Annotated in this window: 204 protein-coding genes, 8 tRNA genes, 3 rRNA genes, 3 pseudogenes and 1 riboswitch (2 of these 219 running past the window's edge); of the genes and pseudogenes, 83 read left to right on the forward strand and 135 right to left on the reverse strand. The window is 43.4% G+C overall.

What is annotated here, in order from left to right:
* The 19 genes from murA to secA form a co-directional block, all read right to left on the reverse strand.
* Positions 1-472, reverse strand: the 5' portion of a protein-coding gene (gene murA, locus AC4MCC_RS11720) for a UDP-N-acetylglucosamine 1-carboxyvinyltransferase (RefSeq protein WP_004783411.1). 785 nt of this gene lie to the left of the window's left edge; 472 of the gene's 1,257 nt are visible here — the first part of the coding sequence; the start codon lies at positions 470-472; the stop codon falls past the left edge of the window.
* 7 nt (positions 473-479) lie between these two features.
* Complete coding sequence (gene ibaG / locus AC4MCC_RS11725; protein ID WP_004783413.1) at positions 480-731, reverse strand: BolA family iron metabolism protein IbaG; 252 nt, start codon at positions 729-731, stop codon at positions 480-482.
* Between the two features lie 135 nt (positions 732-866).
* Positions 867-1,199, reverse strand: a complete 333-nt coding sequence (gene hpf / locus AC4MCC_RS11730; protein WP_004783414.1) for a ribosome hibernation-promoting factor, HPF/YfiA family — start codon at positions 1,197-1,199, stop codon at positions 867-869.
* 184 nt (positions 1,200-1,383) lie between these two features.
* Positions 1,384-2,829: an RNA polymerase factor sigma-54 gene (locus AC4MCC_RS11735; RefSeq protein WP_125279334.1), complete on the reverse strand. Its 1,446-nt coding sequence runs from the start codon at positions 2,827-2,829 to the stop codon at positions 1,384-1,386.
* A 267-nt stretch (positions 2,830-3,096) separates the two neighbouring features.
* Positions 3,097-3,211: ribosomal RNA gene (gene rrf, locus AC4MCC_RS11740) — 5S ribosomal RNA — on the reverse strand.
* Between the two features lie 202 nt (positions 3,212-3,413).
* Positions 3,414-6,305: ribosomal RNA gene (locus tag AC4MCC_RS11745) — 23S ribosomal RNA — on the reverse strand.
* A gap of 373 nt (positions 6,306-6,678) precedes the next feature.
* Positions 6,679-6,754: transfer RNA gene (locus tag AC4MCC_RS11750), tRNA-Ala, on the reverse strand.
* Between the two features lie 45 nt (positions 6,755-6,799).
* A tRNA-Ile gene (locus tag AC4MCC_RS11755) sits at positions 6,800-6,876 on the reverse strand.
* A 61-nt stretch (positions 6,877-6,937) separates the two neighbouring features.
* Positions 6,938-8,475, reverse strand: a 16S ribosomal RNA gene (locus tag AC4MCC_RS11760).
* The 16S, 23S and 5S rRNA genes sit together here with 2 tRNA genes alongside, the layout of an rRNA operon.
* Before the next feature lie 898 nt (positions 8,476-9,373).
* Positions 9,374-9,450, reverse strand: a tRNA-Pro gene (locus AC4MCC_RS11765).
* 19 nt (positions 9,451-9,469) lie between these two features.
* A tRNA-His gene (locus tag AC4MCC_RS11770) sits at positions 9,470-9,545 on the reverse strand.
* A gap of 78 nt (positions 9,546-9,623) precedes the next feature.
* Positions 9,624-9,700, reverse strand: a tRNA-Pro gene (locus tag AC4MCC_RS11775).
* Between the two features lie 18 nt (positions 9,701-9,718).
* Positions 9,719-9,794, reverse strand: a tRNA-His gene (locus AC4MCC_RS11780).
* Between the two features lie 36 nt (positions 9,795-9,830).
* Positions 9,831-9,907 (reverse strand) — tRNA-Arg (locus AC4MCC_RS11785).
* Between the two features lie 35 nt (positions 9,908-9,942).
* Positions 9,943-10,019, reverse strand: a tRNA-Pro gene (locus AC4MCC_RS11790).
* A gap of 154 nt (positions 10,020-10,173) precedes the next feature.
* Positions 10,174-11,241, reverse strand: coding sequence for a quinolinate synthase NadA (gene nadA / locus AC4MCC_RS11795; protein WP_491876157.1), 1,068 nt, complete (start codon positions 11,239-11,241; stop codon positions 10,174-10,176).
* Between the two features lie 151 nt (positions 11,242-11,392).
* Entirely contained in the window at positions 11,393-12,613 is a 1,221-nt protein-coding gene (argJ, locus tag AC4MCC_RS11800) for a bifunctional glutamate N-acetyltransferase/amino-acid acetyltransferase ArgJ (protein WP_419374845.1), read from the reverse strand.
* Positions 12,614-12,767: 154 nt separating this feature from the next.
* On the reverse strand, positions 12,768-13,121 hold the full coding sequence (locus tag AC4MCC_RS11805) for a hypothetical protein (RefSeq protein ID WP_180048150.1): 354 nt from the start codon (positions 13,119-13,121) through the stop codon (positions 12,768-12,770).
* Between the two features lie 152 nt (positions 13,122-13,273).
* Positions 13,274-16,000, reverse strand: a complete 2,727-nt coding sequence (gene secA, locus AC4MCC_RS11810; protein ID WP_180031926.1) for a preprotein translocase subunit SecA — start codon at positions 15,998-16,000, stop codon at positions 13,274-13,276.
* A gap of 330 nt (positions 16,001-16,330) precedes the next feature.
* Here secA and AC4MCC_RS11815 point away from each other — a divergent pair, with 330 nt between their 5' ends.
* Positions 16,331-16,972 (forward strand): peroxiredoxin, encoded by a 642-nt coding sequence (locus tag AC4MCC_RS11815; protein ID WP_491885335.1) that lies wholly within the window; start codon positions 16,331-16,333, stop codon positions 16,970-16,972.
* Positions 16,973-17,483: 511 nt separating this feature from the next.
* Entirely contained in the window at positions 17,484-18,074 is a 591-nt protein-coding gene (locus AC4MCC_RS11820; RefSeq protein ID WP_491885336.1) for a dual specificity protein phosphatase family protein, read from the forward strand.
* A gap of 5 nt (positions 18,075-18,079) precedes the next feature.
* On the opposite strand, the gene AC4MCC_RS11825 is transcribed toward AC4MCC_RS11820, so the two are convergent.
* From AC4MCC_RS11825 to trpA, 4 genes are read right to left on the reverse strand one after another with little or no spacing between them, the layout of a single operon-like run.
* The gene (locus AC4MCC_RS11825; RefSeq protein ID WP_491885337.1) at positions 18,080-19,108 is read right to left on the reverse strand and encodes an SPOR domain-containing protein; all 1,029 of its coding nucleotides are present in this window, start codon (positions 19,106-19,108) and stop codon (positions 18,080-18,082) included.
* Complete coding sequence (gene folC, locus AC4MCC_RS11830; RefSeq protein WP_180004366.1) at positions 19,099-20,382, reverse strand: bifunctional tetrahydrofolate synthase/dihydrofolate synthase; 1,284 nt, start codon at positions 20,380-20,382, stop codon at positions 19,099-19,101. The genes AC4MCC_RS11825 and folC overlap by 10 nt, the downstream gene beginning before the upstream one ends.
* On the reverse strand, positions 20,379-21,275 hold the full coding sequence (gene accD, locus AC4MCC_RS11835; protein ID WP_034169942.1) for an acetyl-CoA carboxylase, carboxyltransferase subunit beta: 897 nt from the start codon (positions 21,273-21,275) through the stop codon (positions 20,379-20,381). The genes folC and accD overlap by 4 nt, the downstream gene beginning before the upstream one ends.
* Before the next feature lies 1 nt (position 21,276).
* A complete protein-coding gene (gene trpA, locus AC4MCC_RS11840) occupies positions 21,277-22,077 on the reverse strand; it encodes a tryptophan synthase subunit alpha (protein WP_312156835.1) in 801 nt (266 codons plus the stop codon).
* A gap of 365 nt (positions 22,078-22,442) precedes the next feature.
* On the opposite strand from trpA, the gene AC4MCC_RS11845 reads away from it, so the two are divergent.
* Positions 22,443-23,774, forward strand: a complete 1,332-nt coding sequence (locus tag AC4MCC_RS11845) for a Na+/H+ antiporter NhaC family protein (RefSeq protein ID WP_491885338.1) — start codon at positions 22,443-22,445, stop codon at positions 23,772-23,774.
* Between the two features lie 40 nt (positions 23,775-23,814).
* On the opposite strand, the gene AC4MCC_RS11850 is transcribed toward AC4MCC_RS11845, so the two are convergent.
* The gene (locus AC4MCC_RS11850; RefSeq protein ID WP_491885339.1) at positions 23,815-24,852 is read right to left on the reverse strand and encodes a helix-turn-helix domain-containing protein; all 1,038 of its coding nucleotides are present in this window, start codon (positions 24,850-24,852) and stop codon (positions 23,815-23,817) included.
* A 140-nt stretch (positions 24,853-24,992) separates the two neighbouring features.
* Between AC4MCC_RS11850 and AC4MCC_RS11855 the strand changes: the two genes are divergently transcribed.
* On the forward strand, positions 24,993-25,871 hold the full coding sequence (locus tag AC4MCC_RS11855; protein WP_180168061.1) for a metal-dependent hydrolase: 879 nt from the start codon (positions 24,993-24,995) through the stop codon (positions 25,869-25,871).
* Between the two features lie 64 nt (positions 25,872-25,935).
* Here the strand turns inward: AC4MCC_RS11855 and AC4MCC_RS11860 are convergent, their stop codons facing one another.
* The 3 genes from AC4MCC_RS11860 to AC4MCC_RS11870 form a co-directional block, all read right to left on the reverse strand.
* Complete coding sequence (locus tag AC4MCC_RS11860; protein WP_419365851.1) at positions 25,936-26,928, reverse strand: DUF2804 domain-containing protein; 993 nt, start codon at positions 26,926-26,928, stop codon at positions 25,936-25,938.
* 360 nt (positions 26,929-27,288) lie between these two features.
* Positions 27,289-28,533, reverse strand: a complete 1,245-nt coding sequence (gene trpB, locus AC4MCC_RS11865) for a tryptophan synthase subunit beta (protein ID WP_491885340.1) — start codon at positions 28,531-28,533, stop codon at positions 27,289-27,291.
* On the reverse strand, positions 28,514-29,158 hold the full coding sequence (locus AC4MCC_RS11870; RefSeq protein WP_491885341.1) for a phosphoribosylanthranilate isomerase: 645 nt from the start codon (positions 29,156-29,158) through the stop codon (positions 28,514-28,516). The genes trpB and AC4MCC_RS11870 overlap by 20 nt, the downstream gene beginning before the upstream one ends.
* A 143-nt stretch (positions 29,159-29,301) precedes the next feature.
* Positions 29,302-29,513, forward strand: a riboswitch (cobalamin riboswitch).
* A 38-nt stretch (positions 29,514-29,551) separates the two neighbouring features.
* Here AC4MCC_RS11870 and AC4MCC_RS11875 point away from each other — a divergent pair.
* From AC4MCC_RS11875 to AC4MCC_RS11905, 7 genes are all read left to right on the forward strand, one after another.
* Positions 29,552-31,375, forward strand: coding sequence for a TonB-dependent receptor plug domain-containing protein (locus AC4MCC_RS11875; protein WP_419365852.1), 1,824 nt, complete (start codon positions 29,552-29,554; stop codon positions 31,373-31,375).
* 95 nt (positions 31,376-31,470) lie between these two features.
* Positions 31,471-32,055, forward strand: coding sequence for a cob(I)yrinic acid a,c-diamide adenosyltransferase (locus tag AC4MCC_RS11880; protein ID WP_180002334.1), 585 nt, complete (start codon positions 31,471-31,473; stop codon positions 32,053-32,055).
* Between the two features lie 145 nt (positions 32,056-32,200).
* The gene (locus tag AC4MCC_RS11885) at positions 32,201-32,914 is read left to right on the forward strand and encodes a glycerophosphodiester phosphodiesterase (protein ID WP_491885342.1); all 714 of its coding nucleotides are present in this window, start codon (positions 32,201-32,203) and stop codon (positions 32,912-32,914) included.
* Positions 32,915-33,338: 424 nt separating this feature from the next.
* The gene (locus AC4MCC_RS11890; RefSeq protein WP_104495369.1) at positions 33,339-34,505 is read left to right on the forward strand and encodes an acyl-CoA desaturase; all 1,167 of its coding nucleotides are present in this window, start codon (positions 33,339-33,341) and stop codon (positions 34,503-34,505) included.
* Positions 34,506-34,643: 138 nt separating this feature from the next.
* Positions 34,644-36,089, forward strand: coding sequence for a protein adenylyltransferase SelO (locus tag AC4MCC_RS11895; protein ID WP_491885343.1), 1,446 nt, complete (start codon positions 34,644-34,646; stop codon positions 36,087-36,089).
* 76 nt (positions 36,090-36,165) lie between these two features.
* On the forward strand, positions 36,166-36,540 hold the full coding sequence (locus AC4MCC_RS11900) for an MmcQ/YjbR family DNA-binding protein (protein ID WP_491885344.1): 375 nt from the start codon (positions 36,166-36,168) through the stop codon (positions 36,538-36,540).
* A gap of 15 nt (positions 36,541-36,555) precedes the next feature.
* Complete coding sequence (locus AC4MCC_RS11905) at positions 36,556-37,023, forward strand: GNAT family N-acetyltransferase (protein ID WP_491885345.1); 468 nt, start codon at positions 36,556-36,558, stop codon at positions 37,021-37,023.
* Positions 37,024-37,203: 180 nt separating this feature from the next.
* On the opposite strand, the gene AC4MCC_RS11910 is transcribed toward AC4MCC_RS11905, so the two are convergent.
* The 4 genes from AC4MCC_RS11910 to baeS form a co-directional block, all read right to left on the reverse strand.
* A complete protein-coding gene (locus tag AC4MCC_RS11910) occupies positions 37,204-38,559 on the reverse strand; it encodes an amino acid permease (protein WP_491885346.1) in 1,356 nt (451 codons plus the stop codon).
* Positions 38,560-38,778: 219 nt separating this feature from the next.
* On the reverse strand, positions 38,779-39,285 hold the full coding sequence (locus tag AC4MCC_RS11915; RefSeq protein ID WP_491876168.1) for a GNAT family N-acetyltransferase: 507 nt from the start codon (positions 39,283-39,285) through the stop codon (positions 38,779-38,781).
* A 92-nt stretch (positions 39,286-39,377) separates the two neighbouring features.
* Positions 39,378-40,064, reverse strand: a complete 687-nt coding sequence (locus AC4MCC_RS11920; protein WP_034704234.1) for a response regulator — start codon at positions 40,062-40,064, stop codon at positions 39,378-39,380.
* A 14-nt stretch (positions 40,065-40,078) separates the two neighbouring features.
* Positions 40,079-41,743 (reverse strand): sensor histidine kinase efflux regulator BaeS, encoded by a 1,665-nt coding sequence (baeS, locus tag AC4MCC_RS11925; RefSeq protein ID WP_419363549.1) that lies wholly within the window; start codon positions 41,741-41,743, stop codon positions 40,079-40,081.
* 136 nt (positions 41,744-41,879) lie between these two features.
* On the opposite strand from baeS, the gene AC4MCC_RS11930 reads away from it, so the two are divergent.
* The 3 genes from AC4MCC_RS11930 (at position 41,880) to AC4MCC_RS11940 (ending at position 46,572) form a co-directional block, all read left to right on the forward strand.
* Entirely contained in the window at positions 41,880-42,509 is a 630-nt protein-coding gene (locus AC4MCC_RS11930; protein ID WP_419374831.1) for a hypothetical protein, read from the forward strand.
* A gap of 309 nt (positions 42,510-42,818) precedes the next feature.
* Positions 42,819-44,621: an acyl-CoA dehydrogenase C-terminal domain-containing protein gene (locus tag AC4MCC_RS11935; RefSeq protein ID WP_419363553.1), complete on the forward strand. Its 1,803-nt coding sequence runs from the start codon at positions 42,819-42,821 to the stop codon at positions 44,619-44,621.
* Positions 44,622-44,790: 169 nt separating this feature from the next.
* Positions 44,791-46,572 carry an acyl-CoA dehydrogenase C-terminal domain-containing protein gene (locus AC4MCC_RS11940; protein WP_005232064.1) on the forward strand — a complete coding sequence of 594 codons (1,782 nt, stop codon included), beginning with the start codon at positions 44,791-44,793 and terminating at the stop codon, positions 46,570-46,572.
* Positions 46,573-46,624: 52 nt separating this feature from the next.
* On the opposite strand, the gene AC4MCC_RS11945 is transcribed toward AC4MCC_RS11940, so the two are convergent.
* Positions 46,625-46,831 (reverse strand): hypothetical protein, encoded by a 207-nt coding sequence (locus AC4MCC_RS11945; RefSeq protein ID WP_125279369.1) that lies wholly within the window; start codon positions 46,829-46,831, stop codon positions 46,625-46,627.
* 173 nt (positions 46,832-47,004) lie between these two features.
* Between AC4MCC_RS11945 and AC4MCC_RS11950 the strand changes: the two genes are divergently transcribed.
* A complete protein-coding gene (locus AC4MCC_RS11950) occupies positions 47,005-47,502 on the forward strand; it encodes a phosphate-starvation-inducible protein PsiE (RefSeq protein ID WP_491885347.1) in 498 nt (165 codons plus the stop codon).
* Between the two features lie 91 nt (positions 47,503-47,593).
* Here the strand turns inward: AC4MCC_RS11950 and AC4MCC_RS11955 are convergent, their stop codons facing one another.
* Complete coding sequence (locus tag AC4MCC_RS11955; protein ID WP_491885348.1) at positions 47,594-48,034, reverse strand: RcnB family protein; 441 nt, start codon at positions 48,032-48,034, stop codon at positions 47,594-47,596.
* A 178-nt stretch (positions 48,035-48,212) separates the two neighbouring features.
* Between AC4MCC_RS11955 and AC4MCC_RS11960 the strand changes: the two genes are divergently transcribed.
* Complete coding sequence (locus AC4MCC_RS11960) at positions 48,213-48,671, forward strand: hypothetical protein (protein WP_484457957.1); 459 nt, start codon at positions 48,213-48,215, stop codon at positions 48,669-48,671.
* An 82-nt stretch (positions 48,672-48,753) separates the two neighbouring features.
* On the opposite strand, the gene AC4MCC_RS11965 is transcribed toward AC4MCC_RS11960, so the two are convergent.
* Together AC4MCC_RS11965 and znuD are read right to left on the reverse strand one after the other, a co-directional pair.
* Complete coding sequence (locus AC4MCC_RS11965; protein ID WP_491880590.1) at positions 48,754-50,217, reverse strand: phospholipase D family protein; 1,464 nt, start codon at positions 50,215-50,217, stop codon at positions 48,754-48,756.
* A gap of 105 nt (positions 50,218-50,322) precedes the next feature.
* Positions 50,323-52,449 (reverse strand): zinc piracy TonB-dependent receptor ZnuD, encoded by a 2,127-nt coding sequence (gene znuD / locus AC4MCC_RS11970; protein ID WP_491885349.1) that lies wholly within the window; start codon positions 52,447-52,449, stop codon positions 50,323-50,325.
* A gap of 141 nt (positions 52,450-52,590) precedes the next feature.
* On the opposite strand from znuD, the gene AC4MCC_RS11975 reads away from it, so the two are divergent.
* The 4 genes from AC4MCC_RS11975 to AC4MCC_RS11990 all read left to right on the forward strand — a co-directional run bounded on the left by AC4MCC_RS11975 (position 52,591) and on the right by AC4MCC_RS11990 (position 56,523).
* Positions 52,591-53,355 (forward strand): DUF4184 family protein, encoded by a 765-nt coding sequence (locus AC4MCC_RS11975; RefSeq protein WP_491880588.1) that lies wholly within the window; start codon positions 52,591-52,593, stop codon positions 53,353-53,355.
* 161 nt (positions 53,356-53,516) lie between these two features.
* Positions 53,517-55,301, forward strand: coding sequence for an aspartate--tRNA ligase (aspS, locus tag AC4MCC_RS11980; protein ID WP_491885350.1), 1,785 nt, complete (start codon positions 53,517-53,519; stop codon positions 55,299-55,301).
* Positions 55,302-55,416: 115 nt separating this feature from the next.
* Positions 55,417-55,638, forward strand: a complete 222-nt coding sequence (locus AC4MCC_RS11985) for a hypothetical protein (RefSeq protein WP_005232078.1) — start codon at positions 55,417-55,419, stop codon at positions 55,636-55,638.
* An 18-nt stretch (positions 55,639-55,656) separates the two neighbouring features.
* A complete protein-coding gene (locus tag AC4MCC_RS11990) occupies positions 55,657-56,523 on the forward strand; it encodes a lysophospholipid acyltransferase family protein (RefSeq protein WP_491885351.1) in 867 nt (288 codons plus the stop codon).
* Here AC4MCC_RS11990 and AC4MCC_RS11995 read toward each other — a convergent pair.
* The 18 genes and pseudogenes from AC4MCC_RS11995 to mazG form a co-directional block, all read right to left on the reverse strand.
* Positions 56,520-57,638 (reverse strand): CDP-glycerol glycerophosphotransferase family protein, encoded by a 1,119-nt coding sequence (locus AC4MCC_RS11995; protein ID WP_491885352.1) that lies wholly within the window; start codon positions 57,636-57,638, stop codon positions 56,520-56,522. The two genes, AC4MCC_RS11990 and AC4MCC_RS11995, sit on opposite strands and share 4 nt — an antisense overlap.
* A gap of 6 nt (positions 57,639-57,644) precedes the next feature.
* Positions 57,645-58,049 carry an FAD synthase family protein gene (locus AC4MCC_RS12000; protein WP_491885353.1) on the reverse strand — a complete coding sequence of 135 codons (405 nt, stop codon included), beginning with the start codon at positions 58,047-58,049 and terminating at the stop codon, positions 57,645-57,647.
* Positions 58,049-58,819, reverse strand: coding sequence for a glycosyltransferase family 25 protein (locus AC4MCC_RS12005; RefSeq protein ID WP_491885354.1), 771 nt, complete (start codon positions 58,817-58,819; stop codon positions 58,049-58,051). Before AC4MCC_RS12005 ends, AC4MCC_RS12000 begins: the two co-directional genes overlap by 1 nt.
* 13 nt (positions 58,820-58,832) lie before the next feature.
* A complete protein-coding gene (locus AC4MCC_RS12010) occupies positions 58,833-59,597 on the reverse strand; it encodes a glycosyltransferase family 25 protein (protein WP_491885355.1) in 765 nt (254 codons plus the stop codon).
* A 9-nt stretch (positions 59,598-59,606) separates the two neighbouring features.
* On the reverse strand, positions 59,607-60,581 hold the full coding sequence (locus tag AC4MCC_RS12015) for a Stealth CR1 domain-containing protein (protein WP_491885356.1): 975 nt from the start codon (positions 60,579-60,581) through the stop codon (positions 59,607-59,609).
* A 41-nt stretch (positions 60,582-60,622) separates the two neighbouring features.
* Positions 60,623-61,393: a glycosyltransferase family protein gene (locus AC4MCC_RS12020; RefSeq protein ID WP_491885357.1), complete on the reverse strand. Its 771-nt coding sequence runs from the start codon at positions 61,391-61,393 to the stop codon at positions 60,623-60,625.
* A 396-nt stretch (positions 61,394-61,789) separates the two neighbouring features.
* Positions 61,790-62,716 (reverse strand): branched-chain amino acid transaminase, encoded by a 927-nt coding sequence (locus tag AC4MCC_RS12025; protein ID WP_411580591.1) that lies wholly within the window; start codon positions 62,714-62,716, stop codon positions 61,790-61,792.
* A 24-nt stretch (positions 62,717-62,740) separates the two neighbouring features.
* Complete coding sequence (gene glnE / locus AC4MCC_RS12030) at positions 62,741-65,491, reverse strand: bifunctional [glutamate--ammonia ligase]-adenylyl-L-tyrosine phosphorylase/[glutamate--ammonia-ligase] adenylyltransferase (protein WP_491885358.1); 2,751 nt, start codon at positions 65,489-65,491, stop codon at positions 62,741-62,743.
* A gap of 86 nt (positions 65,492-65,577) precedes the next feature.
* A complete protein-coding gene (locus AC4MCC_RS12035) occupies positions 65,578-66,846 on the reverse strand; it encodes a sensor histidine kinase (protein ID WP_491885359.1) in 1,269 nt (422 codons plus the stop codon).
* 654 nt (positions 66,847-67,500) lie between these two features.
* Positions 67,501-68,034 (reverse strand): ribosome biogenesis factor YjgA, encoded by a 534-nt coding sequence (yjgA, locus tag AC4MCC_RS12040; protein ID WP_005232100.1) that lies wholly within the window; start codon positions 68,032-68,034, stop codon positions 67,501-67,503.
* 2 nt (positions 68,035-68,036) lie between these two features.
* Positions 68,037-68,306, reverse strand: coding sequence for an HPr family phosphocarrier protein (locus AC4MCC_RS12045; RefSeq protein ID WP_180025134.1), 270 nt, complete (start codon positions 68,304-68,306; stop codon positions 68,037-68,039).
* Positions 68,303-69,154 carry an RNase adapter RapZ gene (gene rapZ / locus AC4MCC_RS12050; protein WP_004782131.1) on the reverse strand — a complete coding sequence of 284 codons (852 nt, stop codon included), beginning with the start codon at positions 69,152-69,154 and terminating at the stop codon, positions 68,303-68,305. Before rapZ ends, AC4MCC_RS12045 begins: the two co-directional genes overlap by 4 nt.
* An 18-nt stretch (positions 69,155-69,172) precedes the next feature.
* Entirely contained in the window at positions 69,173-70,021 is an 849-nt protein-coding gene (gene panC / locus AC4MCC_RS12055; RefSeq protein ID WP_491885360.1) for a pantoate--beta-alanine ligase, read from the reverse strand.
* 1 nt (position 70,022) lies between these two features.
* Positions 70,023-70,832 (reverse strand): 3-methyl-2-oxobutanoate hydroxymethyltransferase, encoded by an 810-nt coding sequence (gene panB / locus AC4MCC_RS12060; protein WP_419363586.1) that lies wholly within the window; start codon positions 70,830-70,832, stop codon positions 70,023-70,025.
* Between the two features lie 52 nt (positions 70,833-70,884).
* On the reverse strand, positions 70,885-71,370 hold the full coding sequence (folK, locus tag AC4MCC_RS12065; protein WP_180105270.1) for a 2-amino-4-hydroxy-6-hydroxymethyldihydropteridine diphosphokinase: 486 nt from the start codon (positions 71,368-71,370) through the stop codon (positions 70,885-70,887).
* Positions 71,367-72,842 carry a polynucleotide adenylyltransferase PcnB gene (gene pcnB / locus AC4MCC_RS12070; RefSeq protein ID WP_491885361.1) on the reverse strand — a complete coding sequence of 492 codons (1,476 nt, stop codon included), beginning with the start codon at positions 72,840-72,842 and terminating at the stop codon, positions 71,367-71,369. Before pcnB ends, folK begins: the two co-directional genes overlap by 4 nt.
* Before the next feature lie 136 nt (positions 72,843-72,978).
* On the reverse strand, positions 72,979-73,404 hold the full coding sequence (locus AC4MCC_RS12075) for a ComEA family DNA-binding protein (RefSeq protein WP_491885362.1): 426 nt from the start codon (positions 73,402-73,404) through the stop codon (positions 72,979-72,981).
* Positions 73,364-74,176 (reverse strand): annotated as a pseudogene (gene mazG, locus AC4MCC_RS12080) (nucleoside triphosphate pyrophosphohydrolase). Before mazG ends, AC4MCC_RS12075 begins: the two are co-directional and overlap by 41 nt.
* A gap of 89 nt (positions 74,177-74,265) precedes the next feature.
* Between mazG and AC4MCC_RS12085 the strand changes: the two are divergent.
* Complete coding sequence (locus tag AC4MCC_RS12085) at positions 74,266-75,036, forward strand: SDR family oxidoreductase (protein WP_491885363.1); 771 nt, start codon at positions 74,266-74,268, stop codon at positions 75,034-75,036.
* Between the two features lie 25 nt (positions 75,037-75,061).
* Here the strand turns inward: AC4MCC_RS12085 and AC4MCC_RS12090 are convergent, their stop codons facing one another.
* Positions 75,062-75,676 carry a 4'-phosphopantetheinyl transferase family protein gene (locus tag AC4MCC_RS12090; protein ID WP_491876863.1) on the reverse strand — a complete coding sequence of 205 codons (615 nt, stop codon included), beginning with the start codon at positions 75,674-75,676 and terminating at the stop codon, positions 75,062-75,064.
* A 381-nt stretch (positions 75,677-76,057) separates the two neighbouring features.
* Between AC4MCC_RS12090 and AC4MCC_RS12095 the strand changes: the two genes are divergently transcribed.
* Positions 76,058-76,513 carry a hypothetical protein gene (locus tag AC4MCC_RS12095; protein WP_227504395.1) on the forward strand — a complete coding sequence of 152 codons (456 nt, stop codon included), beginning with the start codon at positions 76,058-76,060 and terminating at the stop codon, positions 76,511-76,513.
* A 56-nt stretch (positions 76,514-76,569) separates the two neighbouring features.
* Here the strand turns inward: AC4MCC_RS12095 and der are convergent, their stop codons facing one another.
* The 14 genes from der to AC4MCC_RS12165 form a co-directional block, all read right to left on the reverse strand.
* Positions 76,570-77,982: a ribosome biogenesis GTPase Der gene (gene der, locus AC4MCC_RS12100; protein ID WP_004782108.1), complete on the reverse strand. Its 1,413-nt coding sequence runs from the start codon at positions 77,980-77,982 to the stop codon at positions 76,570-76,572.
* Positions 77,983-78,158: 176 nt separating this feature from the next.
* The gene (gene bamB / locus AC4MCC_RS12105) at positions 78,159-79,307 is read right to left on the reverse strand and encodes an outer membrane protein assembly factor BamB (RefSeq protein WP_491885364.1); all 1,149 of its coding nucleotides are present in this window, start codon (positions 79,305-79,307) and stop codon (positions 78,159-78,161) included.
* The gene (locus AC4MCC_RS12110) at positions 79,304-80,002 is read right to left on the reverse strand and encodes a YfgM family protein (RefSeq protein ID WP_491885365.1); all 699 of its coding nucleotides are present in this window, start codon (positions 80,000-80,002) and stop codon (positions 79,304-79,306) included. Before AC4MCC_RS12110 ends, bamB begins: the two co-directional genes overlap by 4 nt.
* A 30-nt stretch (positions 80,003-80,032) precedes the next feature.
* Positions 80,033-81,328 carry a histidine--tRNA ligase gene (gene hisS / locus AC4MCC_RS12115; RefSeq protein ID WP_125279599.1) on the reverse strand — a complete coding sequence of 432 codons (1,296 nt, stop codon included), beginning with the start codon at positions 81,326-81,328 and terminating at the stop codon, positions 80,033-80,035.
* 3 nt (positions 81,329-81,331) lie between these two features.
* Positions 81,332-82,453, reverse strand: a complete 1,122-nt coding sequence (gene ispG, locus AC4MCC_RS12120) for a flavodoxin-dependent (E)-4-hydroxy-3-methylbut-2-enyl-diphosphate synthase (protein WP_491876185.1) — start codon at positions 82,451-82,453, stop codon at positions 81,332-81,334.
* Between the two features lie 23 nt (positions 82,454-82,476).
* The gene (locus AC4MCC_RS12125; RefSeq protein ID WP_419374815.1) at positions 82,477-83,262 is read right to left on the reverse strand and encodes a RodZ domain-containing protein; all 786 of its coding nucleotides are present in this window, start codon (positions 83,260-83,262) and stop codon (positions 82,477-82,479) included.
* Positions 83,253-84,053 (reverse strand): type IV pilus biogenesis/stability protein PilW, encoded by an 801-nt coding sequence (pilW, locus tag AC4MCC_RS12130; protein ID WP_004782101.1) that lies wholly within the window; start codon positions 84,051-84,053, stop codon positions 83,253-83,255. The genes AC4MCC_RS12125 and pilW overlap by 10 nt, the downstream gene beginning before the upstream one ends.
* Positions 84,054-84,067: 14 nt before the next feature.
* Positions 84,068-85,303: a dual-specificity RNA methyltransferase RlmN gene (gene rlmN, locus AC4MCC_RS12135; protein ID WP_005232136.1), complete on the reverse strand. Its 1,236-nt coding sequence runs from the start codon at positions 85,301-85,303 to the stop codon at positions 84,068-84,070.
* 121 nt (positions 85,304-85,424) lie between these two features.
* Positions 85,425-85,856 (reverse strand): nucleoside-diphosphate kinase, encoded by a 432-nt coding sequence (ndk, locus tag AC4MCC_RS12140; RefSeq protein WP_004782097.1) that lies wholly within the window; start codon positions 85,854-85,856, stop codon positions 85,425-85,427.
* A gap of 109 nt (positions 85,857-85,965) precedes the next feature.
* The gene (gene iscX / locus AC4MCC_RS12145) at positions 85,966-86,166 is read right to left on the reverse strand and encodes a Fe-S cluster assembly protein IscX (RefSeq protein ID WP_005232138.1); all 201 of its coding nucleotides are present in this window, start codon (positions 86,164-86,166) and stop codon (positions 85,966-85,968) included.
* Positions 86,167-86,254: 88 nt separating this feature from the next.
* The gene (locus tag AC4MCC_RS12150; protein WP_004782094.1) at positions 86,255-86,806 is read right to left on the reverse strand and encodes a phosphatase PAP2 family protein; all 552 of its coding nucleotides are present in this window, start codon (positions 86,804-86,806) and stop codon (positions 86,255-86,257) included.
* Between the two features lie 1,176 nt (positions 86,807-87,982).
* Positions 87,983-88,999, reverse strand: a complete 1,017-nt coding sequence (gene ilvC / locus AC4MCC_RS12155; protein WP_005232140.1) for a ketol-acid reductoisomerase — start codon at positions 88,997-88,999, stop codon at positions 87,983-87,985.
* Positions 89,000-89,106: 107 nt separating this feature from the next.
* Complete coding sequence (ilvN, locus tag AC4MCC_RS12160) at positions 89,107-89,598, reverse strand: acetolactate synthase small subunit (protein WP_004782091.1); 492 nt, start codon at positions 89,596-89,598, stop codon at positions 89,107-89,109.
* Positions 89,595-91,322: an acetolactate synthase 3 large subunit gene (locus AC4MCC_RS12165; protein ID WP_004782089.1), complete on the reverse strand. Its 1,728-nt coding sequence runs from the start codon at positions 91,320-91,322 to the stop codon at positions 89,595-89,597. Before AC4MCC_RS12165 ends, ilvN begins: the two co-directional genes overlap by 4 nt.
* A 681-nt stretch (positions 91,323-92,003) precedes the next feature.
* Between AC4MCC_RS12165 and AC4MCC_RS12170 the strand changes: the two genes are divergently transcribed.
* The 4 genes from AC4MCC_RS12170 to holA all read left to right on the forward strand — a co-directional run bounded on the left by AC4MCC_RS12170 (position 92,004) and on the right by holA (position 96,922).
* On the forward strand, positions 92,004-92,354 hold the full coding sequence (locus AC4MCC_RS12170) for a DUF4124 domain-containing protein (protein ID WP_491885366.1): 351 nt from the start codon (positions 92,004-92,006) through the stop codon (positions 92,352-92,354).
* 121 nt (positions 92,355-92,475) lie between these two features.
* The gene (gene leuS, locus AC4MCC_RS12175; protein ID WP_491885367.1) at positions 92,476-95,097 is read left to right on the forward strand and encodes a leucine--tRNA ligase; all 2,622 of its coding nucleotides are present in this window, start codon (positions 92,476-92,478) and stop codon (positions 95,095-95,097) included.
* A gap of 283 nt (positions 95,098-95,380) precedes the next feature.
* A complete protein-coding gene (locus tag AC4MCC_RS12180) occupies positions 95,381-95,914 on the forward strand; it encodes an LPS-assembly lipoprotein LptE (RefSeq protein ID WP_491885368.1) in 534 nt (177 codons plus the stop codon).
* A gap of 9 nt (positions 95,915-95,923) precedes the next feature.
* Complete coding sequence (gene holA / locus AC4MCC_RS12185; RefSeq protein WP_491885369.1) at positions 95,924-96,922, forward strand: DNA polymerase III subunit delta; 999 nt, start codon at positions 95,924-95,926, stop codon at positions 96,920-96,922.
* Here holA and AC4MCC_RS12190 read toward each other — a convergent pair.
* Entirely contained in the window at positions 96,919-97,368 is a 450-nt protein-coding gene (locus AC4MCC_RS12190; protein WP_166136355.1) for a bacteriohemerythrin, read from the reverse strand. The genes holA and AC4MCC_RS12190 overlap by 4 nt on opposite strands.
* A 599-nt stretch (positions 97,369-97,967) precedes the next feature.
* On the opposite strand from AC4MCC_RS12190, the gene AC4MCC_RS12195 reads away from it, so the two are divergent.
* The 3 genes from AC4MCC_RS12195 to AC4MCC_RS12205 are packed head-to-tail and all read left to right on the forward strand — an operon-like array spanning position 97,968 to position 102,743.
* A complete protein-coding gene (locus AC4MCC_RS12195; protein ID WP_419363620.1) occupies positions 97,968-99,341 on the forward strand; it encodes a MacA family efflux pump subunit in 1,374 nt (457 codons plus the stop codon).
* A 2-nt stretch (positions 99,342-99,343) separates the two neighbouring features.
* Positions 99,344-101,320, forward strand: a complete 1,977-nt coding sequence (locus AC4MCC_RS12200) for a MacB family efflux pump subunit (RefSeq protein WP_491885370.1) — start codon at positions 99,344-99,346, stop codon at positions 101,318-101,320.
* Positions 101,321-101,330: 10 nt separating this feature from the next.
* Entirely contained in the window at positions 101,331-102,743 is a 1,413-nt protein-coding gene (locus AC4MCC_RS12205; protein ID WP_491885371.1) for an efflux transporter outer membrane subunit, read from the forward strand.
* Positions 102,744-102,798: 55 nt separating this feature from the next.
* Here the strand turns inward: AC4MCC_RS12205 and AC4MCC_RS12210 are convergent, their stop codons facing one another.
* Together AC4MCC_RS12210 and AC4MCC_RS12215 are read right to left on the reverse strand one after the other, a co-directional pair.
* Positions 102,799-104,613, reverse strand: coding sequence for a tetratricopeptide repeat protein (locus AC4MCC_RS12210; protein WP_419363625.1), 1,815 nt, complete (start codon positions 104,611-104,613; stop codon positions 102,799-102,801).
* Positions 104,614-104,716: 103 nt separating this feature from the next.
* Positions 104,717-105,487 (reverse strand): tRNA threonylcarbamoyladenosine dehydratase, encoded by a 771-nt coding sequence (locus AC4MCC_RS12215; protein ID WP_419363627.1) that lies wholly within the window; start codon positions 105,485-105,487, stop codon positions 104,717-104,719.
* Positions 105,488-105,685: 198 nt separating this feature from the next.
* Between AC4MCC_RS12215 and AC4MCC_RS12220 the strand changes: the two genes are divergently transcribed.
* Positions 105,686-105,934, forward strand: coding sequence for a hypothetical protein (locus AC4MCC_RS12220; RefSeq protein WP_491885372.1), 249 nt, complete (start codon positions 105,686-105,688; stop codon positions 105,932-105,934).
* Positions 105,935-105,970: 36 nt separating this feature from the next.
* Here AC4MCC_RS12220 and orn read toward each other — a convergent pair whose 3' ends face one another.
* Positions 105,971-106,525: an oligoribonuclease gene (orn, locus tag AC4MCC_RS12225; protein WP_004782074.1), complete on the reverse strand. Its 555-nt coding sequence runs from the start codon at positions 106,523-106,525 to the stop codon at positions 105,971-105,973.
* 124 nt (positions 106,526-106,649) lie between these two features.
* Here orn and rsgA point away from each other — a divergent pair, with 124 nt between their 5' ends.
* From rsgA to secB, 4 genes are all read left to right on the forward strand, one after another.
* Complete coding sequence (gene rsgA / locus AC4MCC_RS12230) at positions 106,650-107,708, forward strand: ribosome small subunit-dependent GTPase A (RefSeq protein ID WP_034703218.1); 1,059 nt, start codon at positions 106,650-106,652, stop codon at positions 107,706-107,708.
* Between the two features lie 93 nt (positions 107,709-107,801).
* Positions 107,802-108,209 carry a rhodanese-like domain-containing protein gene (locus AC4MCC_RS12235; RefSeq protein WP_005232169.1) on the forward strand — a complete coding sequence of 136 codons (408 nt, stop codon included), beginning with the start codon at positions 107,802-107,804 and terminating at the stop codon, positions 108,207-108,209.
* 21 nt (positions 108,210-108,230) lie between these two features.
* Positions 108,231-108,485, forward strand: a complete 255-nt coding sequence (gene grxC, locus AC4MCC_RS12240) for a glutaredoxin 3 (protein ID WP_004782071.1) — start codon at positions 108,231-108,233, stop codon at positions 108,483-108,485.
* Positions 108,486-108,520: 35 nt separating this feature from the next.
* Positions 108,521-108,979, forward strand: a complete 459-nt coding sequence (secB, locus tag AC4MCC_RS12245; protein WP_004782070.1) for a protein-export chaperone SecB — start codon at positions 108,521-108,523, stop codon at positions 108,977-108,979.
* A 51-nt stretch (positions 108,980-109,030) separates the two neighbouring features.
* On the opposite strand, the gene AC4MCC_RS12250 is transcribed toward secB, so the two are convergent.
* From AC4MCC_RS12250 to AC4MCC_RS12285, 8 genes are all read right to left on the reverse strand, one after another.
* Positions 109,031-109,429 carry a cytochrome b562 gene (locus AC4MCC_RS12250; RefSeq protein WP_491885373.1) on the reverse strand — a complete coding sequence of 133 codons (399 nt, stop codon included), beginning with the start codon at positions 109,427-109,429 and terminating at the stop codon, positions 109,031-109,033.
* A gap of 187 nt (positions 109,430-109,616) precedes the next feature.
* Positions 109,617-110,423 carry an enoyl-ACP reductase FabI gene (locus tag AC4MCC_RS12255; protein ID WP_004782067.1) on the reverse strand — a complete coding sequence of 269 codons (807 nt, stop codon included), beginning with the start codon at positions 110,421-110,423 and terminating at the stop codon, positions 109,617-109,619.
* Positions 110,424-110,552: 129 nt separating this feature from the next.
* On the reverse strand, positions 110,553-111,374 hold the full coding sequence (locus tag AC4MCC_RS12260) for a TatD family hydrolase (protein ID WP_491885858.1): 822 nt from the start codon (positions 111,372-111,374) through the stop codon (positions 110,553-110,555).
* Positions 111,371-112,333 (reverse strand): RsiV family protein, encoded by a 963-nt coding sequence (locus AC4MCC_RS12265; RefSeq protein ID WP_491885374.1) that lies wholly within the window; start codon positions 112,331-112,333, stop codon positions 111,371-111,373. The genes AC4MCC_RS12260 and AC4MCC_RS12265 overlap by 4 nt, the downstream gene beginning before the upstream one ends.
* Positions 112,334-112,382: 49 nt before the next feature.
* Positions 112,383-113,210: a hypothetical protein gene (locus tag AC4MCC_RS12270; RefSeq protein WP_491885375.1), complete on the reverse strand. Its 828-nt coding sequence runs from the start codon at positions 113,208-113,210 to the stop codon at positions 112,383-112,385.
* A gap of 95 nt (positions 113,211-113,305) precedes the next feature.
* Positions 113,306-114,898, reverse strand: a complete 1,593-nt coding sequence (locus AC4MCC_RS12275; protein ID WP_491885376.1) for a peptide chain release factor 3 — start codon at positions 114,896-114,898, stop codon at positions 113,306-113,308.
* A gap of 287 nt (positions 114,899-115,185) precedes the next feature.
* Complete coding sequence (locus AC4MCC_RS12280) at positions 115,186-117,243, reverse strand: bifunctional diguanylate cyclase/phosphodiesterase (RefSeq protein WP_491885377.1); 2,058 nt, start codon at positions 117,241-117,243, stop codon at positions 115,186-115,188.
* 426 nt (positions 117,244-117,669) lie between these two features.
* Positions 117,670-119,859: a carboxy terminal-processing peptidase gene (locus AC4MCC_RS12285; RefSeq protein ID WP_208461875.1), complete on the reverse strand. Its 2,190-nt coding sequence runs from the start codon at positions 119,857-119,859 to the stop codon at positions 117,670-117,672.
* A 199-nt stretch (positions 119,860-120,058) separates the two neighbouring features.
* On the opposite strand from AC4MCC_RS12285, the gene nagZ reads away from it, so the two are divergent.
* Positions 120,059-121,081 (forward strand): beta-N-acetylhexosaminidase, encoded by a 1,023-nt coding sequence (gene nagZ, locus AC4MCC_RS12290; protein ID WP_419374800.1) that lies wholly within the window; start codon positions 120,059-120,061, stop codon positions 121,079-121,081.
* Positions 121,082-121,204: 123 nt separating this feature from the next.
* Positions 121,205-122,068: a class I SAM-dependent methyltransferase gene (locus tag AC4MCC_RS12295; RefSeq protein WP_419363645.1), complete on the forward strand. Its 864-nt coding sequence runs from the start codon at positions 121,205-121,207 to the stop codon at positions 122,066-122,068.
* Positions 122,069-122,097: 29 nt separating this feature from the next.
* On the opposite strand, the gene AC4MCC_RS12300 is transcribed toward AC4MCC_RS12295, so the two are convergent.
* Positions 122,098-123,435, reverse strand: a complete 1,338-nt coding sequence (locus AC4MCC_RS12300) for an alpha/beta fold hydrolase (protein WP_180017227.1) — start codon at positions 123,433-123,435, stop codon at positions 122,098-122,100.
* A 324-nt stretch (positions 123,436-123,759) separates the two neighbouring features.
* Here AC4MCC_RS12300 and AC4MCC_RS12305 point away from each other — a divergent pair, with 324 nt between their 5' ends.
* The 3 genes from AC4MCC_RS12305 (at position 123,760) to pta (ending at position 128,847) form a co-directional block, all read left to right on the forward strand.
* Complete coding sequence (locus AC4MCC_RS12305; protein WP_491885378.1) at positions 123,760-125,025, forward strand: glutamate-5-semialdehyde dehydrogenase; 1,266 nt, start codon at positions 123,760-123,762, stop codon at positions 125,023-125,025.
* 405 nt (positions 125,026-125,430) lie between these two features.
* Positions 125,431-126,654: an acetate/propionate family kinase gene (locus tag AC4MCC_RS12310; RefSeq protein WP_491885379.1), complete on the forward strand. Its 1,224-nt coding sequence runs from the start codon at positions 125,431-125,433 to the stop codon at positions 126,652-126,654.
* Positions 126,655-126,708: 54 nt separating this feature from the next.
* A complete protein-coding gene (gene pta / locus AC4MCC_RS12315; protein WP_491885380.1) occupies positions 126,709-128,847 on the forward strand; it encodes a phosphate acetyltransferase in 2,139 nt (712 codons plus the stop codon).
* A 309-nt stretch (positions 128,848-129,156) separates the two neighbouring features.
* Here the strand turns inward: pta and AC4MCC_RS12320 are convergent, their stop codons facing one another.
* Positions 129,157-129,396, reverse strand: coding sequence for a DUF2171 domain-containing protein (locus AC4MCC_RS12320; RefSeq protein ID WP_419374797.1), 240 nt, complete (start codon positions 129,394-129,396; stop codon positions 129,157-129,159).
* A 793-nt stretch (positions 129,397-130,189) separates the two neighbouring features.
* Here AC4MCC_RS12320 and AC4MCC_RS12325 point away from each other — a divergent pair.
* Positions 130,190-131,716: a fumarate hydratase gene (locus AC4MCC_RS12325; protein WP_005232211.1), complete on the forward strand. Its 1,527-nt coding sequence runs from the start codon at positions 130,190-130,192 to the stop codon at positions 131,714-131,716.
* 58 nt (positions 131,717-131,774) lie between these two features.
* On the opposite strand, the gene AC4MCC_RS12330 is transcribed toward AC4MCC_RS12325, so the two are convergent.
* The 4 genes from AC4MCC_RS12330 to tig all read right to left on the reverse strand — a co-directional run bounded on the left by AC4MCC_RS12330 (position 131,775) and on the right by tig (position 136,126).
* Positions 131,775-132,491, reverse strand: a complete 717-nt coding sequence (locus AC4MCC_RS12330; protein ID WP_491885381.1) for a DUF2846 domain-containing protein — start codon at positions 132,489-132,491, stop codon at positions 131,775-131,777.
* Positions 132,492-132,658: 167 nt separating this feature from the next.
* A complete protein-coding gene (clpX, locus tag AC4MCC_RS12335; protein ID WP_004781987.1) occupies positions 132,659-133,969 on the reverse strand; it encodes an ATP-dependent protease ATP-binding subunit ClpX in 1,311 nt (436 codons plus the stop codon).
* 29 nt (positions 133,970-133,998) lie between these two features.
* Positions 133,999-134,604 (reverse strand): ATP-dependent Clp endopeptidase proteolytic subunit ClpP, encoded by a 606-nt coding sequence (gene clpP / locus AC4MCC_RS12340; RefSeq protein ID WP_004781985.1) that lies wholly within the window; start codon positions 134,602-134,604, stop codon positions 133,999-134,001.
* 190 nt (positions 134,605-134,794) lie between these two features.
* Positions 134,795-136,126, reverse strand: a complete 1,332-nt coding sequence (gene tig / locus AC4MCC_RS12345) for a trigger factor (protein ID WP_005232218.1) — start codon at positions 136,124-136,126, stop codon at positions 134,795-134,797.
* Between the two features lie 502 nt (positions 136,127-136,628).
* Between tig and AC4MCC_RS12350 the strand changes: the two genes are divergently transcribed.
* From AC4MCC_RS12350 to rdgB, 10 genes and pseudogenes are all read left to right on the forward strand, one after another.
* On the forward strand, positions 136,629-138,923 hold the full coding sequence (locus AC4MCC_RS12350) for a TonB-dependent receptor (protein WP_491876197.1): 2,295 nt from the start codon (positions 136,629-136,631) through the stop codon (positions 138,921-138,923).
* A 412-nt stretch (positions 138,924-139,335) separates the two neighbouring features.
* Positions 139,336-141,591: a catecholate siderophore receptor Fiu gene (locus AC4MCC_RS12355; protein ID WP_491876198.1), complete on the forward strand. Its 2,256-nt coding sequence runs from the start codon at positions 139,336-139,338 to the stop codon at positions 141,589-141,591.
* Positions 141,592-141,670: 79 nt separating this feature from the next.
* The gene (locus tag AC4MCC_RS12360; protein WP_346795142.1) at positions 141,671-142,354 is read left to right on the forward strand and encodes a Fe2+-dependent dioxygenase; all 684 of its coding nucleotides are present in this window, start codon (positions 141,671-141,673) and stop codon (positions 142,352-142,354) included.
* Complete coding sequence (locus tag AC4MCC_RS12365; RefSeq protein ID WP_491885382.1) at positions 142,354-143,460, forward strand: alpha-hydroxy acid oxidase; 1,107 nt, start codon at positions 142,354-142,356, stop codon at positions 143,458-143,460. The genes AC4MCC_RS12360 and AC4MCC_RS12365 overlap by 1 nt, the downstream gene beginning before the upstream one ends.
* A gap of 316 nt (positions 143,461-143,776) precedes the next feature.
* Positions 143,777-146,096, forward strand: a pseudogene (locus AC4MCC_RS12370) (TonB-dependent receptor).
* A 467-nt stretch (positions 146,097-146,563) separates the two neighbouring features.
* Positions 146,564-148,261, forward strand: coding sequence for a 2-isopropylmalate synthase (gene leuA / locus AC4MCC_RS12375; protein WP_491885383.1), 1,698 nt, complete (start codon positions 146,564-146,566; stop codon positions 148,259-148,261).
* 112 nt (positions 148,262-148,373) lie between these two features.
* Positions 148,374-149,534 carry a homoserine O-succinyltransferase MetX gene (metX, locus tag AC4MCC_RS12380; protein ID WP_419363664.1) on the forward strand — a complete coding sequence of 387 codons (1,161 nt, stop codon included), beginning with the start codon at positions 148,374-148,376 and terminating at the stop codon, positions 149,532-149,534.
* On the forward strand, positions 149,534-150,127 hold the full coding sequence (gene metW, locus AC4MCC_RS12385) for a methionine biosynthesis protein MetW (protein ID WP_004781976.1): 594 nt from the start codon (positions 149,534-149,536) through the stop codon (positions 150,125-150,127). Before metX ends, metW begins: the two co-directional genes overlap by 1 nt.
* Positions 150,124-150,714, forward strand: a complete 591-nt coding sequence (locus tag AC4MCC_RS12390; RefSeq protein WP_004781974.1) for a tetratricopeptide repeat protein — start codon at positions 150,124-150,126, stop codon at positions 150,712-150,714. The genes metW and AC4MCC_RS12390 overlap by 4 nt, the downstream gene beginning before the upstream one ends.
* A 104-nt stretch (positions 150,715-150,818) precedes the next feature.
* A complete protein-coding gene (gene rdgB, locus AC4MCC_RS12395; RefSeq protein ID WP_491885384.1) occupies positions 150,819-151,445 on the forward strand; it encodes an RdgB/HAM1 family non-canonical purine NTP pyrophosphatase in 627 nt (208 codons plus the stop codon).
* Positions 151,446-151,608: 163 nt separating this feature from the next.
* Here the strand turns inward: rdgB and AC4MCC_RS12400 are convergent, their stop codons facing one another.
* Positions 151,609-152,490: an AEC family transporter gene (locus AC4MCC_RS12400; protein WP_491885385.1), complete on the reverse strand. Its 882-nt coding sequence runs from the start codon at positions 152,488-152,490 to the stop codon at positions 151,609-151,611.
* A 113-nt stretch (positions 152,491-152,603) separates the two neighbouring features.
* Positions 152,604-153,386, reverse strand: coding sequence for an NRDE family protein (locus tag AC4MCC_RS12405; protein ID WP_491885386.1), 783 nt, complete (start codon positions 153,384-153,386; stop codon positions 152,604-152,606).
* A gap of 93 nt (positions 153,387-153,479) precedes the next feature.
* On the opposite strand from AC4MCC_RS12405, the gene lgt reads away from it, so the two are divergent.
* From lgt to AC4MCC_RS12420, 3 genes are all read left to right on the forward strand, one after another.
* Complete coding sequence (gene lgt, locus AC4MCC_RS12410) at positions 153,480-154,292, forward strand: prolipoprotein diacylglyceryl transferase (protein WP_180033533.1); 813 nt, start codon at positions 153,480-153,482, stop codon at positions 154,290-154,292.
* 89 nt (positions 154,293-154,381) lie between these two features.
* Complete coding sequence (locus tag AC4MCC_RS12415) at positions 154,382-154,774, forward strand: hypothetical protein (RefSeq protein ID WP_159123610.1); 393 nt, start codon at positions 154,382-154,384, stop codon at positions 154,772-154,774.
* Entirely contained in the window at positions 154,767-155,153 is a 387-nt protein-coding gene (locus AC4MCC_RS12420) for a hypothetical protein (protein ID WP_491885387.1), read from the forward strand. The genes AC4MCC_RS12415 and AC4MCC_RS12420 overlap by 8 nt, the downstream gene beginning before the upstream one ends.
* Before the next feature lie 49 nt (positions 155,154-155,202).
* Here the strand turns inward: AC4MCC_RS12420 and AC4MCC_RS12425 are convergent, their stop codons facing one another.
* Complete coding sequence (locus tag AC4MCC_RS12425; RefSeq protein ID WP_419363677.1) at positions 155,203-155,748, reverse strand: CHAP domain-containing protein; 546 nt, start codon at positions 155,746-155,748, stop codon at positions 155,203-155,205.
* 391 nt (positions 155,749-156,139) lie between these two features.
* On the opposite strand from AC4MCC_RS12425, the gene AC4MCC_RS12430 reads away from it, so the two are divergent.
* The 6 genes from AC4MCC_RS12430 (at position 156,140) to msrA (ending at position 160,517) form a co-directional block, all read left to right on the forward strand.
* Complete coding sequence (locus AC4MCC_RS12430; RefSeq protein WP_180002393.1) at positions 156,140-156,631, forward strand: lipocalin family protein; 492 nt, start codon at positions 156,140-156,142, stop codon at positions 156,629-156,631.
* Between the two features lie 171 nt (positions 156,632-156,802).
* Positions 156,803-157,645 (forward strand): thymidylate synthase, encoded by an 843-nt coding sequence (thyA, locus tag AC4MCC_RS12435; protein WP_491885388.1) that lies wholly within the window; start codon positions 156,803-156,805, stop codon positions 157,643-157,645.
* Between the two features lie 98 nt (positions 157,646-157,743).
* Complete coding sequence (gene dfrA40, locus AC4MCC_RS12440) at positions 157,744-158,256, forward strand: trimethoprim-resistant dihydrofolate reductase DfrA40 (RefSeq protein WP_419363679.1); 513 nt, start codon at positions 157,744-157,746, stop codon at positions 158,254-158,256.
* A gap of 26 nt (positions 158,257-158,282) precedes the next feature.
* Positions 158,283-159,329, forward strand: coding sequence for an Lnb N-terminal periplasmic domain-containing protein (locus AC4MCC_RS12445; RefSeq protein ID WP_419375004.1), 1,047 nt, complete (start codon positions 158,283-158,285; stop codon positions 159,327-159,329).
* 103 nt (positions 159,330-159,432) lie between these two features.
* A complete protein-coding gene (locus AC4MCC_RS12450) occupies positions 159,433-159,894 on the forward strand; it encodes an META domain-containing protein (RefSeq protein ID WP_180053012.1) in 462 nt (153 codons plus the stop codon).
* Positions 159,895-159,992: 98 nt separating this feature from the next.
* Positions 159,993-160,517, forward strand: coding sequence for a peptide-methionine (S)-S-oxide reductase MsrA (gene msrA / locus AC4MCC_RS12455; RefSeq protein WP_004781907.1), 525 nt, complete (start codon positions 159,993-159,995; stop codon positions 160,515-160,517).
* An 89-nt stretch (positions 160,518-160,606) separates the two neighbouring features.
* On the opposite strand, the gene AC4MCC_RS12460 is transcribed toward msrA, so the two are convergent.
* From AC4MCC_RS12460 to AC4MCC_RS12480, 5 genes are all read right to left on the reverse strand, one after another.
* The gene (locus tag AC4MCC_RS12460; RefSeq protein ID WP_034702344.1) at positions 160,607-161,011 is read right to left on the reverse strand and encodes an ExbD/TolR family protein; all 405 of its coding nucleotides are present in this window, start codon (positions 161,009-161,011) and stop codon (positions 160,607-160,609) included.
* Positions 161,011-161,634 (reverse strand): MotA/TolQ/ExbB proton channel family protein, encoded by a 624-nt coding sequence (locus AC4MCC_RS12465; protein WP_419363687.1) that lies wholly within the window; start codon positions 161,632-161,634, stop codon positions 161,011-161,013. The genes AC4MCC_RS12460 and AC4MCC_RS12465 overlap by 1 nt, the downstream gene beginning before the upstream one ends.
* Positions 161,635-161,659: 25 nt before the next feature.
* Entirely contained in the window at positions 161,660-162,427 is a 768-nt protein-coding gene (locus AC4MCC_RS12470; RefSeq protein WP_491885389.1) for an energy transducer TonB, read from the reverse strand.
* 193 nt (positions 162,428-162,620) lie between these two features.
* Positions 162,621-163,487: a formyltetrahydrofolate deformylase gene (gene purU, locus AC4MCC_RS12475; RefSeq protein WP_005232297.1), complete on the reverse strand. Its 867-nt coding sequence runs from the start codon at positions 163,485-163,487 to the stop codon at positions 162,621-162,623.
* A 61-nt stretch (positions 163,488-163,548) separates the two neighbouring features.
* Positions 163,549-164,268, reverse strand: coding sequence for a TetR/AcrR family transcriptional regulator (locus AC4MCC_RS12480; protein ID WP_034580311.1), 720 nt, complete (start codon positions 164,266-164,268; stop codon positions 163,549-163,551).
* Positions 164,269-164,383: 115 nt separating this feature from the next.
* Here AC4MCC_RS12480 and AC4MCC_RS12485 point away from each other — a divergent pair, with 115 nt between their 5' ends.
* The 4 genes from AC4MCC_RS12485 to AC4MCC_RS12500 all read left to right on the forward strand — a co-directional run bounded on the left by AC4MCC_RS12485 (position 164,384) and on the right by AC4MCC_RS12500 (position 168,287).
* Complete coding sequence (locus AC4MCC_RS12485; RefSeq protein WP_180012677.1) at positions 164,384-165,832, forward strand: coniferyl aldehyde dehydrogenase; 1,449 nt, start codon at positions 164,384-164,386, stop codon at positions 165,830-165,832.
* Between the two features lie 165 nt (positions 165,833-165,997).
* The gene (rpmB, locus tag AC4MCC_RS12490; RefSeq protein WP_000048256.1) at positions 165,998-166,234 is read left to right on the forward strand and encodes a 50S ribosomal protein L28; all 237 of its coding nucleotides are present in this window, start codon (positions 165,998-166,000) and stop codon (positions 166,232-166,234) included.
* 16 nt (positions 166,235-166,250) lie between these two features.
* Positions 166,251-166,406, forward strand: coding sequence for a 50S ribosomal protein L33 (gene rpmG / locus AC4MCC_RS12495; protein WP_001205031.1), 156 nt, complete (start codon positions 166,251-166,253; stop codon positions 166,404-166,406).
* A 153-nt stretch (positions 166,407-166,559) separates the two neighbouring features.
* Positions 166,560-168,287 (forward strand): cation:proton antiporter, encoded by a 1,728-nt coding sequence (locus tag AC4MCC_RS12500; RefSeq protein WP_491876208.1) that lies wholly within the window; start codon positions 166,560-166,562, stop codon positions 168,285-168,287.
* Between the two features lie 201 nt (positions 168,288-168,488).
* On the opposite strand, the gene AC4MCC_RS12505 is transcribed toward AC4MCC_RS12500, so the two are convergent.
* The 13 genes from AC4MCC_RS12505 to AC4MCC_RS12565 form a co-directional block, all read right to left on the reverse strand.
* Positions 168,489-168,767, reverse strand: a complete 279-nt coding sequence (locus AC4MCC_RS12505) for a hypothetical protein (protein WP_004781893.1) — start codon at positions 168,765-168,767, stop codon at positions 168,489-168,491.
* Positions 168,768-168,871: 104 nt separating this feature from the next.
* Positions 168,872-169,375: a DUF6586 family protein gene (locus tag AC4MCC_RS12510; RefSeq protein WP_034702359.1), complete on the reverse strand. Its 504-nt coding sequence runs from the start codon at positions 169,373-169,375 to the stop codon at positions 168,872-168,874.
* Positions 169,376-169,584: 209 nt separating this feature from the next.
* Entirely contained in the window at positions 169,585-169,836 is a 252-nt protein-coding gene (locus tag AC4MCC_RS12515) for an RNA recognition motif domain-containing protein (RefSeq protein WP_005232301.1), read from the reverse strand.
* A gap of 83 nt (positions 169,837-169,919) precedes the next feature.
* Positions 169,920-171,908: an ATP-dependent helicase gene (locus tag AC4MCC_RS12520; RefSeq protein ID WP_491880557.1), complete on the reverse strand. Its 1,989-nt coding sequence runs from the start codon at positions 171,906-171,908 to the stop codon at positions 169,920-169,922.
* A gap of 290 nt (positions 171,909-172,198) precedes the next feature.
* The gene (locus AC4MCC_RS12525; RefSeq protein ID WP_491885390.1) at positions 172,199-173,341 is read right to left on the reverse strand and encodes a glycerate kinase; all 1,143 of its coding nucleotides are present in this window, start codon (positions 173,339-173,341) and stop codon (positions 172,199-172,201) included.
* A gap of 124 nt (positions 173,342-173,465) precedes the next feature.
* Positions 173,466-174,038, reverse strand: coding sequence for an HdeD family acid-resistance protein (locus tag AC4MCC_RS12530; RefSeq protein WP_419363698.1), 573 nt, complete (start codon positions 174,036-174,038; stop codon positions 173,466-173,468).
* A gap of 125 nt (positions 174,039-174,163) precedes the next feature.
* Complete coding sequence (locus AC4MCC_RS12535; RefSeq protein ID WP_419375009.1) at positions 174,164-174,922, reverse strand: hypothetical protein; 759 nt, start codon at positions 174,920-174,922, stop codon at positions 174,164-174,166.
* A 32-nt stretch (positions 174,923-174,954) separates the two neighbouring features.
* Positions 174,955-175,152 carry a hypothetical protein gene (locus AC4MCC_RS12540; RefSeq protein WP_034169867.1) on the reverse strand — a complete coding sequence of 66 codons (198 nt, stop codon included), beginning with the start codon at positions 175,150-175,152 and terminating at the stop codon, positions 174,955-174,957.
* A gap of 124 nt (positions 175,153-175,276) precedes the next feature.
* Entirely contained in the window at positions 175,277-177,919 is a 2,643-nt protein-coding gene (gene topA, locus AC4MCC_RS12545) for a type I DNA topoisomerase (RefSeq protein WP_491876209.1), read from the reverse strand.
* 31 nt (positions 177,920-177,950) lie between these two features.
* On the reverse strand, positions 177,951-178,400 hold the full coding sequence (locus AC4MCC_RS12550; RefSeq protein WP_005232313.1) for an ammonium transporter: 450 nt from the start codon (positions 178,398-178,400) through the stop codon (positions 177,951-177,953).
* 112 nt (positions 178,401-178,512) lie between these two features.
* A complete protein-coding gene (locus tag AC4MCC_RS12555) occupies positions 178,513-179,514 on the reverse strand; it encodes a PIN domain-containing protein (protein WP_491885391.1) in 1,002 nt (333 codons plus the stop codon).
* Positions 179,515-179,533: 19 nt separating this feature from the next.
* Complete coding sequence (locus AC4MCC_RS12560; protein WP_419363706.1) at positions 179,534-180,535, reverse strand: hypothetical protein; 1,002 nt, start codon at positions 180,533-180,535, stop codon at positions 179,534-179,536.
* A gap of 222 nt (positions 180,536-180,757) precedes the next feature.
* Complete coding sequence (locus tag AC4MCC_RS12565; protein ID WP_004781873.1) at positions 180,758-181,003, reverse strand: SlyX family protein; 246 nt, start codon at positions 181,001-181,003, stop codon at positions 180,758-180,760.
* A gap of 39 nt (positions 181,004-181,042) precedes the next feature.
* Between AC4MCC_RS12565 and AC4MCC_RS12570 the strand changes: the two genes are divergently transcribed.
* Entirely contained in the window at positions 181,043-182,950 is a 1,908-nt protein-coding gene (locus AC4MCC_RS12570) for an ATP-binding cassette domain-containing protein (RefSeq protein ID WP_419363708.1), read from the forward strand.
* Between the two features lie 123 nt (positions 182,951-183,073).
* The gene (locus tag AC4MCC_RS12575) at positions 183,074-184,009 is read left to right on the forward strand and encodes an LpxL/LpxP family acyltransferase (protein WP_491876211.1); all 936 of its coding nucleotides are present in this window, start codon (positions 183,074-183,076) and stop codon (positions 184,007-184,009) included.
* Between the two features lie 40 nt (positions 184,010-184,049).
* Here AC4MCC_RS12575 and AC4MCC_RS12580 read toward each other — a convergent pair whose 3' ends face one another.
* Positions 184,050-184,457: a GNAT family N-acetyltransferase gene (locus tag AC4MCC_RS12580; RefSeq protein ID WP_419363712.1), complete on the reverse strand. Its 408-nt coding sequence runs from the start codon at positions 184,455-184,457 to the stop codon at positions 184,050-184,052.
* Between the two features lie 336 nt (positions 184,458-184,793).
* A complete protein-coding gene (locus AC4MCC_RS12585) occupies positions 184,794-185,924 on the reverse strand; it encodes an endonuclease/exonuclease/phosphatase family protein (protein WP_419363714.1) in 1,131 nt (376 codons plus the stop codon).
* Positions 185,925-186,112: 188 nt separating this feature from the next.
* Between AC4MCC_RS12585 and asd the strand changes: the two genes are divergently transcribed.
* The 5 genes from asd (at position 186,113) to truA (ending at position 192,199) form a co-directional block, all read left to right on the forward strand.
* Positions 186,113-187,231 carry an aspartate-semialdehyde dehydrogenase gene (asd, locus tag AC4MCC_RS12590; RefSeq protein ID WP_166136231.1) on the forward strand — a complete coding sequence of 373 codons (1,119 nt, stop codon included), beginning with the start codon at positions 186,113-186,115 and terminating at the stop codon, positions 187,229-187,231.
* A 138-nt stretch (positions 187,232-187,369) separates the two neighbouring features.
* Complete coding sequence (locus AC4MCC_RS12595; RefSeq protein ID WP_419363718.1) at positions 187,370-188,974, forward strand: FimV/HubP-related protein; 1,605 nt, start codon at positions 187,370-187,372, stop codon at positions 188,972-188,974.
* 65 nt (positions 188,975-189,039) lie between these two features.
* Positions 189,040-190,368, forward strand: coding sequence for a T4P machinery localization factor FimV (gene fimV, locus AC4MCC_RS12600; RefSeq protein WP_419363720.1), 1,329 nt, complete (start codon positions 189,040-189,042; stop codon positions 190,366-190,368).
* A gap of 46 nt (positions 190,369-190,414) precedes the next feature.
* Positions 190,415-191,383 carry an asparaginase domain-containing protein gene (locus AC4MCC_RS12605; RefSeq protein WP_419363722.1) on the forward strand — a complete coding sequence of 323 codons (969 nt, stop codon included), beginning with the start codon at positions 190,415-190,417 and terminating at the stop codon, positions 191,381-191,383.
* 18 nt (positions 191,384-191,401) lie between these two features.
* Entirely contained in the window at positions 191,402-192,199 is a 798-nt protein-coding gene (truA, locus tag AC4MCC_RS12610) for a tRNA pseudouridine(38-40) synthase TruA (protein WP_034702377.1), read from the forward strand.
* Between the two features lie 127 nt (positions 192,200-192,326).
* Here truA and AC4MCC_RS12615 read toward each other — a convergent pair whose 3' ends face one another.
* Positions 192,327-193,334 carry an AraC family transcriptional regulator gene (locus tag AC4MCC_RS12615; protein ID WP_004781856.1) on the reverse strand — a complete coding sequence of 336 codons (1,008 nt, stop codon included), beginning with the start codon at positions 193,332-193,334 and terminating at the stop codon, positions 192,327-192,329.
* A gap of 231 nt (positions 193,335-193,565) precedes the next feature.
* On the opposite strand from AC4MCC_RS12615, the gene infA reads away from it, so the two are divergent.
* The 3 genes from infA (at position 193,566) to AC4MCC_RS12630 (ending at position 194,926) form a co-directional block, all read left to right on the forward strand.
* A complete protein-coding gene (gene infA, locus AC4MCC_RS12620) occupies positions 193,566-193,787 on the forward strand; it encodes a translation initiation factor IF-1 (protein WP_001284370.1) in 222 nt (73 codons plus the stop codon).
* Between the two features lie 140 nt (positions 193,788-193,927).
* On the forward strand, positions 193,928-194,323 hold the full coding sequence (locus AC4MCC_RS12625) for a hypothetical protein (protein WP_491885392.1): 396 nt from the start codon (positions 193,928-193,930) through the stop codon (positions 194,321-194,323).
* A 189-nt stretch (positions 194,324-194,512) separates the two neighbouring features.
* Positions 194,513-194,926 (forward strand): hypothetical protein, encoded by a 414-nt coding sequence (locus AC4MCC_RS12630; RefSeq protein ID WP_312307389.1) that lies wholly within the window; start codon positions 194,513-194,515, stop codon positions 194,924-194,926.
* Positions 194,927-194,991: 65 nt separating this feature from the next.
* Here the strand turns inward: AC4MCC_RS12630 and leuB are convergent, their stop codons facing one another.
* The 4 genes from leuB to leuC all read right to left on the reverse strand — a co-directional run bounded on the left by leuB (position 194,992) and on the right by leuC (position 198,870).
* Complete coding sequence (leuB, locus tag AC4MCC_RS12635; RefSeq protein ID WP_419375020.1) at positions 194,992-196,071, reverse strand: 3-isopropylmalate dehydrogenase; 1,080 nt, start codon at positions 196,069-196,071, stop codon at positions 194,992-194,994.
* A 41-nt stretch (positions 196,072-196,112) separates the two neighbouring features.
* On the reverse strand, positions 196,113-196,676 hold the full coding sequence (locus AC4MCC_RS12640; protein ID WP_491885393.1) for a hypothetical protein: 564 nt from the start codon (positions 196,674-196,676) through the stop codon (positions 196,113-196,115).
* An 88-nt stretch (positions 196,677-196,764) separates the two neighbouring features.
* Positions 196,765-197,415 (reverse strand): 3-isopropylmalate dehydratase small subunit, encoded by a 651-nt coding sequence (gene leuD / locus AC4MCC_RS12645; RefSeq protein WP_005232352.1) that lies wholly within the window; start codon positions 197,413-197,415, stop codon positions 196,765-196,767.
* 21 nt (positions 197,416-197,436) lie between these two features.
* Positions 197,437-198,870, reverse strand: a complete 1,434-nt coding sequence (gene leuC / locus AC4MCC_RS12650) for a 3-isopropylmalate dehydratase large subunit (RefSeq protein WP_419375021.1) — start codon at positions 198,868-198,870, stop codon at positions 197,437-197,439.
* A 262-nt stretch (positions 198,871-199,132) separates the two neighbouring features.
* Here leuC and AC4MCC_RS12655 point away from each other — a divergent pair, with 262 nt between their 5' ends.
* The 3 genes from AC4MCC_RS12655 (at position 199,133) to ovoA (ending at position 202,765) form a co-directional block, all read left to right on the forward strand.
* Positions 199,133-199,369, forward strand: a complete 237-nt coding sequence (locus AC4MCC_RS12655) for a DUF2061 domain-containing protein (RefSeq protein ID WP_159123642.1) — start codon at positions 199,133-199,135, stop codon at positions 199,367-199,369.
* Positions 199,370-199,554: 185 nt separating this feature from the next.
* Positions 199,555-200,424, forward strand: coding sequence for a LysR family transcriptional regulator (locus tag AC4MCC_RS12660; RefSeq protein WP_004781845.1), 870 nt, complete (start codon positions 199,555-199,557; stop codon positions 200,422-200,424).
* A gap of 154 nt (positions 200,425-200,578) precedes the next feature.
* The gene (gene ovoA, locus AC4MCC_RS12665) at positions 200,579-202,765 is read left to right on the forward strand and encodes a 5-histidylcysteine sulfoxide synthase (RefSeq protein WP_491885394.1); all 2,187 of its coding nucleotides are present in this window, start codon (positions 200,579-200,581) and stop codon (positions 202,763-202,765) included.
* 45 nt (positions 202,766-202,810) lie between these two features.
* Here the strand turns inward: ovoA and AC4MCC_RS12670 are convergent, their stop codons facing one another.
* Both AC4MCC_RS12670 and AC4MCC_RS12675 read right to left on the reverse strand, forming a co-directional pair.
* Complete coding sequence (locus AC4MCC_RS12670; protein WP_005232362.1) at positions 202,811-203,062, reverse strand: DUF2789 domain-containing protein; 252 nt, start codon at positions 203,060-203,062, stop codon at positions 202,811-202,813.
* Positions 203,063-203,218: 156 nt separating this feature from the next.
* Positions 203,219-203,869, reverse strand: coding sequence for an HAD family hydrolase (locus tag AC4MCC_RS12675; RefSeq protein WP_419375024.1), 651 nt, complete (start codon positions 203,867-203,869; stop codon positions 203,219-203,221).
* A gap of 182 nt (positions 203,870-204,051) precedes the next feature.
* On the opposite strand from AC4MCC_RS12675, the gene AC4MCC_RS12680 reads away from it, so the two are divergent.
* The 3 genes from AC4MCC_RS12680 (at position 204,052) to AC4MCC_RS12690 (ending at position 207,467) form a co-directional block, all read left to right on the forward strand.
* On the forward strand, positions 204,052-204,534 hold the full coding sequence (locus AC4MCC_RS12680) for an RNA pyrophosphohydrolase (RefSeq protein ID WP_004781838.1): 483 nt from the start codon (positions 204,052-204,054) through the stop codon (positions 204,532-204,534).
* Positions 204,535-204,626: 92 nt separating this feature from the next.
* On the forward strand, positions 204,627-206,924 hold the full coding sequence (ptsP, locus tag AC4MCC_RS12685; RefSeq protein WP_491885395.1) for a phosphoenolpyruvate--protein phosphotransferase: 2,298 nt from the start codon (positions 204,627-204,629) through the stop codon (positions 206,922-206,924).
* A 42-nt stretch (positions 206,925-206,966) separates the two neighbouring features.
* Positions 206,967-207,467, forward strand: coding sequence for a hypothetical protein (locus AC4MCC_RS12690; RefSeq protein ID WP_491885396.1), 501 nt, complete (start codon positions 206,967-206,969; stop codon positions 207,465-207,467).
* Here the strand turns inward: AC4MCC_RS12690 and AC4MCC_RS12695 are convergent.
* Positions 207,464-207,640 carry a DUF7230 family protein gene (locus tag AC4MCC_RS12695; protein WP_004781833.1) on the reverse strand — a complete coding sequence of 59 codons (177 nt, stop codon included), beginning with the start codon at positions 207,638-207,640 and terminating at the stop codon, positions 207,464-207,466. The two genes, AC4MCC_RS12690 and AC4MCC_RS12695, sit on opposite strands and share 4 nt — an antisense overlap.
* A gap of 625 nt (positions 207,641-208,265) precedes the next feature.
* Here AC4MCC_RS12695 and AC4MCC_RS12700 point away from each other — a divergent pair.
* Complete coding sequence (locus AC4MCC_RS12700) at positions 208,266-209,786, forward strand: catalase (RefSeq protein WP_312209195.1); 1,521 nt, start codon at positions 208,266-208,268, stop codon at positions 209,784-209,786.
* Between the two features lie 97 nt (positions 209,787-209,883).
* Here AC4MCC_RS12700 and AC4MCC_RS12705 read toward each other — a convergent pair.
* The 3 genes and pseudogenes from AC4MCC_RS12705 to AC4MCC_RS12715 form a co-directional block, all read right to left on the reverse strand.
* Positions 209,884-210,219, reverse strand: a pseudogene (locus AC4MCC_RS12705) (catalase-peroxidase 2); the annotation flags it as partial.
* A gap of 96 nt (positions 210,220-210,315) precedes the next feature.
* Entirely contained in the window at positions 210,316-211,371 is a 1,056-nt protein-coding gene (locus tag AC4MCC_RS12710) for an MBL fold metallo-hydrolase (protein WP_159123646.1), read from the reverse strand.
* Between the two features lie 411 nt (positions 211,372-211,782).
* Complete coding sequence (locus tag AC4MCC_RS12715) at positions 211,783-212,721, reverse strand: cation diffusion facilitator family transporter (RefSeq protein ID WP_034169853.1); 939 nt, start codon at positions 212,719-212,721, stop codon at positions 211,783-211,785.
* Positions 212,722-212,852: 131 nt separating this feature from the next.
* On the opposite strand from AC4MCC_RS12715, the gene AC4MCC_RS12720 reads away from it, so the two are divergent.
* Entirely contained in the window at positions 212,853-213,290 is a 438-nt protein-coding gene (locus tag AC4MCC_RS12720; RefSeq protein ID WP_491885397.1) for a GNAT family N-acetyltransferase, read from the forward strand.
* A 52-nt stretch (positions 213,291-213,342) separates the two neighbouring features.
* On the opposite strand, the gene AC4MCC_RS12725 is transcribed toward AC4MCC_RS12720, so the two are convergent.
* The 7 genes from AC4MCC_RS12725 to hcaE form a co-directional block, all read right to left on the reverse strand.
* Entirely contained in the window at positions 213,343-214,251 is a 909-nt protein-coding gene (locus AC4MCC_RS12725) for a DMT family transporter (RefSeq protein WP_419363746.1), read from the reverse strand.
* 312 nt (positions 214,252-214,563) lie between these two features.
* The gene (hcaD, locus tag AC4MCC_RS12730) at positions 214,564-215,793 is read right to left on the reverse strand and encodes a 3-phenylpropionate/cinnamic acid dioxygenase ferredoxin--NAD(+) reductase subunit (protein WP_491876218.1); all 1,230 of its coding nucleotides are present in this window, start codon (positions 215,791-215,793) and stop codon (positions 214,564-214,566) included.
* A 4-nt stretch (positions 215,794-215,797) separates the two neighbouring features.
* Positions 215,798-216,763, reverse strand: a complete 966-nt coding sequence (locus tag AC4MCC_RS12735; RefSeq protein WP_419363750.1) for a 3-carboxyethylcatechol 2,3-dioxygenase — start codon at positions 216,761-216,763, stop codon at positions 215,798-215,800.
* A 66-nt stretch (positions 216,764-216,829) separates the two neighbouring features.
* On the reverse strand, positions 216,830-217,645 hold the full coding sequence (hcaB, locus tag AC4MCC_RS12740) for a 3-phenylpropionate-dihydrodiol/cinnamic acid-dihydrodiol dehydrogenase (RefSeq protein ID WP_004781818.1): 816 nt from the start codon (positions 217,643-217,645) through the stop codon (positions 216,830-216,832).
* A 2-nt stretch (positions 217,646-217,647) separates the two neighbouring features.
* On the reverse strand, positions 217,648-217,974 hold the full coding sequence (hcaC, locus tag AC4MCC_RS12745; protein WP_004781817.1) for a 3-phenylpropionate/cinnamic acid dioxygenase ferredoxin subunit: 327 nt from the start codon (positions 217,972-217,974) through the stop codon (positions 217,648-217,650).
* Positions 217,974-218,492, reverse strand: a complete 519-nt coding sequence (gene hcaF, locus AC4MCC_RS12750) for a 3-phenylpropionate/cinnamic acid dioxygenase subunit beta (RefSeq protein ID WP_004781816.1) — start codon at positions 218,490-218,492, stop codon at positions 217,974-217,976. The genes hcaC and hcaF overlap by 1 nt, the downstream gene beginning before the upstream one ends.
* Complete coding sequence (hcaE, locus tag AC4MCC_RS12755) at positions 218,489-219,856, reverse strand: 3-phenylpropionate/cinnamic acid dioxygenase subunit alpha (protein ID WP_004781815.1); 1,368 nt, start codon at positions 219,854-219,856, stop codon at positions 218,489-218,491. Before hcaE ends, hcaF begins: the two co-directional genes overlap by 4 nt.
* A 280-nt stretch (positions 219,857-220,136) precedes the next feature.
* On the opposite strand from hcaE, the gene hcaR reads away from it, so the two are divergent.
* Positions 220,137-221,045 (forward strand): DNA-binding transcriptional regulator HcaR, encoded by a 909-nt coding sequence (gene hcaR / locus AC4MCC_RS12760; RefSeq protein ID WP_419363753.1) that lies wholly within the window; start codon positions 220,137-220,139, stop codon positions 221,043-221,045.
* A 377-nt stretch (positions 221,046-221,422) separates the two neighbouring features.
* On the opposite strand, the gene AC4MCC_RS12765 is transcribed toward hcaR, so the two are convergent.
* The 8 genes from AC4MCC_RS12765 to AC4MCC_RS12800 all read right to left on the reverse strand — a co-directional run bounded on the left by AC4MCC_RS12765 (position 221,423) and on the right by AC4MCC_RS12800 (position 230,095).
* The gene (locus AC4MCC_RS12765) at positions 221,423-222,283 is read right to left on the reverse strand and encodes an alpha/beta fold hydrolase (protein ID WP_004781813.1); all 861 of its coding nucleotides are present in this window, start codon (positions 222,281-222,283) and stop codon (positions 221,423-221,425) included.
* Between the two features lie 283 nt (positions 222,284-222,566).
* Positions 222,567-223,853: an OprD family outer membrane porin gene (locus tag AC4MCC_RS12770; protein ID WP_491885398.1), complete on the reverse strand. Its 1,287-nt coding sequence runs from the start codon at positions 223,851-223,853 to the stop codon at positions 222,567-222,569.
* Between the two features lie 415 nt (positions 223,854-224,268).
* Positions 224,269-225,288: a 4-hydroxy-2-oxovalerate aldolase gene (gene dmpG / locus AC4MCC_RS12775; protein WP_125279391.1), complete on the reverse strand. Its 1,020-nt coding sequence runs from the start codon at positions 225,286-225,288 to the stop codon at positions 224,269-224,271.
* Positions 225,289-225,299: 11 nt separating this feature from the next.
* On the reverse strand, positions 225,300-226,196 hold the full coding sequence (locus AC4MCC_RS12780) for an acetaldehyde dehydrogenase (acetylating) (RefSeq protein ID WP_491885399.1): 897 nt from the start codon (positions 226,194-226,196) through the stop codon (positions 225,300-225,302).
* Between the two features lie 22 nt (positions 226,197-226,218).
* Positions 226,219-227,016: a 2-keto-4-pentenoate hydratase gene (locus AC4MCC_RS12785; protein ID WP_491885400.1), complete on the reverse strand. Its 798-nt coding sequence runs from the start codon at positions 227,014-227,016 to the stop codon at positions 226,219-226,221.
* 408 nt (positions 227,017-227,424) lie between these two features.
* Positions 227,425-228,093: an HAD-IA family hydrolase gene (locus AC4MCC_RS12790; RefSeq protein WP_491885401.1), complete on the reverse strand. Its 669-nt coding sequence runs from the start codon at positions 228,091-228,093 to the stop codon at positions 227,425-227,427.
* A 363-nt stretch (positions 228,094-228,456) separates the two neighbouring features.
* The gene (locus AC4MCC_RS12795) at positions 228,457-229,425 is read right to left on the reverse strand and encodes an RluA family pseudouridine synthase (protein ID WP_419363762.1); all 969 of its coding nucleotides are present in this window, start codon (positions 229,423-229,425) and stop codon (positions 228,457-228,459) included.
* A gap of 520 nt (positions 229,426-229,945) precedes the next feature.
* Complete coding sequence (locus AC4MCC_RS12800; RefSeq protein WP_180018640.1) at positions 229,946-230,095, reverse strand: hypothetical protein; 150 nt, start codon at positions 230,093-230,095, stop codon at positions 229,946-229,948.
* Between the two features lie 99 nt (positions 230,096-230,194).
* Between AC4MCC_RS12800 and AC4MCC_RS12805 the strand changes: the two genes are divergently transcribed.
* Positions 230,195-230,686, forward strand: partial view of an Rne/Rng family ribonuclease gene (locus AC4MCC_RS12805; RefSeq protein WP_491880542.1) — the 5' portion only. Its footprint extends 2,943 nt past the window's final position; 492 of the gene's 3,435 nt are visible here — the first part of the coding sequence; its start codon is at positions 230,195-230,197; its stop codon lies beyond the right edge, outside the window.

The following is a 230,686-nucleotide window of genomic DNA, read 5'->3' on the forward strand; positions in this document are numbered from 1 at the left end:
CAACTTCACCGCCTTTCAGACGACCATCGACTTTAGCATGGACATAGCCGGCCTCAACCTCAATCTCGGCACCTAAAGCTTCTAGTGCTTTCAAATGCTGATCGACTGGACGAGAACCAATCGCACATCCACCTGGCAGGGATACTTTTGCACTACCGTAGCGCGCCAATAGAGGACCAAGCACCAAAATAGAAGCACGCATGGTTTTTACGAGTTCATAAGGTGCAAACTGGTTATCCAAAGTAGAGGTATCTGCAATAACTGTATCGCCTTCATAACTAATCGTGATCCCAAGACCTGCGATCAGCTTTACCAAGGTATTTACATCTTTTAGATTTGGAACATTTCTAAGTGTGATTGGCGTATCAGCAAGAATCATTGCTGCTAATAATGGAAGCGCTGCATTTTTTGCACCAGAAATACGCACTTCACCGTCGAGCTTAATACCGCCCTGAATTAAGAATTTATCCATTAATTGATTAAGCTCCAAATAAGCTTGCTTTACGCCATTCTTCTTTGGTCAATGCACGAATGGTCACAGCATGCACTGCACCACTGGCAATATGGGAATTGAGAGGAGCATAAACAGCTTGTTGACGTGCAACCGGACGTTTACCTTCAAACTGATCATCCACAATACGGAGATCGAATTTTCCGCCCTGACCACTCACAGCAACATCCGCCTCAGGAAAAGCGGCTTTTAAAATTTCAGCGAGCTGTTCATTATTCATCACAAGACCTCTTATAGGACTAAGGGTGTAAAACGAGTCATTTTACTATAAATGTAAAAAATAATTCATTAGTCACATACATTATATATATAAAAAAAGAGGCTTTTAAAAACCTCTTTTCCCCCATTTGGTCGCTTAAATGGCTAAACTCTGATGATTCAGCTGCATTTCGCGATATCGGTCAATCTGTTTTTTTAATTTTTCCGTCAAAATTTTAATCGAGGTATACATGTCATCAGCATTGGCATGAGCAAAAAACTCAATACCCGGTAAACGGACAATCGCTTCTGCGATATGGTTACTACTGCCTCTTTTTGAGCGCTTATCAATCTGATGATCTTTGGAAAGCTTAACCTGCATGCTGTTCACCTGATCCAGATGTTTGGTCATCTGTGAAAATTTCGTTTTTATAGTTTCTTCAATCGCTGGCGTAATTGATAAATGATGTCCACGAATTGTTATTTGCATAGTTCTATCCCTCACCTTCGTTAGGATCAGAAGAGTCACAGTTAAAAATGAAAAGAATACAATAACTTGCTCAAGCAAAATCGTGATTTAAAGTATTTATTCAGATCATTTTTACCATTCCTCAAAAGAAAAAAGATTCATTACGATGTCATAATGAATCTCTAGAATAATCAAATTTCAAAAACTAGATCAAGACTTTTCGCTCAGAAGAGGAAGGAATATGTAACGATTCACGATATTTCGCGACCGTGCGTCGTGCCACATCAATCCCCTCTTCTTTCAAAAGATTGGCAATTGCATTGTCAGATAAAGGCTTACGTGCATTTTCTTCTGCAATCATTTTCTTAATTTTGGCACGGATCGCAGTAGATGAAGCCTCTCCTCCAGAAGTCGTTCCCACATGACTCGAGAAGAAGTATTTCAGTTCGAATAAACCACGTGGGGTCAGCATATATTTGTTAGTCGTTACACGGGATACAGTTGATTCATGTAGTTCCACTTCTTCAGCAATATCACGTAAAACCAGAGGCTTCATACCTTCAGGGCCAATTTCTAAAAAACTTTTCTGATGTTCAACAATACAGGTGGCTACTTTCAATAAAGTTTTATGACGTTCATCGATACTTTTAATAAAGTTTTTCGCTTCCAGCATCTGATTACGAAGATATTGATTATCTTCGCTCTGATCAGCACGACGAATCATATTGGTATAAAAAGAATTTAGTCTCAACTTAGGCATCACATCAGGGTTTAACGTCACCTGCCAGCAGTCATTCTTTTTCATTACCACGACATCCGGGATCTGATAATCAGATTCTTTACTTTCAAACTCCAGCCCAGGATATGGCTTAAGAGTTTTCAGCAAATCAACCGCACAGCGTAATTGTTCCTGATTTAAACCAGTTTGCTTAATGAGTTTGGGTAATTCATTGGTAATCAGCAGCTCATAATGTTGCAGCAATTTAACCGCATCATTACGACAAGGGGTATTAACTGGTAGGCTATCTAGCTGAATCAATAAACACTCAGCTAGATTTCTGGAACCTACTCCAATCGGATCAAGACGCTGAATATGCTTGAGAACAACGAGTACTTCATCCTCTTCGATTTCTTCCTCATAATCCATGGAAGATAAAAGATGCTGTACTGATGCAGTAATTTCAGAAATTTCTGCATCTAGAAAACCCTTTTCGTCTAGAGAATCAATAATGCAGTATGCAATCAGCTGATCAATGCGAGAAAAGTGCAGTAGATTAATCTGCTCGAGCATATATTCTTGTAAGCTTTGCTGGCTTTGACGGTTATCTTCACGCTCTTCGAATTCTGCTGCACCCAGACTTGTCGGTTGATGAGTATAGACATCATCCCAGTCGGTATCTACAGGTAGATCGTCCGGAAGATGGTCTGCATTGAGTTCATTGGTTAAATCCTTTTGACTCGCATCAACAGTCGAAAGACTTTCAACACTGATTTGCTCTTCAACTTTTTCTAACAAAGGATTACTATCAAGTTGTAGCTGGATTTCTTGCTCTAGTTCTAGACTGGATAATTGTAATAAGCGGATTGCTTGTTGTAACTGTGGAGTTAATGACAGCGAGTTGGCAATTCGCAATCCCACTGATAATTTCATATGACCCCCTAATAAAAATCTCGTTTTATAAGCAATTTTCATGCCGTTTTAACTTTTATAACATAGTTTGATAAAAAAACACACAAAACTATAGTGATTTCATGAACTCTACCGTCACTTTTATATAATTTTTTAAGCATTATTAATCACTTATTTTTATTAAACAGTAATTAACCAATTTGTAAATTAATATAATTTGATTTAATTTTTTAAATCTCACGCATAAAAAAGCCCTCTGCGTGAGCAGAGGGCTTTTTAGGAATAATGAGCTGGCGATGACTTACTCTCACATGGGATACCCCACACTACCATCAGCGCTAAGAGGTTTCACTTCTGAGTTCGGGAAGGGATCAGGTGGTTCACTCTTGCTATGGTCGCCAGCACAACTGGTATGATTACTCGCTATGGTCTTATCTACGTTGCTTACGCTTCGTTTGCCTAGCTTTCTTCAAATAGAATGCATTAACAGATGTATCTGAGTCGCAGTAGTTTGTTCGATTAGCTTAACTAAATCAAGGTTTCGTCTGATCGTTAGATCAATATGAAATCAATTGATGCTTTATATACAACTGCTTGGGTGTTGTATAGTCAAGCCTCACGAGCAATTAGTATTGGTCAGCTTCATGCATCACTGCACTTCCACATCCAACCTATCAACGTCGTAGTCTTCAACGGCTCTTTAGGAGACATAAAGTCTCGGGGAAATCTTATCTTGAGGTAGGCTTCCCGCTTAGATGCTTTCAGCGGTTATCCCTTCCGAACATAGCTACCCGGCGATGCGACTGGCGTCACAACCGGTACACCAGAGGTTCGTCCACTCTGGTCCTCTCGTACTAGGAGCAGATCCTCTCAAATTTCCAGCGCCCACGGTAGATAGGGACCGAACTGTCTCACGACGTTCTAAACCCAGCTCGCGTACCTCTTTAAATGGCGAACAGCCATACCCTTGGGACCTGCTTCAGCCCCAGGATGAGATGAGCCGACATCGAGGTGCCAAACACCGCCGTCGATATGAACTCTTGGGCGGTATCAGCCTGTTATCCCCAGAGTACCTTTTATCCGTTGAGCGATGGCCCTTCCATACAGAACCACCGGATCACTAAGACCTACTTTCGTACCTGCTCGACTTGTGGGTCTCGCAGTTAAGCGCGCTTTTGCCTTTATACTCTACGCGTGATTTCCGACCACGCTGAGCGCACCTTCGTACTCCTCCGTTACTCTTTAGGAGGAGACCGCCCCAGTCAAACTACCCACCAGACATGGTCCTCGCTCCAGATTATGGAGCAGAGTTAGAACCTCAATATTACCAGGGTGGTATTTCAAGGACGGCTCCATGGCAACTAGCGTCACCACTTCAAAGCCTCCCACCTATCCTACACAAGTAAGATCAAAGTTCAATGTCAAGCTGCAGTAAAGGTTCACGGGGTCTTTCCGTCTAGCCGCGGGTACACCGCATCTTCACGGCGAATTCGATTTCACTGAGCCTCTGCTGGAGACAGCGCCGCCATCATTATGCCATTCGTGCAGGTCGGAACTTACCCGACAAGGAATTTCGCTACCTTAGGACCGTTATAGTTACGGCCGCCGTTTACTGGGGCTTCGATCAATAGCTTCGCTTGCGCTAACCACATCAATTAACCTTCCAGCACCGGGCAGGCATCACACCCTATACGTCCACTTTCGTGTTTGCAGAGTGCTATGTTTTTAATAAACAGTTGCAGCGGCCTGGTTTCTGAGGCTGCCAACAGCTCAAGGAGCAAGTCCTATCACCGCCGGCAGCGTACCTTCTCCCGAAGTTACGGTACCATTTTGCCTAGTTCCTTCAGCAGAGTTCTCTCAAGCGCTTTGGTCTACTCGACCTGACCACCTGTGTCGGTTTCGGGTACGATTCCAGTGTAACTGAAGCTTAGAGACTTTTCCTGGAAGTATGGTATCAGCCACTTCACCAGTAAACTGGCTTGCTATCAACTCTCAGCATAGAGCACCCCGGATTTGCCTAAGATGCATGCCTACTGTCTTCCACCTGGACAACCAACGCCAGGCTGACTTAACCTTCTCCGTCCTCTCATCGCATTACACTGAAGTATTGGAATATTAACCAATTTCCCATCGACTACGCCTCTCGGCCTCGCCTTAGGGGTCGACTCACCCAGCCCCGATTAACGTTGGACTGGAACCCTTGGTCTTTCAGCGAACGGGTTTTTCACCCGTTTTGTCGTTACTCACGTCAGCATTCGCACTTCTGATACCTCCAGCATGCTTCTCAACACACCTTCATCGGCTTACAGAACGCTCCCCTACCACTTGCAATAAATTGCAAATCCGCAGCTTCGGTACATAGTTTTAGCCCCGTTACATCTTCCGCGCAGGCCGACTCGACTAGTGAGCTATTACGCTTTCTTTAAAGGGTGGCTGCTTCTAAGCCAACCTCCTAGCTGTCTATGCCTTCCCACATCGTTTCCCACTTAACTATGATTTAGGGACCTTAGCTGGCGGTCTGGATTGTTTTCCTCTTGACTACGGACGTTAGCACCCGCAGTCTGTCTCCCGGATAGTACTCATTGGTATTCGGAGTTTGCATCGGTTTGGTAAGTCGGGATGACCCCCTAGCCGAAACAGTGCTCTACCCCCAATGGTATTCGTCCGAGGCGCTACCTAAATAGCTTTCGGGGAGAACCAGCTATCACCGAGTTTGATTAGCCTTTCACCCCTATCCACAAGTCATCCCCTGGCTTTTCAACGACAGTGGGTTCGGTCCTCCAGTTAGTGTTACCCAACCTTCAACCTGCTCATGGATAGATCACCCGGTTTCGGGTCTATACCCAGCAACTAAACGCCCTATTAAGACTCGATTTCTCTACGGCTCCCCTATTCGGTTAACCTCGCTACTGAATATAAGTCGCTGACCCATTATACAAAAGGTACGCAGTCACCACACAAAGTGGCTCCCACTGCTTGTATGCATGCGGTTTCAGGATCTATTTCACTCCCCTCACAGGGGTTCTTTTCGCCTTTCCCTCACGGTACTGGTTCACTATCGGTCAGTCAGGAGTATTTAGCCTTAGAGGATGGTCCCCCTATATTCAGACAAGGTTTCACGTGCCTCGCCCTACTCGACATCATCATATCAGCCCTTTCGTGTACAGGACTATCACCCACTATGGTTGCACTTCCCAGAGCATTCCACTAAAACTGATATGACTTAATGGGCTGTTCCCCTTTCGCTCGCCGCTACTGAGGGAATCTCAATTGATTTCTTTTCCTACGGATACTGAGATGTTTCACTTCTCCGCGTTCGCCTCATAAACCTATGTATTCAGTTTATGATACCGACCTTATAGCCGGTGGGTTTCCCCATTCAGACATCTCCGGATCACAGGATATTTGCCGCCTCCCCGGAGCTTTTCGCAGGCTATCACGTCTTTCTTCGCCTCTGACTGCCAAGGCATCCACCACATGCACTTAATTACTTGACTATACAACCCCAAACAGTCGTTACACCTACAAGTCAGTGTAGCAACATAGTTGTTTGCGATCTCGTGAACTTAATCACTGTACAGCTTCAATTAGATTCATATACCAAAACGCTTGATTCAGTTAATTTCGCTAGTTCTCATTCAATCACTTCAACTTCACAACCGAAGTCGTGTCGTTTCCGCTCTTGTATGAGTATGAACAAATTATTTCAACTCAAATATATTCTGTTAATGATTTAATGCATCCTCGTCGGACTGCATTACTGTGATAAATCACAGAGGTTAATAACAATGCCGCGCATTATACGCCGCTTTCTTACTAAGCTCTATAAGCTATCAAACCGTTTGCTTATTACGTATTCGAACGAATACGTGGTGGAGACTAGGAGAGTCGAACTCCTGACCTCCTGCGTGCAAAGCAGGCGCTCTACCAACTAAGCTAAGTCCCCAGCTTATCAATAAGTCAATGTTCTGATTTTCTGTTTTCTGGCAGATGGTGGGTCTGACAAGACTTGAACTTGTGACCCCACGCTTATCAAGCGTGTGCTCTAACCAACTGAGCTACAGACCCTCAGATACATCGTCATGAAGAACAACTTGTTGTGGATTCTTACCAATCGTCAATCTTTCGTTAAGGAGGTGATCCAGCCGCAGGTTCCCCTACGGCTACCTTGTTACGACTTCACCCCAGTCATCGGCCACACCGTGGTAAGCGTCCTCCCTAAGGTTAGACTACCTACTTCTGGTGCAACAAACTCCCATGGTGTGACGGGCGGTGTGTACAAGGCCCGGGAACGTATTCACCGCGGCATTCTGATCCGCGATTACTAGCGATTCCGACTTCACGCAGTCGAGTTGCAGACTGCGATCCGGACTACGATCGGCTTTTTGAGATTAGCATCTGCTCGCGCAGTAGCAACCCTTTGTACCGACCATTGTAGCACGTGTGTAGCCCTGGCCGTAAGGGCCATGATGACTTGACGTCGTCCCCGCCTTCCTCCAGTTTGTCACTGGCAGTATCCTTAAAGTTCCCACCCGAAGTGCTGGCAAATAAGGAAAAGGGTTGCGCTCGTTGCGGGACTTAACCCAACATCTCACGACACGAGCTGACGACAGCCATGCAGCACCTGTATCAGAGTTCCCGAAGGCACCAATCCATCTCTGGAAAGTTCTCTGTATGTCAAGGCCAGGTAAGGTTCTTCGCGTTGCATCGAATTAAACCACATGCTCCACCGCTTGTGCGGGCCCCCGTCAATTCATTTGAGTTTTAGTCTTGCGACCGTACTCCCCAGGCGGTCTACTTATCGCGTTAGCTGCGCCACTAAAGCCTCAAGGGCCCCAACGGCTAGTAGACATCGTTTACGGCATGGACTACCAGGGTATCTAATCCTGTTTGCTCCCCATGCTTTCGCACCTCAGTGTCAGTATTAGGCCAGATGGCTGCCTTCGCCATCGGTATTCCTCCAGATCTCTACGCATTTCACCGCTACACCTGGAATTCTACCATCCTCTCCCATACTCTAGCTAACCAGTATCGAATGCAATTCCCAAGTTAAGCTCGGGGATTTCACATTTGACTTAATTAGCCACCTACGCGCGCTTTACGCCCAGTAAATCCGATTAACGCTTGCACCCTCTGTATTACCGCGGCTGCTGGCACAGAGTTAGCCGGTGCTTATTCTGCGAGTAACGTCCACTTATCCCAGGTATTAACCAGGTAAGCCTCCTCCTCGCTTAAAGTGCTTTACAACCAAAAGGCCTTCTTCACACACGCGGCATGGCTGGATCAGGGTTGCCCCCATTGTCCAATATTCCCCACTGCTGCCTCCCGTAGGAGTCTGGGCCGTGTCTCAGTCCCAGTGTGGCGGATCATCCTCTCAGACCCGCTACAGATCGTCGCCTTGGTAGGCCTTTACCCCACCAACTAGCTAATCCGACTTAGGCTCATCTATTAGCGCAAGGTCCGAAGATCCCCTGCTTTCTCCCGTAGGACGTATGCGGTATTAGCGTCCCTTTCGGAACGTTGTCCCCCACTAATAGGCAGATTCCTAAGCATTACTCACCCGTCCGCCGCTAGGAATCAGGTGCAAGCACCCTATCCCCGCTCGACTTGCATGTGTTAAGCCTGCCGCCAGCGTTCAATCTGAGCCATGATCAAACTCTTCAGTTAAAATCATTTCGAGTTTTATAAGTAAAACTCTTAAACTTGGCTCATCAATTTTCTGACAAATATTTCTCAAATAAACTTCGAGTAATTTCTACCATTCAATCAATGAAAATAATTTCGATCGATCAACCAGTAAAAATCCACACAAGTTGTTCTTCATAATCTCTTAATGATCTTCTCACTACTTCGTCAGTAGCAAGCTAGGTCGGCTATATTACTCTCTATCTCTAGAAAGTCAACCAGTAATGAAAATTATTTTTAAACTTCCTTTCTAAAACCTAACTCAACCATTTTATGCTAAGTTACTGTTTTATCAGAAGTTTTAATCTTCATCACCGCCGATGGATGTGCATTATAGACCAATCCCAAGCAAGCGCAACCCCTATTTTTAAGAAAATACTTCAGTTGATTATTATTTCTACAAAATGGCCCCATATGCATATTCTTTAATCTAAAAACCCTATTTTTAGATATCTTTTTACTATTTCCATTTTTTAATTTAAAAAACAGGGGCTATTTCGTTTCAGCTTAATAAAGTGCAATTTAGTTTTTTATTCCTATAACTACTCTTGCTTAAAATATTCTTCCAACTCACTCGAATAAATATTTTTCTTATTTTCACAATCCCTATGGACCCCCCAATAAATGCGACTCACCCATAAAAAGATCTAGGTACATTTAGCTCGACTTATTAAAAACATAATTCTGGAATGAAGAATGAAGAATGAAGAATGAAGAATGAAGAATGAAGAATGAAGAATGAAGAATGAAGAATGAACTTAACCAATAACCAGTTTCTAATCTATTTTTTATTTTGATTGATAAATTTAGTTCGTACTTAAATTTTAGACATAAAAAAACCGCCTAATGCGGTATCCATATAATTAATCATTTTTATAGATGGTCGGAGCAGTAGGATTCGAACCTACGACCCCCTGGTCCCAAACCAGGTGCACTACCAGGCTGTGCTATGCTCCGATGTTCAACTCAAAAAAGTTGGGGTGAATGATGGGATTCGAACCCACGACAACCGGAATCACAATCCGGGGCTCTACCAACTGAGCTACATCCACCATCACGGTGTCTTCATTATTTAGACATAAAAAAACCGCTTGACGCGGTATTATTAATCCTAACCACCATGAAGAAGATGGTCGGAGCAGTAGGATTCGAACCTACGACCCCCTGGTCCCAAACCAGGTGCACTACCAGGCTGTGCTATGCTCCGATGTTCAACTCAAAGAGTTGGGGTGAATGATGGGATTCGAACCCACGACAACCGGAATCACAATCCGGGGCTCTACCAACTGAGCTACATCCACCATTGCCTTGGTTCTTAAATATCAAGCCACCAAAAATGGCGCGCCTGACAGGATTCGAACCTGTGACCATCCGCTTAGAAGGCGGATGCTCTATCCAACTGAGCTACAAGCGCTTTACTGATGATTTTCACCATCCGCCTTGAAGAATTGGTCGGAGCAGTAGGATTCGAACCTACGACCCCCTGGTCCCAAACCAGGTGCACTACCAGGCTGTGCTATGCTCCGATTCATCTCAGCTTTCGTATCAAGCTTATCGCTTGGTACGGTGTGCATTCTAGGCGTGACGCCATAAGACGTCAACACCTATATTTAAAAAAAATCAAAAAAACACTTCAAGCGTTTATTTATCAAGCATTTCAGACATTTTTTATACAAAATCTTAGCGTTTCAAACTAGCACTAAAATCCAGCATACGATCTAAAGGTAATTTAGCTCGCTGAGCTAAGGCAGGCTCAACATGAATCTCCTGATCACGATGTTGCAGAACATGCAAAATTCCCTCAAGTTCATTCATGGCCATCCAAGGACAGTGTGCACATGAACGACAGGTTGCTCCTTCTCCAGCGGTTGGAGCTTCAATCAGAATCTTATCTGGTACAGCCTGCTGCATTTTATAGAAAATACCGCGATCCGTTGCCACGATCAAACGCTGATGTGGCAAGGTTTGAGCTGCTTTGATTAACTGAGAAGTACTTCCAACTACATCAGCAATTTCTACCACAGACATCGGTGATTCTGGATGAACCAGCACTGCCGCATCAGGATATAAGGCTTTCATATTGGCAATTCCGCGCGAACGGAATTCTTCATGAACAATACAAGCACCATCCCAAAGCAGCATGTCAGCACCAGTTTTATTCTGAATATAACGCCCCAGATGCTGATCCGGTGCCCAGATAATTTTCTCGCCCAAACTATCGAGGTGTTCAATAATCTCAACTGCACAACTTGAAGTCACGACCCAGTCAGCGCGGGCTTTAACCGCAGCCGAAGTATTGGCATAAACGACTACAGTATGATCAGGATGCGCATCACAGAATTTGGTAAATTCCTCTACCGGACAGCCCAAATCCAGTGAACAGGTTGCTTCAAGAGTTGGCATAAGGACGGTTTTTTCTGGTGAAAGTATTTTTGAGGTTTCACCCATGAACTTAACCCCGGCCACCACCAAGGTCGACGCAGGATGGTCACGCCCAAAACGTGCCATTTCCAATGAATCGGAGACACAGCCACCAGTCAGTTCCGCTAGTTCTTGTACTTCAGGATCACAATAATAATGCGCAACTAGCACTGCATTCTGCTTTTCCAGTTCAGCTTGAATCTGTGCGAATTTTTCCTGTTTGGCCTGTGCACTGATCTGATGCTCTTTGGGTTCTCCTAAACGATCTAAATGCGCCTGTACAATCGATTTGGCTTCATTGGCTATTAATTTGGTCGCATCATTCATAACAACTCTTACTCTACCCTCATGGCTCATTATTCAACGAACCTTTCACCCTACATCCCGGCCATCTCCAGCAAAATGCTTTTTGACCAGTCATTAAAAATCATAAGATATAAAAAAAGCCCCACAACGGAGGCTTAAGAAACAATCTGAATTATGAACGATAATCAGCATTGATCTTCACATAATCATAGGACAGGTCACAGGTATAGACTGTATCTTTTGCTTCACCCCGTCCAAGATCAACACGAATCGTCATTTCAGCTTGTGCCATCACACGTGCACCTGCCTCTTCGGTATAATCTGCTGCTGCACCACCATCCTTGCAGATTTGTACATCATCTAACCAAACCTGAATTTTTGCAACGTCTAAATTCGCCACACCTGCATAACCGATTGCAGCCAGAATACGCCCCCAGTTTGGATCAGAAGCAAAGATCGCAGTTTTCACCAATGGAGAATGCGCAATGCTATAGGCCACGTCACAGCATTCCTGAGTATTGGCGCCGCCTTCTACGGCCACAGTAATAAATTTAGTTGCACCTTCACCATCACGCACAATAAGTTGTGCAAGACGCTTCATGGTACGCATCAATACTTCAAGCACAGCTGCATAACGAGGATCTTCAACTGATGAAATTTCTGCTCCACCGGCCTGACCTGTAGCAATAAAAATGCAAGAGTCATTGGTTGAGGTATCCCCATCAATGGTAATACGGTTGAATGACTGATTCACTGTCTCGGATAAAAGCTGTTGAACCAGTTCACGGCTGATTGGCACATCAGTCGCCACATAGCCCAGCATAGTGGCCATATTTGGACGAATCATGCCGGCGCCTTTGGAAATCCCGGTCATGGTATAGGTGATACCATCCAGCTCAAACTGTTCAGATGCACCTTTTGGTGTAGTGTCTGTGGTCATGATGCCGGTTGCCGCATCGATCCAGGCATCATCACGCAATGACTCTAATGCAGGCTGCAAACCATTCAGAAGACGTTCCATTGGTAATTGTTCGCCAATCACCCCTGTTGAAAATGGCAATACTTCTTCAGCTTTCACGCCTGCAAGTTCAGCCAGTTTGGCACAAGTGGCTTCAGCATTTGCCATACCTGTAGCACCTGTACCCGCATTGGCATTTCCGGTATTAATCACTAAATAACGTGGATTACCTACCGCCAGATGTGCTTTAGAAACATGTACAGGGGCAGCACAAAAAGCATTCTGGGTAAATACACCTGCAACATTGGAGCCTTCAGCCAGTTCAAATATCACCAGGTCACGTCGGTTCTGATAGCGTACATACGCTTCTGCCGAACCAATTCTCACCCCTTTTACCACATGCATCTGTGGCATAGATACGTCACCAACTGCCATTTTTAAATGTCCAATATTGAAGTTTCAGAAAAATACAGCTTAGTTGATCTTCATTAAAAAATCGAGCCAAAGCCAGATGAACACTCACTTTTCTTATGGTTTTTCACAATAAAAAACCAGTCATAGTGACTGGTTTTATTAAACTGGATCAAACTTAGTTTTTAGCCAGCTGGGTTGATTCACTCAATAAAGCCTGTTTCGCCTGTTGCTGACTTGCCGCAGAAAGCGCAGGGTTAGAAGCAACAATACGGTCTGCATTGGCTGCATTAGCTGCTGCAATCGCTGCAGTCTGCAAAACGATTGGACGGTTTGAATTATTAAAGGTATAGCGAATGCCGGTACGCGGACTTGCAATGGTCACCTGACCATCTGTACCCGTCTGAACCTGAGCCGTAGTTGGACCAATGGCCTGCTGAACTTTAGCAGGTGTCGTTGTTGCTGTTTCTGCAAAACTTAAAGCCGGGATTGCCAAAGCAGCAACCATCATCGTTTTTAATACTTTTGTCATTGTTTCTTCCACTTTGCGGTGTTCAATCTGCCATTAAATACCATTTAATCCAGTGCAGTGCAAACAGTATTCACCAGTTGAAAAGTCCATATACATAAAAGATCAGGGCCATTTGGCCCTGATCTTTTTATAGTTTAGAAACTTAGCAGAAATTAGATCTTGCCATGACACTGTTTGTATTTCAGACCTGAACCACATGGACAAGGTGCATTACGGCTTGCCGGTGCTTCAAAGACTGGTGCAACCGGATTGGCCTGCGCATTTTGTTCAGTGGTGATTTCATCTTCTTCAGCCAGTAAGCCATCAAATTCCTGATGAGATAACTGCAAACGCATCGCTTCAGCCTGTGCCTGCTGCTGTGCTTCCATTTCAGCCAGCTCTTCAGGAGTTGGTACATGGATACGTGACAAATCAGTAATGACGTCAGACTTAATCACGCCCAGCATGTTTACAAACAGGTTGTAGGCTTCTTTTTTGTATTCCTGCTCTGGATTTTTCTGTGCATAACCACGTAAATGAATCCCTTGACGCAGGTAATCCATCGCAGCCAGATGCTCTTTCCAGTGACGGTCCAGAGAGTTCAGCATGAAATGACGTTCAAGTGATGCTGCAGATTCAGCACCCATTTGTTCACGACGTGAACGGTAACGATTTACCACTTCTTCAGTAATTCGCTCAACCAGTGCTTCTTCATCTAAACGACGATCCTGCTCTAACCATTGTGCAACTGGCAGATCAATCGACAAGTCTTCACGTAGTGCAAGTTCCAGACCTTCAATATCCCACTGATCATGAATTGATTCAGGCGGAATATAGTTGGCGATCATACCCTGCATCACTTCACGGATCATCTCTTCGATATAATCCTGCAATGAACTTTCAGCCAGAATCTCATCACGCTGACTATAGATGATCTTACGCTGTTCGTTATTCACGTCATCGTATTTCAACAGGTTCTTACGAATGTCGAAGTTACGTGCTTCTACTTTGCGTTGTGCATTTTCGATTGAGCGTGACACCATTTTGTGTTCAATCGCTTCATCTTCTTTTAAGCCCATTGCACGCATCATGGCAACCACACGGTCACCCGCAAAGATACGCATCAAGTCATCTTCAAGAGACAGGTAGAAACGCGATACACCCGGGTCACCCTGACGGCCCGCACGACCACGCAACTGGTTATCGATACGGCGAGATTCATGACGCTCAGAACCGATAATATGCAAACCACCAGAAGCAAGAACTGCTTCATGATTCGCTTCCCATTCTGCTTTCAGGCGTGCTTCATCTTCAGGGGTTGGGTTTTCAATTTTGGCCAGTAGCGCTTTCCAGTTACCACCCAGCAAAATATCGGTACCACGACCGGCCATGTTGGTCGCAATCGTTACGGCACGCGGTGCACCTGCTTGGGCAATAATATCTGCTTCACGCTCATGCTGTTTGGCATTCAGGACTTCATGTTCAATACCAGCTTCTTTAAGCTTGTCAGAAAGAATTTCCGACGCTTCAATAGTGGCCGTACCAATTAGGATTGGCGCAACACCAGCTTCATGAACACGCTGGATTTCCTGAATAATCGCGTTGTATTTGCCTTCACGATTCAGGTAGATCAAATCGTTCTGGTCATTACGGATCATTGGACGGTGGGTTGGAATGATTACCACATCCAGACCGTAAATTTCTTTCATTTCCGCAGCTTCAGTATCTGCAGTACCGGTCATACCGGATAATTTTTTATACAGACGGAAATAGTTCTGGAATGTAGTAGTTGCAAGGGTCTGGTTTTCCGGCTGGATTTCCAGACCTTCTTTTGCTTCAACTGCCTGGTGCAGACCTTCAGACCAGCGACGACCTGGCATGGTACGACCGGTGTTCTCATCGACGATGATCACTTCACCTTCATGGATGATGTAATGCACGTTACGTTGATACAGATAGTGCGCACGAATCGCAGCAGTCACATGATGCAGCAAATTCAAATTAGAAGCTGAATACAGGCTTTCACCTTCAGCCAGCAAGCCCATTGCAATCAATTCACTTTCAATGGTTTCAAAACCGGTTTCAGTAATTTCAACAGAACGCTGTTTTTCATCAATCCAGAAATGACCGCCATCCGGTACTTTTTCTTCTTTCTGTGCTTTTAACTTCGGTGGAATGCTGTTGATCGCTGCATAAAGCTGGGAGGAGTCTTCACTTTGACCAGAGATAATCAGTGGTGTACGCGCTTCATCGATCAGGATCGAATCGACCTCATCGATAATAGCATAGGTCAGACCACGCTGTTTTTTCTCAGCCAGCGAGAACACCATGTTGTCACGAAGATAATCGAAACCGAATTCGTTATTGGTACCGTAAGTGATATCTGCTTTATAGGCTTCAGATTTTTCTATCGGATTCTGCATGGAATAGATAATCCCAATGCTTAAACCCAAGAATTCGAACAATGGACGGTTTAACTCAGCATCACGTTGTGCCAAATAGTCATTCACCGTGATGACATGGACACCCTGTCCGCTCAAAGCATTGAGATAACAGGCCAGCGTCCCCATCAGGGTTTTACCTTCACCGGTACGCATCTCGGCAATCTTGCCTTCATGCAGGGTAATACCACCAATCAACTGTACGTCGTAGTGACGCATTCCCATGACACGTTTTGCAGCTTCACGACAGACTGCGAATGCTTCAGGAAGTAACTTATCTAGGCTTTCACCCTTATTATATCGTTGTTTGAATTCTTCAGTTTTTGCAGATAAGTCTGCATCGCTTAGGGCTGATATCGTCGGCTCGAGCGCATTAATCTTGTCTACGATTTTACGCATGCGTTTGAGTTCGCGCTCATTTTTGGTACCGAAGATTCCTCCGATCAGACTTGCCAACATGAATAGACTCTCTAAATCTTGCTTGTCAAATAAATATGTTCTTAGTCGTTATTATGGTGCTAGAAATTTGAACTACAAGGGTTTTGCCAGAAAACCAATGAAAAAACTCATCCTTCGTCCTAGCCCTGAGACCTAAGGCAAAGTAATGTAGCAAATTTTACCCATGCAATATAGTTAATTAGACGACTGATTTGTCTGATTCTGAATCAACAGCCTATTTCTTTATTCGGTTTATTCATAAGAAATTCTAAAAACACTATTTTTAATCATAAAAAAATTGGTTCATATTTATTCTCATCGACACATTACAAGATCAATTGAGGCAAGAAAATGAGTTTACGTTTAGGCGATACCGCACCGAATTTTGAACAGCAATCTAGCGAAGGCTTAATTAACTTTTATGACTTTCTAGGTGATAGCTGGGGCATTTTATTTTCACATCCAGCAGATTACACCCCCGTGTGCACGACTGAACTGGGCTTTACCGCAAAGCTGAAAGATGAGTTTACAAAGCGTGGCGTGAAAGCGATTGCGCTTTCTGTTGATGATGTTGAATCGCACCATGGCTGGATCAAAGACATTAATGAAACTCAAGGTACCACCGTTAACTTCCCGATCATCGCGGATCAGGATCGTAAAGTCTCTACGCTGTATGATTTCATTCACCCAAATGCCAGCGAAACTTTAACTGTACGCTCTCTGGTAATCATTGATCCAAACAAAAAAGTGCGTCTGATCATTACCTACCCTGCATCAACAGGGCGTAACTTCCATGAAGTATTACGTGTAGTTGATTCTCTTCAGTTAACCGACAACCATAAAGTCGCAACCCCGGCTAACTGGCAACATGGCGATGATGTAGTGATTGTGCCTTCATTAAAAGATGAGGAAGAAATCAAACAACGCTTCCCTAAAGGTTATAAAGCAGTAACTCCTTATTTACGTCTTACGCCACAGCCTGAGCGAGGATAAGCGAAGCACTGCTTCGCCCGAGCGCAAGAGCCATAGCTATGCTATGGCTGGTAAGGAATTAAAAGGACTCCTTTTTAATTTTGAGCAAGGCAAGCATAGCGCGCAGTTTCCATAGTACTGCCCTTGCGCAAGACGAGAAGCTATACTTTGACTGATAACACCGAAAGCGCTGCTTTAGTTTTTCGCAAGACAAACAAAGCGCGTAGTATTGGATAAGCGAAACACTGCTCCGCCCTGAGGAATATATTCCGCAAGAAGACCCATGGCTATGCCGTGAGTACAAGAGGATAAGCTAACTGCTGTTCTATCCTTTTTGAATATTAAAAAACTGCAATCAACTCTCCACCATGAAAATGATAGCCATCAACCCTCATTTTCATGTTTTGTTTGATACCCACCGACGAGCCGGGTTTTCGAACTTTTCCCATCAAGCCTGTCTTCGGACAGGCTTTTTTTTGAAAAAGCCGATATGCTGTTGAAGAGAATGATTAAAAAGGTGAGTTAGGTTGCAATGAAAAATAATTATGTACTTCTTCTGGTTTCTACGCTTGTTTTATCTGGCTGTACTCCAGCGCTGCCTGAACAGGAACGCCCAATGCATTGGGGACAGGAACTGCATGAAGAACATAATTTTTATCAGATTAGCAATGAACTTTACCGAAGTGAACAGCCAAGCGATGAACTGACGCCCTTATTAAAACAATATGCCATTAATGTGGTGATCAACCTGCGTTCACGCGATAAAGATACGGATATTTTGTCAAATGAAGACCTCAAGCTTAAACATGTTCCCATTCATACCTGGGCTATGAATCGCGAGGATTTACTGAATGTGATGCAGTTAATCCAGCAGGCACGACAAAATAATGAAAAAATACTTTTACACTGTTATCACGGTTCAGACCGTACCGGTGCCAGTGTGGCCATGTACCGGATTATTTTTCAGAACTGGCACATTGAAGATGCAGTACAGGAAATGAAGCATGGTGGTTATGGCTTTCATTCCATTTGGCGCAATATTGAAAAATTATTTACCCCTGAAAATGTAAAATGGATTCGCGAGCAACTCACGAATCCATCTACAGAAACTTCGGTTAAGTAAGAAAATTAACGCTTATCTAGCGGCACCCAATCATTCACCCAAGCTGATTTCATATTCAGGCTGGCATCAGACGCGATTTTCTTACGCAGTGCATCTGCTGTTTCACGGTCTTTGGATGGACCCACCATGATACGCACACCTTTAGATGTCTGGCTCTTGGTGACCTTGTAGCCTTTGGCCCGCAGTTTGGCCGCAATGGCATCAGCATTGGCTTCATTGGCAGCCAATGCCACCTGCACCATCCACTGTTTATCACTTTCACCTTCAAGAAGTTTACGGGCTTTTTCAGCTTCAGCCTTTTTCTTGGCCTCTTCTGCTTTATGTTTCTCTTCAGCTTTGCGCTTTTCTTCTGCCTTACGTTTTTCTTCAGCAGCTTTATGCTCAGCTTCTTTTTTCTTTTCAGCCGCTTTATGCTCTTCCTCGGCCTTACGTTTTGCTTCAGCTGCCTTATGCGCTTCTTCAGCTTTACGTTTCTCTTCTAGCTTACGTTTTTCTTCTGCAGCCTTCTGCTCTGCCTGTTTCTTGGCAGTATCAGCTGAAGTTTGGGCTTTTTGCTGCTCAAGCTTCTGCTGTTCTAACTTTTTTTGTGCAGCAGTCTTGTCTTCAGCCAGACGTTTTTGCTTCGTCTGTTCATCTTCTGCCAGCTCAGGCGGAATATTGTCTGAACTTTGCTGTCCCATACGATGGGCATTCAAAGCGGCATATTCTTCAGCCGCACGACGTGCCGCATCTGCCTCAGCCTGCTGTTGCATGGCTAAAAATTCAGCTGCACGGGCTTCCTGTTCAGCCACTGCTTTTTCGCGGTCACGACGCTGCTGTTCCAGCAGACGTTTTTCTGTTTCCACATCAACTGTTAAAGAACCTAATGAATTATTGACTGTATCTTTTGATTCTACTTCTGCAGCCAATGCCGGGTTTTGCTGACGATCCTGATGAATTTCATTTTGGCCTTTCAGGAGTAATGCTGCCAATAAAACACCACCACCTAGTAAAACAACGCCACCCATCCAGCGTTGTTTGTTATTCATTGACATTCTTCCAAATACTCCCATACCGCTTCTAAGGTATGAAATGATCCACATACCAAAATCAGCTGATTATTCTCTGTTTCATCCAGCGCTGATTTAAAAGCTAATTTTACATTGTCAAATTGTTCTATCAATTCACCTTGCAATGCATCAGTCAAAAGTGTGACCTCTGCCGCACGTGGCACAGATAATGGTGCAATTTTCCACAAATGAACAGTGTCTTTCAACAACTTGACGACAGAATTTATATCTTTATCTGCCAGCATGGAAAATACACAAATGACTTCTTTGTATTTCTTGTTGTAATTTAAATAATTGCGTAATTGTTTTAACAGGAACTCTACCCCATGCGGGTTATGTCCGGCATCAAAAATTACGGTCTTATTCTGAATTTCTCGGACTTCAAAACGACCCGGCAATTTAGCTGCCTGAACTCCTTCCGCAATCGCTGTCTGGTTGACTTCCAGACCACTCAGCAAGATCGCTGCAACCGCTGTCGAAATATTATCCAGCGCCAGTGAACCTGTCGGCAATTTTAAAGTCGTACCCGACGATGCAAAAGCCCAGGTTTTGCCATCTTCAAAGGCTTCATAGAAATAATCACGGTTGATAGCATACAACGGCGCATTGCATTCAGCAGCTTTATCCAGAATGGCTTGCGGAATATCTTGCTGACCGCCAAAAATCACGGGAATATTCGGACGGATAATACCAGCTTTTTCAAAAGCAATTTTTTCAATGGTATCACCGAGCCAGTCGGTATGATCCAGTCCGATATTGGTGATGACCGCAACATCCGGATTAACCACGTTGACCACATCCAGACGACCGCCCAATCCGACTTCCAGCACCCACACATCACACAGTTCATGTTTAAAAATCACAAATGCAGCAAGTGTGGTCGCTTCAAAGAATGACAGGCTTAAATCGCATTCGCGACGTGCCCGATCGACTTCAACAAACGCATCAATCAGTAACTGATCTTCGACTTCAACCCCGCGTAATTTCACCCGTTCATTGAAGCGATATACATGAGGAGACTGATACAGTCCGACTTTAAATCCCTGAGCATTAAGAATGGCAGCCAGAGTCGTGGTCGTTGAACCTTTACCATTGGTTCCGGCAACCGTCAGGACTTTAGCCTCCGGATTGATCACCCCCAGCTTTTCAGCCACAGGAATGACACGTTCCAGACCTAAATCAATCCCCGTAACGTGAACATGGCTCCAATAATCGAGCCATGTATCAAGTGAATCAGTTGCTAATGGTGCTGTGTTCAAGGCAGGTTCATCAATTTCGTGATAATACGATAAACTGTATCACGTAATGCATGACGGTGAACAATCTGATCGATTACACCATGATCAAGCAAATATTCAGCGCGCTGGAACGGTTCGTCCAGTTTTTCACGTACAGTTTGTTCGATGACACGTTTACCCGCGAAGCCGATCATCGCTTTTGGTTCAGCCAGATGCACATCACCCAGCATGGCTAAAGATGCAGTTACACCGCCGTAGACTGGGTGGGTCAATACCACCACATAAGGCAGACCTGCTTCTTTCAAACGCTGAATCGCTGCTGAAGTACGTGCCATTTGCATCAAAGACAGCATGCCTTCCTGCATACGCGCGCCACCAGAAGCTGCAAAACAGATCAAAGGCTGATGTGTTTCAATCGCACGCTCTGCTGCCTGCACAAAACGGTCACCCACTACGGTACCCATAGAGCCGCCCATGAAGTCGAATTCAAATGCGGTTGCAATCATTGGCACGCCTTTCAGCAGACCTTGCATCACAATCAGTGCTTCAGTTTCACCTGTTTTCTTTTGCGCTTCCGACATACGCTCTGGATAAGCTTTGCTGTCGACAAATTTCAGTGGATCTTTAGCAGTAAATTCCTGACCCATTTCAGTCTGTACCTGATCAAAGAACCAGTTCAGACGGTCACGTGCTTTCATTTTCAGATGTTCATCGCATTGTGGACAAACATAAGCATTAAATGACATTGCAGTACGTGTCACCAAAGCATGACATTCAGGGCACTCAATTGTTGGCTCTGTGAATGTCGCTTTTAGGGTGGTTTGCTCATCAGGTACATGAATGCCCGGAACAATACGCTCCGTCCATGGGGTCGATGGGCTCAGAATTTTGCCTGATTTCACTTGTTGACTCATACTATAACTCATCGAGCGCTGCTCGAAGCTCCTTGACTTTATTCACCGTTGCTTCAACGGCTTGTTCTGGCGCGAGGGTTGCAAACTGTTTCACAAACGCACTTCCCACAATAACTGCATCGGCAGCAACACCCATCGCTTTCGCAGATGCAGCATCACTGATACCAAAACCAACGCCTACAGGAACATCTGTCTCTGCCTTAATTTTCTGAATACGTGCAGCTGCTTCAGATACATCTAATGTTGCAGCACCCGTCACACCTTTCAACGACACATAGTAAATAAAGCCACTGGCCTGTTTTACTACATGCTGAATACGCTCATCAGTTGAGGTCGGAGCCAACAGGAAAATCTGATCCATTTCATATTTTTCCAGCACTTGACCCAGATCTTGAGCTTCTTCAGGAGGAAGATCGACCAGAAGCACGCCGTCGACACCGCATTCATAGGCATAAGCCACAAACTTTTCATAGCCAATGACTTCAACCGGATTGAGATAACCCATGAGTACCACTGGTGTTTCGCGGTCTTTCAAGCGAAATTCTTTCACCATGTGCAGTGCATCTAGGGTATTAGTGCCACCGGCCAGCGCGCGTTCAGCAGCCAGAGCAATCACCGGACCATCTGCCATTGGATCTGAGAAAGGAAGACCCAGTTCAATCACGTCGACGCCAGCGTCCACCATCTGGTGCAGCAAAGGTACGGTTACCTCTGGATGCGGGTCACCAGCCATAACATAAGAAACTAAAGCTTTACGCTGTTGAGATTTAAGTTGTCCAAATCGTGTGGCTAAACGTGACATAGGGCTGAGCTTTCCTTAAGGTGTTTCAAACTTGAGACATTGACTATGTAGAAATACAAGACATCGCATTGTAACGCTATTTTTTGTACATTGAACAGTGTGCAACATCGACCTCTGGCATTTCATTTCCTGTGCGAGGATTTCAGAACAACCCGAAGGGATCTATTTACGATTATTTTGATTTTTTTCTCAATGATCAAAGATGCCTAATTTTGGCATTCCCTAAAATGTTGAATATTTAGATAAACTTATTTTTATCATGGAAAAATTAATAAAAATGCAGATGTTAGCGCATTCATTTAAAGTTTTCTGAAATTGCAAAACCTGTTTTATACTAGCCCCATTCTCTTATTTTTTTATCTCCTATGCAGACTGACTCTGAAGGTACAGTGCAGGCACGCGCCATTGCACTGCTGCCGCTTATTGTATTTTTAACCATCTTTTTAGGTAGCGGGATCTATCATTCTTTGATCGGAACTGAATTTGCGTTTTATCAGATTAAAGCACCTGTTGCCGCCCTGCCCGCGATTATCTTGGCTGCATTAGTGTATCGTGGCAAACTCAATCAGGGTATTGAAGAATTTCTTAAAGGTGCCAGCCATCCCAACCTGATCCTGATGTTCATGGTGTTTATGCTGGCCGGTGCTTTTGCCAGTGTTAGCAGTGCCATTGGCAGTGTTGATGCCACCGTACAAATGGGCCTGTCTGTCATTCCTCCAAGCTTTGTGTTACCAATGCTTTTTGTGATCTCGGCATTTATTGCGACGGCGATGGGTACCTCTATGGGAACCATTGCCGCCTGTGCACCGATTGCCTTTGGCTTTGCACAAGTGACCGAGATTCCGGTAGTTTATGCAATTGGCGCCGTGGTCGGTGGAGCGATGTTCGGTGATAACCTGTCCATGATTTCCGACACCACCATTGCCGCAACCAGCAGCCAGAAAGTTCAGTTACGTGACAAATTCAGCGTCAATGTCTGGATTGCTGTGCCGGCTTCCATCGTCACGATTTTGATCTATATCTTCAATGCTGGCAGTTCCAGTCCAGTAGAATACAAGGACTTTAACTGGATCCTGGTCCTGCCTTATATTGCGGTCTTTTTACTGGCTTTTAGCCGCCTGCATGTTCTGGCGGTTTTAACCATCGGTGTCGTGTTATCGGGTTTATTTGGGCTATTTGCAACGCCAGACTTCAATATCCTCAAGCTGAACACTTCCATTTATGACGGCTTTGTCGGCATGTTTGAAGTGGCGTTGTTATCCATGTTCTTGGGTGGCCTGTCTGCGATCATGCAACGTGAAGGTGGCCTACGCTGGCTGATCGAACGCATCTACGTGCTGACTCGCTTATTTAAAGTGGGCCGTCAACGTGCCGGTGAAATCGGGATCAGTTTCTTGGTCGTATTTTCCAACCTGTTTGTGGCAAATAATACTGTCGCGATTATTCTGGCCGGGGACATGGCCCGTGAAGTGGCGAAAGAATACGGGGTTGATCCAAAACGTGCCGCCGCCCTGATGGATATTTTCTCCTGTGTGGTACAGGGCCTGATTCCTTATGGCGCACAATTATTACTGGCCTGTTCAATTGCCAAACTTTCTCCTGTCGAGCTAATCGGAGGCGTGTATTATTGCTGGATTCTGGCAATATTTGCAGTGATCGCAATTACTTTCCGGTACCCTAAATTAAAAACAGCTTAAATTAAGTCATAAGATAAAGCGGCCAATGACGGTCGTTTTTTTATGCCTGATCCTGTTTTAATTGTTTTCTATATTGCAATAAAGTCCGGCCTGTTGCCGCCTTATAGGCTCGGGCCAAAGCCGACTGGTCAGAATAATCCAGTTGCTGAGCGATCTCGGTCAGGCTTAGGGGCTGATGCAATAAGCTTTCACAGCGCTTGATCCTTTCCTGTTCCAACAGTTTTTTAAAAGAAATACCCTGTTCATTTAATTGACGTTGCAAAGTGCGGGTCGATACAAACAGTTGCTCGGCCAGCTGTTCAACTTTAATGGCCTGCTGTCTGCTTCTTAGATGCTCCGCAACCACTTTTTGGGCTTGGCTCAAAATACTTTCCACAGGCGGTTTGGCTGCAATCGCTTCTTCAGCCTGACGAATCAATAACTGTAATAGCATTGGATCGGCCTGTTCCGATTTCAGGTTCAGTCCCTGTATATCCAGTTCGAAGCCATAATCCTGCTGTGAAAACTGCACTTCCGCAGCATAGAATTTCTGATAATGAATTCGGGCAATTTCAGGAGCATGGGCAAAACGCACCCGACGCAAGAGCAAAGGATGATCCTGCAAAATAAAACGCCCCAATTGCACCATGGCCGCGATGGTCAGCTCATTCAGCAGGTTATAACGCTCATCCTGATAGACCCAATATAACTCAATACTCTGTGCATGCTGTCTCAGTTGCAATGGGACAAACTCACTCCCATCAATGACCAGTCGTTGAAAACGCATGATATAGCCGATGATCTCAGGAATACTGCTGCTTTTGGATACCATATAGCCCAGTACACCAAAATGTTCTGGCCGAATACATTGCACAATTTCAAAAATTAACTGTGGACATGCTAGCTGTTTTTGGGTTCTTAACAGGATGCTATTGAGAAAATCCAGCGGAACTTGCGCATCAAAAGGCTGATCAATCAGTCCACTGAGCTGAGGTCGTAGATCTGTAAGAAACTTTGCGGTTAAAGGTTCTATATTTAAGCTACGTAAATAGGTGGCCCATAGCTGGATATAGCCATTAGAGATTTTGATGTCCTGCATGAGCGCGTCCCTGTCTCCGCTGCGAATGTATATTTTATTTTTCTCTGGCGTAAAATGTATAAAAATTGGCCATATCTGTCAAAACAATTTGTGCAATTCTGAACATACTGTCAGCATCTTCAGAAAAAGAATGAAAGCAGATGAACGCACCTTTAAAATCTTCCGTACAGCCTGTGGTACGCAGTAATCTTGATTTTAAGCTGAGTGAAATTCCGCGTTACTGGTTTGGTGGCGATCCATTCCTGACCCGTATGTTTGATGCGCTCAGCCTGACTTTTCCGGATGGTGAACGTTATTTCATTCAGAGTGTGCGTCTGTTCCGCGACCAGATCAAAGATCCAGATTTACAGAAACGGGTAGCGGATTTTATCCGTCAAGAAGCCCAGCATGGCATTGCCCATGACAAGATGAATAACCTGATGCGGGAACAAGGCATGCCGGTCGATCAGTTTATTCAGCGCTTAAACAAGATGTTTAAATTTGAACTGGAAAGACGTTCACCTCAATATAACATTGCCATGACCGCTGCGGCTGAGCATATGACGGCCCTCATGGCAGAAACTTTCTATTCTTATAAAGACACCTTGAGAGAAGCGCATCCTTATGTACGCGCCCTATTCGCCTGGCATGCGATTGAGGAAATGGAACATCGTGATGTGGCCTTTGATGTCATGCAACAGGTCGGGGATGTACCAGAAAATCTGCGTAAATTTACCCTGGCGTGGACCAGTGCATTGATGATCGGCTTTACCATTTATCGTGCCAATGTGATGTTAAAGCATGACGGATTTACACCTCGCCAACGTCTACAGATGAATATCCGTGGCCTGCCATGGTTCTTTGGCAAAAAAGGCACGCTGACCCGTATGAGTAAACAGTATCGTGACTGGTTTAAAAAAGACTTTCATCCAAGCCAGCATCCGGTGATTGCGCAATATGATATCTGGATAAAGACGCTGGCTGAAACCGGTGATCCCATTCAGGCTGGAGAAGCACTCTGGCAAGCTGCAGAAGATTGAATATAGAAATCAAAAAGCCTTCAGAATCGAAGGCTTTTTTAGATTTAGAAGTTGGAAAAATGAATTACCATTTAGCATAGTGCTGTTCTAAAAGTCCATATTCATTGACCAGTACAATATCTTGGCCATCTTGCCGGATAGTACCAGATACTTTCGCTTGCCACTGACTAAACTGACTGCCGACCAGACGCAGATTCAGATTTTCATAACGGCGCCAGCCTGTGTGTACATTCAGGTTCAAACAGCCATCTAATGACTGGATGTTCCAGCGTTCGTCAGATTCCTGCTGAAACAATACATCCGCCACAGGATAAATTTTGCCATTTACCCACAAACAGTTTTCATTGCCAAAGCTTTCATTGACGCCGGAAGCGAGATTGATCCCGATACGGTTACGATTGGTATCCCAGAAATTACAAGATAGCCAGAACCAGGCAGTTTCAGGACGCAAAAAGCCGCAGGTATCATCCAGAGAGGCGAAGGTGCGCTCATTAAACTGGATGGTTTCACCCTGCTTATTTACGAAATAACCTTCACAACCCAAAGTGGTCAATTTCTGGGTATAGGTCCAGCCATTGATTCCGGTCGGACTGCACATACTCAGCGGATCTGTACCTGCACAGAAAATTCGGGCACTAAGCTTGATTTCACCATATTTGGTCACATGGATATAACGCACCCCATTGGCATGCTGGATATCAATCTGAAAGGGAGATTTATGAAAATAACTATGATTAAACAATGGCTGTTCATCTAGCACCGTATTGCGCGAGAAGAAATTGATCGCATTCCATTCCTGTACTTCATTGGTGCTATGATTATAGATATAGAAAAAACTGTGCCCGGCCCAAGCAATATCCGCAATCGCAAGGCCAATCGTATAATGCTCGTGTTGAATACTACAGAATTTAAATTTTTTATATTTTAGTTGCTTACGCCATCCCTTGAGTACATCACCATAGGGATTTTTGTACTGGTACGCATTGTAATCAATACTTTTTGGAATTTCCTTGAAACGTCCGTAACGTGGTTGTCCATTTTCCTGAATTAAATCCATTAAGACATTCCATCTCAATCAAAAACTATTTTTGCTTGAAGCTATTATGCCGATTATTGAGATTTGATAAAGAATTTTTTAAAACCGTTCGTCAGTTCTTCCGGCCAATTCTGCTTAAAACAACCCTTTTAATTTTATAGATGAAGAACTGATTTTTTGCTGTTTTATCCAGAACTTGAATAGTTTTTATCCCATTTTTAGCCAGATTGCTTCTTCCTCTTAATCTTTAAAAATTTTCCTATCTATAAAAATAAAAAAATCGTGCTGAATAATCCAACACGATTTTTCTTATTCCACCCTACCCCCCTTTTAGAAAGGAGGGCTTTCTCCCCTCTTTGAAAAGAGGGGCTGAGGGAGATTTTACATCTCAACCATTTCCACGCCATCAATACGGGCAACAGTCATCAAGTCTTTATCACCACGACCAGAAACGGTGGCAATAATGATTTGATCCTTGTCCATAGTCGGAGCGAGTTTCGTTACGTAGGCCATCGCATGTGAACTTTCAAGCGCAGGAATGATCCCTTCGATCTTGGTCAGGTCACGGAAACCTTGTAATGCTTCCTGGTCATTGATTGGCACGTAGTTCACGCGTTCCATATCTTTCAGGAAGCTGTGTTCCGGACCTACGCCTGGATAATCCAGACCGGCAGAAATTGAATGCGTTTCAATGATCTGGCCTTCTTTATCAGACATCAGATACGTACGGTTACCATGCAGTACACCGACGTGACCCGCATTCAGTGGTGCAGAGTGCTTGCCCGTTTCGATCCCTAAACCTGCCGCTTCAACACCATACATTTTCACATCCTGATCGTTCAGGAAAGGATAGAACAAGCCCATTGCATTCGAACCACCACCGACACAAGCAACCAATGCATCTGGAAGACGACCTGCCTGTTCCTGAATCTGACGGCGTGCTTCACGGCCAATAATAGACTGGAAGTCACGAACCAATTGTGGATATGGGTGTGGACCAGCCACCGTACCAATCACATAATAAGTTGAGTCAACGTTAGTAACCCAGTCACGCATCGCTTCATTCATGGCATCTTTCAGTGTTTTAGAGCCACTTTGTACCGGCACGACAGTGGCACCGAGCAGACGCATGCGATACACGTTCATCGCCTGACGCTTCACGTCATCGGCACCCATATACACGACGCATTCCAGACCCAAACGTGCTGCGATGGTTGCTGTCGCAACCCCGTGCTGACCTGCCCCGGTTTCCGCAATAATACGTTTTTTACCCGACAATTTCGCCAGCAAAGCCTGACCAATCGTATTATTTACCTTATGCGAGCCGGTATGGTTCAGGTCTTCACGCTTCAAGTAAATTTGTGCGCCACCCAACTCTTTTGACCATCGTTCAGCATGATATAAAGGACTAGGACGACCTACATAGTAGGCTAGATCACGGTCGAATTCTGCCAGAAACTGTTCATCATCTTTCATGCGGAAATAAAGCTTTTCCAGATCTTGTAAAGCCGCCATCAGAGTTTCTGACACAAAACGCCCGCCATGGATACCGAAATGTCCACGCTCATCCGGGAATTGGGTATAGTCAATCACGGGCTTGTTGTGATTAGTACTTTGCTGATCCACGATGGACTCCTTGCATAAAGCGTTCTATGAGTTGTTGGTCTTTTATACCTTTTGCGGATTCGACACCACCACTAACATCAACAGCATAAGCCTGTGTGGTGTGAATTGCCTGCTCGATATTGTCCGGGTTTAAGCCCCCAGCCAGGATCAAGGGAATATCTAATTGAGGAAAGGTGCTCCAGTCAAAGCTGTGTCCGGTGCCACCTTTTAAATCAGGATGCCAAGCGTCTAACAGTACTGCGCTGGCCCCTGCTGTCTGATAACGTTGAATTTCAGCAACTACGTCCAGATCAGGTTTGACCTGAATCGCTTTATACCAGCGACGCCCAACCTGCTTTGCGATAACCTGACATTGTTCCGGGCTTTCATCACCATGAAACTGCAGAATATCCAGCGGAACAGTTTTTAAAATATCCTGGATTTTATCTGCCGTACTATTAACAAATAAGCCAACCACTTGAATATAAGCTGGCACTGCTTTGGCCAATACTTCAGCTTGTGCCTGAGTCACGCTACGTGGACTCGGTGGATAGAACACAAATCCAATGGCATCACAGCCGGCATTCGCAACAGCTTGGACATCTTCAACTCGGGTGATTCCACAGATTTTGGCACGGGTTCGCATATAGTGTTGGCTCTGATTTACCAAGATATCAAGTAATCTATAAGATTGGGGTGAATCATTGTAATGCAAATCATCGATCTTGCGTAAAGTTCATACGGATTATTCTTGATCTTGATTGTTTAAGTCATAAGCAAACCTTATACTTGCTACAATTTGCAACGAGTCAAGGCCTTAAGGCTTTAGGGAAGTTGGTGCAAATCCAACACTGCCCCCGCAACGGTAAAAAATGAAAAGCTTGTCTTTATAAATCTTCAGGATTTACATCACTGCATCAATATGTGGGAAGGTGGATAAGTAAGTATGAGTTTCAATACTGCATTTAAGTCCGGATACCTGCTTGTTGTGTTCTTTAACTCAATCATTCACGGGGAGTGAATGTATGGAGCACATCTCATGTCTATTCCATTTCAACCTACTGCCTTGGTAGGTGCGATCGCACTTGCGTTGGGTTTTACTTCATCTGTTCATGCCGCCGAGCAAAAAGTTGCAAAAGCCTCTTTAGATACCATTGTAGTCACGGCAACTCGCTCTGCAGAAAACATTGAAAATGTACCTGCGCGAATTTCAGTGATTGAACCTGCGACTCTTGAGCAATCCTCTATTGCTTCATTGCCAAACTTATTGAAAAAAGAGGCTGCTTTAAACGTCGCTCAACTAGGCGGTTATGGACAACAATCCTCTATTTTTATGCGAGGCACAAGCTCGTCACATACACTCGTTCTGCGTGATGGCATGCGATTGAATACTGCTTTAAGCAGTTCAGCTTCTCTCCCTTTTATTGATACTACCGATATCAAGCAAATTGAAATTCTGAAGGGTCCAGCATCAGTTTTATATGGTACAGATGCCATTGGCGGCGTCATTCATATGATTTCTAAAACACCTGAACAATCAGGTGCATTTATAACAGGTGAAATTGGCGAGAATAAAACTTACAAATCACTCGTGGGTGCCGATTTAGCTGAAGATGGTTTTTATGCCCAAATCCGTGGTCAACGCCTGGAAACTGACGGAAAATCTGTTCTAGATGATGAAGATGAAAATTACTCCTTTGACCAAAAAGGTTTCAGCACAAAATTTGGCGTCCACAAAGACCAATATGGCTTATCTCTCGATTACAGCCAAAATAAAGGCACAAGTGATTACAATGCAGGTAGCCTCACTTCACAAGATTTTGAAAATGAAATGGTTAACCTGAGAGGACGAATTAACCTAGGCTCACAATTAGAACTCAATGCTCGCTTATCCCAGTTTGACGATCAATTAGATCAAAATGCTACGAATTATCTAGGTCAGGTCGATTATTCATATAGCACTACTCAAGAAGCAGAATTGTATGCCAAACTCAATCTAAATGATCAGCATCATATTTTACTAGGGACAACGCATAGCAATCTTGATGGTGATGTTCTTTCTTATGGAGTTGCCTACAAAGGTGATGTTTCCTCTCAAGGATATTACACACAGCATCAATATCAATCAGATAAACTCAATACTCAACTCGGCATCCGTGTTGAAGATAACGAGAAATATGGCTCTCATACTGTAGGGCAAGCTGCTGCACGTTATGCAATATCACCTCAACTCAGCGTCTATACGAATATTGGTTCAGCTTTTCGTTCACCAAACTTAAATGAGCTGTACAGTGGTGAATCTGCAAATCCAAATTTAAAAGCCGAAGAAAGTCTGTCTTATGAAATTGGCTTCGACCAGGCCCTCACTCAAAACTCATCTATTTCACTTTCCGTGTATCAAAACGAAGTGGATAACATGATCCAAAAAGTTGATGGCAAGTTAAATAACATCAGCGAAGCAACGCTTCGTGGTGGCGAGCTTGCATGGAACTGGAAACAAGACGATTGGTTCATCGATACTGCTTTTGCGTATGTACAAGCTAAAGATAGCAAAACGAATATTGAGTTAGCTAAACGACCACGTCAAACCCTCACTCTGACCACAGGTTTGGAAAATGAAATTTATGGGATGAGTGCTTCTCTTATTGCCCGTTCCAAGTCAAAAAGCTGGAGTGATTCAGACCATAATCCGGGCTATGCGACCGTCGATTTAAATGCTTACTGGAATATCAACCCACATGTCAAAGTATTTACCAACATAGAAAATGTCGGTGATGTTCGTCATAAGATCGAATACAACTGGAATAATTATTATGTTGATGAAGGCCGACTCGCTTCTGCCGGTGTGACCTTTAAATATTAAACTCGCCCAAATCCAAGCAAATACTTTTGAGAATCATGTCATGCCTATGGCATGATTCTTTTTATTGACAGCATTTAATCATTTAAGGAACTTATATGGGCCACCGTTTAAGTAAGATCTATACCCGCACTGGCGACTCAGGCACCACAGGATTGGGTGATGGCTCACGCGTTGCCAAAGACGACTTGCGTATTACCGCGCTCGGTGATGTGGATGAGCTAAATGCCATCATTGGGGTTTTACGCGCACAAATCGCGGCAAGCAGCATTCAGGATAAAGCGACCTGGGATAAATCTTTAAGCCTGATCCAGCACTGGCTGTTTGATCTGGGTGGTGAAGTGTGTATCCCTGGCTTTAACCTGGTTCAACCAGTCTCGATTGATTTTCTGGAAAATGACATCGATCGTATGAATGAAGCTTTGCCGATGCTGAAAGATTTTATTTTGCCTGCGGGTACTTTAGTTTGCAGTTTTGCTCATCAAGCCCGTGCCGTGTGCCGTCGTGCAGAGCGCAGCGTGATGTCAGTTCACTCACGCGACCAGAATATTCAGGCGACTTCCCTGCAGCTATTAAATCGCCTATCTGACTGGCTGTTTGTGGCTTCACGCACCTTGCAACGTGTTGAAGGTGGTTCTGAGGTGTTATGGCAAAAAAATATCAACGAGACTATTGATCAATAAATCCGCTAAAATGTATTAAATTGCACGGAAAATTCTGCGCCAACAGTATTTGCAACAAAGTGTTTCAGGCGCAGAATATTGCAATACTCCTGTCACAACTCTTCATCATTATGTTTTCATCTTCACTTCTTCAGGTTATCGCAGCATGCGCATAATCGGACATCGCGGTGCGCGTGGGGAAGCACCTGAAAATACACTAGGCGGTTTTCAATATATTCAGGATATCGGGATTCGTGCGGTTGAATTTGACGTACGCCAGCTTAAAGACAATGCCCTCATCATCATGCATGATGATAACTTTGTACGGACTACCGGTTTGCAAAAACCCCTCTACGAATGTAGCCGTCAGGATCTCAGTCAATATAACCACGCAGTGAAATGGTCAGAATGGAACAAGGTCGAAGCGACCCCCATGCTGGATCAGACCTTAACTGTGATTCACAACTTTGACCATATTGAAGTTGAAGTCAAAAGTGTAGCGAGCCAGGCCGATGCCGAAAAAATCACGCTTGAGCTTGAACAGCAGTTACAGGGTTATGAGCGGTCAGTTGTAATCACCAGTTTTGATCCAAAAATCCATCAGGCCTTGCAACAGCAAAATTCCAGTTTAAAACGCGGCCTTCTGATTGAAACAGATGTGAAATATCAGGCAATTGATCAAGCCTTGGAACTTGGTTGCTGCCAGATTGGCTGGATGAATGAACTGGCCAACAAAGATATTATTCAGGCCACACAAGCTGCCGAACTCACCATCAGCGTCTGGACCGTAAATGATGTTAATCGTGCCAAAGAATTACGCGACTGGGGTATTCAGGGTCTCATTACCGATTATCCGAAGCTAATGATGCAACATCTTTAAATGACCCAAAATGCAAGATTCTATATATAGATTATTTTTCTTTAAGCCTTGAAAAATTATTTAAAGAAGCATGCATGTCTGTAATCTTGTTTAACTTTGGGTTACGGGTTTGCTTACAAATTTATTTCTCTGCAATCTAGTAGAAAAAATGAACATTCATTTGACTCATTTTAAGAAAATAAATTTGATTAAAAGCTTCAAAAATCTCAGTGATTTACTCGGAAATCAGAGCCTGTCTAGCCCGTGAAAATGGTAGTTTTCATCCTACTTATTCTGTTACCGATAAGTACAATACAACCGTACAATAATGCTAGTGATGCTCTAGGGGGCGTGCTAATATGAATGACTTAACCGCTGTTAAAATAAACAATAGCGGCCTCTGCTTTTTGTTATACCTTCCCAGGTTCCAGGAGTGCTGTTGGAGATGAATGCTCCCCTACCTCAAGCCCCAATTAACTGGGTCGCTGTGTTTGCTCTGGTAGTTTTACCCATTGTAGCTGTTATCGCGATTCCGTTATATGCGTATCACCATGATTTTAGCCTTGCCGCTTGGATCAGTATGTTTGTTTTGCTCGGCGTTAGTAGCCTGGGGATTACAGCGGGCTATCATCGTCTTTGGGCACATCGTGCTTATGAAGCGACTTTACCTTTAAAAATCATTTTAATGATCATGGGTACCTTTGCGGTGCAGAACAGTATTCTGTACTGGGGTTCAGGTCACCGTACCCATCACCGTCATGTCGATGACGTGGAAAAAGACCCATATTCAATTAATAACGGCTTCTGGTATGCGCACTTGGGCTGGATGCTGCGTGACTACCCTGCTGCAGAGCCAAACTATAAGAATGCACCAGACCTGCAAAACGACAAAGTCGTTATGTTCCAGCACAAATACTATGTGCCTCTAGTCATTGCAGTACATGCTGCGATTCTATTGCCAATTGGCTGGGCTGTAGGCGATGTCTGGGGTGTATTATTATTGGGTGGTCTGGTTCGTTTGATCCTGAGCCATCACGTGACCTTCTTCATCAACTCACTCTGCCATATGTGGGGTTCACGTCCTTATACGGATGAAAACACTGCACGTGACAACTTCTGGTTAGCGATTGCAACTTGGGGTGAGGGTTATCATAACTATCATCACATCTTCCAGTACGATTATCGTAATGGCGTAAAATGGTGGCAATATGACCCAACTAAATGGTTAATCTGGACTTGCTCTAAACTGGGTCTGGCTAAAAATCTGCGCCGTATTCCAAGCTTTAATATCAAAAAAGCTGAACTGGCAATGAAGTTTAAATATGCTGAGCAGGATCTGGCGGTATATGGTCATAATGTCAATGAAGACATTATCAATGTAAAAAGTAAGATTGCTCAGGAATATGAAGCCTTTACTCAAACATTGAATGACTGGGCCAAACTGAAAGAACAGGAAATTCAGGTGAAAAAGGCTGCTGTGGCAGAAAAGATTCACCAGATGGATGACAAACTTAAAGTTGAATTCCAGCTGGTTGAACAGCGTCTTTCCCATCATCGTGAAACACTGAATCTGTTAGTACGTAATTTGAAAAAAGCGCCTGTCTCTCAATAAGATTTAGATTCTCAAAAAAGCTCCTGAAATCAGGGGCTTTTTTTATTTCTACTCGTCTTACTTATACTTTCCTTTTACAACAGTTTTAAACAAAGATCTTTGTTATATTGCTTCTATTGCCTAAGTATTTTAACTGCCATGTATTTTAATTCCCGATATCAAACTCTCCCTTCTCGCCTTTATCATCATCAGCCCCCACTGCCTTTAAAAGGTGCTAAAGCGGGACATTTTAATGCTGCACTTGCTGAGCAACTGCAATGGTCTGAAGAAGATAAAGCACAATGGGTCGAAATCTGTAGTGGTCAAAAAACCTTTACTGAGTTTGAACCTTTGGCCATGGTTTATGCTGGCCATCAGTTTGGTCAATGGGCGGGTCAATTGGGTGATGGACGTGGTCTACTGATCGCCCAGATTCTGGATAAAGATAACCAGACCATTGACCTGCATTTAAAAGGTGCTGGTGCAACGCCTTATTCACGTATGGGAGATGGTCGTGCGGTGTTACGCTCGGTGATTCGGGAATATCTGGCCGGACATGGCTTAAATGCACTAGGTGTAGAATCCAGTAATGCGGTTGGCTTTACCTCTTCCGCTCAAGGCGTACAGCGTGAAAAACTGGAACCGGGCGCGATGCTATTACGGACGTCTGACTGTCATATCCGGTTTGGACATTTTGAATGGATCAATCAGTATCAGCCAGACCTATTGCCTGTATTCACACAAAAATGTATGGAATGGCATTATCCGCAATGTCTGCAAGCAGAACAGCCTATTCTGGCATTTGCTACTCAAGTGATTCAGCGCACGGCAGTGATGATTGCCAAATGGCAACTAGTTGGATTTGCTCATGGTGTCATGAACACTGACAACCTGAATATTACCGGTTCAACACTAGACTTTGGCCCGTATGGGTTTATGGAGCGGTTCCGTCCCAACTGGATTAATAACCACTCGGATTATCAGGGTCGCTATACTTATCAGCAGCAACCAAGTATCGGCCACTGGAACTTGTGGATGTGGCTGAATAACCTGATTCCATTATGTCCTGAAAACTATGATGAAGAACAATGGAAACAGGATCTGGCTCAATGTCTGGAACATTATGAACCGACCTTCCTGGAACATTATAAGTATGGCCTAAACCAGAAAATGGGCTTACCGAGTTTTCACAAAGACAGCTTTGACTGCGCTATGGCTTTTCTCAGAATCTTGCAAAGCGAGCAACTCGACTATACGCAAAGCTTTATTCGTCTGCAAAATCATGAATATGAAGCAATCAAGGATGATTGTTTGGATCGCCGTCAGTTTGAAGCATTCCTGACTCAATATGAAGCGATCCGCGAACATCAGGATATTGAAGAATTAGATGTTGCCATGCAACTCGTCAATCCACACTATATCCTGCGCAATCATATGGCACAAAAAGCAATTGAACTGGCTGAGCGGGATGACTTTTCCGAAGTCGACCGCCTGTTTAAATTATTGAGTCAGCCTTATTTAAAACAGCCAAATATGGAAAACCCTGAAGATCTAGGGCCATTGCCGAGTGACGTGCCTGAAGTCATGGTGAGTTGTTCATCTTAATTTATTCACAAGGCAATGAAAAACTGTGGATAATTTAAGCATTATCCACAGTTTTATTTTGATTTATTCATAACTTATGACCTTACATCAAATCTCAGCACAGATAGCGATAAGTTTACCTGAAGTCACTGTGACTCAGCCTTTCGGTGAAGGTTGTGATGTATTCAAAGTGCTAGATAAAGTCTTTATGCTTCAGTTCTATCTTCAAGGCAAAGCTGTCATTAATTTAAAAATAGCGCCTGATTATGGTGCTATGCTGCAAGATATTTACTCTTACATCCATACAGGCTGGCATATGAATAAACAGCACTGGATTTCAGTGTATGAAAATAATGAACTGGATGAATCTCTGGTTGAGGACCTAGTACAGAATTCTTATGAATTAGTAATATCGAAATTAAAGAAAGCAGAAAAAGTACGAATTGAATTATTACGAACATTAGAAAAATAAGTGCAGATACCACCGATGACTAAGATCAAGCCAATAACATTAAGGACAAAGCGTTTAATTCTCCGCTCCTACCACTGTGGTGATGAAATCAATTTATTTCAAAACTATTTCAGCGATCTAGCAGCTTCAAAATATTTGCAAAGACATCCACATCAGAACCAAACTCAAACTCGACAAACTATAGAAAACTGGGCAAGGCAAAAGTGGGAAAACTCAGATCCTGAGTTTATGTGGATTATTGCAGATCATTTAACTCAGCAACCCATAGGTATTTTGATCTTTATACAAAGGCATGACATTGGGGAAATTCACTTCGGGCTTGGAACTCCTTATCAGGGACAAGGTTTTATGTGTGAAGCGATGACTTCGGTAATCCAATTTTTAAAACAGACTAAAAAACTCAATAAAATTGAAACCTTTTGTGCTACTGAACATTTAGCGTCAAGACAAGTATTAGAAAAAACAGGTTTTCATAAACAGTAACTGCTTCGTGCTTGGACCATCTTTCCTTTATTGGGAAATGACCTTAAAGACTGTATTCAGTATATTCTGCCACTAAGATCAAAATAAACCTTAACTCATCTAAAAGCTTTAGATATTGCGACAATATGAAAAAAGCCCAATCATTTCTGGTCGGGCTTCTTCTGATTGGAGATTTTAGGCTTAAGCATTCCTTTTATTCAGAAACTTAAACACGCCAAACAACACCGCAATCCACACCGGCAACATTAACACTGACAACATAAAGCCTTGTGTCCACATGATGTATAAAATCATCAGCATAAAAGCTAAAACAAAATAGTTGCTAAACGGCGCAAAGATTGCTGGAAATTTGGTTTGAATCCCCTTTCGTTTGATGGCTTGTCTAAATTTCAAATGAATCAAACTGATCATCATCCAGTTCAATACCGCAGCTGCTACCACAATATAAATCAGGTAACTCAACGCTTTTTCAGGCACAAAGTAATTCAGAATCACACAGCCAAAGATCAAAAATGCTGAGAACAATACCGCAGCTACAGGCACACCATGTTTATTTACGCTCTTAAATAATTGTGGTGCATTCCCTTGTTGAGCCAGCCCCATCAACATACGGCTATTGGCATACATGCCACTATTACAGACTGAAAGTGAAGCAGTTAAAATAATGAAATTCAGTAAATGTGCAGCCCATTCAATCCCCATCTGGCTGAAAATCATTACAAATGGACTATGATCTAAATCGCCTAAATTCAGCTGATTCCATGGTACAAGTGAAAGTAATACGGCAAGCGAGCAGATATAAAATAAAAATACCCGAATCACAGTTTGATTCACGGCACGTGGAATGTTCTTGTCAGGATTTTCGGTTTCTGCCGCTGCCATACTAATCAGCTCAATACCACCAAAAGCAAACATCATAAAGGCGAGCATATAAAACAGCCCATCAAAGCCATTCGGAAAAAATCCACCATGAATCCATAAATTGCTGATCGAAGCGGTTGAAGTTGCATCGGCAGTGAGGAGTAAATATATGCCAAAGATAATCATTGCAATGATAGCAAAGACTTTAATCATCGATAGCCAGAATTCGGACTCACCATAAATTTTGACATTGGCCAGATTGGCAAGTGTTACCGCCAAAAAGAAAATGAGTACAGATACCCAGGCTGGAATATGTGGCCACCAGTAATTGATATATTTGCCTATGGCGGTCAGCTCTGTCATTGCGACTAGAATATATAAAATCCAGTAATTCCAGCCGGTTAAAAAGCCTGGAAATTTACCCCAGTATTCAAATGCAAAATAACTGAATGAACCAGTCACAGGCTCATGCACAATCATTTCGCCCAACTGGCGCATAATTAGAAATGCAATCAAACCACCAATCAAATAGCCCAGAATAATAGAAGGTCCTGCGGACTGAATAATCTGTGCAGACCCCAAGAATAATCCGGTTCCAATGGCCCCGCCCATAGCAATCAGCTGGATATGACGGTTCTTTAAACGGCGCTGTAGTTGCGGTGTTTCACTCTCCAAGACACGCTCTCATGATGAATAAAAAACCGAATTGTAGCGGGTATCCAACTGATCAACTAATACATAAATTTAAGTTATTAATTATTAAACTTTTATTTTTTGTATCTACTAAGATAAAAAGAAATATAAATAATTGATTTCATAATAGATGCTAGTTAAAAGCTATTTTTATTTTAAAACTCTATAACTTCTAAATAAAAATAGCTCTTTTTTGCTGAATTATTGCGTCGCATTAAACGCCTCATGGTAGACCACTTCTCCATGTGGAATAGATCCATTAAATGCAATGACTTGAAAGTATTCTGGTGGAACATCCTTTAGGTAAAGTTCTGGAAAAGCCTTAAATCCGAAACGACCATAATATTGAGGATCACCGAGCACTACACATCCTTGAGCACCTAACTGTTGCAGACGATCTAAAGCTGCCTGCATAAGTAAAGTGCCGATTCCCTGTCCTTGTTTTGCAGGTAATACCGAAATTGGGCCAAGACCGTACCAGCCAGTTTCACCTGAAGAGATACTAACAGGTGAAATAGCCACATGACCAACCAACTGGTTATTTTCAAGTGCAACTAGAGAAATCGTTAACTGCCCATGCGTGCGCAAAGCATTGACAATAAATTGTTCAGTATGACTTGAATGGGCAGCATTTTGAAAAGCTGCTTGAGTCAAAGCAGCAATGGCTGGAATATCTTCTAGCTGTTCATCCCGGATAATAATTTTCATTATTTTGGCTCTCTTATATTGATCATTTTCAGAAATAAAAAAAAGCGAACAAACCAATAAGTCTATCCGCTTTTCTTTAACTAATTCGAATATCAGTCTTCAGGATATTCAAAACGATAACCTACCCCATAAACGGCCTGAATCCATTCATGACGGTTTCCGGTTTCTGCCGCATCTGAAATTTTACGACGCAGGTTTTTGATATGACTATCAATCACACGGTCTGCCACATCAAAACTGTCCGGATTGATATGATCAAGTAGCTGCGCACGTGAATACACCTGGCCGACATGCTCCAGGAACAACTCTAGCAAACGGAATTCAGTCGGTGTCAGGTTCAAGGCTTTTTGCTGATACCAGATACGCTGTTGTGATTTATCCATACGGAACAGATCATTACTTTCCGGCTCAGCTTTACGGTCTAAACGGCGTAATACGGCTTGCACACGGGCAACCAGTTCTTTTGGACTAAATGGCTTGCAGATATAGTCATCCGCGCCCATATTCAGGCCAAGTACACGGTCAATTTCTTCAGTACGCGCAGTCACCATAATGATCGGCAAGTCTGACTGTTCACGTACTTTACGGCAAATGGTCAGACCATCCATACGTGGCACCATCAGGTCCAGGATCATCAGGCTTGGTTTACGCTGGGTAAAACTGTTATATGCTTCTTGCCCATCATGAAACACGCTGACTTCAAAACCAGCAGCCTCTAGATAATCTCGCACCAACAGGGCAAGTTCGACTTCGTCTTCAACCAGCATGATATGTTTCATGAATATATTTTCCTTTATAGTTTCATTTGTTTAGGAAAGCTTAGTTTGCATCGTAAACCACCTAATGGTGAATGTGCAAAGCTTAAGCTACCACCCATAGCCTGAGTAATTTTACAAGATAAGGCCAGACCCAAGCCTGTCCCACCGGTGGCACGAGTACGCGAATCATCGACACGATAGAAACGTTCACCAATGCGAGCCAGCTGCTCATCAGTCAGACCGAATGGACTGTCATCGACATATAAGGTCCATTCTTTCTCATTCTGTTCGGTATGAATATGTACCTGGCCACCGGCTTCTGTATAACGAATACTGTTGCTGAGCAGGTTGGCTACGATCTGCTTGAAACGGTCCAGATCCAGATCAACTTCAGCACCGTCACCTTCAACAGTCACTTTCAGGTCAGCCTGTTCAAATTTAGGCTGAAAGTTCATTAATTCCTGCTGCACCACATCCCATGGATTTACAGTTGCATAATAGAACTGTAATTGCTGGGCATCAGCCTGCGCTAGAGCTGCCAAGTCCTGAGTCAATTTTTTCAGGCTGGTTACCTGTGCCAACATCGACGCAAAATGCTCTGGTGTCGGTTTACGGATTCCATCCTGCATCGCTTCAATCTGTGCCTGCAAGACTGCCAGCGGAGTTTTCAGTTCATGTGAGGTATCTGCTACCCACTGACGGCGTGAAGTTTCATGCTGATCCAAAATCACGGCCAGTTGATTCAGCTCATTAGACAGATCACCCAGCTCATCATTACGTTTCACTTTCACCTGATGCTGATAATTACCACGAGTCAATTCACGCGTACCGTTCAACAAACGCTGAATCGGTTTTTTAAAATAAGTTGCCAGTAATAATGCAGCAATCAGACTGGCTAGAATACTTAAACCATAAACTAAAAATAGGTAACGTTTCTGATTACTAAAGAAATTAATACTTAAAGCATCATCTTGGTCTAAAACCGGTTTCAAGCCCAGATAACCGACCACCTGGTTTTCAACCATAATTGGACGATAGGAAATCTGCTCATCAGATGCTTCGCCTACTACAAAACGACGTTTGGCATCATAGAGTGACAGGCGTGAACTCAGACCCAGACGGTCTGGCATCTGGATAAACTGCTTCTTGCCAGTGGGCTGCTGAACCGGCTGTTGACCGCCATTATTGTCTTTACGGTCAGTTCTAAACAGGTTCTGATTGGAGCTAAGTGGAAATCTTAAACCTTCAAAGGGCTGGAATTGTGAAGGCAGGTTAGATGCCAGAATACGCAATTCTTCTTCATTGACTGAGCGCGGTGTCAGATTTGGCTCGACCATACTTGAAGGCGCTACAGTGGCTAAAGTTTGCTCCTGAAAGTAACGCTGCTGCAAGGCAATATCATACTGACGGCGCAACCACCAGCGCGATAAACGGTCATAATCATCCGGTGCGGCTTCACCTTCGATTTGCAGAATCTGCGCCTGAATGGCATTACCCCAGTCTTCATATACCGTATAGACATCAGCCAGATTCTCGATCACATGATCCAGCTTCTGCATTTCTACATCCGCCACATAGCGGGTAAAGTTGCGCTGCATATTCAGATGCAATACGCCCAGACTCACCGTAGTAATTACCAGGGTGGTCAATAAAACAGTCAAAAACAGACGTAATGCAATCGGAATACGACGAATCTTCAAAGTAAAAATCTCAGTTTTTCTTCTCTATATTCATTATTGTAGCGAACACAGACTTAAAAAACTCTCCATTGTTTCTTCATCTTTATTATTTAATCTTTACTCATCAAAAAAATCAGCTCTTGAATGGGGTAAAAACATGAAAGCAATGACAAAAATCGCCTTAATCAGTGCCAGCGTTTTATCGATGGGTGCATTGACTGCCTGTCAATCTACTAGCAACGTGAATGAGCAGAAAGATCATTCTCGCATGATGAAACATCATGAAGGTCAAAAACAGCATCGTCTCACTCCAGAGCAACGCGAACAATTCAAAGCCGCTCGTGCAGAACGCATGCAATTGCATAAACAGATTCAACAGGCCTGTGACGGTAAAGCTGTAGGTAGTGCAGTCCAAATCAAGGCGGGTGATAAGACTATTGATGGTCAATGCAAGATTTCTTTCAAACCTGACCATAAAGGCATGAAAGGTCAACGTGGTGAATTCCGTGGTATGCGCGGTGAACATCGTCCAATGCGTGGTGAATTCCGAGGTGGTATGAACCGTGGAGAAGCATTAACGGATAGTCAACGTGCAGAAATGGTTAAACAGTATGATCAGCGTTTATCAGAACGTCAGGCTCTACAAACTGCGTTTGCCAACGCTTGTAAAGGTCAAACCCACGGCAAGGCCGTTCAAGTGAAAGCGGGTACTCAAACCATTGATGGTCAATGTATCGTGCACTTCCAGCCGAATGCACCCATTAAGATGACTAAAGCTGCATCTTGATCTTCTTCTACGTTTCTTATTCCTTCAAATTCAGGCACCTTCGGGTGCCTTTTTTTATGGCTGACTCCTCAGTCCTCTTTTGACCATTCATGTTCTGCTAATTTCTACAAAAGTCTTTGCAGTCAATATGTTTACTGTTCTGTGCAGATTAATCTTTGACTTTATAGTCACCAAGAAAGCCGCCTGAAAGCTTGTATGGCTGGGCAAGATGTTGCACGATTAGATTCATAGCAATACGTGTCACTGAAGGCACGTTTCAATTAATTTAGGATGATAACGCTGGTCTAAACCAGTATTGAGGAAACCGATATGCCACAATACAAAGCGCCCTTACGTGACATGCAATTCGTTCTACACGAATTATTAAATGCTGAAGAACATTACGCAAAACTTCCTGCGTTTCAAGAAAACGTAAGCCGTGAGTTGGTTGATCAGTACCTAGAAGCTGCAGCTGACTTCTGTGAAAATGAATTATCTCCTCTAAACCAAGTTGGCGACCGTGAAGGTTGTACCTGGAATGACGGCGTTGTAACAACACCGACTGGCTTTAAAGAAGCGTACCAAAAATACATCGAGCTAGGCTTCCCTTCTCTTTCTGCTGAAGAGCAATACGGCGGTCAAGGCTTACCAAATTCTTTAGGTATCACTATTTCTGAAATGGTGGGTACTGCGAACTGGGCATGGGGTATGTACCCTGGTCTATCTCATGGTGCAGTTCGTACTTTAGAACACCACGGTTCTCAAGAACAAAAAGACGCTTACCTGCCTAAACTGGTTTCAGGTGAATGGACAGGTACCATGTGTCTGACTGAATCTCATGCAGGTTCTGACCTCGGCATCATCCGTACTAAAGCTGAACCACAAACTGATGGTAGCTATGCAATCTCTGGCGAGAAAATCTTTATCTCTGCTGGTGAACACGACATGGCAGAGAACATCATCCACATCGTACTTGCTCGTCTGCCTGGCGCGCCTAAAGGTACTAAAGGTATTTCTCTGTTCATCGTACCAAAATTCAACCTGAATGCTGACGGTTCAATCGGCGAGCGTAACGGTGTACGTTGTGGTTCAATCGAACACAAAATGGGGATCCATGGTAACGCAACTTGTGTCATCAACTTCGATAACGCAAAAGGCTTCCTGATCGGTCCTGAAAACCGTGGTCTGAACTGCATGTTCACGTTCATGAACACTGCACGTATCGGTACTGCCGTACAAGGTCTGTCTGCATCTGAAGCAGCGTTCCAAGGCGCTTTAACTTATGCTAAAGACCGTCTGGCAATGCGCTCTCTTTCTGGTCCTAAGGCACCTGAAAAAGAAGCAGATCCAATTATCGTTCACCCAGCTGTACGTAACATGCTTTTAACTCAAAAAGCATTTGCTGAAGGTGGTCGTGCACTGGTTTACCTGTTGGCTCAATATGCTGATGTGGTTGAACAAGGTACTTCTGAAGAAGAGCGCAAGTTCGCTGACAATATCCTGTCGCTATTAACTCCAATCGCAAAAGCATTCCTGACTGAAACTGGTTCAGAAGCTGCGAAACATGGTGTTCAAGTCTTCGGTGGTCACGGCTTTATCTCTGAGCATGGCATGGAACAAATCGTACGTGATACACGTATTGCCTGCCTGTACGAAGGTACGACTGAGATTCAAGCACTGGATCTGTTAGGCCGTAAAGTACTGGGTACTCAAGGTGCGATGTTGAAAGACTTCACCAAGATCATCCATAAATTTGCGGAAGCGAACAAAGACAATTCTGCAATGAAAGAATTTGTTGAACCGCTTGCGGCATTGAACAAAGAATGGGGAGACCTGACCATGCAGATTGGTATGCGTGCGATGCAAAACCCTGAAGAAGTGGGCGCAGCTGCAGTAGATTACCTGTACTTCTCTGGTTATGTAACACTGGCTTACCTGTGGGCTCGTATGGCACTGGTTGCTCAAGAAACTCTTGCTGCAGGTACCACTGATGCAGACTTCTACAATGCCAAATTGACGACTGCACGCTTCTACTTCAAGAAAATCCTGCCACGTGTTCGTTCTCACGTTGACGTGATTGCAACTGGTGTAGAACCGCTTATGTCTTTAGATGCTGAACATTTCGCATTCTAAGCTGATGCAGTTTTAAATGCATAATAAGAAAAAGGACGGTCATCTTCAGGCAGTCCTTTTTCTTTATAAAGAGTTACAGAATTAACCTTTAGTCGTCTAACATTCAGATTTTTAATGCTTTAGACTGGGCCAAAACAATCCAATTAAACAATAAAACAGGTGACATACTATGCCAATTTATAACGCGCCACTTGCTGACATGAAATTCATCCTGAATGATGTTTTCAATGCAGAACAGTTCTGGCAGGCGAATGAAAATCTTGCCCACTTGGATACTGCCACAGCAGAAGCCATTCTTGAAGAAATGGCGAAGTTTGCGCAAAACGTCATGCTTCCTCTAAACCGTACCGGTGATGAAGAAGGCGCAAAATATGAAAATGGCAATGTCACCACACCTGCTGGCTTTAAAGAAGCATTCAAACAATATGCTGAAGGTGGCTGGATCGGTCTGGGTGCCGATGCAGAATGGGGCGGCCAGGAAATGCCGAAAATGCTTACCGTACTTTCTGATGAAATGCTGTTTGCAACCAACCCATCTTTCATGCTCTACCCGCTTCTTTCTGTGGGTGCAGGTATGGCTTTAAACAGCTATGCATCTCAAGAGCAAAAAGAAACCTATCTTCCTAAAATCTATTCTGGCGAATGGTCAGGCACCATGTGCTTAACTGAACCACATGCCGGTACTGATCTGGGTATTATCAAAACCAAAGCTGAACGTAATGAAGATGGTACGTATAGCATTACCGGTACCAAAATCTTTATCACCGGTGGTGACCACGATCTTGCTGAAAACATCATTCACCTGGTGCTGGCAAAAACGCCTGATGCGCCTGCCGGCTCTCGCGGTATTTCCCTGTTCATCGTACCGAAGTTCCTGGTCAATGAAGATGGTTCAATTGGCGAACGTAACCCGGTTGGCCCAGGTTCAATCGAACACAAAATGGGAATCAAGGCATCTGCAACATGCGTTATGAACTTTGACGGTGCCAAAGGTTACCTGGTGGGTAAAGAAAACGAAGGTCTGGCAGCCATGTTCGTGATGATGAACTACGAACGTCTGTCTATGGGCATCCAGGGCCTAGGCGCTTCAGAATTTGCTTATCAAAATGCTGCACAATACGCGACAGACCGTTTACAGGGTCGTAGTGCACTTGGTGCTCAATCACCGGCTAAACCGGCAGACAGCATTTTGGTACATGGTGATGTACGTCGTATGTTGCTGAATGTTCGTGCAAACAACGAAGCATCTCGTGCATTTGCAGTCTATGTAGGTCAACAACTGGACATCACCAAGTTCTCGACTGATCCTGAAGCCGTGAAAAAAGCCAATGACCGTGTGGCACTGTTGACACCAATTGCAAAAGCTTACCTGACGGATACTGCATTCCAAGCAACCCTAGATGCACAAATGGTCTTTGGTGGACATGGTTATATCCGTGAATGGGGTATGGAACAGTGTATCCGCGACCTGCGTATTTCACAGATTTACGAAGGAACCAACGGTGTTCAGTCACAAGATTTAATCGGCCGTAAAACCATTAAATGTGGCGGTGCGTACATCGGTGAATACATCGAAGAAATCCGCGACTTTGCGAACCAGTTAGATGCAGACCTGAACTTCATTAAAGATGCAACTTTAGATGCAGCTACTGAAGTCGAATCATTGACTCAGTTCGTGCTTGAAGCTGCTGGCGAAAATGCAGAATTCCCAAATGCTGCAGCGGTTGATTATCTACACGCAGTAGGCCTATTGAGCTTCTCTTATATGTTTGCACGTATTGCTAATGCTGCAAAAGACAAAGATGGTGAGTTCTACCAAAACAAACTTGCGCTTGCGCGTTATTTCACGCAACGCATCTTGCCTGAACTAGCACTGCGTATCACTAAAGTGAAAGCTGGTTGCGAAGTAGTGATGAATTTCTCTGAAGATTACTTCACAACTCAAGCTTAATCTTGACGTGAATCCATATAAAAAGCCCTGCATCTGCAGGGCTTTTTATACATTATACTTTTTCAATCAAAATTGTATCTGGTTGCGTCGTTATTTTAGGATTGAAATGCTTATTTACTATTTTAATTCCCCCTTGCGACTCTAGAGATTCACACAGTTCAAGCACTTTTTGCATCTCTTCAGCCTTGATCCCCGTGCCCAGGATTAATTTTTTTCCTGCTTCTAATTGACTAATTTTTGTTTGAATTTTGTCCAACATTTTTTTCTCCTATTTATTCAATGTAGTTCTCATACAATATAACAAGTTAGTGCAAAAAAAGTGCAAAAGTTCGAATAATTTCACTTTTATTTTATTTTTCTCTTTTTGTGCATGATCTTTGCTAGTTCTTTCCTGTTCATATGTTATTTCACATGAAAAATCTGGAGGAGAACATGAGTAAATCTGAGTCTAAAGTAAAAAGAATAGAAACTCTCCTCGACCGTTTTGGCAACCTTGCCGTTGAAAGTTTCCATTATCTTGCGCTGTTTATTATTGGCTGTATGGTGATCTGGTCCGCAGGTCATACCGTATTTGACATTTTAACCGTCAAACAGTTTGCCTCTATCGATGATATTCTTTTACTGTTTATCTATCTGGAACTTGGTGCCATGGTCGGCATTTATTTCAAGACCAATCATATGCCGGTTCGGTTCCTGATTTATATTGCGATTACTGCCCTGACCCGTTTACTGATTTCTGATATTCAACATACGCACAAAGCCAGCATGGATCAGGTCATTATTACCGGCTCGATTCTGATTTTGGCTTTTGCCATTCTGGTGGTCCGTTATGCGTCCTGGACCTATCCATCCGTCATTCGTGACAAGCATAGCGAAAAGCCATTACCAGAAGGTAAAACCCCACGCCCGGAAGATGATGAGTTGGCATAGTCATAGAAAAGTCCCCCTTTGTAAAAGGTGAGAAGCACTGCTTCGCAAGAGGGTAATTAATCACCTCTCCTAACAAGAGAGGGAATTTCTTTTAACGGTTATTCATCAACACATAACGTCCATTTTCATAAATCCAGTAACTTCCGCGTGGTGGTGCCGGCAATCCCAAACGCTGCCAGTCAGTAATCACTGTATATCTCGAACTTTCAATGTAGGCCACATTTGGATCACCATTAACCCAACTATAGCTATTGGAATTCTGGTAAATCGTAGTCGGTGCCTGATACTGGATATTGAACCCGCTTTGGCTCTGTGCAGGAGGATAATATCCGCCATGGGACGGACGTTGCGGATAATAGGGCCGCTGCGAATGAGGCGGCTGCGGTGCATAATGAGGACGCGATGGAGGACGATGTTGAGGTTTAGAACGATCAATACCAGTATAGCCTACCCAGGCATTATCCGCCCAAGCGGGCGCTGCAATACCGAACAGAAATGAAGCCAGCAATGCACCTGAAGCTAATGTTTTCATAAGTGCGTCCTCCAAAAATTTCTGTCCATATTTTAACCAAAATCCATGCAGAAAATATGGATAAATCCCCTGCCGCTGCAAAGTTTTGTAATTGATTCCATGACTTTAATCAGCTTGCGTGATGAGCGCTGAAGTGCGTATGCTAATATCACCTTTTTAATGCTTTGAGTTGCATACTGTGTCTGATTTAAATTTCGATCGTTTATATGAATATTTTTGCAAGGTACCCAGTGTTCAAAAAGGACTGATTGATAGCTATGGCTCGGATGGGAAACAGGCCTGGTGGTTTAAATTTCAGATCAATGTTGATCATCCTTTAGCATGGCAAACTGTGCAGGAATTGGGTCATGTCCTGAACTATATTTCTAAAAATGAGCGCCTGCCGACTCAGTTTCTGCCAGTTTCTCCACCGCCTTATATGAATGGTGTCGCTAAAGATTTCCTGTCTTGGGTGATCCAGTGCAATCATGCCGACTTTCCACCAGATGTGGTATGTGACTGGCTAGAAGCACGTTTACCAAATCCGGTGGATGATGAAGCACAATGGAAAATCAAGACTGATATTTCTGAACTGGATGAGTTGACAGATAAAGAACTGGATCAACTGGTTCCGCCGAATCCGGAACCGAAAAGCTAATACTAGAAATCTCCCTAAATCCCTCTTTGATAAAGAGGGACTTTCCTCCCTTTTTTAAAGGGAGGTTAGGAGGGATTTAAAATCAAAACGTCGACCAGCCACTCCATTCCATAAAACGATAGAGCCAGTATTTCCAGAATGACTCTTCAGCATATTGAGCATAGTCCACGCTCATGGAACGGCCATTCAAATTAGACCAGGCCGTATTGAAATACTGCTGCGCATCGCTAAAGACTTCTGCCTGAGGCTGACCCACCACACGCAGATTGGTTTCCAGATTATAATTTTTCAGATTACGTGCCGTGAAATTGGCGGAACCTAAAATCATTTCAGCTTGCTGGGCACCGGATTTCATCAGAATTTTGTTGTGACATTGCTCGCCTTGAGTATTACACCAGCGTACCGGAATACCAGCTTTATGCAGTTCTGAAGCCACCTGCCGGTTAGGAATGCCATTTTTTTCACGACCAAATGCATCTTTATTTGGATCAAGTAAAACCCGAAGTTTCACTCCGCGCTCATGCGCTGCAATCAACCCTTTCACAATCTTACGTTCTGACAGATAGAACATGGCCAGATCAATCTGCTCATCTGCTTTCGCCGTTTCAAGCAGCTTTAGAACTCCCTCATAAATGGCTTTTTCAGTTAGCACCTGAACTTGAGGCTGTTTTTTTTCTGCTTCAAACTCACCTGCAATCACAGCCGGCATATTGGCTTGAGACATGATCCCGACCGCCTGTTCTGTCGCAAGAATATCAATCGCTGTTCTGCCCCAAACCAGTAGACCGATATTGGAATGCCGTGAACTGCCATCATGGGGGTTCATTGAAGTGACCAGTGCTTTCCAGCCCTGATCTGTATCGACGACCAGTGTTTTACGATGATTGGCTTTGAAATTAAACAAATCGAAATAACTGCGTAAGGTCACTTTTTCTGGACCAAACGGATTCGGCAACCAGCCTTTTTCCGGATTATTGCCAATCCCCTGACAGCACAGATACCAGAAACCTGACCAGCTTGGATTAGAAGCACGCAGCGGTGTCAGATTGGTTTCGATTACATCCACCCCTGCCTGACGCAGTTCACGATAATGCTGTGCTGTAATTCCACCGTAGACAGAATTAATCGGATCGGTAATAAATTTGATTTCCACTTCAGGCTGCATTAATCGCTTGTTAAGTAAGGCCTCTGTGAGCTGTTTGCTGAGTGCCTGATGTTCCTGTTTAGAGGCACCGGTTTGCTGATTAAACAGGAACATATCCAGCACGATCAGGGATTTTGCTTCCTCAACCATCTTCAGCATTTCATTAAAAATCTGATGATCCAGTTGTTGCTTGCCCTGTGCATCCAGATAAGTCTGATCGACCAGAAATTTCACCTGTGCGTGGCGCAGCTTACCCGTGTAATTCAGCCCTTCAGGTAACGGTTTATAAGTATGATAAATTGCTGAAGCCAGATAACTGGCCATCAGCACACCAATGATCAAGGCCGCATAACGGCGGTTTGACCAGTTCAGTTTATTGTGAATTCGTTGAAAGATACGCATAAGAAAAAACCTAACCCAATATGCTCAGGCTAGGTTTAATCTGATGATTTTTCAAGTCTATTTCAGTGACAGTACTTGGATTCAGTCAGTTATTTCATCTGAATCCTAGAAATCATATTGTACGCCGACTGTGAAATTACGTCCGACTTGCGGAATATTCGACAGGAATGAGCTATGCGAATAGACCTGATCATCGAGCAGATTATTGGCTTTAAAATAAACCCGATAGGCATTTTTATCAGCAATGCTATTGGCATAGCTTAGACCGACATTGACCATGTTATAGCCTTGGGTTTCATCTTCATAACTGGCCGTTTTGTCCTGATTAAAGACATGATAATACTCTGCCATTCCTGACCAGCCATCGGCAAAGTCTGCTTCAACCTTGGTTCCTAAGCGGCCTGCTGGAATACGGGGTGCATTTTCACCCTCAATTTTGCCGCGTACGTAATCACCGAATACACCAAACTTGTATGTGTCATTTAATGCATAAGTAGCTTCCGCTTCAGCCCCATAGAAACGAGCTTTATCTTGAGTATATTCTACCCCACGCAAATTTCCATTTCTGGCCGTAGTCGCACCGTAGATATAGTCATCAAACCAGTTATGGTAAATATGCGCATGATAATCCAGCTTATCACCTTCATATTCGAAACCCAGCTCTAGGTTATTCGAGCTTTCTTTTTCCAGATCAGGATTACCGACTTCATAGGTATTGGTGGCAAAATGCAGGCCATTGGCATACAACTCTTGCGCCAATGGTAAACGTTGCTGATGTGAACCTACAATGGATAACTTATAGTTCGGGGCAAATTCCCAATTCGCCGCTGCTGAAGCAGAGACGCCTGTGCCTGAATAATTTTTCTGTTTAGATTCAACTTGTACTTTTTGATGATCGACACGTGCACCCAGTTCGACATGCACATCACCGAGTTGTTTATGCTCTAGGGCAAACAGACTGTATTTTTCAGTTTTAGTATCTGGCATGACCACGCTTGAACCATGAACATGATGTTCTTCATTATCCTCGTCACCATCTTCATGATGATCATGTTCAGTAGCAGCCAGATTGATTTTCTGCTGGCTATATTGGGTGCCAATTACTCCTTCCCAACCAGCAACCGGAACATGGACTAGTTCTAAACGACCATCGTAGCCTTTGCTTTTGAAATTACTAATGACTTCATTTTCTTCCAGCTCATCATGCTCATAATCAGTAAAACTGGCATGGGCACGTAACTTGTCAAAACCGGCAAAAGGCTGTTCCAGTTCAGTACGTACCTCATAACGTTCAGATTTTAGGTCTACCCATGGTCCGCCATGTTCTTCTTCATGCTCTACGGCAGCCCCCGGCTCTGGACAGCCATGGAAATGATCACCATGCAATACACAGCCATGATATTCATGACTATGCCCCGGCAAGCCATATTCATCCTGACGGTTACTATAAGATAGCCCCACAAAACCACGATCATGAATCCATGACCCACCAATATTTACAGTCTGGCCTTCAGCAAAAGTATTGCCTACACGACGTTCTTTGTGAAAATGTGAATGATCGCTATGAGGTTCTTCTACTACATAATCAGGCGCAATATAGTCATTGGCTTTGTGTTTAGTACCTTCGACACGTAGCGCAAAATTTTCACCGACTGCAGCAGTCACGCCTGCACTTGCCAGTTTTTCATCACTGCCCGAGTTGTAACGTAGTCCAACAGTCCCTTCCAGACCATCTTCCGGCATTTGGGTAGGGATTTTCTGGTCAGTGACATTGACCAGACCACCGACGGTTCCCGCGCTATAAAGCAAAGTTGATGGGCCGCGAATCACTTCGACCTGTTTGGCCAGAATCGGATCAACCGTCACCGCATGGTCAGGAGATAGAGTAGATACATCAGCCGTTTCGGAAGCATGCTGCAAAACTTTGACACGTGGACCATCTTGTCCTCGAATTACCGGTCGGCTCGCTCCGGTCCCATACTGATTTGAATACACCCCAAGTTCATCTGCCAGCGCATCACCAATAGTCGTTGCACGTTCAGACAAAGCTTTCTGGTCCACCATCAGATCAGCAACTGCAAAATCGGCCGCAGTCTGTACCAGTGGATGAGCTTGTACCTGAATGGTATCCATGGTTTGTACAGGAATAGAAGAAGATGACTGTTCTGCAAATACTGTAGGCGCAACTACAGCAAAAATTGAGAGTGTTATTAGATTCTTAGAAAAGGACATGACCCAAGCTCAAATTCAGCAATTTCGAATATTGTTATAATATAACATTTCATTGCTTTTGCAATCCTTTACGGTAATCAATGAGATATTTTATTAGAATGTCGTTTGAATATTTTTCATTGTAGTAAAACACTATTTTTTATGCCCTTTACTTTATCCCATGCTGTACTCGCACCGCCTATTTCATATTTGACCGGCAACCGGCTTCCTGTTGCTGCGCTAGCAATTGGCAGTATGGTTCCAGACCTATACCGGCTTTTCACCCATAAAAATTCTAATATCACCCATTTATGGTCTTCGCTGATTCACCCCGATTTATGGATTGGTCTTATTTTTTGTGCGGTCTGGTACCTGATTTACCGGCCAGTGATTTATCGTTTCATTGGCATACAGCATGATTTAAACATTCATAATCTATTTTCAGCGTTCAGATTTATTTGCGCTATGTGTATTGCAGTGGTGATTGGGACAGCCACCCATATTATTTGGGATGGTCTCACCCATGCGGATTTTCGAACCTTTGCCTTTTATGACATTCTCAGCCAGCAGTATCAAATTTTAGGACGAACTTATCCCCTACACCGGATTTTACAGATCGGCACTTCTGCTCTTGCGCTACCTTTTATTCTGTGGATGAGTCTGCATTACTATAAAACTCATCGGCAATATCTAAGCGTCAGTCACAAGATCCTCATCTTTTGCTGGGGTCTATTCGGTCTATCTACGCTCACAGGTTTATTTTCGACATGGGACTATATACGCTATATTCCGGATGATGCTTGGCGTTCTAATCTGTATTATTTTACCGGCCGCTCTATCAATGAATTTAGCCAAGGCTTTTTAATCACTTTTAGTCTGGGCTGTCTGCTATTTTTATTTCTGGATCGTGATCGGCGTATGGGCTAGGAAAATCTCCTACTTCCTGCTTATTCACTTTAAAATGATACTGTTTTTGCCTCAAGTTCTTGTGACAACATGCCCAAAGAGGCATAATCCTACCTTTGCTAAAGGCGGTACGCTGTTTACGTATACGCTTCCTTAACCCATATAGTTGGATTTTTAACGCTATGATGCGAACTCATTACTGCGGTTCTTTAACCGAAGCTCAAATTGACCAGACCGTAACATTATGCGGTTGGGTACACCGTCGCCGTGACCACGGTGGTGTCATTTTCCTTGACATGCGTGACCGTGACGGTCTTGTTCAAGTGGTTATCGACCCAGATACACCTGAAGCGTTTGCAACAGCAGACAAAGCACGTTCTGAATACGTATTAAAAATTACAGGCCGTGTACGTCGCCGTTATGCGGGTACTGAAAATGCCAACATGGTGAGTGGTCAAATCGAAGTATTGGGTAAAGAAATCGAAGTTCTTGCTCAATCCGAAACTCCTCCATTCCCATTAAATGACGAAAACACAAGCATTTCTGAAGAAATCCGTTTGAAATATCGTTTCTTGGACATCCGTCGTCCTGAAATGATCGATCGTTTACGTTTCCGTTCTAAAGTGACCAACCTGATCCGTAACTATTTAGACGATCACGGTTTCCTGGACGTTGAAACTCCGATCTTGACTCGTGCGACCCCTGAAGGTGCGCGTGACTACTTAGTTCCAAGCCGTGTATCTAATGGTAGCTTCTATGCTCTTCCACAATCACCACAGCTGTTCAAACAGTTGTTAATGGTAGGTGGTGTAGATCGTTACTATCAGATCGCTAAATGTTTCCGTGACGAAGACTTACGTGCAGATCGTCAGCCTGAATTCACTCAAATCGACATCGAAACATCGTTCATGAGCGATGACGATATTATGGATTTGATGGAAGGCATGACTGTTAAGATGTTCGACGAACTTCTTGGCATCAAATTCGACAAATTCCAACGCATGCCTTATTCAGAAGCAATGCGTGACTATGCTTCTGACAAACCAGACTTACGTATTCCTTTGAAACTTGTCGATGTTGCAGACTTGATGCAAGACGTCGAGTTCAAAGTATTCGCAGGTCCTGCGAAAGATCCTAAAGGGCGTATTGTTGCGCTTCGTGTACCAGGTGCGGGCTCACTGCCACGTAGTGCAATCGATGAATATACTAAATTCGTTGGTATCTATGGTGCGAAAGGTCTGGCTTACATCAAAGTCAACGAACTTGAAAAAGGTATCGAAGGTCTTCAATCACCTATCGTTAAATTCATCGAGCCTATCGTGCTGGATCTATTGAATCGTGTTGGTGCTGAAAATGGCGATATCGTCTTCTTCGGTGCAGACAAAGCTAAAGTTGTGAATGATGCAATGGGCGCACTTCGTGTGAAAATTGGTCATGACATGAACCTTGCAACTTGCGAATGGGCTCCACTTTGGGTGGTTGACTTCCCAATGTTCGAAGAAACTGATGATGGTAAATGGACTTCTGTTCACCATCCATTCACGCTTCCGAAATCAAGCGTTGAAGATGTGAAGAATAATCCAGGCGAAGCATTGTCTGTGGCTTACGATATGGTATTGAACGGTACTGAAATCGGTGGTGGTTCACTGCGTATTTATACTTTGGAAATGCAAAAAGCGATCTTTGAAGCGCTGGGTATTTCTGAAGAAGAAGCAGAAGAGAAATTCAGCTTCCTGTTAAATGCATTGAAATTCGGTGCGCCTCCTCACGGTGGTTTGGCATTCGGTCTTGACCGTCTAGTCATGTTGATGACTGGTGCATCTTCAATCCGTGACGTGATTGCATTCCCGAAAACCAAAACTGCTGAATGTCCATTGACTCAAGCACCTGCACCAGTTGAATCAACTCAACTACGTGATTTGGGTATTCGCTTACGTGAAAAACCAAAAGCTGAATCTCAAGAATAATTTCTTGATGATTTAAGTAAAAAAGCCCTGTTCTAGCAGGGCTTTTTTATTGCATTGAGAAGCCTGCACGACAGTGGCATAATAGCTTCAGTTTCTATTTTTAGGTGATTTGGCAATGGCGATGCGTCCTGCTGTTCGTAACCGTGGCATCATGCTGATCGTGTTTTCAGTCGTACAATGGCTGTTCATGCGCTATATCCTTGCAAACAACCTGTTTAATCTGGACACCAATGACCGTATTGTGTACTTCTGCCTGAGCAGTATTTTAGGTGCACTTGTCATTTTTGTAGGTTTGATTTATATGGTGCTTAAAGGCAATCCTGATCAAGAATCTTAATCAGGCAAGCTGCACATTATGTACGCATTACTCAAAAACCTCTCCAAACTCCCGTTAAGATTCATTCAAAATTTGGCGAAAAGTGTTGGATCACTTCTCTATATTACAAATTCCTCGATTCGTCGTACTACAGAAATTAATTTAGGAATTGCCTATCCTGAACTGTCAGCATCGGAACGTACACGACTGGCAAAACGAAGTGTTCAAAGCCAATGTATGACCTATGCCGAATCAGTCAAAATTTGGGGTTCTGAACCTGAATTTGCATTAAAACAGATTCGGAATATTCATCATCCGGAAATTTTTACTGATGCACTGAAAAACCCGAATGGAACTTTAGCAGTCGTTCCTCATTTTGGCACTTGGGAGCTACTTAATGCCTGGGTGAATCAACACACTAGCCCAGTCATCATGTATAAGCCAAGTAAAAATCCTGATGTCGATCGGTTTATGCTCGAAGCACGGCAACGTTTAAATGCTACCCTTGTTCCGACTGATGAAACGGGAGTACGGGCTTTATTCAAACATTTAAAACAGGGTGGATTCGCTGCCATTCTTCCTGACCATGTGCCTAAAGAAAGTGGTGGTATTTACTCACCTTTTTATGGACAGAATGCTCTCTCTTCTACCCTGCTCTCTAAATTGGCTGCAAAAACCCAATGCTCTGTAATTGGCTTGAGTTGTCTACGTCATGATGATCTAAACGGCTTTGATATTCATGTAACTAAATTATCAACAGATATTCTCTCTAAAGACTTACAGCTTTCTGTAGATACCTTAAACAAGGAAATGGAGCGAATGATTAACATTGCTCCAGAGCAGTATTTGTGGGGTTATAAAAGGTTTAGACGTTTACTCAATCAAAAAAACGCTTACCGGCTTTAAACATTTTGATATAAATAATCATATAACTTCTTATTATTTATGTCTTTTGATCTTAGACTATATTTTTTAATAATATTTGCTCTCTTACTCATATATTCATCATTCCCCTCCAATAGTTCTTGCATAGCGGTAAACAATTCAGATTGACTATAGATTTTTGGCCCACAATCAATATTTTCTACATTAGCATAAATTTCTCGGCTTTCTGATTTGTACTCTATTTCGTCATATACATAGAACAAAATTGGCTTATTAAATACTAAGTAATCAAAGAAAATAGAGGAATAATCTGTAATCAAATAATCTGCATCTGCAAGACATCGATTAGGATCATCCTTATTATTAACAACTGAAATATTAGTATAATTTTGAATATCAATTTCAATATTAGTATTGGGGTGAAATTTAATATTGAAGTAACAATCCCTTTCTCTACAAAATTGATCAATTAAGTCTAAATCTAATGCATCTAAAGATAATAAATCTCTTCCATTATCTCGCCATGTAGGCACATATAAAAAATTCGTTTTTTTTGTTTGCTTAATCATATTCTGTAAAAATATAGATCTAGGGTATGCAAACTTTAATATTTGTTTTTCTGAAATTTTAAAGGCTGACGCAAAAGAATATTCATAAACATAATTCGAAGGACACAAGACATAATCATGTTTTCGATAAATTTCTGGATGCTTTAATCGACTAATAAAAGAGCCATTAAATTTTTTGACCAGAGGACCTTTTTGAATATCAAATTCAATTTTTTTTAAAGGAATTCCATGCCATAAGTTAATACATATTGTATTACGACTATATTGATAACCTATATCAGACACATAACATGTATAAATATATTTTTTTGCAGTCAACGCATGAAATTTTGCCTTAAAACTTCCTTTTAAATAGCATTCATACCCCAAGTCCTTAACAAGCTGATATTCATGCTTGTTAGTTGCTATCCATATTTTCCTAATATCAGCTGGGTTATATTGGTCTTCAAACAGATATCGTGCATTACCGCCAAAGTCATTATGACTGGCAAACAACCATTTTGAAGAATCTCGTTTTATCCAACCTGAGAAAAAATAGATTAACTGTTTAAATAATTTATCGATCATGTCAATCTACTCTTTAATGATCTCGATAATTTCAGTTGTAGAAATTGAAGGTGTTCTTTTTAAGTAAACCACTTCACAAATATCATTTAACTCATCAAAACGTCCCGCCCAATCATCACCCATGACCAAGATATCCGCACGATGCTCAAGTATGTATTGTCGCTTTTGTTCTAAAGACTCTTCAAAAAAAACCTCATGAACAAACTTAAGAGATTGGATAATATCTGCTCTTGAATTTTGACAATAGATTGGAGCTCTATTTTTCTTACTTAAATTTAATCTATCTGTAGATACTCCAACGATTAATTGATTACCTAAAGCTGCAGCTCTACGTAAAATATTTAAATGGCCAATATGAAATAAATCAAAAGTTCCAAAGGTGATTACACGTTTATTAGTTTGGTGAGACACTATTTAAAACCTACTTTTTTTGCAAATATTATTGATTTCAGATGCGTGAAAACTCGTACGATTTCGAGTCTGATTTTAGCTATTCCTTTCTTCTTCATTTTTTTCATACGAGCACGACGCTCTGTAAAAAGCTCACTTGAAAGGACAGTATTTTTTTCGGGGTAGAGCATCATTTCTTGTATACAAATAGCTGGTGACATTTGATAAACATCACATTGCTTAGTTTGAATAAAGTCTCTAAACATCATCTCATCCAAAGGAACTAAAGGATTTTTCTTGATGTAACTTAGATATTCCTTTGCCCCTTTTAAGGACAAAATATATCCAGCCGTTCCTAAGTTTTTACTAGTTAACCTTTTAATTTCATGGTCAGTATTTTCGATATTATATGTATCTTTCGCTAATAAAACTTTTTCGGAGAATGCTTCAGTTTTAATAATATGCCAGTCTTCTTGAATCCATGCAGATGTACTAAAAATTGAGAATGCATCTTGGCCCAAAAAAACATCATCTTCAAATACTGCAATATATGGAATCTTCTCGTCGACCATCTTTTGCCAAACAGAGACATGGCTCATAAAACATGCCAACTCGCCACCTGTTAAATTTTCATCCCCAACATTCAACTGCATTTTTTCCGCTAAAGGTTTGGCTAAATCTGGTGTCAAAGCATCAAAAAAATCAAAATTTATATTTTGCTTTCCAAATTCCTTATGAATGTGTTCGCGACGTGCAGTAGCTGTTTTTAAACTAATAACAATATTTTTCATAACCCAGAATTATTTATTTTGATTTTATTAAATGTTTTAAAGCGAAACAGCGGTCACGCCACATACGTTTTTGCTTTTTAAAACCATACGAAAACGCACGATTTTCTTTCTCTTTACGAGAAATCCCCTGCGTGGCAACTGTCCCCAAAATATCACTATCTACCCCCGCTGGCTTCGCTAACGGTGGCCAAACTCCTAATCCTTTACCATTTTTACTTAACCAAGTTTGAAAGAAAATATCTACTGGCATATTTATAGTTTTTCCAGCGTTAACGAAAGCCTGTGCTCCCTGACGAGACCAAATCAATCCCAAGCCACGAATTGGAAAATAATAAGCATGCCATATACTCATATTCTCAATTTGAGTAATATTTTTTGCCAGCTTTTTCTTTTTAGCTGCAATATTCACTAAATACCAATCTAAGTTTTTATGCTGGTCTAGATACTCAATCAGGTGATCAAGTTTTATTTTAAAATCTGGTTCAATCTTCATATCGTCTTCAAGTACGATAAGATAATCCGCATCAGTAGCAAGAAACTTTTCTGCACAGCCATAATGACTTAGATAACATCCTAGCTCCGAACTCATTAGACTACGACCTAATATCTGGTTCGCTTCATCATCATTATAATGTGTGAATTCAGAGAGAACTTTACCTCGCCCATCGTATGCAGCAAAACGTTCGAATTCCCAACCGACACTATTAAGTTGTAGAGTTGCATCAGCCAGCCGTTTATCACTTCCGTCTAAATTAATTAAATAAGTTATAACTTTCATGACTAGCTCTTAGTAATGATGAATAAATAAAGGTAAATAATCTTTAAATTTAGTTATTAAAGCAGAGGTTATCTTTAACGATTGTTCAGGATTTAATTGATCTAAACTTTGTACACAGCCAAATTTAATAGTTGTGTCATTCAAGTCAGATAGAAATGAAGATAATGAGGCTTCATTTTTAAGATAAGCAATATTTATATCATCACATAATAACGCTTTACTAGCTTGAATTTTTAAATGATTATTTAATCCAACCGGTAAAAACTGTAAAGCGCTTCTAAAACGGTATTTAATCTGTTGATGTAATATTTTAGGATACTTTGTGAAATACTCTTTCAAAAATTCACGATCCATTATGTGGGGACGGTGATGAATTTCATAATATTGATTTAATCCACAAAGGTCAGCACTAAGCATTTGGGCAATTGTATATTTAGGCTGTAAAGACTTACCAAAATATTTATTGAGGCCTTTGCGCAGATTAAATTTTGCTTTAATTAATGAACTGCGTTCCCAATGCCCATAAATTTTAATTTGGTCATTCGCTAAAAAATCCTCAAATTCAGAAGGTGAATTGAAGAAGAAATCATCATTTAAATAAATAAAATAGCGAGATAAGCTTGGAATATTCCAAAGCATAGTTTCAATACTTAAAGAGTTAAATGTAGGCAAGTATTGCTCATACCCAGTAAATATTGTTCGATGATCAATTATTTTTATCTGATCCGGATTACATAATCCCTGTTCGACGAAATCATAAATATTTGCCGGTTGTTGTTCATCAGTAATAATATAAATTGTTCCACAATAAGGAACATACTTAAGAATTGAAGCAATTGAAAAGTAGATTTCATTATTACTGGCAAATCGAGTTTCCTCTACAGCACCTTTGGCAATATTAGCAGGCTGAAACTGTTGTCTTTTAAATCGATGTTTTTCATCCTTACCATCAACCCAAGTAATAACAAAATCTATTTTTTCCATAATTTTTCTAATCAATAATCAGATTATGTAAGTCTTAGGACTTACTGCCAAGCATCCTTGATCCACTGGGATGGCAACACATAGCGATACCATTTACCACCACCACCATTAATGGCATCAGGTGGATTAATTTCCCCATGGAAAATAATAATCTTTACGCCCTCAGGCTTTACTGGCGGCTTGAAATAAGCCATCGGAATTTTTTGCAGACAATGATATTTATAACTCTTGCACCAGCTATCCGGCCAATAGCTAAGTTTCTTCTCTTGGTCTACATACCAAGACAGATAAGCCTGCTCATTACGGAATTTTTGGCGGATTTCATCAAAGTGTTCGCGGAAATATGGCAAAAGGTCTGGAAAAGCTCCGAGCTTAAAGCGATAAACTGAACTATTACCCGTAATACGCCATGGTCGTTTCCAGTCATGGATAATCAGAAACTCACCCGGATGTGTAAAGAATTCATCAATATTATCGACAATGACAACATCCAGATCTAAAAATAAAGCTTTGCCTTTCAAACCATAGAGATCAGGTTCAAAGGTAGAGAGCTTATTCCAGCCACGTTCTGGTGCACCTTCTGGCAAAGCCAACGGTGGAATAGGAAAGCATTGCACATTTGGATCAATCCCTTCAGTTCGGTCAGTTAAACACACCATTTGAAAATCAACGGTTGTGTGTCGCTTCACCATATTGTAAAGGCGATTGACATATTCAGACCCATATTTTGTGCCCCATTTCATACAGATCACAATATTTTGCTCAGGTGATTGTTCACCCTGAGTCTTAAGGTCATTTTGCTTTGCGTTCATGCACCCATCATCCACCTATGCAATATCAGTATCATACCATTACTGGTACTGACTGAGCCTATTGCTTTTCATTTCTGCACAGTTTACCGCAAATCTCATAAAGAAATATAATCTTCATTTTTTCATCACAAGAATTGAATGTTTTTGCAACAACTTAGATCGAAATAAAGTTCATATTTGAATGATACATATAGAGCAACACTAATTTTAGTTGTTCATTACGCTTATTCGTTTATTTTTATAGTGAATATATAACTTTCCAAAATATGAGAGTCGTCATTTTTTTCTGCAATTTATTGACTTCTTTACCTAACAACCTAATCGTTTTCATATTTTAAGGAAGGTTCACTAAAAATAAAAAGGACTCAAATGAGTCCTTTTTATTTGCTAATTCACTTATTTTACATAAGTTAACCAGTGTGCATATTTAGGGTCTTTACCCTGAACTGCATCAAAATAAGCTTTCTGGATTTGAGTTGTGATTGGACCACGTACGCCTTCACCAATTTGACGGTCATCATATTCACGGATTGGTGTGACTTCAGCAGCAGTACCAGTGAAGAAAGCTTCATCTGCAATATAGAATTCGTCACGGGTAATACGGCGTTCTACCACTTCATAACCAAGGTCTTTAGCAATGGTAATAATCGATTGACGTGTAATACCGTCTAATGCGCCACCAGCGATGTCTGGAGTATGAATTACGCCATCACGTACCAGGAATACGTTTTCGCCTGAACCTTGGCATACATAGCCTTGCGGATCAAGCAGCATTGCTTCGTCATAACCAGAATGTGCCACTTCTTGGTGAGCAAGAATCGATAATGTGTAGTTACCAGATGCTTTGGCTTTACACATAGTCACGTTTGGATGATGGTGTGTGAATGATGAAGTTTTTACACGAATACCTTTCGCCATCGCATCATCACCAAGGTAAGCACCCCAGCTCCACGCTGCAACTACAGCATGAATAGTATTGTCAGTAGCAGCAATACCTAATTTTTCAGAGCCAATAAAAATAATTGGACGTAAATAGCAAGATGCCAATTTATTTTCACGAACCACATCAATTTGAGCTTGTTCTAAAGCTGCTTGATCAAATGGAACTTTCATTTGATAAATTTTTGCAGAATTGAGCAAACGTTTGGTGTGTTCTTTCAGACGGAAAATAGCCGTTCCATTCGGGGTTTCATAAGCACGGACACCTTCAAACACACCCATGCTGTAATGCAAAGTATGTGTTAATACGTGAGTTTTCGCCTCACGCCAGTCTACTAGTTGTCCATCTTGCCAAATGAAACCATCACGATCAGCCAAATTCATGCCACAAACTCCAATTTTTCACAATTATTCACTATCCAGTGCAAATACTGCACTTGGATCAATCAGTCTTTGCCATAACTTGCAAACGGTCTTTCGGGTATCGTGCCAGTCGCTTGCAGACACTCGCATGGATTGATTTGCAAGGGCTAAGCGGTGGCTCTCGGCGCGTTCACGGAGATAAGCTTGAATCAGAGCAGTCGCATCGTCGCTGGATAAGCAACCTGATTTTGCGGCATCCTCAAGGATTCTTACATTGTCGGAGTAATGGGCGAGATCTTTATTCGTCCCACTCCAAGCTAACACCGCATACTGTGCCATAAATTCGATATCAACGATACCACCTGCATCTTGTTTTAAATGAAAAATCCCATCTTTTTTTTGCTCTTTGGAAGAACCCAGATGATCTTTCATTTTCTGACGCATTTTCAGAACTTCACTACGTACATGACAGATATCGCGTTTCTGGGTAAGAATTTTACAGCGTAGTGCTTCAAATGTCTCTCTCAGGCTATCTTCTCCAGCAATGGAACGTGCGCGTACTAAGGCTTGATGTTCCCACAGCCATGCATTTTTCAATTGATATTGCTCAAATGCTTTCAGGCTAGTGACCAGCAGCCCGGCCTCTCCTGAAGGACGCAGACGGGTATCGACTTCATAGACACGTCCATCCAGTGTTTGTGTAGTCATCAGTGACATAAACTTCTGTGCTACGCGCATAGCGAACTCAAAACCGCTAATTGGCTTGAGACCGTCCGTATCAGCCTGCTCACCCATATAATGAATAAAGACCAGATCCAGATCCGAACCATAGCCCAATTCAATGCCACCGACTTTACCATAGCCAATAACGGCAAAAGCTGTATGTTCTATCGAGCAGCGCTGCCCTTCTGCATCCAGCGGAAAACCATGTCTTTTGGCTACAATCTGATAAGCCAGATGCAGCGCAGCATTCACTGAGACTTCTGCAATATCTGTTAAGGCATCCGAGACTTTCATTAAAGGACTTTCTGCCAGCACATCACTGGCAGCCACCGCAAGCACATTGGATTTTTTAAACAGGCGCAGCACCCGCATCTGGTCTTCAACCTGATCAATTTCGATTCTGAGCAATTGCTGACGCAGGCTATCTTCCAGATCCTGACGCTTAGGCAATTCAAAATCCATCGACAGGAACTCATCTAGCAATACCGGATAATGGGTAAGCTCCTCACAGATCCAGGGGCTGACAGTCGCCATTTTTACCAAACGCTGTAAAGCACCTTTGCTTTCAATCAACATCACCAGATACACTGTACGACGCATGACTGATTCAACCAATGGCATCAGGCGGACCAGTGCAACTTGTGGTTTATCTGATTCTAGAATCGCCTCTATCAGATAAGGCCAAAACGTTTTTAAACGTTGAATAGCTTTAGCTGGCAATTTTTTTAAGGCATGTCCATGCCAGAATTCATGTACCAGATTTTTTGCATGATCATCTAAAACTTCATTCAGCTGTTGTTCCAGCTGAGAAAAACTTTTGCCTTGGGGCTCTGGTCCATTTTCCTTGATCAAGTGCTCAAACTGATAAATCACTTTAGCGCGTTTTTGATCCAGCACCTCCATAAAGGCGGACCAGTCTGCAAAGCCTAAAGTATCTACAATACGTTGACGTAAATCTGGCTCTGTCGGCAAACATTGGGTTTGTTGATCATGCAGCGCTTGAATAGCATGTTCTACCCGGCGGAGGAATAAATAGGCATCTTCAAGGTCAGTCACTGCCTGCTCATCCAGCAGTTCAGCCTCATCCAGATGATTCAAGCTGACCAGACATTGCCGATCCTGCAATTCCAGCTTGGCTCCCCCATAAATCAGCTGAAAAACCTGCACAATGAATTCAACTTCACGAATCCCGCCTGCGCCAAGCTTGATATCGTCTTCAATATTGCGGCGCTGTACTTCACGCTCAATCATTGCTTTCATTTCACGCATCGCTTCGAAAGCGCTGTAATCGACATATTTACGGAAAACGAAAGGACGGGTCATGTCCAGCAGTTCATCACCTTCTGGACTCGGATTAACGATGCGGGCTTTAATCCAGGCATAACGTTCCCATTCACGGCCATGCTGGCTAAGATATTTTTCTAGTGCGGCATGACTGATAGCCAGAGCAGAACCATCACCCCAAGGGCGCAAGCGCATATCAACACGGAAAACAAAACCTTCAGCAGTGATATGGTCTAGCAGATAGATTAACTTTTGCCCCCATAGAATGCAGAACTGCTGAACATCAATGCATTTGCGCCCATCCGTTTCACCCTGTTCATCAAAGGCAAAAATCAGGTCAATATCACTGGAAAGGTTGAGTTCCTGAGCGCCCAGCTTGCCCATTGCAATAATAATGAGATCCTGAACTTTACCATTATAGCCAATTGGCTGGCCATATTTGGCGACTAGAGGAATACGGGCAAACTCTTTGGCAGCACAGATACAGGCATCAGCGAAATCAGACAGCTCGCGGGTCAGTGTGATGACATCGGTGAGTTGATTGGCATCCTGCCAGATCCAGCGGAACATCAGGCGAGCACGCAGAATACGTAAACTACGCATCCACATGGTTTCATCGCTGATATTTAATAGATTGGAATAGATTAAGTCTTGAATCTGTTCAGTGCCGAGTGATCCCTGAAACTGATCAATTGCATAATCCTGATTCAATAGATCTTGATGATTGGCCAATACCTGTTCTGCATACTGACTGGCTCTTAAGGTTTTCTGCAATTGTACCGCGTCCATCACTCGGTGATTCCCTCAAAACTTTTATTTAGTTATAGCAGGAGTTCACGCCGAGTGGGAACGGTTTTAATAGAAATTTATGATTTTCAGGACTTTTCAGTATGCAGGTCTTCAAGCACCAATGCCTGATGATCATTGGTCACTTTTGGTAAATGCACAGTAAAGGTGGTTCCAGCGCCTTCTTTAGAATCTACGGCAATCTGTCCATGATTCAGGTCCACAAAACGCTTACACAGTACCAGACCCAGACCTGCGCCTTTCTCATTGTCTGTGCCTTTTAAGCTCACTGTGAGATTGGGTCTAAACAGATTTTCCATCTGTTCTTCAGTCATACCGAGACCAGTATCCTGAACAGTAATCTTGACTTGCTCACCTTCCATTTCAGCAGCCAGAATCACCTGTCCACCCTGATCCACTGGAGTAAATTTCAGCGCATTCGATACCAGGTTCTGCAAGACCGAAGTAATCATATTAATATCAGCATGCACCTTGATATCTTCAGGAACCTGGTCAATCAGCTCAATATTCTTTTTCAGCGCCAGACTTTTCAGTACATCACAGACAATTTTAGTAGACTGTTTTAATTCATAATTAATTGGATGATAAACGAAACGCCCACCCTCGGCCATCGCCCAGGTCAACAGACTTTCTAACAGGTTATACGTCGATTGAGCCGTATCATATAAGTAATCAGAAATACTCTGGATACTGGATTCATCCAGAGTGTCACGTTCCTGTGCCAGCACTTCCGAGAAGCCTAACAGGCCATGGAAAGGTGCACGCAGGTCATGAGCAATAATCTGGAAGAATTTGGTTTTACTGAAGTTTTGTGCACACTGCTGTTCGTATAACTCTTTCAGCTGTGTATGTTCCTCATTCAGTTTGACTCGCTTGACTAAAGTTTCAGCAAATTGCTGGACGATAATAATAGCTTCCTGATCAAATACTTCAGTCTGATCATCAAAGAAAACCACCTGCCCCAAAGACTGGCCTTGGGCTGATTTTAAATTGAACGCCACCAGCCGCTGATGAGCTACACCAAGGCTGTTCACATGATCTGATAATTCTGCATATGCAGGATGATTTTGATCGATCACATCTGTTTCTTGCAGATATTTAGGTATGTCCACATTCTGTGATACGTGCAAACCACGAAAACCGAGCGGACAGCTGTACCAGATATAGGGTTCCGTATGGAATCCAATGATACAGGTCTTGGCGCCGAGCACTTTACGCGCGACCTTACAGAAGGTGTCTAATAAATTGTCAGAGGTATAGACACCTAAAATGAGAGATATACGGCACGAGCTTAACTGCTCCGTATTCTGACCGATCTCTAGCAGTTTTAGTTCCATGTCTGCCTCTCTGGATGTTATGGAATATAGGATAAAAATTAAAACCGACTAAATTGATACAATCAATAACAAAGATTCTATATTTACTCAACGTTAAAATCTCATTTATCGACCAAAGGATTTGTTAACTTATTTCTCTAAAGATACATTGATAGCTTTAATACCTTGATATTTAAATATTAAGAATTACTTGAAAAAATATTCCTCTTATAAAAAATTACATATAATTATTTGAAATTCCTGAATTCATTTCAAATTGTTTCAATATCATCTGAGTTCTGAAATCTAAGGAAGATAAAAACAGCTCATTTTTCTTCTGATCTTTAGGTAAATAAAAGCTTTTGAATTTTCAAATATATAGAAAATACTTATTGTCACTTTTTGAAAAAATAGATCGCTAATAATATTAACTTTGACCTAAATTTATTTCTATCTTTTAAATATTCTTAATAATCATAAAATATTGAGTGATTTAAATAGTTTATTTATGCACTAAAACCAATTTCTTACGTAATCAAAAATATTAAAAGTTTACATTTTTTTACAGTTAACAATGACTTATAGGAACATTCTTGAATTTTCATGGAAAATAAAAATTAATTATAGTGAATAAAAAAGCGACAAAATGTCGCTTTTCTTTAATTCAGATTACAATCAGTTATCTGAAATCAGGGCAACTTGCTGCACATAGTTAAACAGCTTTTGCTTTGAGGCTGCCACTTCTTCTTCCGGTGCCTGATTTTTTAGATCACGATGTACACGTAAATAATGCTGACGTAAGGTATGACGCTCTGTCGCATTATAGGTCTTGGTAAATTCGTTAATTGCAGGATCGCCATCTTTCACAATACGGTCAACCCAACGCTGCAATTGTGCTGTCTTTTTTAAGCCCTGTTTCGGAGTCAGATAAGACAGAATCACGGTTTCATTTTCATTACGAAGTAATTTACCAATACGTGAAAATTGACGACGACGTGCTTCATGTGAACTGATTTGCTGGACATCCAGCAAAGCTTCAATCAGACGTTCTTCAACGGGTAAATTTTTAATTTGTTTCGCACTCAGTTCTGCCAACTGTGCGCCTAAAGCTGCCATACGCTGAACTGCTTTTTTCTGTTCGGTTTTACTTGCGCGTCCCTCTAAAGATTCAAAGTCTTCTTCAGTTAAACTGCTCGGTCGACGTGCCACGATTAATCTGCCTCATAAAATTTTGCCGCAAACAGTGCCTGAATTTCAGATAAGGCCTTTTCCTCATCTGCACCTTCAATCACCAAGCGTAAAGTTGTTCCTTTGCCCGCACCAAGCATCAGCAAGGACATAATATTTTTGGCATCAACCAATTTGTCCGATTTGCCAATCTGGATATTGGAACGAAATTTGGTGGTAACTTCAATGAGTTTACCTGATGCACGCGCATGTAAACCTAGTTTATTAATTACGTCAACAGTCGTATCAATCATGACCAGTGCTTCATTTCTCGGTGGAGGACTTGAATAGACCATTTTGCCTCAAGCGCTTTTTTTAGTCTATCCACAATATAAACAGAACGATGCTGGCCACCAGTACAACCAATCGAGATGGTCATATAATGACGATGACCTTCAGCAAAGGTCGGCAACCATTTGTCTAAAAAGTGATAAATATCCTGGAACATGTCTTCGACCTGATCACTTTTTTCCAGGAATTCCTGTACCGGCTGATCGAGGCCTGAATATTTGCGCAGTTCGAGTTCCCAATGCGGATTCGGCAAATGACGGACGTCAAAAACATAGTCAGCATCTAAAGGAATGCCATGCTTATAGCCAAAAGATTGCAAAATCACAATCAGGTTATCGGTCTGCCCCAGCTTGTACAGCAAGGTATGTTTCAGATCATGTACGCTTTTATCAGTGGTATCGATATGCACTGTAGAACGTAGCTGGATCGGCATCAGCAGGACTTTTTCTTCCTGAATACACTGATGCAGGCTCTTGAAACGGGCAGCCAAAGGATGCGGACGGCGTGACGCACTAAAACGGGCAATCAGCTCCTGATCCTGCGTGGTCAGATAGATGACATCCACCGTACCATGCTGTTGCAGCTGTTCAAACACATGGTCGAATTCCTGCAAATCTGCACGGGTACTACGAACATCCACCCCAAGCGCTAACTGTTCCAGATTATTTTCACAATCCAGCTTCGCCACAATTTCAGGAAGTAAGGCCAAAGGCAGATTATCAATACAGTAATAACCCAAGTCTTCAAGTACCTGCAATGCAGAAGATTTACCTGAGCCAGATTGTCCTGTCACAATTAAAATGCGCTTCATGCCTTACGATCCTTTTACTTATCCAGCTGCATATTTGATCTGCAGATTATCAATCAGACGAGTTTTCCCTAATTTCGCCGCGATCAGAATCACGACATCCTGATTAAACTCATCAATTTTCTGCAATTCCGGTGTACGGGCTTCTACATAGTCCACTACCAGACCTGCATCTGTCAAAGTTTGACGGATACCTGCCAGTACTCCCTCCAAAGTTTTACCTGCATGTAGCTGCTGCTCAGCAGTTTTCAGACTCTGGAAAATAACCGGTGCTGTTGCACGTTCCTGCTCGCTTAGATAGCCATTTCGCGAACTAAGGGCCAGACCATCTTCAGCACGAGCAATCGGCACACCAATCACTTCCAGCGGAATATTCAGGTCTTGAACAAACTGACGAATCACAGCCAGTTGCTGATAATCTTTCTGACCAAAGAATGCATAGTTGGGCTGAACAATATTAAATAATTTGGTCACCACGACCGCTACACCATCAAAATGACCTGGACGCTGTAAGCCACATAGATCATTGGTGATACCAGATACACTGATATTGGTCAGACGTGGCTTGTTACCATACATCTGCTCTACAGTTGGGGCAAAGACAATGTCACAACCCACATCTGCCAGTAACTGCTGATCCTGTTCTAAAGTACGTGGATAATTATCAAAATCTTCATTTGGTCCGAACTGGATTGGATTAACGAAAATACTCACAACAACGACATCACACAGTTTACGCGCCTCACGCACCAGATTCAGGTGACCCTGATGCAGGTTGCCCATGGTCGGGACAAAACCAATAATTTTACGCGCAGAACGTGCAGGATTGAGCGAAGCAGATAATCCTTGGATGGTTGTTTCTGTTTTCATGTTACAACTCGACTTGGAATGTTTGTTCAGGTGCTGGGAATGAACCATCTAAAACAGCCGCATGATAGGCTTTAAATGCATCCAGAATTGCAGTCGCACCAGACTGTTCTTTCATAAAGTTACGTACAAATTTTGCAGTGTGGCCAAAGGTCAGACCGAGCATATCCTGAACGACCAGTACCTGACCATCAGTAGCTGCCCCTGCTCCAATGCCAATCACCGGAATATGCGGGAATAGTTTAGTAATCTCCTGACCCAATTGTGCAGGCACACATTCCAGCAACAGCACTGCTGCACCGGCTTCAACCACTGCCTTACAGTCAGCAATCAGTTGATCGGCCGCTTCACGGGTACGGGCCTGTAGCTTATAGCCACCAAAGACATGCACCGACTGCGGAGTGAGACCCAAGTGAACACAGACTGGAATCCCGTTACGGGTTAGAACCTGAACGGTTTCCGCCAACCAGGCACCACCTTCCATCTTGACCATTTGTGCACCGGCCTGCATCACCGTTTTTGAGCTTTGTAATGCATCATTCAGAGTGGCATAACTCATAAATGGCAGATCAGTCATAATCAGTGCATGCTGATTGCCACGGCGTACCGCTGCGGTATGGTAAGCCATATCTTCTACAGTCACAGGTAAAGTTGAATCACGTCCCTGAATCGACATACCCAAAGAGTCGCCTATCAGAATACTGTCAACTTCAGCAATTTCCATGGCTTTGGCCATACTGGCGTCATAGCAAGTCAGGCAAGAAAATTTGCGTCCTTCCGCTTTATATCGTCTTAAATCACTGAGACTGATCATGAAGATGTTCCTCTATTATTGAAGTTCTCTCGAACATGCCAATAATTAAAAATTAAATATTTGCCCAATTCGTGTGGTCAAAAACCGTTAAGGTTGATTGCTTGACAATGTCCAGGTCTTTTAATGTGTTTCCATTCAGCTGCAAGTTGGCATCAATATCCAGTAATGGCACCAATACAAAATCACGTTCCAACACGCCCACATGCGGCACGGTTAAACGTTCATTTTGAATTTGTTCATCACCGTAGATCAGCAGATCCAGATCCAAGGTACGTTCACCCCAATGACGTAGACGCACACGCCCAGCCTCTTGTTCGAAGGCTTGCAGACGATCCAGCAGATCCAGCGGTGCCAGATCCGTAATTAACTGTACGACAGCATTAAAATAATTCGGCTGATCTTGTGGCCCCATAGGTGGGCTTTGATACAGATGAGAGGTTTTGACCTGCCCCAAACTTGCCAGCTTTTGCACGGCTTCAGCCAGAATCTGGCGTGAATCACCCAGGTTACTTCCTAAACCGATATAGGTCACTGTCATTGTGTAGGCCCAAAAATAACCTGGCTTAAATCACGCTGCACCCGTTTACGCTTGGTAATTGGATGGTCTGCACCAATGTCACCGCTGGCACTGGCCGCCACATGAGAAACCGGTTTGCTACGCTCATTCTCAAATTTGGCTTTACGTGCACGACGGCTACGTGGTTCCGGCTCATTCACCAGAGGTTCAATCTCGGTTGCTACATCTTGTGCAGCCAGACGCTGTTCCAGATGTTCTTCCTGAGAAGCCTTACGACGGCTCTTGGCACGCTGACGGTTATATTGGGCAATGGCACGCTCTTTTTCATCGCTGCCCATTTGCTGATAGGCTTCCCACCAGCTTCCCATACCCTGTGCAGTTTCATCGCCTGATTTTTCACGCAGCAACAAAAAGTCAAAGCCGGCACGGAAACGTGCATGACCTGATAATGCTTCAATCTGTTGCGGTTTTGGATTGAGCAAGCGGGATTGCATTTCCCAGACTTCACGAATGAAAGTTTCCGCAAAGCGTGGAATCACAGTACGGGTAGCCTGACGTTTCAGTACATCCAGTCCTGCCTGCGCACGTGCTTCCGCAGGTACCACACCTTTGGACAGATAGAAATTACAGCGCTCCAGGAACGGTTGCCACAACAATACCGCATAGAAGAAAGCCGGGTTGATGGTCTTGCCAATTGAAATACGCTGATCGGTATTTTTTGCTGCCAGTTCAATAAATGCAGTAATGTCTGGCTTGATATCGGCAAACAGCTGACGCCAGATGCCAAAATCGATCAGCATTGGCATCACACGATTCAGATGTCCCATAGTGAATAGCTTTTGCGATTCATCATAGAGACGGTGTGGAGACACATCACGTAGAAGCTGGGTCATTTCCGGAGTGAAAATATCCAGAATGGCTTCATCAATACTGAAATTGAGTTTGGCTGCAAAACGTAAAGTTCGCAGCATCCGGACTGGATCTTCTTCAAATCTTAAAGTCGGATCACCCAGTAAACGCAGGGTTTTATGTTTAATATCATCTACTGCATTACAAAAATCCAGCACGATACCTTTGCGTGGCTGGTAATACATGGCATTGATTGAAAAATCTCGACGAGCAAAATCCTGCTCAATGGTGCCCCAGTTATTATCGCGCAGGATCATCCCCGCCGCAGAAGTCACCGCTTTTTTAGGAGGCGCACGGAAAGTTGCCACTTCAACCAGTTCACGGCCCGAATAGACATGCGCCAGCTCGAAACGTCGTCCGATAATCCGGCAACGCCGTCCGAACACTTCTTTAACCTGAGCTGGTGTAGCATTGGTCACTGCATCGAAATCTTTGGGATTTAAACCCAGCATCAGATCCCGGACACCACCACCTACGATATAAGCTTCATAGCCTGCCTTGGTTAAGGCATCAATCACATCGAGAATATAAGAAGGTAATTGAGCGGTTGATAAACCACATTTTGACGCGCGCAAAGTTTGCAAAAGACGCTGTCTCCTACGTCTGAACGTAAAATTCTAAGATGACGCTAATCATATCGCTTACACCGCTAAAGGGCAATTTGATTATGTCATTCTCATGGTTCAGATGGATGGCTTATTTACAATAAATTCAGCAGGGTTACAAAGCCAGTTTATCCTTGTTTTTGGCAAATAAGGCCGGCCCAATTCCTTTGACCTGTTGAATATCTTCAATTGTTTTAAATTTACCGTTTTTCCGCCGGTATTCAATGATCGCTTCTGCTTTCTTCTGTCCGATGCCATTTAACTGCTGTAACTGCTCAATACCGGCCCGATTCAGATTAATTTTATCAGCAGCTGAAGAGGCGGATAATGCAGGTTTAGCCAGATAATGATTGTTTTCAGAAGGTGGTGTAGCAGCAACTTTCTTCTTCAGGCGTGCATCATGTTGCTGCTGACGTACTTTCCATTCTGCATAATCAGTTGCAGTTGCGTGTACTGTGCCAATTGAAGTATAGGCCAGCCAAATGCCTAGCAGGACAGTATTAATCCATACTGGACCTATGCGATGTTGTACTTTGTTCATGAGCGGCTCTTTGTTTTAATTCTAATTTGGCCTGTTCCCAGAGCTGATCCAATTCAGCCAATGACAGGCTTTCCAGATTGAGTTGCTGTTGTTCTGCCCGATCTTCCATCAGGGCAAAGCGGGTCCGGAATTTATGGATCGTGCCCAATAATGCCATCTCGCTTGAGACACCAAGTTTACGACCAACATTCACCAGTGAAAATAAGCAGTCTCCAAATTCTTCGAGTATTTCATCGGAATTTTGTCCAGCAACGGCTTCCTTGAGTTCAGCCAGTTCTTCTTCCAGCTTGCCATAGGCACCTGCGACATCTGGAAAATCAAAGCCGATTTTGGCGACATTTTTCTGGATCTCATCCGCCTGTTGCAGTGCGGGTGCATGCTTAACCTCATCCAAACGTGAACGTGGCTTACCCTGTTTTTCTTTCTGCTTGATTTCTTTCCAGAGCACCTAGACATCTTCAGGGCTCAGCTGTGCAAACTGTTCAGCCTGAAATACATGCGGATGGCGTCGGATCAGTTTATCGGTAATGGCCTGCACCACATCCTGAAAATCAAAAGCGCCCTGCTCGCTATACATTTGCGACTGAAACACGACCTGTAACAGCAGATCACCCAGCTCATCCCGCACTTCATTGGTTTGGCCAGAGCGCACCGCTGCTTCAACTTCGTAGGCTTCCTCAATCGCATATTTAGTCAGAGATTCAGGAGTCTGCTGCTGATCCCATGGACATTTTTCACGTAACTCACGCATGACTTGGAGTAATTGTTCCACCGTAAAACCTCTTCTTTACCAAATAGCCGCATTATTTTGCCTGTTTCTTGCTATGCTCAAGAAAAAAAGACAATAAGGAGATCAAGCACATGCACAGTATATTGATTAGTGGTGCAGCACAAGGAATTGGTGCCGCGATAGCCAGGCTATTTTACCAGCAAGGGTATAAAGTCGGAATTTATGATATTAATCTTGAACAGGCAGAACAATTGGCCCAGCAACTCGGTGAGCATGCCAAAGCCGGTTTTCTGGATGTGACCGATTATGCTGCTTGGGAAACCGCTCTATCTGAATTCGCACCCTGGGCCGGTGAAATCAATATTCTGGTAAATAATGCCGGGATTTTATATTCCGGTCCTTTTGAAGAAACGAATATTACAGACCACTATCGCACCCTTGACGTGAATATCAAAGGCGTTCTGAATGGCTGTCATGCTGCTTTGCCCTATTTAAAGCAGGCTTCCTTTGCTCGGGTCATTAACCTGTCTTCAGCCTCAGCGATTTATGGCCAAGCGGATCTGGCTTCCTATGCAACCAGCAAATTTGCGGTTCGTGGTTTGACTGAAGGCTTAGATATTGAATGGCAAAAATATGGGATTCGGGTATTCGATGTGATGCCCCTTTTTGTTAGCACTGCAATGGTGAAAGATATGCAGGCTAAAAGTATCAAAAAAATGGGTGTGCATTTGAAAGCTGAGGATGTTGCACAAGATATTTTCAAATTGGCACAATTAAAGGACTCCATCTGGCAAGTGACGCATCATCCGGTCGGATTCAAGAGTAAGTTTTTATTCCATTTATCTCGAATGAGCCCACAGTTCGTTAACCGGCTGAGTAATTTAATGATTGCCAAACAATAAGAAATATTTTGGGCTTACTCTACTTTCAAACAGCTTGATGAATCTGAATCATTGGAAATCTTAGACCTTTACAGGAATGCTCGCTTTGCCAGGCCACAGTGAGCATGCAGCCCGCTAAAATATAATTTTGATAGGCATAAATTCCAATTTCTGGATGTTCACAACGCCCCCCATCCTGATGTGGATGGATTTGGGTATTCAGTTCATTCAGGTTCATCCGGATTCCGAGTCCTGACGCTTTTAGGACCGCCTCTTTGGTGGTCCAGACTTTAAACCAGTATTCAGGATCATAATCCAATGCCTGCCACTGTTTCAGCTCTTCAGGATGAAAAGCGTGTTGGGCTAAGGCTTCAAAACGTACATTTCGATTCAGCTCTTCAATGTCGATTCCCAAATTCTGAATATGTTTGCTTGTTGCTAATCCATAAAAGTTTTGGCTATGCGTATGATTAAAACCAAAGTCTGGATGGGCTGGAAGATAGGGTTTGCCGTATTCGGTTGTAGTAAAGTCCTGCTGGTCAATAACACAACCTAAATGTGCAGCTAGCAACTGATTACGATAGCTATAAATTAATTGTTTACGCTGCTGAATATAGGTTTTTCGATCTAAGTCTTGTAAATGCCTAAGTCGTGGTGCCAGCGCGACCCAATCAATATGAATAATAGACTTCAAAATAGTCGCCCTTATAAAAAATGTTACTTTTAGGGCCTTCAGTATAAATCAACCTGATTGCCTTTCTAACAAACTATAGGTAATATCTTAAAATATATTTTAATAAAACTTAAATAAAACAATAAAATATACTGTAAATCAAAATAAATAATTGAGCTTTCAAGCTATTTTTAATCGAATAAAAAATAGTTACAATCCAACTACAATTTTATACATAGAAAAACAGAGGGTCATATGTTTAAGCGAATCATACTCAGTACGACAATTGCTGCACTATCATTTTCAACGCAAGCTGGCTCCTGGCTAGAAGCTGCTACTGCAGTGATGGGAGCTAGAAACGGCGCAATCATGGATCAAGCTGAAGCAAATATGGAGCGTAGCCGCGCACAGGCGAATGCTGCTGTTGCACGTGCAGATCGTGCTTATGCTTCTAATTATAATAATGCTTCAAATCAAAATAACGGTGTCTACTCAACAACATACTTAAAAGGTTTAGATTGTACAGATTTGGCAGTAGAAGCACGCAGTTTTGAACGCACCTTAGAAGCAAGTCAAAATGCACTCAACCAAGCGAATGCTCAAGCCAATAATCCTGTTTCTAAATTGGCAGGTATTGCAAGTGGTGCACTATCTGCTTTTGCAGGTCAATCACAAACAGTTGCGCGCGCAACTGAAATCACCAATGCTTTTACTGGTAATAATAATCAAAATAATATTGCTGCTTCTCAAGCCGATGCTGACGTAGCTTTAGCTAATCTTGAAAATATTCGTATTTATCAAAAAGCAAAAAAATGCTCAATCTAAAATATGAATAAATAAAAAAGCCTGCTTTCGCAGGCTTTTTTATTTAAATATGACAATTAACCACGTTTAAATTTTTTCTCAGCTTTCTTGAATTTCTGTACATAACGACGGCGACGCGCAGCAGTACGTTCGTCCAGTTGTGACTTGCGACCTTCAAACGGGTTCTCTGAAGTTTTAAATTCAATTTTTACCGGTGTACCTTCAAGTTTGTACACTTTACGGAATACGTTTTCCAGGTAACGGCGATAATCTGCAGGTGTCTTATCTACCTTATTACCATGAACCACGATAGTCGGTGGATTCTGTCCGCCCATATGCGCATAACGCATCTTGATACGACGACCTTGTACAGTAGGCGGTTGGTGTGCTTCAGTGGCATCATTCAGGATCTGGGTCAACTTCGCTGGTGATACTTTCAGATGTGAAGAATCATAAGCACGGTGAATCGATGGATACATCTCACCGACACCTGTACCGTGTAGCGCAGAAATCAAATGGATTTTCGCCCAAGGAATAAAGTCAAAACGACGCTCCACATCGAGCTTACATTGTTTACGATCATATTCGGACATGTTGTCCCATTTATTGATCGCAATCACCATGGCACGGCCAGCTTCCAATGCATAACCGATCAGGTGCAAATCCTGCTCTACAATGCCTTCACGGGCATCCACCACGATCACCACTACGTGCGCATCTTTCATCGCCTGCAAGGTTTTCACGATTGAGAATTTCTCAATCATTTCATCAACCTTACCTTTACGGCGTACCCCAGCGGTATCAATCAGGGTGTATTGACGACCATCACGCTCAAAAGGAATATAGATTGAGTCACGCGTCGTTCCTGGCTGGTCAAACGCTACAACACGCTCTTCACCCAATAGACGGTTTACTAGTGTCGATTTACCTACGTTTGGACGACCAATAATTGCAAGACGTAGACCAGTATTCTTGTCATGTTCTTCCGGACTTTCATCTTCAGGCACATCTTCAAGTACTTCTTCCAGCATTTGCTGTACACCACGGCCGTGGCTGGCAGCCACTTGCATCGGCTCACCCATACCGAGTTTATAAAACTCGACTAGAGCAGCTTCAGCATGTACGCCATCAACTTTGTTAGCTACAAGGAAAACTTTCTTGCCCAAAGTCCGCAGTTCACGAGCGATCTGTTCATCAGATGCCAGAAGTCCTGCACGTGCATCGACCACAAAAATAATCATGTCGGCTTCATGGATCGCAGTTTTAGACTGCTCAGCCATGTAGGAGTCAATGCCGCCTTCATTTTCACCGATACCACCAGTATCCACGACAATGAAAGATTTGTTTTGATAGATCGCATCACCATATTTACGGTCGCGTGTCAGACCTGCAAAGTCTGCTACCAATGCGTCACGGCTCTTGGTTATCTGGTTAAACAGAGTTGATTTTCCGACGTTCGGACGACCAATGAGCGCAATTACGGGTTTCATAGATTAACCTTTATTCAATATCAGGCTGTCTAAAAATGGCCTGAACATCAGAAAGTTTTGGAAGAAAAAGGGAATAGGATTAAAGCCTAAAATAAATAAAAACACGGGGCATTGAACATTCAATCACCCCGCGTAAAAAATACGGTTGGCTTATTTTAGCATAAGCCAAACAAAAATTAACGATTCTGCCAGATGCTTAATGCACCCTTGCGAGTCGAAACATAGAGCTGGTTGTCAATTACGCGTAAATGACGCACTTCACCAGAGGTTTTGGCACGGCCAATAATCTGCCCTGTCGATGGATCCAGCAGGTGCAATACCCCGTCCAGATCACCTACGACAAGCTCAGTTCCGAGCATTACCGGATTGCTCAGCTGACGATTCAACAACTGATCATTTTCCCATAAAGGCTGGCCAGTGGTAATTTCATAAGCACTGATTTTACCATCGGTTTGGGCAACGAAGACGCCATTGCCAACCACTTCCGGACGCTGGATACTGCTGGCATCTTCACTCCAGATCACCTGTTGTGAAGCCAGATCAAATACAGTCACCTGACCTTGATAGCTGGTGGTCACAATAAACTGACCCGCTACTACTGGATCACCATCAATATCGATCAAACGCTGAATGTCCGAACGGCCATCCGAGATCGCAACACGGCGCTGCAATTTAGGCACACCACTTAAGGCATCAATTGCATAGATATAAGCATTTGAAGTCGCAATCAATACATTACGTGCATCTAAAGGCACCGGAGCCGCCATGCCACGCAGACTAAACTGGACATTCGGTAAATCGTAAGTCCAGACCTGAGCGCCTGAAGCCACTTCGTGGGCATATACAGTACCGTCATTAGTGACAGTAATTACACGACCTGCATGAATCAGTGAAGGTGTCAAGATGGCACCAGTCAATTGTGCAGTCCAGCGTTGTTCACCCGTCTGCTGGTCTAATGCAATCAATTGGCCTTTGTTGCTGCCAACCACCACAATCCCATCTGCGGCTTCAACGCCAGAGCTTAACGTATCTTTGCTAACTTTTTTCTGCCACAGGCGCTGCTTGCCATTAAAAGCAGTGACTTCACCCTTAGGATCGATCGCAAATACGACTCCGTTATCCGCATCCAGACGTAAACGTAGTGGATCAGCCTTCTCTGTTGAAGAAACACTGGTCGAAAATACAGGAACAAGTGTTTTAGTCTGACTGATTTTTGGAAGTGGATTCGGTTTTACTTCTGGTACTTTATTGGTCTTACCCGCACAGCCAGCGAGTGCAAGAGTTAAAACAGTTAAAGCACAGGTGATTTTATATGTTCTGTTCATTCAGCTTCTTCCACTTGTGTTTCTATAATTGGGCGTTCGATTTCCGGGTCATCGACCAACACGCCTACGCTTTCGAGCTTAATTTGTAAAATTTGACGTTCTTCTTTACGTTCAATCAAAGCATCCCATGCACTTTGATATACTTTTTTGGCATTTTCAATATCATTTTTGGCAACATAGATATCGCCACGTGCTTCATCAGCGGTTGCTTTAAATGCAGGTTCAGTCACTGCATCCAAAGTTTTCAGAGCTGCATCATATTTTTTCTGTGCTAATTGTGTATAAGCCAGACGCAATTTAACGACCTGAACCAGGCCTTTATCATCAACTTTAGAGTTTTCAACTTTTTGTAATGCTTTCTCAGCGGCAGCGTAATCCTGCTTGTCATAAGCCAGTTTCGCCATGACCAACTGGGTTTGAATCGCTTGAGCTGAATCTGGCGCTTCTTTGACAATCTTATCTGCAGTTTCAGACAGCTTAGCAAAAGCATCACCATCTGCAGCCTGTGCTTCATCCATCAGTTGCTGAACCTTGGCAGTCTGCATTTGCGATTCCGCCAGGTTTTTCTTCTGCCAATATTCCCATCCGAAAAAGGCAATCAGCGCAACCAGAATCCCGATAATGATCGAAGAACCATACTTCTTCGTGAAGGATTTTAAACTTTCAAGTTGTTCATCATCAGTCATTGCGCTCATGCGATTACCTTTTTCCTAATGTTTTATCGATTATTTTGAAGAAATTTTAGTACTGAAAAATGCGACAAAGTCAGCAAATGGCACAGTAGATTGCTCTGCAGTCGCCAGCTCTTTCACTGTAAAGCTTTGTGCTTCAAGTTCACGCTCACCGATAATGGCTGCATATAAAGCACCGGCCTGATCGGCTTTTTTCATTTGTGATTTCATTGAACCTTGAGAGCCGACTTTCAGGCGAATGTTACTGCCTGCAGCTTCCAATTGATCACGAATCTGTTCAGCCAATACCAGTGCTTTACCTTGAGAAGCAGGATCAGCAACCAGGAATACTTCGCAATCACGTACTGGCGTATTGTCTTCAACTTGTTCCAGTAGAAGCAATAATCGCTCCATCCCCATCGCGAAACCAACTGCAGGCACAGATTGATCCGCTTTGCCTTTCAATTGACCGACCAAGCCATCATAACGACCACCGGCACACACAGTACCTTGTGAACCTAAATGAGTCGTTGTCCATTCAAATACGGTTTTGTTGTAGTAGTCCAGACCACGTACCAGTTTCTGATTGATGACAAAGCTGATACCGGCATCTGACAAGTACTGTTGTAATTGGTTAAAGTGCGCCAGTGTTTCTTCACCCATAAAATCGTGAAGTTTTGGTGCATTTTCTAGGATGCTTTGAGTTTTGGCATCTTTCGAATCCAGAATACGCAGTGGATTAGTCGTCAGACGGCGTTGAGAATCTTCATCCAGATCCGCTTTATGTGCTTGTAAGAATTCAACCAATGCCGCGCGGTATGCTGCACGCTCGTCAGACTCGCCCAGTGTATTCAGTTCAAGTTGAACTTTGTCAGCCACGCCCATACGTTTCCATAGACGCGCTGTCATCAGGATCAGTTCTGCATCCTGATCAGGCGTTGCCACACCAAAGGTTTCTACACCAAACTGGTGGAACTGACGATAACGGCCTTTTTGCGGTTTTTCATAACGAAACATCGGTCCGATATACCAGACTTTGGGGGTCGCACCGCGAAGCAGGTTATGTTCCAGCATCGCACGTACACAGCCCGCTGTTCCTTCAGGACGTAAAGTCAGAGACTCAGGCGGATTACCTTTGTCCAGAAAGGTGTACATTTCTTTTTCAACGATATCTGTGGCATCACCGATCGAACGTTTAAACAGATTGGTCTGTTCAACCATCGGCAAACGGATTTGTTGATAGCCATAGGCATCCATCAGACCTGACAGATGCTGTTCAAGACGTCTCCAAGCTGGGGTTTGCGTTGGGAGAATGTCATTAAAACCTTTGATTGCGACGATTGAACTCATGATCTACTCAGAAAAACTTGTGCGAATAATTTCTTTTGATTTGGCTTCTTCAAGCTCGGAAACACGTTGACGAACCATTGATTCGATTTCATCAACCAGTTGATTGGTATCGATTAAATGACTCTTTTCGCCATTACGATACACTAGTGAGCGCGGACTTGCACCTACTACACCAATATCGGCTTCTTTGGCTTCGCCTGGACCATTCACTTTACAGCCAATCACAGACACATCCATCGGAACACGGACATCTTCCAGACGTTCTTCAAGGGTCTGCATTACTTTAATCACGTTAAATTCCTGACGTGAGCAGCTTGGGCAGGCAATGAAATTAATTCCGTTAGAACGAAGGCCCAGCGATTTCAGGATATCAAAACCAATCTTGATTTCTTCTTCAGGCTCAGCTGCCAGAGAAATACGCATTGTATCGCCAATGCCTTCCATCAGTAGACCGCCAAGAGCAATCGCTGATTTTACTGAACCGGTACGATACACACCCGCTTCAGTCACACCCAAGTGCAGTGGATTATCAATCTGTTTAGACAGCAGACGATAAGCATCCATAGTCAAAAACACGTTTGATGCTTTGACCGATACTTTGAATTCATGGAAATTCAGGCGATCCAGAATGTCGATATGACGCATCGCAGATTCCAGCAATGCTTCACCAGTTGGTTCGCCATATTTTTTCTGGATATCTTTTTCCAGTGAACCGGCATTCACACCAATCCGCATGGAAATGTCGTTGTGACGTGCTGCTGCCACGACTTCACGAATCTTGGCTTCTGAACCGATATTCCCCGGGTTAATACGCAGACAGTCTGCACCCAGATCAGCAACAGCCAGCGCAATTTTATAGTCGAAGTGAATATCTGCAACCAGTGGTACGTCAACTCGCTTACGGATTTCACCAAATGCAGCCGCTGCTTCCATACTCGGGACAGAAACACGCATGATGTCTGCGCCTGCATCCACACAACGCTGAATTTGTGCAACAGTTGCTGCGACATCACAGGTTTCAGTATTGGTCATTGACTGAACAGTGATCGGTGCATCACCACCGACATAGACAGAACCGACACGGATTTTACGTGTTGGACGGCGCTGAATTGGATTTACGATCATGATTTCGCCCTATCTGCTCACCATTAACGTGATAAACGGAAATCTGCTTTTCCGTTAACCGTATAAGGTGACAATGCAATACTTTCATTATTTAAACTGAGTGATACTGCGGTCGCATCATCCAGTCGGATCTGGAATGGCGCTTCACCGTTCAGCTCTAAAGTAGACGCCTGACGGCCAGTGGCCAGCACGTTACCGCCTGCATCTACAATATGCACAGAGGTCGGACGGCTAAAATCAAGCTTAAGCTGATCACCGGACATGGCAGCACCGGCATCCAGATTTAAAATTTCGACATCAGAAGAGGTGTCCGCAACTTCGGCACTATTCTCGCTGCTCTCTGACCAGTTCTGGATCATTGCGACCAGTGCACCCAAAATCAGTACTATAACCAGTGCAATCAGGCCACGCTTTAACCATTTGCGGTTACGATCACGCTTTGATCCTGGCAATTTACCCATGATCTTGATTGGAGAATCTTTCAGGGCATGCGTTGCGACCATACCGGTATCACTGGCATAAATTTCATCAAAACGCTGAATCAGGCTAGAAGCATCGACACCGAGATATTTGGCATAGGTGCGGTAATAGCCCTTGATAAAGGTTGCTTCAGGCAAGGATTTATAATCATCCTTTTCCAAGGCATTCAGGGTCTTTACCGGAATATTGAGTTCTTTGGCAACGTCTTCAAGCTCACGTTGCTGATTAATACGAATCTTGCGTAAGTACTCACCTGGACGCTGAACATTTCCTAACGCGTTTGGAGCTACGCTCGAATTATTCGAATCTGAATTAGGATTTACTTCCATACGGCCTCAGTACTGTACTGTAATTGCAAATAACGTTGGTATTCCGGGCTTTCAGGGAACAATGCACGTAATTGATTCACCAATACCTGCATGCCTAACTGATCGCCACTGGCACGCGCAGTGCGAATGCCAATCCAGAGCGCACGGGCACTCTGGTTTTTCTGCCCCACACCACGCACAAACTGTTCATACATTTGAGTCGCGGCCGGGAACTGCTGGTTCAGATAAAAAATTTCTGCCAACTCTAACATTGATATATACGAAGCGCGATTAGCCTGTAGTGCCTGTTTGAATGATTTTTCAGCATTCGCCAGATCACCCTGTTTCAGGTAAATTCGCCCCATATTTTCAAGGGCACGAAATCGCTGGTCATAACCTAAAGTTGCGCCGGCAATTTCGAACTGCTCGATCGCATCTTTATAGCGCTCAAGCTGATATAAATAGGTGCCATAGTTATTTCGTGCCTGGGCATTTTTGGGATCTGCCGAAATTGCACGCTTGAAATAACCTTCGGCTTTTTCAAGATTAGGTTTGCTGCCTTCCTGCTGAAGCAGCACGCCCATCATCATATTGGCTTGCGAATCACGCGGATTGGTTTCCAGTGCCTGATCCAGCGCACGTTTGGCTGAATCCAGATCACCGTTTTTAAGATATTCAACCGCCAACTGAGTACGAACCTTGGTGGCTTTTTCCGGATCCTTCTGACCCAGATCTGGTGTTTGACACGCAGTTAAAACCAAAGACCCACATACTACTGAAACCAAAGCAAGTTTAGATGTCAGATTACTCAATTGGCGACCTCTTGTTATCCTTGTGAGCGCATAATCTCATTGGACTGCGCAATTTTCTTTTTCCACTGTTCCGCACGACGGGTACGGTCAGCAACTTGTCCTACCAGTTGTCCACACGCAGCGTCGATATCATCACCACGTGTCTGACGAATCGTACACACAAAACCGGCATCAGACAAAGTTTTTTGGAAAGAAATAATCCGGTTACGGCTTGAACGGCCATATGGCGCATGCGGGAACGGGTTAAATGGAATCAGGTTAATCTTGCTTGGCAGATCTTTGAGCAGCTTGATCATCTGCTGGGCATGTTCAGGTTTGTCATTTACGCCATCCAGCATCACGTATTCGATGGTCACGTGCTTACGCGCACTTTCATTACCATCTTTAGTAATGTAACGCTGGCAGGCTGCAATAAGCTGCTCTAATGGATATTTTTTGTTGATTGGTACCAGCTCATTACGCAGCTCGTCATTGGTTGCGTGTAATGAAATCGCCAAAGCCACATCAATATCTTGGGCCAACTGGTCAATTTTCGGCACGACACCAGACGTTGAAAGCGTTACGCGGCGTTTAGACATGCCATAAGCAAAATCATCCAGCATAATGCGCATAGAATTTAATACAGCGTCATAGTTCAGGAGTGGCTCACCCATGCCCATCATCACCACGTTGGTCACTGAACGCTCACGCTCAGCCACAGGCACTTCTTCCATATAGGAATAGTTGGCCATCCACAACTGACCAATGATTTCAGCTTGAGTCAAGTCACGCTGGAAACCTTGCTTACCGGTTGAACAGAATGAACAGTCCAGAGCACAGCCCACTTGTGAAGAAATACACAGGGTCTTACGTGAGCCGGTTTTGTCTTCTGCCGGAATCAGGACCGTTTCAACCAAAGAGCCATCACCATCACCGACACGGAACACCCATTTACGGGTACCGTCTTTGGAATAGTTTTTATGCACCACTTCTGGTGCTTTAATTTCACAAATCTTTTCCAGTTTTTCACGCAGCTTGCCTGAGATATTGGTCATCTCGGCAAAATCAGTCACGAAATACTGATGAATCCATTTCATCACCTGACCGGCACGGAACTTCTTCTCGCCCATATCTTCGAAGAATTTTTCCATTTGCGGACGTGACATGCCTAGTAAGTTCACTTTTTCCACAGAATTTTGCTGTGCAGGAGTGGACGGAGATTGTTGCTGTGCATCAGAAACTGCTGATGTAGCGACCACTTCAGTACTCATGTGTATACCTAAACCATGTCTAAAGATGAAAGGAGAAGCTCAATATCTGAGCAAAGAATTATTCAGAGAATAAAAAAACCAGATAAGTATAATAACACTTATCTGGTTTGAATACTGCGTATTAACGAGTACGTGGAGCAATCTCAGTTTGCGCGAAGAAGTAGTTAATTTCGCGGTCAGCAGATGCTACAGAGTCAGAACCGTGAGCAGCGTTTTCATCGATGCTTACAGCGAAGTCTGCACGGATTGTACCGGGAGCAGCTTCTTTAGGGTTAGTCGCGCCAAGGATGTCACGGTGAGCAAGAACAGCGTTTTCGCCTTCAAGAACTGAAACAACAACTGGACCAGAAGTCATGAATGCAACTAGGTCACCGAAGAAACCACGTTCTTTGTGCTCAGCGTAGAAGCCTTCAGCTTCAGCTTGAGTCAGGTGTTTCATTTTAGTCGCAACGATTTTAAGACCTGCTTTTTCGAAACGAGCAAAGATGTCACCGATGTGGTTTTTAGCAACTGCGTCTGGTTTTACGATAGATAATGTACGTTCAATAGCCATGATTGGCTCCTTAAGTCAATTGTTGACATGAAAATTTGCCGCATTATACCGAATAATGGACTTTTTTCTGCCTTTAAACTGTAAAAAAATTGCTTTTTTCAATTGGCAATTAACGTGCTTCGTCAATCCATGCCATTTGAATGGCTTCCAGAAGCCCTTCGGTTGATTTGGTTGGATCGTCTTCAAAATCAGGAAGTGCACATACCCAGGCATGCAGGTCGGTAAAGCGAACCCATTGCGGATCCACGTCTGGATGCGCTTCATACAATTCAATCGCGATATCGAGGGTATCTGTCCAACGTAAACCCATGTCTATTCCTAAGCCTATTTACTGTGATGTAGTACTTTAGCAAATCTGCAAAATTCTGCGAGTCTTTGCCGGATCATCTCGTGATTTTTTACAACATGATATTAAAAAAAGGTGCCGTAAATACAATCATGGTGGCCACCAGTGCGCCCAATATGGCTCCTACCGCCACATCACTTGGATAATGCAAGCCTAAAACCATTCGGGAGATCGCGACTAGAATGGCAAATGGCAGCATCAAAAATAGTAAAAAAGGCACAATATAACCCAGCACAATGGTTACCATCACTGCATGCAAGGTATGTCCCGAAGGAAAACTAAAATGATCCAGCGGATGCTCACAGAGCCGAATCACCTGATGCACCTGATAAGGACGTGGACGTACTGTTTTGGTTTTTAGAAGTTTATAAATCAGGGTTCCGACCATACTGCCAAACACCAGATAAACAATCTGCAAGGTATACATCAGGCCCTGAATCAGCCAGACGGCAATGAGCATCAAATACCAGAATACGCCATTGCCCAACCGGCTAATGATTTTGAAAAAAGCTGCAATGCGTTCTGAATGTGAAAAATGATTAAGATAAATACAGCCTTTTAAATCAATTTCTAAAAATTTTAGTTTTGCATTCTGAAATTTCATTGTAGAGCTCTTATTGTTTTATGCCCTGTATTTCAGGTTTTGCACGACTGAAAAATAGAGCTTGTTCAAATTGACACATGAGATAATCGCTATTCACCTTTTTAGTTTGTTAATGTCTACATCCTTCTGTAATCGTTATAAATCGCTTAATTCAGACATCTAACAGATGAATTCTTGCCACTATCCCAACCTACTCAGCCAACCTATCCAATCATGTTGTACCTGTAAATCAGTACGTCCATGATCATTAGCGATCACTGCTCTACCGCTGGCCATCGCCTCCTGCACTATATTTTCAACCTTTCAATCCGACCTATCCCTGAACTGTTAATAGATGATTTATGTGTACTGATATTTATTGAAATAAGCCTGAACAAAACCTGAGAAGGATCGAATGTGCTTCGAGTATAGTGCAGTTATAGCGCCCAAGACTTTGGTGAAAATGTATCTGGAAGCCGCTTCTTGCCTTGCTCTTACTCAAAATTTGGTTATTTCAAAGCATTTAAAAGTTAATGAGATATAACTATCCATACTTTTGATTAAGTATGGGGTTCAGGTGTGACTGTTTTATGAATTGATTTATGGGAGCTTAGCATTTCTTACATTATCAAACTTGCTGATGCTTTATGTCTGTTCCATCTACCTTTTCAATTTCTTTACTATACTTATGCTCAACTAATAACCGATTAAATACCTGATCCATGCCAATGAATTCAACTTGTAAAATAGTTGCCATTTTTGAATATGATTTATTTTTTGAGATAACCTTTTATCTTCAAATCCCCAGTCAACCAACAAAGCTGCTCTAAGCAATAAAATTAAAATTAAAATTAAAATTAAAATTAAAATTAAAATTAAAATTAAAATTAAAATTAAAATTAAAACAGCTAACCACAAACTTAATGAAAGCCAACTACCCCACAATACATCACGATAAATAATTGTTTGGATTTGCTGCCATGAAGTTTTGGTATTTTTTAATTCGAATGCATATTGCTCAAACTCTTGATCACCTACTCCTACTTCAGTCCAAGCATAGATATGATTTTCTATATTAAAAATTCAGTTCGATCTTTCATCTTATCTTTTTATATTTATTTAAATTATTATTCGACTATATAAAAAAACCCACTCTAGTGAGTGGGTTTTCGCATTTAAATCAAATGATTCAAGAAATTAGTTTTTCTCTTTATCAACGATTTTGTTTGCTTGAATCCATGGCATCATCGCACGCAGTTTAGCACCAGTTTGTTCAATACCGTGTGCAGCGTTTTGACGACGACGAGCAGTCATAGATGGGTAGTTCAACGCACCTTCCTGGATGAACATCTTCGCGTATTCACCAGATTGGATACGTTTAAGCGCATTACGCATTGCTTCACGAGACTGTTCGTTGATTACTTCAACGCCAGTTACGTATTCGCCGTATTCAGCATTGTTAGATACTGAGTAGTTCATGTCAGCAATACCGCCTTCGAACATCAAGTCAACGATCAGTTTAAGTTCGTGTAAACATTCGAAGTAAGCCATTTCAGGTGCATAACCAGCTTCAACCAGAGTTTCAAAGCCCATTTTAACCAGTTCAACAGCACCACCACAAAGAACCGCTTGCTCACCGAACAGGTCAGTTTCAGTTTCTTCACGGAAAGAAGTTTCGATGATACCAGTACGACCACCACCTACACCTGAAGCGTAAGAAAGTGCAACATTACGAGCATTACCAGAAGCATCTTGGTGGATCGCGATTAAGTCAGGAACACCTGAACCACGTTGGTATTCAGAACGTACAGTGTGACCAGGAGCTTTAGGCGCAACCATGATTACGTCTAGGTCTTTACGTGGAACAACTTGGTTATAAAGAACAGAGAAACCGTGAGCAAATGCAAGAGTCGCGCCTTCTTTGATGTTTGGCTCGATCACGTCGCGGTAAAGTTGAGCTTGGAACTCATCTGGAGTCAAGATCATGACTACGTCAGCTTGAGCTACAGCAGCAGGAACTTCAGCAACTTTAAGACCAGCGTTTTCAGCTTTTTTCCAAGAAGTAGAATTCGCGCGTAGACCCACAGTTACGTCAACGCCAGAATCTTTAAGGTTAAGCGCGTGTGCGTGACCTTGTGAACCATAACCAATGATTGCTACTTTCTTAGATTGGATAATAGATAAGTCGCAGTCTTTATCGTAAAAAATTTGCATTGCTGTCTCCGCTTAAATGCTTGTGTGTCCGTTTCATCAGGCAATGATCCTTGATCACATTGCCTGAAGCCCCCTTCTTATTAGAATGAGGAAATAATTTAAAAAATTTAGATGGTTAGTACTTTTTCGCCGCGTGCGATACCTGATACGCCTGAACGCACCACTTCCAGAATCGTGTTTTCTGCTAATGCATCAATAAAACCGTCGATTTTTTCAGTCGTACCCGCGATTTGAATCGTGTAGGTTGTTGGCGTTACGTCAACCACCTGACCACGGAAAATATCGGTCGTACGTTTGATTTCATCACGGGTTGCACCTAAAGCTTTCACTTTGATCAGCATCAACTCACGTTCAATGTGCGCACCTTCAGACAGATCCACTACTTTAACCACTTCTACCAGCTTGTTCAGCTGTTTGGTGATCTGTTCGATCTTGTGATCATCACCATACGTGGTCAAAGTCAGACGTGAAAGTGTTGGGTCTTCAGTTGGCGCAACGTTCAATGTTTCAATGTTGTAGCCGCGTTGTGAGAATAAACCCACCAAGCGAGAAAGCGCGCCTGCTTCGTTTTCTACGAGTACAGAGATAATATGTCTCATTTCGTGCGCTCCCCTTTTGCTAACCACATATCCTGCATCGATTGACCCGCAACCAGCATTGGATATACGTGTTCTGTACGGTCAACCATTACGTTAATAAATACGCACTTATCATTGATCGCCATTGCTTCTTCAAGCTTAGACTCAAGCTCGTCTGCATGGTCAATCTGAATACCTACATGACCATAAGCTTCCATCAATTTTGCAAAGTCAGGTAAAGACTCTACATAAGAGCTAGAGTGACGGCCTTCGTAGTTCATGTCCTGCCACTGTTTCACCATACCTAGGGCACGGTTGTTCAGGCACAGGATTTTAACGTTCAAGCCGTATTGCTTACAGGTAGAAAGTTCCTGGATACACATCTGAATAGACGCTTCACCAGTAATACAAACCACTTGCTGATCCGGGAATGCAAGCTTAGCCGCCATTGCATATGGCAGACCTACACCCATAGTCCCTAGACCACCAGAGTTGATCCATTGACGAGGGCGTTTGTAGCGATAGTGCAACGCGCCGAACATCTGGTGCTGACCAACATCAGAGGTGATGATCGCTTCACCATTGGTGACTTTGTCTAAAGCACGAACCACTTGCTGCGGCTTCATAGAACCATCAGTCGGTACATCGAACTTCAAGCCATGAACCTGACGCCATTCATCAATCTGTTTCCACCATGCCGCAATCGCTTCAGGATTTGGCTTGGACACATTCATTTGCTTCAATTGATTCAGCATCTCGTTCAGTACAGGTTCTACTGCACCCACGATTGGAATGTGCGCCATGATAGTCTTAGAAATGGTCGCCGGATCGATGTCAATGTGAATAACTTTGGCATTCGGACAGAATTTCGCAGGATTATTGGTTACACGGTCATCGAAACGCGCGCCTACACACAGAATCACGTCTGCATTGTGCATGGTCATGTTTGCTTCGTAAGTTCCGTGCATACCCAACATGCCGATGAACTGTGGATCATCGCCCGGGAATGCGCCAAGACCCATCAAGGTATTGGTAACTGGGTAACCCAATAGATGTGCAAGCTCAGTTAATTGTGCTGAAGCATTGCCCTGAACCACGCCGCCGCCTGAGTAAATCACTGGGCGTTTCGCATGAATCAGTTCATCAATCGCTTTACGGATTTGACCTGAGTGACCACGGTATGGTGGTTGATACGAACGCATCTTCACTTTTTCAGGATATTCGTAAGCAAATTTCTCTGCTGGATTGGTTGCATCTTTAGGAATATCAACAACCACCGGACCTGGACGGCCAGATGACGCGATATAGAATGCTTTTTTGATAATTGAAGGAATTTCGCTGGCATGGCGAACCTGGAAGCTGTGCTTCACGATTGGGCGAGAAATACCGACCATATCAGTTTCTTGGAACGCATCCTCACCGATCAAATGGCTTGCGACCTGACCAGACAGGATCACCATTGGAATGGAATCCATATAAGCCGTTGCAATTGGAGTAACGGTATTGGTCGCGCCAGGGCCAGAAGTGACCAGCACAACACCAGTTTTACCTGTTACGCGTGAGTAAGCATCCGCCATATGACCGGCAGCTTGTTCGTGACGTACGAGGTAATGATTAATTTTGTCTTGTTGAAATAGCGCATCATAAATATGCAGTACTGCGCCGCCTGGATATCCAAAAACATGTTCAACGCCTTCATCCGCTAATGCGCGAACGAGCATTTCACCACCAGATAGAAGTTCCAACGTGATTCACCCTATATTATTCACTGCACAAATGGGAGGCATTTGCAGTGTTCATTCATTAACTGTCTGCACTGTTATAGCACACAAATTTCATAGTTTTCAAAGCAATAGGAATAAAAATCCGATCTACCTGCTGTTCGAGCAATACAAGATCTAAAACATGTTGGGGTAAACATATTTTGTTCGCTTTGTTCAATTTTTCGGCTAGAAAAATTGCCCATTGCATGACATGACACTTATTCGAAGGGTGATCGATCTAAGGCATATAAAACTATTGCTGCATTCTTGTGTTTTCAGCCTTTAAAGTCAAGTTTAAAAAACAGGCTATTATTGTTTATACGTCTAAAATTTGCTGCTTTTACAGACAATTTCGACTTTAACTCTGGGTTTTAGCTTTAAAATTTTAATTTAAATTAATAAATTTCATATACTTAAAACTTTAATTTTATAAATTTTTAATATGTCTTATATAAAAAAATTGAATGAATTTTTAAGAAATTCAATGCAACTGTTTATAAATAAATTTCTTTTTATATAAAATTACTCTTTTTAGGTCTCAGCTCAAAACATTAAGACCGCTACTGATCACAAAATTAATTGAATTAAAAATCATCTTATGGCAAAAAATTCTCTACAATAATAACCCTATTTAACCGCTTGAAATTTTCAGGACTTTTACTGATGAAAAGATCTTTCCTGACCGCATTAAGTTTTACCACTACGCTTGTTTTAGGTGTAGCGAGCAGCTCTGCTTTAGCGATTGAATATTATAAATGGGTCGATGCCAAAGGCGTGACTCACTACACCAAAACCCCGCCTCCTAAAAATGCCAAGCACAAAAGCAAAGTAGAAATCTATGGCTGGACCAATTCCGCACCTACCCCAGCAAGAACAACCAAAAATGAGAACCAGACCGAAACGGATAACTCAAACTCATCTGCACCTGTGCCTGCCGTTTCTGAAAATGAGCAGCAACAGCGTGAAGCCAATGAAGCTTTACAACGTGGTCAGTCTGAGCGTGTCGCCTTCTAATCATACTTGCCTGCCAATTTAGATTTTTCCTGCAGAATCCCATCCGCAAAATTCACTTTTAGGTGCTTTTTGCGCTATGCTGTGCCTTATATTTTTTTAACCGTTCTCTTGTATTACGTATATGACTACTCACATTGACTCAGAATATCAAGCCAGTGCGATTGAGCCTCAAGTCCAACAGGACTGGGAATCTCGCAAAGCCTTTAAAGTTGCCGACACTGTAGAAGGTCCACGTCGTTATATCCTCTCGATGTTCCCTTACCCAAGTGGCAAACTGCATATGGGTCATGTGCGTAACTATACGATTGGTGACGTGATCAGCCGCTTTCACCGTCTAAAAGGCGAAACTGTATTACAACCAATGGGTTGGGATGCTTTCGGTCTTCCTGCGGAAAACGCTGCCATTGCACACCAGGTCGCTCCTGCAAAATGGACTTTCGAAAATATTGATTACATGCGTAATCAGTTGAAGAAACTTGGCCTGTCTGTAGATTGGGATCGTGAATTCGCAACCTGCACACCAGAATACTATCGCTGGGAACAATGGCTATTCGTTCAGCTTTATAAAAAAGGTCTGATCTACCGTAAACTTTCCACTGTGAACTGGGACCCTGTAGACCAAACTGTACTTGCCAATGAACAAGTTGAAAATGGTCGCGGCTGGCGTTCAGGTGCATTGGTTGAAAAACGTGATATTCCAATGTACTACTTCCGCATCACTGATTATGCGCAAGAATTACTGGACGATCTTGAAACATTAAAAAACGGCTGGCCACAACAAGTCCTGACTATGCAACGTAACTGGATTGGTCGCTCACAAGGTATGGAAATCACCTTCCCTTCAGCGAATCCGGAAGTCTATGCAGACGGTTTAACTGTATTTACCACGCGTGCCGACACATTGATGGGTGTAACCTATGTTGCTGTGGCAGCAGAACATCCAATGGCACTGAAAGCTGCTGAAAACAATCCTGAATTGGCTGCATTTATCGAAGAATGCCGTATGGGTTCTGTGGCAGAAGCGGATCTTGCCACTGCTGAGAAGAAAGGCATGGCAACAGGTCTTTCTGTTAAGCATCCTGTCACTGGTGAAGAAGTTCCAGTTTGGATCGCAAACTATGTCTTAATGTCTTACGGTTCAGGTGCGGTGATGGCAGTGCCATCACACGATGAACGTGACTTCGAATTTGCCAATAAATACGGCTTAACGATTAAGCAAGTGATTGATGCCAAAGGCGCAGACGATAGCGACTTCTCTGCAACTGAATGGCAAGAATGGTACGGCTCTAAAGAAGGCAAATTGATCAATTCAGGCGAATTTGACGGTTTAGACTTCCAAGGCGCATTTGATGCCTTCCTTGCAAAATTAGAACCACAAGGTCTTGCGAACGTTAAAGTTCAATTCCGTCTACGTGACTGGGGTGTATCTCGTCAGCGTTATTGGGGTTGTCCAATTCCAATGATCAACTGTGATACTTGCGGTCAAGTGCCAGTGCCTGAAGATCAACTTCCTGTTGTACTTCCAACTGACGTAGTGCCAGACGGTTCAGGTAACCCACTGAACAAAATGCCTGAGTTCTATGAAACCAAATGTCCATGCTGTGGTGGCGACGCACGTCGTGAAACCGATACATTGGATACCTTCGTAGAATCATCTTGGTACTATGCACGTTATGCATCACCTGACTTCACTGGCGGTATGGTAAAACCTGAAGCGGGTCAAACTTGGCTTCCTGTCAACCAATACATCGGTGGTGTTGAACACGCAATTCTGCACTTGCTCTATGCACGCTTCTTCCACAAATTGATGCGTGATGAAGGTGTGGTACAAGGCAACGAACCGTTCACGAACTTGTTAACACAAGGTATGGTGCTTGCGGATACCTATTACCGCGAATCTGAGTCTGGTAAGAAAACATGGTTTAACCCTGCTGATATCGAACTTGAGCGTGACGAAAAAGGCCGTATCACGTCTGCAAAATACAAAGGTGATGGTCAAGACGTCATTGTTGGCGGTCAGGAAAAAATGTCGAAATCGAAAAATAACGGTATCGACCCGCAAGCGATTATTGACCAATACGGCGCAGATACTGCACGTGTGTTCATGATGTTTGCAGCGCCACCTGATCAATCACTTGAATGGTCTGATGCCGGTGTTGAAGGTGCAAACCGCTTCTTGAAACGTGTATGGCGTTTGGTAACAGGTTTCCTTGAAAAAGGTAATACTGCGACTGAATTCGATAAAGCTGCTCTTTCTACAGCTGCGCAAGATTTACGTCGTAAGACTCACGAAACCATCCAGAAAGTGGGTGATGATATTGAACGTCGTCACGCATTCAACACTGCGATTGCAGCAATGATGGAACTGTTAAATGCGAACAACAAGTTTGAAGCGAAAGATGACAATGACGTTGCTGTAGCACGTGAATCGATCACTACGCTTCTTACTTTATTGGCACCATTTGCACCACATTTAAGTCAGACTTTATTGGCTCAGTTTGGAATCGAGTTAACTCAAGCGCAGTTCCCACAAGTGGATGAATCTGCATTGACTCGTAACACCCAAACCATTGTGGTTCAGGTGAACGGTAAACTTCGTGGCAAATTAGAAGTGTCTGTCGATGCTTCTAAAGAAGATATTCTTGCACAAGCCAAAGCCTTGCCTGAAGTACAACAATTCTTGACGGGCCCAACCAAGAAAGAAATTGTGGTGCCGAATAAGTTAGTGAACTTGGTGGTTTAATTTAATCCCCCTAAATCCCCCTTTACAAAAGGGGGACTTCCCACTTCAAATAAAAAAATGAAGTCTCCTCCCTTTTTTAAAGGGAGGTCGGGAGGGATTAAATTAACCTCTCCCTAACCCTCTCCTTGTAGGAGAGGGAAATTTCTTCTCCCTTTGGGAGAAGGTTAGGATGAGAGAAAGGATTTCACAATTCCAAACAAAGCCCGTTGCCAGCCAACGGGCTTTGACTTTACAATCCGGTTCAGGATTTCAAATATTTCCCTGAGGGAAAAAGAGGATACTCATGCATTTAGGCAAACGTTTAGCAGCAATTGTTTTAACTTGTGGTCTAAGTGCAGGCCTCGTTGGCTGTGGCTTTCATTTAAAAGGAACCAATCCGAGTTCCGCACCTGTAGCTTACTCAGTCATGAGTCTGGCCCTGCCTGACAATACTGAAGATCTACAGGAAAAACTGGCTGTTTACCTGGGTGCTGCTGGAGTACAGCTGAGTAATGCACCTGATGCTTATGTCTTACGTGTCCTAGATTACACCCCTCGCCGTTTAGAATTGAATGGCAAACTGGTGGAAACCTTATTGCGCCTGAATATCACTTTCCGAATTGAAGATGCACAAGGCAATCCGGTGACTGAACCTCGTACAGTAATCGCAACCCGTACCTATCAATATGATATTGAAACCGTAAATACGGATGACCAGGAACAGAAATTCTTAAATCAGGTCCTGATTGATGATGTGGCCCAGCAGATTGCCCGTCAAATTTCTTCGAATCGTTTGCCACTGGCAAAACCAAAAACTTCGACTCAACCAGCCCAATAAGACGACCCAATGAAACTTGACTACCTCCAGGCATTAAAACGTGTCAATGAAGCTCGCGGTGCCTGGGTGTTGCATGGTCAGGAGCCTTTGCTGGAACAGAATCTGGTAGATGCCTTTCGTAACAGCTGGCAAAGCCGTGAAGTTGAACGCCAGCGTTATGATATTAGCTCTGCCGCCGACTGGAAAAATGTCTTCAATGCTTTAAACAGCCTGTCATTATTTTCTAGCCAATTGGCAATTGAAGTGCATGGCAATATCAAACCGGATGCCAGTGGTCTCAAACTATTAAAAAGCTATCTGCAACAGGACAGTGATAACCTGCTATTGGTGGTCATGCCGAAGCAAGATGCCAGCAGCCTGAAATCCAGCTTTTTCCAGACCATTGATGCCAATGGCGTAAATGTGTCACTGGTAGCGAATTACCCAAAGGATCGTCAACAGATCCTCGGGATTGAAGCGGAAAAACTGGGAATTAAGCTGGCCAATGACGCCTGGCAATGGCTGGAGCAGCATCATGAGCACAATTTGCTGGCTGCTAAAAACAGCCTGATGCGCGTAGCAGATACCTTTGCTGAAGTAGATATTATCCAGATTGACCATCTGTATGCCTGCTTGCAGGATCAGTCCCGTTACAGCACCTATGATCTGAGTGATGCCTTGCTGAATGGGAATTTGGCACAATCAATTAAGATCTTTCAGTATCTGATTGCCTCAGGTGAACCGATGAGCCTGATTTTGTGGAGTATCAGTAAAGAAATGCGTCTATTGATGCAATTATTTGAACAGCCACAAAATGCCTTACAAATCGGTATCTGGAAAACCAAAGTGAGCTTATATCAGCAAGCCTTGCGTCGTTTAAGTCCACAACGCTTTTTAAGCTGGCCTCAGCTTTTGATCCGGATCGATGCTGCAATCAAAGGGATGTCCAGAGAGAACCCTGAACATCTGATCTTGCAGGCCATTGCTGAAATGTGCGGTCAAAGCTTGTTTGCATCCTCGAGTGCCTAACTAAAGAAACGCGCAAACCAGCCTTTGCCTTTTTTCTTCTCCTGCGTTCGCAGGTAGCTCAGCATATTGTCCCGTACTGCTTCGACATAATCCTGATCATCGTGCTGAATATGGTTGATGAGCCATTTGGACAGAAGACGATACAAATCCTTTTCAATGGACTGACCTTGTTCAAACTTCAGGCGATAATCATTCAATTTTTTGACGAATAATTCATGTATGCCACGATGTGAAGGCAAATATTGATAACTCACCTGTTCCAGCAGGTTTTCCTCAAAGCTGAAATGTGACTGGGTATAGTCGATTAAATCGTCTAAAACCTCCCGGATTTTATCGCGATCTCCGGTACTTTTGACCTGCTCTAAAGCATTTATATAGTCCAGAATCTGGCGATGTTGATGATCAATCACCTCAATTCCAATATTGTAACTTTCATTCCATTCCATCTATGAACCTCATCAATTTTCTTAGTAAAGTCGTATTATTTTCCGCTCATTAAATGAGCATATTCTCTTAATAAATAAACCCATATTTTTTTTATGGAATTAAATATTATAAACTTTATTTGCCTAAATCTATATGTAAAACATAGATTTTTTAAATTTTAGTAGAACACATCGTTCGAAAAATTAGATTAAAAATGAAAGAGGTTGGCTTTAGCGCAGAATTATTTTTACAACAAATATCATTAAAAACTTCCATGATATTGAGCAGCATTATGGCGTATTTTTACCAGCAGTTTAGTGGCCAGGTTTTTGCATGCAGTATGTCTGAGAAGTACTTTATACTCCCATGAAGTTTTAATTAATTCATCATATGATCAATATTTTTCAGATAGCTAAATCGTATAAAATTTCACCTAAAAAAGATAACTCTAATAGGAGTAGTTCAATGAATCCCTTATATAAAATCAGGTTTTATCTTATATGCTTTTTTAAACCAGGCAGTGGAAAGTAGTTCTCATTTTAAATAAAAAAAATTCACGTTTTATCCTAATTTCGCTTTTATAATCAACTGTTATCCTACGACCCGAATCTGAATCCATATGCCAAAAATAAAACCTACGAAACTCATTATGGCGATTGTAATTGCCATCCTGGTGGCAGTCACTGCCTGGTATTTTCTGAAACCAAAAGAGCAGCAGCCACAATACATTACAGCCGAAGTGACCCAAGGGGATATTGAAAATTCGGTACTGGCAACTGGTGTACTTGAAGCCACCAAAATGGTCAGTGTCGGTGCCCAGGTTTCGGGTCAGGTTAAAAAAATGTATGTGCAACTCGGCGATCAGGTCAAACAAGGCCAGTTAATTGCCCGAATTGACTCTGTTCGTCAGGAAAATGATTTAAAGACTGCTGAAGCCAGCATTAAAAACCAGATGGCACAGCTTGCCGTGAAACAGGCCAACCTCGCCAAGGTGGAAGCCGAGTATAAGCGTCAGCAAGCCATGTATGCCCAAGATGCAACCTCGCGTTCAGAACTGGAATCTGCATTAGCTAGCTACAAAACCGCTCAGGCAGATATTACTGCGATTAATGCACAGATCGAACAGTCACGTTTAACTCTAGCCACTGCGAAAGAAGATCTCGGTTATACCCAAATTGTGGCGCCAATGGACGGAACCATCGTAGCGATCGTGACTGAAGAAGGTCAGACTGTAAACGCCAATCAAAGTGCACCAACGATTGTGAAACTGGCGCAGCTGGATACCATGACCATTAAGGCTGAAATTTCTGAAGCCGATGTCATGAAAGTTCAGGAAGGTCAAACAGTGTACTTCACTACTTTGGGGAATACTGACAAGAAAATTTACGCAAAACTTCGTCAGGTTGAACCTGCACCAAATTCAATTAATACCGAAACCAATACTTCAAGCTCGACTTCAGGTTCTGCAGTGTATTACAACGCCCTGTTTGATGTACCGAATGAAGATGGCAAGCTGCGTATTGATATGACGGCGCAAGTCTATATCGTGCTAGATGAAGCACGAAATGTACTGACTGTGCCGGCGGCTGCCATTCAAGGTTCAAACCGTCCACAACGTCCAAATCGTGGTGAAGGCTCTCGTGGTGCCGGTGACCCATCTGCACGTGGCGAAGGTCAGGATCAAGCCCGTGGCGATAGTAAACGTCCGGCAGGTGACCGCCCTCCTCGCTTAGAACTTTCTGATGCTGAACGTGCCCTGATTGAACAAGGCAAAGCTCAGCGTGCCATGGTTCGTGTATTGCAGGCAGACGGTACAGCAAAACCAACCCCCGTCCTGATTGGTCTGAATAACCGTGTTACTGCACAAGTGATCAAAGGCTTGAAACGTGGTGATCAGGTTGTGATTGCAGATGGCTCTGATACTTCTAATGACGGTGCTAAACGTGGCGGCAGTGGCCGTGGTCCTGGTGGCGCCGGCCCAATGAGAATGTAAGCATGAATCAACAACAGCAACCTCTACTCGAGGTCAAGAATCTGGTTCGTGAATTCCCTGCGGGTGAAAGCACGGTCCAGATTTTAAAAGGGGTCAATCTGGAGATTTATCCGGGGGAACTGGTCGCCATTGTCGGTCAGTCCGGTTCCGGTAAATCCACCTTGATGAATATTCTGGGCTGTCTGGATAAGCCGACCAAGGGCAGCTATAAAGTTAAAGGCCGTGAAACCCGTGAACTTGAAGCCGATGAACTGGCGCAGTTACGTCGTGAATATTTTGGCTTTATTTTCCAGCGTTATCATCTGCTCGGTGATTTAAGTGCGGCAGGTAACGTTGAAGTTCCTGCAATTTATGCTGGCGCAGATTCAGATGCCCGTCATGAACGTGCTGTCAAGTTACTGACTGATTTGGGCTTGGGTGAAAAAACCCAGAACCGTCCGAGTCAATTGTCTGGTGGTCAGCAGCAGCGTGTTTCGATTGCCCGTGCCTTGATGAACGGCGGTGACGTGATTCTTGCCGATGAACCGACCGGTGCACTCGACAAGAATAGCGGTATTGAAGTGATGCGGATTCTGCGTGAGCTGAATGCCAAAGGTCATACTATTATTCTGGTCACACACGATCATAACGTGGCAAAAAATGCGACGCGCATTATCGAGATTTCAGACGGGAATATCATTTCAGATAAACCGAATGTGCCTGAAGTTGATGATGGTTTTGAGAAAGAAAATCTGGTCCGAAATGAACAGAAGAAAATCTCGAGCTGGCGTTCCGCGGTAGACCGTCTCGGTGAAGCTTTCCGTATGGCTTTATTGGCCATGAATGCGCACCGGATGCGGACCTTCCTGACCATGCTTGGGATCATTATCGGGATCGCGTCGGTTGTCTCGGTTGTTGCGCTCGGTAACGGTTCACAAAAGCAGATTCTGGAAAATATCAGCAGTCTCGGGACCAATACCATTACCGTGTTCCAGGGCCGGGGCTTCGGGGATAACTCACGTTCCTCCCAATCCAAGACCCTGATTCCCGCTGATGCCGATGCACTGGCAGAACAGCCTTATGTGGATGGGGTCAGTCCATCGGTCAACAGTAGTGTCACCGGACGCTTCAAAGAGATCGAAGCATCGACTACTGTCAACGGCGTCAGTGAAGACTTCTTCTATGTCAAAGGTATGACCTTTAAATCAGGTCAGCCATTTGATAAAGAAAGTATTACTGAGCAGGCGCAGGATGTGGTAATTGATACCAACACCCAAAATACTTTCTTTGCAGATGGCACCAATCCTGTCGGTCAGGTGCTGCTCTTAGGCAGTGTACCGAGCCGGGTGATTGGCGTCATTGATGCGCAAAAAGGCATGATGGGCAATAATGATAGCCTGAATGTCTATCTGCCCTACTCTACTGTTATGAGCCGTATGCTGGGTCAGCCCAATGTGCGTCAGATTATTGTGCGTATTAAGGATGAATATCCAAGTGCAACCGCTGAAAATGCCATTTTAAATCTACTGGTCCAACGTCACGGTGCGCAGGATGTGTTTACACAAAATGCAGACAGTATCCGTGAAACGATTCAGCAAACGACTCAAACCATGACCTTGCTGATCTCTGCAATTGCAGTGATTTCACTGGTCGTCGGTGGGATCGGGGTAATGAATATTATGCTGGTTTCCGTGACTGAACGTACTCAGGAAATCGGGGTACGGATGGCGGTCGGTGCGCGCCAAAGCGACATTCTGCAGCAATTCCTGATTGAAGCTGTTCTGGTTTGTATTCTGGGCGGCATCTTAGGCGTATTGCTGTCACTCGGTATCGGTCAACTGATTACCCATTTTGCTGGAGGAACCTTCCAGATGGCATACTCGACCACATCGATTATCGCAGCCTTTGTCTGCTCAAGCCTAATCGGTATTGTGTTCGGCTTTATCCCGGCACGTAACGCAGCCCGTTTGAATCCGGTCGATGCACTTTCTCGAGAATAAGGAATCTGATATGCATACTCTTACCAAACTTGCCAGTGCCCTACTCCTCGGGAGTTCACTGGTCGGCTGTGCGGCCGTGGTGAAAACACCGTATGAACAACCTGCTGTACAGGTGCCTAACAACTTTCAAAACAGTAAAGCTGTAAGCCAGCAAATTCATGCTGATATTCTGGCAGATCAATGGTGGACTCTATTTAAAGATCCGCAATTGAATAGTCTGGTGAATGATGTACTGGCAGCCAATAGTGATCTGGCCGTTGCCGGGATTAATTTACAGCAAGCCCGTATTCAGGCCAGACAGACACAAAGCCAGCAAGGTGTACGTATCAGTGATGCGGGATTAACCACGCGTAGAAGCTTTGATCTGGAAGATGGCAGCAGTTCATCTGGTTTTGGTGTCAATTTTCCTGGCTTAAGCTATGAACTGGATCTGTTCGGTAAACTGGCCAATCAGACTGAAGCAGCACGCTGGGAAGCCCTGGCATCTGAAGAGGACTTGCAGGCAACTGCACAAAGTCTGATTGGCACAACTGCGCAATTGTACTGGCAGCTGGGTTATCTAAATGAACGTTATAGCGTGGTTCAACAAAACCTGGCGACTGCACAGCGTACCTATGATCTGGTCAATGTCCAGTATCGTGCCGGTGCAGTATCTGGTTTGGATTTAACTCAAGCTGAACAGGCCATCCAAAGCCAGCAAGCGACCTTAAGCCAGATTGAACAGCAACGTGTGGAAACACGTACGGCGCTGGCAGTACTCATGAATATGCCTGTGCAACAGCTTTCGATTCAGGAACCGAAACGTTTACCGAATATTGCTTTACCATCGATTGAAGCCGGCTTGCCTGCTAGCCTTCTCTCCCGTCGTCCTGACTTGAGAGCCACTGAACTGCGTTTGCGTAAAGCCTTGGCCAACAAGGATGCCAACAAGGCCAGTTATTATCCTTCGATCAGCCTGACTGGCAGCCTAAGTACTGGCGTGGGCACCAGTTCATCATTGTCAGATGCACTTAAAAATCCGGTGGCGACCTTAGGCGCAGGACTCAGCCTGCCATTCCTGCAATGGAATGATATGAAACGTGATTTGCAGGTGAATGAACTGGAATATGAAAAAGCGATTATCCAGTATCGTCAGACCATGTACGAAGCTTTTGCCGATGTAGAGAATGCCCTGTCTAATCGTACTGAACTCACCAAACAGGTTGCGTTACAACAACGTAATATTGAACTGGCTGAACGTACTGAACGTCTGACCGAAGTACGTTATCGTAATGGTGCAGTAGCATTGAAAAATCTGCTGGATGCACAGGAAACCACGCGGAATGCCCGTCTGTCTTTGGTGCAAACCCGACAAAGCCAATACAATGCTTATGTGACCCTGATGCAAGCTTTGGGTGGTAGTCCGATCAAGCAACTGCCTTAAGCAACATATTTGACTCAATAAAAAACCGCTGTTAGTCAGCGGTTTTTTTTGAAGTTTACATATGCAGATAAGCATTTACATTGTTGAGCTGTTCAATAGAAGGTTCATGTCCCAACAAGCTGCCTTTTTCCAGCCATTCACGGGCAATTGCAATATCACGTTCTACACCAATGCCTTTGGTATATAAGCGCCCCAGATGACTATAAGCATCGGCATTGACCTGCGCAGCCGCTTTACGATAGCACTGGATTGCCTGCTCCAAATTGGCTTCAGTACCAATTCCTTGTTCCAAAGCCTCACCTAAAGCATTTAGTGCGAGACCATTATGCTGGCTCAAAGCCTGTTGCAGATATTTCAGTCCTAAAGCCGTATCTTGCTCCACCTTCTTGCCCTTTAAATACATCAAGCCTAATTCGGCCTGTGCTTGTGCATCTTCCAATTGAGCTGCCTGATGCAGATAACGTTTGGCCTGTTCCTCATTCACTTCAAAGACTGGATAAAGACCACTATAAGCCTGATACAAATACCAGGCAGCCTTACTTGATCCTTTTGCCACAGCCTGATTCAAATATTGAATTGCCTTTTCTCGGGTCGACAGCGGATATTCAGGCAAGCCATAAAAACGTCCCACTATATAAATCAGATCAGCTTCAGACTTTGCTACAAGTTGCTCTTGCTGTGCAACTGCCTGAATCATTTGGGTGGCTTTAGCCGTATCTTTGGCTACACCTACTCCGTTTAAATAGCAGAGTGCCAGACCCATCTGACTAAAGCCATGATCAGGATCACTTTGCAAGGCATGTTGATAGAGTTCAAATGCTTTCTCCGGTTCATGTGCGACCAGATAGGATTCAAAATATAGTGCGGCAATCAGACTCAAGGCCTGAGGATGCTGAGTTTGTGCTGCTTCAGACCAGTAGCGAAATGCCATGGTTTCATTTTTTTGTACATACCAGCCATGAAAATAGGCCAGACCGATCAGGGTTTTGGCCTGTGCATCTTTATACTCTTTGGACTGCTGTAATAGATGCCGAAACACCCGTTGGCGTTGATCAGGATCAATAGTGCCGAGTAACACGCCGGCATAGTAATCATATAAACCGCTCTGATCACCCAGATGAATACAGCGTTTAATGAAATTCAAAGCCTGCTGTTGATCTTTGGGCAAGACTTTGCCATTTGCATAGGCTTCGGCAATATCCTGATTGGCCGCCAAGTGATCCTGCTGTGCTGCCAGAAACAGATAGTGGATCCCCAAACTTAAATCTTGCGCTGCACCATCTGCCAAATAATATTGGGCTAACTGATACTGTGAATTGGCATGTCCCTGCTCGGCATTTTGAATTAACAGTTGCAGACGTTGCTGTTCTGCAGTGTCATGATCAGATTCAGCTAGTTCAGTGATGCGGTACTGCGCATCCAGATGACCGCGCGCGACCGCATGCCGATACCAGTACAAGGCTTTTTCAGGGTCATTTAATTGGTATTGATGACAATCATAGATCTGGCCTAAATGATAGGCCGCATCCTCACCACCTAAACTATAAGCTTTTTCAAGAAAGCTAATGGCTTTTTCCGTGCTCTGCTCACGACCCTGTCCGTTTAAATGCATTAGAGCCATGCCCACATAAGCCTGTGGCAAGTCCTGCTGCTGGGCTAACCCGTGATAAATTTGATAGGCACGTTCATAATCCGGATGATGTGGATCCGTACTTAGACGCGCCGCATACTTCAATTGAGCATCAATCTGCTCAATCCATAGATCATGATGCACGGCTTTGGCCTGATCACGTTTCACTGGATCAGGACGTTTCCACATCCAGATTGCTAAAGCCCCAATCCCCAAAACCAGCACTAGCAAAAACCACATAGCTGCTCCAAAACCAAAAGATTGTTTTTGTTATATGTATAAAAATTCATTTTAAACTTAGCATAAAAAAAAGCACAGATCGTGTGCTTTTTTTTTGACTCAATCAGGCTTTAAGTCTTTTGCTATCAAGCTTTTTCAATACTTCCGATACCGCAACCATAGCGAAGCTAGAGGTCACTACCACTGCAGACCCATAACCACCACAGCGTAAGCCTGCGCTTGCACAAACATCCGCACTGGAAAATGGGTTATCGATAGAATAGACACAAGTGATACCAAATTTTTCTTTTGGCTTTTTACAGATGCCTTTAGCACGTAATTGCGCACGTAATTTTGCCAGCATTGGATCCTGTTCGGTTCTGGATAAATCAGCTACCCGGATTTTTAAAGGATCCAGTTTACCGCCTGCCCCACCTGACACAATCAAAGGAATCTTGTTAAAACGGCAATGCAGCATCAAGGCAAACTTTGCTTTGACGTCATCGATACAATCCAGAATGATGTCAGGCTTTCCTGACAGAATTTCTTTCACATTTTCTGGTGTCAGATAATCGTCAATCAGATTGATCTTGATTCGGGGATTAATCAAACGGCAGCGTTCCGCCATGATTTCGATTTTTTCACATCCTAGCGTCGCCGTCATGGCTGGTAACTGACGGTTAATGTTCGATGCTGCCACCACATCCATGTCAACCAGTGTGAGCTCGCCAATCCCGGTACGTGCCAGTGCTTCGACTGCCCATGAACCAACACCGCCAATTCCGATCACCATCACATGACTGTTTTCATAATGATGAAAGCTATCGTCACCATAAATTTTGGCTACACCCGCAAAACGGCGGTCATACTCATCATCTTGAAGCAGATCAGTCATAGGTCATCAATAGCAAGAAAAACACCAGAGCATTTTAGCAAAATCATGGGCACTTTACTGCCACTAAAATTCAGATACAAAATCAGTCAAAAAAGCTTTCTTGTGCCATCGCTGAAATACGTAAAATTGATCAAATTACAACCATCATAAACTTCACAATATTTGAATTATTATTGTCTTAAAGAGAGTCAGATCAGCATGCTATTTAACGCCCTTTTTGCCCTGATGGTTTTACTGTTCGTGCTGTATCTTTATGTTTTAGCCTTTAAAAAGCAGAAAAATTATTATCTCAGTATCATGATCCGTATCCTGACTTTGGGATTATTTGCTTTGATTATCTTGGATCAATATGAAACCCAGACTCATCTTGCTCTGGTGCTACTAACATGGGTACTCTTTGAGAGCAGCGAGAATTTTTATAATAAAAAACTATCTTCAAGCAAATAAAAAAAAGAGGCTTTCGCCTCTTTTTCACTGTTCGGATTATTTATTCATAATGAAGAAATATTCACGATAGTATTTCAGTTCAGCAATCGAATCACGAATGTCATCCATGGCTAGATGCGAAGCATTTTTCTTCAGGCCACTCATAATTTCAGGGCGCCAGCGTTTTGCCAGCTCTTTCACTGAAGATACGTCCAGATTACGGTAATGGAAATACTGTTCCAGTTCCGGCATTAAACGGTGCAGAAAACGACGGTCCTGACAGATCGAGTTACCACACATAGGCGATACTTTTGGATTGACCCATTTTTTCAGGAATTCAATGGTTTCACGTTCTGCATCCTGAGCAGTCAATTTACTGCGGCGCACACGCTCAATCAAGCCAGACTGACCATGCTGGCGAGTATTCCACTCGTCCATCGCATTCAGGATACGGTCAGATTGATGCACAGCTAGCACGGGCCCTTCGGCAAGAATATTCAGGTTATCGTCCGTTACAATCGTGGCAACTTCAATAATCTGGTCATTGTCTGTATCCAGACCTGTCATTTCCAGGTCAATCCAAATCAGGCGGCTATCCGGGGTGCTGCTCATAAATGTGCAATCTTATTAGGCTATAAAACATTTATAGTAGCAAATTTATTACGTCGATGCTGTAACTGACACCCCGCTTCATGCTATTTTTGCCATCTCGCTCCCATGGTTTTTTAGGATTTGAATGGCTTTAATACGTAAACGTCGTTTAACTGAACAACAACAACGTCGTATTCAAAAACAGCACAAAACGCGTCAGGAAGAGATCGATACCTCTCAAGACCTGGAAGGGCTGGTCGTGCAGCATTATGGCCGCCAGCTTGAGGTCCAGGCCTTGTCCGTACCTGAACAGCATCCTGAAAAACCGGTCGTGGCTGAAGGCGAACCTGAGCCATTCTGGAAGCCGATTGAACTGGGTAGTGTCTGGCGCTGCCATACCCGAACCAACCTGGAATTGCTGGTAACAGGCGACCGAGTCAAATGGCAGGCTGATCCCAATACTGGACTCGGCATTATTACGGCGATTCATCCGCGTACCTCTTTGCTGACCCGTCCTGACCGTTACCACAAGGTTAAACCGGTTGCCGCCAATATTTCCCTGATTGTGATTGTGTTTGCACCATTGCCTGAGCCAGCCCCGGGTTTGATTGACCGTTATCTGGTGGCTTGTGCAGATGCAGAGATTCCAGCACTTTTAGTGCTCAATAAATCAGATTTGCTTAAGGAAAATGATCCGATTCTGGATTTGCTTAAAGAATATAAAGATTTGGGTTATGAAGTCATGCAAACCCAGTCCGATGGCGATCTGACAGAACTGTCCGCTCGTCTAAATGAAGAAACTGTAGCGTTTGTCGGTCAGTCTGGTGTGGGTAAAAGTACGCTGATTAATGCGATCGTTCCGAATGCTGCACAGAAAACCAATGTCATTTCTGAAAACTCAGCACTGGGTCAGCATACGACGACCTCCACACGTCTGATTTCCTTTGGCGATGGCGCTGCTCTCATCGACTCACCGGGAATCCGTGAATTTGGTCTCTGGCATCTGCCTTTAGACAAAGTTCAAAGTGGTTTTCCGGAAATTGAAAATCTGCTCGGTCACTGTCAGTTCCGTAACTGCACACATAAACATGAAAAACAGTGTGCCTTACGTCAGGCAGCATCAACAGGGGAAATTTTGCCGCGCCGACTGGATAGCTATTTACGTTTAATTGACGAAATTAACGAAGCGCAGCAAAAAAATTAATTTTCTTAAGGCTTAGCCCTTGAAGCGGTGATTTTGATCACCATATTTATGAGCTATACTCTTGGCAATTTTAAAATTGTAATTAGGTGAATTGTGGAACGTTGGTTCGAGTTTATGGGGAATCACCCCTTCTTGTTTGGAACACTCGCGGTACTCGTGGTTGTCTTCTTCATCATCGAAGGTCAACGTAATGGTCGTAAAATCTCTCCGCAATCGCTGGGAATTTTAGTTAAAGCAAAAAATGCCATGCTGATTGATTTACGTGATGCCAAAGACTTCCGTGAAGGTCACATCAGTGGTAGCCGTAACATTCCATATAGCCAAATTACAAAACACGTTGATGAGTTAAAAGCATCTGATCGCCCGTTGGTGTTCATTTGTAATCTTGGGCAAGTTGCAGGTTCTGCGCTTCAACAAGTAGGTCATGCAGATGCCTACCGTCTGGATGGCGGCATTACAAACTGGAAAGCTCAAGGTTTACCTTTGGTGAAAAGCAAATAATCAGCGAACAGGAGATTGATCATGGCTGAAGTTACTATCTATTCGACGACAGTATGTCCGTATTGTATCCGTGCAAAACAGCTCCTTGAGCGCAAAGGTGTTGCATTCAAAGAAATTAATTTATCGAATGAAGCCCCTGAAGTACGTCTTGAATTGATGCAACGTACCAATCATCGTACCGTGCCACAGATTTTTATTAATGAACAATTCATCGGCGGTTTTGATCAACTTTATGCCCTAGAGCGTGAAGGCAAACTAGACGAATTACTGGCTTAATCTACTAAAACCTACCTCATATCAAGGATTAAAGAATGAGTGAAGAACAACAAGCTCAACCACAATTGGCATTAGAGCGTATTTACACTAAAGATATTTCTTTTGAAGTTCCTGGGGCACAAGTTTTTACCAAGCAATGGCAACCTGAGTTAAACATCAACCTTTCTTCTTCTGCAGAAAAAATTGATCCGACTCATTTTGAAGTGGCTTTAAAAGTTGTGGTTCAAGCAACCAATGAAGGTGATACAGCGTTTATCGTTGACGTGACTCAAGCGGGGATCTTCCTGATTGATGGCGTGGAAGAAGAGCGTCTGCCATACATTCTTGGTGCTTACTGCCCGAACATCCTGTTCCCGTTCCTTCGTGAAGCGGTGAATGATATGGTGACTAAAGGTAGCTTCCCGCAATTGCTGCTTACACCAATCAACTTCGATGCTGAATTTGAAGCGAACATGCAACGTGCGCAAGCTGCTGCTGTTGAAGGTCAAGCTTAATCACTTGATCTTGAAGTTAAAAAAGACCGCAATTGCGGTCTTTTTTATGGCTTATTTAAAGGCTTGATGCCCCTGCTTCTTAATCTGATCCATTTTCACCGTGAGGGTTTGAGCTTTGGCTAACTGATCTCCTGCAACAAGCTGTTCAGCTTGTTTAATCTCTTTCAATAAGTCAGTTAACAATCCCTGATACGCTGTGATTTTTGCGTCCTTCGGTTTAAGCTTTTGCAGACCTGATGGTAAATTTTTCTGGCAAACTTCCACAGATTTTTGCATGCTCTGCAATGCTGCTTGTGCCTCTTTATTATCTTTGGCAGATTTGAATTTCTTTAAATGATGGTCAAGTTCATGCATATTGTCATGATAGTGATTGTCTGCTGCCATGCTCGACGTGGTGATCCCCACAGTTCCCATCACAAAAATCATGCTGATTAAAAAATTTTTAAACATCCTTAATTGTCCTGTATTGTTTTTATATTAAGCATCTTAGTGGGAAAGCCTTGAAAGATAAATTATTTTGATCCAAATTCTTGTATCCCTTGTCATTAGATTTACATCATTGACGATTAGAATTAAAAATAAAAACCCCTCAATAATGAGAGGTTTTCTTTGCTGAGAATTAATCTTTTAAAGAGACTTATTCTGCATCCAGCATCAGTTCAGCACTCATGCCTACTGTGTTATAGCCCGCATCGACATACATGATTTCACCAGTAATCCCGTTCGCCCATGGTGAGCACAGGAACAATGCTGCATTACCGACATCTTCAATGGTCACATTGCGTTTTAGTGGAGCCACTTTTTCATTCAGATCCAGCATTTTACGGAATGATTTAATACCAGACGCCGCCAATGTACGGATTGGACCGGCTGAGATCGCATTGACACGGATACCTTCTGCACCCAGGCTAGATGCCAGATAACGTACACCTGCTTCCAAAGAGGCTTTCGCCAGACCCATCACGTTATAGTTCGGCATCACGCGTTCAGAACCTTGATAAGTCAGCGTTAACAGGCAGCCTTGGCGTGCAGCCAGTAATGGCTTCGCAGCACGTGCCATCGCGATAAAGCTGTAAGCACTGATGTCATGGGCAATCTTAAAGCCTTCACGATCCGTCACATCAGTAAAATCACCATCTAAAGTATGTGCTGGTGCGAAACCGATTGAATGTACGACACCATCCAGACCATCCCAGTGTTTTGCCAGTTCTGCAAATGCATTGTCAATTTCTGCATCTACAGCCACATCACAAGGAAAAACCAATTCCGAACCGAATTGTGCAGCAAAATCATCTACACGTTTTTTCAGCTTTTCATTTGGATAAGTAAAAGCGAGTTCTGCACCTTCACGATGTAATGCCTGAGCAATACCAAAAGCAATTGATAATTTACTTGCAATACCTGCGATCAAGAAGCGCTTACCCGCCAATAGTCCTTGTGCCATGTGAATCTCACTCAAAATAATTTATATGCATGATGCCAAGTCTAAAGCATTTTAGAAATTGCATAATGCGCCTTTTTTTCATTGGATCATAAATTGGAATCCGGTTTCCGACCGATGTAGGGTTTTATCTTAGATCGTCAGATGTAAAGCCTGATGGGTATTTTTCCAGAGCTGCTGTGCCAGTTCATCCTGATTCATATGCAGACCCTTGGCCAAGCCTTGCAAGACATAAGGCAGATTGGCAGGTGTATTGCGAGTTCGCTGTTCAGTAGAATGCTGACAACATAAGGGCGTCATGTCCGGACAATCGGTTTCAAGCACCAGATGTTCCGGTCCTACCTGTTCTACCACCTGATGCAGTTTTTTGGCATTCGGATTGGTGATTTGTCCTGTTATCCCAAGCTTAAAGCCCAGTTTAATAAAGGCTTTTGCCTCTTCAATCCCACCACCAAAAGCATGGGCAATACCGCCTTGTTTAAACTGATGCTGTTTTAGAATCTGTAAAACATCGGCATGAGATTTACGGATATGCAGTAACACAGGTTTATCAAACTGCTGCGCCAGTTCCAGCTGTGCAGCAAAAAAATCCTTCTGTTTCTGAAAAAGTTCCGGCTGTTTATGTCGCTTATCAAAAGTATCTAGACCAATTTCACCAATGGCTATGCAAGGCTCTCTGCTTAATAACTGCTCCAGATCCTGTAAATGCTCAGGTTGATGCTGCTCAATATAAAATGGATGCAGGCCGGGTGCCAGATGACTTTGAGGCGCATTGTCTAACTGATTAATAAAATGATGCGTCTGCAATAAATCCTTAAACCGGCTCTGTAAAAAACCAATTAAGACCAGATGCTCCACCCCTGCTGCTTTAGCTGCATAAGCCAGCTGTTCCCGATCATGATCAAAATCGGGAACATCAAAATGGGTATGGGTATCAAATAACGAAACCATCAGCGTGCTTTGGCAGGAGTTGCAGGCTCGGCTTCTGAAGCAGCGTTCTCTGTTTGAGGCAGATATTCAGGTTTCAGAATGCCATTCAGCTGTTCATAAGGAATGACCAGACGTGGTAAACCGACCACATAAGGACCAATCTCATATTCGGCATATTGCAGCGCCAATCCCTGTTTAGACAGATAGAAATTATCCGTCAGTTTGAATTTCCAGGCCTGTTCATATTCAGCTACATCATTGGCCAGTTTGGATTCCATCACCCAGGCTTTAAAAGCCTCATAAGCTTTGGCTTCAAGTTGAGCCTTTTGTTTAGGCAAAATGATATCGTCCAGCTTAATCAGCTTTTTCTGCTCAAGATCAAAATTGTAGTAGGTTTGAGCAGAAGCGCCATGCGCACCACCGAGATAATGGGTACTGTTTAAGACCACAGTCGCGAGTGGATCACCAGATTGTAGAATTCTCGGTTTGATCATCAAGCTGATACTATGGCTGGCACTGAGTGCTTTCAACTCCTTATCCAGATTCAGGAAAGTCTGCATATGCGGCTGAATCTGCTGTTCAAGCTGCTGTTTTGGAGTTTTGACATTGGCTAATGCGGTTTCTGGTTCGGAAGCAGCGGCTTCAGCTTCACTGGCAGCCGATGCTTTTGCCGGTTCGATTGCATCAATAGACAAAATACCCTGTAGCTGCTGCAGAATCTGCTGATCTATCCATTCATCAATAAATGGCTGATTGCTTTTCAATCGCTCAATAGAAATCTCAGGACAGTTTTTTCCTTCACATTCAGGCAAGGCCAGTTTCAGCTTCTCAGTATCACCACTCAGCTTCAGCACTTCAGGCTGAGCCTGTACCACTTCAGGTGCAGCAGTATCTTTTGGCTCTTTTTCTTTAGGCTGACAGGCACTCAGCAAAACCGCTGATGCCAATACTGACAGACATAAAACATTCTTATAATTTGACATGCATTAACCTTTGTTCAACATCATCATTTATCCTTGCAGGACCTACCTGTTAGAACATATTCTGATAAATATCCACTTTCAAGACTTGTTGTGTTTGTTCTTTGGTTAAATAGATGTCCAGTTGTTTGGCATCTTTGCTAATTTCCTGACTACGATAATGTAGACCAATTCCTTCCTGATCAAAGAACCAGTCCGCCTGTCCCCAATACAGTTTTTTTGGAGCTTTCTGCTGGACTTCCGCATTATTGTCTTTTAACCATTTCTGATAAGCTTGCTGCACAATTTGATCCATCTGCAACTGCTGCTCAGGATTGATAATATCCAGAGGGCTGAGTATTTTTTGCTGCAGCCGGTCAGCCACAAAGAAATAATAGCGTTCATTGACGCGGATATTTTCCTGAGTGCTATCTACCCCAATTTGTACTAACACAAATTGATTGCGCTGATAAGGAATACGAGTATATAGCGATAACTCATAGGCCTTATTCAGTTTGAGCTGGGCTTGCCAAGCATCTGATTTTTTTACATAGGCATTAACCGCCTGCTGCAGACTCATATCCTGCTTTAAGCCAATCTGATCCTGAATGACTTTTGCCTGCTGCTTTTCAATAGACTGGTTTAGCCAGGCATCGGCTGTCTTTAAGGTTTGAATATCCAGATTAATACAGTTTTTAGTTTCACAAAATGGCAAGGCAATATCGGCCGATTTCTCCTGAATATTCAGGTAAGGCAAGACCTTGGCTTTTTCTTCAGGGGTGACTGCTGCAGATTTTTTCTGTTCCGTCGCTGCCTGTTCTTTTTCATTTTTATCACATGCACCAAGTAACAAACTACAGCCAATGACTGAACCGAGCAGAATTTCCTTACTAAACTTCATGATTTTTTAGAGATATAAGTAATGAGTCGTTTAAATGTAGCACAAAATAAAACAGCTTCCGGAGAAGCTGTTTAACATTTTCCAAGCCTGAAGGCTTAGTGTTCGCGTGTATTACAGAATACGATATCCGGATAACGTTCCTGCATCAGCTGTAAGTTCACCCGGCTTGGTGCAAGATAAGTCAAGTGACCACCACCATCAACAGATAATTGGTCATGGGCTTTTTTCTTGAATTCGTTAAATTTTTTCTCATCTTCACAAGATACCCAACGTACTGTATTGATGCTCACTGGCTCATAAATACAGTCCACCTTGTACTCTTCTTTCAGACGATACGCGACCACCTCGAACTGCAACACACCCACAGCACCGACAATCAGGTCATTGCTGTTTTGTGGCATAAAGACCTGAGTTGCACCTTCTTCAGACAGCTCTTTCAGACCTTTTTGCAGCTGTTTTGACTTCAATGGATCTTTCAGACGGACACGGCGGAACATTTCCGGTGCAAAGTGCGGAATACCAGTAAATTGCAGTTTTTCACCTGAAGTGAAGGTATCACCGATCTGGATGGTACCGTGGTTATGCAGACCAATAATATCACCCGGCCATGCTTCTTCCAGATGCTGACGGTCACCGGCCAGGAAGGTCAAGGCATCACTAATGCGGATATCTTTATCGATACGCACATGCTTCATTTTCATGCCTTTTTCATACTTACCTGAACAGATTCGCATGAAGGCAATACGGTCACGGTGTTTCGGGTCCATATTGGCCTGAATCTTGAAGATAAAGCCTGTGAAACCTTCTTCATCTGCCTCTACTTTACGGTCTTGAGTCGGATGCGCTTTGGGAGGCGGTGCATATTCGCTAAATGTATCCAGAACATGGTCGACACCGAAGTTACCTAAAGCTGTACCGAACAGCACTGGAGTTTGACGGCCTGCCAGGAATTCTTCACGATCTAATGGCTCATTGGCCATTTGTACCAGTTCCAATGATTCTTCAAATGCAGCCCAAGCCAGCTCACCGACTTTTTCACGTAAGTCTGCATGGTCATAGCCATCACGAACTTCGATATCAGTAATCACTGAACCAAAACCGGCTTTATAGACATAGAACTTTTCTTCAAGCAGGTTATATACACCAGCGAAGTCACGTCCTGTACCGAGTGGCCAGGTGATTGGTACACATTTAATTTTCAGGACATTTTCGATCTCATCCAGCAGCTCTAAAGGCTCACGGATTTCACGGTCCATTTTGTTGACGAAAGAAATGATCGGTGTGTCACGCATACGACACACTTCCATCAATTTAATGGTACGTTCCTCGACACCTTTTGCACCGTCAATCACCATCAACGCCGAGTCTACCGCAGTGAGGGTACGGTAAGTATCTTCCGAGAAATCTTCATGCCCCGGGGTATCAAGCAGGTTAATCATCTTGTCCTTGAACGGGAACTGCATGACGGACGTGGTGATCGAAATCCCACGCTCTTTTTCCATTTCCATCCAGTCAGAAGTGGCTGCACGATCCGATTTACGGCTTTTCACCATACCTGCAACCTGAATGGCCTGCCCCCATAACAGCAGTTTTTCTGTCATGGTAGTTTTACCGGCATCGGGGTGGGAAATAATGGCGAATGTACGTCGCTGAGCGACCTGCGCCGCTAACTCATCTTTAAAACTCATGGAAAATACCTACTGCAGAACCGCAGTGCTCAAGATCAAATACGATCAATATGAAAAATTGATAATATTGTAGCAGATTTCTAGAGCCAATAAGCAGCCCTATAAACTGGAGAAATCGTAGTTTCCTATTCTCTTTTCAGGTTAAACTGATATTTTTTTGGCTCGTCTATTTAGCAGATTTAATTTACTACTCAACCTAGAAATTATAAATCAATAATCACATAAATTTTATAATTTACAATTGATTAGCTTAATCATAAAAATTTCTAAATAGTGATTTACTGAGTTCAAGAAATAAAGGCCCTAGCTTCAAGTTGCTCGACATCCATCGGTTTACCCAGCAGATAGCCCTGCATCTGCTGACAGCCCAAACGGGTCAAAATTTCCGCTTGCTGTACAGTTTCAATGCCTTCAGCTGTCACTTTTAAACCGAGTTTAATGGCCAGCTGAATAATACTTTCCAGAATCATTTCTTCCTTGGAACCTGCACTCAGACCCTGAATAAATTCCTTGTCAATTTTCAGCTCATCGACAGGTAGGTTTTTTAAATACAGAAAGCTGGAATGCCCGGTACCAAAATCATCAATCGCCAGCTGGATGCCCATCTGACGCAACTGCTGCAAAGTCCGGATACTCGAATCAATGTGATGCATGGCAGTCGATTCAGTAATCTCAATCATCAAATGTTGAGGATCAATTTTATATTGACTGAGTAGCTGCTCCAGCGTACTGATCAGATGCTTATGCTCAAACTGAACCGCAGATAAATTGACACCGATCGGGAAAAAATCAGCATGATCAGTTTCCCAGAGCTGAATCTGTTTACAGGCCTGCTCTAAAGCCCAGTAGCCCATCGGAATAATCAGACCGGTTTTTTCTGCCCCCGGAATAAACATATTTGGACCCAGCAAACCATGCAATGGGTGCTTCCAGCGGATTAGCGCTTCTACACCACAGATCTGCTCATCATGGGTAAATTTTGGCTGATAAACCAAGATAAATTGCTGTTCTTCTACTGCCTTATACAGATCATTGATCAGTTTGCTCTGGCTCTTGCTTTCATGCTGATCAGTCGAGAAATTAAAAACCGAATAGGTATTTCGTCCCTGATACTTGGAAGTCAACATGGCGGCATCTGCATTGATCAGCAGATCTTGCAGATTCTGGCCATGCTTCGGATACATCGCGATCCCGATACTGCCCGAAATATTGATAGTCTTGCCACTGATCTGGAAACTTTCCTGAATTAGTTCCAGAATCCTTTCCGATATTTTCGAGGCCTGCTCTACTGAAGTATTTTCCAGCACCAGCAGAAATTCATCGCCACCGATGCGTAGCAGTTTGGAATCATCTCCCAGAATTTGATGAATACGATAAGCCAGCTGAATCAGTAGCTGATCCCCAACGTGATGGCCAAACACATCATTCACGGCTTTAAAACGGTCTAGGTCAATATATAAAAAAGCGATTTCATGCTGGGTATCTTGCTGCCGGCCAGAAAATAGCAATTGTGCATATTTGACCAGATATAAACGGTTTGGCAGTTTGGTAAGATTATCTTGAATCGCCTGATTCGCCAGCTCTTTATTGGCCAGCATTAGCTGACGGTTACGTGATTCAAAGCGTAACTCCAGCATGGCTACACCAAATGCAGTCACCAGTACCAGACAACTAATCAGGATGACTGAAAATAACAAGTCATAGTGTGAATGACTGACTTGGGGCAATGGATGGGCATCTTCATAAAAACTAAGTGCCGCCATACCCGTATAATGCATCCCGACAATGGTCAACGTGAGCATACTCGCGACCACGAGCTTCATCCGGATTGTACTTTGCACTGCCTGTCGATATTTGAAGGCCACCCAAAAACTGAGTCCCGCTCCACTCGTTGCAATCAGGATCGAACAAATCATTAATAAAGGATGATAGGCAGTCACATGATTTTTAACATTCAGGCCCAGCATGCCCACATAGTGCATTCCTGACATGCCCAGCCCCATCAGAACAGCACCTAGAATCAAGCGGGCACAAGGCAAGGTTTTACGGGTAGTGAGCCAGATGGCAAAGGTTGCTCCCACAAAGCCAATCACATAAGAACTTAATGTGATTGCAGTATCGATATCATAAGCATCAGGAAAATGAGCTGCCGTCATGCCGACATAATGCATTCCCCAGATCGCCAGTCCCAGCAAGCCACCGCTGAACAGTAAAATAAGGGTTTTCAACCTTAGCGACACATTACGAAATAGCATCTGCTCAAGCGTAAGCGTCAAATAGCAGGCAATAAATGCCACAGCCATCGATCCAATGAGCAGACTGACATCATGATGAGCATGAATCATATAAAATGTTCCATCTGGGCGATCATTTTTATTTTATTGCACAGCTGTATTCGCACGATTCCCCGCTAAATTTACGCCCTATAAAAAATAAAATACTCTTTTCAGAGTTCATCCCAACTGCTTCAAACTTGAAGCCATATACAAAATTTATTGCAATATTTTTATCTCTTCAGTAGCTGGAGTGGAGTTTAAAATTGCCCTGAATCGATAAAATAAAAAATTAAGCTTATATATTAGAAGTCTTTGAGATTTTATCAATTGATTAAATTTAATATTCCAGCTTTTTTATTCGACATAAATCACAAATTTTTCTTTTTTATTTAGTTACATAGCACTTTATATTTAATTGATATTGCATTCTATTTGCACAAAAAAACAGCCTATCGAGATAGGCTGTTTTAGAAACTGTATTACTTTATGTGAAAGTTACTGTTTTGACTGTGCTTGAGCATAGTCAGCCAAGACATGCGCGGCTTCCAGTACAAAAGCTTCTTCTTCCGGTAATGCCGGACGCTCTTTGGCTTTCATTTTCGCTCGAGCTTCAACCATGGCATCCAGAGAAGCCTGATAACTTTCCCAGTTCGGATAAGGTTTCAGGCCGGTTGCCGCACGGCGGGCATTTTCAGCTTCTAAAGCTTTACGCTCGATATCCAGCAACTCAGCTTTACGCTGTTCCAGATCCAGAACTACACGTTTTTGGTCTTCGACTTTTTTCATAGCCGCTGTACGCTGTTCCAGATACTTGAATTGAGGGTTCTGAGCGACACGCTGTTGAGATAACTTGGCCAGTTCCGGTACATATTTCTGTACCACACCTTCACGTTTAAATGGCGCAGTTGGAATCGTATCCCACTCTAGGGCATTTTTAGCCTTACGTTCACCAAACTCTTCATTATAGATGTCGACCAGCTTGATATCCGGAATCACGCCCTTGTTTTGGGTACTACCACCGGTCACACGATAGAACTTACGCTGGGTCAGCGTTGCCTGACCATGTGCCAAACTATCCAGCTGAACCTGTGCAGTTCCTTTACCCGTTGTGGTACTACCGATCACGATGCCGCGTTCATAATCCTGAATCGCCGCCGAATAAATTTCACTTGCAGATGCAGAAGCCAGGTTCACCATTACTGCCAATGGGCCAGCATAGGTTTGCGCACCGCCATCATCATCTTCAAAGACGCTAACATTACCGTTACCATCACGAATCTGAACCACAGGACCCGACTTGATCACCTGTCCTAGCATGCGTGCCACTTCTTCAAGTGAACCACCCGGGTTATTACGCAAGTCTACAATAATACCGGCAACATTCTTCGCAGCCAGCTCTTTCAGGGCCTTATTGGTATCTTCTGATACAGAACGGTAGTCAGTACCTGCACGACGGGCACGATAGTTCAGATAGAAAGATGGAATTTCAATCACACCGTACTGATATTTTTTACCATCACGCTGGATTTCAACGGTACGGGTTCTAACCCCGGCATCTTCTTCCTGAATCACATCACGTACAAGACTGACATTACGCGCCTGTCCCATGGTCGCACCCGGGCCTAATAACTTCAGCGTTACTTTGGTGCCGCGCTTACCTCGAATCAGACCAACAATTTCATTGCTTGGCCAGCCGATTACATCAACCATCTGTTCGCCGTCTTGAGCAACGCCAACAATACGGTCACCTGATTTTACCTGTCCTGATTTGCTGGCAGGCCCACCTTCTACAATGGTTTCAATCTTGGTGTAATCTTCATTACCACGTTCCGGACGAATCGACACCCCAATCCCTTCCAGCTGTAAGGTGGTCTGACGGTTCAGCTCCATCGCATCTACAGGCGGGAAATAATTACTGTGTGGATCGTAAGTCAGCATCATCGCATTCAGGGTTTTGTCCAGCACATCATCGCTCTTGATCCGGCTGAGACGTTCTAACTGACGGGTATAACGTTTGGTCAGAGTTTGAGCAGGCGTTAAATCTTCCGGCCCAGTCAGGTCCTGACCATTCGCCAGTTCAGGGTTGGCTTTGAGTGCATTCTGCTTGGCCTGCTCTTCTTCCTTACTAATAGTCAGATTGATGAGCTGAGAAACCAGCATTTTTGACCAGTGAGCACGCTGTTCAGCCTGAGTTTTAAAGAACGGTGCTTTTTCGCGATCCGTTTCGATATATACATTCTTCTGGTTCAGGTTTTGCGGCTTTTTCAGTTCTTCCAGCATAAAGGTATAGAACTGGGCTAAACGCTCACGATACTGCGCATGAATTTCATAAGGGCCAGACAAATTACCGGCTTTCAGATTGGCACCAAAAGTAGCACCATAGCGTTTTTTATAATCTTCTATTTCAGATGCCAGAAAAAGACTGTGATCTGCATCCAGACTATCAATATAAAAATCAAAGATACGCTGTGAAGTCTGAGCATCCAGACGCATATTCAAATAATGTTGGCGATCAACGAGAGTTGCCAGTTGTCGGGATACCAATGCCTGTTCTTGAGAAGGTTGAAGCACTGCTTTGCTGACTACTTCTTTACCATCAGCTGCAATTGCATCATTCACCACATGGGTAAAAAATAATCCGCCTGTCGCAATCGCAACTGCACAAGCTATTGTTTGAAATTTCATAAATAATTCGTACTTCCTTGGCCTCAAGACCAATTTGACCGTGTTGCTTTTCGAGCAGAACTTAAAGTATTCAGCATCTTAAACAACTTAATATGTTTATGTCGTGTAGTTTTATCATATTCTGTGCTGACAAAGTGTAGCAAATCATTGCAGAATTCAGGTATTGTTTTCCCCGAAAATTCTAAAATGGATTCCGCATATGATTGGCGCATTGATGCTCGACATCGCAGGCACTACCCTTACTCAAGAAGATATTGAACTCTTGGGTGCACCACAAGTCGGTGGTGTGATTTTATTCGGTCGCAATATTGAATCTCCTGCCCAAGTCCGCACTTTGACTGATCATATGCGTCAGGTCCGTCCAGATATTCTGATTGCGGTGGATCAGGAAGGTGGCCGTGTACAGCGCCTCAAACAAGGTTTTACTCTGCTACCTGCTATGGGTAAATTTGGTGAGCTTTACCAGACCGATCGTGAAAAAGCGCTGGAACTGGCCGAGAAATGTGGCTGGTTGATGGCCACCGAAGTACTGGCTGTCGGAATTGATTTTAGTTTTGCGCCTGTGCTGGATTTAAATGATATTAGCGATGTGATTGGTGACCGCAGCTTTGCCAAAAATATTCAGGATATTATTCCACTAGCTGGTGCTTTCCTGAAAGGTATGAAACGTGCTGGCATGGCTTCAACTGGTAAGCATTTCCCGGGACATGGTTCGGTTAAAGCAGATTCGCATGTAGCCGCTGCCATTGATATGCGCAGCTATGAAGAAATCCAGCAAAAAGATATGCAGACTTTTATCCAGTTACAATCACAACTGGATGCGCTTATGCCTGCCCATGTCATCTATAGTCAGGTAGATCCAAATCCAGCCGGTTTCTCAGAATTCTGGATTCAGAAAGTGTTACGCCAAGAACTTGGCTTCGACGGCGTACTGTTCTCGGATGATTTAAGCATGCAGGCTGCCTGTGTGGCTGGCGGTGCCGATGCTCGTATTCAGGCGGCATTGAAAGCAGGTTGTGATATGGGATTGGTCTGCAATGATCGCGCAGCACAATGTATTGCGCTTGAGGGCATTCAGGAGCTACCGCTGCCAAATCAGCAGCGTCTGGAACGTATGCGTGGAAAAATTCCAGAGATTCAGATCGGCACTGAACTGGATCTTGGAGATGAATGGCGCCAGATCCGTGATGAAATCAGCCAGTTTAAAGATCAGGTTCTGTAATTTTTTAATGATCTGAATACGACAAAGGAACACGACAAGGTGTTCCTTTTTTATTATCATGTTGAAAAGACTGCTATATTAATGAGCAGCATTGAATTAAAACAACAATAAGGTCAGGACGACATGACAGAATCTCTTTCACAACATCGCCACATTTCTTTTACTGCACATTATACCGGCTATATCTGGTACAAAATGGGGATTTCACATCCGGTATTTGCCACCTCTAAAGGCAAATTCCTTGCCAAACTGGTTCATCCGCTGGAGTCATGGGCTGAGCGTCATGTAGGTGGTAGTATGCGCACTACCCTGAAACAGCGTCATCAAATGATTGATGAACACCTAAGCCAGTTAATTAGTAAATATCCTCAGTTACAGGTACTGGAAATTGCCAGTGGTCTTTCTCCACGCAGCTGGAATTTTAGACAGAAGTTTCCCGGGATTAATTATCGGGAGCTGGATCTGCCCGATATGGCCAGGATCAAAACCAATGCTTTGCAGCAGATTGATCAGGATGCCCCGGAAGTATTGAGTGCCGATATTTTTAGTGCAGAACTGGCGAATATTTTTAAAGTCTTTGACCCACAACAGCCTCTAGTGATTATTAGTGAAGGCCTGATCAATTACTTTGATCAAAAGATGCTGTTTACTTTACTCAAAGGCATTACCGAATATGGTCAAGGCTTTAGTGAAGTGCATTATCTCAGTGATATTTATCCTGAACCGGTCAAAAATAAACTGGCAAGCTTTATCTGGACCTGCAGCCGTCTGCTAAAATTCATGTCACGCAGTGCATTTACCTTTCATTTTAAATCACCCCAAGAACTACAGCAGTTTTTTCAGCAAACTGGGTTTATGCAAGTGGAGGTCGAACAGCCACAACGTTATTTTGCAGAACCTCGACAGCAGAATCCTCATTATGAACAGGATGAACATTTGGGAGATTTAGTCTGGATGATTCATGCAGTGAAAAAAAACAGCGTTTAATTACGCTGTTTTTTTATGAATTTTATTGATTAGATGACTGCATCGAATACTTCAGCCTGTTGAAGGGCTTTCTCTTTCTGGACAAAGCGTAATAAACGCTCTGCTACATCAAAACTGCCATGCTTGAACAAAGCACGTAACTGAGTGCCATCATGCTCGAAGATTAAACATTCGATCTTAAACTCGCCTTCTTCATCTTCCAAATGTAAAGCCAAATCACGTGGATACGCGGCTGCTTGATCAGTTAATCCAGGTTCCAATTCCAGTAACACCCCAAAGAAATTCATATCAACAATTTCTGCCTTGAGTACCAGATCAGAATGGCGATGACTTAAATAACGCTGTGGATCCTGAACCGTAATCCGCTCTTCACCGCGCCGTTCGATCTGCTGCATCTGTTCACGGGTGAACGGGATAATACCTTCGAGCTGATCAACCGGCTCATCACGCAAGAAAGTTGCAAATAAATGCATGGTTTCTTTACGACGCTGTAACTGAGGCACATGATCTGCAGAAGCGATCTGCACATACTGCATGTTTGGACATTGCAGGGCAAAATTGGCATTTTCATGTGGCAAGGTAAAGCTGTCATATTGCCCGCATGCGACTAGAACCTTACATTGAGGAATCGGTACATTGGTCAGTCTTAAAAGACGATTACAATTAATGTCATAGCGGTCCTGTTCTGTCGCTGTAAATTCTGACATCTGCTTAAAGAACAACCGTTTTGCTGTTGGCGACATACGGGTTTCTTTTAAACGTGCATGATTAACCAGATACAGAATTACTGCTTGGCCAAATTCGTCCATGCGCTGTTCTTTCATTAAATGCAGAGATTCTTCCAGCAGCATGCGCCAGCTTTTGCGGGTCTTTTGCATCACACCCATTAAAATCATACGATCTACCAGTTCAGGGCGCTGATCCGCCAGACAGGAAGCCACCACTGAACCCAGAGACATTCCCAGAATAGCCACCTTAGGCAATTGCATCTGCTCCAGCCATTGGCCTAGCATTGCGGCCAGATCTTCGAGTTCAAGTGTTCCTGCGGATAAGCCGGTATCGACGTTAGTAATTTGCTGGTTGGCCCCCATGGAAGGTAAATCAATTAAAATAATAGGTCCCGCATCAAATAACTGCTCTACACAATATTTGTAAGAATTAAAGTTCTGAAAAGCTCCCCCAATAATCACCATTGGGCGCATATGCAAAGTATCAGGACGCGCAATGGCCATATACTCGATTTTCCAGCCATCGATCCATGTCGTACGTGCTGGTTGCTTGAAACTGTGCTTATCATAAAGATCAAAAAAACCGTAATGGCTATGTTGGTCCAATGCCTGGGCATCCATCTGGATAATGGAATTCATATTCCTTTCCTCCGTCCTTGCCTTATTTTTATTGTGCAAGTCATTATTTACAGATCTTATGCTTCAGGATTATTCCGATTATCCTGAACACGCATCCTGTGCTGTAGTAATTATATCAATGACATCTATGTCGCTACATTTCATTCTATACAGAGCGGCTTTTCACAAGCAACTGATTCGACAACCACTTATCTGCTTTTAAAGATAAAACAATTTCAAAATGTTTAGAAACAGTGAAAAGCTTATGATTTTTAAGTGTTGGGCTTCATTGTCCGGCATCAGACTGTTAATATCAAAGTGAAATTTCTAAGTGATTGAACCGCTATGCAAGAGTCTATTGAACAATACATGCAAACGGTAGGACAGCAGGCACGCCAGGCTTCTCGCATTTTGGCTCGTGCGTCTACCCAAACTAAAAACAGCACATTGTCAGCAATTTATACCGCTTTAGAAAACAGTCAGGCCGCTATTCTGGCTGCCAATCAGATTGATATGAATAAAGCTCACCAGAACAATCTGGATAGTGCCCTGCTTGATCGCTTAGAACTCAACCCCGCACGCTTTAAAGGTATGTTACAGGGCCTGAAAGATGTGATCAGCTTGAAAGATCCAATTGGTGAAATAACCGATATGGCTTACCGTCCTACCGGCATTCAGCTTGGCAAGATGCGTGTGCCTTTGGGCGTAGTGGGCATGATTTATGAATCGCGTCCCAATGTAACTCTGGAAGCTGCTTCACTGGCATTGAAATCCGGAAATGCGATTATTCTGCGTGGTGGTTCAGAATCTCTGGAATCTAACCAGGCCATTGCGACTGCCATCCAGCATGGCTTGAAAGTAGCAGGTTTACCTGAAGCGTCAGTTCAGGTGATTAATACGACTGACCGTGCTGCAGTTGGCCAATTGATTACCCTGACTGAATATGTCGATGTGATTGTACCGCGTGGTGGCAAAGGTTTAATTGAACGCATTACTGAAGAAGCACGTGTGCCTGTAATCAAACATCTGGACGGGAATTGTCATGTTTATGTTGAAGCACAGGCTGATCTGCTCAAAGCACTGCCCATTGCTTTAAATGCCAAAACCCATCGTTATGGCGTATGTAATGCCATGGAAACTTTGTTGGTTGATGAGAAAGTTGCTGAAGATTTCCTGCCTCGAATTGCTGAGCTGTATCAGGAAAAACAGGTAGAGCTTCGCGGTTGTCGTGAAACCCAGCGTATCTTGGGCAATCAGGTAGTTGCCGCAACAGAAGAAGACTGGTACACCGAGTATCTGGGTCCGATTCTGGCAGTTAAAATCGTATCGGGTGTTGAGGAAGCCATTGAACATATCAATAAATATGGCTCACATCATACCGATTCAATCATCACTGAGAATTACAGCATCGCTCGTGAATTTTTAGCAGGTGTAGATTCGAGTTCAGTCATGATCAATGCCTCTACCCGCTTTGCTGACGGCTTCGAATATGGCCTGGGTGCGGAAATCGGTATTTCGACGGATAAGATTCATGCCCGTGGCCCGGTTGGTCTGGAAGGTTTGACTTCCCAGAAATGGGTAGTCTTTGGTGATGGTCAGATTCGTCAGTAAATAGATAATAAAATCAGCCTTGTTCGCAAGGCTGATTTTTATGCAGTGAGTTGATAAAAGACATGTTCAAGTAAATACAAAGCCTTTATAAAATTGTATATAATTTCTTCATATCCATACTTAAAAGATAGAATAAATAAACATTCTTTTTAAGAAATATAAGTTACAGTTTAATAGATCATTTTTTAACAGTATTTTATTTATAAATGAAAACTATGAACTGATAAATTTTAATTATTATTGTCGCTGAGGTCGATAATGCTTAAGTCTAATCGGCTAAAGTCTATCTAGGACAGTAAAAAAACCCATGTTAAAACATGATCACAGACCTATCTTATGTCGCTTTTGCCAGCAGACAGGTCAACGAAATGGATGAGAATTTTAATTAGAATCGGGTAAACAATCGTGTCTAAATCAGTATTAGTTATTAATTGTGGCTCTTCTTCAATCAAGTTTGCCCTATTGCTTGAAGAACAGAATTTCCGTATTCACGGCTTAGCTGAGAACTTAGGCACAGAAAATGCCCGTATTAAAGGTGTGACTGTCGGCAATGAACCCGTCGATATTCATATTCCTTTTGCAGATCATAAAAAAGCATTAGAAGTAGGTTTAGAGCGTTTGGCGAACTACAAGCCGGATGCCATTGGTCACCGCGTGGTACATGGCGGCAGTCTGACCAAAGCTGAACTGATTACTGACGAAATTATTGAAAAAATTCGCGAAGCAACTCCACTTGCGCCTTTGCACAATCCGGCTCACCTGATCGGGATCGAAGCGACTAAACGTTTATTCCCAGATTTGCCACAAGTCGCAGTATTCGACACAGCTTTCCATCAAACCATGCCGGCACATGCTTACCGTTATGCCCTGCCTAAATTCCTTTATACCGAATATGGCGTACGTCGTTATGGTTTCCATGGTACCAGCCATGCTTATGTCTCCGATCGCGGTTCTGAACTGGCTGGCAGCTTTAAGCAAGGTGGCTGGTTAACAGCACATCTCGGTAATGGTAGTTCGACCTGTGCGGTGTGGAATGGCCAAAGTGTAGATACCTCAATGGGTCTGACGCCACTTGAAGGTGTGGTGATGGGGACTCGTAGTGGTGATGTCGATCCAAGTTTGCATAGCTTCCTGGCTGCAAACTTAGGCTGGGATGTATATAAAATTGACAAGATGCTCAACAAAGAAAGTGGCTTGCTTGGTTTGTCTGACAACCTGTCTAATGACATGCGTACTCTGATTGAAGCCTCAGAACAAGGTAATGAAGATGCGACTCTTGCGATTGAAGTATTCTGCTACCGTCTGGCGAAATCTTTAGCTGCTTTAAGCTGTGGTCTGCCACGTATTGATGGTCTGTTCTTTACTGGGGGTATTGGTGAAAACTCGGCGTATATCCGTGAAAAAACCATGACTTATTTACCACATTTCGGTTTCAACCTGGATAAAGACGCTAATAGTAGTTTGAAACGCGGTACTGAAGGCCGGATCGATAATGGTACAGGCCCACAAATCTGGGTAGTTCCGACTGATGAAGAAGGCCGAATCGCGAAAGAAACTCATTCTGTGGTAGAGCATGAAGTGGAGCAAGCCACTGCAAAAAAGTCTGAACCTGAGACTGCGCTTGCATAAGCAAGCCTGGTTCCCTTTTACCTAATTTCTATTATTGCGCGACTGATATTACTTATGAAAACGATTTTATTGGTGCCGACCGGGGAAGGCGTCGGCTTAACTTCAGCCTGTTTAGGTTTGGTATATGCTTTAGAATGCCAAGGGGTAAAGGCAGGCTTTGTGAAACCTTTTTCACAGGAAAAAAGTCAGGATACAGATCGCACTACAGCACTCTATCGTCATTTATCCCAAAGTGAAACCGTTGAACCGATTGCTTATGAAAGTCTGATTCAGCGCTTTAATCTTGGTGAAACAGATGAATTGCTTGAAGATGCAGTACGCCTGCATCGTGAGATTGCCAAAAATCACGACCTGATTATTGTTGAAGGTTTGGTACCCAATAGCCGTGATACCTTTGCGCCAAGCTTTAATGCAGCCTTGGCACAGGCACTAGATGCCAAAGTCATTATTGTCAGCAATGCTGATATCAACCAGCCTGAAGTGGCAGCTGAAAAAGTTGAAAGCCAATTACGTTATTTGGGTGGGTCCTCTTCTACCCGTATGGCTGGCGTATTGTTTATGCGCACCAAAGGCTTACCGGAAGATTCTGCCCAGATCCCGGTGACCATTGATCCTGGTTTACGTCTGATTAGTGATACCAACAAATTTATAGCTGATATTCAAAAAACCCATGCCCATATTGGTTCTGAAAAGCTTCCAGTGATTGGTCTTGTTCCATTCAGCAATACTTTAAGTGTGCCACGTATTTCTGACCTGGCAGCGCATATTTCAGCAGACTGGGTGAACTTGGGTGAAGCAAAGCAGCGCCGTGTCTTACACAGCAGTTTAATTGCGTCCAACATTGAACATGAGTTGCATAAATTCGTGGCTGGCGAGCTGATTATCAGTGCATCAGACCGCATTGATGTCCTGCTGGCAAGTAGCCTGGCGAGCAGCAATGGCATTCCATTGGCAGGTCTGGTGCTGACTGAACATTATGAGCCAAATTCGGCAGTACTGGAGTTCTGCCAGACAGCAATCAAACATGGCCTGCCTATTCTGCATACGCCACTCAGCACTTTTGAAACTGCCCAAAGTCTGGCCAATTTAAGCAATGAAATTCCATGTGATGATACTGAACGTGCTGAACAGGTGACCCGTTTTGTATCCAGTCACTTAAATGAAGAATGGATTGCACAGCTAATCAATGGTTCTTACAAACCACGCCTGTCGCCTTCTGCATTCCGTCATGAACTGGTACAAAAATCGATTGCTGCGAAAAAGCGTATTGTGCTTCCGGAAGGTGATGAGCCGCGTACCATTCAGGCAGCTGCAATCTGTCAATCTCGCGGGATTGCACACTGTATCTTATTGGCAAAACCGGAAGAAGTGGTTGAAGTTGCCAAAGCACGCAATATTGAATTACCGCACGATCTTGAAATTATTGATCCCGACCTGATTCGCGAGAATTATGTCGAAAAAATGGTTGAACTGCGTAAAGGCAAAATCAATGAATTACAGGCGCGTGAACAGTTACAGGATACTGTGGTACTCGGCACTATGATGCTGGCACTTGATCAGGTGGATGGTCTGGTTTCTGGTGCAGTACATACGACTGCCAATACCGTTCGTCCTGCTTTCCAGTTGATCAAGACAGCGCCTGAATATTCACTGGTTTCCTCAGTATTCTTTATGCTGCTGCCAGATGAGGTCTATGTTTATGGTGACTGTGCGATTAATCCAGATCCGGATGCTGAACAACTGGCGGAAATTGCGATTCAGTCTGCTGACTCTGCAAAAGCCTTTGGCATTGATCCACGTATTGCCATGATTTCTTACTCTACCGGCACTTCGGGTACAGGTGCAGACGTAGAAAAAGTGGCGAAAGCGACAGAGATTGCCAAACAGCGTCGTCCTGATCTGCTGATTGATGGTCCACTTCAATACGATGCCGCTTCAGTTGAAAGTGTGGGTCGTCAGAAAGCACCAGATTCACAAGTCGCTGGTCGTGCCAATGTGTTTATCTTCCCTGATCTAAATACTGGTAACACCACTTATAAAGCGGTACAACGTGCAGCAAATGTCGTGAGTGTCGGTCCGATGCTGCAAGGCTTGAACAAGCCGGTGAATGACCTGTCACGTGGTGCGCTGGTCGATGACATTGTATTTACCATTGCTTTAACTGCGATTCAGGCTGATCAGCAAGCTAGTTAATTTTCTTTAACACTCCACAACCATCCGATCAAAAGATCGGGTGGTTTTTTTATTGATCTATTTTATAAGTTTTCTCAGTAATTATTAGACGTTCTATAATCTACAGATTATCTAGCTCAAAAAATTATGCAGGTTCTTAATCTGCTCTATGAGTAAATGAAACTAAAATAAACAGATTGATGACACAAAAGAAATGCCAGCCGAACAGGCTGGCATTTACCACTTTAACAGATCAGACTTGCCTATTTTAAACTTACATCCAGTTTGACTATTTAAGCCAAACCAGAATAAGTCAGGCAAAGATCATGCCTATACCGTGGTCCATTCTTTGTGCACATCTTCTGCTGTTTTATTCAAGATCACGCTGTCATCTTTCACTTCGCTTACCCAGCTGATCGGAATCAGATGATGCTCATTATTCTCGTCATCACTTCTTGTCAATTTAATCTTGTCCTGACCTTCTAAATGATCCACTTTACCAACTTGAGTACCATCTGAAGCAATTACTGAAGCATGTTCTTTGATGTTATTTGTATTAAAGTTACTCATTCCAATTGCCCTATTTATAGAAGTTGGGAGACCTCAGTCTAAGCCCTAAAAAATTGGCTGTGTGTAAGGGTTTTCAGGCTTTGGGTTTTTCTGGGTTAATAATGTAATGAAGAAAAATAACTATGTCACAGGCATGTTGTGGCAAGGGCAAGATGATTGAAATATTGTTTTTTTATTAAGGTAATTTGAAGATTTGAAGATTTGAAGATTTGAAGATTTGAAGATTTGAAGATTTGAAGATTTGAAGATTTGAAGATTTGAAGATTTGAAGATTTGAAGATTTGAAGATTTGAAGATTTGAAGATTTGAAGATTTGAAGATTTGAAGATAGGCTAATTTTTTAGCTCTTAAAATGTAAAAAAGAAGATAAAGCTTAAGCTTGATCTTCTTTCTGGCCGTAGAACCAAGTAGCAGCGATATAAAGACTAAAAGCAATTACCATCAATACACTAGTCAGGGTCATAAAGAAAACTCATCATTCATTTGATAAGCGCATTATGTAAAACTTTTATGACAGTTATATGACAATGATGAAATTTTCCTAATTTTAATTAACTAATAAAAATCAAATATTTAAAATAAAATTAATTATATTTAAATAAACTTTAAGCTGAAATATGACAGTAAATATGACAAAAACTGGTCATTTTTAACAGATCTCTCAGCCAAAGTAATATGCCTTATTGCTTAAACTATAAACTTTTGGCCAATGTCCCTGCAAAACGCCCACAACCGGATTCATTTGTCTTATAATTTAGCCCGCTAGCTAACAGCCCGCTCAAGAGATATTTGTATGACAACTATTATCAAGCAAGATGACTTGATCACATCGGTTAAAGATGCGCTTCAGTTCATTTCTTACTATCATCCACAAGACTTCATCCAAGCGATGAGCCGTGCGTACGACCGTGAAGAGAACAAAGCTGCGAAAGATGCGATCGCGCAAATCTTAATTAACTCACGCATGTGTGCAGAAGGCCACCGCCCTATCTGCCAGGATACTGGTATCGTCAACGTATTTGTTGAAGTGGGCATGGACGTTAAATTTGATTTAACCATGAGCCTCGACGATGCGATCAACGAAGGTGTACGTCAAGGTTATCTTGAAAACTCTAACGTACTTCGTGCATCTGTACTGGCTGACCCTGCTTTTGGCCGTAAGAACACCAAAGACAACACGCCTGCTGTGATCTACCACAAACTTGTTCCAGGTAATAAAGTAGACATCACTGTTGCTGCTAAGGGTGGCGGTTCAGAAAACAAATCTAAACTGGCAATGTTGAACCCATCTGACTCAATCGTGGATTGGGTATTGAAAACTGTTCCAACTATGGGTGCAGGCTGGTGTCCTCCTGGTATGCTGGGTATCGGTATTGGTGGTACTGCTGAAAAAGCTATGATGCTTGCAAAAGAAGCATTGATGGAAGAGATCAACATGGACGAATTGCTTCGTCGTGGTCCACAAAACAAACTTGAAGAACTTCGTATCGAAATCTTCGAGAAAGTAAACGCGTTGGGCATTGGTGCTCAAGGTCTTGGCGGTTTAACCACTGTTCTAGACATCAAGATCAAAGATTACCCTTGTCACGCTGCGGGCAAACCAGTCGGCATGATCCCGAACTGTGCTGCAACCCGTCACGCACACTTCACACTTGATGGTTCAGGCGTTGCGCATATTCAAGCACCAAGCCTTGAAGACTATCCATCAGTTACTTGGGATTCTTCATCTTCTAAACGTGTTGACCTAGATAACATTACTCAAGAAGAAATGAACTCTTGGAAACCAGGTGATACGCTGCTTCTAAACGGTACAATCTATACTGGTCGTGATGCTGCACACAAACGTATGGTAGACATGCTGAACAACGGTGAAGAACTTCCTGTTGATCTGAAAGGCAAATTTATCTACTACGTAGGTCCTGTTGATCCAGTAGGTGACGAAGTTGTAGGTCCTGCAGGTCCAACAACTGCAACTCGTATGGATAAATTCACTCGCCAAGTATTAGAAGCAACTGGTCTTTATGGCATGATCGGTAAAGCGGACCGTGGTCCTGCTGCTGTTGAAGCAATTAAAGACAACAAAGCGACTTACCTCATGGCTGTAGGTGGTGCTGCATACCTCGTATCTAAAGCAATCCGTGAAGCTGAAGTGGTTGCATTTGCTGATCTGGGTATGGAAGCGATCTACAAGTTTGTAGTGAAAGATATGCCTGTTTCTGTTGCAGTTGACGTAAATGGTACATCTGTACACGCGACTGCTCCAAAAATCTGGCAAGCGAAAATTGGCAAGATTCCAGTAGTTGACGCTGCTGCAGGCTAATTTAAGCTAATAAAAAAGCACCCAGATGGGTGCTTTTTTATTGGCGTTTGAAAATTAATTACCAGGTTCTTGGATCCCAGAGTTTAAACGGTGTGGTTAACTGTACATCTGTAGATGGATCATATTCAGTTGCCTTAATTTTCTGAGCTTTCTTGCGGATTTTCCCAGTTTCCTGATCCTGTGCAAAAAAGTTAAAACTGTCCGATTTTAACTGGGTAAAAGCGATTTCATTGAGGCCTACACTGCTCGGCATCAGCATCAGAGGACCCGGAACACTACGACGGGTGCTTAGATTTTCTTCATCATACTTAATAAAATAGGATTGCCCCGCTTCTACCGTAAAGTCCAGATACTTAGGTTTCTGGAAGTGCAACACACCTAAAGGACGACTGGTACTCAAGCGATAAGTACCTGCAGGTAGCTCAATCCAGTAATGATGATTATGTAATAAACTCGGAATACGATGCTGATTGATAAATAGGCTGGCAGCAACAATTTCCTGACGGTTCCATTTTGAATCCGGGCGGTATAAATAAACGATCGCAGCGTCCTCATGCTGAGGTTTAACTGCCTGAAAATGATTGCCCTGTTTCTGGTTGACCCAGCCACCAATCGTAAACATCCCCACCCGATGCTGTTCGACGAAGCCCGGTTTCTTTTCAAGATCAATATTTTTTAAAGTGCTGAGTGGCTGTGTAGGCTCAACTACGGCTTTTTTACCGTGACAACCCATCAGCGCCAAACTGCCGATGAGCATCATTGCGACTCCACGCATGCTTATCCCTCACTGCGTCTTTATTCTTGTATGCAAGTGCTTTGCGATATATTTTTATAGCTTTCGGCGTCCACGCCTAGATGTTGAGATTAGCATCTGCTTTTATCTTTTGGAAATAAAAAACGTGCGAAAACACGGGGTTTTCGCACGTTTCTGACGAATAGCAATCAAGCAGATTTGCTATTCACCACCTTTAAATCAACTTTTGCCGCTGTTTCTGGCTCGTCATGTGGTTGACGTTCAGCACGAAATTCTGGTGCAGCTTCGCCATTAATGACCGCTTCATTCACCACCACGGTGCCTACATCGCTACGACTCGGCAGGTCATACATGGTTTCTAGCAATGAATTTTCCAGAATCGAACGCAGGCCACGCGCACCAGTATTACGTTCCAGTGCTTTTTTCGCAACCGCACGTAGTGCTGAATCTTCAAAGACCAAGTCCACATTTTCCATCTCAAACAAGTGTTTATATTGACGGGTTAATGCATTCTTTGGCTCAGTCAGAATCTGCATTAAAGCTTCTTCATCCAGCTCATCCAGAGTCGCAATCACTGGTAAACGACCAATGAATTCTGGAATCAGACCAAATTTCACCAAGTCAGTCGCTTCAACCTGACGGAACAATTCAGACAGCTTTTTGCTTTCGTCTTTATTACGGACTTCTGCAGTAAAGCCAATACCACCTTTCTCCTGACGCTGCTGTACGATTTTCTCAAGACCTGAGAATGCACCGCCACAGATGAACAGGATATTCGAGGTATCAATCTGAATGAATTCCTGCTGCGGATGCTTACGGCCACCTTGTGGTGGAATTGAAGCAACCGTACCTTCGATCATTTTCAGCAAGGCTTGCTGTACGCCTTCACCTGATACATCACGGGTAATCGATGGGTTTTCAGATTTACGGGTAATCTTGTCGATTTCATCGATATAGATAATGCCCTTTTGCGCTTTTTCGACATCGTAATCAGCTTTTTGCAAAAGCTTTTGTACAATGTTTTCAACATCTTCACCCACATAACCAGCTTCAGTCAGGGTTGTTGCATCTGCCATGGCAAATGGAACGTCCAGAAGACGGGCAAGGGTTTGTGCCAGCAAGGTTTTACCTGAACCCGTCGGACCGACCAGCAGGATATTACTTTTGGCAATTTCAACGGAATCATCTGCTTTCTTACCATTGGTCTGTACTTTCAGACGTTTGTAATGGTTGTATACGGCCACAGATAATGTCTTTTTCGCTACGTCCTGACCAATCACATATTGATCGAGCGCCGCACGGATTTCATGCGGTTTCGGTAAAGGACGGTTCGCCCAGTCATTGGTTTCGACCTGTTGACTGGTTTGAACCAAATCTAAGCATACGTCCACACATTCATTACAAATGTATGCGTCCTCGCCTGCAATCAGCTTTCCGACTTCAGACTGCGTTTTACCGCAAAATGAACAATGCTTTTGTCCTTGAGGATGTTCGGACATATTTACTCCAATATCTCAATCTCTAAAACTTATGGACGTTTCGTTAGAACTTCATCCACAAGACCGTATTCTTTCGCTTGCTGAGCAGTCATGAAGTTGTCACGGTCTGTATCGCGTGCCACTTTTTCATAGTCCTGACCGCTATGTTCAGCCATTAAACGGTTTAAACGTTCTTTAATGAACAGAATTTCACGTGCGTGAATTTCAATATCTGATGCCTGGCCTTTGAAACCACCCAAAGGCTGGTGAATCATGACACGCGCATTTTCAAGGCAATAACGTTTGCCTTTAGTCCCTGCATTGAGCAGGAATGCGCCCATTGATGCTGCCTGACCCATACAGTAAGTCACAACATCCGGTTTAATAAACTGCATGGTATCGTAGATCGCCATGCCAGCAGTCACCGAACCACCCGGTGAGTTGATATATAGATGAATATCTTTATCTGGGTTCTCAGCTTCTAAAAACAACATTTGCGCAACGATCAGGTTGGCCATATTGTCTTCAACTTCACCTGTCAGAAAAATTACCCGCTCACGTAAAAGGCGTGAATAAATATCAAAAGAACGCTCACCACGAGAGGATTGTTCTACCACCATTGGCACTAAAGCGTTTTCAATCGTTGGAACATACATAGGTTTATTTATTCCTAAATTTTTGTGACTTAATCCATAATCACAATATGAGGGATAATCAATGAAATTGCAAAATAATCGCGAATAATTCCATCATATTTTTTGCATTAGTTTTGTGAAAATCAGATATGTCAAGAAATTACTAATATGAAAAAAGGCGCACGAAGCGCCTTTTTATGGAAAGCTTGAATTAGCCTTGTTGACGAGCTTGTTGCTCTTTCAATAAGTCTTCATAGCTTACAGTCGCATCAGTCACTTTAGCAGATGCTAGGATGTGATCAACAACTTGGTCTTCAAGTACAACTGCTTCGATTTGAGCACGTTGTTGCTTGTCGTTTTTGAAGTATTCGATCACTTCGTTTGGATCTTCGTAAGAAGAAGCCATATCTTCGATATAAGCTTCAACGCGCGCTTGATCTACTTCGATTTTCGCATCAGCAAGAATACGGCTTACCAATACGCCAAGTTTAACTGATTTCTCAGCTTGTTCTTTGAACAGGTCATCTGGAAGCATGCTTGAATCAAATGCTTTCGCGCCTTGAGCACCGAACTGTTGAGTGAACTGCTGGATCATTTGTTGACGTTGACGGTCAATTTCTTGAGCAACCATTGCAGATGGAAGTTCAACTTCGTTTGCAGCTACAAGTGCATCGAAAGTTGCGCCTTTAACCTGGTTACGCAGGCCGTTTTTCACTTCACGTTCCATGTTTTTACGAACGTCAGCTTTCAGTTTTTCAACGCCATCTTCTTCAGAAATACCGAAGATTTTCAGGAATTCAGCATCAATTTCTGGAAGTTTTTGTTTTTCAACAAGTTTCACATTGATTTTGAATTGAGCTTGTTTGCCAGCAAGGTTTTCAGCTTGGTAATCTTCAGGGAAAGTAACATCGATCACTTTCTCTTCGCCTTTCTTCATACCGATGATGCCATCTTCGAAGCCAGGGATCATACGACCAGAACCTAAAACAAGTTTAAAGTCTTGCGCAGCGCCGCCTTCAAATTTTTCGCCATCAACAGTACCTTCGAAGTCGAAAGTTACTTGCATGTCTTTTTTAGCCATGCCTTTAGTTTCAGCCCAAGAAGCGCGTTGTTTTTGAAGATTTTCAATCATCTTCTCAACGTCTTTGTCATTTACTTCAGACGCTTTACGTTCAACTTCCAGACCTTCGAATTTCACTTCAACTTCTGGATAAACTTCAACAGTCGCTTCATAAACTAAAGCGTCGTCTTTCATTTCAGTTTTTTCGATGTTTGGCATACCAACAGCGTTGATTTTTTCTTGTTGGATTGCTTCGAAAACTGTGTCACGAATGATGTCGTTGACAACTTCTTGGTAGATACCAGCGCCGTATTCACGACGAACTACGTTTACAGGTACTTTACCTGGACGGAAGCCGTTGATCTTCGCAGTTTTAGCAGTGCGTTTTAAACGAGCTTCAAATTGCTCATTAATACGGCTCGTCGGTACAGAAACATTTAAACGACGGGCAACGCCCGAAACCGCTTCAGAAGTTACTTGCATGGCTTCCTCTATATATTTGGTAATAACAGGTTTATAAAAATGTGCCACATTATATGACAACATTTGCAGATATACAAAACACAATACTTGAATCGTCTTTATTGATGCTGTAATAATCAAATTTATTCAGTCAAATTCATTTTTCTTTGATTAAATATCCCTTCCCTCAAATAAGAGTAGATATATTGATTACTGAAACTGGACAGATCATCTCATTCATCTGCATTTATGGATTTTTATAGTGCTTTTAGTAAACTTTTCTTTATCTTTTCTTCAAAATTTTTAAACTCTAATAATCTCAATAAAAGTAACGATAATAATCTATTAATCAGATCTATTTTAAATACATTAACTTAGAAACATTTTGATACACTATCACATTGTTCAAACCAATTAATACAATCCTTAAAATCGTCATTTCCTATCGGCAAGTAATTCTTAATTTAAATAAGAATTATTATTATTCGCATACATAAATTTTAAGCTTTTTTCGGGTTCCCACATGTCGTTTATCAAATCACGTAAAAAACTCGTTTCATCGGCGATTGCCTCTTCCCTCTCGATTGTAACCGTAAATGCTGTGGCTGATGAAAATGTGGTCAAGCTCGAAACTATTCATCAAGAAGTTAAAGCTGAACAGACACCAAGTTTAAAAGTAGATAATTCCGCAAATAAGAAATTTGTTGCACCTTTACTGGATACACCTAAATCTGTATCAGTCATTTCTAAGCAACTGATTGAAGACACTCAAGTCACTACACTTTCTGATGCTTTACGTACTGTACCTGGTATTACTTTGGGTGCGGGTGAAGGTGGCAACCCGAATGGCGATCGTCCATTTATTCGTGGTTATAACTCTGAAAGCTCAATGTATGTAGATGGAGTTCGTAGCGCGACTTCACAAAACCGTGAAATGTTTGCGGTCGAACAGGTTGAAGTGACCAAAGGCTCTTCTTCTGCAATGGGCGGTGCCGGTACGACTGGCGGTAGCATCAACATGATCTCTAAGGTTGCTAAAGCTGGTGATTCTTTAGAAGGTTCCATTGCACAAGGTACCGATAATTACCAGCGCATCACTTTAGATGGCAACAAAGATTTCGGTAATGGCATTGCAGCGCGTATTGCTGTGATGGGTCATCAAAATGAAAAAGCAGGTCAGAAAGACGGCGCTGAATATAAACGTGTAGGTATTGCACCAAGTATCAGTTTTGGTCTGGATACCCCTACCCGTGGGACTTTAAGCTATTACTACTTAAAATCTGATGATACGCCTGACTCAGGCGTACCTTATTGGAACTCTAAAGATAACACTACAACTGGTAAGCCACTTGATGCTAAACAAGGCATTTACTACGGCTGGAAGGATCGTGATTTCCAGAAACAGGAAAATCAAATCGGCACTTTAAAATTAGAGCACGATTTAACGGATAACCTGACCATTAGTAATACAGCTGTTTATGGTAAATCTAAAAACGATTATATCTGGACACAACCGGATGATTCGAAATCAAATATTGCTAATGGACAAGTAGTTCGTCGTGCGAATACACGTATTACTGATACTGAAACCTTTAGTGATCAACTTTCATTAACTGGTAAATTTAATACAGGCACACTAAAACATAGCTTTAATGTGGGCGCTGAATATTCAAAACAGGAATCTGATAAAGGAAATTATTTACTTACAGATTTGGGCCAAGCACCAAGCTCTACCCTTCCAGCCATTATTAGTGGAAACAAGGCATGTAGTACCTTTACAAGTGCTACTTCAAATAATTGGTGTACAAGTGCCTATAATCCCAATTCAAAAGATCCTTGGTTAGGTTCAATCACTGCTGCACCAAAAGCGAGTACGACCGACACAGAAAGTACTGGTATCTACTTATTAGACAATATTGAATTAAATCCACAGTGGTTATTAGATTTAGGTGTTCGTTGGGATAAATTTGAAACTAAACAAAATATTCACGCTTCAAATACCAGATACGCAAATGACAGTGATTTCTTTAATTACCAAGCGGGCGTAACCTACAAGCCATTAGAAAATGGTTCTATCTATGCAAGTTATGCTACTTCCGCAAATCCGGTTGGGGTAGATGCGGCTGATGGATCAGAAGGACTTTCTGTTCCTGGACGTAATACGACTGAAGCACAAGCTGAGGCTATGAACAACCTTAAACCAGAGGAAGTTCGTACTATGGAACTTGGTACAAAGTGGGATTTATTTAATGATAAATTAAATCTAACCGCTGCCATTTTCCGTACTGAGAAAACCAATACACGCTCTACTGACGTGGATGGTTTCACACGCAATATTGGTGAAACCCGTGTAGATGGTATTGAGCTAGGTGCAAGCGGTAATCTTACTGATAAATGGGCAGTTTCAGCTGGTTATACTTATTTAGATAGCGAAATTGTAGATGCCGGTTTCTATAATGCAGGTACTTCTGACGTTCCTGATTACCAGCCAAGTTTAAATAATGGCAACCAGGTTCAAAACGTAGCTAAAAACTCTGCCACACTTTGGACGACTTACGATCTCACTCCTGCTTTAACAATCGGTGCGGGTGCAGTTGCTATGGATAAAGTTTATGGTAATGCCGATAACACCAAATATGTTCCAGGTTATGTACGTTACGATGCAATGGCGCGTTATAACGTAAATCAAAACGTTGACCTGCAGTTAAATGTAAATAACTTATCTGATGAACGTTATTTCACTAAAGCATACTCATCACATTATGCAACTGAAGCAGAAGGCCGTAACGCAGTTCTTTCTCTGAACTTTAAATACTAAGTTTTAGCTTCTTCCCTCCTCAAAAAATAGCCTCATTCGTGAGGCTATTTTTATTTTCTGAAAGATATAAAACTTTAAATCTAGATTTAGTTCTATTTACACACCTTTTGATAAAAAGCTTTAAATAGAAAATAATTACATTTTTTAATCTTACGTAAAAAACTGAAAAATAAGTTTATTTTGAAATTTTTCTTAATAGAAATCCTAGATTAAAGTTTGAATATTAAACAGTAATTTCATCCATAAATTCATAAGAATGACTTAATTGAATATTGTTAATGATAATTATTATCACTACAATTCGCAAAATTGTTAAAAGCCATAACAATAACTCCATAATTGCTGCTATTTGATGAACTCGAGCATATCAAGGTGGTAAGGGAAATATTATTCACTTCAGGAATTCTGTCACATGGCGCATATCAAAAGCCGGAAACATCATTACAAGACTTCATTGGTCGCACTTGCTGCAACTTTGCCACTGATCACTCATGCAGATAACATCACCAATGAAGGCGTTATTCAGCTTCCAGAAATTACAGTTAAGAATAAAACTGCAAATGAATATAAAGTGGATCAATTGAGTTCCGCTAAATCTAGCCAAGCTTTAGTAGATACGCCTCAAACCGTTTCGATTATCAACAAGAACTTATTAAAAGAACAAGGTGCAACCACCCTGGTTGAAGCCTTGCGCAATACGCCAGGAATTACCTTACAACTTGGTGAGAATGGGAATACCAGTGCTGGCGATGCCTTCCAGATGCGCGGCTTCTCAACTCAAAGCTCCACCTATCTGGATGGCATTCGTGACCTCGGCGCTGTGAGTCGTGATGTGTTTAACCTGGAACAGGTGGAAGTCGTAAAAGGCCCTGCTGGTGCCGAAGGTGGACGTGGTACGGCGTCTGGTTATGTGAATCTGGTCAGCAAATTGCCTCATTTAGAAAACAGTCGTGAAGTCTCTGCCACCTACAATACGGCTGAACATACGCGTCTTGCCACTGACATCAATCAGGCAATCAATGACAGCATTGCTGTCCGTTTAAATGCGATGGGTCAAGATGGCGGTGTAGAAGGCCGCGACTTTATCGAGAATCAAGGCTGGGCTGTTGCCCCTTCTATCGCCTTTGGTCTGGATAGTGATACTCGCCTGTATCTTTATTCCCAGCATATCCGCCAACGTAACATTCCGGATGGCGGTATTCCGACGATTGGCATGAAAGGATTTTGGAATGCAGACCCGCTGATCGCCAGCGCACCTAAAGTAGACCGTGAAAATTATTATGGCCATGCAGATGACCATGAAGATGTTGATGCTGACATGTATACAGCCAAAATCGAAAGTGACTGGGCTGAAAATCTGAAATTTACCAATATTACCCGTTTGGGCAATACCCATATGCAGCGTACTTTGACGGGGATTAATAGCCTTTCAAGAAATGACTCTACCGATCCTCAAGACTGGACAGTAAGCCGTTCACGCCAGGGTGTCGATCAGGAAAATAAAATTCTGGCTAATCAGAGCATGGTGAACTGGAATATCAAAACCGGTTCAGTGGAGCATGATGTGGTCGCTGGTGTAGAACTATTAAAAGAGCAGCAACATTCCAGAACACTGGCTACACAAATGCCAGGGCAGCCTACTAACAGTACGCCACCCGCGAATCTATACCATCCTGATCGTCACCAGAATCTACCTGATCCTATGTATACGGGCGCTTATTCAGATGGTGAAACCCAGACGGCGGCTGCTTATCTTTTTGATACGCTCAAGTTTAGTGAACGTTTTCAACTCAATGGTGGCGTCCGTGTCGATTATTACGATACCAATTACGATGCACTAGGTTACTCAACCGATAGTACGACACTAGCAGTAACTGAAACCAAAACAGATTTAAAAGCCCATGACACTTTATTCAGCTGGAAGCTCGGTGGTTTATATAAGCCAACCGCCTACAGCAGTGTCTATGCATCTTATGCCAAATCCCTGACACCGCCGGGTAGCAGCAACTTTAGCCTTTCAACCACAGGAATAAACAGCTCAGCCGCAGACCCTCAAGAAACTCATCATTATGAAATTGGCACCAAATGGGACCTGCTGGATGACGATCTGGCTTTAAATGCTGCTGCATACTACACCGAAAATGAAAACCAGTTTACCCAAGATCCGATTACTCGCGAGTCTGTTCAGGAAGGTAAAACTACAGTTAAAGGAATCGAATTGAGCGCTGTCGGTAAAATTACCGATGCCTGGAATATTTCAGCAGGTATTGCCCATATGAAAACCGAGCAAAAAGACCAGTTTAGTGTCAATTCCAACACGGGTGTAGTGACCCAGACCAATAGTGTACGCTGGTCACCTGAATGGACCGCTTCTTTATGGACAACCTATAACATTGCCGGTTTAAAACTAGGCTTGGGGGCACGTTATGTGGATGAGCAAAAACGTGTGATTACCGACAGTACTGCAGCAGCGAATATGCCAAGCATTCCAAGCTATGTGGTGTTTGATGCTATGGCCGGTTATACCTTTAATGACCAGACTTCCTTAAACCTGAATGTTTATAATCTGGCAGACAAAGAGTACATCAGCACGCTGAATAATGGAGGTGGTCGTGTGATCTTGGGTCAACCACGTTCAGCAGCTTTAACCTTGAACTATAAATTTTAATTTAGCTTTTATCTCTATCTATCAATATCGTGTATTCTCTTGAATGCACGATATTTTCAATTGCAGGAATGCTTTTAAAATGATGTTACATATCCCGGCAGTATTAAGCAAAGCACAAGTTGCTGAACTGAGACAACAACTGGATCGTTCAGAACACTGGATGAATGGGCAACTCAGTGCCGGGAGTCAGGCACAGAAAATCAAAAAGAATCTGCAGCTGGATTCTTCTTCTGTCCTGTATCAGCAGATTAGCCCTATCATTTTACAGGCGCTTAAAAGTCATCATTTAATTACCTCTGCTGCCCTGCCGAAACATATCCTGCCGCCCCTGTTTAACTGTTATCAGGATTCAGGTACCTATGGCAATCATGTGGATAATGCCATTCATTATTCTCCCCTACTTGGACAGCCCATTCGTACTGATGTGTCACTGACTTTATTTTTATCTGAAATCGATGAATATGAAGGTGGCGAGCTGGTCGTTGAAGACCAGTATGGCTGCCATGAAGTGAAACTGGACGCTGGTGATGTGATTGTTTATCCATCGACCAGCCTGCATCGGGTTGAACCGGTGACTCAAGGTAAACGTATTGCGGCTGTGACCTGGATTCAGAGTATGGTTCGTGAAGATGCCAAACGCAGCATGCTGTTTGATCTGGACATGACGATTATTAAACTACGCCAACAGATTGGCGATACCGAAGAAGTCCTACAACTCACCCATCATTATCACAACCTGATTCGTCAGTGGGGTGATTTATAATGTTACGTGAACCAATGGCGCCATTAACCCAGATCCCGGCCTACCTACAAACCATCGCTGATTATGAGGTCGAAGCAGAAAAACATCTCTCCAGTATGGTCTGGAACTATCTGCAAGGTGGCTCCATGGATGAAGTCAGTGTCCGGGACAACCTGCAGCAGTTTCAGGATATTCAGCTTCTACCGCGTATGCTGAAAGATCTGACTCAAGGCAGCACTGAAATCGAGATGTTCGGACAAAAATTTCCGCATCCAATTTTTCTGGCACCGATTGGACATCAGCAGCAGTTTCATCCTGAAGCAGAAGCCGCGTCTGCCCTCGCAGCAGAAGTGATGGGCAGCAATATGATTCTCAGTACTTTTACTAATACTGATATGCGTGCATTAAAGCAGGACAATCCACGCAAATGGTTTCAGCTGTATTGGCAGGGGGATCGGGAAAAATCTTTAGCATTGGTGAAAATGGCTGAAGCACACAATTATATGGCGCTGGTAATTACCGTGGATTCACCACACACCGGCATCCGCGATCGTGAACGTCGTGCCTTTTTCCATTTACCGGAAGGCATGCAACATCCACATACACCTACCCATATTCCCCTTCCGGAATTAAAGGAAGGTGATCATCCCGTTTTTAATGGACTGATGAAAATTGCCCCGACTTGGGAAGATATTGCCTGGATCGTACAGCAAACCGATTTACCCGTGATTCTAAAAGGAATCGTGCATCCTCAGGATGCCCAGCTGGCCATTCAGCATGGGGTAAAAGGCCTGATCATTTCCAATCATGGCGGTCGCGTGCTGGATACCTGCATTTCTCCTCTCATTGCCTTGCAGCTGATTAAAAAGGTGGTGCCAGCAGATTTTCCTCTGCTCTATGATGGCGGCATCCGCCGTGGATCAGACGTATTCAAGGCCATTGCCTTAGGTGCTTCTGCTATCCTGATTGGCCGGCCTTATATTTATGGTCTGGCGACTGCCGGAGCACTTGGGGTCGCGCATGTGATCAAAATCCTGAAAGAAGAATTTGAAATTACCATGGCCTTAATGGGAACAGCGACCGTGGCAGATATTCAACCGAACTGTCTGTTTAGTAGAATTGATTAATGAGGATTTAATTGAAAATAAAAATGAAAAATCAATGAGTTATATATTCTATATTTAACTCATTGAAGCTTTATTAAAAGCAATTCAACATAGCTTTATATATCAATAGCTATTATCAATAAAAACCAAATAAGATCCATATTTAATCAATCTATATTAAAAACATAGTTTTAATTCTCTCTTCTCACTCTAATTTATCTATTTTTTAAATTGATTAAATTTTGTTCATCGCCAATATCAATGCAAGAAGGATAGCAACGATAACAATAATAATTATTATTTGCGAATCCAAACTTAAAAATAAAAAAGAATGATTATGAGCTATATAAAATCTCGTAAAAAAATAGTTTCTTCAGCCATCGTTTCTTCCCTTTCTTTTGCATCTGCACACGCGATTGCACAGGAAAATGTGGTACAGCTTGAGACCATTCATCAGGAAGTACAAGCTGAACCCGTGCCGGGTCTAAAAGTCGATCAGTCAGCAAATAGCAAGTTTGTTGCTCCACTCCTCGACACGCCAAAATCTGTGGTCGTGATTCCTCAACAACTGATTGAAGACACTCAAGTTACCACTCTGGCTGATGCTTTGCGTACTGTACCGGGGATTACTTTAGGCGCAGGTGAAGGTGGCAATCCGAATGGGGACCGGCCTTTTATCCGGGGTTATAACTCGGAAAGTTCAATGTATGTCGATGGCGTGCGGAATTCAACTTCACAAAACCGGGAAATGTTTGCCATTGAGCAGGTCGAAGTCACCAAAGGTTCTGCTTCTGCCATGGGTGGTGCCGGAACCACGGGTGGCAGCATTAATATGATTTCCAAAGTGGCGAAAAAAGGAGATGCACTGGAAGTGCTCTGTTGCGGGTGGTACAGATATGTATGCCCGTATCACTTTGGATGCTAACAAGGACTTCGGCAATGGTATGGCGGCTCGTGTCGCGGTCATGGGCCATCAAAATGAAAAGGCCGGTCAACATGACGGTGCTGAATATAAACGTGCTGGTATTGCACCCAGCTTCAGTTTCGGCCTGGACAGCGCAACGCGTGGTACTTTCAGTTATTACTATCTAAGAACTGATGATATTCCAGACTCTGGCATTCCCTATAACAATCCATTTGCAGCGACCAATGCCAATGTCGCTTTAAATGGCAATGGGAAACCAATTGATGTGAAAGCAGGTCAATACTATGGCTGGAAAGATCGTGATTTCCAGAAACAGGAAAACCAGATTGGTACTTTAAAATTAGAACATGACCTGAATGACAATCTAACCCTGAGTAATACGGCAGTATTTAACCGTTCCAAAAATGACTATCTTTGGACCAACCCCGATGATTCACGCGGGAACTTCATTTTAAATGACAATGTCTGGGCGCGGGCCAATTCACGTATCGCAGATACCGATACCTTTACTGACCTACTGGCTTTAACCGGTAAATTCGATACTGGTGCTATTCAGCACAGCTTTAACCTAGGTGCAGAATATTCAGATCAGGATACCGAGCGTACCCAATATATTATTAATGGTCTGAATGCTACTGGAAGCTCTTTTGCGGCCTGTGGTACCCCTGCCAATGTGGCCTTAGGCTGGTGTACCTCAGTAGACAATCCAGACCGGGGTGCGTGGACAGGGACTATTAGTACGGACGGTGCGGACCGTTATGATATCGAGACCAAATCAAAGTCGATCTACTTACTGGACAGTATCGAATTGCATCCGCAATGGATTCTAGATCTGGGCATACGTTGGGATGATTATAAAACCCAGCAAACCTTGACTTATGGACGATTCAATAATGCAGTGACAGGTGCTAACAACACGCCGATTACCGCCGTTCCAGGTGACCAGCTCACTGTCGGGAATGAAGAAGACTTTTTTAACTATCAAGCAGGTCTGGTCTTTAAGCCAAGAGAAAATGGCAGTATTTATATCAGTTATGCCACTTCCTCTAATCCGGTCGGTGTCGATGGCGGTGATGGCTCTGAAAGTATTAGCGCAGCTATCGAAAATCTAAAAGCTGAAAAAGTCCGCACCATGGAACTGGGAACTAAATGGGACCTTCTGGAAGATAAACTGAATCTGACGGCCGCCATTTTCCGTACTGAAAAGACCAATACCCGCTCCACCGATGCTGATGGCACCACCCGTAATATTGGTGAGACCCGTGTCGATGGGATTGAGCTGGGTATCAATGGAAATGTTACCGAGAAATGGGCAATTTCCGCAGGCTATACCTATTTGGATAGTGAACTGATTGATGGTGGCTTTGAAAATATTGGAACCACGGCAGAACCGGTTTATGTTCCAAGCACAAACAATGGCAATCAGGTTCAGAACGTAGCAGAAAACAGTGCAACCTTATGGATGACCTATCAGGTATTACCTCAACTAACATTAGGTGCCGGTGCTGTGGCAATGGATAAAGTCTATGGCAATGCCGCCAATACCAAATTTGTTCCCGGTTATGTGCGTTACGATGCCATGGCACGTTATCAGGTGAACCCCAATGTGGATCTGCAGTTAAATATTAATAACCTGTCCGATACGCGTTATTTTACCAAAGCCTATTCTTCCCACTATGCCACTGAAGCAGAAGGCATCAGTGCCGTTTTAGGGCTGCATTTTAAATACTGATCTGAGCAATCTTCATGCTATTAAAGGCTAGTCTGGATCCATCAGGCTAGCCTTTATTTTTTGATATGAAAGATTTCATGTACGCATTGCTTAAGAACTTCCAACAAAGCTATCATATAAAGAAATATTTTAGCCTTATCGCTTAACTACAGGAAAATCCAACTAGATTAAAATAGATCAAAGAAATATTTTTCCAATTAACAACTTTATAAGAAAATCTTTATTGAGATACGACTAAAATCCATAAAAATAGCAAAAACTTTTCTCAATAAGTGGATTAAACTTTAATTATAAGTAAGGTATTTAGTGTATCTGGTATATCTAAGCTATCAATATTCAGAAAATATTTCAGCTCTGACCCAGATTCCGCACTAACTACTCAAGATTATAGACAAAATCTATGCCGCTGACCGAAGCACCGCTTTAACCAAGATATCGGTACTCAAGTTAGCATAAGGAGCTCTCTCATGATGTTGGCTGATCCAAGTAAAAAATACCGTCGCATGTATCAACGTGTGGACTTGCCAGACCGTCAATGGCCGAACAATGAAATCACTAAAGCGCCAATCTGGATGAGTACTGACCTGCGTGATGGTAACCAGGCGATCTTCGAGCCAATGAACATCGAGCAGAAGTTCAAAATGTTCCAGATGTTAGTGAAAATTGGTTTCAAACATATTGAAATCGGCTTCCCGTCTGCATCGCAAATTGATTTCGACTTTACCCGTAAATTGATCGAAGAAGGTCATATTCCGGATGACGTTTACATCGAAGTATTGGTTCAGGCACGTGACCATTTAATCGCACGTACTTTTGAATCTTTACAAGGTGCGAAACGCGCAATCGTGCATATCTACAACTCTAACTCTCCAACCTTCCGTCAAAAAGTCTTGAACGTAGACGTTGAAGGTGCAAAACAGTTAGCGATCAATGCAGCGCAAAAAGTGAAAGAATACGCAGCAAAACAGCCTGAAACTGAATTTGTTTTCCAGTACAGTCCTGAATGTTTCTCTGCTACTGAATTGGAAGTGGCGAAAGACGTTTGCGATGCTGTGACTGAAATCTGGGAAGCTTCGCCAGAAAACAAAGTGATCTTGAACTTGCCAGCCACTGTCGAAGTCTCTACACCAAATGTGTATGCCGACCAGGTTGAATGGATGCACCGTAACATCGAGCGTCGTGACGGCGTGATCATTTCAGTTCACTGTCATAATGACCGTGGCTGTGGGATCGCAGCATCTGAATTGGCAATTATGGCCGGCGCTGACCGTGTTGAAGGTTGTGTATTCGGTAATGGTGAGCGTACCGGTAACGTGGACGTAGCGGCAATTGCCTTGAACATGTATACCCAGGGTGTTGCACCAGACTTGGATTTCTCGAATATCAACGAAATCATTGCTACTGTTGAAGAATGTACTGGCTTGCCTGTACATCCACGTCATCCATATGCGGGTGACTTGGTGTTCACTGCATTCTCTGGTTCACACCAGGATGCGATCAAAAAAGGTTTCGAATTCCAGAAAAACGAAGAAATCTGGGATATGCCGTACTTGCCGATCGATCCAAAAGACTTGGGCCGTGACTATGACGCTGTCATTCGCGTGAACTCACAGTCTGGTAAAGGCGGTATCGCTTACTTGTTAGAATCGAACTACAACGTGACCTTGCCACGTCGTTTACAGATTGAATTCTCGCAAATCGTGCAGCAAAAAACTGATGAAGATGGTACTGAGATTTCAGCACAAGCGATCTGGAGCTTGTTCAAAGAGACATATGTTGCCGCGAAAGATGCCCATTATTCTGCGAAAAACTACAAATTGTCAGATGAAAATGGCAATCAGGTGATTGAGCTGGATATTGAAGTCAATGGTGAAACCCAGCACTTGCGTGGTGAAGGTAACGGTCCGATCTCTGCGATCTTGGATGCCCTACAATTGCCGATTGATGTCTTGAACTATGAAGAACGTAGCATCAGCTCAGGTGCACATGCCAAAGCCTTGGCATTGGTTGAACTTCAAGTAAAAGGTACAGGTAAATCTGCCTTTGGTGCTGGCGTACATGACAACATCGTGACCTCTTCAATTGAAGCGATTATTGCATGTACCAACCGCCTGATCGACCAGGATGTGCTAAGCACTGAACAGGTGATTGCTGCTGCCGTTTAAACCCGGTATTTGAATTAGCAATAATTCATAGCATTAAAAAGACTTTAGAAGGATACCTGCAAATGGTATCCTTTTATTTATTCATACTAAAGATTTAAGGCGAATCATTCCCGTGTCTTTTCCAGCTGACTCAGTGGGCCTTGTTATCCCACAAAAGTTCCAATTCGAACAGCCGTTAGAGCTTGAATGCGGTCGCATCCTCCCACGTTTTGAACTGATGGTAGAAACTTATGGCGAACTGAATGCCGATAAGTCCAATGCCATTTTGATCTGTCATGCCCTGTCTGGCCATCACCATGCAGCCGGTTATCATCATGAAGATGATAAAAAACCAGGTTGGTGGGATGCCTGTATTGGCCCGGGTAAGGCAATCGATACCAATAAATTCTTTGTGGTGGCGCTGAATAATATCGGCGGTTGTAATGGTTCTACTGGTCCTACCTCTCCTAATCCCGAAAATGATAACCGTCCATATGGCCCAGACTTTCCACTGGTCACTGTGCGTGACTGGGTAAAAACTCAGGCGATGCTGTCTGACCGTCTGGGAATTGATGTGTGGTATTCCATCATTGGCGGCTCACTCGGGGGCATGCAGGCCTTGCAATGGTCGGTAGATTATCCGGACCGTCTGCAAAAATGCGTGATTATTGCCAGTGCACCGAAACTGTCTGCACAAAATATTGCCTTTAACGAAGTCGCGCGTCAGTCCATTCTGTCTGATCCAGACTTCCATCATGGCCGTTATCTGGAAAATGACAGCTATCCAAAACGTGGTCTGATTCTGGCGCGTATGGTTGGTCATATTACTTATCTATCTGAAGAAGCCATGAAGCAGAAATTTGGCCGTGATTTAAAATCTGGCAAATTCATGTATGGCTTCGATGTGGAATTCCAGGTGGAAAGTTATTTGCGTTATCAGGGTGAACAGTTTAGTCGTAACTTTGATGCCAACACTTACCTGATCATGACCAAGGCACTGGATTATTTTGATCCTTCACGTGAATATCAGCAGTCACTGGTCAAAGCGATGGCGCAAACCAAATGTAAGTTCCTGGTAGTTTCTTTCACGACTGACTGGCGTTTCTCGCCTTCACGTTCTGTTGAAATCGTGGATGCCCTCATTACCAATCATAAGCCGGTCAGCTACGTGGATATTGATGCTGAACAAGGCCATGACTCCTTCCTGTTCCCGATTCCCCTGTATGTAAAATCCTTGCGCGCCTTCCTGGGCGGTGAAGAACATCTGCGATCAACACCGAAGGAGGCTGTGTAATGCGTATTGACCAACAACTTGCTGAGAAATGGATCAAGCCCGGTTCACGTATCCTCGACCTCGGTTGTGGTGATGGCGAACTGCTGGCCCATATGAGCAAAAAGCACAATATTCGTGCATATGGATTAGAAATTGATCAAGAAAAGATTGCAATTGCGATCAGTCGCGGGTTAAATATCATCCAGCAGGACTTAAACCTCGGTTTAAGCCGTTTTGCTGACCAGTCTTTTGACTATGTGGTGATGGCACAAGCTTTGCAAGCTGTAGATGCACCAGACGTATTATTGCGTGACATGGTGCGTGTAGGGAAACAGGCCATTATTACCTTTCCAAACTTTGCGCACTGGAAGACTCGTTCTTTCTTGGCATTAAAAGGGAAAATGCCGGTTTCGGAAGCCTTACCCTATATGTGGTATAACACCCCGAACATTCACCTATGTACCTTCCGTGACTTTGAAGCATTATGCGCGGAAAACAACATAAAAATTATTAATCGACTCGCTGTAAATGGGAATCAAGAAGATAGTTTGCTCAGCAAACATCTCCCAAATCTGTTTGGTGAAGTCGCAATTTATCGAGTGAGCGCTCTATGAAAAAATTATTATTAAGTACGACGCTACTGGCTGGACTTTTTGGCATGCAGGCCCATGCCGATTACGTTGCACCAACGCCTTCTGTGGCCAGCCAAGCAGCGCAATATTCAGTAATGGACATTCATAGTCTGACTAAAGCAGCTAAAGCGGGTCAGCCTGGTGCACAATTTTATTTAGCAACCAAATATCAATATGGCAAAGACGTCCAGAAAGATGAACGTCAGGCCTTTGCATGGTACAAAGCTGCTGCTGACCAAGGTCTGGCAGTGGCTCAGCTGAATGTTGGCCGTATGCTGGCAGATGGTATTGGTACCAAAAAAGATGAAACACTGGCTCGTCAATACTTTGAAAAAGCAGCCAGCCGCGGTGATAACCGTGCCAGCTTCAATCTGGCCATGATGGAAGAGAAGAAGAAAAACTACATGGGTGCTTACCAGTGGTATGAACTCTCTACCCGCGATGGCATGCTGGACAATAAAGTGATTACTTTATCTGAAGGCAAGAAAACTGCACTGGCAGCCAACTTAACCCAAGAGCAGATCCGTCAGGCACGTGACCGTGCAGACAAATGGATTCAGGCACAATAAGCTAAAATCTTTAAAGAGCACCTTCGGGTGCTTTTTTATGGTCTGAAAACTGTAGCAAGTTGCTACACTATGTATATATGTAATTTGAAAGATGAGTAATTAATATGACTTCAACTGACTGGCTCTCCCAAGGCACTCTGGTACTGGCAAGTAATAACAAAGGCAAGATTGCGGAATTCGAAAAGATGTTTGCTGAGCTTAATCTACCGGTTGAAGTGATTCCTCAAGGTCAGCTGAATATCGAAGATGCGATTGAAGATGGTTTAAGCTTTGTGGAAAATGCCATTATTAAGGCACGTCATGCTTCACGTATTTCGGGTAAACCAGCCATTGCCGATGACTCAGGAATTTGTGTGCCTGTGCTCGGTGGTATGCCAGGAATTTATTCAGCCCGTTTTGCCGGTGAACATGGTAATGATGCAGCCAATAATGAAAAGCTTTTAAACAGACTAAAACCGTTACGCAAAGATGGTGAAGCGATTGAAGGCATGTTTGTGTGTGTACTGGCCTTAGTCCAGCATGCTGAAGATCCACTGCCACAAATTTTCCAGGGCATCTGGAAAGGTGAAATTCTGGAAGCACCACGCGGTGAAAATGGCTTTGGTTATGATCCATTGTTCTGGCTACCAGAATTAGGCATTTCCAGCGCTGAAATGAGCAAAGAAGAAAAAAATAAAATCAGCCATCGTGGTCAGGCGATGAAACTGTTTAAGGCGAGTTTGGAAAAATAAATCTAATTCCTAAAAGAAGTCCTCCCTCCTTTTAGGAGGGAGTTAGAGGGAGGTCATTCCCTCACCCTTGGGGAGAAGAAGCCCCTCCCTTTTTCAAAGGGAGGTTGGGAGGGATTTAAATTTACCTATTATCAAAAATCCCCCTTTATAAAAGGGGGACTTGCTATAAACCCGGCACCACCGTATGCATCACCACCCCATACACCCCAATCAAAATTGCACTGGCAATCGTTCCTGAGGCAATATATTTGGCAGAATAACCCGTCCCCTGATAATGGGTTTCCAGTGCCACAATATTGGCTGCGGGTGGAAGCAGGAAATACATCATCATCACAGCATAGGTCAGGACCTGATGCGGAATCGGCAACAACACATAAGTCCCTGCTGCCAGACCTAGAGCCAGCACAAAACGACCACTAATCAAGATCAAACTGCGTTTTAAATCACTCAGTTGAATCCTGACTTTACTCAGCCACATCCCCAGAATACACATACCGGCAAAAGTCACCAGAAACTTGTTCGCGGCATAGCCCCATTGAATCAGCGGATGCGATTCATAGGCACTAAAATCCCAAAAGGACAGAATCGCTGCAATAGAAAGCGCAATCACTGGCGGGGATTTCAGCATATTTTTAATAATGAATTGGGGAGCCTGTTTTTCAGCACTGACTGCCACCACTGCACTGACATTGCCAAATAAGGAACCGCCAATATAAAGAGCAACAATAGTATTTAAAGCATCCGGACCAAATACAGCTAAGGCAAAAGGAAAGCCAAGCCAGACCCCATTTAAATAACTAAAACATAATGCCCTCAACTTATCTTTGGAGAAAAGAAAGAACAGGCCAAACAGAAACAGCGAGCTAAAGATACTAAAACCGATCAACCAAAGACTGCCCGGCTTATAAAACACCATGTTGTAAATGATAATCAAGGGAATCAAAAGACGCGCCAGCAAGGCCGCCATGAATGGGCGGATCGACTTTAAATAATGGACGCCCCAGAATCCAATCAGAAATGAAATAAGCGGAAGGAGCAGTGCCATAGGAAAGCTGAAAATTGCATAGATAGATGGGCTTTATCCTAGCACACCTATCTACTCTCAGAGTTCACTGTTTAAACTGATCTTTTTATCAAGATCATCATGAATACTATTATTTATACAATGATCTGAATGACTTTTTCTACGATCTGTCCTGCACTATCTCCCTGCTGGGACTTTTCCAGCCATTGCCAATGCTGCTGATGCAATCTTAGAAAATTGGAACAACGTGTGCCGTAGACCGGACTTTGAATAAATGTAGATGATAGGAGTTCTTCCATCTCCTCGTTAATTCCGGTTTTGGGCAATAGTGCCGGAATCACTTTACGCTCATCTTCCAGAATATCCCAGGCAGCATGATATATATCCGCTTGTGGGATGCTGTGCTGTTGAAGCATCGGCAGAAACTCCTGAGTAAAGCGCTTGCGCAAATGCCGGGTCTTTTGCCAGTCTTCGCTCATCAGGCTATTCGAAACCACATATACCCCATGTGCCAGTACTTGGGGTGCCTCACCACGGTTACTCATATAGACCGCCTGCTCTCGATCGCCGATAAACAGGTTAAAGCCCGCATAATCACATTGACGTTTTTCCAACTCTTGAGCAAACCGGATAGGTGTCAGCTCAGATTGCAGGAATTCCTGAATAATATGTCCACGTGAAGTTGGGTAGTTATTCTTGTCATTACCATCCCTGAAATTGGTAATCACTGCCCATCGTCCTGAAGTAGTTATACCCATCCAGGTACCACCAGACTGCAGATCCTGCCCGGCAATAATCGGACTGTTCTCCCATTCATATAATGCCTGGGTTGGACGTTGATAGAACTCATCACGATTTGAAATCAGACATAAAGGCGTTTCATCCAGAACTCGCCAAGCCAGTGCCACAATACACATAATTGATGCTCTCGATCTTTACACATTGAATGTACAACATTTTTCTTCGCTTTCAGCTAAAATCTGTGCAAAACAGAATCACAAGGAACAGGAATGCTCACCTATCCAAACATAGATCCCGTTGCAATTTCGCTCGGGCCTTTACAAGTCCACTGGTATGGACTGATGTATCTCTTGGCTTTTTTATTTGCCTGGGGACTGGCAACTTATCGCGCTAAACAACGCGGCTGGACACCAGATATGGTCTCGGATCTGATTTTCTTTGGGGCTTTGGGTGTGATTATCGGTGGCCGGGTCGGTTACGTTTTATTCTACGGTTTTTCTCAGTTTTTGGAAAATCCACTCTGGCTGTTCCAGATCTGGACCGGTGGCATGAGTTTCCACGGCGGCTTCCTCGGCGTAATTCTAGCGATGTTATGGTGGTGCAAGAAATATAAAATGGCTTGGTTTCAGACGCTGGACTTTATTGCCCCCTGCGTTCCAACAGGTCTGATGTTTGGCCGGATCGGTAACTTTATTGGTGGTGAACTCTATGGCCGTCAAGTGACTGATCCAAATTTTGCCTTGGGCATGATTTTCCCAACCGATCCGCTGCAACTGGTACGTCATCCCTCACAACTGTATCAGGCACTCTGTGAAGGCCTGATTCTGTTTATCGTACTGTGGTGGTTTAGTAGCAAGCCACGTCCACGTATGGCAGTTTCTGCGGTATTCCTGACCGGCTATGGTCTAGCCCGTTTTATCGTCGAGTTCTTCCGTGAACCGGATAATGGTCAGCTATTTATTGGCTGGATGAGTAAAGGACAATTCCTGAGCCTGCCAATGATCCTGGTTGGTCTGTGGATGCTTTGGTATGCCTATCAGAAGAAAGTTTATGACTGGGGTCCACAGAAAAATAACGGATAATTTTCCTAAATATTGCGAGGCATCTGCCTCGCTTTTTTATATTTAAAATATGCTAAAGTGCTTTTTATCTTTTCTGTTCATACATCATCATGCTTGAGTTCTGGTTCAATCCGCAGGTGTCGCTCCTGAAAAAACTGCTGTTCTTTGTTGTGATTGCTGCAATTGCCGTAGGTCTGTACTGGATGGAACCTTTGCCTTTAGATGCCATCCTGATGTTTGCTGGTACTGGAATTATTTTCCTGATTTGTCGTTACTGCAAAATTCATTTCGCAGCAAAAAATCCGACTGGCCTGTTCTATCGTGTCCTGACCTGGATTCCGATTGCCTTATTAATCAGCCTGATTTTTATGAACATGAAACAGGGTGAAATTCTGCTACCGGGCGCTCAGGGAATTGCCTTTATGGCTTTGGCGATCTGCCTGTTTTCGCCTCTGTCTTTGCTTAATCAGAACAAGTCGGATTCAGGTTCCCCACATGCTTGAGTTCTGGTACTCCGAACGCTGCAACCGTCAGCTCAAGCTCATCATTATTATTGCGGTATGTATCGTAATTTACATAGCATCGACTGTAGCGAAACTGGGTCCGATATTTGTTGGAATAAGTCTGGCGATTGGAATGCTGATACACGTCTTGCGTGAATTCAGATTAAAGCTTTCTCCTGAAAATCCTTATGCCGAAGGTTTTCGTGCTTTAACAACAGCTATTCCGATTGTGGCAGTAATTAGCCTGATCGGTTATTTACCTAAAACGGGTGAGATCGGGGAAACTATAGCGCTAGGTCTACAATGCTTGGGTTTTGTGGCGATTGGACTGTTTATCGTGTCGATTTATAATCAACGTGCGAAACGCTTCGAAGATTGAACCATTTCGCGACTTTCATTTTTACGTTCTAAAATTTTCAGCGTCTGATTTAAAGATATGAATCCAGACGGTAATACGTGTATTTCACATCGGAATTACGATAGACCGCATAGCCATTCTGTTTAAAATCAGAAACCCAGGCCGAACCAGAATACGCTGCAATATGACCATACTGATGCTGTGAAGTCCGGTCAATAATATAGATATCACCTTTTTTCGGACGGTCAAAAGACAGGTTGATTTTTCGATAGCCCAATTGCTGCAGAGTATTGCCCCAGTCAGCTGCGGCAACAGGATGATTCACAATTTTTGCGCCTGAAGACTGCAAACCGACACGAATACTGCGTGCACATTTTTGTGTACTGGTACTGCGGGTAATGCCTTGCAGATAGCTGGTGAATTTTTCAATATCGAAACGCTGGCCGTTCATTGCACCGAAAGTCTTGCGAGATTCAGAGTTTTTGCTACGAGCTGACGCAGAGGTATAGCGCTGAGGCTGACGTTTGGAATTTTGTCCCGATTGGGAACGAATTATGACGTTCGCTTGAACAGGAGCATGCACTTCGCTCATATTCACTTGATGATCATAAATCATATTGGACCAAGTACTCCTCGCCTGTAAGTTTGGCTTTCAAATCTTCAACACGCGGTGAATACTAGACGGTTAAATGTTACTTTTCACGTTAAAAATGTAAATATATTTTTCCATATTTATTTAATTTTACTTAACTTGTTATTTCTTTTAGATTTATAAAATTTACAATTTTCACAAAAAAGTTATAAATTCACAACTTTTCAAATCTACTACCGATCCTGCTCAGACTATTTCTAAATCAATATTTGAGCGCCTTTCTGACTAAATCTGTAATTTTACTCACGATAATAAAGTCAACATTTCACTACAGGATTACATCATTCTGGCCAGTAGCTCTCGTATTAGACTGATTTAGTAAATTTAAATTGAGATGATGAGGAAGAAAAAAAATATGAGTCATGATGTAAAGACTATTTCAAATTTCAATTTAGAACAATATTTAGGGATCTGGTACGAAATTGCCCGTCTGCCCATGAAACACCAGCCTGAAGACAGTACTGATATTTCCGCAGTCTATAGCCTGAATGAAAACGGCACAGTCCGTGTCCAGAACCGTTGTCTGGATGGTGCGGGCAAACTGGATGAATCGATTGGGGAAGCCACCATTGTGGATGCAGAACATGGCAAACTGGAAGTCAGTTTCTTGCCTGAAGGTTTGCGCTGGGTACCTTTTACCAAAGGGGATTACTGGATTCTCAAACTGGATGACAAGTATGAAACTGCATTGGTTGGTGAGCCAAACATGAAATATCTATGGCTCCTGCATCGTAAGCCGACACTAGATGAAGCAACCAAACAGGAATATCTGGCCTATGCTGAATCTCTGGGTTATGACCTGTCCGATCTGATCCATACGGTACACACCGGTAAGCCAACAGCTTAAAAAAAGATGATAAAAAAGCATCCATCATGGGTGCTTTTTTATACCCTTTTCTCTCATGTTTAATCATTTTCACTGCTATGCGGAAGTACTCAAAAAAATGTTATGATGAGCGCAATTTTAAATTGCCCAATTCAAAGAAAAGCAATTTGCAACAGATTTTAAGAGAGACCTATGCGCCAATATCTTGACCTTTTACAACATATCCTCGACAACGGCGGCGATAAAGGCGACCGTACCGGCACAGGTACACGCTCGGTATTTGGTCATCAGATGCGCTTTGATCTTTCCAAGGGCTTCCCTTTACTTACCACTAAAAAAGTTCATTTCCGTTCGATCGTGATTGAACTGCTGTGGTTCCTGAAAGGCGATACCCATGTAAAGTATCTTCAGGATAATAAAGTGACCATCTGGGATGAATGGGCAACTGCGGAACAAACCGCACGTTTTGGTCGCCCAGAAGGTGAACTTGGTCCAGTATATGGCCATCAATGGCGTAATTTTGGTGCCACTCAAAATGCAGATGGTAGCTACAATCAGGATGGTTTTGACCAGATCAAATGGTTGATCAATGAAATTAAGACCAATCCGAACTCACGCCGTCTGATTGTATCGGGCTGGAATCCAAATGAAGCGAGTCAGGTGGCTTTACCGCCTTGCCATACCCTGTTCCAGTTCTTTGTCCATAATGGCAAATTGTCTTGCCAGCTTTATCAACGTAGTGCTGACGTTTTCCTTGGCGTTCCATTTAATATTGCCAGCTATGCCCTGCTGACTCATATGATTGCGCAGGTGTGTGATCTGGATGTAGGCGATTTTGTCTGGACGGGCGGTGATACACATTTATATGCCAATCATTTTGATCAGGCCAAACTTCAACTCAGTCGTGAGCCTTTAGGCCTATGCCAGTTGAAACTGAATCCTGAAGTTAAAGACCTGTTTGATTTCAAATTCGAAGATATTGAAATTGTCGGTTATGAATCACATCCAGGAATCAAGGCACCCGTTGCAGTTTAATTTCGGTTAAACCTCGGAAAATATTCAAATCCCACTTTGCTTAAAGTGGGATTTTGCATTTTAATAGCAATAATTTTTATCTGTTTTTGAGTATGGGTATGGCATTTCAGGATTTAGAAGTCGTTCATGTCGTGGCAATGGATCAGCAGCGCTGTATTGGTAAGGACAATGACTTGCCTTGGCATATCTCAGCAGATCTCAAGCACTTTAAGGAAATCACTCAAGGTGGTGTGATTGTGATGGGCCGTAAAACGCTTGAATCAATGGGCCGTGCGCTGCCTAAACGTGTGAACTGGGTCATTACCCGGGATCCTGACTGGTCTTTTGAAGGCGTCAAAGTCGCGCATACGATTGAAGATGCCCTGACTCAAGCCGTGGCCGATGTGCAGACTTCAGAAAAACCGACTGCTATTTTTATCATTGGTGGTGGTGAAATCTTTAAACAGACTCTGGATATCGCTGATCGTCTGGAACTGACCCATGTTGAACTAGATGTACAAGGTCATGCCTACTATCCGGAAATTCCGGTCGAGTTCAAAAAAGTTGCATCAGAACAACATATCGATGACAAAACCGGTATTGCATTTGAGTTCGCAACATACAGAAAATAAAGCCTATTTTCTATAAAAGATTGAACATGCAAGGACAAGACAATTCAGAAAAGCATTGGAGCCTGTGGTTATTAGGGAGTCTATTTAGTTTATTTGTCCTGTGTTCAAGTCTCTGGCTAAGCCTGATGCTCTGGGTGCAACAACCCTTGGGCAAAATTGGCAGCATCATTCTGATCGGTCTCTGGCTTCTGTTTGCCTGTGTGGTCTTGGGCATTTACTTCACCAAGCATCTGATTTCCCGACAGGTGGATACGGTGCTTTATCTGCTGGCCTTTCTGGTCAGCTTACTCGCTTATTTGAGCATGGAGCCTCGTCAGGATCGGGACTGGAATCCTGAGGTTTCCCGGCTACTCTCCTATGAGCAGCAAGGCAATCAAGTCACCTTGCACAATATCCGTAATTTTGACTGGCAAGCAGAGGGTCAGTATATCGAACGCTGGGAAAGCCGCAGTTTTGATCTAAACGACATTACCGGGGTAAACATTATTACCTCCTACTGGATGGGACCTAAAATTGCCCATACGCTGGTCAGTTTTGATTTTGCCAATCAGAAACCGCTCGCCTTCTCGATCGAAATTCGCAAAGAAAAGGATGAGAAATTTTCTGCTATTGGTGGCTTCTTCCGAAAATATGAACTAAGTCTGGTCGCCTCAGATGAGAAAGATATTGTATATACGCGTAGCAATATTCGTGGCGAGCAGGTTTACTTTTTTCCGGTAAAAATGCCACAAGCAGAAGCTCAAGCCCTATTTAAAGAATATCTGCGTAAGGCTGATGAACTGGCCAAAGAGCCTAAATGGTATAACACCCTGAGCAGTAACTGCACGACGCTGGTCTTTGATATGGCTCAGGCAGTATCTCAGCAACAGCTTCCTTCAGATTACCGCTTGCTGGCTTCTGGGTATTTACCCGATTATTTATATGATTTAAAAGCGCTAGATCAGCGCTGGGATATACAAACCTGGTATCAGCGTGCACACGTTAATCCACGGGTTAAAGATACCGGTCAGATTTCCAGTCAAGAGTATTCACAACGCCTGCGTCAAGGCCTACCTGAGCCGAGTTCCAGATAATTTTCCAAGTTATCCAACTTAAAGAAAGATACAAAATCAACTGGCGTATATTGCATTTTTTTGTTTATATACAAATAGCTAACTCAGAATTAGAGTCTCTCGCATGCTAAAAAAATTAACAGCAATCATGATTTTAGGTTCAGTTTTTACGCTGTCAGGTTGTGAAACCGTACCGAGTACCTCATCAGTCAAAACTGAAAATAATTTACAGCTCTTGCAAAATCGTACCTGGATTGTGAACCAGATTGGCAATACCGAAATTACTACAGCACCGACAGCACGCAATATTCCAAGTCTGCAATTCGATGCAGCGACTCAACGCGTGTCTGGCGCAGATGGCTGTAACCGTGTCATGGGCAGCTACACTGCCGGCAAAGACACCCTTAACTTAAGCCAGATAGCGAGTACTGAAATGGCTTGTCTAGATAATGAAGGTCTGGATCAGAAATTTAAGGAGGCACTGAGCAAAGTGACCCATTATCAGGTCTATGGTAAAACCCTGAAATTAATGGACCGTCATGGCAATTTACTCATCCAGTTAGAAAGTGCAGTACAGCCTCGCTAAGTTCTGACTACAAAAAGCCTGTGTCATGCAGGCTTTATATCTTTCATACTCATATGAACATTCAATAATCAGCACTCTACAATGATGAGGACTTAACCATGCAACAAGCACTATTTGGTGGTGGATGCTTTTGGTGTACCGAAGCAGTATTTTTACAGCTTCAGGGCGTACAGAAGGTCGTCAGTGGCTATGCGGGCGGACAAAATCCTAATCCAACCTATGAGCAAGTCTGTGGCGGTGATACCAATCATGCCGAAGTGATCCTGATCGATTTTGATGAAAATCAGATTACGTATAGTCAGTTGCTCGAAGTCTTTTTCGCAACCCATGATCCAACGACATTAAACCGTCAGGGCAATGATGTCGGCACGCAATATCGTTCTGTGATTTATTATTTTAATGATGAGCAAAAAGAAACTGCACAGCTCACAATAGATTCATTGAAAGCTGAAGGGCTGAATATTGTGACTGAACTTAGCCCTGCACCGACTTTCTACCCTGCCGAAGAATATCATCAGAATTTCTTTGCCAAGAATCCGAATCAGGGCTACTGTAATTTTGCGATTCCACCTAAGTTGAACAAATTACAACACAAGTTTATGACGCTGCTTAAAACTCATTAAACTGGATTCTGCTTGATCAAATGCCCTATTAAATTAAGGCAATAAAAAAGCGACTGAGATCAGTCGCTTTTTTCATTGAGAGCAAAAAATTAATTATCGGTTGCAAAAGCAATATCGCTGAGTCCGGCTCCACTCGCGCGTGACATCACTTGAGCAACGGTGTCATAACGTGATTCTTTATCTGCTTTCAATACGATGGTCGGTTGACGCTCTGCCTGGCTCGCCTCATTGAAACGGGTTTCAAGCTGTTCCAGAGTCAGCACATCGCCGTTCCATGCTACATCACCTTTTGCATTGATGCTAATGGTGACATTTTCCGGTGGCAGGTCAATAATTTCTGCAGTGGTTTGCGGTAAGGTTAATGGAATTGATGGGTTCGCAACGGTCGCTGTCACCAGAAAGATGATCATCAATACCAACATAATGTCGATCAGGGGAATAAGATTCATCTCATTCATGCCTGTATCGTTGTCTTCACCCAATTGAAAAGCCATTAAGCTTGACCTCCAACTAAACTGTCTTGTGTTACTTTCGCATCAGCCTTCTTTGCAGAAGAATCCTGTTGCAACATGGTGTCAATCAATAAGCTATGCGCATGGTCTTGCAGTTCATTGCTTAAAGTGCGGTTAACACGTACACAGATGTTATATGCAAGTACCGCAGGAATCGCCACAGCCAGGCCCAGACCGGTCATGATCAGCGCTTCACCCACTGGAGTGGCTACTTGTGCCAGACCTGCCTGACCACTCTTACCCACAGCAACCAGTGCGTGGAAGATTCCCCATACTGTACCGAACAGACCGACAAAGGGTGAAATTGAAGCGATAGTACCCAGGACGGATACACCTTTTTCTGCATTGCCTTTTTCTAATGCGATCTGACGCAGTAAAGCCTGTTCAGCTACAGCTTTACGTTGTTCAAATGCCAAAGGAGTCATTTTATTTTTCAATTGCCCTAATGCGTTAGATAACTGAGCATAGGCAATCTGTTTAAGTTGGCGAGTGCCCATCAAACGCAGCACAAAAATGGTCCATGTCGCAATCGACATTGCCAATAACACGAAATACAGTGTTTTACTGACTGCATCAGCGTGTTGCCAATAAACTGAAAAGTTCATATTCGAACTCCTAATGGGTTAGCCGTTATTTGGTAATCTGAAAATCGAAAGGCTGTTCCACTCGGGTTGGATAAGCCACACCATTTTCAACATATTTGGTCAGTTGTGCACGACGTACCGCTGATTCGACTTTGCGCGTAACGGCCGGACTACAACTCGAATTTCGTGCGGTCGCAGAGACCACTTTCCCCTGCTCATTTGCAGATACATCTACCACCAATGAACAGGCTGATTTTAACTCTCCTGCCGAGAGCGACACTTTTGGTGCACGCTGCCAGGATACGCCGCCGCCAATTGCAACACTTTTCGGTGCTGGTGGAGCCGGCGGTGCGACAGGTGCTGGTGGCGCAACCGGTGCAGGCGCAGGTGCCACTTTTTTAGTTTCAGTCACGACCACAGGAACCACTGGACTTGGTGCAGGTTTGGTTTCAACTGGCGGTGCAGTAACAGGTTTAGGTGTTTCTGCTTTTTTCACCTGCTCAATTTTTTCTACTTTTTTAGGTGGCGGTGGCAGCGGTTTTTCTACAATTTTAACTTCTTTCGGCTTTGGTGGCTCTTGTTTAGGCTCTGGCGGCTTTGGCTTCGGTGGTAAAGGTTTTGGGGCTTCCTGAAGTTTGACGAAGCGGACTTTTAAAGGCTCTTTATCGACTTGTTTCAGTTCAGGTGCTTCCATCTGGCTGACTGCCCATAAAAGACCCACGTGTCCAACCAGAACCGCCGCCAGAATAGAAACGACTTTCTTTTTCATCTGATTTGACGGTGGTGGTGTCATGGGAGCAGCAACTTGACTCATTAAATCTATTTACCTCGAGGAGATGATGTGAAACAAACTATCAAGCTCATCGGTTAGCACAATTAAAGTACGCCAATAATAAATGAGAAGTGTTTTCATTTGCAACTACTAATCCCACTTTTCTCCATTATTTTTGTTTCAAACAAAAAAGGCATACTTAAAGTATGCCTTTTTTAAACAGAGATGCAAGCGCTTATTGGAACACGACAGTTTTATTGCCGTCGACAATGACACGGTCTTCCAAATGCCATCTCACTGCACGTGCCAGCACATTACGTTCAACGTCCTGACCCAGTTCACGCAGCTGTTCCACAGTAAAGTCATGGTTCACACGCTCCACATCCTGCTCAATGATTGGCCCCTGATCCAGATCAGCTGTCACATAGTGTGCAGTTGCACCGATCAGTTTTACACCTTTGTCATAAGCCTGTTTGTACGGATTAGCCCCTACGAATGCTGGCAGGAATGAATGATGAATATTGATCACTTTCATTTCCCATTTACTTACGAATTCTTCATCCAGAATCTGCATATAACGGGCTAATACCAGCAGATCGTTACCCTGCATCAGTTCATCAATCTGTGCATAGGCCTCACGTTTGTTCTCTTTGGTCACCGGAACCACTTCAAACGGAATACCAAAGTTTTCTACTGATTCACGTAGAGTCTCATGGTTAGATACCACTTTAGTAATTTCACATGGCAGACCGCCGCGTGCATGACGCCATAGCAGCTCAAGCAACGCATGGTCGACTTTAGACACCAGAATACCGACCTTTTTCACATCACTGACTAGTGCCAGACGCCAGTGCATGCCATAGCGCTCTGCAACATTGGCAGCAAAAGTCTGCAACAGGCTTTCTTTACGGCTTTGCAGATTGTCCAGTTCAAACTCAACACGCATGAAGTAACGTCCGCCCTGCGCTGCTGTCGCGTATTGATCAAGCGCCGTAATGTTGGCACCCTGATGATACAAGAAGCTTGAAACAGCCTGCACGATGCCCGGCTTGTCTTCACAAGTAATCAATAAACGTGCGGTATTAGCAGTCGTCATATTCATGTTGGTTAAGGTCACTAATTAGTTAAATTAAAAAAATAAGCCGAGTATTCTAACGCGTTTCTTAGATATTCTGAATAGTTTGTTCAGATTCAGGCGGTTTAGGCGATGACAGACTGGCAAACAGCTCTGAAGAACCAAACGAATTGAGCAGGCTCTCATACGTCTGACGGCTTTCACCACGCAGATAAGCACCTTCCAGGAACACCATCTGACGCAGTGCCTGCCAGACCCATTTTTCTTCCAGAGTGTTGGAATCGGTAATATGCCCCGACATATACAGGAAGTTGGTCCAGTTGGTCAGTACAATCCAGAGGTTAATGATCAGCGCTTCAATTTCTGAATCGGTCATTTCCATCAGGCCGGCATTTACGAAGGCTTTATAAATTTTTTGTCCCTGCTGCATGACCTGTCCAGCAAAGCGTGGATAAAGCTTGCGGAAATCTTCGTTATTTTCGACCAGATGGTATACATCACGATGCAGAAAACGATAAGCCCAAAGCTGACTGCTCAGTACCTGAAAATAATGAATCTTATCATTGGCATCCAGAGCACGATCTTCCGGAAGTGCCAGCATTTCCAGCGTCTGATGCTGGTACTGCTCCATCAGTTCCTTGATAATTTCATTTTTATTACGGAAATGGTAATACAGATTACCCGGACTCATGCCGAGTTCAGCAGCAATATGGTTGGTGGTTACAGATCGTTCGCCACGTTCATTAAACAACTGCAAGCTGAGCTGTAAGATACGCTCTTTGGTTTTTAACGTTTTGGTTTGGGACATCCTAAAATAACCATTCAGTTCATGCATTAGTAAGGCTAACACACAAAGTAACTTGACTAATTAGAGTATTTGCTCTAAAAATTAATTAATCGATTTTGAATAATGGTAGTGCGGCATGAACAGTCACACAAAAACAACTTCAATGACACCACATTTTCTTGATAGCCAGCACCTCAATGAAATTCTGGCTCAACAAAAACACGCCTACTTACGCTACCCACTGCCGACTGCAAAGGAACGTATCGATCGTTTAGCTCGGCTTAAGCGTATCTTAGTTAAGTATCAAGATCAATTTGCCGATGCAATTAATCAGGACTATGGTAACCGCTCTGTCGGGGAAACCAAAATTGGCGAGTTACTGACTTGTCTTGAACATATTAAATATTACAGCAAAAACCTGACCGGCTGGATGAAACCGTCCAAGCGTCATGTCGGTATTATTCACCAGCCGGCAAAAGCCTGGGTGCAATACCAGCCTCTAGGCGTGATCGGCATCATCGCACCGTGGAACTACCCTTTATTATTATCCATTGGTCCTCTGATCTGTGCGTTGGCTGCGGGCAACCATGCCATGATCAAGATTTCAAGTTCATCGGCTGCTTTCGGTAAGGTACTGGAAAAAGCCTTAGCTGAAGCCTTTCCTAAAGAACTGGTTGCCGTGGTGAATGGTGGCGGTACGGTATCTGATGCCTTCTGCCGACTGGCTTTTGACAAGATGATTTTTACTGGTTCAACGGCTGTCGGTAAGACCGTGATGGCAGCAGCTGCAGAAAATCTGGTACCGGTAATCCTGGAACTGGGTGGCAAATCCCCTGTACTGGTGCATCCATCGATTGACCTGCGTGATGTGGCTCAGCGTATCGCTGTGGGCAAGCTCTGGAATGCTGGTCAGACCTGCGTAGCACCGGATTATATGTTCCTGCCACGTGGCAAGACTGCCGAGTTTATCGATCATTTTAAAGCCTGTGTTGAAAGCATGTATCCGGACATCAGCCATAATCAGGATTACACCTCGATTATCAATGATAAGCAGTACAACCGCCTGCAAGGTTATCTGGATGATGCCCGTGAGCAAGGCGCGCAGATTATTGAAATCAATCCGCGTAATGAGTCGCCAGCAGACCTGCGTAAAATTGCACCGACCATTGTGACCAATGTCATGCCAAGCATGCAGATCATGCAGCATGAAATCTTTGGGCCGCTCCTGCCGATCATGGAATATGATCAAATTGACGACGTTATCGACTTTATTAATAGCCGTCCGCGTCCACTTGCATTATACTATTTCGACTTTGATCAGGCGCGTGCTGATTATGTCGCACAGCGTACCCATTCAGGGCATTTCGGGCAAAATACTGTATTAACCCATGTCGCACAGGATGACCTGCCATTTGGTGGTGTCGGTGCTTCCGGTATGGGTAAATATCATGGGCCAGAAGGCTTCTTCAGTTTGTCGCATGAACGGTCAGTAATGTCGAATCCTAAGCTGTATAGCTTGAAATACATTCTGCCTCCGTTTAATAAGCCGATCCATAAGCTGATTTCGAAGACACTTCTTCGATAAATGATCAAGGCATGAGCTATCACACGGGCTCATGCTTCGTTTTAGACAAAATCGCTTGTCTTTTAAGCGCATTTTTGATATAAAACGCCCCTTGAATGAATTCAATCCGTTTATTTTTGACTGGCCATACAGATTTGCTGTTGGCTAAATCAATGGAGTTACACCATGTCTAAGGTTTGCCAAGTTACCGGCAAGCGTCCAGTCGTTGGTAACAACGTCTCACACGCCAACAACAAAACTAAGCGCCGGTTCGAGCCGAACCTGCACCACCACCGTTTCTGGTTAGAAAGCGAAAAACGTTTTGTACGTCTTCGTTTAACCACTAAAGGTATGCGTATTATCGACAAATTGGGCATTGAAAAGGTTGTTGCTGACCTTCGTGCTCAAGGTCAAAAGATCTAAGTAAGGAGTCAGGACAATGCGTGATAAGATTCGCTTAGTTTCTTCAGCTGGTACAGGTTATTTCTATACCACTACTAAGAACAAACGTACTATGCCGGAAAAAATGGAAATCAAAAAATTTGATCCAAAAATCCGTCAACACGTAATCTTCAAAGAAGCTAAAATCAAATAATTTTAGTTTTTTGAAAAAAGCGACCTTCCCGGTCGTTTTTTTTTGCATTTTTTTTATGCGACTTGATAAACTTTCTGTTTCTTCTGGCATTTTCTGTGCTTATTTCCCATAAAAAACTGAAATTTCATAAAATTTATTTTAAAGGAGTGTTTAGTGCCACATGACGTAGAGCTCATTATTCTGTTAGCTGTCGGTTTTGGCTTGGCCTTGGTTTTTGGCTATATCGCTGCACGTCTACGCCTTCCCCCACTGATTGGTTATCTGGTTGCCGGGATTTTGATTAGCCCGAACACCCCAGGCGTGGTCGGAGATGTGCATCTAGCGAACCAGCTGGCCGAACTTGGCGTCATGTTCCTGATGTTTGGTGTCGGGATGCACTTTTCTCTGAATGACCTGATGCAGGTCAGGCGTATTGCCTTGCCGGGTGCGGTCTTGCAGATTGCAGTCGCGACACTGCTCGGAGTCGGGGTCTCTATGCTCTGGGGCTGGAATTTCGGCTCTGCCCTGATCTTTGGTTTAAGCCTGTCTTGTGCCAGTACTGTTGTACTTCTCAAAGCCTTAGGCGATCGTGGCCTGCTTGAATCCATTAACGGGAAAATTGCAGTCGGCTGGCTTCTGGTTGAAGACCTTGTCATGGTTCTGGCATTGGTATTGCTACCTGCAACCGCAGTATTGCTCGGTGGTCAGGCACTGGAAGGTAGTAGTAGCGATCAGAATGTCTGGATCACCTTAGGCATTACCTTGCTCAAAGTAGCCGGCTTTATTGCTTTCATGCTGATTATTGGTAAACGTTTAGTGCCAATGATCATGCAGGTGGTGGCACGTTTAGGCTCACGTGAGCTGTTTACCTTAACCGTCGTAGCTGCAGCCGTATCGATTGCCTTTGGGGCTTATAAGGTCTTTGGCGTATCCATGGCACTCGGTGCGTTCTTTGCCGGGATGGTAGTGAAAGAGTCTGACTTCAGCCACCGTGCCGAAGAAGAAACCTTACCGCTGCGTGAAATCTTCTCGATTCTGTTCTTTGTGTCCGTCGGTATGCTGTTTGATCCGCGTATTCTGATGGATCAGCCGCTTCATGTATTGGCTGTACTCGGCATTATCATGATTGGTAAAACCATCGCAGCGATGGCACTGGTGCTGTTCTTCCGCTACCCAATCAATACGGCACTCACCGTCAGTGCATCTCTGGCACAAATCGGTGAATTCTCTTTTATTCTGGCCGCACTTGGTGTATCGCTAAATCTATTGTCACTCGATGGACAAAACCTGATTCTGGCGGGTGCCCTGATTTCGATTACCCTGAACTCGTTTATTTTCTCGGCAGTAGAACCGGTACAAAAATGGATCCGCGAACGTTCGTCTCTGGCGCGCTTATTGGAGCGTAGTGGTGATCCGCTTGCCATGCTACCGGATGAGGTCTCGCAGGACTATCTGCGTGATCAGGTGGTGATTGTGGGGCATGGTGAAGTCGGTCGTCGAATTACCTTATCTCTAATGGAGCAAGATATTAAGGTAGTCATTGCCGAAGAAAACCGTGAGATCGTAGAGAACTTGCGTAAAAAAGGCATTGCGGCAGTTTCTGGTGTCGCAACTGAACCCGGTGTGTTGATTCAGGCTCACATTCAGCATGCACGTCTATTGGTGATCTCACCGATGGATATTATTGATATCCATAAAATCGTGGATATTGCCAAGACCCTAAACCCTGCTATTCAGATCCTGCTATGTTCGGAAAGCAAGGAAGAAGCCGAAGTGATTCGCCGTGACAATATTGGCGAGGTGTACTATGCCAAAGAGGAAATGGCGAGAAATATGAGCAATCATATTTTGAACCAGATCGAGATTGCACATAACCATCCACCTACGCATTATTCAGGCTGATTCATTAAAGAAGTTGTCAAAATTGGCAACTTCTTTTTTATTGATTGGACTGGAATTTATCACCTCGACAAACCATAAAATTTCAGATTACTTTTCTGTTTAATAGACTTAATTTTTTCTCTTATTCTCTATTTTTTTCATTTTATAAACACAAAAAAAGCACACTTCAAGTGTGCTTTCCTGCTCGCCAGGGTAGGCAATTTAGCTCATATATTTGGGCTCTTCATCCACAACTTCAGCTTGCCATTCATTGACCTGCTGTTCCAGCAAACCATATAAAGCGGCCTGAATCATGTGTTGTGCAATCACAGGCGTTTGATCACCCAACAGGGCTTTCACCTCGTCATTAAACTGAATCATGACTAATGGCTGTTTTTTTGAGCCCGCATTTCGTAATGCCAACGCGCCACCTTCAAGTTGAACGAGTTCCAAAATCGCATCTTGATTACCAAATAAATCTTTCAACTGTTCTATAGACATATATCCTCCATGTTCAACATGGTGGCAAAGAGCGATTGCACTTTGCATCATTAGAGTAATTGATATAGGGTTAATAATCGCAATTTCAAGCACAGCTGATCAGATTAAAATTCAACCATCTCATTACGAAAACCATCAATAAGCTGCGTCAGGTCACGATGCCATTCTCGTAATATAGCAGTATCAGGTAACCAGGCTTGTGGTGTCTGTGTGACTTTAATGATGAGATTTGAAGAAGTTTCGTCTTCGGGTTGTGGCGAACTTGGCTCTGGCGCATATTGGCAGAGACGGTAAGCACGTTTCAGTTCAGCCAAAAAACCATCTTTGGATAAATGCTGTAATACGGTCACTTCAGGCGACACCTGCCCCTTAGCCGCCATCAGCTCTTCAATCGATTTCAGTGTCGGGCTCAGGTCATTCAGACGGTAGTAGCGTACCAGTTCCTGTAAAAAGGCCAGCAGTGCCCCATGCAGATGGAATACGGCAGCTTCACGATAAGCTTGTGCCTGCTGCACATGATCAGTCTGTTCAGCCTGCTGACAGGCCAGACGGGCGAAATAAAGTTTTTGATTGGTACGGTCCGCATGATAGCGAGCAACTCGTGTCATCGAGATTTCCTAAGCATTAAAACAAATTTTGGCTCTTATAAAGTAAAACGTCCGCTCGTATTACGCAATGCAAGATTGTCTACGCTGCCGCTCTATTCTGCATGATCTTGATACTTCAGACTGCTGATATTTACCCTTCAGTAAAAAATCCAAGCCTTTTTAAAGGCAAAAAAAAGAGCATCACACATGCTCTTTTTATCAGCTGTTATTTAAGCCTGTGGCTTTTCTTCAGCTTGCTTCACACGAATCCCCTGACCATGCAGACGCAGTGTATTTAAACCTTTAATTGCTTTAACAGCTTCACGGCCATGTGGCATTTCTACGAAAGCAAAACCTTTAGACTTGCCTGTTTCTGCATCCATGACTAGCGCACAAGATTCAACAGTACCGTACTGTTGGAACAGGGTCAGCAATTCAGCTTCTGTTACTGTACGTGCCAAGTTACGAACTAAAATTTTCATCGGATAACCTTAAGAAGATAGGCAAAAATAATCAAAAAGCACGTGCCTACCCTACTTTTTGCGTCAAACCCAGAAGGGATAGTTTAATCGAGATCAATCCCAAAATCTAAATTAATCGACTGGCGCTCAATTAAAGCACTTTTCACAGTCTGTTGACGGGTTTTGTAATGGGTTTCTGTGACACATAAATTGCGGGTCAAATCATTGAGAAAATAGCTTTCAATTTTACGCCCCTGCTCATCCACCGTTTCACGTGCCCAGTGATTCAGGTTTTGCTTGGTCAGAATCAGTTCATTCTGTGCACGGGTCAAAGCTACATATAGCACACGACGCTCTTCCTCGACATCATCGAAATCCCCTTGCGCCCGTGCATGCGGATATTGTCCCGGCGTGACATTGGCCACATAACAGACTTTCTGTTCCGTACCCTTGGCCGAGTGAATGGTAATGAGGGTCACCACATCTGTATCCGACTGGCGTTCAATTTCGGAAATAGAGACCGGATCGAGCACATACTCTTCCAGAAATTCACTCACTTGTGCATGCTTGGAAGCCAGCTGTTTTACCAATTCGAAATCCCCCTGACGGCGGCTCCAGTCTTTCTTATAGTTCTCGGCCAGTTGTGCTTCAATCGCCTGTACCGCCAAACCAACACAAGCCTGTACTTCGGTTTTGAGTACCGCCATTTGTTTCATGATCAGAATGGTTTCTAGCGGAATCTTGCCGAATTTTTCTAGCTTGTCGGCAATCTTTTCCATCTCTGGCTCAGCTAAAAGTTGTTGAGACAGTTTGCTGGCACCCACATCACCGACGCCATTCCACAACGTTAAAAAACGCATCCAGGCAATATCGTCCAGCGGATTGGCAACCACACGCAACAGGCTGAGCAGATCTTTTACATGTGCAGTTTCTAACAGTTTCATCCCGCCGATGAATCGATACGGAACATTGGCCGCGATACAGGCTGCTTCAATATGTCGCGCTGCATAACTGGAACGTACCAGCACCATATGATCGGACCATTTGCTGCCTTGCAGATAGTGGCGCTCTTTAATATCAATCGCGATCCATTTGGCTTCATCAAACTCATTCGGGAAAATATGCATCTTTGGCTTGATGCCTTCACCGCGATGCGCATCCAGACGCTTATCATATTTGATTTCGGATTGATCCAGCAGCCAGTTGGACAAGTCCAGAATTTCCTGGGTTGAACGATAATTCTTTTCTAATTTAAAAATCTGGGCATCAGGGATACGCTCTTTGAAATGATGAATATTTTCAAAATCGGCACCACGGAAACCATAAATTGACTGCGCATCATCTCCAACACAGAACAGGCTAATATGTTCTTTGAGAGGTTCGAGTAATGCCCATTGCAGTGGGTTAGTATCCTGCATTTCATCCACCAGCATATGCCGACAGATCGAAGCCACATAGTCCACCAGACCTTCAGACTGTGCCAAAGCAGTCGCCACCACAGCGAGGATATCGTCATAATCCAGAAAACTACGCGCACGCTTACGCGCTTCATATTCTTTCATGATGTCGGCAATCTGGTCTTTCAGTGCCAGATATTCCGGCATCTGTTTCTCCAAAGCCAGACTCAGTTTTTGCCGGGTATTCCGCGCAAAGGAATATAGGTCACAGAGTTCCTGTGGCTTCGGCAGATAATTCGGATTTTTCTTATCATCACGCCCGCGAATCAGGCGGAACATCATCAGCTGATCATCACGGTCAATAATTGAAAACTGTTCCAGACCAAAAGCCTTTGGAATCCGGCGCAGCAGATACATACAGAAGGTATGAAACGTAGATGCACGTAAGCCTTTGGCCTGTTCACCGAGTGCCAGTTCCACCCGTGCCACGATTTCACTCGCCGCACGACGAGTAAAGGTCAGAATCTGAATCTGATTCGCTGGTACGCCTTGATCAATCAGATAAGCTGCACGTGCCACGATAGTTTTGGTCTTGCCACAGCCTGCCCCAGCCAAAACCAAACTGTGCTTTGCTTCTGTCGTCGCAGCTTGCTTTTGTTGCGGATTCAGTTCATCAATCAGGGAGGCTAAACTCATGGTCACTCATCAATTTGTGGATAGGTGTAGTTTAACAGATCACTCTTATTATAGCTTTGAGCTGCTCTGAAACAGACCGAACTTTTATTCTTAATTAGCTATAGGGTTGACGGCATGGATGCCGTCTACTGGATTGGGGGTATAGGGATATACTCTCAACCTAGCCAAGGATTTTTGTTACCTTGCGAACCCAAAATATATTTTGAGGATGCTCATCCCTGAAAAGTAAAATCTGCTTACGCGTATATATTTATCTTTTTATAAAGCTTTTGCGGCAATGACCATCTTACTCAAACACCCTGTTCCTGAATATTTTGAACAGTTTGAACAACCGCTTTTTCCAGATTGATTTCTGCATTCTTTAAGGCTTCTTCCAATAAACAATCTGGTGGATTAATCCCCACAATCTGGCTAAATCCAGTCTGATACAGTGACTCAATCCTCTCACCGACCAGACCGGCAAACGCAATTACCGGTTTATTCAATTGCTGGGCGACCTGCGCCACGCCAAATGGAGTTTTTCCTAAAGCGGTCTGATGATCAATCTTGCCCTCGCCAGTGAAAACATAATCTGCATCTGCAATTTTTTCCGCTAGCCTATTTTGTTCCATAATTAACGCCACACCGGATTGCAACTTTGCTCCTGCAAACGCCATCAACCCAAAACCTAACCCACCGGCTGCCCCTGCGCCGGTAAAGTTTTTAAAAGAAATATCTAAGCTCTTTTCAACCAGATCAGCAAAATGTCTTAGATTTCGATCCAGTTGTTGCACCATTTCCGATGTTGCACCTTTCTGCGGCCCAAAGATCACTGAAGCACCATTCGGTCCACAGAGTGGATTATTCACATCTGAAGCGATCAGGATTTCTGTATTGTTTAAACGGGCATCAAGCTGGGAAAAATCAATTCGATCAATCTGGTTGAGATTACCGCCACAGACCTGCATGACTCCACCTGTAGCATTAAAAAACTGCACACCCAATGCTTGCGCCATCCCGGAACCACCATCATTAGTGATACTGCCACCAAGTCCAATAATGATTTTCTTTACACCAAGATCCAGTGCTTGCTTGATCATTTCACCCGTCCCATAGGTTGAAGTCAGCATAGGATTACGCCGAGCAACTTCGAGCAGATGAATCCCGTTTGCCTTGGCCATTTCAATCACTACGGTCTGACCAGCATCAACCAAGCCAAAGTAAGTTTCGATCGACTGACTGGCTAATGGTCCGGTGACTTGGCACGTTACTCGTTCACCCTTTAGGCTTGAAATTAATGCATCTACAGTTCCCTCACCACCATCTGCCATTGGTACAGTGATACAATTTGCATCCGGAAAGACCTGCAAAATACCACGCTGCATCGCCTGACAAGCCTGCTCGGCAGTCATACTTTCCTTAAAAGAATCTGGAGCTAGAACAAAGGTTTTCATGAATATGATCGGCCGCGTGATAGGTTTTATACTAATTTGAAATGCATACCCATCTTACAGGCAAAGCTGAATATGCCAATAAAAAAAGAGCGCTGATTCGCGCTCTTTTTTATACTGGTCTTACTTAAAGATCTGCGGAGCTTTTTGGCACACGATGCTTGATATAGGAAGCCAAAGTCAGATAGTTAATTCCTTGGAACAAAATATCGATTGCCAGAAAAGCACCTAGAACCCAGAACGGTGCATTCGGTGACAATAGAATCAGGATACCTGTAACTAAAGTCAAAATTCCGGAAAATAAAGTCCAGCCCCAGCCGCGGAATGCTTTAAAGATAAAAGCATTGAAGACGCGAATTATTCCCGCCACAATCAAAGCAATCGCAAGCAGATGGGTCAGTACAATCGCAGTTTTCGCTGGCGTGCTAAAGGCATAATAGCCCGCAATAAAATAGATGATACCGAATAGCAGCCAGAGCCAGCGAAATGCCCCATCGAAGATTTTAATCCCGGCGATCAGATGAACTACTCCACCTATCATCATCAGGACCCCAAACAGGAATACTACGGATAAGGTGGCAAAAGGCAGTGATGCTAACAGTACGATTCCAAATAACACTAATAAGGCACCCAGGCCTAAATACCATTTACGGTTTTCATGCAATTGATGCCGAACCAGATCATTTCCAACAGTCTTCATATTCTTCTCAAGTCATTGGCTATAACTTTGATTATGCTCTTAAATCATGGAGAAATTTGTTAGAAACTCACTGAGTTTATCTATAAAAATAGTAAGTTATGCCAGTTTATTCAGCACTTTGTTAATTATTTTTTCCAGCCAAGTTCAATTGCCGTGATTTCATTAATCAGGGTCTGATTTAAAGATTCCGGCATTTTACTGGTGCTTTGCGATACTGGAATGTGACCCGCCATCAGCTCAGCTTTAGTTTGGGGAAATAAAGGCTGCTGATTCGGATTGGCATAACCCACGGGATATATCGGCTGGCCTGTGGCGAGATCATATTTATCTGAAGCACCAAAGGCATGCAGTAATTCATGTACCAGAACAATTTTATTCTGGTCAGACTGTCTGCTTGAAGCAAATAGATTAACTGAACCAATCCGGCCTTTTTGCAGAGCTGTTGAATGCTTTAACTGCTGGGTGTGTACAGGATCATAATAATTTAAAAAGAGAGTAACGTTCGAGGAAGGATCTGAACCTTGCTGCTGTTGCCAGGCATAGAAACGGAATTTTAGACTCCATAAAATGGTGCCAAGTAAGGAGGCCTGCTCCGGCACTTTAGGCGGCAATTCTTTGAGTTCACGTCCCAGATTAAAATAAAAATAAGTAGGCTGTCCACGGTACTGCTGGGCCGCTTTTTCCAGATATTCTTGTGTCCCTTTTAGATCCTGAGCAGATAATTGCTGGATATATTGCTGTGTGGTTGCCAATCCATCTGCATTGATCGGATGCAACAGAACAAAGATTGGTTTGTTCCAGTCCTGATTCTGATCCCGATAAGCGTTAATTGCCACCACAAATAAAATCATCAATAAAATCAGGATTCGGATTTTTTTCCACATATGAACATGCCAATAGAGAGTTTATTTAAAAGTTATTTTTGTTTCGTTTTTTGATCTTCAGAGCGTAGATATAAAACACAGCTCAAAGTAACCAGCGACATAATAATCACCAAAATAATCATCATTCCCCGATCCATAGGAATACCCATTTCATTAATCTTTCCAAGCATGAAATAGAGGATAGATCCTAATCCGATACTTAAGAACAGGAATTTATCTAGCCAAGTCATGCATGATTCCTATTTTAATCTTTTATTATTTAACGCCTAGAATATCCTAGAACTGTGTTGATCAAAAATACTTAGTCATAAAAAAATGCCGACTTTCGTCAGCATTTTCTTGATGTCTTATAGCTTAGGCCTCAACCCATTTGCCATCCTGATAGACCAGCGACCATTTGGTTTGCTTGCCTTCAGGGGTTTCCGAACCAATATATTGAGACTGGTTCTTACGGCTGAATTTCACCAAGGTTGGATTTCCTTCAGGGTCCACATCTGGTGCCTGCAAAATAAACTGATATTTTGGATCTAGCTGATCCGCCACAGTACGCAGTTCTGCGACCTTCGGTGCGCGCGTTTCACGGACTTTCGGGAACTTGCTGGCGGCCAGGAACAGACCGGCTGCGCCATCACGCAGAACAAAGAAATCGTCATGCTTGGTTGAACGCAAGTGTTCCATCTTGATCGGATCAACACGCGGAGGCGCAGGCTGACCATTCTTCAGGACTTTACGGGTGTTTTCACAGCTGGTGCAGGCAAAATATGGACCAAAACGACCGGTTTTCAGCTGCATTTCACCATCACATTTGTCACATGGAATGGTTGGGCCATCATAACCCTTGATCTTGAACTCGCCTTCTTCCAGCTCATAACCAGCGCAGTCCGGGTTATTCCCACAGATATGCAGCTTACGGCCACCATCAATCACATAGCTGTCCATCGCAGTGCCACAGACTGGACAACGTTTTTTCGACATCAGATCCGCAGTTTCTGCTGCATCATCATCAGATAATGCTGCCAGAGATTCAACCGGAGTCAGGTTCAATGTACCTTTACAACGTTCTTTCGGTGGCAGGTTATAACCCGAACAGCCCAGGAATACACCCGTTGTGCCGGTACGGATCTGCATCGGACGGTCACATTCTTTACAATGGACTGCTTCAACTTCTACAGGCTGATTACGGCGCATGCCGTTTTCACCCTGAGCATTGGTCAGACGTTTCTTGAAATCACCATAGAAGCTGTCTAACAGATCTTTCCAGTTGCGTTCACCATCTGCCACTTTATCCAGCTGACCTTCAAGGTCTGCAGTAAAGTCGTAGTTCATCAGGTTATTGAAACTTTCATCCAGACGATCGGTGACGATCTCACCCATCTTCTCAGCAAAGAGACGACGGTTTTCCAGTTTTACGTAACCACGATCTTGAATGGTCGAGATAATGGCGGCATAAGTCGAAGGACGACCAATACCTTTTTTCTCAAGCTCTTTGACTAAAGATGCTTCAGTAAAACGTGCCGGTGGCTTGGTAAAATGCTGAGATGGATCAAGTTTTTCCAGTTTCAGTACTTCGCCCACTTTCACTGCCGGTAACAGTACATCATCATCAGATTTGTTCTGGCCACGAACTTTGGTGAAACCATCAAATACTAGGGTACGACCTTTGGCTTTCAGTTCAACACCATTCGCATCCACTAAAATAGTCGATGATAAATATTCTACTGGTGTCATCTGACAAGCTACAAACTGACGCCAGATCAGGTCATACAGACGCTGTGCATCACGTTCCACTCCAGCCAGACTATCGCCTTTCAGCGCGACATTAGATGGACGAATGGCTTCGTGGGCTTCCTGCGCGCCAGCTTTATTACCATAACGGTTCGGCTTGGCTGGCAGATATTTCTCGCCATATTCAGATTCGATATGACCGCGCACCATGTTGACTGCATCATCACTCAGGAAGGTGGAGTCAGTACGCATATAGGTAATGAAACCAGCTTCATACAGGCGCTGTGCCAGCATCATGGTTTTCTTCACCGAGAAACCTAGACGGGTACTTGCGGCCTGTTGCAAGGTGGACGTGATATACGGCGCGCTTGGATTGACCTTGGTCGGTTTATCTTCACGGCTAATAACTTTATATTCGGCGTCTTTGATCAGATTCAGTAAAGCATCTGTTTCAGCTTTATTATGCAGCTTTAAAGTCTTGCCATTTTGCTTGACCGCTTCCAGACGAATATCATCTTTCTTGGATTTGGTATCTGCAAAAACCTGCCAGTATTCTTCAGGAATGAACTTACGAATTTCACGTTCACGTTCTACGACCAGCTTTACAGCGACAGACTGTACACGCCCCGCAGACAGACCACGGGCAATTTTTTCCCATAGCAGTGGCGAAATCATGAAGCCGACGACACGGTCCAGGAAACGGCGCGCCTGCTGGGCATTGACCTTATTGGTATCTAGACGTGAGGGCTGTTTAAACGCTTCCTGAATGGCATTTTTGGTAATTTCGTTAAAGACCACACGCTGGTAGCGCGAATCATCACCGCCGATCACTTCTTTTAAGTGCCAGGCAATCGCTTCCCCTTCACGGTCCAAATCCGTTGCGAGATAGACTTCATCGACTTGCGATGCCAGTTTTTTCAGTTCAGCGACTACGCCTTCCTTGCCCGGAAGGACTTCATATTTGGCTTTCCAGTCATGTTCTGGATCGACACCCATCCGGTTAATCAACGCCTGCTGTGATTTTTCTGCTTTTTCTGCTTCAGTCAGCTTGGTTCGGGTCACCGGTTTTTTCTCTGCAGTTTTCGCAGAGCCGCCCGTCGGCAAGTCACGCACATGACCCACCGAAGATTTCACGATGTAGTTTGAACCGAGATACTTGTTGATTGTTTTCGCTTTTGCAGGCGACTCCACAATCACCAAGGCACGTTTACTTCCAGCGTCGGAAGACTTCGCCGTGCTGCTTTTTGATGTGGACCGAGGAGCGTTCGCCATATTAACCGTTTAATCCTGTTTATTTCTAAAATTAAAGTTCAGCCAAAGAATGTAATAGTGCCTTGATGTCATCAAGTTGCGTGGCTCTAAGGTCAGATTCTTCATCCCAATAGAGTCCTACACAGTTTGCCTGCATATCAATAGCATAAATGCCCTTTAATGCAATGGGAAAATCTTTAAATTTGTCATCCCCATGCACCAGTTCAAGTTTGTTATCAACCACGCGGGCACGCATCAGCGGTAAACGGGCATCTGGAAGCAGCACACTATAATAGGCCACCATACTGGCACGACTTTCAGTCACCTTGGGAATATTAGTCCAGTCAGGTGCAACCACCAGACGTGGATGTAAGCCCATCTTGCGGGCTTTATCACGCATGAGTCCTAATGCCTTTTCTCTAGGACTCACACGCAGACCAAAAATAGACCCCAGTACGAAAACGATGATGACAACTGCCACCCAGATTCCGGTATTTTCCATAGTTCAACCTTTATGTTCTTATATTAGATTTGCATAAGCCCGCTATAAAAGGCAAGCACCGCTTGCGAAATACTATTTTATTCTCTGTACTTATTACTTTTACGTCTTTGTTTTAAGATAAGATTTCAGTTTTTGGCTGATTGATGATATGCGGTTGGATCGCCATTGGAATCAGGCAGGACTCATCCAGATTGGCCCAAGCCTGTATGAGCTGGCTGTTATAAATCAGCTTGGTATTGTCCTGTTTGAAAATATCCTGCTTCTTTAAAACCTGAATGAAATCTTGCGCTGCTTGCTGGTGTTCTAAGCCTAAGATTGAGCGTACTGAATTTAATAAACTTGCTGTTTTGGCCGGACGGCTACTTCCACTCTTCGCCAGATAATCACTATAGATTTTGACCCGCTGTAAATGAGGTTTTAACTGAATATCAGCAATACTTGGTAAAGTAATGGCTACTGGTTTCGATTGTTTGAGCGCTTCCAGTTTTAACAGTTCGCGCATCCGGTTTAGCTCATAACTTACTTTTTGATCCTGAATCCGAATCAGCTGATAATTTTTTAACTGGCCAATGACCTGCTTGATAGTGGCAGAAGTGCCTTTTAGCCAGGACTTTAAGGCATTGTTGAGAGAGTTAAATTGTTTGGGCTGATTTTTCACTAACAGTTTAACCGCAGCGAAAAGCAGTTTGAATTCAGCTTTTTCTGGATGAATGTGCTCTAAAGATAATTTAGTGGAACATGTGGACTGAATTTCTTTTTTCTTCTGTTGTGCCTGAAACCCCATGACTTTGAGTAAATCGACAATATATTCAAATTTCTTATCATTCGACATGATATCAAATTCAGCTTCAGATGCCTGCATTTGTACAGACAACTGCCCGGCTACAAATGCCAAGCCAAAATCAGCAGCATCAGGTCCGGTTTTTGGCATTTTAATGAGAACCAGACGTTTTTGAACTACATGATCAGACAAATTTTGCAATCCATCCAGACTCAAGGCTACAGGTGATTTTGCATAAACCAGATAAACGAGGGCATAAGATTTGAGTAGGCTGAGTAACTCATTTTCTGTTTTAGGCTGATTTTCAATATCCAGTAACAGTATTTTTTTCATATGCCCTCATGAGATTATTCTAATTCAGAAACATCTCATGACTATATAACACTTCGTGACCATTCCAATAAATATATCCTTTTTCAATCAATTCTTTAAGTAAAAGACGGACATCTGACTTTGGAAATAACTGCTCGAGCAAATCACGTAATTCATAAATATCTTTAGGCTTATTTCCCTGTAATTCGCGCAGCTTGCGCGCAACTTCGAGCTGTACCGGATCAATTTTATTAAAGTTTTTGAACAGATCTTGCTGGGCAGACTGAATTGGAGATTGAGCAGGTGCAACAACAGGCTCTTCAGGATTAAGCTTCGAGACCACCTGATCCAAAGCTGGTTTTTCAGCAGGTTGGTTGTCATTGATATCCAGCTGCATCCACTGTTTCAGCACTTTTTTACGGAAACTGATCTGCTCGTCATAGCGTTTGACTATTTTCAGATTAATCAGCATGCCAACTACATGCTGCGCTTTGCCTGGTAAAACTTGCAGAATATTGGTGACAGAATTTTTTAAGGTTTCGAGCGTGGTCGGTTTGCCACTCATCTTGCCGAGCGCATCACAATATTTTTTCACTAGCTGCAAAGCTGGTTTTGCTTTAATGGCTTCAATACTCGGCAACTGGATTTTAGGTTTATCTTGAGTCTCTGTGGATGCATTCTCTGGCAACACCTGAATCAGGCTGCAATCAATATCTGAAGCCTGTAGCATCTGCATTAGCATTTCACTGTTATCCATGGCTGAAATCAGCTCGACATGAGTATCTGCTTCTAGCAAAGCCATTAGCTGACCCACAATCACGGCATATTCATATTCCTTATGCTCTGCTTCCGGGACATCCAGAATGATAATTTGTCCACTGCTGATCCAGCTGGCCAACTCAGTTAGTTCTTCTAGAGCAAACTCGAATTTTCCGGCACAGTTAAACAGATACAAGGTCGGATAATGTTCAACGATGTCACGTAACAGCTTGGCTGTAGGAAAGTTATTTTCGAGATCAAGAAGGACAACTTTTTGGCGCATAAGGCAAGATTAAAAACTGAGCTAGAAAATACTATTAGAGTAGGAAGTGTGTGAAAGGTCAAATAGTTTCCACCTTCCATGACGATATTTAGATTTTAAAGATCATCTTGGACGGAATAAAAATGGTGACTTGGTTTAGGTTTATCGAGCTTCACCAGCTTAAAAGAAAACCCTCGCGCCTGGAGGGCTTTTTTTGCTTTCTTTTTTAAAATTATTTGTAAATTAATAATGCGGTGGACGGTTGGTGACCGGATCAAAAGCATCAATTCCTTCGGACAAATCTGCAGACTCAACACGTTGATATAACAACTGCATTTGTTTTTTTAAATCGGCAATTTCCAGATTCTGGCGAGTGACCTGTTGATTCAACTGTTCAACTAAATCATCTAAAAATGCAATTCGCACTTGCAAATCTTCAATGGGTGCGGAAAATGACGCCTGATCATTTAGATTTTGTTGTTTAGTCATTTTAAGTCCTCATTTGGGATTTCAGGAAACATTAACATTATGGCCTATATTACTTTAAGGGATGTCCAACTGGCATTTGGCGGACCTGCCTTGCTCGACGGCGCCAACTTTAATTTGGAACGCGGTGAACGAGTATGTTTGATTGGCCGTAATGGTGAGGGTAAGTCTACCTTACTTAAACTGATTGAAGGAAGTTTACTCCCGGATAGTGGTGAAGTTTCGTTACAAAATGGCATCACCATTTCCATGCTGGCCCAAGACGTGCCGATGGATTCTGGCAAGGTTGCAGATATTGTTGCCGACGGCGCTGGTGAAGCTTCAGAAGTATTGCGTGCCTATCATGAAGCCAGTGAAGCTTGCGTGCTCGGTGATATGGAAGCCTGCGACCGTATGGGACATTTGCAGCATCAGATGGACCAGCTGGATGGCTGGGCTTTAGAAACTAAGGTCAACTCAATCCTGAGTAAAATGGGACTGGATCCGGAAGCGGATCTGGCCGATTTATCTGGCGGTCGTAAGCGCCGTGTTCTGTTGGCACGTGCCTTACTCACCCAACCTGATGTGCTGTTACTCGACGAACCGACCAACCATCTGGATGTCGAAAGTATTGAATGGCTGGAAAAATTCCTGCTCGAGCAAAACAATCTGACCTTACTATTTATTTCGCATGACCGTGCCTTTGTGGACAGTATTGCGACCCGTATTGTCGAACTAGACCGTGGTATTTTGCGTAGCTATGAAGGCAACTATTCACGTTACCTCGACCTGAAAGCTCAGCAGCTAGAAGCAGAAGAAAAGCAAAATGCCCTGTTCGAGAAAAAACTGGCTGAAGAAGAAGCCTGGATTCGTCAAGGCATTAAAGCGCGCCGTACCCGTAACGAAGGTCGTGTCCGTGCTCTAAAAGAATTGCGTGAAGAGTCTAAAGCACGCCGCTTCCAGCAGGGTAAAGTCAACATGTCGACTCAGGAGGCCCAACGTTCAGGTAAAGTGGTGTTCGAGATTGAACATCTCAGCGTGAAGTTTGGTGACAATGCACCGATCATTAATGATTTCTCGGCGCTGGTAATGCGTGGCGATCGGATCGGTCTGGTGGGTGATAATGGTGTCGGTAAAACTACACTGATCAAAGCCATTCTGGGAGAAATCGAGCATGGCGGTACAGTCAAAACCGGAACCCAGCTGGAAATTGCTTATTTTGACCAGCTACGTAATGTGCTGGATCTGGAAAAATCAGTTAAAGATAACGTTTCGGAAGGTTCGGATCATGTCGATGTAAATGGTCAACGTCGTCATATCTACAGCTATCTGCAAGACTTTCTGTTCTCGCCAGAACGTGCGCGTACGCCAGTTAAAGCTCTATCTGGCGGTGAACGTAACCGTATTCTGCTGGCTAAGCTGTTACTGAAACCATCAAACCTGATCGTGATGGATGAACCGACCAACGATCTGGATATGGTGACGCTGGAACTGCTGGAAGAAATGCTGGCGGAATACAAAGGCACCCTGCTACTGATCTCGCATGACCGTGCTTTTATGGACAACGTCGTCACATCAACCTGGGTCTTTGATGGCAAAGGCAATATTGATGAATATGTCGGTGGCTATCAGGATTATCTGGAACAACGTCCAGATCAGACTGTGGTTGACCAGAAAATGGCTGTCAAAAAAGCTCAGGCCAAAGCCGAAGCAGCGGTTACACCTGCAGCACCGGCTCCGAAGAAAAAACTCAGCTATAAAGATCAGCGTGAACTGGAAATGTTACCGGCTGAAATTGAAGCACTGGAAAAAGAACAAGCTGAACTTTCCGATAAACTGGCGGATGGTTCCTGGTTTGTCACAGATGCCGCAGCAGCGACTAAAGCATCTGAACGTTTAGGCGAAATTGATGAGATTTTGCTGGAAAAAATGGAACGTTGGGACGAACTGGAAAATATGACCAAGGGTTAATCTTTCAATCGCCTAGTCACTAAGCATCTGTATTCGTACAGGTGCTTTTTTAATTTGCAGTTTTTTATTTCAAAAAGCTCTTCTGCTACACTGCTGACATCTTTGATTTCAAATATTGAATTTATGAGTCGAACGCCAGAATACAAACCCGGTGAATTTCAATGGTCATTCCTGTTACCCCAATACTGGGGTATCTGGGTGGGTATTGTATTTCTGATGATTCTGGCCATCTTACCTTGGGCGATTCAGCATCGTCTGGCAGATTTACTCGGCCAGATGGCATTTAAATATTTGAAATCTCGCCGTGAAACCACGCTTCGCAATCTGGAAGTCTGTTTCCCGGAATGGTCAGCTCAAGAAGTTCAGGACAATGCCCGTATGGTCTTTATTGACCAGATGCTCGGTGTATTTGAGACCTTGAATGCCTGGTATTGCCCAAAATGGTTTAAAGGCCGGGTACAAATTGAAGGGCTGGAACATATCCAGCAGGCTCAGGCAGAAGGTAAAGGGGCTTTATTGCTCGGCACCCACTCGACTTTGCTAGATGCCGGCGGTTATTTATGTGCACAGTATTTTGAGCCAGATGTGGTGTATCGACCACAAAATAATCCCCTGCTTGATATGCTGATTTACCGTTGCCGTGCCACCATTTATGCCAACCAGATTGACCATGATGATATGCGTGGTCTGGTGCGTAACCTGAAAAATGGCCATGCCATCTGGTACAGTCCGGATCAGGATTTTGGTTTAAAACAGGGTGTAATGGCGCCCTTTTTTGGGGTACCTGCAGCCACAGTGACTGCACATCGTCGCTTACTCAAAATGACCAAAGCTGCTGCAATTCCCCTCTATTTTTACCGGGCTGGGGATATTAAAAATCCACGCTACTGTGTGCTGATCGAGCCGGCGGTAGAGAACTTGCCAAGTGCGGATGAAATCGATGATGCAACCCGGGTAAATCTGATTATTGAACGCCAGTTGCGCATTGCACCGACGCAATATATGTGGTTTCACCGTCGCTTTAAGACCCGTCCTGAAGGCTACGATAAAATCTATTAAGCACTAGAGACAATATGCACGGTATTATTGGCAAGAAAAATCAATGATCCGTTCCCTGATAAATCCACATTGCTTCTGTATGCCCTGCACGCTCAAAACCTAGAGCTTTATAAAATTCAGTGACATGCTGATCAGCCACCAGAATTTTCTGATGAAATCCTGAATAACGTTGTAGCATTTCTTGCATGATCAGACGACCAATACCCTGTCGCTGCACCTCCGGGTGAACCAATAAATGTGGGAAATACACCACCAGATAACCATCTGAAATCGCATTTCCCAAGCCGACCAGCCGACCGTTGATACGTGCCGTCACCAGACTATGAGAATGCTGCAAAGCCTTTAAAAGCAATTGAGGTTTTTCTGCAGCTGACCATTGATTGACAAGATAGAGCTGTAGCACTTCGGATTCATTGACTGAATCATGATCGGAAATCATAACTTCCATTCAGGTAATATCCATTTTTTAATTTAAATTTTATTTTAATAATCAATTAATTATAATAAATAAATGAGCCAAAAATAATTTAACCCGGGTTCTACATCCTGTAAAACCCGGGTTAATGAGGTTGTGCTTTCATATGTTATAATTGCTTCTTCGTTGTTGTGATTTCCCTTTCAGCATCATTTCCATGATGTTTTCATTCAGCTTCGTCTTCCTTATGAGAATATCCTTTCTCGACTCCCTGTGCTGATGAGCTTAGAATACGTGGATTCCTCTGTGCTGCCCATTCGCAAGAAGCGGAAACTGCTGTAAGCAATATCGTACACTTTTCAGCTAAAACTATAAGAATTTCTCCTCATTCTTATAAGCCATCGCAATCTTATCAGTGACCTTTTTCTCTTCTTTCTCTGCCTTTTCAATTCCTTCCTGAATTGCTTCTTTGGCTTCCTGATCATCCTGATCCGTTTCTTCTAGCTCTTCCTGATGATGCTCAAATACCCGGCCAGTTTGTAATACCAGATAAACTGGAAAATGATCTGATCCGACGTGTTTTAAACGCTCCATATGCACCAGAGCGAAATCGGTGCTGTGAAACACATGGTCAAGCGACCAGCGCAATAAAGGATAATCGGCATGAAAAGTATTCACATAACGTCGACCGACACGGGGATCAAGCAAACCGCTAATACGCTGGAATAAACGTGTTGTGCGTGACCAGGCCACATCATTCAGATCTCCCATCACGATGCTGCTTTCATCCAGATCTTTAATCTGATCCCCTACAATCAGCAGTTCCGCATCACGTAAGGTTGAATCTTTGGCTTCAGTTGGGCTTGGAGGCTTCGGATGCAGACAATAGAGCTGTACCGGCTGTCCGGAACGTAACATCACCTTGGTATGAATCGAAGGAATTTCATCGCTCAAAATAAATTTAACCTCAGTCTCACTCAGCTCAAGTTTGCTGTACAGGTGCATGCCATACAGATTATCCAAAGGTACGGGTACCCGATAGGGATAATCTGGCTCAATGACAGCCAATGCATCCTGCCATGCCTGATCGGTTTCCAACGTTAAGACCAAGTCTGGCTGATGGGTCTGGATCTGTTCAATCAGTAAATGATATTTAGTATTGGTCGTAAGGACATTAGAGACAATCAGGGAAATCTGACGATCCGGATCCAGCTGATCCTGCTTGACCTGCTTGACCTGTTTTTTCCAAACAAAGGTATAAGGCAAGACCATTTTCAGCTGATACGCCAAAGCAGCGATCAGACCAACAAAAAGCAGCTGATTAAAGGCTGTCCACGGGTGATCGACCAGGAGAAAAAGAACAAAGGCAATGAAGCCCAAAACCAGAATCTGTAAACGTGGAAAATCTGCACCACGAATCCACCATTCATCTCGGGGAATCAGCGACCAGAAACTTAACCAGATGACCACGATTGCCATGATCTGGATAAACCCTACCATAAGATACACTCTTTACTAAGTTATTATTTTTTCTAAAAGAAAAATTACTTTATCAATTTTGTATGTATCATAAAGCAGATATTTCGCTCAAGAATATTGATGTTTTGATTGTGTAGCTCTTGCAGTCGCGTCCCTTTTTGATACACTCGAATCCCTTTTGATTTTTTAACGCACCGAGGCAAAGTGACATGAAAGTAGGTCTGGTCGGTTGGCGCGGGATGGTGGGTTCCGTCCTTATGCAACGTATGGTTGAAGAGAATGATTTTGCTCATTTTGAGCCATTCTATTTTTCTACCAGTAATGCAGGTGGTGAAGCTCCTGCATTTGGTGGTAAGACTGCCCCAGCACTTATGGATGCAACAGACATTAACAGTCTGAAGCAAATGGATGTCATTATTACCTGTCAAGGTGGCGATTACACCACTGAAGTTTTCCCGAAAATGAAAGCTGAAGGCTGGGATGGCTACTGGATTGATGCAGCATCTACCCTGCGTATGGATGATGAAGCAATCATCGTACTTGATCCGGTGAACATGCATGTGATCAAAGACGGTCTGGTCAAAGGTACCAAAACTTTCGTGGGCGGTAACTGTACCGTTTCTCTGATGTTGATGGGCTTAGGCGGTCTGTTCCAGAACAATCTGGTGGAATGGGCAACTTCCATGACTTATCAGGCAGCTTCGGGTGCTGGCGCGCAAAACATGCGTGAGCTGATTACTGGCATGGGTTATTTATATAACAATACCAAAGACTTGCTAGATGATCCACGTTCTCCAATTCTGGACATTGATTCTAAAATTGCTGAATTGCAACGTGGCGAAGGCTTCCCGTCTGCAAACTTCGGTGTGCCTTTAGCGGGTTCTCTGATTCCATACATCGACAAGCAGCTGGAAAGCGGCCAGTCTAAAGAAGAATGGAAAGGTCAGGCTGAAACCAACAAGATCTTGGGTAACCAGCAGATTGTACCGATTGATGGCCACTGTGTACGTATCGGCGCAATGCGTTGTCACTCTCAGGCATTAACGCTGAAACTTCGCAAAGACGTTCCACTGGATGAGATCGAAGATATCATTGCAAATGCAAATGACTGGTCTAAAGTTGTGCCAAACACTCGTGAAGCATCAATGACTGACCTGACTCCTGTTGCAGTCACTGGTACATTAACTGTACCTGTTGGTCGTCTGCGTAAACTGAACATGGGTAAAGAATACCTAGGCGCATTCACAGTAGGTGACCAGTTACTTTGGGGTGCTGCAGAACCTTTACGCCGTATGCTGCGCATCTTGATTGACTATAAAAACTCTTAAGTTTCCGTCAAGAAATAAAGCACAAAGCCGATCTTTATTGATCGGCTTTTTTGTGTAACTATTGCGTAAGTATTTTACAAAAAACAAACATCCCGTTAATCTATAATTTTCGCTATGCGATAATGACTGAGCTCACAGATGACTGTATATAACAAATTAAAGCTTGCCATTTTAGCCATTGTTGCTTCACAAAATATTTATGCGATTAATGTAGATCCGGTACAAATCCAGTCTGCACCTGGGGAATTGCTTTATGCGGAAATGAATTTCCGTCAATCAGATATTAACTTGCCAATTGAGGTAAGTTTAGCCTCGCCAGAAGACCTGATTTCTATGGGTGCATCGCATCAGCCACCGGGTCATTTGAATTTTTTCACCCGTCGCAACAGTAATGGTACTGGGGTTATTACCATTACCTCGTCGCGCCCGGTCACTGATCGTGAATTAAATATCATTGTAAAAATCAAGGAAGGCAATGCAGCACGCCTACAGCATATCCGTACTGCATTAAGACCTAAAACTGATTTGTTACAGGCCAGCCTGAAACAGACTGAACAGCCCCTCGCGCCTGTCGTAGTCGTGAGTGAAAAAGATATTGCTCTGAACTTACCGGTGAGTACGCGCTATACCAATGCCCCATCCAAACCAGCCACCTCGTTTGTGGCAGAAAAACCGTTAGCCTTACAAAACACAGCACCTCCTGCATTATCAGCCAGCTCGATTCCTAAAACAGCGATAGCTGCTGTGACCCATGAGCCGACATCGAGTATTGCAGCTCAAGTCGCAAGCCCAACAAAACTTAATACCGAAACTGCGGTAGCAGCGACAAGTCATAGTGCACAGCAGGCTAGTACTGTAAACACTACGCCAGTAAATACTCCATCCAAAGCAGTCAACACAGCGGTGACTCAAGCAGATGCAACGCCCAACTTACAGGCTGCAGCGACAAAAGTTCAGGCTGAAACAAAACCAGCTGAAGTTGCAGTAGATCCAACAAATAAAAATGCAGCCTCAGCGCAAGTTTCTGCACCGACAAGCACTGAAAATCAGATGGTGTCCAGTGATCCACTTGTCAAAAAATATGCAGAACAACAGGCACGCAAGCAGGCGGCATCCACTACTGCACAGGACAAACCAAATTTAGCAGCTATAACTCAAGCACAGCCGGCAGCCATCAAACAAAGCACCTCAACCCAGGTCAAACCGACCTATGTAGTACAGTCAAATGAGTCGCTTTGGGGCATTGCTTCCAGGATTGCCAATGAACAGCAGCGTCCAGTGAGTGAGGTCATGCAGCAAATCAAACGTGAGAATGAACATGCTTTTATTGGAGGCGATGCCAACCGCTTGCGTAAAGGTGCAGCGCTTAATTTAGCGACCATTCATACTGCGAAAACTCCGATCCAGGCCGCAGCGATTAAGTCCACTCAAGTACCCTCCAAACCTGCTGCAAAAACCAAATATCGCCTGAATGAGGCTGAAATGAGCCTGGTTGCCGAGAATCAGCGTGATTCCGGCCAGGTTTCTGCCAACTCAAACACAAAAGAAAATCGAACTTCGAAAGAGTTGTCATTAAAAGTTATGACAGCCCGTGAAAAAACCGTTAAATTACAGAGAAACGTAACTGAACTAGAATTGGCACTCAATCAGAAGGATCACAGAATTCAATTATTAAATGCTCGTCTTGCCCAGCTGCAACAACAGCTTAAAGCACAACAGGCAGATAAAAAGCCAATTAATTAAAAAGTTACACATGACGATTTATTGGGATAGGCGAACTTAATGACTCTATCCCCAAGGGGTAAAACATGCTGATTTATGTGATTCCATTAGTGATATTGATCATCGTATTAATTGTCATAAAAAAACGACAAGATGCTCAAGAATCAGATAAAGCAAAAACTAAAACTGTAAAAGCGAAAAAACCTGGCGCTGCATCAAAATCCACTTCCCAAAGAACCAAAGTGGTCGAGCCAGCCGGAGTCGTTAAAAAATCAGCAACGCCTCTATCAGCAGAGACACGCAAGAAAATTGAAGGTCTGATTCAGGAACGTAATTTCTTTGCAGCCGAAGCGCAAATCAATCAGGCACTGAATCGCGATAATTCTCAACATGAGTTGTATTTATTGCTACTCGACATTCATATCCTGCAAAAAGATGAATTTGCGATTTCACAGCTGATTAATCATGTCCGTTCTCTAGGACTGGAAGATATTCTGGCTCAGGCTGAGGTCAAAAAGCGTGAGTTTGAAAACTCTTCGGTCGCTGTTCAGGATACTATTGATTTCCCAAGTGCTCAGCCACAAACCCCTCCTGTACAGGAAAGCAAACCTTCTACAGATGCCTTTGCAGACCTGGTTGCCGCCCCCGCTTCAAACGAACAGGCATTTGATGCATTACAACAGGAACTGCAACCGAGTAAACCAGCTGCTGTAGCGGAACCAGTACCTGATATCCAACCCTTAGAGTTCAACTTTGAACCGAAGATTCCAGCGGCTGAGCCAGTAAAAACGGAAGAAGTTCCGCCTGTATCAGATAATTCAGTTGAATTTGATCTTCAGATGAATACTGCTGAAACCCAGACTGCTCCAACAGCAGCAACTGAGTCAGCACCGGTTCTGGATTTTAAGCTTGAGCTTGAACCATCTATATCCTTAAAAACAGAATCAGCACCTGCAACAACAGAAGAAATCCAGCCTTTAGATTTCTCTTTCTCTCTAGACACTCCAACACCTGCAGCGGAAAAAACAGCCGAACCTGCGACTGAGTTTGACCTGTCTAGCCTCGATATTGCAACGCCTGCAACTGAAACGCCTGCTGCGACTGAAACATCTGGACTAGATTTTAAACTTGATAATGTCGAAGCTGTAAAAGAAGCTCCTGTTTCTACAGGGGTGAATTTTGAGATTCCGACAGCGCCTGTGACTTCAACAACCGATCAACATGATCCATTGGTGCAGTCCTTCCCGGAACTGATGGAAGTTAATGAAGCGGACCTTAACCTGGAGCTGGCACAGCAATATATCCAGTTAGGCGCTTATGCAGCTGCCCGTGAAGTCATAGCTGAACGTGAAGCTGAATATACAGCAGCACAACGTCAGCAAGCCGATCAGTTGCTGAATCAAATCGCATCTTAATCAATTTCCCTTTACACTAAAGCAGTCACATTTGGCTGCTTTTTTTATGATGAAAGATATTGCACTGATTTATATGGGCGGCACCTTTGGCTGTGTCGGTGATCCGCTCGCCCCTATGTCTGCCGATTTATTTATTCCAAAACTGGAACAGCTACTTACAGATCAACCGTTCATTCAGTATTACTGCGCTCCTGTGATTAAGGACAGTAGTGCCTGTACTGCTACAGACTGGTTAGAACTGGTGCAATTTATCCAAAATCTGCAATCTGTACAGCAGATACAACATTTTGTGATTATTCACGGGACAGATACCCTGAGCTATGCCAGCGCAGTATTGGCACATTTTATGGGGAATTCGGCTCATATTGTGCTGACTGGCAGCCAGTATCCCCTCCTGAATGCTGAAGGCGATGCGCAACGCGAATTTAGCGATGCCATGGACAATCTGAGCTTTGCGCTCGCTTCAGTAACTCAGTGTAATGCAGGTGTTTATCTGGCTTTTCATCAGCAACTGATTCATGCTCAAACTGCCTTAAAGCAACATACCACTGAGCTGAATGCCTTTGCTGGTCTGGATGCGCATATCGCTATTCAGGCCAACCAGCAAAGTCATCAGGTTACAGCAGACGATATTGCCAAAGCTCTGGATTTTAACTGTATGAGCTTGATGATGCAGCCGATCGATTTAGTTCAACAGTTCAATAATCTGAAAAATATTTTGGCCTATCCTCCGCATTTTCTATTCCTGCAAGGCTTTGGAACCGGCAATCTGGCCGTCAATCCAGAGATCGTAGATTTTATCAATCAGCTCTATGCCAAAGGCTGTATCTTGGTCTTAACTACTCAAGTACCTTTCGGTGCCACCGATCAGCGTTATGCCATTGCTGAATGGGTGCATGATTGCAAAATTCTACTCAATGAAAGTTATGGCCATGCTGATCTTTATGCAAAAGCCCTAAAAATGTATTTACAATATGACACGGTAGAGCAATGGCATGCCCATTGGTACAATTAGTCAGGTTTTGAGGTCATTATGCAGCGTTTTGCGGTGGGAATTGAGTTTTGTGGAACGAATTATCGAGGTTGGCAGACTCAACAACCGGGCGTAATCAGTGTTCAGGAAACCATCGAGAAGGTACTCAGTAAAATTGCCGATGAACCGATTATTCTGCATGGTGCAGGCCGAACCGATGCCGGCGTGCATGCGACCAATATGGTCGCACATTTTGATACCCATGCCTTGCGTTCTGAACGAGGCTGGTTAATGGGCTCAAATAGCCAGTTACCTAAGGATATCTCAATCCAATGGATCAAGGAGATGGATGATGGCTTCCATGCACGCTTTAAAGCACAGGCACGCCGTTATCGTTATATTGTCTATAACCATCCGGTACGCCCTGCCTTGCTGCATAAACAGGTCACTCATATTTACTATCCACTTGATGTCAAAAAGATGATTGAAGCGGCTGCAAAGTTTGAAGGCACACATAACTTTGAGAGTTTCCGTGCAGCAGCCTGCCAGTCCAATCAGCCGGTACGTCACGTCCGTCACTGCCGCCTGATCCAGCATGGGCCTTATCTGATTCTAGATATTCAGGCGGATGGCTTCCTGCATCATATGGTACGCAATATCATGGGCTGTTTGCTGGAAATCGGCCAAGGTATGTATGGGGTTGACCATATTGACCATATTTTTGCAGCAGAAGATCGTAAAGCAGCCGGTGTTACCGCACCACCGGACGGTCTGTATTTTATCCAGGCTGAATATCCAGAGTATTTTGACCTACCCAAAGTACCTTTGGGTCCATACTGGTTAAATATGCCGGAATAAGCTAATTATTTTTAATTTTTAAATCCCTCCTAACCTCCCTTTGAAAAAGGGAGGAACTCTCCTCCTGAGCAAAGCTTAAGCACTGCTTTAAGCTGAAGCGCAAGAAAGGAGGGACTTAAGATAGTAATTAACGCTGCTTGCGCTTCCGATATTCCACCGGCGTTTCATTGGTCCAGCGTTTAAAAGCACGGTAGAAGGTACTTGGCTCCGAGAATCCAGTCAGATAAACGATACGTTCTACACTTTCATTGGTACTCGCCAATAAACGTTTAGCCAGACGACAGCGATAATCGGACAGAATCTGCTGGAAACTGGTATTAGCCTCACTGAGCTGGGTACGTAAACGGCGTGGGGTAATATTCAGTTGAGCGGCTACAGTTTCCAAAGTCGTTTCACCACTTTCTAAAGTAGAACCGATTGCACGACGTACTTCCCCGACTAAATCGTAACGAGCCAGTTCCTGTAATTTTTCAATTGCCAGCTGTTCATGTAGCTGCAACAGTTCCGGTTCTGCCTGCCAAAGCGGGAAATCAAGAATGCTTGGATCAAAATACAAACGGGTTTCTTTCTGCCCCAGACTTACCGGGCATTCATAGACCCGGAAATATTCTTCATCTGCCGCGCCTTTGGAAAAATTGAAATCGATATAGATCGGTTCAAAGCGACCTTCAGTAATAAATTTAAAGAAACGCAACACACCTGACATCGCACATTCGGTAAAGTGACGATTGACCAGACTTTCAGCGAAAGGCTGCTCACCATTGGTCAGATAGCAGCGATCATCTTCGACCACCAGCTTGGCATGAAAAGCATCACTGATCAGACGCTGATAAGCCAGCGCACGTTTCAAGCCTTCACCAAAATTCTCTGATGAAATAAACAGATGCTCGATCACCTGTCCGCGATAGAGCGGCAAATGTTCACCCAGATGCAATCCGATATCTGGGTCCTTACTGACCTCTTCTGCGGCAACCCAGAAGGCATACTGAGCACTGAGTGGAGTACGGTCATTGGTCTCCACCTGATTTAAAGCGACTCCTGCTTTTGTCAGAAGTTCTTCTGTTGGCAAACCTGCACGACGAATCGCCTGATAGCCTAAACGCAATACGACTGATGCATCCGTTAGCTGACTCACTCAAAAACCTTCCTTGTATGTACTTCATTTATACTTAAAAAGATTGAAATTAGATTAACTGTGATTGACCAAACTGACAACAGATACCACACGCTTTTTAGTTAAAAAGTTTAAACTCATACTTCGCTTATTTTACTGACAGATGATCAGTCTAACGCCCGTTACACCTTGTGTTTTGCGAAAAAATTGACTATAATTTGCGCCTTTCCAATTTATTCATTCAGGTAGGCTATGGCCAATAAAGAGGAACTCATCGAGTTCGAAGGCGTTGTCACCGAGACGCTTCCTAATACTATGTTCCGTGTACGTTTAGAAAACGGTCACGAAGTAATTGCCCATATTTCTGGTAAAATGCGTAAACACTATATTCGTATTTTGACTGGCGATAGCGTGAAGGTCGAAATGACACCTTATGATTTAACTAAGGGTCGTATCACATACCGTGCGCGCTAAGTTTTAGCGGAAGCAAAAGCCACTCATCCAGTGGCTTTTTTATTGCCTTTTCTTTTATATCAATTCCCCCTGCACATTCCCTATACTTCATCCGAAGATAATAATTTCTATTTTCCTCTAATAAAAACAGTGAATCATTCATGCAAAAAATCTTGTTTTCTTTGATCCTAGGAATCAGCCTGACTGCCTGCGCCACTACCAATTCGACAAAATCACGACAACTAGATCAGCAACTACAGCAATATATCGGCCAATCTGCAGAGTCAATTCGTAAGGATCTGGATTTAACTACACTCGGTTTTAAGACCTCAAAAGTACCTGTACAAATGGAAAAACGTCTGAGTTATACCGTACTTCCTACCATTGAACTTCCGCTGGGAATACCGGCCATTCAGCAAAGTGTCAGTATAGGCGCCCCTGTACGACTCGCAACTGCACCCGGCCCGGGTTATCAGGCTGAAATGCCTTGTCAGATTCATTTTCAGCTAGAACAAGGGATTGCCCAATCCGTGCAATATAGCGGACGTGCCTGTTAAGACTTATTTTGGCGTTTTATTCATTTTAAAGTGGACTTAAAAACGTTCTAAGTTGTCTTGAATTTGACAGCTAAAGCTAACATCTAACTGCCTGATTATTCCTGTCTTGCCTAATAATAAATTACAACAGTTCCTCTCACACTTTGCGACTACACTGTTTTTAAGCGTTCCTTGAGTAGGAGTGATGTGATGTTGTTAAGCAAAGGTACTTCTCTGGTATTGGGCTTGAGCATCCTGTTGCTCGGTCTGTCAGGGTGTGCACAGACACCCACGATCAGCCAGACCGACCGTGAAGCTTATTTACAGCAATTTATTGGTCAGAGCAGCCAGTATATTGATCGCAATTTAGATTTGAAACGTTTGGGTTATCAGCAAATCAGTGAACCTGAGCTCAGCTCCCAACAGCTCAGCTATGTCGTAGAACGTCCTGTGACCGTTCCCTTACCAATTGCTCAGTTTCCGGCAGCAGGTACTGGCACAGTTCCGGTTCCAGTCACTGTGAGCCCTGCATCAGGTTATGATGTGAATTTGCAATGCAAGATTACCTTTTTGCTTAAAGACAATATTGCAACTTCTGTCAGCCTTTCGGGTCGAACCTGTTAATCAAAATCAGTCATAAAAAAACGCAGCTCAAGGCTGCGTTTTTTTACATGGAACTAATGAGTAACTTAGTTCAATGCAGTCACAACTGCCTGACCCATTTCTACCGTACCCACTTTAGTCATGCCTTCAGACATGATGTCAGCAGTACGTAGACCTTGGTCTAGAACATTCCCTACTGCATCTTCAATTGCTTTTGCGGCTGCTTCTTCACGGAAGGTATAACGCAGCATCATGGCTACAGACAGAATAGTTGCCAATGGGTTTGCTACGTTTTGACCTGCGATGTCTGGTGCAGAACCATGGCAAGGTTCGTACATCCCTTTACCATTTTCATCCAATGATGCTGATGGCAACATACCGATTGAACCAGTCAGCATTGCAGCTTCATCAGACAGGATGTCACCGAACAGGTTAGACGTTACGATCACGTCAAACTGTTTAGGCGCACGTACTAATTGCATCGCAGCATTGTCTACATACATATGAGACAGGTTAATGTCTGGATATTGCTCTTCTTTCAGTGCAGTCACGGTTTGTTTCCAAAGCTCAGTCACTTCAAGCACGTTGGCTTTATCAACTGAACATACTTTACCGCCACGCAGACCAGCAAGTTCGAACGCAACCTTGGCAATACGTTTGATTTCAGACTCTGCATAAACGTCAGTGTTGAAACCTTGTTTTTCGCCATTTTCCAGTTCACGGATCCCGCGTGGCTGACCGAAGTAAATACCACCAGTCAATTCACGTACAATCAGGATATCCAGACCTGAGACAATTTCCGGTTTCAAGCTAGAGGCATCAGCCAATTGCGGATAAAGAATTGCTGGACGCAAGTTCGCAAAGAGATTCAATTCACTACGTAGTTTTAACAGGCCACGTTCTGGACGGATTGAACGCTCAATCGTATCCCATTTTGGACCGCCTACAGCACCGAGTAGAATTGCATCTGCTTTTTTCGCCTGTTCAGACGTTACATCTGGATAAGGTGAACCGTGTGCATCAATCGCAGCACCACCCAACAGACCTTGTTCCCATGTTAAACCCAGATTGAATTTTTCATTAACTCGTGTAAGCACCTGTTCTGCGGCTTTTACAATCTCAGGACCAATACCGTCACCAGCTAAAATCAAAATTTGTTTAGACATGAGCTTTTCCATTTATAAGGTCAGGCATCCACCTGACTAGGTTAAATTTTTTTTTCTACAAACTCTGCAATGCCATTGATGACATTATAGGGTTTGCAAAAACGACGAATCACTTTCTGCTCTTGCAACAGGTCCACACACAATGGATCAGGTGCAGAGGCATTTAATAAACTGGTGCTACGTGCATTTCGGTCACGGAACATTTTCAAGGTATAGCGTTTATTCGCCTTAAACTGCTGGAACAGATGCAAGGTCTCAGCCTTATCCTTGCTAATCGGATAGAAACGCACCACCAGTTCATACTGCCCTTCCGGCACAGATAAATAAATCGGATTATCCTGTTTCAGGTTTTTGGCCTGCAAACGAACCAGACGCTGATCCAGCGCTTCTGGGCTGATTCGCTTGGTGGACTCATCCACAATCATGGTCCGATCTAAACGTTCAAACTGACAATCCGGTGTGCCTGCACAATAAATCAAGGCATTGGATTTGCTTTCTGCATCTTCTTTGGCGTGTTTAAGTTTGAAGGTATCAATGCTTTGACACGCGGTCATCAGCACTGATACTGCACTTAGAGCAAGCCACTGTTTCCAATACGTTGCCATGATGTCTGTATTAACCTATCAAAAAAAATTAATAATCTTCTGATATTAGCAAGGCCTTCGCAGTCATGCCATGACAATTTTTGCTGTTTTATGAATGAATTTCAGCAAATACCCATGGGCGTGATTGTTTGGTTTTTTCTTCGTAGGCACGAATATCATCTGCTGCCTGCAAAGTTAAGCCAATATCATCCAAACCATTTAACAAACAATGCTTACGGAATGGGTCCACTTCAAACTTGAAGCTTTCGCCATTTGGTGTACGAACTTCCTGCGCTTCCAGATCAATCGTTAACTGATAGCCTTCAGCTGCTGCACATTCCTTGAATAACTGATCAACCGTTTCTTCCGGCAAGATCACCGGCAACATGCCATTTTTAAAACAGTTATTAAAGAAAATATCAGCAAAGCTTGGCGCAATCACAGTACGGAAACCGTATTCATTCAATGCCCACGGCGCATGCTCACGACTTGAACCGCAACCGAAGTTAGCACGTGAAATTAAAATCGATGCACCTTGATAACGTGGCTGGTTTAACACGAAGTCCGGGTTAATCGGACGAACCGAGTTATCCTGACCCGGATAACCTTCATCCAAATAACGCAACTCATCAAACAGGTTTTCACCGAAACCGGTACGTTTGATCGATTTCAAAAACTGTTTTGGAATAATTAAATCTGTATCGACATTGGCACGGTCTAAAGGTGCAACAATACCTTGTTCAACGGTATAAGCTTTCATATTTCTGCTCCTGCGTACCAATTAAAATGAACGGACATCAACAAAGTGACCGGCAATCGCTGCCGCCGCCGCCATGGCTGGACTCACCAAGTGGGTACGACCGCCATTACCCTGACGACCTTCAAAGTTACGGTTTGAAGTTGAGGCGCAATGTTCGCCTGGCTGCAATTTGTCAGCATTCATTGCCAAACACATAGAACAGCCTGGTTCACGCCATTCAAAACCAGCTTCGATAAAGACTTTATCCAGACCTTCAGATTCTGCCTGCTGTTTCACCAAACCAGAACCCGGAACCACCATTGCCTGTTTAATGCTAGAAGCCACTTTACGGCCTTTGATCACTTCAGCCGCAGCACGAATATCTTCGATACGTGAGTTGGTGCAAGAACCGATGAATACACGATCTAACTGAATATCTGCTAAAGCCTGACCTGCGGTTAAGCCCATATATTGATAAGCACGGTTCCAGTCATTGCGCTGTACATCATCTTTGGCCTGTTCCAAAGTTGGAACCGCTTGAGACACCGGAATCACCATCTCAGGAGAAGTCCCCCAAGAGACTTGTGGTTCAATCTCTTCACCTTGCAACACCACGACTGTATCGAAGTGCGCGCCTTCATCAGAATGCAAGGTATTCCAGTACGCAACCGCCTGATCCCATTGCTCGCCTTTCGGTGCATATGGACGGTCTTTGACATACTCAATGGTTTTTTCGTCGACTGCAACCATACCGACACGTGCGCCCGCTTCGATTGCCATGTTACACACGGTCATACGGCCTTCGATCGACATGTCACGGAACACCTGACCACCAAATTCAATCGCGTGACCTGTACCGCCAGCAGTTCCAATTTTACCGATAATGGCTAAAACAACGTCTTTCGGTGTTACGCCCTGACCTAATTTACCGTCAACGCGCACCAACATATTTTTCATTTTCTTTTGAACAAGACATTGGGTCGCCAATACATGTTCAACTTCTGATGTTCCAATCCCGTGTGCCAAGCAGCCAAATGCACCATGTGTTGCAGTATGTGAGTCACCACATACAACGGTCATACCTGGTAAGGTTAGGCCCTGCTCAGGACCTACCACGTGCGCGATCCCTTGACGAATATCGTTAATATCAAATTCAACAATATTGAACGTCTTACAGTTGTCATCCAGGGTTTGTACCTGGATACGTGAAGTATCATCTTCAATCCCAGCCACACCCTGCTCACGCTCTTTTTTAGAGGTCGGTACGTTATGGTCAGGTGTTGCGATGTTGGCACTTAAACGCCATGGCTTACGGCCAGCAAGTTGCAAGCCTTCAAAGGCTTGTGGTGAAGTCACTTCATGCAATAAATGACGGTCGATATAAAGTAGAGCTGAACCATCATCTCGTTGTTTTACTAAATGGTCATCCCATAACTTATCGTATAATGTTTTTGCTGTTTGGGTCTCGCCTGCCATGTCGATGTGCTCCACTGGACTGGGTAAATTCTTTCGCTAATTTTGATTATATCGCTGCATTCACATAAATCTAATTTATCATTTTTATTAGTTAAAAAACTTTTTGGAATCTTTTAAAACTTAAATTAAATCATGGTTTAGCTCTCTTTTCAAAAATCTAATTTTCCGATTAATTTATCAAGAATATTCGTTTTTACAAATTAAATGAGAGTTATTATTATTTCCTCATCGGCACAGATCATTTGTTTTGAGGAAGATCAACATGGCACATATTCAACGTTTCGTAGACAACAATCAGCGCATGTTCAAAAAGACATTTAGCTATTACATCATGCACATCACTGTCGCGATGTTAGTGGGCTATTTTGTCACAGGCAGTTTAACCATGGCGATTGCCTTGAGTTTATTAGAACCGACTGTACAGGCGGTTGCTTTCTTCTTCCACGAGAAAATCTGGGAAGCAAAAAGCCAGCAACAGGATGAGGAAATCACCGCATAAATTTTTGTCGATCTTCCTCTTTTAGCCACCTACCCTCGGTGGCTTTTTTTATGACATAAAATAAAACATTTAAAAATGTGTATTAATTCAACATTAAACCAATAGTTCTATATTTTTACTTTGATTTATTCTTAAATTATTACAATAATAAACTTAAGCATAAAAAAACTTTATAGGTGATCAAGATGAATCTCGCAGCTTTTGAAGCCTTTGTAAAAGTCATGGAAACAGGTTCGATTTCTTTGGCTGCAGATCAGCTTTTTATTACCCAACCAGCTGTGACCAAACGTATTCACAGTCTGGAAGAATATTTCGGGGTGAAATTATTTGAATCTGCGGGCCGTGGTGTACAGGCCACTCATGCAGCACATTCCCTGCTGCCTAAAGTAAAAAACTGGCTGAACGAGCTGGGTGATATTCACTATACCCTGAGTCATGAACAAGGTCAGGTACAAGGCAAACTGAAAATTGGCACCAGCCATCATATTGGTCTGCATCATTTACCGAGCCATCTGCGTGAATATGTACAGCAATATCCGAATGTGACCCTGGATGTACATTTTGTAGATTCTGAACAGGCACATGAACAGGTCATTGCCGGTGATCTGGAACTGGCTTTTCTGACGCTACCGCCGCATGGGGATGAGCGCCTGAAATATGTCACTATCTGGAATGATCCTCTGGTTTTTGTGGTAGCACCGTTCCATCCGTTGGCTCAGCAAAAAAACCTGTCTCTTGAAGATCTGGTGAATTACCCAAGCCTGCTGCCTTCTGCGCAGACCTATACCACGCAGATTACGATGGCTGAGTTTGAAAAACAGGGTATCAAGCCGAAAACGACCATGAGTAATAATCCGCTTGAATCGATCCGGATGCTGGTTTCGATTGGTTTAGGCTGGTCAGTCTTGCCCAAAACCCTGGTCAATCATGACCTGCAAGAACTGGATCTGAATCTGGAAATGAACCGTCAGCTCGGGATGGTCTGGCATCCGGGTCGTACTCAATCGAAGGCGGCTGAAGCATTGGTTCAACTGATGCAAGGCCCGTCAATTTAAAATTAATTTTCACATTTCTCTGCTGCAGCCATATGGATGCAGCATTTTGTTACCTAAAAACATCGCATCAGTTGCTTCCTTTCAAGTACTTTTAAAAGTATCAAATTCATTTTCCTGAAGATGAAAAATTAAAACGTATTCAAGGAAGCAAAGAATGCAGATCAAATCTTCTGACTCCAAAACTTTATTATCTTCTTCTCATAAACTGCTCGAAGAAATGGGTTTATGGAAACCGCTTAAACCAACGCTACACCCGACTCCCAATCTTGATTTTGAAGATGAACCGACAGCGCGTGCCGTATTACGTGATTATTTCCTAAATACCTTTGACACCTATGAGCAACTGTTTGACTGCCTGAAAAATGAAGAAGCCTTTTATGTCAAACCGATTGCCTTACGTCATCCGCTGATCTTTTATTTTGGTCATACTGCCACTTTTTTTATCAATAAGCTGTTGCTGGCTCAACTGATCCCGGAACGTTTGAATCCGCATCTGGAAAGTATCTTCGCGATTGGTGTAGATGAAATGAGCTGGGATGATCTGGATGAACAGAATTATCACTGGCCTAGCATTCAGGCGGTACGTGATTACCGGCATCAGGTACGTGCCCTGGTCTTGAAAGTGATTGAACATGCGCCGCTACAACTTCCACTGAACTGGCACAATCCGTGGTGGACCATCATCATGGGCATTGAGCATGAACGAATTCATCTGGAAACGTCTTCGGTTTTAATCCGCCAGCATCAGTTACGTTATGTACAGAATCATCCGCAGTGGCGTGCCAATGTCATTACCAGTATTGCACCTGAAAATAGTCTGGTAAAGGTACCGGCAGGTCAGGTCAATTTACATAAAAATTTCGAACATGCTTTTTATGGCTGGGACAATGAATACGGCCACCATCATGCCGAAATTGCAGAATTCGAAGCCTCCAAATATCTGGTATCCAATAAGGAGTTTTTAGCCTTTGTAGAAGCAGAAGGTTATCAGACAGCTGACTACTGGACTGAAGAAGGCCAGCAATGGTTGGCATTTTCTCAAGCCACACATCCTACCTTCTGGGTCAAAACGGAACTGGGTTGGTCATTAAGATTGATGCTGGAAGAAGTTCCGATGCCTTGGGACTGGCCAGTCGAAGTGAATTATCATGAAGCCAAGGCTTTCTGTAACTGGAAATCAGCACAGACCGGAGAATCCATTCGTCTGCCAACTGAAGATGAATGGTATCGACTATATGCAGTTTCAGGACTGGATCCCAAATTGCCAAGTCCTGAGCAAGCCAATATTGAATTAAAATATGGCCCTAGCTCTTGTCCGGTGGATCATTTTCAGCATGGCGATTTTTATGATGTTCAGGGCAATGTCTGGCAATGGACCGAGACCCCGATTTATCCTTTCGAAGGCTTTCAGGTCCATCCCTTCTACGATGATTTTAGTACCCCTACTTTTGATGGCCAACATCATCTAATTAAAGGCGGTTCCTGGATTTCAGCCGGTAATGAAGCCCTGCACAGTTCACGCTATGCATTCCGGCGACATTTTTTCCAGCATGCCGGTTTTCGCTATGTTGCCGCGGAAGAGACATCACCGCAGTTTCACTCGCAATATGAAAGTGATCAGCTGATTTCCCAATATCTGGAATTCCAGTATGGAGCAGAATATTTTGCTGTTCCAAACTTTGCCCAAAGCCTGATTCAATTAGCTCGTTCTTATTTTCAAAACATTCCGTGTCATAAAGCGCTGGATATCGGGTGTGCAACCGGACGCGCCAGCTTTGAACTGGCCCAAGATTTTGATCAGGTCACCGGTCTAGATTTTTCAGCCCGTTTTATTCAGCAAGGTGTGGTGCTGGCGCAAGGAGAGACCCTGCGCTATAGCATTCCTGTTGAAGGTGAACTGGTGGAATATAAATCCTGCTCACTGGCAGAACTTGGACTTGAACAGGTTGCCAATAAGGTCGAGTTTTATCAGGGCGATGCCTGCAACCTGAAACCGCAGCTTAAAGATTATGATTTTATTCTGGCAGCTAACCTGATTGATCGTCTGCATCATCCTAAAGCTTTTCTGAGTGAGATTCATAATCGCCTGAATATAGGCGGCATTTTGATGCTGGCCTCGCCTTATACCTGGCTGGAAGAACATACAGCACGCAGTGAATGGATCGGCGGATTTAAGCAGGCGGGAGAAAACCTGAGTACCTTAGAGGGCATCAAAGCTTTACTCAGCCCACATTTTGAAATGCTGGACGAACCTGTGGATATGCCTTTTGTGATCCGGGAAACAGCGCGTAAATATCAACATACCCTGTCCCAAGTAACTTTATGGAAACGGATACAGTAATGCCCCAAATGAAAAAAGCCAATCAGTTGATTGGCTTTTTGTTCACTACTCAATTCCGCTAGTGGCATCCTCATGCAGAGATTCATTGAGCTGATCCACCACAATGGCCCATTCTCCATCTGAAGCAATTTTTTCAGCCAAGAACTGGCGCTGCGCATCTGACCAGTACGGCGCCTCCATCAGGTTCACATCTTTGGGTAATTGATGCTCATGAATAAATTGGGCAATCCCTTCTGCACTTGAATCCAGACCTAACTGTGCAAATAAATGAGTCATACGCGGTCTAACTTGGGTCATTTTCATTACCTCAGCGCTTGCTATCGTTATTGTCGACTTGCTTTATTTGTTCTAAGCATAGCATGTTTATTCAGCAACGGGCATGTCAAAAAGTACCCTCTTCTGCTTATAAAAAAGCACAACCGAAGTTGTGCCTGATTAAATCGAAAGAACTGCTTAAATCGACCAGTCCTGAATTTCCCAGCCCTGTTCTTTGGCCAGTGCTTCCAGACGATCATCCGGATTCACAGCAATGGCATGATCTGCATGTTCCAGCAGAAAACGGTCATTGATTGAATCTGAATATGCCCAAGACTCGGTCACGTCACGACCTGCCAGCCATTGTTCCAGACGGGTCAGTTTACCTTGCTGATAGCAGGCAATATTGGTCACCTTACCGGTATATTTACCGTCAATGACTTCAGCATTGGTGGCAATAATTTCAGTAATGCCAAACTCACGGAAAATCGGTGCGGTAATAAAGTCCGAGGTTGCAGTAATGCCGACAATGTCATGTCCCGCATCTTTATGGCGCTGAATCGCTTTAAAACCTTCCGGACGCATCTGTGGGCGAATGACTTTTTGCATGAACAGTTGATGTAATTCGGTCAGATAATCATGGTCATGTTGGGTCAAAAACTGGAACACAAATTCATTATAGGCATAGGGATCCAGTTGACCCTTTTTATAGTCCTCATAGAACTTGTCATTCATGGCGCGGTGATGAACGGGATCCACCAGACCTTCATTGACCAGGAATTCCCCCCAGGAATGATCCGAATCGGTGTTTAACAGGGTGTGATCGAGATCAAATAGCGCCAATTTCATGAAAATACTCGTAAAAACTGAAATTTAAGAAAAAAATTGTAAATCTATCTCCGCTAGTCGATAGAAATTCGTTAAGATCATAGCAATTTTAACATTTTTAAACTTTGCTTTTTTTCGAGTTGGATAAAGAAATAATATTCCCCGAAAGCAAAGGCATAAATTAAACAATTTTAGGTAGCCAAATGATCGACTCAGAAGGTTTCCGACCGAATGTCGGGATCATTTTGGCAAACGATGCTGGACAGGTTTTATGGGCAAAACGCATTGGTCATAATGCATGGCAATTTCCACAAGGAGGTATCCAATATGGAGAAACCCCTGAGCAGGCACTTTATCGTGAGCTGAGAGAAGAAGTTGGCTTACTGCCTGAACACGTCCAGATTATCGCGCAGACCAAAGGATGGTTGCGTTATCGTTTGCCGTATCGATACATTCGCACGGATTCAGATCCGGTATGTATCGGTCAAAAACAGAAGTGGTTTTTACTCAAACTGACGGCGCCCGTACAGAACATTCAACTTGATCTGTCCGATCCGCCCGAATTTGATCAATGGCAATGGGTCAGTTACTGGTATCCATTAGGCCAAGTGGTGAATTTTAAACGCGATGTTTATCGCAAGGCCATGATTGAACTCTGTCAGCAATTACCACAACAAAAACCTTAAAAAAATCGCGTGCATGTGCAGATTTTTTGCTCGGCTATTGTTATAAATAAACTAAATTACCGGACTTCTAAAAAAAATACGGAGCAGCTCCCATGTCGAATATGCAACTGGATACCCTGAGACGCATTGTCCAAGAGATTAATGCGTCTACCAGTTTGCATGAATCACTCGATATTATGGTCAATCAGGTCGCTGAGGCCATGCATGTGGATGTTTGCTCCATTTATCTGCTCGATGAACGCAACCAGCGTTATCTGTTAATGGCATCTAAAGGCCTGAAGCCTGAAGCTGTCGGTCATGTTTCTCTACATACCGGTGAAGGCCTGGTTGGTCTGGTGGGTCAACGAGAGGAAATCGTTAACCTCGACAATGCCCCTAAGCATGATCGTTTTCTGTATTTACCGGAAACGGGCGAAGAAATTTATAATTCCTTTCTGGGCGTTCCGGTCATGTATCGCCGTAAGGTCATGGGCGTACTGGTTGTCCAAAATAAAGAATCCCAAGATTTTAGTGAAGCGGCTGAATCGTTCCTGGTTACGCTATGTGCCCAGCTTTCGGGCGTAATCGCTCACGCCCATGCAGTCGGCAATATTGATGTATTCCGCAAGCCAAATAATTTACCGGCATATAAAACCTTCCAGGGTGTATCCGGTTCTGGCGGTATCGCACTCGGCCGCGCCATTGTGCTTTATCCACCTGCAGATCTGGGTGCCGTTCCGGATCGTGAAGCAGATGATATTAGCGAAGAACTGGCTTTACTGGATAATGCCTTAAATTCGGTACGTGAAGAAATTCAGTTCCTGGATGACAAAATGCAGGATGCGCTGATGGCCGAAGAACGCGCCTTGTTCAGTGTGTTCCTGCGTATGCTGGATGAAAATGCCTTGCCATCGGAAATTAAAGCCTTGATTCGTGATGGTCACTGGGCGCAAGGTGCAGTTCGCATCGTGATTGATAACCATGTCGCGCAGTTTGCGCAGATGGAAGATGATTACCTGCGTGAACGTGTCTCTGATCTGAAAGATCTAGGGCGCCGTATTCTGGCCAAATTACAGGAAGCTGATGAAAGCCATCGCGAACTGACGGATGAAAGCATCCTGATTGGTGAAGAAATTTCAACAGCTGCGCTGGTGGAATTACCTGTCGATAAGATTGCAGCAATTGTCACCACTGAAGGTGCCATGAATTCACACATGGTGATTGTGGCACGCGCGCTGGGTATTCCGACTGTCGTGGGTGTGACCGAACTGCCAATCAACACCTTGGATGACGTCGAGATGATTGTCGATGCACATCAGGGCCGCATCTTTATTAATCCACCACGCCGTTTGCGTACCCGTTATAAAGAGATTCAGAAAGAAGAAGAACAGATTGCCAAAGATCTACGTCAATACGAGACCAAAGATGCAATTACGCCAGATGGTACCGCTGTACGTCTGTTCGTAAATACCGGCTTGATGATTGACGTGGTTCGTGGTGTACAACGCGGTGCCAAAGGTGTCGGCCTGTACCGTTCTGAAATCCCGTTCATGCTACGTGACCGCTTCCCGGGAGAAGAGGAACAACGTGCCATTTACCGGCAGCAACTGAGTCACTTTGCCAATAAACCGGTGGTGATGCGAACACTGGATATTGGTGCAGACAAAGATCTGCCGTATTTCTCGATTGAAGAAGAGAATTCAGCATTGGGCTGGCGCGGAATTCGTTTCACGCTGGATCATCCTGAAATTTTCTCTTCCCAGATTCGCGCCATGCTGAAAGCCAGTATTGGTCTGAACAATCTGCATATCCTGTTGCCAATGGTCACCAGCGTCAGTGAAGTTGAAGAAGCACTATACCTGTTAGAACGTGATCATCATGCCGTTCAGGAAGAAGAACAGGTCAAAATTACCAAGCCGCAAATCGGGATTATGGTGGAAGTACCAAGCGTACTGCATCAGATTGATGAGTTTTCTGAACTGGTCGATTTCTTTTCGGTCGGTTCTAACGATTTGACTCAATATTTACTTGCCGTAGACCGGAATAATCCGCGTGTGGCCAACGTTTATTCACATTTGCACCCAGCCATTCTGCGCGCCCTGACCCGCTTGGTAGAAGACTGTCACCGTAATAACAAACCGATCAGTATCTGTGGTGAAATGGCTGGTGATCCTCTATCGGCCGTACTATTAATGGCCATGGGATTCAATACCCTGTCCATGAGTTCCAGTAATATATTGAGAGTCCGAAAAACGATCTGTCATGTACCGATGCCTGATGCACAGGAATTACTCAAACATGTACTAAAACTGGACAATCCACTCATGGTAAAAAGCTGGATGGAGCATTATTTTAGAACACATGGTTTAGGAGATATGGTGAAATCCACCACCCGTATGGTCAGCGCTTAAGGAGGAACTTTTCCAGGTTCCTCTGCATCAGTCGAGGTACTTATGGAATTTGTGCTTATCCTGCTTATGCTAGCTGCAGCGTTTTATTTTATTATTGTTGCACCAGCCTTACGTTCACAAAAATCCAGATATACATCTTCTCGTGATCGTAATAATGTCAGCTCGAGTCACCAGTATATCCGTGAAACTGAACGTCCTAAAGCCTGTCCCTTATGGGGAATTGAAATTTCTCGTACCCAGCAACGGCGTTTAGGCAAGAATGATCCATCGGTCATTGCGGCGAAACTGTATCGGCAACAGCTAGGAAAATTTGCCAGTTTTCAGCAGACTCGGCCTATGGCTGATGCTGATCCAAATAGATCTTCGAGTTCTGCGACCCTGCCCCGTTTTTTTCAAAATATGTTTCCCGAAGAAGCTTCTTCAACTACCCGACAAAACTCACCGCATTCTTCGAAAAGAAATTCATCTTTTAACTATACCCTCCAGAATCCCTTAAAATCAGCTCCCGTCCAGAACAGATCCACTTCTTCCTGGCCGCCCTAAGCTGCCCATAAAAAAGGGCGATCATCTTGTTGATATCGCCCTTGTTTGTGCTTGGTATAACCACGTTTTGCATTTTTCTTCCGATCTACAAAAACCTGGCTTTTATTGACTTCATGCATATGTTTGGCCACGAAGTTTGGCATGACTGCCTCTACAGCTTTTTTCTTTGCCATCTTGCTCTCTGTTTAATTTGGGCTAAGGAAATGATCCGCTCGGGATGTGAAATGATTATAAGGGCGACTGGCCAATTTTCAAGCAGATCAGCACTTAAATATTTTCCAGAAAATAGATAATTTGGTAGATATTCTTGCTGTAAAAATCAGAAAATTGTGAGCAAGAGAATGCTGATTTAACTACCTGTTTAATCTTTATATTTTAATTTTAAATCTAGCTATTTTAAAAATATTTATATAATTAACAACTTACTCAATAATTTATAAAAAACAAAAGAAATATTGAAGCATTTTTCTGATTTAAAGAAAACATCTTAAGCTTTGATTTTATTATTTAATCATTTTAAACTGAGTGAAAAATTTGCATATTTTAACATTGTCACATTTCTAGAAATATCTTATGTTAAAATTAGATTATTTATTTTCAATGACTTAATTTTTTATTTATTTAGGCAGTATTTTCTGAAGTTACAGAAAAACCAAACTTATTGCCAAAACACCCGATTCAACGACTCACTTAATTAAAAATTTGTTGGAAATAAAACCCCCAATGTTATTCCTGCACTTATAAATGATTTTTAACTGCCGGAATAAACAATAAAATCCTCAACGCTTGGAGAGAAAAATGAGCCAAGATATGAAAAAGTGCCCTGTCACCCATCTGACTACTGAAGCTGGCGCACCTGTAGTCGACAACCAGAACAGTATGACGGCAGGTAGCCGTGGCCCATTGCTGGCCCAAGATTTATGGCTGAATGAAAAACTGGCTAACTTTGTTCGTGAAGTGATTCCTGAGCGCCGTATGCACGCAAAAGGTTCAGGTGCATTTGGTACCTTTACCGTAACCAATGACATTACCGAATATACCCGTGCAAAAATTTTCTCGGAAGTCGGTAAAAAAACTGAACTCTTTGCCCGTTTCTCAACCGTCGCTGGTGAACGCGGTGCAGCTGATGCAGAACGTGATATTCGTGGTTTTGCCCTGAAGTTCTATACTGAAGAAGGTAACTGGGACCTAGTCGGTAACAATACACCGGTATTCTTCCTGCGTGATCCACGTAAATTTCCTGACTTAAACAAAGCAGTAAAACGTGATCCGAAAACCAATAAACGTAGCGCCACCAATAACTGGGATTTCTGGACTTTATTGCCGGAAGCACTACATCAAGTTACCATCGTAATGTCGGATCGTGGGATTCCAGCCGGCTATCGTCATATGCACGGTTTCGGCAGTCATACCTACAGTTTTATCAATGCCCAAAATGAACGCTTCTGGGTAAAATTCCACATGCGTACCCAGCAAGGTATCAAGAATCTGACTGATGCTGAGGCAGCAGAGCTAATCGCTAAAGACCGTGAAAGCAGCCAGACTGACCTATTTGATGCAATCGAACGTGGCGACTATCCAAAATGGAAAATGTACGTTCAGATCATGCCTGAAACCGATGCCGAGAAAGTGCCTTATCACCCGTTTGACCTGACCAAAGTCTGGCCGAAAGGTGATTATCCACTGATTGAAGTAGGTGAATTTGAGCTGAACCGTAATCCGGAAAACTATTTCCAGGACGTAGAACAGGCTGCTTTTGCTCCAAGTAATCTGGTGCCAGGTATTAGTTACTCACCGGATCGTATGCTACAGGCACGCTTAGTCAACTATGCTGATGCTGCTCGTTATCGCGTGGGCGTGAATCATGCCCAGATTCCGGTCAATGCCGCACGTTGCCCAGTACATTCAAATCACCGTGATGGTTTAGGGCGTATGGATGGTAACTATGGTTCATTGCCGCATTATGAACCGAACAGTTTCAGCCAGTGGCAGGAACAGCCAGAATTCAGAGAGCCACCACTCAAAATCACGGGTGATGCAGATTTCTGGGATTATCGCAAAGATGATAATGACTACTTCAGTCAGCCACGTGCCCTGTTCAACCTGATGAATGATGAGCAGAAACAGGCTCTATTTAATAATACCGCAGCCGCAATGGGTGATGCGCTTGATTTCATTAAGTACCGTCATATCCGTAACTGTTATGCCTGTGATCCAGCCTATGGTGAAGGTGTTGCCCAAGCTCTTGGGATGAGCGTAGCTGATGCCCAGATGGCTCGCGCAACTGATCCAGCCAAAGGCTTACCAAGCTTTCTCTAAGTTTTTCGGCTTGATTTGAGCAAATAAAAAAACCACCCGAGGGTGGTTTTTTATGGATATTAAATTAAAGCATCAGGAATATGAATGGCATTTCAATTTAAGCGGCTTCACGTTGATGTTTAACATCATAACGGTCAGCGTTCATGACTTTGGTCCAGGCTTTGATAAAGTCACGTACAAATTTTTCCTTATTGTCATCCTGAGCATAAACTTCAGAATAGGCACGTAAAATTGAGTTGGAACCAAAGACCAGATCGACACGGGTTGCAGTCCATTTCAGGTCATGTGTTTGACGGTCACGGATTTCATAAAGGTTTTCTTCTACCGGCACCCAGACATTATTCATATCCATCAGGTTCACAAAGAAATCATTGCTCAATACACCGACCCGATCAGTCAGTACGCCATGCTTGCTTCCACCATGATTGGCACCTGTACCCTTCAGCATAGGATTTAATCCCATAGAAATGAGAGTTCCTCTCTATGCTAGCTAACGACTCAATCGTTATACAGGAATGACATGAAGCCCTTAGACAATAATCCGCTTGCCTTCACGAATACAGTAAAACGGGTTAATCAGCTTGGAGGAATGCTGGATAATATGCTGCAATTCATTTTCAGGCTGGTCACGTGCTTCATCGGTGAGCTGGAACGTTCGATAATGAATTGCCATTGAACACCGTGCCATTAAGTCCTGATGGGCATGGAAAGCATCTTCCGGATTCATATGAATATTGCGCATCAATTCACGTGGTTCATAGGCACCGATCGGTAACAGCGCAATTCGTGGTGGCCCCAAGCGTTTTCGAATTTCCTTGAAATGCGGCGCATAGCCGCTATCCCCGGCAAAATAGCAATGATCCTTGCCATTCAATAAAGAAAAACCACCCCATAATGCACAGTTCTGATCACGCATTCCGCGCCCTGAAGCGTGCTGTGCTGGCGAATAGACAATCTGAATATCTTCAAAAAATGCGTTTTCCCACCAGTCCATTTCAATGACATTATAGTCTTTAGGCAGGTACCAGCCATTGCCCAGACCGGTATAGATCGGCATTTGATAGGTCTGATGCAACCAGGCCAAGGTCGCCAGATCCATATGATCATAATGGTTATGGCTGAGCAATACGGCATCAATATGCGGCAGCTCATCCAGGGCAATGCCAGCAGGAATAACGCGCTGTGGCCCTCGGGATGCAGAAGGACTGGCATATTCACACCAGACCGGATCAGTCAGAAAATTATACGGCCCGATCTGGATCAGGGCGGTGGCATGCCCAATAAACCAGATTTGCCAGTCATCTAAAGTGGCTTCCGGCCGATTTTGTGGCAAGGCACGCGGACGTGAAAAAAACTCGGCACGTTCCTGTTCCAGATTCACTTCCCAGGTGCTGGATTTTCTGGTGAATAACCATTTATACAAGTCAAAGCGACTCTGCTCGAGCGAATGATGCTCCAGATTCTTAAACCGCTCACCATCAAAATGATCGGAATGTAGATAATCAAATACCGGCTTGGACCAGAGATGTTTCCAACTGGACTCAGTCTCAAGCTGAAATTTTTTAGTCTTGAAAAGATCTTGCATAAATATCCACTATTTATTATTTGTTATATGCAAGACAGCATCCACCTGGAATTTTCAAACGGAGCATCTCTTTAAATCGCATACAAACTTATATACTTCGGTATTCCAGCATAGTATGAAATACGTGCCTAAGATTCATTTATGTTTTTGTTATTTTTAGCAAAACATCGAGCCCATGGAAAGACTAAAACCGATGAAAAGCTTCTAAAAAAATGAATACTCGAGATCAAGTTTGTGCCCATTCTGCTTTCTAAAAAGACTGGAGAATGATCGATATTCATCCGATAATTCCCACTCCATACCTGACTGTACATGACTTCATGACCTAAATTTTTATCCCGTATTCATGTAATCACGCTTGATGCCCTTCTGACTATCCGACGAAAGTTATCTACTGAAATCTTCACTTCCTTAAATACGACCTTGAGTCCGTTCCAGCCATACCGCTTTGGTTTGAGGTTTCACAAACAGGGTAATAATTTCCGGGTGTAGCTGTTTGATCTGTGCTTCAATCCGGTTAACGCACGCTTCGATTTCATCGGAAGTCAGGTCATCTTTGAATTCCAGACTTAAGGAGGCAATCACCTGATGCGCGCCCATTTGCTCGGTTAATACACCATTGGCGCTATAGACCGCAGCATCCTGCTGGGCAATGTTAAGTACATTTTCACGCAGTCTAGGATCTGCTGTTTCACCCAGCAATAGACCTTTGGTTTCACGTGCCAGTAACCAGGCCGATACCGCCAACACGACACCAATCAAAATAGAGGCAGCACCATCCAGCTCAGGGATATTCAGTTGATGAGCCAGGAAAATCCCGATCAGGGCAATAAAAAGACCTACTAGCGCAGCAGTATCTTCAAATAATACGGTAAAGGTGGTCGGATCTTTACTGCGCCTAAAAGCTTCAAAATAGCCCATCTTCCCTTTCATTTTACGGAAGGTTCTTAAAGCCACTGTCCAGGAGAATCCTTCGCACAGAATCGCAATGCCCAGCACAATATAGTTGATCATCGGATCCTGCATTTCTTCAGGATGAATGATGTGCAGGATGCCTTGATAGATGGATACAATCGCACCCAGTGCAAAGACCATCAAGGCCACAATAAAGGCCCAGAAATACAGTTCACGGCCATAGCCAAAAGGATGGTGGGCATCTGGACGCTGCTCTGCCTTTTTCATGCCGTACAGCAACAGAATTTCATTCAGGGTATCGACCACCGAGTGAATCGCTTCACTCAGCATCGCAGAACTATTGGTAATATAGGCTGCGACGAATTTAACCAGCGCAATAGCCAAGTTACCAAATAACGCTGCATAGACCACAATTTTATTAGATTCAGATGACATTCAAAGTTGTCCTAGTTTTTCCTCAAACAGATGGATCTATTTGATTTTTCATTTTATCTCTTTGCATCTTAATAAACTGCTGCGATAAATTGTTTATTGTTTTGTTGTTCTCATTTTTAATCGGAATCTTCATGCCTGAAATTGTCTCCACTTCTGCTGACCAGCACGCTGCCCTGCTCGAACTGTGGGAACAGTCCGTCCGTGCGACTCATCATTTCCTAACGGAAGCACAGATCCTGCAGATTCGCCAGCAGATCATGGAGTTTGGCTATTTTGATCAGGTACAATTGTTTCATGTGGAACATCAGCAGCAGGTTCTGGGCTTTATGGGCATTGCCGGCCATAAACTGGAAATGCTGTTTATCTCCTCTGCTGCTTTCCGGCAAGGCATTGGCAGTCAGTTATTGCAACATGCGCTTACTCTGGATGTGACTGAAGTTGATGTGAATGAGCAGAACCCTGATGCGACTGCTTTCTATTTAAAACATGGTTTTGAGATCATCAGACGCTCAGAAACCGATAGCGAAGGTAATCCCTACCCGATTCTGCATCTACAATTGAAAAACTAGAAAGGAAGCCAAAGCTTCCTTTTAGGTCTAAATTTAACTCGAACAATCTATTTTAAGATTTAGAAAAATACTGCTCGCGCCATTCTTTCCAGAAGTACATCACGATCCCGAACATCACCACGGCAATTCCGGCAAAGGCATGACTGCTGATCACTTCGTTATTCAGGGTTGCACCGAGAATCAGGGCAATGATTGGCGTCATCACATTGCTGAGGGATACGGTGGATGCGGCCAGACGGCGAATCAGCCAGAAATAGCACAGCATCGCCACAATCGAAGACAGGATCATGGTAAAACCAAAGCCGAACAGTGCCTGCATACTTGGCATTTGTGTTGGGAAAGATTGCCAGATAAAAGGAATGATTAGTAATGATCCCAATGAGGAAACAATCAAAGAACCGGTGGCTTGGGACATCGGTTTTAAAGGAGCATTGATCTGCTTCACCCAGAAAATCGAGCTAATATAAGACACCATGCTAATCAGCATCAGTACTACACCCCACGGATTCACCTTACTATCTGCTGACTCCGCAAAGACAAAACTTAAACCACCGACTGCCACAGCCATACCAGCCCATTGCAGCCAAATCAGACGATTGGTTTTCAGGATGACATGCCCGATCAGACCTGCAACTAGTGGTGAGAAACCAAAAATTAAAGCCATTAAACCTGAAGTTAAATAGTTCGCAGCCAGATAGATAAATAACTGCGCACCAATGAGGTTCAGACTACCTGCCACATAGCTCATCATGGAGGTTCGATCAAATGGCAATGGATTACGCATGGCAGCCAAGATCACCAAAGCCAGCACAGAAGCACCGAAATAACGAATGATCAGCACCCACATCGGATGAACTTCTGCAACGCTCCAGACAATCGCCAGTGGCGTCGCTGCCCAGATCAGCACCAGCAAGGCATAAATACTTGCCGTCACCAGCATGGGAGATGAATTTGAATTCATAAAAGACTCAATTAAATTTTAATCAGAAAGAATTGAACTAACTTCTCGCTCAAATCCATAATCAACAATACTGATGGCGGCAGGGATGCCGCCGCTAAACTGGGATATAGGGATATATCCTTAAATCATCAAAAGATTTTTGTTTTGCGAAGTCATACTTCTCATCACCTTTGAAAAGTAAGAATCACTTACTCAAAAAATACCCATTCATAATGTAATTAGCGACAGTAATTTTACTAAAACAGTAGCCATAAAAAAGCAGACCCAAGTTGCCTAAGGTCTGCCCTTTTGTAAACTTATCAATAAAGCAAATTATTTCACAAGTTTACGAAGATCCTGGCTTAGATCTAAATATTTATCTGCTTCAAACGCTGCATTCTTGCTGATCAGCTTTTTCAGGTGACGCATTTCTTTTGCCGCATTTACAGTAATACCGCCAACAATAACGCCATCAGTCACACCAAACATCACGAATGATGAGTCAGCGCGAAGCTCTGGATTGATTTCACCACGAACTTGCCATTCAGCAGCCGCCATATCACCTACGAACTGGTAATTGATATCCAACTGATCTGTCCAGAACCAAGCTGGATTTGGAGTCGGATGTTCAACGCCCATCACATGACGCGCAAAGATCCCTGCTTGCAGATTGGCATTTTCCCAGGTTTCGACACGACGATGGTTACCACATTTACGAAGTTGAGTTGCTACATCACCCGCTGCATAAATATCTGCATTTGAAGTCTGGCAGTTTTCATTCACTTTAATCGCGAAATCAACATCAAGACCTGCTTCAACTGCCAATTGTGCATTTGGCACGATACCAATACCATAAACTACAGCATCAGCGCGAAGCTCTTCACCACCTTCAAGGGTAATAACCACTTCTTCACCGTCAAGTTTGCAATCTACAATCTTGGTTTCCAGGCGAACGTCGATACCAGCCAAACGTTGTTGTTCAAGCAGGAACTCGCTCAGAATACGTGGCGAACAGCGACCCATGACCATAGGACCCATTTCGATCACAGTTACCTGACACTCTTTGAAACGTGCAGAAGAAGCCAGTTCCAGACCAATCACACCACCGCCGATCAAGACAATACGACGGCCTGATTGCAATACAGGCACCAGTGCCTGTGAATCTTCCAGGTTACGCAGCGTATAAACGTGTTTGCCCAACGCATCGAAGTTTGGCAGACGACGTGCTGCGCCGCCTGTAGCAAGCAACAGTTTGTCATAAGCAACAACGTCACCATTTTGAAGTTCAACCGTTTTCGCTTCAGCGTTGATTTTTTTCACGCCATTGCCACGAATGGTTTCTACACCAAGTTCCGCCAGTTTTTCTTCTGACAAAATTTCAATCTTGGTTTCTTCAGGTTTTAGAATCACGTCTTTAGACAGTGGTGGACGCTCATAAGGAAGATGCGTTTCATCACCGATCAGAATGATTTTACCTTCGTATTTGTTGCCACGAAGTTCTAAAATCGCGCTTGCACCTGCCTGGCCAGCACCTACAATTACGATGGTTTCGATGTTGCTCATGTCTTTAACCTTTTAACTCTGCAGATACGATGCCGAAGCCCGCAATCCATTCACTGATTTCTTCATAACAGTGCGTTGTCATTTCGTACTCGCCCATTTCGCTTAAAGCAGCAAAAGCAGCCATCCACGAACGAACTTCCTGCCCACCACGGCCACCATCACGGCGGATTTCAGCTTCAGTCATGGCTTCCAGTGCAGCGAAATCAGCATTCTTGAATTTTTCAAGCAATGTGATATCCCATTCAGCATTCAGAGGAACTGCAACAGAGGTGTCGCCTGCTGCCAGTCTCTGGCCCACAGCAATGATTTTTGACTGACGCGCGTTACGTGCTTCAGGTGTCGGGTTACGACCTGCAATCAGGAACTCTTCCACTTCTGGAGGTACAGAACCCATTTGTGGAGTTGGTGGATCGTGTGACAGACCACCTGTACCCAGAACAAGTACACGCTCATTTTCAAGGTTCAGAGATTTGATGAACTGACCTACAGCACGGCCTAAAGCGATGGTACGCTTGGTGGTTGGCATCGGTGCTGCAGCGCCATTAATGAAAATTGGAATCGTTGGATAACGATCAAGTTTGCCGTCGCACAGGAAGTGCAATGGCTGAGTCACACCATGGTCAGCTTGCATACGGTAAGAATACGCAACGTCCACACCTTCATCGAGTACACGACGGACCAAGCCCAGTGCTTTGTCTTCTGGTACATCAATGTGTGCATTGTCTTTACCATAGTCCCAGTCACCTGCAGCAGTCGCGCGAATGCCCACACAGAAGCTTGGCATCAGGTCATAGAAAAAACCATTGAAATGGTCAGGACCAAAGGTAATGATCAGGGTTGGGTCGTAAGCTTTTACTTCAGCAGACAGTTTTTCAAACGCTTCGCGAACGGCCTGTTCTTTGCGTTTTTCCTGCGGCGAAGCAAATTCCATTAAAGGACTGTGCGATGCACAAATAAGTTTAACGGCCATGAGAGACTCCTTAAAAGGAAGGCAGCCAAGAACAGGCTGCCGAAAAGTCCATTTCAGACTAGATTTTTATTCGTCAAAGAAACCGGCACGTGGCTGACGTAAGCCGCGAATACCCAGACCGCATTCTGCATTGATCAGAACACCAGTCAAAGGACGGTTATTTTGACGAGATGCCAAGAGCACATATGAACCTGTCATATCTTCTGGCTCAGGTAAGAAATTCAGTGGCATGCCACGTGCGATTTTCTCAGGATCACGTGCATCGAGCAGGCCAAGATTTTCTTGACCTAAAGATGCAGCACCTTTGATGTTCACATTCATACCTGATGGCGCAACGGCATTGACTCGTACTTTAGGTGCAAGTTCGTAAGCCAGTTCTTTCATAATGCCTACACCGGCATGTTTCGATGCAGTGTAAACCGGACCGCCACCTGCAGAATACAATGCAGAATTTGACAGTGTGAAAATGATCGAACCTTCAGATTTTACCAACTCATCAAGTGCAGCTTTCGCACCTAAGATCAGAGATTTGGTGTTAATCCCCATAATCTCATCAAAGGCTTTTTCCAGCTGCTCACCTGAAGTATTGACGATATCTGCATAGTGATCCCAGATACCGGCATTACCCACGAAACAGTCGAGTTTACCGTAACGCTCTACAGTCGCTTTAACAGCACGGACGTTGTCTTCATAGCTGGCCACATCACCTGCGATTGCCAGCACGCGGTCACCAAAATGTGCGTTCAGTGCATCGACTTTAGACTGTGAACGTTGAAGAACGGCCACTTGTGCGCCCTCTTCCAGGAAACGTTCTACCAGTGCCCAACCGAGGCCTGAACCACCACCAGTGATCAGTGCAACTTCGCCTTGTAGCCAACCCATGATTACTCTCCTGCCATCTCTACGTATAACGCACCATCTTCAAGTACAACCGGGAATGTTTGAATTGGGTCAGTTGCTGGTAAGCAAAGTGCCTGACCTGTTTTCAAACAGAAACGAGCTGCATGAAGTGGACATTCCACTGTACCGTCGTCTTCAAGGTAGCCTTCAGACATAGAAGCATTACCGTGTGAACAGCGGTCGTTCATTGCGAAGAATTCGCCACCGTTGTTGAATACTGCAAGCGCTTCGATACCGTTTACGCCGCAATCCACTTTTAATGCTTCGCCTTCGTCTAATTCGTCAACTTGGCAAACAAAAATCTTATTCATTAGAAGAACACACTCAGGTTATGTGAGTTATAGGTAACTTGGTCAAGCGTGATCTTACGGTTGAAGATCTGGAAGCCCAGGCCGCCTTCAACTTTGCGGATCTTGTCATGACGTTTACCACAATAAATCGTAACGTCTTTCTCTTTCTGGGTACGGTACAGAAGGTATGTCACGTACACATCGTATTCGCCTTCAACTTCAGTCGGCTCAACAATCACGTTGCTCACCATGTGAGTGGTACGTGATGGAGGCTCTTCAGCCCAAGCCATACCTGTTTCCAGACGAGCAACACGACGTTCCAGAAGATCTTTCGTATCGTTGAATACCCAAGTTGTAGGTGGTTCAACTGAACGACGACGGTCACGCGTTTGAGCGTTTGGTGTAGTACGTAGCGTGTAAGAAATATCTTCAGCCAGCGTGTCTAACCATTCGCGGAATTTCCAGTCATCAAGAAGCTTGGCTTCTTGATATAGGAACTGACTAATTTGGTGATGAAGTTCTAAACTGATTTGACTCATTTCATAAGCTCCTTCTCGTATTCGTCAGCCGCAGCTTCAACGTCTTCCCATTTTTCATGAATCAATAAATCTGCCCAACGGCGGTACATACCACGTGCTGCAGTTTCAGAGAAAATATAGTTAGTGATACCCGGGATACCATCTTCACGTACTTTCTCGTTGCCTTTACCCATTTCCATAATGAGTTTGTTTTGACGTGCTTTGTAACCACGTAAAACTTTTTGGATTTCGATCCAGTTTTCAGAGTCATCTTGCTCTAGGAAACCAGCAGGACCGAAGGCACGAGTTGCAGAACGTTCAAATGCTGCTTGTACATCTTCTGGCGCGTCCGCATCACAGATACAGAATGCCCAAACTTCAGTTTTGTTTGGACCACGTGGGTGCCATACGCGAAGTGTTGCAGTACCGTTCAACCAAGACAATGTAGGGAACATGGTGTTATGACCAGCTAGACGCAGTGCACGAGTTTCACCTAGGCGTTCTTTCACTTCTTCGTAAGTTTCGCGGAAGTAGTTTGCAACTTCACCATCAACCCATACGTTTGCATCTGGTTTCTCTGTGAAGAAGAAGCCTGAACCGTGACCGCGTGAACCGTATTGGATCGCGTCTTTGGCAGTTTCCCAAACTGGACGAGCAGTTTGTGCAGCACCTAATTTCTTAGAAGATTCGTCGTCTGGTTTCGCACCAAGCACCTGAATTGCAGATGCGTGAGAGAACAACGCGTGATATTGGTCAGATGCGAACTGTTCAGCTGCAAATTTCCAGTTACACTCGATTTCCCATTTGTGTACACCACCCACAATCACAGTACCGCCTTCACGACGATCTACAACACCGTCCAGGTACCAAGCGATATCGCCCATGTATTCTTCTAGATCTGGCGTAGTTTCATCCCAGCATCCGAAGATCAGGCCTTTGTATGATTTAACACGGTTAACTTCTACCAGACCCCATTGCTCTTTACATGCACCATGTGGGTAAGCACGATCTTCAAGCGGGATGTCTTTTAGAGAACCGTCAATACCGTATGACCAGCCGTGGTATGGGCAAGTGAACGCACGTGTATTACCACAGTCTGCGAAGCTTACGCGCATAGAACGGTGACGGCACTGGTTTAAGAATGCTTTGATTGAGCCATCTTTTTGGCGTGCCACGATGATCGGATCTTCACCCATGTAGGTATTGAAGAAATCGCCAGCCTTAGGAATTTGGCTTTCATGGCAAAGGAATAACCATGTACGACCGAAGACACGTTCAAGTTCTAATTCGTAAATGTCAGGATCTGTATAGATAGATGGCGTGATACGTCCATTTTGTGCATCGACTAAAGCGTCGATTTCGCGCACATCAATTTTTCCACTCATGAAAAGCTCTCCTGTGACCAGTTATGGCACAAAGTAATAGACTCAACTTTTCAACGATGATGGATTTTAGGGCGGTTTTGGGGAAATATTTTTTTTGTTTCAATTAATAGTTTTAAGCAATTATTCTAGGCGTGTATTTTTATATTAAAACACTAATCAATCCCTCCAAGGCATTTACTTTCTAAATGACAAAATAATCTTCACGACATAGTTGTTTATAGATTATACTCTTCTGAAATTATAGTAAGACATTTTTTGGATTACTCGACGGGCTGATGATATGGAATTACGACACCTCCGCTACTTCATTACTGTGGCTGAAGAACTCAACTTCAGTAAGGCAGCACTCAAACTTTACACGGCTCAGCCATCACTCAGTCAGCAAATCAAAGATTTGGAAGAAGATGTCGGTGTCAAACTGCTACACCGTACCAAGCGTAAAGTCGAACTGACCGAAGAAGGTGCTGTATTCCTTGAACAGGCCCGCCTAACGCTGGCACAAGCCGACAAGGCGATTGCCATGGCGCGTCAGGTTTCACAAGCCAAGCAGCAGATGTTGCGCATCGGTTTCGTCCCTGTCGCGGAGATGAAAATCTTCCCGTATATCCTGCCGAATCTGCGTGTGCAAAACCCTGATTTAAAAATTGAATTGCTCAGTCTGAACAATAATGAGCAAATGCGATTATTGAAGAAAGGCGAACTGGATCTGACCTTTACCCGTCACAATTTCCATAGTGATGAAATTGAAAGCCAGTTTGTCATTCGTGAGCCATTGATCTTCATTTTGCCGAAAGATCATCCTTTAGCAAAATACGACCGAATTCCAGTTAAGTTACTGAATGGCATAGATTTTATTATTCCATCTGCAGAACAGTCACAGACCCTGCATCATACTATTCTGGATTTTGCCAAAGCCAACGGGATTGAATTTAATATTGTCCAAAAGGCTGATAATATCCTGTTCAATATCAACTCGATTGGTATGGGCTTGGGCTGTACCATCCTGCCAGGCTATATCGCGCCATTGACCATGAACAATACTGTGATCCGCCCGCTGGATGTAGAACTTCCCTTTTTAGATCTGTATGTTAGCTATCGCAAGGATACTAATTCAGTCGCAGTGAAGAAGTTCCTGGAACTCCTGACTCGCGTATTCTACCTAGACATTAACCGCGACGAACCACATTAATTTTCTATTTTTATAGCAGCACACGTAATTTCCTCTGAGAATACGTGTGCTTTTTTGTTTTTATTTTTTCTGATCAAAATTTCATTTTATATTCATTTTTCCTATGACAGGCCATATCTAGCTTGGCTTCCAACATCTCCGACCATGGCTTATTAGGTTTAATTTTTGCTCGAATTAGGCTTCTTTTACAACTTAAGTCTAATAAGAAGTCTAAGGCCCATTTTAATTTTTGAAATTCTGATTAATAGCTAAAAAGCATTAAAAATGTTTAAAAAATTTACTGAAGGAAATGGTGTTCATTTGGCAGCTGTAAATTAAATATTTTAGAAAGAAAAAAAGGATGACCGAAGCCATCCTTTTTTTAAACTGAGTACGACTTATTTTACGCCGTGTACAGCCAGGTAGTTTTTGATCACAGTATTGAACTCATCTGATTTTTCAACTTGAGACCAGTGACCACATTGACTGAAGATATGCGCATCAGCATTTGGCACAATGTTCAGGATATCCCATGTACGAGAAACCGGAATGACCACGTCTTGAGTACCGTGAATCAATAATACAGGTACAGTGATGTCTTTCATTTTTTCAAAGTCTAACGGGAATTCGAAACGGTCACGGTCACGTGCGCCCACTACATCCATCAAACGATTTGATGCATAGTCATTTGCAGCAGAAGCAAAACGTACTTTAACCAGTTCGTCGGTGATCAGATCTTTGTTCACCACGAACATAGACAGGGTTTTCTTGATACCTTCTTCAGTTAATACTGGGTTTGCGTGTGCTTTCAGCGCAGCAGTCTGTTTTGCACCGCCAGTACCCATAGACACGATACCTAGAACACGTTCAGGATAATCAAGTGCCATCTGGAATGCCAACCAGCCACCCAGAGAGTTACCCACTAACCAGGTTTTTTCGATACCTAAAGCGTCTAAAGTACGTACAGCGTGATCGACCCATGCACGGATACCATAAGCAGTACCTGGTGCAACCACAGTTTGACCATAACCAATCGTATCGATCGCGATACAACGTGCTTGTTCACCGATTGAAGGCAGGTTTAACCACCAGTTTGCAGCAGCAGACACACCCGTACCTGAACCGTGCAGGAACAGAATAGGCGTACCTTCACCAATTTCATGGTAGTGAGTCAACTCACCTTCTGCAGTTTCAATCCATTTGTCTTCTAAGCCGAAGAAAGGATCTGTTTTATAATCAGGGATTTGAACAGTGCTCATCATGATTCCTCTTACAGTTTCTTGCTTGCGTGTTCCTCGATGACGAGAACTCGACGTCAAGTTGACTCATTAAAAATGATCTTTTTACCGTCTTATATTAACCGCTCTACTGTCTTCAACTGATATAAAATTACGATTGCATACTACAAAAATTATATTATTTAAGTGTTTGTTTTAATTGACTATTTTAAATTTAAAACCTTTTTTAATTTAAGGTTTTGACTAGATTCTCAATTCAAAAAAAAGCAGCCAGAATACTGACTGCCCTTAAAATGCGCTTAACTTAGAATTTATGGGTATAAGTCGTCGCTACGCGGTATTCTTGAAGATCTGGTTTAGTAGGATTAGCAAAATTCACATCGATATACATCGCTTGAATGCCTAATCCTTTTAACTTACCCTCTGGAACAGTGTAGTTGATGATCGCATTCACCTCATCGGTATTGAAATTCTGACCTTGATAGGCCCCAGTACCTTTCTGATCGTATCCTTTAAAATAAATCGCTGTAGCATTCAGGCCCTTCAAACCGACTTCAGAGAAGTCATAGCCATAAGAAACATTCCATGACTTTTCTTCTGGTGCAGTAAAGGTTGCAACGCCCCAGTTCACCAGATAAGGCTGCGGCACCCAGCCACCGAGTGTTGGAAATGCAGTATCACCAAACATTTGCTGATAACCCAGACCTACGGTATGCGCACCATGGTTAACTTTTACCCCTACTGACAATGCCTGATTATCAATATCACCATACAGTTTGTCACCTGAATCTGAGTTATCAAAATAACGCACATGGCTATCTAATTTGGTTTTTTCGCCTAGCGCAGTTTTGTAATTCACACCCAAGTAATGCTGTTGGTAGATGTCTTGAACATCTGCATACCAGTAGCTACCACCAATTTCAGGCGTGAACTGGTGATCTACACCGGCAATCCACATACCATCAGATTCAGGACCTAAGTCATAATGACCTTGTGTACCATCAGGTAAAGTTTTACCAGGAGAAAATAAAGCTAAATCACGGAACTGATTGTCGTAACGGTTATTAATTTTATCAATATAAGCCAAAGTCAGTTTGGTATCTTTGATCTCTTTAGATTCTAACCATGCACCGCTATAAGTAGTGATGAGCTGACGGGATGGATCAAATACCAGCACTGGAGATACAGGCAATAATTCACCTACTTTCAGCTCTGTCTCAGAAACTTTAGCTTTTAAGGTTGCGCCAACTTTACCAAAATGATCTTTAGATTCTTTACCATCGTGAGGCAACACCCAATCCGGATTTTGATCACGGCCTTTGAGTTTAACTGCATGTTGAACCAAAACATCTGCACCAACCTGCACCCCACCACCGATATCGTGATAGCCTGACTTCGCATCCAAAGTCACACCTTGTGACCAAGAACCCCAATTACGTGAAGAAAAATCATCTTGATACTGACGATCTAGATAAAAGTTTTTAAATTTAAGCTGGACATTACTATCGTCAATAAAATCTGCATTCGCTGCAGTTGTTCCTAAACTTGCTGTTGCAGCAAGCATTGCTATCCATAAGTTTTGACGACGCATGGCTTATTCCTAGTAATCAAATTAAGCTATGCCGCTATCATGCTCAACTCTAGTTTTTTTAAAAATCCGACTACAGTATTAAAATTTTTCTATTAATCTCTATAGATAGAATAAGTATGCTGAAATTTGAAAAAGACTTATATTTATAAACAATTAACTAAAATAAAAAATTAACCAGATAATCAATATAAATCCATGTTTTCTCTTATATAAACAGCCATTATTTATTTATAATTTAAAAATAACTTTTTATTTATCGTTTTTATGTTTAAGGAAATGTGTTTGATTATTTTCGTAAAATAAATAGTAATAATTAAAATATCTTATTCTATCGTTTTAATATCTTATTCATTTTATTCAAATAAATAAAAAAGCGCCCTTTCGGACGCTTTTTTTAAAATTTAGCTTTTAACTATTAAGCTTGAAGCTCTTTCGCTTTAGACATAGTCAATGCCAAATCTTCAATCATATCTTCCTGACCACCAACGGTGCCACGACGACCAAGCTCAAGCAGAATTTCACGAGCAGATACGCCATATTTCGCTTCAGCACGTTTAGCGAACAGCAGGAATGAAGAGTAAACGCCAGCATAACCTAGAGTTGCAGCGTCACGGTCTGCACGGATCTGGTGTGTCATCATTGGGATGATCAGATCTTCTGCAACGTCTTGTACTTTAAACAGGTCAACGCCAGTTTCCATTTGCATACGATTGGCAACCGCAACAAACAGTTCAAGTGGCGTATTACCCGCACCAGCACCCAGACCGGCAGATGCCAAGTCAACACGTGTTGCACCCGCTTGTACAGCAGAAACAGAGTTAGCTACGCCCATACCTAAGTTGTGGTGACCATGGAAACCGATTTCGATATCTGAACCCAAGTTAGCACGTAAGATACCTACACGGTCAGTCACGTCTTGCGGAAGCATATAACCAGCAGAGTCAGTCACATAGATACAGTTAGCACCGTATGACACCATTTTTTGTGCTTCTTCAAGCAATTTTTCAGGTGTTGCCATGTGAGCCATCATCAGGAAGCCCACAGTGTCCATACCCAGTTTACGAGCAGCAGTAATGTGCTGTTCAGAAACATCTGCTTCAGTAGAGTGAGTCGCTACACGAATAGTTGCTACACCTACATCATGCGCCATTTTCAGGTGATCAACCGTACCAATACCAGGAAGTAAAAGTGCAGACACTTTTGCTTGTTTCAGGTTTGGAATCACTGCTTTCAGGTATTCTTCATCAGTTGCAGCTGCGAAACCGTAGTTTACAGAGTTACCGCCAAGGCCGTCACCGTGTGTTACCTCGATTAAAGGTACACCTGCATCATCCAGAGCAGTTGCAATCGCAACCATTTGCTCAGGTGTAGTTTGATGGCGCATTGGATGCATACCATCACGTAAAGTCATATCATTAATAATAATCTTAGACATGAAGGTGCTCCTTAAGCTTCAACTGCATTTAAAACACGTTCTGCGAACATTTCTGCGGTACGTGCAGCTGCTGCAGTCATAATGTCGAGGTTACCTGCATATTTCGGCAGGAAGTCACCCAGACCTTCAACTTCAAGGAAGATCGATACGCGGTTGCCATCAAATACTGGACCATTCACCAGTTTGTAACCTGGTACGTATTTTTGAACTTCTTTGATCATCGCATGTACAGATTCAGTGATCGCTGCCTGATCTGGCTCACCTTCTACTAGACAGTGAACAGTATCACGCATCATCAGTGGTGGCTCAGCCGGGTTAATGATGATGATCGCTTTACCTTGTTTCGCACCACCGACTTTCTCAATTGCACCAGCAGTAGTACGGGTGAATTCGTCGATGTTTTTACGTGTACCAGGACCAACTGATTTAGTCGATACAGTCGCGATGATTTCGCCATAATTTACAGGCTGAACGCGAGAAATCGCAGCAACCATAGGAATAGTTGCCTGACCGCCACAAGTCACCATATTTACGTTTGGCACTTCACCTTGTTCAAGCAATGCTTCAAGGTTGACAGGTGGTACGCAGTAAGGACCAATTGCAGCAGGTGTTAAGTCAATCATTAACACGCCAAGTTCGTTCAGCTTGCGGCTGTTTTCAGCATGTACATAAGCAGAAGTTGCATCAAATGCAATTTTGATATCGTCTTCGATTACATGAGGAAGCAAACCATCTACGCCTTCAGCCGTAGTTTTTAAACCCATTTTCGCTGCACGCGCCAGACCTTCAGAAGTCGGGTCGATCCCCACCATCCATACTGGTTCTAACCATTCACTGCGTTGCAGTTTATAAAGCAAATCAGTACCAATGTTACCTGGACCGATCAATGCACATTTAATCTTTTTCATGAATGTACTCTCTTGTATTCCCTTATTCAGCAGCAAAAGCAGCTGTTACTGAACCAAAGCCTTCAATTTCAACTTTGAATTCATCGCCCGGCTGAGCCACAACCATTGGACCTAAAGCACCAGTCAAAATGATGTCGCCTTTTAATAATGGGCGACCACGACGTACCATTTCATCAGCCAGCCATACAGCAGCATTTAATGGGTTTGCCAGACATGCTTTACCTACGCCTTGAGAAACGACTTCGTCGCCACGTGTCATGACCATCTTGCAGTTCACAAGATCAAGGTTTTCCAGTTTGACCGGTTTAGAGCCCAGAACGAATGCAGCAGAAGATGCGTTATCAGCTACGGTATCAATCAGGCTGATTTTCCAGTTTTCGATGCGGCTATCGACCACTTCTACAGCAGGCAATGCATAGTCAGTTGCACTGATGATGTCTGCATACATGTGTTTTGCCTTAGTCAGGTCTTCTTTGATGACCAATGCGATTTCAGCTTCAACTTTTGGTTGAATCAGCAAACCTGCAGGGATTGCTTCACCATCGCCATAGGCCATGTCGGCAAACAACATACCGAAGTCAGGCTGATCTACGCCAAGCTGTGCTTGAACCACTTTCGATGTCAAACCAATTTTACGACCTACCAGACGGCGACCTTCCGCCAGAGCACGCTCGGTATTTACTTCCTGAACGGCATAGGCAATATCTACGTCAGCACTTTCACCACCAAGCTCCGGGCGAATCGGTGCGATCGCAGTTTTTGAGAGTTCAGCAGTACGTAATGCTTGTGCAACTGATTCAACAACAGCAGAATTCGACATCAATGTTTCCTTAAACTGCAAAAATGAGGCTTATGCCGAGAACTAAGACAGGCAAAATATTCTGACCTGATCATTTCGATCATTCCAATAAACAATTGCGCCTAGTACGGGCATATGAATAAACAGTTTTAGGATGAGAAAAATACGACGTGAATGCCAATAGTTATTTTATTTTTTGCAATAGCTATTATCTATAAATTAAATTTATAAAAATTAATTAAAAACATAATCTTATAATTATGAATTAAGTTATATCCAACTAAATAACTCAACAATCATGACAGAACAAAACCACTGTAATCACAACTTTAGACTAAAAGATAAGACCAGTTGTTTAAATCTACAGCATTGATCCGCATCTTCCTTTTCAGAAAATGCCGGATCTTGAATAATGACTAAGATACTGAATTAAATGGCTTCTTTCCATTGGACTTTAGCCAATAAAAAGTCATGCAAACTGCTGACGTCATTCACAATCGACAGTGGATTAAACTGTGCCAAAGTTTCCGGTGTATGTACGCCATAAGTCACGCCTACACTTGGCATGGCAATATTCATCGCCATTTCCAGGTCATAAGATGTATCCCCCACCATAATCGCTTCATGCGCATTAACACCAGTTTCAGTCAGAATTTCAGCCAGCATTAAAGGATCAGGTTTGGAGCGGGTTTCACTGGCAGCACGAGTGGCATGGAATAGTTCCAGACTATTCGTTTGTTTGAGTACCCGGTCTAAACCTTTACGACTTTTACCGGTAGCGACTGCTAATTTAATGCCTTCATCCTTTAATGCATAAAGCATTTCAGACACGCCATCGAACCAGGCATCATTCACTGAATTCGCCACATAATGATCTGAATAGGCCTGCAAAATATCGGCATGTAATTCTGGCACGCTTGGGAATAGTCGTTGTGCTACTTCTGGCAAACCCAAACCAATAATGCTTTTCGCATCTGCATCAGTCAGCGGTTGCTGAAACTGCTGCGCGGCAAACTGCAGGCTCGACACGATCTGACCTACTGAATCAAATAAAGTGCCATCCCAATCAAAAATGACCAGTTTTACAGATGAATTCATATAAGGTTCCTAGTATTTGATTCAGTGGAGGAAGATTCGTTACTTCTCGTATGGAATTTCAAAACATGAATAAGCTTTCTTAATATCCCCTCTCCTTCTAGGAGAGGTTAAATTAATTCATAACCTCGATCAGCTTCAATGACGAACTGTTTTCGTATAGGTATTATCTACTTTTCAAGGATGAAAAGTAGCAAAAATCCTTTGTTACGCTGATGGTACGTCTCTATACCACAGCGCAACGGCGACATCCATGTCGCCTTTCATTTATTTAACAATTGGCTTGAATTCCCTAACCCTCCTTAATAAAAAGAGGAATTCCCCCACTCAAGTAAAGCAAGATAAGACTCATTAAAAAGCTAAAAATTACTCGTCATCTTCTACAGGCGTTACCACCTTATCTGCCTTTTGTGCACGAAGCTGAGCCACAAGACTCTGCATATCTTCAGGCAAAGGTGCTTCAATCGTTGGATAACCCGGAATTTCCAGACGCATCGCATGCAGACATAAACGACGTGGTTTTGGTCCACGATATTCAGTCTCGTGACCATATTTCTCATCACCCACTAACGGATGACCAATACTTAAACCATGTACACGAATCTGATGGGTACGACCAGACAATGGAGAAGCATACACCAGTGTCGCATGCATAAAACGCTCTGCCACATTCCACTGAGTTTTAGACTCTTTGCCTTCTTTAGAGACACGTACACGACGCTCACCATTAGAAAGTTCATAACGGTGTAAAGGTGCATCAATGAGTTGCTTATCCAGCGTTACCTGTCCTTTCACGACAGCGGCATAAGTTTTTTTAATCTTATGTTCACGTAATAAATCTTGTAGCGTTTTTAAGGTACTACGCTTTTTCGAGATCATCACCAGACCAGAGGTGTCACGGTCAATACGGTGAATCAGTTCCAGGTATTTTTTCCCCGTTGCAGCACGCAAACCTTCAATCAGGCCATACGCCACACCGCTACCGCCATGCACGGCAATACCCGATGGTTTATTGACGACCATTAGGCCTTCATCTTCATATACCACACGGGACAGAAGACCTTGAGCCACCTTGTCCGAAATCGGCGCTTCTGACTCATCTTTTTGTTCATAACGAATCGGTGCCACACGAATCTGGTCACCAATCGCCAGTTTGGTTTCGGCCTTAATGCGTTTTTTATTGACGCGAACCTGTCCTTCACGAATCAGACGATAAATCCGACTTTTAGGCACCCCTTTCAGACGACTGAACAGGAAATTATCGATTCGCTGTCCATCTTGATGTTCATCCACTTCAAACCAAGTGACGCTTTGCCATTGTTGTGTAGAATTCATACAGTTACTATGACCCAAAAATTACTAAAATTGATTAAAAACTGATCACTTAGGTTATGCTTTACACAAGAAACATAAGCTTAGCCCATAGGCAGATGATGCAAGGTTTGATATAGTCAGCGCACGGAAACCATCGTTTGTGAGTAAAAGTTGAAGCATTTCAGATTTCTCTGAACTTGATTATTCAATTAAAGACTCACATGATACGGGAAGGTCCCAAAAGAATTATGCCGACGCCGAAGGCTTATTATATCGGCAAACAAAGCAAACTGTTGCGTTTAATTGTACCTCAGGTACATAAATCAGTTTGTCTGAAAAAATATGTCGCCAACCTAGTTGGTTTTTAAACGTAAACTGATACACATCAGATTAGTCGCACCCTGAAGACGACTTCAGGCTACAGCGTTTGATGCATTGGATCTGCACAGTTTGTAAAGATACGACGACAATTCCGTATCAAGACACTTTCTATAAAGAAGGGATGATCTTCGAGCAATGTGACAGTGAAAGTTACTCACATCTAATGCACCGCTTGTCCGCCAGTGAAACGTTCAGGTGACTTTAATCGTTTAAAGATTGAAGCCGTATTGCCATCATCAATACGTGAATCAAAATACCGAAGCTGATCTATATTCAAGTAGACGCCGGGAATAAAAGACTCAGACCACAATGAAACTCATTGGAGATCTGGGCCATTGATCCGTGATGTGTGATGTTCGCTACGTGAATAGCGATTTTTTGCTGTGTATCACTATAAGGTGTTACACCCATGAAACGTATGTTGATTAATGCAACACATGCCGAAGAAATTCGCGTTGCACTTGTCACTGGTCAGCGTCTTTACGATTTCGATTTAGAGAATCGTACCCGTGAACAAAAAAAATCTAATATCTATAAAGGTCACGTGACTCGCGTTGAACCTTCTTTAGAAGCTGTATTCGTTGAATACGGCGCAGGTCGCCAAGGCTTCCTGTCTATGCGTGAAATCGCAAACTCTTATTACAAAGCCGATCCTCGCCAAACTTCAAATATTCGTGAACTGATTACTGAAGGAACTGAACTTCTGGTTCAGGTGGAAAAAGAAGAGCGCGGCAATAAAGGCGCTGCCCTTTCAACTTTCATCTCTTTAGCTGGTCGTTATCTGGTTCTGATGCCAAACAACCCGAAAGGTGGCGGTATCAGCCGTCAGATTTCCGGTTCAGTACGTGAAGAACTGAAAGAAATGCTTGCATCTTTAAATGTGCCACGTGGTATGAGCGTC

The organism is Acinetobacter sp. CAU_H_56 (assembly GCF_058599425.1).

Bases quoted from the DNA above. Each gene is read 5' to 3' on its own strand.
- AC4MCC_RS11890 (WP_104495369.1), top strand. From the start codon at position 33,339: ATGAATGCTCCCCTACCTCAAGCCCCAATTAACTGGGTCGCTGTGTTT.
- ilvC (WP_005232140.1), bottom strand. From the start codon at position 88,999: ATGCAAATTTTTTACGATAAAGACTGCGACTTATCTATTATCCAATCT.
- hpf (WP_004783414.1), bottom strand. From the start codon at position 1,199: ATGCAAATAACAATTCGTGGACATCATTTATCAATTACGCCAGCGATT.
- leuS (WP_491885367.1), top strand. From the start codon at position 92,476: ATGACTACTCACATTGACTCAGAATATCAAGCCAGTGCGATTGAGCCT.
- AC4MCC_RS12205 (WP_491885371.1), top strand. From the start codon at position 101,331: ATGCATACTCTTACCAAACTTGCCAGTGCCCTACTCCTCGGGAGTTCA.
- AC4MCC_RS12525 (WP_491885390.1), bottom strand. From the start codon at position 173,341: ATGAAAACCTTTGTTCTAGCTCCAGATTCTTTTAAGGAAAGTATGACT.
- orn (WP_004782074.1), bottom strand. From the start codon at position 106,525: ATGAGCAGCACCCCGGATAGCCGCCTGATTTGGATTGACCTGGAAATG.
- bamB (WP_491885364.1), bottom strand. From the start codon at position 79,307: ATGAACAGAACATATAAAATCACCTGTGCTTTAACTGTTTTAACTCTT.
- AC4MCC_RS11935 (WP_419363553.1), top strand. From the start codon at position 42,819: ATGCCACAATACAAAGCGCCCTTACGTGACATGCAATTCGTTCTACAC.
- AC4MCC_RS12305 (WP_491885378.1), top strand. From the start codon at position 123,760: ATGCAAGAGTCTATTGAACAATACATGCAAACGGTAGGACAGCAGGCA.
- rlmN (WP_005232136.1), bottom strand. From the start codon at position 85,303: ATGAGTACTGAAGTGGTCGCTACATCAGCAGTTTCTGATGCACAGCAA.
- AC4MCC_RS12125 (WP_419374815.1), bottom strand. From the start codon at position 83,262: ATGGAAGTAAATCCTAATTCAGATTCGAATAATTCGAGCGTAGCTCCA.
- AC4MCC_RS12485 (WP_180012677.1), top strand. From the start codon at position 164,384: ATGAACAGTCACACAAAAACAACTTCAATGACACCACATTTTCTTGAT.
- AC4MCC_RS11985 (WP_005232078.1), top strand. From the start codon at position 55,417: ATGGCGATGCGTCCTGCTGTTCGTAACCGTGGCATCATGCTGATCGTG.
- AC4MCC_RS12585 (WP_419363714.1), bottom strand. From the start codon at position 185,924: ATGGTAGGGTTTATCCAGATCATGGCAATCGTGGTCATCTGGTTAAGT.
- AC4MCC_RS11820 (WP_491885336.1), top strand. From the start codon at position 17,484: ATGAAAAATAATTATGTACTTCTTCTGGTTTCTACGCTTGTTTTATCT.
- AC4MCC_RS11870 (WP_491885341.1), bottom strand. From the start codon at position 29,158: ATGCGAACCCGTGCCAAAATCTGTGGAATCACCCGAGTTGAAGATGTC.
- AC4MCC_RS11990 (WP_491885351.1), top strand. From the start codon at position 55,657: ATGTACGCATTACTCAAAAACCTCTCCAAACTCCCGTTAAGATTCATT.
- AC4MCC_RS11850 (WP_491885339.1), bottom strand. From the start codon at position 24,852: ATGCAGGACATCAAAATCTCTAATGGCTATATCCAGCTATGGGCCACC.
- AC4MCC_RS11855 (WP_180168061.1), top strand. From the start codon at position 24,993: ATGAACGCACCTTTAAAATCTTCCGTACAGCCTGTGGTACGCAGTAAT.
- AC4MCC_RS12195 (WP_419363620.1), top strand. From the start codon at position 97,968: ATGCCAAAAATAAAACCTACGAAACTCATTATGGCGATTGTAATTGCC.
- AC4MCC_RS11955 (WP_491885348.1), bottom strand. From the start codon at position 48,034: ATGAAAACATTAGCTTCAGGTGCATTGCTGGCTTCATTTCTGTTCGGT.
- nadA (WP_491876157.1), bottom strand. From the start codon at position 11,241: ATGAATGATGCGACCAAATTAATAGCCAATGAAGCCAAATCGATTGTA.
- pta (WP_491885380.1), top strand. From the start codon at position 126,709: ATGAAAACGATTTTATTGGTGCCGACCGGGGAAGGCGTCGGCTTAACT.
- AC4MCC_RS12450 (WP_180053012.1), top strand. From the start codon at position 159,433: ATGCTAAAAAAATTAACAGCAATCATGATTTTAGGTTCAGTTTTTACG.
- AC4MCC_RS12465 (WP_419363687.1), bottom strand. From the start codon at position 161,634: ATGAACTTTTCAGTTTATTGGCAACACGCTGATGCAGTCAGTAAAACA.
- AC4MCC_RS12005 (WP_491885354.1), bottom strand. From the start codon at position 58,819: ATGAAAAATATTGTTATTAGTTTAAAAACAGCTACTGCACGTCGCGAA.
- AC4MCC_RS12625 (WP_491885392.1), top strand. From the start codon at position 193,928: ATGCAAAAAATCTTGTTTTCTTTGATCCTAGGAATCAGCCTGACTGCC.
- AC4MCC_RS12085 (WP_491885363.1), top strand. From the start codon at position 74,266: ATGCACAGTATATTGATTAGTGGTGCAGCACAAGGAATTGGTGCCGCG.
- AC4MCC_RS12330 (WP_491885381.1), bottom strand. From the start codon at position 132,491: ATGCGTGGAGTCGCAATGATGCTCATCGGCAGTTTGGCGCTGATGGGT.
- AC4MCC_RS12215 (WP_419363627.1), bottom strand. From the start codon at position 105,487: ATGACTGATCTGCTTCAAGATGATGAGTATGACCGCCGTTTTGCGGGT.
- AC4MCC_RS12390 (WP_004781974.1), top strand. From the start codon at position 150,124: ATGAAAAAATTATTATTAAGTACGACGCTACTGGCTGGACTTTTTGGC.
- AC4MCC_RS12300 (WP_180017227.1), bottom strand. From the start codon at position 123,435: ATGAATTCCATTATCCAGATGGATGCCCAGGCATTGGACCAACATAGC.
- AC4MCC_RS12420 (WP_491885387.1), top strand. From the start codon at position 154,767: ATGCTTGAGTTCTGGTACTCCGAACGCTGCAACCGTCAGCTCAAGCTC.
- AC4MCC_RS11735 (WP_125279334.1), bottom strand. From the start codon at position 2,829: ATGAAATTATCAGTGGGATTGCGAATTGCCAACTCGCTGTCATTAACT.
- fimV (WP_419363720.1), top strand. From the start codon at position 189,040: ATGCTGATTTATGTGATTCCATTAGTGATATTGATCATCGTATTAATT.
- AC4MCC_RS12515 (WP_005232301.1), bottom strand. From the start codon at position 169,836: ATGAAAATTTTAGTTCGTAACTTGGCACGTACAGTAACAGAAGCTGAA.
- ispG (WP_491876185.1), bottom strand. From the start codon at position 82,453: ATGATCGTAAATCCAATTCAGCGCCGTCCAACACGTAAAATCCGTGTC.
- AC4MCC_RS12255 (WP_004782067.1), bottom strand. From the start codon at position 110,423: ATGGCACAAGGACTATTGGCGGGTAAGCGCTTCTTGATCGCAGGTATT.
- AC4MCC_RS12580 (WP_419363712.1), bottom strand. From the start codon at position 184,457: ATGGAAGTTATGATTTCCGATCATGATTCAGTCAATGAATCCGAAGTG.
- AC4MCC_RS12795 (WP_419363762.1), bottom strand. From the start codon at position 229,425: ATGAATTCTACACAACAATGGCAAAGCGTCACTTGGTTTGAAGTGGAT.
- AC4MCC_RS11965 (WP_491880590.1), bottom strand. From the start codon at position 50,217: ATGCGTATCTTTCAACGAATTCACAATAAACTGAACTGGTCAAACCGC.
- AC4MCC_RS12640 (WP_491885393.1), bottom strand. From the start codon at position 196,676: ATGGCAACGTATTGGAAACAGTGGCTTGCTCTAAGTGCAGTATCAGTG.
- clpX (WP_004781987.1), bottom strand. From the start codon at position 133,969: ATGTCCGAACATCCTCAAGGACAAAAGCATTGTTCATTTTGCGGTAAA.
- AC4MCC_RS11845 (WP_491885338.1), top strand. From the start codon at position 22,443: ATGCAGACTGACTCTGAAGGTACAGTGCAGGCACGCGCCATTGCACTG.
- AC4MCC_RS11895 (WP_491885343.1), top strand. From the start codon at position 34,644: ATGTATTTTAATTCCCGATATCAAACTCTCCCTTCTCGCCTTTATCAT.
- AC4MCC_RS11905 (WP_491885345.1), top strand. From the start codon at position 36,556: ATGACTAAGATCAAGCCAATAACATTAAGGACAAAGCGTTTAATTCTC.
- AC4MCC_RS12425 (WP_419363677.1), bottom strand. From the start codon at position 155,748: ATGATTTATGATCATCAAGTGAATATGAGCGAAGTGCATGCTCCTGTT.
- znuD (WP_491885349.1), bottom strand. From the start codon at position 52,449: ATGTCCTTTTCTAAGAATCTAATAACACTCTCAATTTTTGCTGTAGTT.
- aspS (WP_491885350.1), top strand. From the start codon at position 53,517: ATGATGCGAACTCATTACTGCGGTTCTTTAACCGAAGCTCAAATTGAC.
- AC4MCC_RS12325 (WP_005232211.1), top strand. From the start codon at position 130,190: ATGACAACTATTATCAAGCAAGATGACTTGATCACATCGGTTAAAGAT.
- panC (WP_491885360.1), bottom strand. From the start codon at position 70,021: ATGAAAACAGAAACAACCATCCAAGGATTATCTGCTTCGCTCAATCCT.
- AC4MCC_RS11805 (WP_180048150.1), bottom strand. From the start codon at position 13,121: ATGACAAAAGTATTAAAAACGATGATGGTTGCTGCTTTGGCAATCCCG.
- AC4MCC_RS12520 (WP_491880557.1), bottom strand. From the start codon at position 171,908: ATGAGTTTAGCCTCCCTGATTGATGAACTGAATCCGCAACAAAAGCAA.
- AC4MCC_RS12200 (WP_491885370.1), top strand. From the start codon at position 99,344: ATGAATCAACAACAGCAACCTCTACTCGAGGTCAAGAATCTGGTTCGT.
- AC4MCC_RS12180 (WP_491885368.1), top strand. From the start codon at position 95,381: ATGCATTTAGGCAAACGTTTAGCAGCAATTGTTTTAACTTGTGGTCTA.
- panB (WP_419363586.1), bottom strand. From the start codon at position 70,832: ATGATCAGTCTCAGTGATTTAAGACGATATAAAGCGGAAGGACGCAAA.
- AC4MCC_RS12785 (WP_491885400.1), bottom strand. From the start codon at position 227,016: ATGTCGAATTCTGCTGTTGTTGAATCAGTTGCACAAGCATTACGTACT.
- argJ (WP_419374845.1), bottom strand. From the start codon at position 12,613: ATGGCAGTTGGTGACGTATCTATGCCACAGATGCATGTGGTAAAAGGG.
- AC4MCC_RS11940 (WP_005232064.1), top strand. From the start codon at position 44,791: ATGCCAATTTATAACGCGCCACTTGCTGACATGAAATTCATCCTGAAT.
- AC4MCC_RS12670 (WP_005232362.1), bottom strand. From the start codon at position 203,062: ATGACCCAAGTTAGACCGCGTATGACTCATTTATTTGCACAGTTAGGT.
- asd (WP_166136231.1), top strand. From the start codon at position 186,113: ATGAAAGTAGGTCTGGTCGGTTGGCGCGGGATGGTGGGTTCCGTCCTT.
- AC4MCC_RS12690 (WP_491885396.1), top strand. From the start codon at position 206,967: ATGGAATTTGTGCTTATCCTGCTTATGCTAGCTGCAGCGTTTTATTTT.
- AC4MCC_RS12275 (WP_491885376.1), bottom strand. From the start codon at position 114,898: ATGAGTTTTAAAGATGAGTTAGCGGCGCAGGTCGCTCAGCGACGTACA.
- AC4MCC_RS12075 (WP_491885362.1), bottom strand. From the start codon at position 73,404: ATGAACAAAGTACAACATCGCATAGGTCCAGTATGGATTAATACTGTC.
- AC4MCC_RS12630 (WP_312307389.1), top strand. From the start codon at position 194,513: ATGTTGTTAAGCAAAGGTACTTCTCTGGTATTGGGCTTGAGCATCCTG.
- AC4MCC_RS12110 (WP_491885365.1), bottom strand. From the start codon at position 80,002: ATGAGCGCAATGACTGATGATGAACAACTTGAAAGTTTAAAATCCTTC.
- AC4MCC_RS12015 (WP_491885356.1), bottom strand. From the start codon at position 60,581: ATGGAAAAAATAGATTTTGTTATTACTTGGGTTGATGGTAAGGATGAA.
- der (WP_004782108.1), bottom strand. From the start codon at position 77,982: ATGAAACCCGTAATTGCGCTCATTGGTCGTCCGAACGTCGGAAAATCA.
- AC4MCC_RS12470 (WP_491885389.1), bottom strand. From the start codon at position 162,427: ATGAGTCAAGTTGCTGCTCCCATGACACCACCACCGTCAAATCAGATG.
- AC4MCC_RS12725 (WP_419363746.1), bottom strand. From the start codon at position 214,251: ATGAATTCAAATTCATCTCCCATGCTGGTGACGGCAAGTATTTATGCC.
- AC4MCC_RS12250 (WP_491885373.1), bottom strand. From the start codon at position 109,429: ATGTTTAAAAATTTTTTAATCAGCATGATTTTTGTGATGGGAACTGTG.
- hcaF (WP_004781816.1), bottom strand. From the start codon at position 218,492: ATGAGTCAAATCAGTTTAGAACTTCATCACCAAATTAGTCAGTTCCTA.
- AC4MCC_RS12655 (WP_159123642.1), top strand. From the start codon at position 199,133: ATGGCACATATTCAACGTTTCGTAGACAACAATCAGCGCATGTTCAAA.
- AC4MCC_RS12660 (WP_004781845.1), top strand. From the start codon at position 199,555: ATGAATCTCGCAGCTTTTGAAGCCTTTGTAAAAGTCATGGAAACAGGT.
- glnE (WP_491885358.1), bottom strand. From the start codon at position 65,491: ATGGACGCGGTACAATTGCAGAAAACCTTAAGAGCCAGTCAGTATGCA.
- AC4MCC_RS12035 (WP_491885359.1), bottom strand. From the start codon at position 66,846: ATGGAACTAAAACTGCTAGAGATCGGTCAGAATACGGAGCAGTTAAGC.
- AC4MCC_RS12680 (WP_004781838.1), top strand. From the start codon at position 204,052: ATGATCGACTCAGAAGGTTTCCGACCGAATGTCGGGATCATTTTGGCA.
- AC4MCC_RS12445 (WP_419375004.1), top strand. From the start codon at position 158,283: ATGCAAGGACAAGACAATTCAGAAAAGCATTGGAGCCTGTGGTTATTA.
- AC4MCC_RS12695 (WP_004781833.1), bottom strand. From the start codon at position 207,640: ATGGCAAAGAAAAAAGCTGTAGAGGCAGTCATGCCAAACTTCGTGGCC.
- AC4MCC_RS12400 (WP_491885385.1), bottom strand. From the start codon at position 152,490: ATGGCACTGCTCCTTCCGCTTATTTCATTTCTGATTGGATTCTGGGGC.
- hcaC (WP_004781817.1), bottom strand. From the start codon at position 217,974: ATGAATAAGATTTTTGTTTGCCAAGTTGACGAATTAGACGAAGGCGAA.
- AC4MCC_RS12715 (WP_034169853.1), bottom strand. From the start codon at position 212,721: ATGTCATCTGAATCTAATAAAATTGTGGTCTATGCAGCGTTATTTGGT.
- AC4MCC_RS12770 (WP_491885398.1), bottom strand. From the start codon at position 223,853: ATGCGTCGTCAAAACTTATGGATAGCAATGCTTGCTGCAACAGCAAGT.
- AC4MCC_RS12295 (WP_419363645.1), top strand. From the start codon at position 121,205: ATGACAGAATCTCTTTCACAACATCGCCACATTTCTTTTACTGCACAT.
- accD (WP_034169942.1), bottom strand. From the start codon at position 21,275: ATGAGTCAACAAGTGAAATCAGGCAAAATTCTGAGCCCATCGACCCCA.
- ovoA (WP_491885394.1), top strand. From the start codon at position 200,579: ATGCAGATCAAATCTTCTGACTCCAAAACTTTATTATCTTCTTCTCAT.
- AC4MCC_RS12210 (WP_419363625.1), bottom strand. From the start codon at position 104,613: ATGTGGTTTTTGCTAGTGCTGGTTTTGGGGATTGGGGCTTTAGCAATC.
- AC4MCC_RS11815 (WP_491885335.1), top strand. From the start codon at position 16,331: ATGAGTTTACGTTTAGGCGATACCGCACCGAATTTTGAACAGCAATCT.
- AC4MCC_RS12675 (WP_419375024.1), bottom strand. From the start codon at position 203,869: ATGAAATTGGCGCTATTTGATCTCGATCACACCCTGTTAAACACCGAT.
- AC4MCC_RS11975 (WP_491880588.1), top strand. From the start codon at position 52,591: ATGCCCTTTACTTTATCCCATGCTGTACTCGCACCGCCTATTTCATAT.
- leuD (WP_005232352.1), bottom strand. From the start codon at position 197,415: ATGAAAGCTTATACCGTTGAACAAGGTATTGTTGCACCTTTAGACCGT.
- AC4MCC_RS12010 (WP_491885355.1), bottom strand. From the start codon at position 59,597: ATGAAAGTTATAACTTATTTAATTAATTTAGACGGAAGTGATAAACGG.
- AC4MCC_RS12415 (WP_159123610.1), top strand. From the start codon at position 154,382: ATGCTTGAGTTCTGGTTCAATCCGCAGGTGTCGCTCCTGAAAAAACTG.
- AC4MCC_RS12285 (WP_208461875.1), bottom strand. From the start codon at position 119,859: ATGAAATTTCAAACAATAGCTTGTGCAGTTGCGATTGCGACAGGCGGA.
- AC4MCC_RS11945 (WP_125279369.1), bottom strand. From the start codon at position 46,831: ATGTTGGACAAAATTCAAACAAAAATTAGTCAATTAGAAGCAGGAAAA.
- hcaR (WP_419363753.1), top strand. From the start codon at position 220,137: ATGGAATTACGACACCTCCGCTACTTCATTACTGTGGCTGAAGAACTC.
- AC4MCC_RS12095 (WP_227504395.1), top strand. From the start codon at position 76,058: ATGGATCAAGCTGAAGCAAATATGGAGCGTAGCCGCGCACAGGCGAAT.
- rpmB (WP_000048256.1), top strand. From the start codon at position 165,998: ATGTCTAAGGTTTGCCAAGTTACCGGCAAGCGTCCAGTCGTTGGTAAC.
- grxC (WP_004782071.1), top strand. From the start codon at position 108,231: ATGGCTGAAGTTACTATCTATTCGACGACAGTATGTCCGTATTGTATC.
- AC4MCC_RS12350 (WP_491876197.1), top strand. From the start codon at position 136,629: ATGTCGTTTATCAAATCACGTAAAAAACTCGTTTCATCGGCGATTGCC.
- secB (WP_004782070.1), top strand. From the start codon at position 108,521: ATGAGTGAAGAACAACAAGCTCAACCACAATTGGCATTAGAGCGTATT.
- lgt (WP_180033533.1), top strand. From the start codon at position 153,480: ATGCTCACCTATCCAAACATAGATCCCGTTGCAATTTCGCTCGGGCCT.
- nagZ (WP_419374800.1), top strand. From the start codon at position 120,059: ATGATTGGCGCATTGATGCTCGACATCGCAGGCACTACCCTTACTCAA.
- AC4MCC_RS11930 (WP_419374831.1), top strand. From the start codon at position 41,880: ATGAAAGCAATGACAAAAATCGCCTTAATCAGTGCCAGCGTTTTATCG.
- AC4MCC_RS12405 (WP_491885386.1), bottom strand. From the start codon at position 153,386: ATGTGTATTGTGGCACTGGCTTGGCGAGTTCTGGATGAAACGCCTTTA.
- dmpG (WP_125279391.1), bottom strand. From the start codon at position 225,288: ATGTCTAAGATTATTATTAATGATATGACTTTACGTGATGGTATGCAT.
- hcaE (WP_004781815.1), bottom strand. From the start codon at position 219,856: ATGAGTGGAAAAATTGATGTGCGCGAAATCGACGCTTTAGTCGATGCA.
- rapZ (WP_004782131.1), bottom strand. From the start codon at position 69,154: ATGAAGCGCATTTTAATTGTGACAGGACAATCTGGCTCAGGTAAATCT.
- AC4MCC_RS11825 (WP_491885337.1), bottom strand. From the start codon at position 19,108: ATGTCAATGAATAACAAACAACGCTGGATGGGTGGCGTTGTTTTACTA.
- purU (WP_005232297.1), bottom strand. From the start codon at position 163,487: ATGAATATGACGACTGCTAATACCGCACGTTTATTGATTACTTGTGAA.
- ndk (WP_004782097.1), bottom strand. From the start codon at position 85,856: ATGGCTATTGAACGTACATTATCTATCGTAAAACCAGACGCAGTTGCT.
- AC4MCC_RS11915 (WP_491876168.1), bottom strand. From the start codon at position 39,285: ATGAAAATTATTATCCGGGATGAACAGCTAGAAGATATTCCAGCCATT.
- AC4MCC_RS12510 (WP_034702359.1), bottom strand. From the start codon at position 169,375: ATGACACGAGTTGCTCGCTATCATGCGGACCGTACCAATCAAAAACTT.
- AC4MCC_RS12025 (WP_411580591.1), bottom strand. From the start codon at position 62,716: ATGAATTTGGCTGATCGTGATGGTTTCATTTGGCAAGATGGACAACTA.
- AC4MCC_RS12190 (WP_166136355.1), bottom strand. From the start codon at position 97,368: ATGGAATGGAATGAAAGTTACAATATTGGAATTGAGGTGATTGATCAT.
- AC4MCC_RS12480 (WP_034580311.1), bottom strand. From the start codon at position 164,268: ATGTCCCAAACCAAAACGTTAAAAACCAAAGAGCGTATCTTACAGCTC.
- iscX (WP_005232138.1), bottom strand. From the start codon at position 86,166: ATGGGTTTACGTTGGACAGATACCCTCGATATCGCGATTGAATTGTAT.
- AC4MCC_RS12765 (WP_004781813.1), bottom strand. From the start codon at position 222,283: ATGAGCACTGTTCAAATCCCTGATTATAAAACAGATCCTTTCTTCGGC.
- ibaG (WP_004783413.1), bottom strand. From the start codon at position 731: ATGAATAATGAACAGCTCGCTGAAATTTTAAAAGCCGCTTTTCCTGAG.
- secA (WP_180031926.1), bottom strand. From the start codon at position 16,000: ATGTTGGCAAGTCTGATCGGAGGAATCTTCGGTACCAAAAATGAGCGC.
- leuA (WP_491885383.1), top strand. From the start codon at position 146,564: ATGATGTTGGCTGATCCAAGTAAAAAATACCGTCGCATGTATCAACGT.
- tig (WP_005232218.1), bottom strand. From the start codon at position 136,126: ATGCAAGTAACTTCTGAAGCGGTTTCGGGCGTTGCCCGTCGTTTAAAT.
- AC4MCC_RS12790 (WP_491885401.1), bottom strand. From the start codon at position 228,093: ATGAATTCATCTGTAAAACTGGTCATTTTTGATTGGGATGGCACTTTA.
- AC4MCC_RS12280 (WP_491885377.1), bottom strand. From the start codon at position 117,243: ATGATTCATGCTCATCATGATGTCAGTCTGCTCATTGGATCGATGGCT.
- AC4MCC_RS11995 (WP_491885352.1), bottom strand. From the start codon at position 57,638: ATGATCGATAAATTATTTAAACAGTTAATCTATTTTTTCTCAGGTTGG.
- AC4MCC_RS12365 (WP_491885382.1), top strand. From the start codon at position 142,354: ATGTTACGTGAACCAATGGCGCCATTAACCCAGATCCCGGCCTACCTA.
- AC4MCC_RS12020 (WP_491885357.1), bottom strand. From the start codon at position 61,393: ATGAACGCAAAGCAAAATGACCTTAAGACTCAGGGTGAACAATCACCT.
- AC4MCC_RS12565 (WP_004781873.1), bottom strand. From the start codon at position 181,003: ATGACTAAACAACAAAATCTAAATGATCAGGCGTCATTTTCCGCACCC.
- AC4MCC_RS12605 (WP_419363722.1), top strand. From the start codon at position 190,415: ATGATGAAAGATATTGCACTGATTTATATGGGCGGCACCTTTGGCTGT.
- AC4MCC_RS12570 (WP_419363708.1), top strand. From the start codon at position 181,043: ATGGCCTATATTACTTTAAGGGATGTCCAACTGGCATTTGGCGGACCT.
- AC4MCC_RS11920 (WP_034704234.1), bottom strand. From the start codon at position 40,064: ATGAAACATATCATGCTGGTTGAAGACGAAGTCGAACTTGCCCTGTTG.
- leuC (WP_419375021.1), bottom strand. From the start codon at position 198,870: ATGGCAGGCGAGACCCAAACAGCAAAAACATTATACGATAAGTTATGG.
- AC4MCC_RS11885 (WP_491885342.1), top strand. From the start codon at position 32,201: ATGCGCATAATCGGACATCGCGGTGCGCGTGGGGAAGCACCTGAAAAT.
- AC4MCC_RS12355 (WP_491876198.1), top strand. From the start codon at position 139,336: ATGGCGCATATCAAAAGCCGGAAACATCATTACAAGACTTCATTGGTC.
- rsgA (WP_034703218.1), top strand. From the start codon at position 106,650: ATGGCTTTAATACGTAAACGTCGTTTAACTGAACAACAACAACGTCGT.
- AC4MCC_RS11880 (WP_180002334.1), top strand. From the start codon at position 31,471: ATGGGCCACCGTTTAAGTAAGATCTATACCCGCACTGGCGACTCAGGC.
- AC4MCC_RS12045 (WP_180025134.1), bottom strand. From the start codon at position 68,306: ATGATTGATACGACTGTTGACGTAATTAATAAACTAGGTTTACATGCG.
- rdgB (WP_491885384.1), top strand. From the start codon at position 150,819: ATGACTTCAACTGACTGGCTCTCCCAAGGCACTCTGGTACTGGCAAGT.
- truA (WP_034702377.1), top strand. From the start codon at position 191,402: ATGCAGCGTTTTGCGGTGGGAATTGAGTTTTGTGGAACGAATTATCGA.
- AC4MCC_RS12535 (WP_419375009.1), bottom strand. From the start codon at position 174,922: ATGTGGAAAAAAATCCGAATCCTGATTTTATTGATGATTTTATTTGTG.
- AC4MCC_RS12320 (WP_419374797.1), bottom strand. From the start codon at position 129,396: ATGAGTAACTTTAATACAAATAACATCAAAGAACATGCTTCAGTAATT.
- trpA (WP_312156835.1), bottom strand. From the start codon at position 22,077: ATGTCACGTTTAGCCACACGATTTGGACAACTTAAATCTCAACAGCGT.
- holA (WP_491885369.1), top strand. From the start codon at position 95,924: ATGAAACTTGACTACCTCCAGGCATTAAAACGTGTCAATGAAGCTCGC.
- AC4MCC_RS11950 (WP_491885347.1), top strand. From the start codon at position 47,005: ATGAGTAAATCTGAGTCTAAAGTAAAAAGAATAGAAACTCTCCTCGAC.
- clpP (WP_004781985.1), bottom strand. From the start codon at position 134,604: ATGTATGTTCCAACGATTGAAAACGCTTTAGTGCCAATGGTGGTAGAA.
- hcaB (WP_004781818.1), bottom strand. From the start codon at position 217,645: ATGGGTTGGCTACAAGGCGAAGTTGCACTGATCACTGGTGGTGGTTCA.
- leuB (WP_419375020.1), bottom strand. From the start codon at position 196,071: ATGTCTAAACAAATTTTGATTTTAGCTGGTGACGGTATTGGTCCTGAG.
- infA (WP_001284370.1), top strand. From the start codon at position 193,566: ATGGCCAATAAAGAGGAACTCATCGAGTTCGAAGGCGTTGTCACCGAG.
- AC4MCC_RS12710 (WP_159123646.1), bottom strand. From the start codon at position 211,371: ATGCAAGATCTTTTCAAGACTAAAAAATTTCAGCTTGAGACTGAGTCC.
- ilvN (WP_004782091.1), bottom strand. From the start codon at position 89,598: ATGAGACATATTATCTCTGTACTCGTAGAAAACGAAGCAGGCGCGCTT.
- ptsP (WP_491885395.1), top strand. From the start codon at position 204,627: ATGTCGAATATGCAACTGGATACCCTGAGACGCATTGTCCAAGAGATT.
- AC4MCC_RS11875 (WP_419365852.1), top strand. From the start codon at position 29,552: ATGTCTATTCCATTTCAACCTACTGCCTTGGTAGGTGCGATCGCACTT.
- AC4MCC_RS12220 (WP_491885372.1), top strand. From the start codon at position 105,686: ATGCTATTTAACGCCCTTTTTGCCCTGATGGTTTTACTGTTCGTGCTG.
- AC4MCC_RS11860 (WP_419365851.1), bottom strand. From the start codon at position 26,928: ATGGATTTAATTCAGGAAAATGGACAACCACGTTACGGACGTTTCAAG.
- AC4MCC_RS12700 (WP_312209195.1), top strand. From the start codon at position 208,266: ATGAGCCAAGATATGAAAAAGTGCCCTGTCACCCATCTGACTACTGAA.
- AC4MCC_RS12595 (WP_419363718.1), top strand. From the start codon at position 187,370: ATGACTGTATATAACAAATTAAAGCTTGCCATTTTAGCCATTGTTGCT.
- AC4MCC_RS12560 (WP_419363706.1), bottom strand. From the start codon at position 180,535: ATGCGCCAAAAAGTTGTCCTTCTTGATCTCGAAAATAACTTTCCTACA.
- metW (WP_004781976.1), top strand. From the start codon at position 149,534: ATGCGTATTGACCAACAACTTGCTGAGAAATGGATCAAGCCCGGTTCA.
- AC4MCC_RS12720 (WP_491885397.1), top strand. From the start codon at position 212,853: ATGCCTGAAATTGTCTCCACTTCTGCTGACCAGCACGCTGCCCTGCTC.
- AC4MCC_RS12270 (WP_491885375.1), bottom strand. From the start codon at position 113,210: ATGAAGTTTAGTAAGGAAATTCTGCTCGGTTCAGTCATTGGCTGTAGT.
- msrA (WP_004781907.1), top strand. From the start codon at position 159,993: ATGCAACAAGCACTATTTGGTGGTGGATGCTTTTGGTGTACCGAAGCA.
- topA (WP_491876209.1), bottom strand. From the start codon at position 177,919: ATGGCGAACGCTCCTCGGTCCACATCAAAAAGCAGCACGGCGAAGTCT.
- AC4MCC_RS12735 (WP_419363750.1), bottom strand. From the start codon at position 216,763: ATGGCCGTTAAACTTATTTGTGCATCGCACAGTCCTTTAATGGAATTT.
- AC4MCC_RS12505 (WP_004781893.1), bottom strand. From the start codon at position 168,767: ATGTCTATAGAACAGTTGAAAGATTTATTTGGTAATCAAGATGCGATT.
- thyA (WP_491885388.1), top strand. From the start codon at position 156,803: ATGCGCCAATATCTTGACCTTTTACAACATATCCTCGACAACGGCGGC.
- AC4MCC_RS12460 (WP_034702344.1), bottom strand. From the start codon at position 161,011: ATGGCTTTTCAATTGGGTGAAGACAACGATACAGGCATGAATGAGATG.
- AC4MCC_RS12780 (WP_491885399.1), bottom strand. From the start codon at position 226,196: ATGAAAAAGATTAAATGTGCATTGATCGGTCCAGGTAACATTGGTACT.
- AC4MCC_RS12430 (WP_180002393.1), top strand. From the start codon at position 156,140: ATGAGTCATGATGTAAAGACTATTTCAAATTTCAATTTAGAACAATAT.
- AC4MCC_RS12360 (WP_346795142.1), top strand. From the start codon at position 141,671: ATGATGTTACATATCCCGGCAGTATTAAGCAAAGCACAAGTTGCTGAA.
- AC4MCC_RS12540 (WP_034169867.1), bottom strand. From the start codon at position 175,152: ATGACTTGGCTAGATAAATTCCTGTTCTTAAGTATCGGATTAGGATCT.
- AC4MCC_RS12150 (WP_004782094.1), bottom strand. From the start codon at position 86,806: ATGAAATTTCAGAATGCAAAACTAAAATTTTTAGAAATTGATTTAAAA.
- dfrA40 (WP_419363679.1), top strand. From the start codon at position 157,744: ATGGCATTTCAGGATTTAGAAGTCGTTCATGTCGTGGCAATGGATCAG.
- AC4MCC_RS12265 (WP_491885374.1), bottom strand. From the start codon at position 112,333: ATGTCAAATTATAAGAATGTTTTATGTCTGTCAGTATTGGCATCAGCG.
- rpmG (WP_001205031.1), top strand. From the start codon at position 166,251: ATGCGTGATAAGATTCGCTTAGTTTCTTCAGCTGGTACAGGTTATTTC.
- AC4MCC_RS12170 (WP_491885366.1), top strand. From the start codon at position 92,004: ATGAAAAGATCTTTCCTGACCGCATTAAGTTTTACCACTACGCTTGTT.
- AC4MCC_RS11900 (WP_491885344.1), top strand. From the start codon at position 36,166: ATGACCTTACATCAAATCTCAGCACAGATAGCGATAAGTTTACCTGAA.
- hisS (WP_125279599.1), bottom strand. From the start codon at position 81,328: ATGAGTTCAATCGTCGCAATCAAAGGTTTTAATGACATTCTCCCAACG.
- AC4MCC_RS12530 (WP_419363698.1), bottom strand. From the start codon at position 174,038: ATGAAGACTGTTGGAAATGATCTGGTTCGGCATCAATTGCATGAAAAC.
- AC4MCC_RS12555 (WP_491885391.1), bottom strand. From the start codon at position 179,514: ATGAAAAAAATACTGTTACTGGATATTGAAAATCAGCCTAAAACAGAA.
- hcaD (WP_491876218.1), bottom strand. From the start codon at position 215,793: ATGAGCAACATCGAAACCATCGTAATTGTAGGTGCTGGCCAGGCAGGT.
- AC4MCC_RS12550 (WP_005232313.1), bottom strand. From the start codon at position 178,400: ATGGAAAATACCGGAATCTGGGTGGCAGTTGTCATCATCGTTTTCGTA.
- folK (WP_180105270.1), bottom strand. From the start codon at position 71,370: ATGACAGTGACCTATATCGGTTTAGGAAGTAACCTGGGTGATTCACGC.
- AC4MCC_RS12575 (WP_491876211.1), top strand. From the start codon at position 183,074: ATGAGTCGAACGCCAGAATACAAACCCGGTGAATTTCAATGGTCATTC.